Genomic DNA, 227,555 nt, shown 5'->3' with positions numbered 1-227,555 from the left:
CCCGTTCAGCAACTCCTACAGCTGGCTGAGCCCGGACGGATACCTGCGATGGAACACCGACTATCTGGACGTGCTCGGCCTCGGCGGACAGCAGGCGTACAGCATCGACATGACGACGGGCACGGTGACGTGATGGAACGCATCGACGTGTACCGGGGACAAGCCTCCACCAGCGAGGACGGCGACCTCGTGCAGGGGCCATTGGAGCTCTGGCGCAGCTTCACCGGACTCGCAGCCCCCGTCTCCGCGTCCGAAAGCCCGACGGAAAGCTCCCAGGGCGTGACGGTCGGATACACCGTTTACGTCCGCTCCGGGGAGCCGACCGGCATCCTCGACACGGACGTCATCGGGCTGCGTGGCCTGTTGCTGCCCGTCGACGGGCTCCCGGCCGTCTGGGAGAACCCGAGGGGCGAGCACGTCGGCGACGTCATCACCGTCGGACTCAGGGAGGGATGACCATGGCCAAACCCGTCAAAGTGGTGCTGAAGCGGCGCGCGTTCAACCAGCAGGTGCTCCACAAGGCCGTCGAACCGGTCATCGACGACGTCGAGGCTCACATGAGGTCGGAGGCGGCCGGCGACGACCGCATCAAGGTGTACCGCAACGAGGACACCGACCGCGCGAACGTGGTCGCCACATGCCCCGCGCCCGTGGAACGCGAGCACGGCACCCTCACCCGGATGCTCGGGGGAGTGCGCGTATGAGCGTCTTCCATCCTCCCGTCCGGACTCCGCGTGTGGAGCCGGTGCTGCTGCCCCTGCTGCGCGGACGATTCCCCGACGTGCGTTTCGGCGGCGTGCGCGCGCGTGACAACCCGGAGCATGAGTGCGTGATCGTGGGCGAGCCGCAGCAGCCGGCCACGCCGGTCAGCCAGTACGTGCGCCTGCGCATGAGCGTATGGGAGCGGCGCGGCGACGGCACCGGCGACTACGCGGCCGCGCAGCGACGGGCCGCCGACATCTGCGCCTATCTCACATCCCTGAGCCCGCCGTACCCCATATGCTCCATGGGGCTCGACAGCGGGCCCATCCGCCTCGCGGACGAGGACGGCACCGTGTGCGCCTACCTCATCCTCCTGCTGACCGTGTCCACCGTCTGACAACCATCATCCAACCGAAAGGACGAACATCATGGCCGATACCGGCTACATCACCAGCGGCAACAACGCCGACCTGGTCAAACTCGTCAAGGACTACGCCCTGTTCCTCTTCCCGCTCGACGACGGCGGATTCACGCCGCCCACGGACGAGAACTGGCAGCCGCCCGAGACCGCACGCCCCGTGGGCTACAACAGCGAGGACGGCGCCGTGCTGCATCCCGAGCCCGGCGACGACACCGAGATCAAGGCCCACAACGGCGACATCGTCATCAGCGAGCAGGAGCCCGGCTACTGGACCCTGCAGATTCCCGGCATCGAATGCCGCCGGAGCATCGCCGAGGCGTACTTCGGCGTCAAGGCCGACGACGATGGCGCGTTTCATATCAAGGACGCGACCGCGAACCGCCAGTACGGGCTCGTGCTCGCCTGCCTCGACCAGTACGGCAACCCCATCGTCCTGTCGGCCGGCAAGGCGCAGGTCTCGGACCGCGACGACATGACGATGGTGAGCACCGAGGTCCTCACCTTCAACGTCACGTTCAAGTTCTTCAAGGCCGCCGACAACTTCCAGTTCCACGTGTACGGCCTGCTCGCCGCCGAAATGGCCGGCCTCGCCACCGTCGTCACCGGACTGTCCGCCGACCCCGACACGCTCAGCGTCGAAGCCGGCAAATCCGGCACGTTCGCCGTGACCGTCAGCCCCTCCAACGCGAGCGGCTGGACCCTCGCCGCCGTCAGCGGCGACGAGACGAAGGCCACCGCCACCGTCAACGGCTCCACCGTCACCGTGGCCGGCAAGACGGCCACCGACACCGGCAAGCCGGTGAACATCACCGTCACGGCCGGAGGCAAGTCCGTGACCGTGCCCGTCACCGTCACCGCCCCCGCAGGCGCCTGACCGATTCTTCCCCTCCCGCGCGTGGATGGCGGTCTCCGCGCGGAAGGGGAACCCCACGCACAACCAAAGACCGCCGCAAAAACCAACCGTTAGGAGACCGCCATGAGCGACAAGCCCATCATCATCGAACCCGACATCGACGAATCCCGCGAGAACCTGCCCGACGTGACATTGAGCCTCAAGGGCCTCGACACGACCGTGCGCCTGCCCAACCTCAACAGCGCCGACCTGCCCATCGAACTCGTCAACGTGGTCCTCATCATCAAAAGCAAGGTCGCGTTGAGCGAGGAGGACACCTTCCACGCCACCGCCGTCTTCCTGGCCTATTTGGAGCAGATGCAGCCCGACCTGTGGAACAAGCTCCGGAAGGCCGGCAACCCGCTCGGCTGGATCAGCGCCATCATGCGCGGCTGGGCCGAAGGGTCGGGCCTCGACCCAAAACAGCTGTCCTCCTCGTCCTCCACCAGAACCACCACGGCGCATTAGCCGCCGACTGGCTCAGCCGCTACGGCCTCCTCTGGCACCCCGTCCGCCTCATCCCATGGCTCGACGCGCCCAAAGACCGCAAACCCCGCGGCAACATGGGCTACCGGCTCGCATGGGAGCTCACCCGCGAACTCCTGCGCGACCACACCAGCGCATCCTACGCCGCACTGGCCGGCTGGGCGTACACGCCCACAGGGGCCGAGACCGCCATGTGGGACCGGCTCGAACTCGAGGGCCTGCTCAAAAAACGCGGATACCGGCCATGGAAGGACCGGCGCAACGACATGCTGCGCGCCCACCGCCTCGAGGACCCGCGCAAACGCAGGGAACGACTGGCACGCCGCCAACGGCTCAAGGACCGCTACCACATAACCGAATAGCATCCCGACCGCCATCGGGATCCAGCACACGACACAACCGTGGGAGGAACCCCGATGGCACAGGACATCGGCACCGTATACGTCGAGGTCGCCCCCTCGGGCAAGGGCTTCGGCCGCAAACTCGAAGGCGACCTCGGCACCAGTATCGGCAACGCCGCCAAGGCCGGCGGCACCAGCCTGCTCAGCCGGCTCGGCGGCGCGTTCAAGGGCGTCGGCAAACTCGGCCTCGGCGCCATCACCACCGTCACCGGCGGCATCGTCGCGCTCGCCGCCAAGGGCGGCTTCACCCGCGCCCTGAACATCGAGAACGCCCAGGCCAAGCTCAAGGGCCTCGGCCACGACTCCAAGTCCATCAGCGACATCATGGGCTCGGCACTCGCCTCCGTGAAGGGCACGGCGTTCGGCCTCGGCGACGCCGCGACCGTCGCCGCATCACTGTCCGCGTCCGGCGTCAAATCCGGCACGCAGATGACCAACGTCCTCAAGACCGTCGCCGACACCGCCCAGATCTCCGGCCGCAGCCTCACCGACGTCGGCACCATCTTCGGCTCCGTCGCCGCACGAGGCAAGCTGCAGGGCGACGACATGCTCCAGCTCATGGCGTCCGGCGTGCCCGTCCTCCAGCTGCTCGCCAAACACCTAGGCAAGACCAGCGCCGAGGTCAGCAGCATGGTCTCCGAAGGCGAAATAGACTTCCAGACCTTCGCCGACGCCATGCAGAAGGGTCTGGGCGGCGCCGCACAGGCGGCCGGCACGACCTTCACCGGCGCGTTGGCGAACGTCAAGGCCGCGCTCTCGCGAACCGGCGAGGTCATCGCCTCGCCCGTGCTCAACGGCCTGCGCGAACTGTTCAACCAGGCCATCCCCATCATCGACGGGTTCACCGCCGCGGCCAAGCCGGCCATGCAGAAGGTCGGCGCCTCCTTGGAGGCCGGCCTGTCCAACGCCATCCCCACGGTCACGGCCCTGTTCGACCGGTTGAAGACGGCCGCCACGGACATGTACGCCAGACTCGAGGACAACGGCGCCATCGCCGCGTTCCAAAGCGCGTGGGACGCGGCCGTGGATACCGTGAAAAGCCTCGTCTCCACCGTGCAGGGCATCATCATCGACTGGTCGGGCATGATCCCTCCCGACACCGTCGCCACGGCCATCAAGCTCATCGCCGACGCGCTGAACCTCATCGCCCAGAACGCCGGCACCCTCCTGCCCAAGCTCATGCCCATCGTCGCCGGATTCATCGCGTTCAAAACCGCGAACGCCGGCGTCAAGGCACTGGCCGGCGGGCTCGAATCCGTCGCCACGAACGCGAACAAGGTCAGGGACGGGGCGCAGGCCGTCACCGACTTCCTCAACGGGCTGGGCGGACCCTCCGCCAAGCTCAGGCAGCTCGCCGCGAACATGACCCTCGTGAAGAACGCGCAGACGGCGCTGACGGCGGCCACGACCGCGTGCAACGCCGTGCAACGCGCCTTCGGCGCGACCACGCTGTTCGCGTCCGGACGCCTCAAGGCCCTGTTCACGGCCATGAAGGCCAACCCCCTGATCCTCGTGGCCACGGCCATCGCGGCCATCGTGGCGGCGCTCGCCGTGTTCTTCACCAAGACCGAGACCGGCCGCAAGGCATGGCAGTCGCTCATGCAGTACCTGCAGCCCCTGTGGCAGAAGGTGCAGGCGGCATGGCAGGCCGCCATGCCCGCGCTCCAGTCGCTCGTGCAGGGGCTCGTCGACACGTTCACCGGCATCGTGAAGGCCATCGGCCCCGTGCTCGCCACGCTCGGCACCGCCATCGCCGGACGGTTCAAGGCCATCGCCGGGACGGTCGGCCCCATCCTCCAGCAGGTCGGGCCGAAACTGGCCGAGACGTTCGGCGCGCTCGCCTCGGCGGCCGCGCCAGTCCTCGCCCAATTGGGCGGGCTGTTCACCACGATGATGCAGCCCATCCTCGCGCAGCTGCCCGCACTCATGGACGCGTTCGGCCAATTGGGCGACGCGCTCTCGCAGGCGTTCGCCGACACCGCTCCCATGGTCGCCGACATGGTCGCGCAGATATCCGACGCGTTCGCCCAGCTCGCCCCGGTCCTAGGCCAGCTCGTCTCCGCGTTCGCCCAGCTCGGCGCCGCGCTCATCGGCCCTCTCGTCCAGGCGGCGACCGCGATCATCGGCGCGCTCATCCCGGCGTTCACGGCCATCATCCAGGTCGCCGCCCAGATACTGCCCGCCCTCGCGCAATTGGCGACCATGCTGGTCAGCGCCATCATCCCGGTCATCACGACGATAGCCCAGGCCATCGCGCAGATCGCCCCGGTCATCGCCCAACTGGTCGCCACCCTCGTGACTGCCCTCGTGCCCGTCATCCAGGCGATCATCGGCGCGGTCATGCAGGTCATGCCCATCATCATCCAACTGGTGACCACGCTCGTCAGCCTGCTCGTCCCGGTCATCCAGACCATCACCGCTGCTATCGTCGCGTTCCTGCCGGTCATCACGACCATCATCACCACGCTGGTCGGCCTGCTCATCCCCGTGATAACCGCGATAGTCAACGTCATCACCGCGCTCATCCCCGTCATCACCGCCGTCGTGCAGACCATCATCAGCGTGGTCACGCCCGTCATCACCGCCATCATCGGCGCCATCCAAGGCGTCGTGACCATCCTCACCGGCGTCATCACGTTCCTCACCGGCGTGTTCACCGGCAACTGGAGCACGGCATGGCAGGGCATCCAACAGGTGTTCAGCGGCGTATGGCAGGTCATCAAATCAGTGTTCACCGGCATCTGGAACGCCATCAAAGCCGCCATCAGCGGAGGACTCAACGTCATCCGCGCGCTCTGGACCGCCGTATGGAACGCCATCCGCAGCGCATTCATGGCAATCTGGAACGGCATCAGAACCGCCATCACCAGCGGCCTGAACTCCATCCGCAGCATCTGGAGCAGCGCATGGAACGGCGTCAGAAGCGTATTCACCAGCATCTGGAACGGACTCAAGTCCGCAGCCAGCAACGGCATCAACGCCGTCGTGAGCACCATCAGCGGCATCAAAGGCAGGATCACCGGAGCATTCAGCGGCGCCGCAAGTTGGCTCACCTCCGCCGGAGCCAACATCGTCAACGGTCTCGTCAACGGCATCAAAAACGCCGTCGGCAAGGTCGTCGAAGCAGCCAAGAACATCGCCTCCAGCGCCATCAACGCCGCCAAGAACGCACTCGGCATCCACTCGCCATCACGAGTGTTCCGAGACCAGGTCGGCCTCATGATCGGCGCCGGCATCGGCCAAGGCGTCACCCAAAGCACAGGCCTCGTCGACGACGCGCTCACCGACATGACCACACGACTGCAGGCCGGCGTCGGACCCATCGCCATGCCCGTCACGGCGAGCATCGGAGACATGACGGCCACGGGCCAGTCGTCACAGGCACGGACGTTGGAGCAGCTGCTGGCGGAACTGACCGCATTGCACGGCGACCTGCCGGCCATGCTCTCCTCCATGGGCATCGAAATCGACGGCCGTGAATTCGGAAGGATGGTACGCAAGCATGCAGTCGCTTAAGTACGTGTGCGCCACCACCGGCGACGAGATTCCCATGAGCGGCCCCGATATCTTCGCGCAGACCGCCGAAGGCATAAGAGGCCGCGCATGGGGATACTCGCTCGGCTACCGTGACCTGTCCGGCGTGACACGGGACGCGAGGGAGGCGAGCCTAGAGCTCACCTACCTGCGTTGTCCGGAGAAGCTCGACTGGACGCGACGCCTGTTCGACGCGGACGTCGCCAACCATACGCCCGGCGTCCTGGACGCGGACGGCTGGAGGGCGACGGCCTACGTGGTCAAGGCCGAGGCCTCCGACATCAAGCCGAACGTCATCAGGCAGAAGCTCACCGTCGTGCTGTCCGACGGCATGTGGCGGCGTGCGGGCGACGTACAGCACTTCTGGTCGGACGCATTGCAGCCGGGCCTCGACCTCGACCACCCCTATGACTATCCGCACGACTATCTGCCGACCACACGCAACGTCACGGCATCCAATCCCATGCCGACGGCCATGGGATTCACCATGGTCGTGTTCGGCCCCGCCAGCAGCCCCCAGATCGTCATCGGCTCCAACACGTACCGTCTGGACATGGACATCCCCTCCGGAGCATACGTGACCATCACGGCCGTGGGAAGGCAGCGCACCATCGTCATGACCGCCGAGAACGGTGACGTATCCAACGTGTTCGCCAAGGGATACCGCGGCAGCGGCCGCGACGGCGGCTCCTACATCTTCCAGCCCATCCCTCCCGGCGACAACCCAGTCAACTGGAAAGGCTTCGGCTTCGACCTGACCGTATGGGAGGAGGAAAGCGAACCGCCATGGGCATAGACCTCATCATCACCGACGCCTCTCACGTGGACCGCATGGCCGTCGACGACTACACGCTCGACTGCGCATGGGGGACTGACGAGAACGACTTCGAACTCACCATCGACCAGAACATACCCTCCGGCGCCTACGCGTACCTCGACGGATCCGAATGCGGCGGCGTGATCGACGCATTGCGCGACCGGCTCGACGGCGACGGCAGCACCCTCACCTACTCAGGGCGAACATGGCATGGCATGCTTGCGGGGAAGATACTCGTCCCCGACACGGGACAGGACTACCTCACCGTACAGGGGTCGGCCAGCACGGTCATCGGCCAGCTCCTCAACCGCATCGGCCTTGCCGGTACGTTCACCGCCACAACGCCGCCGGACGGCACGGACCCGGCCATCAAGGCATACCAGTTCGACCGTTACACGGACGCGTACACGGGAATACGGAAGATGTGCGCGGCCTCAGGCCTGAAGCCCCGCCTCGCCTACCGGTCGGGGACCGTGAACGTATGGGCGGAGCCAGTCGAACACTACGGCGACACCATCGACAGCGACCTCGTGGACTTCGACGCCACCCGGACATGGCGTCGCGTCAACCATCTCATCGGACTAGGCAAGGGCGACATCAAGGACCGCGTCGTATCCCACTGGTACGCCGACGCCAAAGGCAACGTCAGCCAGAAACAGTCGCTCAACGGCGTCGACGAGATCGCGCAGGTCTACGACTACAACAACGCCGAGGCCGACGAACTCGCCAAAAGCACGCGGGAAAAACTCGAGGAGATGCAAAGCGAGGGTGACGTGTCCGTCACCATCCGCAACCCAGACAGCATCAGCCTCGACGTCGGCGACACCGTCACCGCACGAGATAACGTCACCGGCATCACCGTCAACGCCACGATAACCAAGAAAATCGTCAAAATAGCCAAAGGCTCCGCCAGCGTCGACTACGAAGCCGAATAACAGGAAAGGAAGGACACCATGGCACGCAAGGACAACTGCACCATCATGCAATGCGACCGCTGTCAGACACTCAAATACTTCGAGAAACAGGACGACCACGGATTCAAGGAATGGTGGAACATCGTCCGCTTCGACGCCGACGGCAGCCAGCACGACTACCTTTTGTGCGCCCGCTGCCATGAGCAGTACGTCAACAAGCTCAAGGACGCCGACAACGAATTCGACTCGTGGATGAAGAACGGAGCGCAGTCATGACCATCAGCCTCGTCACCGGACATGCGGGCACCCCGCACGTCACCGCTGCCCAGGACGCCGGACTCCACGCCGGCATCATAGGCCTGGACGACTACGTGCTCGACATGCAAAACAAGTTCGCGATCACCGTCGTCTCTGCGAACAAGGTCACCATCGGCTCGGGCGAGCTTGTCATGCAGGGGTATCACGTCAGCAACGACGGCGGCGAGGACCTCATCATCAGCAACGGCTCGCAGGGCATGAAACGCAACGACCTCATCGTCTGCCGCTACGAGAAGGGCAGTGAATCCGTGGAATCGGCCAGTCTCGTTGTCGTCAAGGGCGAGGCGACCACCGGCACAGCCAGAGACCCCGCCATCAACGCCACCAGCATGTGGAAGGGCGGCACCATCTACGACATGCCTTTATACCGTATTCCGCTGAACGGCATCACGCTCGGCACCCCGGTGCCGCTGTTCAACATCATGCAGCCTATGAAAGCCGTGTGGGATTCCCTATCCCACACGAACGATTTCGCGTCGAAGCTGAACACTCGCATTGGACAGCATGACAGTGCCCTCGCCGCCATGCAGAATCGCGTGCGCACTGGCATGAGCATCGTCACCCAGCCGACCGCTAAGGGCTACGCGCCCCTGTGGACGCTGGCCGAGTTCAAGAAGGCGTTCGGACGGGACTGGAAGGATGGTTGCACCGTCATGGTGACGAACGCACACTGGGAGGCAAACGGAATCGTCCCGATCGGCACGCGATTCGTCAAGAACTCGGGGCACATCGATGTCATGTTCAACGCGAACAGCACTGCACCGGCCCGAATCAACTGGACGGTCATACTCCCAGCCGATTAGCATTCCCTATCCCAGACGGATGAGCGCGTCTCCGCGACGCAGCAGACCATCCTCCTGCTGAAAAGCGTCGTGGACAACCTGCCGGTATGGCAGAAGACGCAGCAGGGCATCATCAATGGCGGGTTGCCGGCCGGCTCCGGCAAGGAGTTCAACCTCACATGGCCGAAGCCATTCAAGGCCACGCCGTCAGTCGTTGTGGCCACGCCGGGCGACGCATGGATGGTCGTGTCCGTCGACAATGTCACCGCGAAGGGCTGCACGCTGGGAGTGCGTAACTACGCGGCTGCCGCGAAGCCGAACGTCGCGTTCTATCAGGCCGTGTACGCGTATGGCGTGCTCGCCTAGCGTCTAGGCGATGATGCTGGTCGGCGGTTTGACCACAATCCAGTTGACTCTGGCATTGCCCTCGGCCGTGGAGGTGTAACGCACGTTCAACCCTCCCTCGTAGTCCACGCTGGTGACGATTCGTCCGCGTGCGGGGTCGGTGAACATGGCGAACGCGGCCATGGTGTTTGGATCCCATGAGCCGACTCTGGCCGGCGTGGCGACCTGCGCGCCACCGCTGCCCTTGACCGTCTTGATGATGGTCGAACCACACGCGAACGTCGGCAGCGCATCAAGCCGCGCGGTCAGCCTCATGCTGATGTCGCCGAGTCGCGTGTTCGTGCGGGATAGGGAATCCCTAGTTGATGAGTTGCCGTTCGAACAGTCGCTGCGCGTCACGCAATGCGGTGATGTCAGGTTTGAGGTAATAGGTGGCGGTGGTCTTGATATCGCTGTGCCCCAACATTTTCGATACGACGGCGATGTCGGCTCCTGCCGCGAGGGCGTTGGTCGCCCAGCTGTGGCGCAGGTTGCGTGGCGGCACGCAGGGCAGCGCATGACGCCGGCAGAACGACCTATATGTCCGCGAAGCCTGCGGCGGAGTCATAGTTCCGATGAGACGTCTTTTCGCTCCATTACGGATTTCCCTCAGTCGTTTGACCGCAAATCTCGGCAGAGGCAGCGTCCGCCGGCTGAGCTCGGTTTTCGGTGGTACGACGACCTCATGCCCGCCGATCCATTGCAAACCACGCTCCACATGTAGAACGCCGCGTCTCAAATCGATGTCCGACCATTCGAGTCCGTACCCCTCCTCGGTGCGCAAGCCGCAGCATGAGGCGCATATCAGCCACGCCTCCAACGGTGAGCCATAGAAGCCGCGCAGCAGCTGCCGCTGCTGCCGGATGGTCAACAGCACGGGCTCGTAGCGACGCCGTTCGGGCAGCGTCATCTCCCTGCGGGTGATGTCGGTGTCGAGCAAGCCCCACCGGATGGCGCGGCGCAGCATGGACCGCAGCAGCGCCCACGATTTTCGAGCAACACCGGCCGTGGGGAACTCCGCAAGCCACCGGTCCACGTCCTCCACGCCGATGGCCGCCATATCCACATGGCCGAACGCCGGATCGATATGCAGCCTCCATGCGCTCTCATAGCCGACGATAGTGCATTCGCGCAGATTCGCCTCGCAATAGGGCAGGAATCGTGCCTCCCAATACTCGTCCAATAGCATTTTCGACCTCCAAAATCCCACACGCGCTATGGCGGGTCCACGGCGTCGGAACGTGTGGGATTCCACCTCAGAGAAGGAAGGGACATGGACCAGATCATCATCAGCGTCACGGCCAGCGTGCTGTTCGCGGCGCTCAGCGCGGTCGGGGGAATCCTCTGGCAGCGGGTGAAGGGCATCATGACCAAGCAGGATGTCCGTGACGAGGCCCTGCGGGCCCTCCTGTTCGACAAGATCGCGCGTCTGCACGCCGAGACGGTCGAGGCCGGCAGGCCCGCCAGCGTGGAGATCAAACGCCGCGCCGACGTCGCATGGGATGCCTATCGGGCGTTGGATCCCGATGGCACGTCCGACGACGGGACCACGGCGCACCTGCACGCGGAGATCATCCGCGCCCACGCATCGGAGGACCCCCATGCATGACCCGCAGGACCCACAGGGGAGCCATCCATTCCGGATGTTTCTCGCCATTCTCTCCGTGATCGTCGTGGCGGGCGCATTGTGCGCCGCGGCATTGTACGCCGTCACGGTCTTCGTCGGCGCCATCGCATGGCGGCTGCTCGTACTGCTGGCCGCGACGGCGATGTCCTGACTCGGGAAAACGTGCCCGCCATCCGACGGGCCGACCAACAATCCACAAAAACAGAAGGAGGGCCAGATGGCCGAAACAGCAGAGAAACAGGAGGAACTGGCGTCCGCATCCAGCCAGGCGGACGCGGTCAAGGACGTGGCCAAGACCGAGGAGGTGCATTATGGCGACGGCAAGTGATGTGCTCAGGATCGCGGCCGGCCAGATCGGCTACTCGCGTTGGACCGACCCGCAGCAGGGCACGAAGTACGGGCGCTGGTACGCCCAGTCCCACGGCAGCTACTACGGTGCGAACGGCGTCCCGTTCTGCGCCATGTTCGCGTCGTGGGTGCTCGCGCAGGCGGGCCAGTCGTTCCCCGGCATGCCGGCCGCATACGTGCCCTACATCCTCGCTTCGGGACGCAACGCCGGCCGCGCCGTCAACATCCGTTCCGCACGCCCCGGAGACCTCGTGATCTTCAACTGGGACGGCGGCGTGGTCGACCACATCGGCTTCGTCGAAGTCAACCGCGGCTCCTACCTGCAGACCATCGAGGGCAACACCAACAACGGCCGAGTCGCCCGACGCACCCGTGCATGGGGAGTCGTCGCCGCGATCCTCCGACCCGCATACGGGACTCCCTCCACGTCCGGCGCGCTCGCCGTGGACGGCGTCTGGGGCCGTGCCACCACCGCTAGGCTGCAGAAGGTTCTGGGCACTCCCGTCGACGGGGAGATCTGGCACCAGTGGTGGCCCAACCGGCAGGCGGCGTTCGGGTCCGGCTGGCAGTACGACGCCACCGGCGACGGCAGCCCCGTCATCCGCCGTATGCAGCAGAAGCTCGGCGTCAAGGCCGACGGCATCATCGGCCGTAACACCATCGATGCGCTGCAGCGTCACTACGGCTCGTCCGTGGACCATTTCCTCGGAGCCTCCTCGTGGACGGTCAAACGCATGCAGGAAGCACTCAACAAAGGCCGATTCTAAGGAGCGGCAAATGAACGATATCGATTCCACCGACGAATCCACCACTCCCGAGCAGGCGGCCGGCCCCGTCGACTGGCTTCGGCGGGCCGGCGTCCGCGCCGTCAAGACCGCCGCGCAGGCCGCGCTCGGCGTCATCGGCACCGGCGCGGTCGGGCTCCTGCAGGTCGACTGGGCCAACATCGGCTCGGTCGCCGCACTGGCCGCCATCGTCTCCCTGCTCACCAGCATCGCCGGCATCCCCGAGGTCGACGACGGCCTCAGCCTGCACGGCCTGCTGGCCAAAACAGCCTGACCATGTGACACACCATCTCGAAAAATCATCCGCCCCGCCCGGCGTGCAGACGAAAAAGTCTGCTGCCGGACGGGGCGTTTTCGCGTTCTACTCGTCGCCCTTCTCCTCCAGTGTCTGTAATCGTCGTTTCAGTTCGTCTCGCTGCCCCTTAATGACCTTGAGCTGCTTGTCGAGGTCGATGATGCGGCGGCGCAGCATGTCGGGGTCGTCATCGATGATGATGCGCTCGCCCACGCGGTCTGCGAGCATCCTGCGTCGCCCGTCGACGGAATGCTGGTAGACCATGGCTATCTGCGGCGACGTGTGCCCGCCGGCGTCCATGAGCTCGCGCGTGGTGGCGCCCTCCTCGGCCAGCCACGTCAGACCCGTGTGCCGCAGGTCGTGAAACCGCAGGTCGGGGCGTTTGGCCTTTTTTCGCGCCGTGGAATACCAGCTGCGCAGCGAGTTCGGGTGCAACGGCTTGTCGTGGTCGCGGACGGAGGGGAACAGCCATGATTCCGGATCCTCGCCCACGTATGTTTCAAGGTGCCGGTCGATGAGGGGCATGAGCTGTGCGGGGATGGGCTCCTCGCGGTCACTGCCGTCGGTCTTGGGCCGGTCGGTCAGCCGCTGCGAGTCCATGGTGACGCGCGTCCGTCCGATGTGCAGCATCCCCGTGTGATGGTTGATGTCGCGTCGCTGCAGTGCGCACACCTCGCCGATGCGCATCTCGATGCAGCAGCCGATGTACACGGCCAGCGCATAGGGCATCGGCATGGCGTCGTGGATGGCCTTCATCTCCTCGGGGGTGCATGGCGTGACCACGTGCTCGCGTCTGGGGCGTGGCTCGCCGGCCCCCAACGGGTATTTGGGGATGAGCGGCTCCTCGCCGTCGACGCCGGACTGGCTGGCGGTGCGCAGCATAGCGCGCAATAGTTTCATCACGTTGGCGCGCATGGACGGCTGGTCGGGCAGTCCGTCGCGGAACCGTTCGGCCATGCTCTGCGTCATCCGGATGAGGGGAGTGGCGCCGAGGACCGGGCTGATGTGGTTCTCGTAGTCCTTGGCGAGCCGGTATCTGGTGCCAGCCTTCAACGGCCGGCCCTTGTACCGGCGCTGGTCGAGCCACGTGGGGAAGTACTGGTCGAATGTGATCCGCTTCGCCTTCTCCTTGCGTTCGGATGCCTCGGGCGGTTCCCATACGCCGGCGTCGATGCGTTTGCGTGCGGCGCCGAGCCATGCGACGGCGTCGTCCTCCTGCTCGATGGGGAAGCTCTTGGATTGGCGGGCAGGCAGGCCCGGCCATCTGTCGAACGCGTCCTCCGGAGTAGGATAGGAGGCGACCACGCGCGTGGGGTGCTTCTTGTTGGGACGGTATTCGAGGGTGCCGAACCTGCGGTTGGTCTTCTTCCTGGGCATCGTTGCCTCCGATCAGAACGACGTATTAGACGACGTATTAGCGACGTGTTTTAACCGCCTTAAACGGCCGTAAACCCATTAAAGCACACCTCTCTAAAACCTTGTGAAACCGTTGGAATGCCAACAAAAAAGCCGCCTAAGCGATGCTTAGGCGGCTAGTGCCTTGTGGAGCCGGCGGGAATTGAACCCGCGTCCGGTAACCGTACCCTCAGTCTTCTACGTGCGTAGTCTGCTGGCCTGGTGGCTATATGTCTGCCCCCGCCGATGTCGCAGACAACTGGCGGCGGGCATATTCACAGCAAAAGTCCCCGAAGCGTCCTGTGACGCAACGCTTCAGGCAAGTCTTCTAACGACGCTCAGCATCTCCCCGAAGACATGGGAGAGTGAACGGAGCGGCTGCTCGCTGGATTAAATCTGGCGCGAAGCTCAGGCAGCGAGAGCGAACTCAGTGCGGTTAGATTTAGCACTTATTCTTTTACGGGAGGACATTAACGAGCGGACCCCCGCGTTCTCGGCACGCTTCCCTGCGACGAACAGGTCACCGTCGAAACCGATCGACCCCATATTGAATTGTCAAAGCCGAAATCCGTTTTCCCGATCTCGGCCATTCCGGCACAATAAAACCGGACATCTCAATATAGCTTCGGGATGTCCGGTCTGTCAACAAGGAATGAAGCCTACAGCGAAACTTCATGTGGGCGACGGCCTGCGGCGCATCGTCCGCAAGCCGTCACGACGGCATCACTTGCCCTGCTTGGCCTCGTACTCGGCGATGTAGTCGGGCATGACCTCCGGGTACTCCGGCCAGGCGCCGGCCTGGGTGCACACGTACGCGGCGGTGTTCACGGCGGCGCGGTGGGCCTCCTTGAGCGACTTGCCGAGCAGGATGTTGATGGTGAACGCGCCGGAGAAGGAGTCGCCGGCGCCGATGGTGTCGGACACCTCCACGCGCGGCGTCGGCAGGGTGGAGACCTCGCCGTCCTTGGCCAGGATGGTGCTGAAGTCGGCGCCGGCGGTGAGGATCACGTAATCGAGGTCGTAGTTGTCCATGAACCACTTGCAGGCCTCTTCGTCGGTGCCGGTGATGCCGAACATCGGGCGCAGCAGCACGAGTTCGTCGTCGTTGAGCTTGAACACGGTGGCGTCGGCGAGCTGCTCCTCGATGAGTTCCTTGGAGTAGTGGTCGCCGCGGATGTTGATGTCGTAGTAGCGCAGGGTGTCGGGGCGGGACTGCTTGAGCAGCTTCATGATGGTGTCATGCGACTCCTGCATGCGGCAGGCGAGGGAGCCGTAGCAGATGGCGTCGGCCTTGCGCACCAGGTCGATGAGCTCCTGGGTGAGCGCGATGTGGTCCCAGGCCACGTCCTTGACGATGGTCCACTCGGGGATGCCGTTCTCGAGCTTCACGTCGGCGCGGCCGGTGGGGTAGGCGTTGCGCTGCAGGATGGACTTGATGCCGGTCTTCTCCACCGCGGCCAGCAGCTCGTCGCCGAGCTCGTCCTCGCCGATGGCGCTGATCGAGTAGCCGTCGGCGCCGTTCTTGGTGGCGTGGTAGATGAAGTTGACGGGGGCGCCGCCTGCGCGCTTGCCCTCGGGGATCATATCCCACAGGATTTCGCCAAGGCTCAGGACGATCGGCTTCTTGTCTGCCATGATGGTTCCTTTCTTCTCTCCCTCGGGTTGCCCTGTGGAGATTTCTTTGTTGGGTTGGTTGGGTTGGTGATCGGTTGTTGTCGGTTCGGTCGGTCAGTCGTTTGGCTGGCCGACAAATTCGGTGGGGTGTTCGAGGAACTGCGCGGCGGCCACGGCGGCCGCTCCGGAGAGGGTCGCGTCCACGGGCAGGTCGGATATGGTTATGGCGGTGGTGTCCCGCAGGGCGGGCAGGGCATGCCGTTCGACCACGGTCTGCACTTCGTCGAGCAGTATCGAACCGGCTTGTGCCATGATATCACCGAGTACGATCTGCGCGGGGTTGTACGCGTTGATGATGGTGACGCAGCCGTAGCCGATGTACCGAGCGAAGTCGCGTACAAGTTCCAGCGCCGTCTCGTCGCCGCCGTGGGCGAGCTCGAACAGGGAGGCGCAGGCGTCGATGTGCGTCATGTCCTTCGCGCCGTCGACGAGGCCCGCGTCGATGATCGCCTGGTGCAGGGCCACGGCGGAGCAGTAGTTCTCCAGGCATCCGACGTTGCCGCATTCACACGGTCTGCCGTGGATGTCGATGCTGACGTGGCCGATCTCCGTGGCGGCGCCGAGGTTGCCGTTGACCAGCTCGCCGTCGTCGATGAGTCCGAGGCCCACGCCTTCGCCGACGAGATAGTAGCCGAGGCTGCGCGGGTCGGAGTCCGAGCCGAACAGGCTCTGCGCCAGCGCGCCGGCGCGGGCGTCCTGTTCGATGAAGGCCGGGACCCGGAAGGCGCCGACGAACTCGTCGATGAAGTTGACGTCCTTCCATTCGATCATCGAGGTGACCACGGCGATGCGGCCTTCATCCCGCAGATACGGGCCGGGCACGGCGATGCCGATGGCGACGATGGCGTCGTCGGCGGCGAGGATGGCGTCGATGCGTCGCCTGACGTCGTCGAGGGTCTCGCGGATGCGGCCGCCGCTGACGGGCGGAAGCAGCTGTTCGCTCTCCATGTTGCCGCCGAGGTCGAAGACGCCGATGCGCACCAGCGTGCGGGCGAATTTGACGCCGATGACCCGGTACTTGGATTCGTTGAGCTGCAGTCCGATGGAGCGGCGCTTCTTGATGCCGTCGAGGTTGCCGGTCTCGCTGATGACGCCCATGTCGATGAGCTGCGCCGTGATCTTGGTGATGGCTGCGGGGGTGAGGCCGAGCCTGCGGGCTATATGCGCGCGGGAGCAGATGCCGTCGCGGTGCAGGAGCTGGATGATGCGGGATCGGTTGAGCTCGGCCATCGAAGCGTGTGTGCTGCCGGGTGCGATCATCCTGTCCTCCTTGGCGTCGTTGCTCGGGCGTCGATATGTTTCGACGGGGTCGACGTCTGATGTCGATGGTCCGTCGTGCAATCGGCTCATGTTGTTGTGAATATATTAACAACGTTAATTTATTAAATGCAAGCGCGACACTCCGGAATCGGCAGGCCAATCGAGACGGGTGCCGGCCGTCGGGGCCCGGTGCGATATGCCGGACGACGGACAGCCCGATGCCTCCGGCCGCGCTGTCCGCCGTCGGTCGCTCCCGAGAGGGAGTCGGGGTTCGTGGGGCCGGGTCGGGAAACGGGGCAGACAATATCGGTTCGATGTGGAAGAATGTGACGTAGATTGTCATCGCGTATGCGGATGCGCAAGGAGGATGTATTGCCAGGTCAAAGAAAAGCGGTCGTGGTGACCCATAGTCAGCTGGCCGCCACCGGCACCGAGGTCAAGGAAGTCGTTGAACAGCTCAAGTACGCCGGCTTTGACGTGGTGATCGTGGACAACCTCGAGGCTCCCCCGTTCGCCGCGGCCGAGATGCAGTCCGTCGACCCGGATACGGAGATCGTCGTGGTGCTGGGAGGCGACGGGACCATTCTGCGGGCCGCCGAACTGGTCAAGGGCACGGATGTGCCGATCGTCGGCATCAACATGGGGCACGTCGGATTCCTCGCCGAATTCGAAAGCTTCCAGATCCGGGACGCCATCGCCAAGATCGCCCAGAGGGACTATTCGATCGACGAACGTGTGATCGCATGGGTGGACGTCTGGCTGCCCGGCGCCGACGAACCACTGCATGACTGGGCGCTCAACGACGTGACGCTGGAACGCGCCGACCGTGGCAAGATGGTGGAGCTCAGCATCCGCGTCGACGACGTGGAGATGAGCTCGTTCGGCTGCGACGGCGTCATCGTATCCACCCCGACCGGTTCCACGGCCTATGCGTTCTCCGCCGGAGGGCCGATCATCTGGCCGAACGTGGACGCACTGCAACTGGTGCCATTGGCCGCGCATGCGCTGTTCTCCAGGCCGCTGGTCATCGGGGCGAAATCCGCGTTCACCATCGATATCCTCGAAGACTCCTCCAGCGAAGGGTGGATCTGCTGCGACGGCCGCCGCCAGCGCGGGCTGCCGAGAGGCTCCCGCCTGGTGGTGCGTCAGTCCCCGAATTCGCTGCGTCTGGCCCGGCTGCTCGGCGTACCGTTCACCAGCCGTCTCGTCAGCAAGTTCGACCTGCCGGTGGTGGGCTGGCGCGAGTCGAACAAAAGCCGCGGCGGCAAGCGATAGGGGAGTGGCGCCAAGCGATGCTTGAGGAACTGGAGATTCGGGCGCTGGGCCCGATTCATCACGCCGTGCTGCGTCCTGCCAGGGGCATGACGGCGATAACCGGCGAGACCGGTGCGGGAAAGTCCATGCTGCTCAACGCCCTGCGCATGATCTCCGGAGGGACCGCGGCCTCCCGGCTGGTGTCGCCCGGAGAGGACGAGGCCTGGGCACAGGGCATCTTCGCCATCGGCGGTGGCTCATCGGTGGCGGATATCGTGCATGACGCCGGTGGCAGCGTCGAGGACGACGAGATCTTCCTCACCCGCACATTGCCCGCGAAGGGACGGTCGCGCGCCGTACTGAACGGCAGGAGCGTGCCGCGTGCCATACTGGGCGACATCAGCGGCGAACTGGTGACCATCCACGGCCAGGCCGACCAGCTGCGTATGGCGTCCGTGGGCCGGCAGCGTGATTTTCTGGACCGCTACGCGCAGGATGATGCGCTGCTCGACGCCTATCACACGGCATGGCAGCGGCTCAACGACATCGATGCCAAGCTTCGCGGCGTCACCGAACAGGAGTCCGACGCCATGCGGAAGGCGGACTACCTGCGCGAATCCATAGAGCGCATCGACCGTGTGGCCCCGCATGTCGGCGAGGACTCCGAACTCAGGACGCTGCGCGACCGGATAGAGAACGCCGCCGAGATCACGCGAGGCGTCGGCGGCGCACTGGCCGCCTTGGATTCGTCCCAGATGGACGTGGACGGCGGGGACGCCGTGGGCGCGACCTCGCTGATCGAACAGGCCGTGCAGTCGCTGCGCTCCATCCATGTGCAGGGAGAATACGCCGAGGTAGCCGAGCGGCTGGACGCGCTGAACACGGAGCTTTCCGACGTGGTGTTCACCCTCAGCGGGATGCTCGGCGGCGATGACGAGGCGCAGGACCTCGACGGCATCAACGATCGCATACACGAACTCGGCGAGTTGACCCGCCGTTGGGGCCCGACCCTGGAGGATGTGCTGGCGTGGCGGGAACAGGCCGGCTACGATCTGGAAGACCTCGACGCATCCCCCGAACGTGTCGACCAGCTGCGCAAGGAACGTGAGTCCGCATATGAGGCCGCGCTTTCGGCGGCCGACGCGCTTCACGAGGCGCGTGCCGCCGCTGCGGGCGAATTGTCCTCCCGGGTGGGGGACGAGCTTGCGTCGCTGGCGATGTCCGGGGCTTCGCTGGACATCGACGTACAGGTGCGCAGGCGGCCCGACTCGGCCGCCGCCGGTGACTTCGGCCCGTTGGACGCCAGCGGAGGCGATGACATCCGGTTCCTGTTCACCCCGTTCCCGGGCTCCCCGAAGCTGCCGATGGGCAAAAGCGCCTCGGGCGGCGAGCTCAGCCGTCTGATGCTGGCGCTCGAGCTCGTGGCCGCCGAACGCGGCATGAACGGCGGCGACGATTTCGCCATGACGTTCGTGTTCGACGAGGTCGACGCCGGCGTCGGCGGCAAGACCGCCGTGGAACTGGGCCGACGGCTGGCGAAGCTCGCCGAGCACGCCCAGGTGATCGTCGTGACCCATCTGGCGCAGGTGGCGTCGTGGGCGAACGCGCAGTTCGTCGTCTCCAAGACCGTAGAGGCGGCCGGCGGCGATGACGGAGCGAACACCACGGTCACCGAGGTCCGCGACGATGCGCGTGAGCGCGAGATCGCCCGCATGCTCGCCGGCAGCGAGTCGAAGACCTCCCTCGTCCACGCCAGGGAGCTGCTCGAATCCTCCGCCCTCTAGACGAAAGGAAACCATCATGACAACCCTCACCCCGACCCTCACCATCGCCGGTTCCGACTGCTCCGGCGGCGCCGGCATCCAGGCCGACCTCAAAACCATGAGCGCCAACGGCTGCTTCGCCATGTCGGTGATCACGTCCGTCGTGGCCGAGAACACGGCCCGCGTGATCTCCGTGCTCGACGTGGATCCGAAGATCATCGCCGACCAGATCGACGCCGTGTTCGAGGACATCCGCCCCAGGGCCGTCAAGGTCGGCATGCTCGACAATCCCGACATCATGCGGGTCGTGGCCGACAAGCTCGTCGAATACCAGGCCGAGAACGTGGTCATCGACCCGGTCATGTACGCGAAGAACGGCGCCCCGCTCATGGACCCCAACTGCATCGACTCGCTCATCGAGATCGTGATTCCCCACGCCGACGTGCTCACGCCGAACATCCCGGAGGCCGAATGCATCTCCGGGCTGAAGATCAACGACCTCGACGGGCAGAAGGCGGCCGCCAAGGCCATCCAGGAGATGGGCTGCACGTCCGCTCTGGTCAAGGGCGGCCACGCCACGGGCGACGCCATCGACGTGCTGTACGACGGCAGGGACTTCTACGAGTTCTCCGCCAGGCGCATCGACACGAAGAACACGCACGGCACCGGATGCACGTATTCCTCGGCCATCGCCGCGAACCTGGCGCTCGGCCATCCGTTCCATGAGGCCATCGGGCGTGCCAAGAAGTACGTGACCATGGCCATCGAGCATTCGCTGGAGCTTGGCAACGGCAACGGCCCCACCAACCATTTCTGGGACCTGTACGCCCACGGCCTCGAGGGCTTCGACGCCAATGCCTGATCCCGTCGTGCCGTCCCTGACCGACGGGCTGCCGAATGCGGGCAAGGGCGCGATCTTCGACCTCGACGGCACGCTGCTCGACTCGATGCACGTGTGGACGGACGTCGACGACGAGTTCCTGCACTCCCGCGGCTTCGACGTGCCGCGGGACTATGCCGACTCCATCGCCCACATGTCGTTCGACGACTGCGCCCGCTACACCATCGAACGCTTCGGGCTGCCGGACACGCCCGAGGAGCTGATGGACGAATGGAACCGCATGGCGTTCAAGGCGTACTCGACCACCGTGCCGCTCAAACCCCATGCGGGGGAGTATCTGCGGCATCTCAAAGCCACCGGCGCGCGTCTCGCCGTGGCCACGAGCCTGCCGCCGAACTTCCGCGAGCCCGTATTGCGCAGGCTCGGCGTATTCGACCTGTTCGACGCGCTGTGCAGCGTGGACGACGTGGGACATGTCTCCAAGAACCGGCCCGACGTGTATCTGTATGCGGCCGAACGCATAGGCGTCGCGCCGGGCGACTGCACGGTGTTCGAGGACATCCTCGTCGGCATCAGGGCGGTCAAGTCGGTGGGCATGGCCGCGTGGGCCATGTATGACGCCTCGTCGGCCGTGCACTGGCCGCAGATCTGCGCGCTCGCCGACGGCGCCATGCATGATTTCGACGAGGCTCCGCGGATGCTGTGAGCGGCGGCCGCCGGATTCACTATCATGGAGTCGAATGACGGGCGCGCCGGATGGCATCCGCGCGTCCGATGACGATGGACGTCGATGACATGGGAGCTGATTATGAGGATCGCCGCATTCGAGGTGCGTGATGACGAGCGCGAGGCGTTCGCCGCGGAGGCCGAACGGGTCGGCGTGGACGTCGACCTGCACGCGGAGCCGCTGACGACGGGGAACGCGCATCTGGCCGATGGCTGCGAAGGCGTGAGCACGCTGGGGCAAAGCCACCTGGACGCCGCGTTGCTGGAGGCGCTGGCTCAGCGGGATGTGAAGGTGGTGGCCACACGCACCATCGGCTACAACCACATCGACCTTGACGCCGCCAGACGGCTCGGCATCGTGGCGCTCAACGCCGATTACGCGCCCAACGGCGTGGCCGAATACACGGTGATGTTCATCCTGCTGGTGCTGCGCAACTACAAACCCGCATTGTGGCGCGGCCAGGTCTACGACTTCTCGCTCCAAGGGCTGCAGGGGCGTGAGCTGCGCAACCTCACGGTCGGCGTGATGGGCACGGGACGCATCGGCGCCACGGTGATCGAATGCCTGACGGGGTTCGGGTGCCGCATCCTCGCCTACGACCCGCATCCGAAGCCCGAAGTGGCCGCACACGCCGAATACGTCGACCTCGACACCCTGTATGCGAACAGCGACGTGATCACCCTGCACATGCCGCTGCTGGACTCCACGTACCACATCATCAACCGCGAATCCATCGCGAGGATGAAGGACGGCGTGGTGCTCGTCAACTGCGCGCGAGGCGAGCTCATGGACCTCGATGCGCTGATCGACAACATCGAGGCGGAGAAGATCGGCGGCCTCGGCCTCGACACCGTGGAGACCGAAGGCGATCTGATCCACCGCGACCGACGCACCGACATCCTCACCAACCGCGGCATCGCGTACCTGCGGCAGTTCCCGAACGTCGTGATGACCCAGCATATGGCGTTCTACACCGACGCCGCCGTGCACAGCATGGTCTCCTGCTCGGTCGACGGCATCAAGTCCGTGCTTCAGACCGGCGGCTTCCGCACCCGTCTGGTCTGAACGTCTGGTCTGAACGGCCCGAAAGGCGTTGCGCCGTCACGGCGAACATCGATGATATGACGAAGGGCCGGCCCCGTCACAGGGCCGGCCCTTCGTCATATCATATGGAAGCCGATTACTTTTCTGCGGCGGAGCGCACGTACTCCTCCATGGCGTCGATTTCGACGACGTCGCCGAACCTCACATCCGCGGTCTCCAGGCCGCGCAACGCGGCGGGCGCCGCGGTGCCGGTGGACTCGGCCAGAACGTCCATGCACTCGAAATCGGTTCCCGTGGCGTCGAGGCCGAGCGACTCGTTGACCACGCGCGGGAACTTGTACGGGCTGGCGGTGCTCAGCAGCACGCGCGGCGTCAGCGGGTCGCGCGGCATCTGCTGCATCACGAAGTAGCCGCACGCCGTATGCGGGTCGATGACGTAATGGTTCCTCTCCCAGCAGTCGCGGATGGAATCGCGCACCTGGTCCTCGTCGGCCCAGCCGCAGCCGAACAGCGAGCGGATGGACTTGAGCATGGGCTCGGGCGCCTCGAACGCGCCCCACTGGCTGAGGTCGTTCATGAGCATGGAGATCAGGCGGGTGTCCTTCTCAGAGAAGTAGTAGAGCATGCGTTCCAGATTCGACGAGACGAGGATGTCCATCGAGGGGGAGATGGTCTGGTAGAACGGGCGCTGGCGGTTGTACGTGCCCGAGGTGAGGAAGTCGAACAGCACGTTGTTCTTGTCGGAGGCGACGACCAGATGCTTCACCGGCAGGCCCAGCAGTTTGGCGTAGTAGCCGGCGAGGATGTCGCCGAAGTTGCCGGTCGGCACGGTGAACTCCACCTCGTCGCCCACGTTGATGACCTGCTTCTCGAGCAGCTGCGCGTATGCGGCGAAGTAGTACACGACCTGCGGCACCAGACGGCCCACGTTGATGGAGTTGGCGGAGGAGAGCACCGTATGCGACGTGCCGGCGAGCTCGCCGGCGAGCTCCTTGTCGCCGAAGATGCGCTTGACGGCGGACTGCGCGTCGTCGAAGTTGCCCTTGACCGCACACACGTTCACGTTGTCTCCGGTCTGCGTGGTCATCTGCAGCTGCTGGACCTGGCTGACCTTGCCCTCCGGGTAGAACACGGTGATGGCGGTGCCCGGGGCGTCGGCGAATCCGGCCAGCGCCGCCTTGCCGGTGTCGCCCGAGGTGGCCGTGAGAATCATGATCTGCTCGTCCTCGTCGCCGCCGGCGGGCGTGGTACGGGCCATGAAGCGGGGCAGGATCTGCAGCGCCACATCCTTGAAGGCGCTGGTCGGGCCGTTGAACAGCTCGAGGATGTAGTCGTCGCCGATCGGCTTGAGCGGGGTGATGGCCGGATCGGACCACTGGTCGCCGTACGCCTCGCGGATGCAGTCGGCCAGCTCCTCGGCGGTGAAGTCCGGCAGCAGCTTCGCCAGCACGTCCTGTGCGATCTGCTGGTATGACTTGCCGGCGAGGGAGGCGATATCGACATGCTCGTCGCCAAGAGAGTCCGAGACGAACAGGCCGCCGTCGTCGGCGATGCCCTTGCGGATGGCCTGCTTGGAGGTGAGCGAATCAGTGGTGCTACGTGTGCTGTGGAAAGTGGTCACGTTCGAAATCCTTGGATGCTCGACAAGATGTGGACATACCGATTCTACTGGCAGCGTTGGGCAATCGAGCGGCCCGTCTCATTCCGCCCGTCCGCGTCGCAGGGCGCCCGCACGCGCGAAAATGAGACGAACCGGCCCCGTGATTTGTTTCGTAACCGAAACTGTTTACACTGGGACGCTAGTCATCCAAGGCAGAAGTAAAGGAGCACCATGACCGACCAGACGTCATACCCCCAGCACGTCGGCGACACCTTCAACGCGCCGATCGCGCAGGCCGACCCGGAAATCGCCGAGATCCTGACCGCCGAGCTGCACCGCCAGCAGGACGGCCTGGAGATGATCGCCTCCGAAAACTTCGTGCCCCGCGCCGTGCTGCAGGCCCAGGGCTCCGTGCTCACCAACAAGTACGCCGAAGGCTACCCGGGACGTCGCTACTACGGTGGCTGCGAGCAGGTCGACAGGCTCGAGACCATCGCCCGCAACCGCGCCAAGGAGCTTTTCGGCGCCGAATACGCCAACGTGCAGCCCCACTCCGGCGCCCAGGCCAACGCCGCAGTCTACCAGGCCCTCGTCAAGCCCGGCGACACCGTGCTCGGCCTCGCCCTCGACCACGGCGGCCACCTCACCCACGGCATGAAGATCAACTTCTCCGGCCGCTTCTACAAGGCCGAGGCCTATCAGGTCAATCCGGAGACCTTCCGCATCGACCCGGAGATCATCCGCCAGCGCGCACTGGAGACCCACCCCGCCCTCATCATCGGCGGCTGGAGCGCCTACCCGCGCATCGAGGACTTCAAGGCCATGAAGGAGATCGCCGACGAGGTCGGCGCCAAGTTCTGGGTGGATATGGCCCACTTCGCGGGCCTCGTCGCCGCCGGCCTGCACCCGAGCCCCGTGCCGTACGCCGATGTCGTCTCCTCCACCGCCCACAAGACGCTCGGCGGTCCGCGCTCCGGCTTCATCCTCGCCAAGCAGGAGTATGCCAAGAAGCTCAACTCCGCCGTGTTCCCCGGTCAGCAGGGCGGCCCGCTCATGCACGTGATCGCCGGCAAGGCCGTCAGCTTCAAGGTGGCGGGCACCCCCGAGTTCAAGGACCGCATGCAGCGCACGCTCGACGGCGCCAAGATCCTCGCCGACCGCCTCATGGCCGACGATGTGAAGTCCAACGGCATCTCCGTGCTCACCGGTGGCACCGACGTGCATCTGGTGATGGTCGACCTGCGCAACAGCGAGCTTGACGGCCAGCAGGGCGAGGACCTGCTCGCCCAGTGCGGCATCACCATCAACCGCAACACCGTGCCGTTCGATCCGCGTCCGGCCTCCGTGGCCTCCGGCCTGCGCATCGGCACCTCCGCCCTGGCCACCCGTGGCTTCGGTCCCAAGGAATACGAGGAGGTCGCCGATATCATCGGCACCGCGCTCGCCGCGGGCAAGGGCGCCGACGTCGAGGCCCTCAAGGCCCGTGTCGACAAGCTCGTCGCCGACTTCCCGCTCTACCCCGAACTCGATCAGATCGACTGATTCGGAGCCGGTCGGTCCGGAATGCCGGCCGACGGCTGCCGGTCCGGCGATACGGCCCTTCGGCGGTGCCATGCATGTATATGGCCCGGCGGAGGGCCGTTCCATGTTCCGGCATCGCGGGAAGCCGCCGGACGCGCCGTCGGACGGCTTCCCCGCATCGATGTGCCGACGTGGCATTATGGTGGTGTTCAACCAGATGGATGGGAGCTCTATGGGTGAGAAAACCATGAACGAGGCATTCGCCGCCGTGTGCGAACTCGCCGACGAGGCATCGCAAGCCCAGCGGACCCTGGCGCGTGCCAGCACCGAACGGAAGAACGCCGTGCTGCGCGCCTTCGCCGATGCGCTCGTGGCGAACGCCGACATGATTGAATCCGCCAACGACGCCGATATGCGCGAGGCCGAGGATTCCGGCATGAGCCGAGGGCTGCTCGATCGCCTGCGCTTCGACGCCGATCGCATCGGAGCCACCGCAGACGGCGTCAGGGGCGTCGCGTCGCTGCCCGACCCCGTCGGGGAGATGGTGCGCGGGCGTAACCTTCCCAACGGCATGCGTCTCAACCAGATTCGCGTGCCCATCGGCGTCATCGGCATGATCTACGAGGCGCGGCCCAATGTGACCGTCGACGTCATCTCGCTGTGCCTCAAGTCCGGCAACGCCGTGCTGCTGCGCGGCGGACATGCCGCCCGGCATACCAACGAGGCGACGCTTGCCGTCATCGGCCAGGTGCTCGCCGACCATGGATTCGACTCCGCGCTTGTCGCCGGCGTCGACCGTTACGGCAGGGACGGCGCCACATCTATGATGATGGCCCGCGGCCACATCGACCTTCTCGTGCCTCGAGGCGGCGCCGGGCTCATCCGCGCCGTCGTCGACAACTCCAGGGTGCCGGTCATCGAAACCGGTGCGGGCAACGTGCACATCTACGTCGACTCCGCCGCCGACCTCGACAAGGCCCTGCCCATCATCATCAATGCGAAGACACAGCGCGTCGGCGTGTGCAATGCCGCCGAAAAGCTGCTGGTGCACGGCGCCGTCGCCGAGGACTTCCTCCCCGTGGTCGCCAATGCGCTCACCGAGCATGGCGTCCGCCTGCATGTCGATGAGTCGTCGCTCGACATCATCACCCATGCCGGCATCGACGACCTCGACATTGTTCCCGCCACCGAAGAGGATTGGGCGACCGAATACCTCGACTATGAGATCGGCATCCGCGTGGTCGACTCGATGGACGACGCCATCGCCCATATCGCCGAATATTCGACCGGCCACACCGAGGCCATCATTTCCGAGGACTATTCGCATATCGAGGAGTTCACCGCGCGGGTCGACTCCGCCGTCGTGATGGTGAACGCCTCCACGCGCTTCACCGACGGCGGCATGTTCGGACTCGGCGCCGAGCTCGGTATCTCCACGCAGAAGATGCATGCCAGGGGGCCGATGGGCCTCGAGGAGCTCACCACCACGAAATGGATAGGCTATGGCACCGGACAGGTGCGTCCATGAGCATGAACAGGGAAGACGACATGACACAGGACGACATGAATCAGAAGCATGACGACGCGGCCCGTGCCGGCGGCGACGGCCTTGGGGAACACCGGACCAGCCCGGATCTGTGGCTGCGGGTCGGCGCCGAACGGCTGAGCCTGGTGCGCTACGTGTTCCTGGTGCAGATTGAGGACGGCATACCCACCGCGGCGCAGCGCTCCGCCCTGGAATACTCGGACGCCGTGCTCATCGGCTGGCCCGACGCCGATGCCCCCGACGTCGTGGCCGTGGACGAACGGCAGGAGGCGGAGATCGTCGCCCACGTGAGGATCATGGAGGAGTACATCGGCAAGTTCCGCGAATCCGAACGCGAGGGCAGCATCGACGACATGACCGACATCCTCATCCGGATCTCCGAGCGTGTCGCCGAGATACGCAAGATCTTCCAGCCTGATTTCCCGCTGCCGACCTTCGCGGAGATCAGACGCGTCGTGCAGGAGGAATGGGACGAGGACATGGGCAAGATCGACCCGCAGTCCAGCGGCAGCGCCAGCGAGGTCGAGCAGGAGACCCGTCTCGAGAACGAGCAGCGGGACGCGGGGGAGCGGGCATGACCGATACAACCAGGCCCGCACGCACCATGTCCGAGCTCAGGGGGGATCGCACGTCGTCCGCCCAGGGGCTTTCCACCCGAGGCAATCGTCACTCGGTGCCCCGGATCGGCATCATGGGCGGTACCTTCGACCCCATCCACAACGGCCATCTTGTGGCCGCGTCCGAAGTGGCATGGGTGTACGACCTCGACGAGGTGGTGTTCGTGCCCACCGGACGGCCGGTGTTCAAGCTCGACAAGGTGGTGACGAACGCCGAGGACCGTTATCTGATGACGGTGATCGCCACGGCCTCCAACCCGAAGTTCACCGTCTCGCGCGTCGACATCGACCGCCCCGGCGTGACCTACACCATCGACACGCTTCGCGACATCCACGCCGCCCGGCCCGACGCCGAGCTGTTCTTCATCACCGGCGCGGACGCCATCGCCGAGATCATGCGGTGGAAGGACGCCGAGGAGATGTGGTCGCTGGCGCATTTCGTCGCCGTCTCTCGCCCCGGCTACTCATCGGACCTGAAGAACCTCGACATCCCCGCCCGTGCGGTGGACATGCTGGAGATTCCCGCGCTGGCGATCTCCTCCACCGACGTGCGCCGACGCAGCGAGGACGGCGAGCCCGTGTGGTATCTCGTCCCCGACGGCGTGGTGCAGTACATCTCGAAGCACGGCCTGTACCGGTGAACGGCCGTCGCCGGAACCCCTCCGCCGCCGGTGGAGGGGAGGGGCTCCGGCCGGTCGCTCGTCGCAGTTGACGGTTATAGTGGGGGACTGTCACAGACCAGTACACGTTTGGAGATATGGTGAGCGCAATCCTTGAGGGAAAACCGGACAAAAATCTCATTCTCGTCACCGGCAGGGCGCATCCCAAGCTGGCCGCCGACGTGGCCAAGCAGCTCGGCATCGACATCCTGGAGACCACGGCGTACGACTTCGCCAACGGTGAGATGTACGTGCGCTACACCGAATCGGTGCGTGGCGCCGATGTATTCGTCCTGCAGCCGCATTCCACCCCGGTGAACAAGGCGATCATGGAACAGCTCATCATGATCGACGCCCTCAAGCGTGCGTCCGCCCGCTCCATCACCGCCGTGTGCCCGATGCTCGGCTATTCCCGTCAGGACAAGAAGCATCTCGGTCGCGAGCCCATCTCCTGCCGTCTGGTGTTCGACCTGCTGGCCACCGCCGGAGCCGATCGCATCATGAGCGTGGACCTGCACGCCTCGCAGTCCCAGGGCTTCTTCGACGGCCCCGTCGACCATCTCATCGCCATGCCGGTGCTGGTCGACTACGTCCGTGACCGTCTCGATCTTTCCAACATCGCCGTGGTGTCCCCCGATGCCGGCCGCATCAAGGTGGCCGAGCAGTGGGCCCAGCGTCTGGGTGGGTGCCCGCTGGCCTTCGTGCACAAGACCCGTGACATCACCCGTCCGAACCATGCCGTCGCCAACCGTGTGGTCGGCGAGGTCAAGGGCAAGGACTGCGTGCTTGTCGACGACCTCATCGACACGGCCGGCACCATTGCCAGCGCCTGCCATGTGCTCAAGGAGGCCGGCGCCAAGTCCATCACCGTCGCCGCCACGCATGGCGTGCTTTCCGGCCCGGCCGTGGAGCGCCTGCGCAACAGCGGCGCCCGCGAGGTCGTGCTCACCGACACCGTGCCGATTCCGGAAAGCAAGCGCTGGGACGGCCTGACCGTCCTGTCCATCGCGCCGCTGCTGGCCAGCGCCATCAAGGAGGTCTTCAGCGACGGTTCGGTCGCCGAGCTGTTCGACACCTATCCGACGCACCACGGCCAGGGCTTCCTGTTCGCCTGACCGGTTTTTCGGCGCGGCGGCCTGCGGTCCCCGCAGACGGGACACGCTGTCGCGCGCCGAAAACCGTTGTCATACCGGCGAAACGGTGGTGCCTGCCCGGCCTCGATGATTTTTTCGCCCGGTCGTGGCATAATAGTGGCTCGGCGGTTTTTCGCCGCCGTTCCCCCATGGTGTAATGGCAGCACACGGGTCTTTGGAACCCTTTGTCTTGGTTCGAGTCCAGGTGGGGGAGCCGGAAATAGCCGGCATGCGTCCTGCGGAAATCACGGTTCCCATGTGATTCCGGTAAGGCCATGCCGGCTATATGCTTATATATGGTTCTGTCGGATACGACGACATCAGTCGCAAACAGCGAAGTGGAGAAATGAACATGACATTCAGTGCGGCGATCATTCTGGCTGCCGGTGAGGGAACACGCATGAAGTCGGCCGATCCCAAGGTGTTGCACAGCCTGGCCGGCAAGACGTTCCTGCAGCGGGTGATGCATTCCGTGCGGGCGCTCGACCCCGACGTGCTGGGCGTGGTCGTCCGCTATCAGGCGGACCGTGTGGCCGCGGCCGCCAGGTCCTATGACGAGCACGTCACCATCGTGCACCAGGACGAGATCCCCGGCACCGGCCGTGCAGTGCAGTGCGCCATGTCGCAGCTTTCCGCCGCCGGCCCGCTCAGCGGCCCGGTCCTGATCGCCGCCTCCGACATGCCGCTGCTGGACGAGTCCACGCTGCGCCAGCTCATGGAATCCCACACGCAGTCCGGCAACTCCGCAACGGTGCTGACCACCATCCTCGACGATCCGACCGGCTATGGCCGCATCATCCGCGACTCCAAGGGGCAGGTGCTGCGCATCGTCGAGCAGAAGGACGCCAACTCCTCGGAGCTCGCCGTGCATGAGGTGAACACCTCCGTCTACGTGTTCGACGCTGACGTCCTCTCCCAGGCCATCGCCGGTCTCGACGACGACAACGCGCAGGGCGAGTTCTACCTCACCGACGCGCTGGAGAAGGCCAAGGAGTTCGGCGGCGTCGGCGCCTACGCGGCCCCCGATGCGCTCGCCGTGGAAGGCGTGAACGACCGTGTGCAGCTCGCCAAGCTCGCCAAGGCGCATAACCGCCGCATCTGCGAGGCATGGATGCGCGCCGGCGTGACGATTCTCGACCCCGAGACCACGTGGATCGAGGACGATGTGGAACTCGGCCAGGACGTGACCGTGCTTCCCGGAAGCTTCCTGCAGGGACACTCCGTCGTGGGCCCGAAGGCCGTCGTCGGACCGTACACCACGCTCATCGACGCGACCATCGACGCCGAAGCCGTCGTGGAGCGCTCCCGCGTGCAGGGCACGCACATCGGCCGCGCCGCGAACATCGGCCCCTGGACCTACCTGCGTCCGGGCAACGACCTCGGCGAGGAGACCAAGGCCGGCGCCTTCGTGGAGATGAAGAAGGCGCACATCGACAACGGCACCAAGGTCCCGCACCTCAGCTACGTGGGCGACGCCCACGTAGGCGAGCACACCAACATCGGCGGCGGAACCATCACCGCGAACTACGACGGCAAGAACAAGCACCATACCGAGATCGGCTCGGGCGTACACGTGGGCGCCGGCAACATGTTCGTCGCACCCGTCACCGTGGGCGACGGCGTGACCACCGGCGCCGGTTCCGTGGTGCGTCACGACGTGCCCGCCGATGCCATGGTGTATTCGGAGAACACGCAGCACGTCGTGGAACATTGGAAGCCGGCGGAATAGACAAGAGAAAGGTGAATCCGTGCCCGCAGCAGCAGATTCCATCGAATCCGTACGCATCGCCGCACAGGCGGCCGACTCCGTCAAGGCGACGGACATCGTCGCCATCGACGTGAGCGACGCGGTCGGCATCACCGACGCGTTCGTCATCGCGTCCGGTTCGTCCGACCGTCAGGTCGTCGCCATCGCCGAGGAAATCGAAAAGCAGTTGCACATCGTCCGCGGCATCGACGCCCGAAGCCGGGAGGGATTCGAGCAGGGCGAGTGGATTCTGCTCGACTTCGGCGACTTCGTGGTGCATGTCATGCTCGAGGACAAGCGCGAGTTCTACGACATCGAACGCCTGTGGAAGGACTGCCCGGCGATCGACCTGCAGCTCGCACACCCCGAGCATTCCTCCATGGCGGCCGACGGGGTCCCGGCATGACGGATTCCAACGCCGCACCATGCCGGCATGTGCGCTCCATTACCCTGATACGCCACGGCCGTACGGCGTTCAACGCCGTCGGCCGCCTTCAGGGCCAGTCCGACATCCCCCTCGACGACGTCGGACTGTGGCAGGTGGGGCAGTCCGGCCTCGCATTGCGCCGGCTGTACGTGGACCCTGCCGACGATGCGCGTCGGCAGGTCGTCGTCAGCTCCGACCTTGAACGCTCGATGCAGACCGCCCACGCCTTCGCCGACCCGCTGGAGCTGGAGGTCCACGCCGACGTACGTGTGCGGGAGCGCGACTTCGGCGAATGGGAGGGGCTGACCCTGCATGACATCCACGACCGCTGGCCCGACGATTTCTTCTCATGGATAGGATTCCGCGGAGGCGAGCTGCGCCACGGCGCCGAAAGCAAGCTCGCCGTCGGCGAGCGCGGCGTCGAAGTGGTACGCGACTGGGCCACGCGATTCGGCGGGGACACCGACCTGTTCGTGTTCTCCCACGGCGCCTGGATATCGCAGACGCTGCAGGTGCTCATCGGACTGAATCAGGCTCGTCCCGACTTCTCCAGCCTGATGTCCATGCGCAACGCCCACTGGTGCCGGCTGCGTCCGATGGACCGTCCGGATGGCTCCGTGCAATGGCGTCTCGCCGCATTCAACCATGGTCCCGCCGCTGCGGAGACCGACGGATGGGACGAACCGAAGCTGCCATGAAGCCGCCTTGGATCCGTGACCGCCGCACGGCCGAAACGCCGTGCGGCGTCGTCATATGTGGCGGGCGTGTAAGGCCCATGTGATGGTTTGTGACGAATCTGCGGTTTTCCCGATGCCGGACGGATGAATCCGCATAAGCTTCCCCACCGATAACGGATTGCAATCGGCTAAGGGGTGTTGTGCTCAAGAAGTTCTTTGCGAATATTTCGGCTGTGCCCATCATCGGCGGTGCGCTTGCCGCAGTGACGTCGTTCCTGCTTTCGGCGAAGATCGGCATCGGCGGTTCGGTGATCGGCGTGGCCGTCGGCTCGGTGGTCTCCGCCGTGTCGTCGCAGCTGTATCAGAATCTGCTGAAGGAATCCGGCAGAAAAATTCAGGAGAAGGTCGATCTCGTAAGCGGCGACGGCTCGTCGGACGGCTCGTCCGACGAGGCCGCGGAGCCGCGTGAGCCCCGTGTCGCGGTCGGTGGCACCGGGGCGACCACGGTGATGGCTCCCGTTGCGGGCGAGACCCCGGCCGTCGATGCGACGCAGACCCTCGCCGCCGCAGTGGCGGACGGCGGAACGTCCGTGATGGCTCCCGTGGGCGAAGGCACCGCCGTGCTTCCCGCGGCATCCGACGCCACGCGCGCTATGCCGGTCGTCGGCGGTGAAGGGGATGCCGCGGACGGTTCCACCCACGTCATGCCCGCCGTGCCGGGAGCCGCCGGCACCAAACCCGCACTGGCGGGAGCGGAGCCCGCGTCCTTCTCGCCGCGTTCCACCGTCGACGGAGCCGGCAAGGGGCACGCATCGGGTTCCACCGTCACCTATCACGCCGGCGCCGCCAAGACGGACACCAAGACACGTCGAAAGGCGCTGGCGATCACCATCGCCGCGGCCGTCGCCGCCGTCGGCATCACGGCCGGCATCATCCTGGCCCTTACCGGCGGCCAGGGAACCGACGATGTGGTGCGCCGCACGATAACCAAGCACACGCAGACCTCGCAGACGACGCCGACGCCTTCGCCCACGGCGACCACTACCGCCCCGTCCGCGACGCCCTCTCCCACCGATACCGCCACCTCGGGCACTGACGAATATCAGGGCACCGGCGAGACGAACGGCGACGACACCGGCGGCACGACCGACAACGGCACGTCCGGCACCGACAACGGTTCCTCCGGAACCTCGTCCGGCACATCGGGCTCCACCGGCTCGACCAACGGTTCCGAGACCTCGGGCAACGGTTCGGCCAACGGCTCCGATTCCTCGAATGGCGGCACCACCGGGGGATCCACCGGTTCCGACTCCACGGGAGACAGCGGCTCGTCGTCCGGCTCCGACTCCTCCAACGGTTCGAACGGCAACAGCGCAAGCACCGGCAGCGGCACGACCGACATCAGGTAGTCGGCGCCCGATGCCGGTCACCGGCGGCGCGACAAGCGGATGAAACCCCTGCAATCATGCGGGACACGCCGATTGTTGCGTCGCTGATTGCGTTGTTGTATATTACTCAAGGTCTTCAACGACCAACCGATACTCGGGGCTATGGCGCAGCTGGTAGCGCATCTCCATGGCATGGAGGGGGTCGGGGGTTCGAATCCCCCTAGCTCCACGGATCAGAGGTCCGGAATCCTTCAGGGTTCCGGACCTTTTTTGCAATCTCCGCGCCGTTCATCCGCGGCGTCCGGCGGGGAGGGGCAGGCGTCCGTTGTACATGAACGGCGGATGAACGCACGGGCCCTGCGGTCACGGGAAGTCGTGGCGTGGGCTATCCTTGATGGGGGTCCGCGGCGACACGGGCCGAACGGTCCATGCGGACGCCGTGGAACGAATGATACGGCGGGACATCATGACGGGCCGACGGAAGACACGACGGGCACAAGGCAGGTGATGCGCGATGATGAGAACGTTCAGCACGGTAGGCGGTCAGATCGAACAGATCGAGAAACCGACCCCCGGCTCGTGGATATGCCTCAGCGAACCCACCGACGTGGAGCTCGCCACCGTCTCCGAAGCATGCGACATCGACCTCGCCGACCTGCGTGCCCCGCTGGATGACGAGGAGAGGTCGCGTGTGGACGTCGAGGACAACTACACGATGATCATCGTCGACATCCCGACCGTCGAGGAGCGCGGCGGCCGCGACTGGTACGAGACCATCCCGCTGTCGATCATCATCGTCGACGACATCATCATCACCGTCTGCATGCAGGACACCCCGGTGCTTCACCCGTTCATGGAAGGCACGATCCGCGGGTTCAACACGTTCATGAAATCACGGTTCATCCTGCAGATCCTGTACCGCAACGCCACCATGTACCTGCGCTACCTGCGCATCATCGACCGGGAGAGCGACAAGCTCGAACTCAAGCTGCGCCATTCCATGCAGAACCGCGAGATCCTCATGCTGCTCGAACTGAGCAAGACGTTGGTCTACTTCACCACATCGCTCAAATCGAACGAGATCGTGATGGAGAAGCTCAACACCCTCAGCCGCATCCGGCAGTACCCCGACGACCAGGACCTGCTCGACGACGTCATCATCGAGAACAAGCAGGCCATCGAGATGGCCAACATCTACAGCGGCGTTCTTGCGAACATGACCGACGCCTTCGCCTCCGTCGTCTCGAACAACCTGAACAACGTGATGCGCGTGTTCACCATCATCTCCATCACGCTGTCCATCCCCACGCTGATCTTCTCCATGTACGGCATGAACTTCCAGGAGGGCATGCTGGGCATGCCGTTCACCGGCCATGCATGGGGCTTCGCCATCGTCATCGTCATCTCGTTGCTGGTCTCCGTGCTCGTGACCTGGTTCCTCACCCGGTCGCGCATGTTCAAGTGACCTCGGACCCGGTCGCGGTACGGAAGCCGTTCGCATACGGACGAAAGGGGCGCACATGGCATACGTCATGGCGAACGCACGGTGCACGGTGCGGCGGGCCGCCGCCGCACTGCTCGCCTCATGCATGACGCTGACGCTCGCGGGCTGCGGCCAGAACCCTCTGGCGGTCAGCGATGTGATCGGTCCCCGCATCGTCATCGGCGTGACCTTCGACCAGCCCGCCATGGGACTTCGCAAAGGCAGCGGGTATCACGGGTTCAACGTGGCGGTCGCCGAATACGTGGCCGAGAAGCTCGGCTACGCCTCCTGGCAGATAGTGTGGGAGCAGGCCCCCGAGGACGAACGCAGGTCCATGCTCGACGACGGCGACGTCGATATGATCACCGGAATGTACGAGGACGCCGCCGACATCACGGCGGGGGAGAAGGACTCCGCGACCCTCGGCTACGACTTCGCCGGTCCGTATCTCGCCGATCGGCAGGATGTGATGGTGCTCAGCCGATCCGATGATTCCTCCGACACCTCCATAGGGTCGCTCGCCGACCTCGCGGGACACAAGGTATGCGTCATCGAAGGAAGCGAGACGGACGCCGACTTGCAGCGGCGTCTGGACGGTGGCATACGGCTGGTGCGCCAGCCCGGCGCCACGCAATGCGCCACCGCCCTGCTGACCGGCATGGTCGACGCGGTCGCCGCCCCCGGTTCCGTGCTGGCCGGCCTCGCCGACGCCGAAGGAGGCGACCGGATGCGCCTGCTCGGCCTCGACTTCGCCGAAGGCGGTTACGGCATCGGCCTGCGCAAGGGCAGCGACCAGCTCACGGCGCGCATCCGTGAGGCCATCGAGCAGATGCACGCCGACGGCTCATGGGACCGCGCCTACGACGAGACCCTGGGAGCCATCGGATACGATGACGGGCGCGGAACCGACGTTCACTAACTGGGACGAACGATGCGGCGTGTCCGCATGTCTGGCGATAATTGCCCCTGTTACAGAGTCTGTTGAACAACAAAGGAGCATCATGGCGCAGGACGCTACCGATGTGAAGGGCGTACAGCACGACGGAAACGGGGAGCCCGCATTCCGTTACAACGCCACCCTGGCACAGAAGATCGAAGAGGACTGGCAGAAGCGCTGGGACGACGAAGGCACGTTCTGGGCCGCCAACGTCAACGGCGACCTGAAGGACGGCGAAGGCCGCAACGCGGAGGGCCGTCCCTCCTATTTCGCCATGGACATGTTCCCCTACCCCTCGGGCAAGGGCCTTCACGTGGGCCATCCGCTGGGATATCTCGCCACCGACGTGGTCAGCCGCTACCACCGCATGAAGGGCGAGAACGTGCTGCACGCCATGGGCTACGACGCCTTCGGTCTGCCCGCCGAGCAGTACGCCGTGCAGACCGGCCAGCATCCGCGCGTGACCACCGAGGCCAACATCGCCAACATGCGCCGTCAGCTGCACCGCATGGGCCTGAGCTTCGACAACCGTCGCTCCTTCGCCACCATCGACCCCGGATACGTGCGCTGGACGCAGTGGATCTTCTCGCGCATCTACGATTCCTGGTACGACGAGGACGCCACCAACCCGAGCGGGTCCAAGGGCTCCGCACGTCCGATCGGCGAACTGATCGCCAAGTTCGAATCCGGCGAGAAGGCCATCCCCGGCCACGAGTCCGACGGCAAGGCGTGGGGAGACCTCACCGAGGCCGAGCAGCAGGACGTCCTCAATGACTTCCGTCTCGCCTACATCTCCAAGTCCCCGGTGAACTGGTGCCCGGGTCTGGGCACCGTGCTCGCCAACGAGGAGGTCACCGCCGAAGGCAAGTCCGAGCGCGGCAACTTCCCCGTCTTCCAGCGCGAGCTGCGCCAGTGGTCCATGCGCATCACCGCCTATGGCCACCGCCTCATCGAGGACCTCGCCACCATCGACTGGCCCGAGAAGGTCAAGCTCATGCAGCGCAACTGGATCGGCGAGTCCCACGGCGCCTCCGTGCACTTCGCCGTCGAGACGCCCAACGGCGAGCGCGACATGGAGATCTACACCACGCGTCCCGACACCCTGTTCGGCACCACGTTCGCCGTGGTCTCCCCGGAGCATCACCTGCTCGAGGACGTGCCCGCCGAATGGCCGGCCGGCGTTCCCGAGGACTGGAAGGGCGGCTACGCCACCCCGGTCGAGGCCGTGAAGGCCTACCGTCTGGCCGCCGAGTCGAAGACCGCGAAGGACCGCGTTGACGAGGCCGGCGAGAAGAGCGGTCTGTTCACCGGCCTGTACGCCGTCAATCCGATCACCGGCGCGAAGCTGCCGCTGTTCACCGCCGACTACGTGCTCATGGACTACGGTACCGGTGCCATCATGGCCGTGCCGGGCGGCGACCAGCGCGACTACGACTTCGCCGTGAAGTTCGGCCTGCCGGTCATCTACACCGTCAAGCCCCTGCCGGAGTCCGGCGACGACCTGGCGAACTATGAGGGCAAGGCCCCGTTCGTCAGCCACGACGGCATCGTCATCAACTCCACCGTGGACGCCACCAAGGTCAAGGGCGATGCGCTCAGTCTTGACGGTCTGCGCGTGGACGACGCCATCGCCAAGGTGAACGCCTGGCTCGAATCCGCCGGCGTGGGCAAGGGCACCGTCAGCTACCGTCTGCGCGACTGGCTGTTCAGCCGCCAGCGCTACTGGGGCGAGCCCTTCCCGATCGTCTACGGCGAGGACGGCACCCCGCACCTGCTGCCCGACGACCAGCTGCCCATCAACCTGCCCGACGTGCCGGACTACAGCCCGCGCACCTTCGACCCGGAGGACGCCGAGTCCAACCCGGAGGCGCCGCTGAGCCGCAACGAGGACTGGGTGAAGGTCACGCTCGACCTCGGCGACGGCCCGAAGACCTACTACCGCGACACCAACACCATGCCGAACTGGGCCGGCTCCTGCTGGTACTACATGCGCTACATCGATCCGTCCGACACCAGGCACATGGTCGAGAAGGACGAGTTCGACTACTGGATGGGACCGGAGCACAACGCGACCGCGGGCAAGTCCGGCGGCGTGGACCTGTACATCGGCGGCGTGGAGCACGCCGTGCTGCACCTGCTGTACTCGCGCTTCTGGCACAAGGTGCTCTTCGATCTCGGCTACGTGGACTCCTCCGAACCGTTCCACAAGCTGTTCAACCAGGGCATGATCCAGGCCTACGCCTACACCGACGACCGCGGCCAGTACGTGCCGGCCGCCGAAGTGGTCGAAGGTGAGCCCGACGAGAACGGCGAGCCGACGTTCACCTGGCACGGTCAGCACGCCAACCGCGAATTCGGCAAGATGGGCAAGAGCCTGAAGAACATCATCACGCCGGACGACATGTACGCCAACTATGGCGCCGACACGTTCCGCCTGTACGAGATGAGCATGGGCCCGCTGTCCGAATCCCGTCCGTGGAACACGCGCAACGTGGTCGGCGGCATGCGCTTCCTGCAGCGTCTGTGGCGCAACGTGGTAGATGAGAACACCGGCGAGGCGCATGTGAGCGAGGACACCCTGGACGACAAGACGCTCAAGCTGCTCAACAACACCATCCACGACGTGACCGTCGAGATGGAGGCCATGCGTCCGAACACCGCCATCTCCAAGCTCATCGTGCTCAACAACCACCTCACCTCGCTGCCCGCCGTGCCGCGCGCCGCCGTGGAGCCGCTGATCCTCATGCTCTCGCCGATCGCACCGCACATCTGCGAGGAACTGTGGAGCAGGCTCGGCCACGAGAAGTCCCTGGCCCATGCGCCGTGGCCGGTCGCCGACGAACGCTACGTCGGCCAGGACACCGTCACCGCCGTCGTGCAGGTGAAGGGCAAGATCCGCGGCAAGCTCGAGGTCAGCCCCGACATCTCGGCCGAGGAGCTTGAGAAGCTCGCCCTGGCGCTGCCCGCCGTCCAGGATCGCCTCGGCGGCGAGCCTCCGCGCAAGGTCATCGTCAAGGCACCAAAGATCGTCTCCGTGGTGCCCGCCAAGTAGTCCGATTCATTCGGAATCCCCCATACGGACCGATGCCCCGTGCCGATTCGATCGGCACGGGGCATCGTCGTTCGGCGTCCTCGCCGTATACGCCAATGTGGACGGCACGCCGGATGATCCACATTCATGGCGCGGGGGTGGCCCATCCGTCAACAATGCCCGTACGGATTGCCGGAACGATACGGTGCGGCACATAGTGGAACCGTGTCTACGAATCATCATCGGCCGGCCGTGGGGGCAGCATCGTCCGGGCCCCTGCCGTATCTGCCGGTCACGGCGGTGCCGCTGCCGCCCGACCTCGGCGTGGAATCGGTCGACGATTCCGACGCCGTCGCGCCGTCCGGGCCATCCACGCTGCTGTCCACGCTCGCCGGGGTCGACCGGGACGACGCCGGCGCGGATGCCCTGCTGGAACGGCGTTCGTCCCGCGACGCCACCCGTCTCATGCTTGATGGTCGGCGGTCCGCCGCCATCATCCTCATACTGGTGCTCATGCTCAGCGCCAGTCTGACGATGCTGATCCAGCAAAGCGGCCACCTTGCGGATTCGTCCGTCCCCGAAGGCCTCGCCGCAGGGCAGACGTCGGCCACGGCCTCGCCGAAACGGTCCGCGTCCGCGCGGGAATCCTCTCCATCCGCCTCGGCCTCGGACGCGCCGGCCCCGTCGCAGAGCCCATCCCCGACGCCTACGGTTCCCTCATCATCCCCTTCGATCTCGTCGGGCGGCCCGTCATCGAATGCCTCGGGACTCATCGACCTGAACACGGCCACCGCCGAACAGCTGGACACCATCAACGGCATCGGGCCGGTGACCGCACAGCGGATACTCGACCACCGCGCGAGGAACGGCCGGTTCACCAGCGTCGACGAGCTGCTCGACGTGCAGGGCATCGGCTCCAAGACCCTGGAGAAGATCCGGCCCTATGTGACGGTCGGGTCATGAGACGGCATCACTCCTATCGGCTGCGCGAGCGCGGCGGACGCGACGCCCGTCTCCTGCCGGCCGCCGCCACGGTCTGGACGATTCTATTGGCCGAACACATGCTGTTCGGCACGAAGGGAATGACATGGCTTGCGGCGGGCGTCACCGTCATGGCCATCGTTCTCGGAATCGTCGCCATCATCGGCGCGACGCCGTCACGACCCATGCCGACGGCCATCGGCCAGGTGCTGTGGCATGGCGCGGTCATCATCGCGGCGGCGTGCTGCGCGCTCGCCTCCGGCGGATTCCACGACCTCGCAGCGGTCGGCGACCCGATGGTCTCGGCGGCGGATGCCGAAACCGAGGTCGTCGTGCTGCTCGACGTCACAGGCCCGGTCATGGCATCCTCGCTGCGTGATATGGACTGCCAGACCGATGCGCAGGTTCACGGCATACTGTCCGACGGCGTGCGCTCGGCCTCGAGCGCGCGCATACGGGTGTATGCGTCGGGAGACGCCTGCGGCTGGCATCAGGGCGGCGGATACGCCGTCGAAGGCGCCGCAAGACACGCCCGCTTCGGCGACAGGCCGCTCTGGCTCGTCGTGGATGACGACAGGGGCGCCGTGGTCCGCATCCGGGAACCGGCATGGTGGGATGCCGCGGTCGAACGGCTGCGCGGAGCCTTCCTCGAACAGACCGACCGGCTTCCCGGGCAGGGGCGCATCCTGGTGCCCGGACTGACACTGGGGGTATTGGGGCAGGACGTCTACCGTCCCCATGTCGGTGAGGACGGGCGTGCCGCCGACGCAGTGGATGAGACGGCCGCGCGACTGATGGAGGATGATTTCAAGAACTCCGGCATCATGCATCTCATGGCCGTCTCCGGCGGACACTTCGTACTGGTGGCCTCGCTGGTCAGACGGTCGGGATCCATGCTGCTCATGCCCCGGCAGGTGAAGGCCGCAGGCGTGGCGGGCGTATACGTCGTGCTCACGGCACTGGTCTATCCCTCCGATTCGGTGCTGCGCGCGGCCGTCATGGGAGGCTTCGGCGTGGCCTGCATGCTGCTCGGCCGACCCGGCCAGGCGCTTGCGGCCCTGAACTGGACGGTGATCGCCTCATTGCTGCTCGAGCCGGAACTGGCGCACAGTTACGGCTTCGCATTGTCATGCGCCGCGGTCTACGGCATCGTTATACTGGATCGTCCGATATCGCAGGCCCTCGCCGCCGTCATGCCCGGCGCCCTCGCCCAAGCGGCGTCCATAACCATCGCCGCGCAGATTCCCACCCTGCCCATACAGGTGATGATGAACCCGGGGATACCGTTGCTGTCGGTGCCGGCGAATCTTCTGGTGGCGCCGGTCGTCTCCCTGACGACGCTGCTGGGGCTGTCCGCCGTGGGGGTCTCATGGTTCGCTCCGCCACTCGGCCATGGCCTGGTCGCCGTCGCGAGCGCCGGCACGCTGCTGCTCCAACGATGCGCCACGTTGCTGGGCCGTACCCGGTTCAGCGTGCTGCCATGGCATGACGGCGTCGTCGGCGCCGCGGTCATGGCGGCCTTCGAGATCCTCGTCGCCCTCGCCGTGACGCTGATACGCCGATCGGTCCGCCGATGGCGAGGCCGTGGAGGTCTTGCCGCCGGCGGGGGCAGGCCATACGTACCGACCCCCATGGAGCGTCTGGGCGTCTGGTGGCGCGACACGCGAGCCATGATATTCGGGCCACGACGGCGTTGACGGCGTCCTCCGCGGCGGGGAGACGTTGTCCAGCACTGACGAGAGATTAGGGACTATGGCAGCAGGCAAGAACAGCGCGGTGCATATCGTATACGGGGGCGACCCGTTCCTCAACGACCAGACGGTCCGCGACCTATGCCGCAGCGAATGCGAACGGCGGCCCGATGCGGAGCTCATCGAACTCGACGCCGCCGACTGCGACGCCTACGCGTTCGACGAGGCGGTCAGCCCCTCGCTGCTTTCCGACGTGGCCGTGGTTCGCATCGCCAACCTGCAGCAGGCCGACGACAGGCTCGGCGACGCCATCGTGGCCTATGCCAGGCAGACGCGCAAGCAGCCCGAGAACGCGAGCGCGGTGATCTGCCAGCATGAGGGCGGCAACAGGGGCAAGCGCGTGGTCGATGCCCTCGCCCGTGCCGGAGCCGACAAGGTGGCGGTGCCCGATCTCAAACGGTCCGACGCGAAGATCAACTTCGTCTACCAGCGGTTCGAACGGGAAGGCCGTCGCATCGACCCCATGGCCGCCCAGCAGCTCGTCAACGTCCTGGGCGACAGAACCGGCGAGCTCGCCGCAATGTGCGCGCAGCTGTGCTTCGACTTCGACGACGAGGTCATCGGACTGGACCGCGTGAACCAGTATCTGACCGCGAACGCGCAGGTCACCGGATTCACCGTCGCCGACAAGGCCCTTGCCGGCGACGTCGCCGGTGCGATCGTCGCCATGCGCTCGGCCACCGGCCAGGGCACGGACCCCATAGCGCTGATCGGCGCCCTGGCCATGAAACTGCGCACCCTCGCCAAGGCGTCGGCGGTGCGCGCCGGAACGATAAGCCAGGCCGAGGCGAAAACCAATCCCTGGGTGCTGAAGAACGCCGCGCGGCAGCTTTCCGGCTGGACCTCCGCAGGGCTCGCGCGCTGCATCGGCATGCTGGCATGGGCGGACGAGCAAAGCAAGACGAATGGCGGCGACCCGGTCTATGCTTTGGAGCGGACCATCGAAACCATCGGCGTGAAAGGACGGCACTGAAGTGACTGCGGCACCGACCGTTACCATCGAGGCTCCCACGGCATCGGACATGCGACGCATCGGCGAACGCCTTGCCGGCATCGTGCACGGCGGCGACGTGCTGCTGCTGTCCGGACCGCTCGGAGCGGGAAAGACCACATTCGCCCAGGGCTTCGGCAAGGGGCTTGGCATAGACGAGCCGATCGTCTCGCCGACATTCACCATCGCCCGTGAGCTCAACGGCCGTTTCGCCGACGGTTCCAGGGCCCATCTGGTGCATGTGGACGCCTACCGTCTGGGAGGCAACGCCTACGCCCCCGGCCAGGACGCCGCGGGCAGGCTGCTCGACGAACTGGAATCCCTCGGACTGGACGAGGAACTCGAGGACCCCAGCGACGACACGGTCGTGCTCATGGAGTGGGGCGAGCAGATGGTCGCCGCCCTCGCCCCGGAACGGCTGGAGATCCACATCGACCGGCCGCTCGATGACGCCGCCCGCATCCCCGACGCGAACGACGAACTGACCAGCGCCGGGGCCCGCACCGTCACGCTGGTCCCCGTGGGCGGCGAGTGGCCCGGTCGCGTGGCCTGCGCGTTGTAGACTCTTACAGGTCGTAGCAAGGAGAATCATATGGGATGCACGCTGGTTATCGACACCTCATACGGGTCGACGGTCGGCATCGTGGGGCATGAGCCGATAGTCGAGACCGATTCGCGCACGCACGTCGAACGGCTGCGGAACAACATCGCCCTCGCCGTGGAACGGTCCGGCAACACGCCGAAGGACATCGACACGGTCATCGTGGGCACGGGGCCCGCACCATTCACAGGCCTGCGCGCCGGCATCGTCACCGCCAAGGCGCTCGCATTCGCCACCGGAGCGAAGCTCATCGGACACAACATACTCGAACCGCAGGCGCAGTGGAACCTCATCCGTCGCGGTGGGGCCGGATCGGCTGACGGGCCGAAGGCGCAGCATGTGCTCACACTCGCGGTGAACGACGCCCGCCGCAAGCAGCTGTACTTCGAGCTGTGCGACGGGCCCCTCATCGGCGGGGGCCGTGAGGGGGAGCCCCGGCCGATCATCGCCATGGACATCGACTATCCGGCATCCATCGTCGAACGCGTGAACGAGGCGGTACGCGCCTGGCGGGAGAGGACAGGGGGCGACGTGGTCGTCGACGTCGTCGGCCATGGCGCCGGCCGATACTCCGACACGCTCTCGGCGATCGAACATGCGGGCGACATCGTCGACGAATCCGTGCTCGACGGCGGCGAACAGGGCCTTTCCGTCTTCGCCGGCGACGCACGTCGCGCCTATGAGCGCGATCCCGAGACGCCCGTCGAACCACTTTACCTGCGTCGTCCCGACGCGCAGATCCCGGCGCCGCTCAAGCACGTGCTCAACCACGCGGGCGCCGAAAGGACCGCCTGATGCTGTACCGTCTGGACGAGCTGGACCGTCGGACCGCGATTCGCGCCTTGCGTGACATCGAGCTCGAACTGTTCGCCAACCACGCATGGAGCGAGAACGCGATTCGCCAGGAACTCGATGCGCCGGCCCGCACCTACCTGTTCGACACGGCCGACACCGAAAAGAACCCCGCGGAGGGCGTCCGTGCGGAGGACATCCGCGGATTCGCCGGATTCTGGTATGACGGCGACGATGCGGAGATCATGGACGTGGGTGTGCGGCGCGCGTGCCAGCGCCAGGGCATCGCATGGCGTCTGATGGGCGCGCTCATCGAAGACGCCCGGCATCAGGGGGCGCGGCGGATGCTGCTGGAGGTGCGTGTGGACAACGACGCCGCGATAGGACTGTACCGGCGTCTCGGATTCGAACGCATCGGCCTGCGCCGCCGCTACTACCAGCCGGAAGGCGTCGACGCCTACGTCATGGCGTTGGACCTGAGGGAACGCGTCGTCGGATTCCAGACGGCGACGCACGACAACGACGATCGCGGCACGAACACCGGTCACGGCGGTGACGGCGCCCACGACAACGGGGAGAGGAACCTATGAGCGAGCCTATCGTACTGGGCATCGAATCCACCTGCGACGAAACCGCCGCCGCCATCGTACAGGGGCGGACGCTGCGGTCCAACGTCGTCGCATCATCCATGAACGAGCACGCCCGCTATGGCGGCGTGATCCCCGAGATTGCATCGCGCGCCCACGCCGAGGCCTTCGTGCCGGTGGTGGAGCAGGCGCTTGCCGACGCCGGTCTCGAGCTCGCCGACGTGGATGCCATCGCCGTCTCCGCAGGCCCCGGACTGGCGGGATGCCTCGCCGTCGGCGTCTCCGGCGCCAAGGCGCTCGCCTACGCGGCGAACAAGCCTCTGTACGGCATCAACCACGTCATCGGGCACATCGCCGTCACGCAGCTGCAGTTCGGCCCGTTCCCCGACGATACGATGGCGCTCATCGTCTCCGGCGGCCACACCTCGCTGCTGCATGTGCGTGACGTGGCCCGGCATGTCGACGTGGTCGGCACCACATTGGACGACGCGGCGGGGGAGTGCTTCGACAAGGTGGCGCGCCTGCTCGGCTTCCCCTACCCGGGAGGCCCGCATATCGACCGTCATGCGCGGCAGGGCGATCCCCACGCCATCCGGGTTCCCCAGGGGCTGACCCAGGGCAAGGCCGCCGTAAGGCATCCCTATGACTTCAGCTTCTCGGGAGTCAAGACCGCCGTGGCGCGCTGGATCGAGGAACAGCAGGCCTCCGGGCGGGACGTTCCCGTCGATGACGTATGCGCGTCGCTGGCAGACTCCGTGGCCACGGTGCTGGCCCGAAAGGCCATCAGGGGATGCCTCGCGAACGGTTCCGACACGCTCATCGTGGGAGGTGGCTTCTCGGCGAACTCCCAGCTGCGTGGGAAGCTGCTTGAGGTTGGTGCCGATCACGGCGTGCAGGTGCGCATTCCGAAGATCGGCCTGTGCACCGACAACGGTGCGATGGTCGCCATGCTCGGCGTCAATCTCGTCGAAGCCGGCGTGAAGCCGAGCAGCCCCGATTTCCCCATCGACTCGGCCATGCCGATGTCGAAGATCGTCATGGAATAGGGCCTCGGCAACGCCGTGGGCCGGCCGTGCGATATCACCGGTCGGCCCACGATCGCGTCGGCGGCCTCGGCGAGGGCGCCGCTAGGCCCGCGGATTCCCGTTGTCCGCCGTGCCGCGGTCGCGGCGCTCCACGTATTCCTGCTGGAACAGGTCCAGCATCGAGATGCCCATCGCGTCGCAGACCGCCCACATGTTGTCCAATCCCATGGACTGTTCCCCGCGTTCGATGCGGCCCATGTAGGAACGGTCGAGGCCGGCGTCCAATGCCAGCTGCTCCTGACTGAGGTGACGCGTCTTCCGCAGCGCGACGACCGCGCGTCCGAATGCGCGACGACGTTCGATTCCCTTGTCCCCGGTGATGTCTGTCGAAGTCATAGGGGCTATCGTCCGCGCCGCCATCAGGCGAGTCCACGGCTTATAGTCCGCATTTTCGACTAGGTTGGTAGCCGATGGTCCGGCCATGACATGGCTGGAAATGGATTGACGGGGAGGTAGGGGGCTATGATGGCTTCCAATCGGTAACGTCATGCATGTGAGGAATGGTGCATATTGGATATCTTGGCTGAGCTTGCATACATCGGGCATAACACGGCCGCCGTCAATCATCTGTTGTCCAACATCGACGATGACACGCTCACCGAGGTGTACGGGCATCTGAACACGCCCGAATCCTCGTTCTATCGCAATGTCGCCGGCGTCGAGATGATGCGTAGGGGGCTTCCCATCGATGACGACGCCGATGAGTTCTTCATTCATCGGCGAGACGACGGCGAGCTGTGACGCGATGGGCTCCTCCGATGTATCCGGAGGAGCCCATCGTCATGATTCGCTGCCATGCCTCCCGTGGGGCTGATTCGCCATGGACGGCACGTGTCATGGCCGTGTCGCGCTGTGGTCGGGATGTCGGGAATACGAGAGATATGAAAAAACCCTTCGCACATGCGAAGGGTTTGATATGGTGCGCCAGACAGGATTCGAACCTGCAACCTTCTGATCCGTAGTCAGATGCTCTAATCCATTGGGCTACTGGCGCATGTCGTCCATTCGGACAACTCATTTAATATAACGCTCGATATTGAGATATGCAAGACTCGGCGTGTCGCCTCGGGTGGATGCGGTACGCCGCCGGCGTGATTCGCGAGGTCAGGCAACTGCAGGTTGGTAGAATTGTGTGGTTTTTCGTGCAACGGAAGGAAACATGGTGTCCTCAACAACCGTCAACCGGGTATGGAGGCGGATTCGGCGTGTCGCCGCCTCTGATACCATATCGGGCCTGGTCATGCTCGGCTTCGCGTTCGCCGGGCTGCTGCTTGCCAACATACCGGCGAGCGCGCACATGTTCGGGATGGTGGCGGAGACGCATGTGGGCGTTCCCGCCACGAACATAGAACTGCCGATAGGGCATTGGGCCCAGGACGGATTGCTCACCATATTCTTCCTGGTGGTGGGATTGGACCTCAAACAGGAGCTGACCACCGGCTCGCTGGCCAATCCCAGGGCCGCGGCCGTGCCCATGGCATGTGCGGTCGGCGGCATGGCCGTGCCCCCGCTGATTTTCCTCGCCGTCTCCACATTGTTCTCGCGGTTCGGTCCCGGCGGATCGGGCATGGAGACCGTGGCCACGGGCGCGACGCTTCCCGGCGCGGAGATCTCCCAGGGATGGGCCGTGCCGATGGCCACGGATATCGCGTTCTCCCTGGCCGTGCTGGCGCTGTTCGCCAAGGGCCTGCCGGGGGCCATCCGCGCGTTTCTCATGACGCTCGCCACCGTGGACGATCTGCTGGCCGTGATCGTCATCGCCGTGTGCTTCTCCTCGCTCAATGCATGGTACTGGTTCCTTGGCATTGTGCTGTGCGCCTTTGCGTGGGCGCTGCTGGTCAGGCGACGGCGGGTGCCATGGATCGCCGTCGGCGTCGTCGGTGTGCTGGCATGGGTGATGATGTTCGAGGCGGGGGTGCATCCCACGCTTGCCGGCGTGCTGGTGGGTCTGCTGACCCCGGCCCGCGAGATGCACGGCGAGGCGACGCCCCGTGCCGAACGCTATCGGGACAAACTGCAGCCGTTCTCGGCGCTGTTGGCCTTGCCGCTGTTCGCCCTGTTCGCCACGGGCGTGCGGTTCGAGGCGCTGAGCCCCCGCATGCTGCTGTCCCCGGTGGTGCTTGGCATAGCCTGTGCGCTGGTGGTCGGCAAACCCGTCGGCATCATGCTGACCGCATGGGTGTCCACGCATGTGGCGGGACTGCGATTGGCGAAGGGACTGAGGGTGCGCGATCTGTTCCCTGCGGCATGTGCATGCGGCATCGGTTTCACCGTGTCGTTCCTCATCGCATCGCTGGCCTATGCGGATTCCGAGCTCTCCGGCGAGGCGCGGTTCGGCGTGCTGGTCGGTTCATTGGTGTCGGCGGCGATTTCCGGCGTGCTGCTGAGCCGACAGGCGAAACGGTATCGTGCCGCTGCGGCGTCTGCTGCGGCGTCTGCTGCGGTCGGCGGCGTGGATTCCATGGCGGATGCTGCAGCCGACGTCGTGGAGCACATGAACGAGGACGGCACGGTGAGTGTGGATGCCGCCGAGCTGAGCCCGTATGCGGTGGAACGGTATCGCAGCCGACGCGACGGGCGGTGAATGTCCGCTGAACAGGTGGAGAACTGCCCGGCCGTCGGCGGTGTCGCCGCGGCGGCGCCAATCAACTCCTGATACTCTGGCATGAGTCGTGAAGGAGCTGATGCCGATGGCGAAGATGGTCAGGACCGGGGAATCATCCGGCAAGAGCGGCAAAAAGAAGAGCAAGTCCCGTACCGTGGACGCCGCCAAGAAGAAGGACAGGCACACCAAGCGCAAGAATCTCGAGACGCTTGCATCGCAGGACGACTCGGACGCCGTGATGGACGAGGAGCAGATCGCGCGTCTGCAGGATTCCCCTCTGGGCGACACCTACTATCGCGGCCCCGTGGTGATGCGCGGCTCCATGATCCCGAAGGACACCACCAGCGGCAATCTGCTGCGCAGGGACGACCGCACGGATTGGCTGCATATGGACCCATGGCGCGTGCTGCGCATCCAGGCCGAATTCGTCGACGGATTCGGGGCGCTCGCCGAAGTGGGTCCTGCGGTGACGGTCTTCGGCTCGGCGCGTACCCAGCGCAGCGATCCGTCGTACAAGGCCGCACGCCGCATGGGCCGGCTGCTGGCCGAACGCGGCATCGCCACCATCACCGGAGGCGGGCCGGGCGTCATGGAGGCGGCGAACCGCGGTGCGTCGCTCGCCGGCGGCAAATCCATCGGCCTCGGCATCGAGCTGCCTCATGAGCAGGGGCTGAACAGCTATGTGAATCTGGGCATGACGTTCCGCTACTTCTTCGTGCGCAAGACGATGTTCGTCAAATACTCGTCGGGCGTCATCGTATGCCCGGGAGGATTCGGCACCCTCGACGAGATGTTCGAGGTGCTGACGCTGGTGCAGACGCACAAGGTGACGACCATGCCCATCGTGCTGTTCGACAAGCAGTACTGGCAGGGTCTGTTCGATTGGATCCAGGGGACGTTGCAGGAGCGCGGCATGATCTCGTCGATCGATCCCGGACTGATTACGCTGACCGACGACCCGGACGAGGCCGTGGAATACGCCACTCATTTCATCGACCGCTGACGGCATCCCGCCGATCGAAACGGCCCGTGGTCCGCGGCGGCATATACTGCCGTCGTGGACCACGGGCCGTCGTCTGAGCGTACTGTGTGTCTGAGCGTACTGTGTGAGCGTGTATCGTACCTGTTCAGGCCTGATCCGTCACCTTGACGCTGAGCATCAGGCCGGTGCCCGTCGGAATGATCGTCGAGTCGAAGCGCTCGTCGCCCGCGGCGTCGTCGATGAGCTGACGCATGCGTGTCGCCTTGGCGCAGCGATCGGCGGAATTGAGCAGTCCTCCGCGCGAATCGGCGTTGTCCAGAGCCAGCACGTCGCACAGCACCAATACGCCGCCATCGCGAAGCAGCCGGTGTGCCCTGTCGAAGACGTCCTCGTAGTTCTGCTCGTCTCCGGTCACGATGACCAGGTCATAGTCGCCGGCGTTGAGACGGGGAAGGAACACGTCGAGCTTGGCATTGACCACGCGCAGTTTGATATGGGCGTCGGACGGCAGCCGATTGAACGTCCTGCGAATGAGCGCCGTTCCCTGCGCCGAGGAATCGACGGCGGTGAGCTGGCGCGGGACGTCCGGCCGCATGGCGTTGAGGGCCTCGATGATGTGCACGCATTCCGTTACTGCGGCGGTGCCGAGCACGATCACCGAACGTGCCTCGATCTGTCGTGCCTCGAATGCCAGGAAGCACGCCTGTGCGGCCGACCCCTGGGCGAATCCCGCCTCCTCGGCTTCGAACCGCAGCCGTCGCAGTGAATCCGTCTCGTTGCCGAGCGCAAGGTTCTCGATGAATTCCCATCCCTTGGCGGTGTTCGTGAAATCTTTTCTGTTCATCGGTGCTTCTCTACCATGTCCTTCTATGCGCATGTCCTTCTGCGCGCGTCGTTCCGTTGATTCAGGCTACTGCAGCCGCGCCTTCGCCGCATCGACCTTCTGAATGGTCTGCCACAGTTCCTCGCCGACGTCGATGCCCTTCGGGCAATGCATCGAACAGGCTCGCACGGACTGGCACGCCGCCGATCCGTCCGGGCCCATCAGCGCGGCGAGCCGCGCCTGGGATGCGGCGTCACGCGAATCATTGAGGAACCGCGACGACATGATCATGGCCGCCGGGCCGACGAACGCCTCACCGCCCGCATACACGGGGCAGCTGCCCTCGCACACGCCGCAGGCGATGCAGTTGCTCAGCAGCTCGTATCGCGCCAGCTCGTCGGGATGCTGCAGGTACTCGAACACGTTGACCTTGCCTTCGGCCGTGGTCTTCAGCTCGTTCTTCGCCTCGAGATAGGGCTTCAGCTTGCGGATCTGGTCCAGCATCGGGTCGATGTCGGCGATGAGGTCGCGGCGGGTGGGGAAGCCGGGCAGCGCCGCCAACTCGATGACCAGTGGCGTGTCCGGATCGAGCGCGTCAAGGTCGATGGCGTGCTCGGAAGAGTCCAGCGGCTCCCCGGTGGGACGGAAGCCATCCTCGTTGGCGTATTCGGGGGAGTCCGGGCGGGCCCAATCGCGTACCTTCGCCGTGCACAGCAGGGTCGGCGTGCCATTGATGGACACGGCGTCCGAACCGCACATGCCATGGCCGCACGAGTAGCGGAACGCAAGGGAGGGATCCTGCTCGCGCTTGACGGCCAGCAGACAGTCGAGAACCGAGTCGTCGGCGTGCGCGCGAACGATGTAGTCCTGTGACCAGCGCTTGCCGCGAACACGGTTCGAACGGGCCTCGGAACCGTCGCCGCCGAACGGGGACTTCGAGCCGAACGGGCTGCCGCCGCGTCGACGGCCCGGCCGCTCCGGTTTCGGGGTGAAGCGTGCGACTCGCAGGGTCACCGAGAGCATGCGTTCTGTCGCGGCAATGGTCATTTCGTTGGTTCTCCTCAATACAGTTGTTTTCCGTCACCACAGTTTAGCGTCGTCCCGGCGATGGCGGGCCGGGACGACGCAATCATCAATGAGTGTTCACGAGCGCGGCCCATGGGGAGGGGCGCACCGCCGCAGGCATGCTAGTAGGCACGTGCCTTCGGCGGATAGTCGGTGATGGTGACCGGCTGCCACAGGACCTCGTGGTTCTCTGCGACCATGGAATGCGCGAGGAAATGCTCGTCGTCGCGTGAGGGGCAGTCGGTGCGGAACAGCGCGCCGCGGGACTCATGGCGTGCGTCGGCGGCCGCGAGCATGGCCTGTGCGACGGTGAGCAGATGCCGTGCCTCCATGATGGCGGTGACCTCCTGGTTGAACGCCGCGGTGTCGCTGTGCGCCGTCAGTCGTTCGGCTCGCGGCAGCAGGTCGCGCTCGATGGCGTCGCGGGCCGCTGCGAGCGTGTCGTGGCTGCATCGCACCGCAGCGGCCTGTTCCATCAGCGCCCCGAGATCCGCCATCAGACGATAGGCGTTGTCCTCGTCGGCATCGGCATCGTCCCGCCCGGCGTCGCCCGCATCCTGCGTCGCGCCGGCCAGCAGCGTCTTGATGACGTGTTCGCGACGTGCCGCAGCCTCGTCGACCGTCTGGTATGCGGCCTCGTCGACGTCCTGGGCCTCGGCGATGCGGGCGGCCAGGCTCCGGCCGGTTCGTGTGCCGAACAGACAGGCGTCCAGCAGGGAGTTGGCGCCGAGGCGGTTGGCGCCATGAACGCTTACGCAGGAGCATTCTCCGGCGGCGAACAGGCCCTCCACGCCATGACGGACGCCGTCGGACCATTCATACACATTGCCGTCGGCGCCGATGGGGATGCCTCCCATCGTGTAGTGCGCCGTCGGCTTGATGGGGACCAGGTCCTCCGCGGGATCGAGGCCGGCGTACTGGCGGACGGTCTCGTACACTTCGGGCAGCTTCGACCTCAGCGTATCGCGGCCCAGCGCCCGCAGATCAAGCCACACGCAATCCCTGGGGCCGTCCGGGTCCTTCGGGTCGGCGACGCCCCGGCCGGCGTCGACCTCGGCCATAATCGAGCGGGACACCACGTCGCGGGCGGCGAGATCGCCATGGCCGGGAGCGTACCGGTCCATGAAATGCTCTCCGTCGGCGTTGAGCAGACGACCTCCCTCGCCTCGCGCCGCCTCGGACAGCAGAATGCCGGTATGCGCCAGACCGGTGGGATGGAACTGCACGAATTCGATGTCCTCCAGCTGCAGGCCGGCTTCAAGGGCCAGCGCCATGCCGTCACCCGTGAGGTCCCATGAATTCGACGTGGTGTGGAACAGTCTGCCGGCTCCGCCCGTCGCCAGCACGACATTGTCGGCATGGACGCCATGCACCTTGCCGGAGTGGGTGTCGAGCACCACAAGACCCAGTACCTTGGCGGCGCCGGATTCCCCGCGGGAGACGACGAGGTCGCTGACATACCATTCCTCGGCGAACTGCACACCCTCCTTCACGCACTGCTGCCACAGCGAATGCAGGATCTGGTGACCGATGCGATCGGCGGCATAGGCGGTGCGATGCACCGGCTGCTCGCCGAACCTCGCCGTATGGCCTCCGAACAGACGCTGGGCGATCGTGCCGTCCTCATTGCGGGAGAACGCCACGCCGTCATGCTCCAGTCCGATGACGGTGCGGGGCGCCTCCTCGGCGAGGATCGCGGCCATGTCCTGGTCCACCAGCCAGTCGCCGCCCTTGATGGTGTCGTACAGGTGCCAATGCCAGTCATCATGTTCGATGTTGCCCAGGCTCGCGGCGATGCCGCCCTCCGCCGAACCGGTGTGCGAACGCAGCGGCTGGAGCTTGGAGACGACGAGGATGTCCGGCTCCCTGCCTTCCGCCCGTATGGCCTCGTAGGACTCGGATCGGAGCAATCCCAATGCGGCGGACAACCCCGCCGCGCCTGCTCCGACGATTACCGCATCATAGTGTGTTTCCAACTGCTTCGGACTCATACCCATGATTGTCGCACAAGGCCGGGCCGTAACGGTCATAATGGGGTTCATGGAGACGTTTTCGCAGAAAGTGTATGCCGTGGTACGCCGCATTCCCCGGGGTTCGGTCGCCACGTACGGTCAGGTGGCGGCGCTCGCCGGCGCCCCGCGCAACGCGCGGTTCGTCGGGTTCGCTCTGCATGCCAATCCCGAGCCCGGCGTGATCCCATGTCATCGCGTGGTGTTCCGTGACGGCTCGCTTGCCCCCGGCTTCGCGTTCGGCGGGCCGGAGCGCCAGCGGGCCCTGCTCGAGGAGGAGGGGGTGGCGTTCGTGCCTCCCGTGGATGGCGCGAACGCCGGCGCGGACGGCTGGCGCGTGGACATGGACCGCTGCCGCTGGCGGGCCTGATGCGCTAGGCCGTTCCGCGCACCGTCCGGGATGCGACGAGCCGGATGCCGTCGCCCCCGGTCATGTCGATGATCCGGGCGGCCTCCAGGGCCGCCAGTGTGATCTGCACCGTGGCGGCGCTGCAGCGCCATGAGGGATGCCGGCGTCTGAGATAGTCGAGTATCGTGTCGGGTGTCGCGGCGACGTGCCGGCGTCTGCAGCTGCGGATGGCCGTGACCACGGCCCGCTGCTGTCGGTTCAGTGTCTCGCCCGTCTCGGCCGCGTCCTCGGTCTCCTCGCCACGGGGTATCGGCGGCGTTTCCGCCGCGGTACCGGATCGGATGCGCGGGTCATGGCCTGCGTGGCAGATGTCGCCTATGTCGGTCGCCGAGACGAGCAGCGTGGCCTTGCCGTCATGGACGAGCCGGTTGCAACCGGTGTTGTACGGTTCGTCGATGTCGCCGGGCGCCGCGTACACGTCGCGGCTCATCTCGGCCGCCCATGTGGCGGTGTTGAGTGCTCCGGAGCGGTGCCGTGCCTGGGCGATGACGATGGTTCCCGCCATCGCGGCTATGATGCGGTTGCGCAGCAGGAATCTGCGGGCCTCGGGTATGGTGCCCGGCGGCATCTCGCTGACGAGCGCGCCGCCATGTTCGATGATGGCGTCGAACAACGGCATGTTGCGGGCGGGGCCGCGATGGTCGAGGCCGCCGGCGAACACCGCCACCGTGCGTCCGGCATGGTCGGGATCGTCGCCGGCGACCCGCTCGTCCTGGGCCGCGATCGCGCCCCAGTGGGCCGCCGCGTCCGCCCCCATGGCGCCGCCGGAGACCACCAGATGGCCATGGCGCGCCGCCTCGAGTCCCACGTTCCGCGCCACATATCGGCCATAGTCGGTCACCTCGCGAGATCCGACCACGGCCACGGGTGCATCACAGCTCGTCAGCGCCGACGGGTCGCCCATGCCCCACAGGCACAACGGAGGAGCCCAGTCCGAACGGATGGCGAGGTCGTTGACCTGCTTGGGCCAGTGCGGCGACGACGGCGATATGAGCCACTGGTCGCCGCCGGCGGTGAGCTGTTCGGCGAGTCTGCCGAACGATTCCACTCGCATGTGGGAGAGCCGTTGCCGCCAACGGGCCACGGCGGTGTGGAAGTTCTTCATGGCCTGCAGGTCCGCCCTGCGGCCCCAGCGGGTGAGCCCGGTGGCGAATATGCGGTCGAGCTGCGAATCAACCGCCGATGTCGCCGGGGCTCCGCAGGCTTCCGCTGTCTGCGGGACCCCGCCGTCGTCGATCATCCATGCGGGGCATGCGGCGTATTCGGTTCGTGCTATCAGCGTCAACAGCAGCCGTGGACTCGCCGCTCCCTTGAGGGCGGCGAACATCAGGGCATCCGGTCCGTCGCCGCAGAAGGTCAGCACCGCCATCGCCAGGGTGTCGGCGTCCAACGGCATGGTCGAGGCATCGGTCATGGTCTCCCCCTTCTTGTCTCATTGCAGTCTCGTGCGCATGGATATGCCGCATGCCACGTCCTCGGGCCCCGGTGATGTGCGCCCGGACACGTCCGCGAGGGTCCATGCCAGACGCAGGGCCCGGTCGGCGCCGCGCAGGCTCAGGCGTTGGTCCTCCACGGCGGCTGCGACCGGGGCCATGGCCTTGCGCGACGTGTTGGCGCGCAGCCATTCGCCGCTGGCCTTGGCGTTGCAGGGCCATCCATGCATGCGATACCGTTCGGCGGCGGCCTGGCGTGCCGCCATCACACGCAGACGGATGTCGTGGCTGGATTCGCCCGGACGGTTCCCCTCCGATGTGAGATTCGATATCGGCGGCACCGTCACCTGGATGTCGATGCGGTCAAGGATCGGTCCGGACAGCCGGTTCCAATACCGGGTGCGCTCCTTGACGCTGCATACGCAGCGCTCGCCGTTGCCCCAGCCGAAGCCGCACGGGCATGGGTTGGCGGCCATGACGAGCTGAAATCTCGCCGGGTAATGAGCCGTCCCCTTGGCCCGCGATATGGAGACGAAGCCGGTCTCCAACGGTTCGCGTATGGTCTGCAGAACGCGGGGCTGGAACTCGGGCGCCTCGTCCATGAACAGAACCCCGTCATGTGCGCGGGATATGGCGCCGGGGCTGGCGATGCCGGCTCCTCCTCCCACCAGGGACGCGACGCTTGCCGTGTGGTGGGGCGCCTCATACGGGGGGACGTCGCATATGCCATAGGACGGCAGCGTTCCGCAGATGGAACGTATGGACGCCACTTCGAGCTGCTGGCGTTCGTTCAGCGGCGGCATGATCCCTGGGAGCCGGGAGGCCAGCATGGTCTTGCCCGCGCCCGGAGGCCCGACCATGATCATGTGATGTCCGCCTGCGGCCGCCACCTCCAGCGCCCACTTGATGTGATCCTGCCCGATGACCTGCCGCATGTCGGGGACCTCCCTCTCGTGCAGTCCGTCCTCGATGGACGTGGGAGGGGAGAGGGTGCCGGCGTCATCGGGTATGCGGTACTTCGCGCGGCCGCCCAGATGCTCGATGAGCTCGCCGACGTGACGGATGGGCACGACCGTGATGTCGGTCACGAGCCGGGCCTCTTCGAGGTTGCCCTGCGGGATGAACGCCCGGCGGATTCCACAGGCCCGCGCGTGCAGCAGTATCGGCAGCAGCCCGTTGATCGGCAGCACGCAGCCGTCAAGCCGCAGCTCTCCCATCACCAGCGTATGCTCCAGAACGTCATGGGGTATGGCACCTCCGGCGCACAGCACGCTCGCCGCGATGGCGAGGTCGTGGCTTGCGCCGCTTTTCGGCAGCGAGGCAGGGGAGAGGTTCACCGTCACTCGTGTCTGGGGCCAGGCGAACCCGGTGGAGGAGCAGGCGGACTTGACCCGTTCGCGTGCCTCGGAAAGCGAGGTGTCGGGCAGCCCGATGATGGAGAAGTACGGCAGGCCGGGCGAGACGTACGCCTGCATGGTGATGGTGAAGGCCTTCAGCCCGACAAGCCCCACGGAGGTCACGGATCCGATGGCCATCAGAACGCTCCCGGGATGTGCCGGATCTGCGGGGCCCTGCGCCCGGCGAGCACACTGAGGGCGAGCACATCGAACCGCATGCCCATGTGCGGCACATCGCGGCCGTGCTCCTGCAGCCATTGCAGGCCGGCCCGTCGCAGCGCCATGCGCTTGTGCGCGTCGACGGCGTCCTGCGGGGCGCCGAAATGCGCGCTGCGTCGGGTTTTCACCTCGACGAAGGCGAGCTGTCCCACACGGTCGATGGCGATGATGTCGAGTTCGCCATACCGGGAGCCCCAGTTGCGGTCGATGATGGTCCAGCCCCGGTTCTGCAGCCATATGGCCGCGTAGTCCTCGCCGATGCGGCCGAGCTGGCGTGGGGTGAGCCCCGGGCGGTGCAGCTGCATGGTGAGTTGGATGAGATGCTGCGGTGCCTGCACCGGCATGGCCGTTCCGGCGTTCCGCGATTCCTGCAAGGATGGTGATGTTTGGTTCATGGTTCGAGTCCATCACAATCGGCGTCGGAGGGGCGTGGTTTCCGGCGCATGTGGAAAACCGTGCCACCCCCGGCCGCCGCATGTGGACGGTCGGCCCGTCCGTCCGGGGCCATGTGGACGATCCGGACCCGCGTCCACATGCAGAGGCGTGCGGACGGCCATCGGCGTGTCATGGAAAAACCTCGGGAAAACCGGCGGCGTCTCGGCGTCGGCAAACCATTGCGGAACATGCGACTGGGAAAAGGCTATAACCAACCCTGATAGCCAAAAGCCCGTTTTGGCTTGAAAACAGGGGCTTCGAGCGGATATTGTCACAGTCATCAACCAAAAACAAACCAAACACGAACTTGAAGGAGCTCACCACAATGGCTGAGAAGAACAAGAACTACCGCTTCGAAACACTGCAGCTGCACGTCGGTCAGGAGCAGGCCGATCCGGCGACCGACTCGCGCGCCGTCCCGATCTACGCCACCACCTCCTACGTCTTCCATGACTTCGACCACGCCGAGGCCCGCTTCGGACTGGCCGACCCGGGCAACATCTACGGCCGTCTGACCAACTCCACCCAGGGCGTGTTCGAGGACCGCATCGCCGCCCTCGAAGGCGGCACCGCCGGCATCGCGGTCGCCTCCGGCGCCGCGGCCGTCGAGTACGCCGTGCGCAACATCACCCAGTCCGGCGACCACATCGTCTCCTCCAAGAACATCTACGGCGGCACCTTCAACCTGCTCAAGCACACCCTGCCGCGCGACGGCATCACCACCACCTTCGTCGACCCGGAGGTCCCGCAGAACTTCGAGGACGCCATCCAGGAGAACACCAAGCTCGTCTACTTCGAGACCTTCGGCAACCCGAACGCCGACCTGCCCGACTTCGAGGCCATCTCCGAGATCGCCCACAAGCACCATCTGCCGGTCGTCGTGGACAACACCTTCGCCACCCCGTACCTGTTCCGTCCGCTGGAGCACGGCGCCGACGTGGTCGTCGAGTCCGCCACCAAGTTCATCGGCGGCCACGGCACCACGCTGGGCGGCGTCGTCGTCGAGGGCGGCAAGTTCAACTGGGCCGAGGTGCCGGGCAAGTTCCCGACCCTCACCGAGCCCGACCCGTCCTACCATGGCCTGAACTTCTACGAGGCCCTGGGCGGAGCCGCCTTCGTGACCCGCATCCGCGCCATCCTGCTGCGCGACACCGGCGCCACGCTCTCCCCGTTCGCCGCCTTCCTGCTCCTGCAGGGCACCGAGACGCTGTCGCTGCGTGTCGAGCGCCACGTCCAGAACGCCCTGAAGGTCGTCGAGTACCTGCAGACCGTGCCCGAGGTCGAGTCCGTCTCCCACCCGAGCATCCCGGGCCGCCGCGACCACGAGCTGTACAAGAAGTACTTCCCGAACGGCGCCGGCTCCATCTTCACCTTCGACATCAAGGGCGGCAAGGACGCGGCACGCGTGTTCATCAACAACCTGCACCTGTTCAGCCTGCTCGCCAACGTGGCCGACGTGAAGTCCCTCGTCATCCACCCGGCCTCCACCACGCACTCCCAGGAGACGCTGGAGGAGCTCGAGGACCAGGGCATCCACCAGGGCACCATCCGCCTGTCCATCGGCACCGAGAACATCGAGGACATCCTCGACGACCTCAAGGGCGGCTTCGAGGCCCTGCGCGAGTCCGGTCTCGCCAAGTAGCCCGAAAGGACGATGGGGGAACCTTACTCCCGGCTGAAAATGCACGGGGCTCGGCGTTGTTGGGGGATGGCGTCGGGCCCCTGTCACCGCGTCTTCGTCCGAAGACGTGCACATCTCCCTGCAGAGTCCGCTTCACGGGACGTTTCCATGGAAGCGGGTACACACGGAACGAGGCTGCTGGTGCCGCACGGCATCCGCAGCCTCGTTCCATATTCCATATGTGTTCACGTGCATTGCGTCATATATATGGGCTTATATGGTCATGGTCTCCGCCCGCGGCGGCCCAGCGGCCCCGACGCCAGCTTACCGACCGCAGACCTCGTCGATGAACCGCTCCACGAAGGTCAGCGCCGCGCCCAGCACGTCCTGGTCGGCCGTGCAGGCGCTCTTCCGTATGGTGAACTCGCAGTCGGGGAACGAGTCGAGCCGCTGCACGCGGGCCTTGAGGTCCGCCATGTCGTCGTTGGTGAAGTACTGCCCGGCCTGCCCGCCCACGATCACATCGCAGTTGAGCACGGTACGCATGTTCTTGATGGCCAGCGCGAGGTTGTCGAGATAGATGTTGAACACGCGGCGATGCGTGTATTCGTCGTCGCGCACCTGATTGAAGAACTCCTCCAGGCTTTCGTCGCGGCTCTGCGTCAGCACCCTCGCCGAGCAGTACGCGTCGAGGCATCCCCTGCGTCCGCAGTAGCAGGCGGCCCCGTCCTTGACCAGGGTCATGTGCTCGATGGTGCCGTTGCGCATGCTGCTGCCCTGGCGCAGACGCCCGTCGATGATGATGGCACCGCCCATATACGGCTCGAGGTACACGCACAGCGCGTTGTCGATCTTCGGATCCAGCCACAGCTCGGTCATCGCCGACGCGTCGGAATCATGGATGAACGTGCACGGATAGTCGATCTCACGGCTGAACGTATCGGTCGTCAGCCCCGTATTGCCGAGGATCTCGCCGAACGTGATGCTCTGCCCGTCGGAGGATACGATGCCCTGCATGCAGAACGACACGCCCAGAATCGTCCGTGACGGCACGCCGAGGGAGTCGATGAACTGGTTGACGAACTGGCAGATGCGATGGTAGTACGCCACCGAATGAGCGTATGGCAGGCGTCCGCTGGCGCGCTTGACGCATGCGCCCCGGAGGTTCACCGCGCATACGATGATCTGCTTCGCCGTCATGCGCACGCCGATCGACAGCCGCGCCTGGCTGTTGAACACGTAACGTTGCGGCTTCCTTCCCCCGGTCGACTTGAACAGTCCTCCGCGCTGGATCAGCCCCTCGGCCTCGAGGTCGCGCAGGTTCTGCGTGATGGTGGGCAGGCTCATGTCGAGGTCGCGCATGATGTCCTGCTTGGATGAGCCGTGGTGACGGTAGATGTAGTCAAGTACCTGGTGCCGGTTATGCAGCTTGACCTGCGCAGTGGTTGCAGTTGCCAATCGAAAGCCTTTCCATCGCCCATTGTATCGGTTGACGGCACTTCTTCGAGCAACCTTTCGATAAGTGTCGCCGTTCATGTTCCGCGACTACGATGACGATGGATGGACGTCTCGAATGACAGGAGGCATCATGACCACCGAATTCCACACCCGTATCCCCGACCTCATGATGGCGTCGGGCCCCTGCTCGGTCTATCCGAGGGTGCTGGCCGCAATGGGCCAGCAGATGGTGCACCACCGCACCGACAACTTCGTCGAGCTCATGCTGTCGGTCAGCGACGACCTGTCGAAGCTGTTCAGGACCGACGACCGTGTGCTGCCGGTCGAAGGCGAGTCGATTCTCGGACTGGAGATGGCCGCCTACAACCTCGTCGAACCCGGCGACGTGTGCATCAACCTGGCGTCGGGATACTACGGCGCCGGATACGCCAGGGTGCTGCGCGCCTACGGCGGCGACGTCGTCGACGTGTCCGTGCCCTACAACACGTCCGTGACCATCGAGCAGGTCCGTGAAACGCTCGACCGGCATCCCGACGCGAAGGTTCTGGCCTTCGTGCACTCCGAGACCCCGTCCGCCTCCGAGAACCCGATGGAGGCCATCTGCCGCGAATGCCATGAGCGCGGCGTGTACACCATCGTCGACTCCGTCTCCGGCGTGGGCGGCTCCGACGTGCGGTTCGACGAATGGGGCGTCGACGTATGCGTCACCGGCACACAGAAATGCCTCGGCTCGACGCCGGGAATGTCGCTGGTCGCCCTGAGCGGGCGCGCGTGGGAGCGCGCCGAGGAGGTGGCCGCACGAACCGGACGATACGAACGGTCGTATCTGTCGTTCCTGCCATGGCGGCAGTGGGTGGAACATGACTACGTGCCCTATACGCCGCCGATCTCGTCGATCTACGGGCTCAAGGCCGCATTGGACATCATCATGGACGAAGGCGGCGTCGACGCATCCATCGCACGCCATGAACGGGCCGCCAAGGCCACCCGCGCCGGCATCCGCGCCATGGGATTGGAACTGTGGGTGGATGACGACGCCAACATGGCCAACTCCGTTACCGCCGTCACCGTGCCCGACGGTGTCGACGACCGAAAACTGCGCGGCATCATGGACGACGAATACGGCCTGCACATCTCCGGCGGCCTCGGCGACGAGGCCGGACGCCTCGTCCGCATCGGCCACATGGGATACACGGCCAGCCGTCAGAAGGTCGTCACCGCGCTCGGCGTGCTCGGGTCGGCGCTCGCCGAGCTCGGCCATCCGGTCGATGTGACCGCCGGAATGGAGGCGGCTCTCGGAGCATAGACGTCGGATGCGTCGGGGTCGCCGATTGTCTCGCCTGTGCTGCTACACTGCTCCATGCTTTTGTACCGGCTCGCAGTGGATGACATGGACCCTTAGGGATGGGATCCGTGATGGGCGTAACGAAGAGCGTTTCGAAATTCCGATGGTATGTGACGTAAGGATGGAATCGTGAAGGAACCGCGGCCCAAGGACGATAAGACAATCGAACGCAGTGATGCGGGCAAGGCGGTGACGCGGGACGGGGAGCGGATTCCCCGCAGGCTCATCGGCGCCATCTTCGCCGTCGGCTCGCTGGCGTTCTTCGGCATCCTGACCGAAACGGTGATGACCGTGCTGTTCCCCGAACTCATGCGGGAACTCAACGTCGGCACTGCCACCGTGCAATGGATCACCACGATCTACCTGCTGTCGGTGGCCGTCACCATGCCCATCAGCTCGTATCTCAAACGGCGGTTCCCGCTGAAGGGCATCTTCGTGGCCGCGGTCGTCCTCGCCGTCGCCGGATGCGTCATCATGATCTTCGGGCGCAGCTTCCCGGTGCTCATCGTGGCCCGCATCATCCAGGGTGTGGGGTCGGGCGTCGCCACGCCGTTGATGATCAACATCATCCTCGAACAGTCGCCGAGGACGAAGATCGGCCGGCTCATGGGCGTCGGTTCCCTCGTCATCACGGTGGCCCCGGCCATCGGCCCCACCGTGGGCGGCGCCATCTCCAGCGTGCTGCCATGGCGTGCGATCTTCGTGCTCATCCTGCCGGTGATGGTGGTGTCGCTCATCGTGGGGCTCCTGTGCATCGAGCAGAAGACGCCCACCCAGTTCGCGCAGCTCAATCCGCTGCAGTTCCTCGCCATCGTGCTCGGCCTGGCGGGGCTGATCATGGCGTTGAACCAGGCCGGAGTGGCCATCAGCGAGGCCGTCAACGGGGCCTCGTTCGCACGGTCGGCGGGCATCGCCGGTGCAAGCCTTACAATCGGCGTGCTGTCGTTGCTGTTCTTCGGATACTCGTCCAGACGGTCGTTCTCGCCGCTCATCCGACTCGGCATCCTGCGTGACCCGGTGGTGCTGCTGCACCTGCTGGCCTACGCGATACTCCCGGTGGTTGGCATCGGATTCGGCTACGTGATCACCAACCTCGCCCAGCTGTCGCTCGGCACCAGCGCCTTCCTCGCCGGCGCGCTCGTATTGCCCGGCGCATTGATCGGCGCGTTCTTCGCACCCGTCGGCGGCGTGCTCTACGACCGGTTCGGCCCCACGCGTCCGATTCTGTCCGCGTTCGCCGTGGCCATCGTCGGCCCGGTGCTGCTGCTTGTCTTCTCCATGCTGCTGACCCCGGCGCTGCTCGCCGGATTCTATTTCATCTTCGGACTCAGCTATGCGCTCGGCTACTCCAACATCATGACCAGCGCCCTGAGCGCCATTCCTCCGCAGTTCACCCCGGACGGCAACGCCATCTTCAACACCATGCTGCAGTTCGGCGGAGCCGTCGGCACCGCGCTGTTCTCCACGGTCCTCACCATCGCCCAGGCCGGCTCCGGACGGGAGGGCACGCCCGCCTTCGCCCACGCGACCGCCGTCGGCGGCGCATGGACGTTCGCGGTCATGATCGTCATCTGCACGATCGCGCTCGTCTCGCTGGCCTGCGCCTTCCGCATCCGTGCGCGGCGTCGCTAGTCCGATCGCAACGCCGATCATGGTGGCCCATCATCCCCGGGGATGATGGGCCACCATTGTTTTTCCGCCCTACGTACGATATGGCGGGCATCCGTTTTTCCGTAGTTTGGTAACCAGCAGGGCCGTCATGGCCCGGAGACCGAACGAAAGGAAAAAGTGATGGGTCGTCATACGAATACGGCAGCCAGGACATTCGCCACCGGAGGCATGACCGGCGCCGCCAGGCACGTGGCACGTCCGACGGATACCGCATACGATATCCCCCTGCCGCCCGGCCGCGAGCCCGCACGCCATTCATCGGTGGCCATCGAGGCCATCGGACTGACCAAGGACTACGGTGAGGGCGCCGCCGCCGTGCACGCGCTGCGAGGCGTCGACGTGAGCTTCGAACGCGGACGGTTCACCGCGATCATGGGACCATCCGGCTCAGGCAAGTCCACGCTCATGCACACGCTCGCCGGACTCGACTCCGCCACAGCCGGACACATCCTGTTCGACGGACGCGACATCACCACGATGAACGACCGCGAGCTCACCCTGCTGCGCCGACGCAGAATCGGCTTCATCTTCCAGAGCTTCAACCTGCTCCCCATGTTCACGGCCGAACAGAACATCCTCATGCCGCTCACCCTCGCCGGAGCCAAACCCGACCGCGCATGGCTGCGCACGCTCGTACGCACGCTCGGACTCGAACAACGCATGGACCACCGGCCCAACGAACTGTCCGGCGGCCAGCAGCAGCGCGTCGCCATCGCCCGTGCGCTCATCGCCAAACCCGGCATCGTCTTCGCCGACGAACCCACCGGCAACCTCGACTCCGTCTCCAGCGCCGAAGTACTGGAATTCCTCAAGCGCTCCGTACGAGAACTCGGACAGACCATCATCATGGTCACCCACGACGCGGTCGCCGCATCCTACGCCGACCGTGCCATCATCTTCGCCGACGGCCGCATCGTCGCCGACGAAAACCGGCCGACCGCCGAACGCATGAACGAACTGCTCATGGAAGAGCGCCGACGCTCCACCGCCGACGCCATGACCGCACGCTGAACCACCGCACGAGAGGAAAGGGACGACCAATGTTCTCCATCACCATCCGACTGATGCGGCGTAACGCGAAAATGCTCATCCCCGCCGGCATCGCCATTCTCATAGGCACGCTGTTCATCTCCAGCACCTTCCTGTTCGGCAACACGCTCGATCATTCGATGCGACGCCAGATGACCGCCATGTTCGGCGACGCCAACTACGTCGTCGCCTCCTCCGACGATGACCCTGCGAGCGCGATGCCCACCGTGGCCGACTACCATATCGACCGACTCGAACGCATCGACGGCGTCGCCGGCGTGCGACCGAACGTCGGCGCTCAGGTGCAGGCCAGCTTCAGAGGCAGGCATTCCACGCTGCCGGCAATCCCCGTCGCCGGGAACACCCGGCTCATGCCCATCACCCTCACCAACGGCGCATGGCCGAAAGCCGACGGCGAGATAGCGCTGCCGGCCGACGCGGCCGACCGGCTAGGCGTCGGCGTCGGCGACGTCATCACCATCGACGACTCCTCCGATTACGCCGGCGCGGGCACGGCGCATGTCCTGCGCGAGAAGGTCGTCGGCCTCACCCGGGACGACAACGGCGCATTCGCCTCATATGGGGGAGCGGCGGCCATCAGCGAACGGGACACCGCCACGATGTCCGGAATGGGCGGAAGCTTCGCCGACCTGCCCGCCGGCGTACTGTACCTGCTTGTCGACCCGCCGAACGGCTCCAGCAGGGAACAGGTGACAGCCCAGGTGCGCAAGGCGCTGCCGTCAGGCATCTCCGTCACCGGCGTGAACGACTACGCCGACAAGCAGATGAAACAGCTCAGCGGAAACGGCACCAACATCATCACCACGTTCATGCTTTCCTTCGGGGCGCTCGCCATGTTCGTCGCCGCATTGGTGATTGCCAACACCTTCCAGGTGCTGGTGGCGCGCCGACGTCGCACGCTGGCGCTGCTGCGCGCCATCGGGGCGCGAAAGGGGCAGCTGTACGCCTCGGTGCTCGGCGAGTCCGCACTGCTGGGACTGGTGTCGTCCATGCTGGGCATCGCCGCCGCACTGGCTCTCATGGGCGGGCTGCACGTCTCCGGACTGCGACTGCAGGGCATTGAATTCTCGCTCATTCCCACGCCGCAGGTGTTCTGGGTGCCGCTCGCGTTCGGCGTGGCCGTCACCATGCTCGCCTCCCTCGGCGCCGCACGGTCCACCACGGCGGTGTCCCCATTGGAGGCACTGCGCCCCATCGAACTGACCGACACCCGTCGCGCCGGCCTCGTGCGCATGTTCGCCAGCATGGCCATGATCGTCCTCGGCATCGCGGCCATGGCGTTCTCCGTCTGGCAGAACCGAAGGCTCGACCTCCATCAGACCACGATGATTAGCGGCGACATCATCCTCCTGCCGCTCATGGCCGGCATGGCCATGGCGTTTGTCGGCCTGCTGCTGTCGGCCGTCCGATGGCTGCCCGCACTCCTGCATGCCGCCGGGTCGCTGGCCGGCCATATCGGGCCGAGCGCGGCTATCGCCTCGGCGAACATCCGCAGGAACCCCCGGCGCATCGCCGCCACCGGAGCAGCCCTGCTCATCGGCGTCACCCTGGTGTCATGCATCGGCACCGGCGCGGCCAGCGCCAAGGCCACCGCCGCGGGGGCACTCGACTCCCGTTACAGCGTGGACCTGCAGGTCACCGGACCGAACCTCGACCAGCGCATGGTCAGAAAGATCACCGGCGTCCATGGCGTGAAAGCGGCCGAACCCGTCGCCACCGCCGTCGCCCAATGGAAACAGCCCGGCTCCTCCGATAAGGTCACCGTCGAAGCGATCGGCATCAGCGAACGTCAGCGAGCCAGGGTGTTCAACGCCGCCGAAGCCACACACCCCATCGGACGAGACGTCATCGACATGATGACGACGATGGGAGACAAGACCAACCCCATAGAGAACGGCGACAAGGTCGACGTCTCCTTCAACGCCATGGACGCCGCCGATGGTGCCAAGGCCGACGGCTCCGAGAATCCCGCCGGAACCGCCACGCTGACGGCATACAAGTCGGACTTCCGCGTCAGCTCCGACTACGCGGGCGTGGCCCTTGTCGACCCGGCGGCGATCAAGGCCGCAGGCGTGCCCACCGTCACGCAGATCTGGGTGAAATCCGACGGCACCACCACGGCCGCCGACCTGTTCGCCGCGGTCCAGAACGCCGTCAGCGACGAACCCGGCGTGCAGGTCACGGGATCCATCGCCGAACGCATGCAATGGAACCAGAATATCGACATGGCCATGGCCGTGCTCGTCGCCCTGCTCTCCGTCGCCGTGCTCATCGCCCTCGTCGGCGTGGCCAACACGCTGTCATTGTCGGTGATCGAACGCACCCGCGAATCGGCCACCCTGCGGGCCATCGGCATGACCCGCGGCCAGCTGCGCCGTTCACTCGCCGTCGAGGCGCTGTTCATCTCGCTCGGCAGCGGCGGCGTCGGTCTCGTCGTCGGCACGATATTCGGCTGGCTCGGCTCGAACGTGGCGCTATCCTCCATCGGCACCGTACGGTACCCGGTCGATTGGCGCATGTATGCGGCCATCCTGCTGGTCGCGGCCATAGCGGCGCTCATCGCCAGCGTGGCACCCGCCCGCCGGGCGGCGCGCACCGCGCCCGTGGAGGCGCTGGCCGAAGCCTAGAAGCCGCCGCCTTCAGGGAAAACACCGATGGGCCGTCAAGGTTTCTCCCAGACGAGAAGCCTATAACGGAACACAACAGATAAGAGAAGAATCGCATTCCCCAGTGATGCCCGCACGACACGTCTCCGGACTTGAAACGGCGGGCATCGTCCATTTCGGGGCGGGCATCCGCGCCGCGCCGCTCCGACCCGTCGACGGCGGCGGGCCAGAACTACACCAGATGGTTCTCGTAGGCGAACACCACCGCCTGCACGCGGTCGCGCGCGTTGATCTTCGCGAGAATATGCGCCACATGCGTCTTCACCGTCGGCAGACTCACGAACAGCTTGTCGGCAATCTCCTGATTGCTCAGGCCATGCGCGATCTCGACCAGCACCTCGCGCTCGCGGTCGGTGAGCAGCTCCAATTCGGGATCGGTGTAGTCCGCCGGGGAAGCGGACCGTTGCGCGATGCGGCCGTCGTTTATCTTCTCGATGAGACGTTTGGTGGCCGACGGCGCGATGATGGCGTTGCCCTGATACACCGTGCGGATGGCGTCAAGCAGCGCCTCGGGTTCGGTGTCCTTGAGCAGGAACCCGGAGGCCCCCGCATCGATGGCGGCCATCACGTATTCGTCCAAGTCGAAGGTCGTCAGGATGACGACACGCGTCGGGGAGTGACCGTCGTCGCCGGCCGAGGCGATGCGGCGCGTCGCCTCGATGCCGTCCATGCCGGGCATGCGCACGTCCATGAGCACCACATCCGGATGCAGCCGCTCGACCGCAGCCACCGCCTCGGCGCCGTCTCCCGCCTGACCGACCACGGCGAGGTCGGGTTGCGAGCCGATGACCATGGCGAATCCGGCGCGGACCAGCTCTTGGTCGTCCGCGATGACCACGCGAATGCAATGTTTCGACATGTCCGACATGAATGCCGTTCCTCCCTTGTTCACTGGGACTGGCCGTCGTGGTTCGTTACGGTCCCGTCCATCGGTCCTTCGGCCTTCCACTGTAGCTGCTCGTCCAAAGAACTTGCGGGAGCCAGCTGCATTCCCTCCTGCTGTCTTTCGTCGCTGAAGCCGGTCTCGCGTAGCACGCCGAGCAGCTGTCTCATGCGTTTCAACGCCGCACGGCCCTCCGTGGCGATACCCGCGAACGCATCGGCCACCCTCCGTGCATCGACGTCATCCGAGTCCAGCAGCCGCAGTCCCGCGTCGGCCTTGCCCATCACGCCGAGCAGGGTGTCGGACACATCGGCTCGGATGTTCGCGCTGATGCGGTCGCGTTCCATGTTCGCCGCGAGGATCCTCTGCTTGGCCTCCTCGTCGCGCAACGCCGTCTCGCGCGCCTGCAGCACCAGCATGTTCGCGCCGCTGGTCCGTGACCACATGCCCGCCGCCATCACGCCAAACAACGTTATGCATGCAGCGAACGCGCAGGTCAGCAGTACGGGCAGCGCCCCGACGGACTTCGTCGTTCCGGCGTCCCCTGTGATTGCGGGGATGCCGCCGATAAGCGCCGTCGTGGACATGCCGAGGTAGTTCTCCGCCGTGAAGTCGACGGCGAATACGAGCGAGCCGAGCGCAATCGTGGGGATGACCCATCGTTTCGCGGTTCTCGGCCCGTACAGCGTCACCGAATACACGGAGTACACCGACACCAATGGCGCCAGGGTGTTCCACGGCAGTATCAGCAGTTCGAGTATCGTGACCGTGGCGAACGCCGCGGCGCTGGCCTGGGGGAACCGTCTGCGCCATACCAGCGGCAGCAGCGTGATCATATTGGAGATGTTCCGCATCACGGCGTATCCTGCCGTCATGCCGTCCGACGCCGATACGTAGTACATCATGAACAGCGTTACGGCGATGAGCAGGTCCATCAGCAGATAATGGCGTTCGGTCCATTCGGACACTTTCTCGATGATGTTGAAGTCGTCGGCCTCCGGGGCCTTTCCGACGTTTCGTTCCTTCCGGTCGTTTCGTACGATATTGACTATCGTATGGATGTGGTCGATCGCCGCCTGTTTGAGGCCGCTGACCACATGCGTTGATATCCGTCCGGCCGCGCCGTTGTGTTCGTCATTCGCCGCGGATTCCATATGAGGGGATTCCCCGTGGCCGTCGACGATTGGACCGGCCATATCCCGCATGGTGGGGGAGGGCGTGAAGGGAATGAACGCCGTCACCTCGAATCCGCCTCCGACCCTGGGGCCGGCGATGCAGGTGCCTCCCCGCGATTCCAGCCGCTCCCTCATGCCGACCAGCCCATAGCCCGGCGTATGGCCGTCGGCCGTCGATGCGGAGCCCCTGCCGTCGTCGATGATGCGCAGACGCAGGCCGTCCTCATCCCATCGTTCCTCGATGCTTGCGTGCACGTCCGGTCCGGCGTACTTGCGGATGTTCGTCAGCGATTCCTGCACCACGCGATAGGCGACGATTTGTGCCGGGGAGTCGAGCCTGTCGGGTCGGGGGTTTCCGAATGCCTTACGTTCCAGATGCAGGTCGGGGGCGGCGTCCCTCGTCTGGGAGACGAGATCGTCGATGTTGGCGTAATTCGGATGATCGTCGTCCTGCGATCCGTCGTGATGTCTGGACGGTTCCTTCACGGCGTCGTCCCCGTCGGCATGATGCCCGCCGAAAATGCCGAGCAGACGCTGCATGTCGGCGAGCGCCTTGGCGCTTTCGTCACGGATGGTCGTCATCGTCGATTTGGCGAGTTCGCGGTCGTTGGCGCCGGCGAACCGTCCGCCGTCCGCCTGCACGATGATGATCGACAGCGTATGTGCCACCACGTCATGCATGTCGCGGGCGATGCGGGCGCGTTCGGCGAGCGCCGCGATGCGGGTCTCCTCCTCGTGTCGGGCTTCCAATGCCTCGTTGCGTTCCTGCATCCATCGTGCGGTGGTGAGTCGCGCCCGCTGCCAGTATGCCATGATGACGACCGCGATGACCGGGATCAGTATCATGCCCAGCATGATGGCGGCGTTGGTGCGTAATGCGGGGTCGCATGATCCGAGGTCTATCGTGCCCGCCGGCGTGAGACACTCATACGGCGCCGTCTGGTAGCGGTTTACTCCGGGCGTGGTCAGCGGGCCGAAAGCGAGTACGGCGGTGTTGACGCCCGTCGTCAGGAGGGTCATGCCCACCGCGATGATGATGAACGGCCGTGCGGTCTCGCGTCGGCCGTAGGAGATCACGGCATACAGCTGCATCAATGCGAAGCAGTCGGTGACCACCATCGCCGGGCCGAATATGAGCTGGATGAGGCATAACGCCACGAACAGTATGGCCGAGGCGTGCGGTGCCTTGCGGCGGAACGCCAACGGCAGGGCGTAGACCCATGTCCATGCGGTGAGGGACCTGTCCGACGTGGGGAACAGCAGGCCGTCCTGCAGGCCCCAAAGATAATCCGACGAGGCCGTAAGGCTGAGCAGACCCGTCAATGCCAACGCCAGTATGACGTCGGTGATGAAATCGCGGTCGGCGAAACGTCGGGCTGATACGGCGGCATGGCGGATGTTCGGGAAAGCGTGCACACCCATAGCCTAGCCGTGCTTATCGCCTTCGCAATCCTTCCGAAGGATGATGATTGACATATTTCGGTGCGACAATGATGACGTTCGATGACGTTACGAACAAGGAGCGAACATCATGCCATTGCTGGGGAAATACTATGTGCCGGGCCTGTATGTGGAGGACCATTCCATCGCCGTACCGACCGATTGGAACGGCTCGGACCCCGCCGACGTCATGCGTTCGGGGCTGCCGAAGTCGGCGAAGGGCGCCGGCGACGGATTCCCTCCCACGTTGAGCCTGTTCTACCGGGTGCTGTGCGCGCCCGAGCATGTGCATGACGACCTGCCGCTGCTGGTCTTCCTACAGGGGGGTCCCGGCGGCCAGTGCCCGCGTCCGCTCGGTCCGGACGACGACGGTTGGATAGCCGAGGCCATCAAACACTTCCGTGTGGTCCTGCCCGACCAACGCGGCACCGGCCGATCCTCGCGTATCGACGCACGGGTCATTTCAGGCATGGATGCGCGCCGGGCCGCCGACTATCTGAAGCTGTTCCTCGCCGACTCCATCATCCGCGACTTCGAATACCTGCGGCTCACGGCGTTCGACGGGGCGCGCTGGGCGAGCCTCGGCCAAAGCTACGGCGGTTTTCTCACCCTTACGTATCTGTCGCTGTATCCGCATGGTCTGGCCGCGTCGTTCACCACGGGCGGCATCCCGCATGTGCCGGCGGATGCGGTCGAGGTGTATGCGCATACGTTCCCGCGCATGATGATGAAGACCCGGCAGTATTACGAACGTTACCCGCAGGATGCACGGCGTGTGGCCGCCATCGCCGACCGTCTGGCACAGGGTGACGTGACGCTGCCGAACTGCGACCCGTTCTCCGTGCGTCGTCTGCAGATGCTGGGCGGTGATTTCGGCATGAAGCCGAGCTTCGAGCGGCTGCACTGGCTCGTCGACCAGGCGTTCACCGGGGGAGACGGGGCGATTCTGCCCGAGGACGACGAATCGGGCGTGGCCCACGCCGACCATGCGTTTGGTCAGGAGCCGGCGGCCCTTTCCACGGGTTTCCTCATGAACGTGCTGGCGCGCACGGCATCGTACGAGCGGCCGCTGTACTGGCCACTACAGGAGTTCATCTACGCGGACGGCGAGCTGGAACGACCGATTCAATGGGCCGCGCAGCATGAGCTGGAACGCCATCCCGAATTCGCGGCGGACGCGAGGCCGCTCATGTTCACCGGCGAGGCCGTGTTCCCGTGGATGTTCGACGAGGACAGTTCCCTCAAACCGTTCAAACCGGCGGTGGAGCTGCTTATGGAGGACACGCGCTTCGGCCGCATCTACGATGCCGGCCGGCTGGCGCGCAACGACGTGCCGTTGCAGGCGGCCGTCTACCACGACGACATGTACGTGGATTCGGGAATGCAGCTCGATACGCTCTCCCGTGTCGGAAACTCCCACGCATGGGTGACCAACGAGTTCGAGCATGACGGCGTGCATCACGGCACGCGCGTGTTCCGGCGGCTTTACGAGGAGGCCCTGAACCGCGGCGACCTCGCCGACCTGCAATAGCCCGAGCTTTTATCCTTTACCTTCCCCCTTGAGGGGAAGGTAACCGACGCAGCCGGTCAGATGGAGTGATGGTCCGTTTCCATGGCCATAAACAACAAAATCGCCGTGGGGCTCCATAATCGGAATCCCACGGCGATTTCGTTATCGTCATGCTGCGAGCCTGAACCTCAGGCCACGAGCGTCATCACTTGATGATGACGTCCTCCGGCTTGATGTCGGAGGTGAAGCTCGGAGCGAGCTCGGACTGGTAGGCCTTCTCGAAGAAGCCCTGCTCGGTAAGGGTCTTGATCTCCTTGTTGGTCCAGTCGAGCAGGCTCTTGTTGCCCTTCTTCACGGCCGGGGAGATGGTGGATTCCTCGCCGAGGGTCTTGACGCCCACGGTGTAGCCCTTGTTGTCCTTGGCCCACGCGTACAGGTAGGTGTTGTCGTCGGCGAGCGCGTCGGCGCGGCCGTCCTTGAACGCCTGGAACTGCTGGGTCTTGGAATCGAACTTCTGCAGGTTCACGTCGGGGTAGTTCTGGGTGAAGAACGTCTCGGCGGTGGTGCCCTTGGTCACGGCCAGGGTCTTGCCCTTGAGCTGGTCGGCGCTGGTGATCTTGGCCTTGTCGGGGGAGACCACGCCGATGGAGACCTTCATGTACGGGCTGGCGAAGTCGACGACCTGCTTGCGCTCGTCGGTCACGGTGAAGTTGGCGAGCACGAGGTCGACCTTGTCGGACTTGAGGGCGTCCACGCGGCCGTCGGCGTTCACCTGGACCCAGTCGACCTTCACGCCGAGGTCCTTGGCCACCTGGTTGCCGAGGGCGACGTCGTAGCCGGCGCGGGTGCCGTCGTTCTTCACGTAGCCGTAGGGCGGCAGGTCGCCGAAGGTGGCGATGCGGATGGTGCCGGCCTTCTTGATCTGCTCGACGGTCTGGCCCTGCTGGGAGGAGGCCGAGCCGTCGGAGCTGCTGGAACCGCCGCAGGCGGCGAGTGAGATCATGGTGACGCCAGCCAGAACACCGGCGATGACCTTCTTGAGTGTATTCATCGTTACTGTCCTCTCTATGTGATGAATCCCTTTAGAAAACTTGGAAAATCCGGGAACCCGGAAGACGCCTCCGCCTACTCCTCGTCGCTGATCGGCGCCATGCTTTCAAGGAACGCCTTGGCACGGTCGGTTTCGGGGTTGGCGAAGAAGCCGTGTCCGGACTGCCTCTCGAGGATGACACCGTTTTCGAGGAAGAGCACGGTGTCGGCCACGCGGCGGGCGAATTCCATCTCATGCGTCACCACAATCATGGTCATGTGGTGTTCGGCCAGGCCGAGCATGAGTTCGAGCACCTCGCGCACCATCTCCGGGTCGAGCGAGGCGGTCACCTCGTCGAACAGCATGAGCTCGGGGTTCATGGTCAGCGCGCGCACGATGGCGATGCGCTGCTTCTGTCCGCCGGAAAGCTCGCGCGGGTACGCGTTCTTGTACTCGCTCAGCTGCACGTCGGCGAGGAGCTTGTCCATCTGCTGCTCGACCTCGGCCTTCGGGCGCTTCTGCACCTTGGTGGGGCCGAGCAGGATGTTCTGCGCCACGGTGAGGTTCGGGAACAGATCGTAGCTCTGGAACACCATGCCGATCTCGGTGCGCAGTTTGCGCCATGTCTTCTCCGAGCCGTCGATGGGCTTGCCCTTGAACGAGATGGTGCCGCCCTGGATGGTCTCCAAGCCGTTGAGGCAGCGGATGAGCGTGGACTTGCCCGACCCGGAGGGGCCGAGCAGCACGAACACCTTGCCGCGGGGCACGTCGAAGCTGATGTCCTTGAGGACCTCGTGGTCTCCGTACGCCTTCTTGAGATGCTGCACGGACAGCAGGATCTCGTCGTTGTTCGAATCAGCCATTGTTACGCTCCTTGGCACGCTTCTCCAGGGCCCGGGCGATCATCGCCAGGGGCCAGCACACGATGAAATACAGCAGGAACACGAATCCGTACACCCAGAACGCGGAATCCGGGTGGGCCATGCGGTTCGCCTCCATGATCTGCTGACCGACGGTGACGACGTCGATCACGCTGATGAGCAGCAGCAGCGAGGTGGTCATGATCACGCGCGCCGCCAGGTTGATGGTCGCCGGCACCATGAGGTTCACCGACTGGGGGAGCCTCACGTACCACAGCAGCTGCAGGCCGTTCATGCCCAGCGCCTTGCCGGCGTCGACCTGATGCTCGGGCACGGAGATGAGCGCACCGCGCACGACGTCGCTGATCTCGGCGGCGACCCACAGGCCGAACGCCACCACGGCGATGGTCTCGCCGTCCACCTGCACACCCATCTCGCGCGGCAGGATGTAGTAGAAGAGGAACAGAATGACCAGCGTCGGTATGATGCGGAAGAACTCCAGATACAGGCGCAGCACGGCACGCAGCACCGGATTGTGCATGATGCGCAGCGCGCCGAGCACGACGCCCAGCGGGATGCCGAAGATCAGCGCCAGTCCGGCCACGCTCACCGACGTCCACAGGCCTCCGAGCAGACGGGTGAGGTTGTCGCCCGTGAGCAGGATCGTCCAGCCGGAGTCGGCGGCCAGCACGGTCGTTGCGGAATCAATCGCCGAAAGTACCACGACGGACCCTCCTTTCGAGCAGCGTCAGCACGACGGACAGGGGAATGAGGATGATGGCGTAGGCGACGACCAGCATGAGCAGGTATTCGTCGGTGCGGTAGTACATGCCGATGAGGTCGCGGGCCGTGTTGGTCAGCTCCGGCACGGCGATGACGGTGAACACCGACGTCTCCTTGACCAGGAAGATCGCGTTGGCGGCCACAGCCGGCACGCTGCGCGTCAGTCCCTGGGGGAGCGTCACGTGGCGCACCATCTGCAGCGGGGAGAGTCCCAACGCCTTGGCGGATTCCACCTGAATGGTCGGGATGCCGCTGAATCCTCCGCGGAACGCGCCGGACATGTAGGCCGCGCCGAGCAGCGAGATGCCGATGATGGCGCACGCCTGGGCGCTGAGCTTGATGCCGATCGATGGGAAGCCGTAGTACAGGAAGAACAGCTGGATCAGCAGCGGGGTGTTACGCAGCAGCTCCTCGAACGTGGCGCAGATCTGGGAGAGGACCGGCACCTTGTATTCGCGCAGCAGCGCGATGACCAGCCCCAGGATCGTCGCCAGCACGACGCCGATGGCCGAAAGCTCAAGCGTCAGTACGAAGGCCTTGCGGAACAGGGGCAGGGCCTGTTGGATGACTTGCCAGCTCATCGTGAACCCTCCTCCGATCCGTGAATTCTTGTCTCTATCTCTTTGCTTTGCATGAGTCTTTTCTCTTGAAAACGTCTGTGAATACCATACGGGTTTTTCGACCGCCCGAAGAACGCCATCGGTCGTGAAGCGGCTCGATGGCGTTTGCGGGAGGATGACGTCAGACGTTTGACGGACGGTGCCGAGGCGCCGGCCATTATCTATGAAAACGTTGCGGTCATTGATGTTTTGACGTGGCGTACGCCGGTCGTCAAAGCGTCGAGCCCATGAAGGGACCTCCCATGGTTATGAACATCGTTTATGACGTGCTATCAGCAAATCAATAACCACCATAACAAAACTTTGGTGTGTCGTGATTGCGTCGTCGGAATTTCGTTATAGGAAACATGATTACCTCCTATAAACGGCATTTATAAGGAAGGTTCTTCATGGATGCCGCAGGGTCCGGCGGGCGGCCCGCCGATGTCCCCCGAACCCTTAGACTGGGAGACATGTCTTTAACTATTGGAATCGTCGGTCTGCCGAACGTCGGCAAGTCCACCATGTTCAACGCGCTGACCCGCAACAACGTGCTTGCGGAGAACTACCCGTTCGCCACCATCGAGCCGAACACCGGCATCGTGCCGCTGCCCGACAAGCGCCTGCCCGTGCTCGCCAAGCTCGTGCACACCGAGAAGATCGTGCCCGCCACCGTCACGTTCGTCGACATCGCCGGCATCGTCAAGGGCGCCTCCGAGGGCGAGGGCCTGGGCAACAAGTTCCTGGCGAACATCCGCGAGGCCGACGCCATCTGCGAGGTCGTGCGCGCCTTCGAGGACGACGACATCGTGCACGTCAACGGCAAAATCGACCCTGCCGACGACATCGACACCATCAACACCGAACTCATCCTCGCCGACATGCAGACCATCGAGAACGCGCTGCCGAAGCTCGAGAAGGACCTGCGCGGCAAGAAGATCGAGCCCGCGTACTTCGAGGCCGTCAAGAAGGCCAAGGAGATCCTCGAGGCCGGCGAGACCATCGACCACGCCGCCGCCGCGGGCAAGATCGACAAGGCCGACGTCTACGATCTGCACCTGCTCACCGCCAAGCCGTTCATCTACGTGTTCAACGTGGACGACGACGAGCTGCAGAACGACGACCTGAAGAAGAAGCTCGCCGACTCCGTGGCCCCCGCCCCGGCCGTGTTCCTCAACGCTCAGTTCGAGGCCGACCTCACCGAGCTCGACGAGGCGGATGCCCGCGAGATGCTCGAGGATGCGGGACTGGCCGAATCCGGCCTCGACCAGCTGGCCCGCGTCGGCTTCGACATCCTCGGCCTGTCCACCTTCCTCACCGCAGGAGAGAAGGAGGTGCGCGCCTGGCAGATCCACAAGGGCTACACCGCCCCGCAGGCCGCCGGCGTCATCCACACCGACTTCGAGAAGGGCTTCATCAAGGCCGACATCGTCTCCTACGACGACTTCGTGGCCGCCGAAGGCTCCATGACGAAGATCAAGGAGGAAGGCAAGCTCCGCCAGGAGGGCCGCGACTACGTCATGCAGGACGGCGACATCGTCGAGTTCAAGTTCAACGTGTCGAAGTGATTGCTTCATAGCGTCGAGGGCCTTGGAATCCCAACGATTCCAAGGCCCTTGTCTATACTGTATTCAGTTGTTGTTGTTGTATGGAGCCACATCGTGATGAGCGCGGTGCATTGGGCATCTGATCGGAGGAAACGGATATGACCAGCTATGTGTTGCGTCTGTATGACACCCCGCTGCTCCGGTTTGATGCCGCGTACGGTGAAGGGCTGTTGGCCGGTAAGGTCGAGGCCCGTATTCGCTGGTTCGACGAGTCGAAGCGGACGTTGTTGCCGTTCCCGTTGGCCCCTCAGCCGGATGATGCGAAGCTCACCGCTTGGCTGGAACGGCGCACCATTCCGAAGAATCGTGAGTTCGCGGCTCAGATCCTTGCACAGGCCGGACTGAACATCGCGGATACACTCGGCATCATCGACCTGTGCAAGGGGTTGTCGGTCAACGACTCGTTCTGGGTCGAACGGGACGATGAGAATCTCAGGTTCGCGGACATCAATCTGTATGACAATCCGCTGGATGAAACGCTTGCCATCGTGGCGTATACGGGGTACACGTCAAGTGAGAAGCATGCGATAGGCCTGTCAAGCGAATGGACAACGGACGGGCAGTTCCCGAAGGCATGGCGGCACACAGGCAATGGATTGGAGTTGTGGAAGGCCGGTTCCGAGGGGTATGCGAACGCCGGACTGGAGCCGTATTCCGAGTATCTTGCCTCGCAGCTGGCGCGCAAGCTTGGCGTGAATGCGGTCGATTACCATATCGCCCGTTGGAAAGGCAAGCTGGCGTCGGTGTGCCCGTCGATGAACACAAAGGACGTGTCGTTCGTGCCGTTCTACGCGGCCACGCAGCTCGCATCGTTCCCGGAGATTCTCGCGGCTGCCCGTGCTGTGTCGGAAACATCGTTCGAGGCGATGCGCACGATGCTTGTCTTCGATGCGCTCATCGTCAACCAGGATCGTCATGCCAACAACCACGGGTTCCTACGTGACAACCATACCGGACGCATCCTAGGCCCGGCACCTCTATTCGATCACAACATGTCGTTGTTCAAGAACGACATGCGTGCCGACTGGGAGCGTGATGCGTGGACGCCGAAGGTACTGGAGGAACGTCAGCCGTCGAACTCGCGCATGACGTTTTACGATCAGTGCGAGGTCATCATGGGGGTCGCGCAGCATGAGATGCTGCGTAAGGCATTGGACGTCACGTTGGAGAACGATCCGACGTATCCGCTTGAGGACGGCCGCATCGAGGCGTTGAACGACTATCTGCACGCCGCGGCCCGCACACTGCTCGACATCCCCGTGGTGAACGAATCTAAGCTCACCGCACAGCTCGATGCGCTGCGGCCTGCGATTGAAAACGCGCCCGTGATTCTCAACGACAGCCTGCTTGAGAAGGGATAATCGGACGAGTTCAAGTTCAGCGTGAGCAAGTGATTACTAAGTAGCGTCGATGGCCTTGGAATTTAACGATTTCAAGGCCCTTGTCAAATGCGGAATTGCTGGTTGTGATGGTGTGGTCTGTGTTGGGAATGGTATATCGCCGGGGTCTGCGCCCGGCGTGATGGACGATCGGGCCGAATGGGAAGCCACGGGTGTCAATCGTGGACACAATCGCGTTTTATGTAGTGCGAAACGGAGCCTCTCCCTCACTCGGTATTCTGTAATGGAACCATGACCAACAACATCAGCACCAACAACTCAGCAATCTCCATTCAGGTTATGGTGGCCGGCCGTGTGCGTGTCTCGCCCGATTTGCCTTTCGGCAACGGGTGCGGGCTGATCCGCGGTTCTGGCTTCTTCGTGCCCGCCTCCAGGCGCATCTGGCTGCCCGTGTGCGCGTTCCTCGTCACCACGCCGCATGGCCGTATCCTGTTCGACACCGGCTGGGATCGGGGCATGAGTCCGAACGGTGTTTACGATCGCGGGGCGCAGATCCGCTCGCTTGGCTCATGGGCGTTGTACCGGGTTAACCAGGGCGTCGTGGGACCGGGCATGACCGTGCCCGAACAGCTGGCCGGGCAGGGCCTGTCCTCGGCCGATCTTGACGTGGTGGTGGTCTCCCATCTCGACTGCGATCACGCGAATGGACTGCGCGGTGTGCGGGGCGCCCGCCGCATCATGGTGTCCGCGGATGAGATGCGCTGCGCCACGCGGTTCCCGAACCGTCTCGTGCGGTTCGACGCCTCGTGGTGGCAGGGAATCGATCTCGACCTGTATGACTGGAATGACACCGAGGGGCCCGTCGGTAGGTCTTACGATCTGTTCGGCGACCGCAGCGTGCATCTCATCAACATCCCTGGCCACACCGACGGACAGGTGGCCATGAAGGTCATGGCACCGTCGGGCCGGTACGTGCTGCTGTTCGCCGACGGCGGTTACGCCACGCGATCATGGAGGGACATGGTTACGTCGGGCATCGTCTACGACCGTCACGCGCAGCGCTCATCGCTCGCATGGATCCGCGAGCAGAGTATGTCGCCGATGTGCGTGCGGTCGATCGCCTGCCACGACACGGCGAACCGACCCGAGACGATCTTGCTGAGCTGAAACGACGCATGTCACGGCACGATCAGTGCGTCCAGCGCGCCGAACACCGTGTTGACGATCCCGTCCACTCCTTGCTCGTGCACCTTGGATGGGTCGTGCAGCCAGAACGCGGTGGCTGACACCATCGAGGAGGCGACGATCTCCAGAATCAGCTCGCGGTTGACGGTGGGGCGGCGCGGGCCTTCCAATCGTGGTGCCCCACTGCCGTCGGTCATGCGTTGTCGGCATTGCCGTTTGATGGCGTCCTTCCATCGCTCAATGAACTGCACGTCGGGTGCTGAGACGAGTAGTGCTCGGAACGCGTTTTCGTTGGATCGGATATAGGCCAATGTGGGCATGAGCGTGATGTGCGACGCACCGCAACCATTCTCGTCGTCAGTGTCTCTGATGGTCAGTGGCTTATTCAGTTGCTCTAGGTCCTCCACCAGTCGGCGCTCCAATGTCTCGAGGACCTCGCCAACGTGGTGGTAGTGCGCATAGAACGTGCTGCGAGCCACGAACGCTTTCGCGCACAGCGTCTTGACCGATGGCAGCTCGACGTGTCCCGTCGGCCCGGCCGGATCGATGCCTTCGTTGAGCAGATCGATGAGCGCGCGCTCGATGGCGTGCTCGACGTCGTCCCGCGGCTTCGGTGCGACGGGCGGCGGATCGGCGTGTGAGGTCTCCATGTTTTAACTCATATCCGCTATTCCGGACAGATGAACTTAGACTGGTTTCGATGTAAAAACGGAGCGCGACATCTCTTATTAGACAGCTATATCCTGGTTCAGGATGCGCGTCCCGGTTCGTGGGGCTTCGCCGGTCTCATGCAGAAATACCGGTACGTTGCCGGCAGACTCGCCGTCAAGACGGATGGCCGATTCGTCGACCGCACCAGCCGGTACGCGGGGAATGGGCGACTGTTGCAGTAAGGCAAGTCGGTCGAGTTCAAATTTAATGTCTCAAAGTGATCGCCGCATAGCGCCGAGGGCCTTGGAATCACTGGGATTCCAAGGCTCTCGTTGTTTCATCGCGTATTACCTCGCCTCGTCTCAGACCAATGGTGCGGAATGCGAATGCCGACATGCGTCAGTCACGCTATCTCTCGCACGTGGGAGTGGGCAATGTGATCCGATTACCAGCGACGGCGCTCCTGCTGCGGGAATATACTCAAGATGGAGATTTAACTCATATGAGGTATCGGATGGGAGGTGCGGCATGCCGGAGCTGAGTCGGTTCTTCGGGACAGAACGAGAGCGAGTATCACAAGCCACACGTCCATGTGTATTACGGCGATTTCAAGACATCCATCGGCATCGACGGTGAACTGTTGGCCTGCTCCCTTCCCGCCAAGCAGTACAAGCTGGTGGCGGCATGGCTGGTGCTGCATGGGGATGAGCTGTACAAGGCGTGGAACGAGGCCGTGTCCGGACGTCCGTTCGACCGTATCAAGTCGCTTTCGTGAGGAAGGGAGCCCGTCATGTTCGAGGTAAACGGCATCCTGTATGCGGATGAACCCGCTCAGGAGCTGGAAGTCCGGTCGGCTCGCGTTGCGGATGACCGCATCATGCTGGTGACGTTCTCCACCGGTGAGACGCGCCTGTGCGATTTCACCGAAATGTACGACGATGTTCCCTCCTTTGCTCCGCTGCGTGATGAGAAGACGTTCGAGGACTTCCATATCGATCACGGGGTCCTGACCTGGTGTGACGGCGATATCGACATCTCTCCCACGTATCTGTACGAACATTCGTATGAGTACATCGCTCATGGCGAACTGGTTTCGGTGTGATGTCGTAAAGCGACATCACACCGAGTTCAAGTTCTTCTCAACGTCTAAGAAGTGATTGCCGAGTAGTGTCATGGTCTCGGACGGGGAGCATGTCCTAGAACCTCTGCGCTACGTGTGCGACCAATGGCAACATGGCAACGGCCAGCACAAACGTCATCGCCAGAACCGCTCCCGCTGGATAAACGCTGTACGCCCAGCCGTATGCGATCTGCCCGAGAGGCTGGGCGCACATGCTCGTGGAGAGCGCGAGCGACATCACCTTGCCGGTCATGTCCTCGGGGCAGCTCATCTGGATCGCCGGCACGGCTATGAGGTTCGCGAGGGTGATGGCGACCATGGTTCCGCAGGTGCTCGCCGTGAGCGTTGCAAGGCGCACTCCATCGCCGGCGGGAAGTGTCATGACGAACGCCTGAGGCAGGATGGTGAGCGAGAAGGCGGCGATTGTTGTCGGGAATCGTCGCTTGGAAAGCGACTTCGCGGCTCGTCCTCCGACGAGAGCGCCAAGCAGTCCGGATACTCCCACGAGACCATATGCAAGACCGTACGCCGTGGAGCCGAACCCCAGCACGGTCCGCACCATGTAGGGGAAACCGACCTCCGCATAGCCCGTCACCAGAAAGTTGAGCGCAGCGCAGAGCAGCACCAGATGCAGTACATGGGGACGCTTGCGAGTGAGGAAACGTCCGGCGCGCACAAGATCATCGAGGGCTGAGGGGCGCCCATCGTCACCGCGCTCGGGCGCGCCGAGCCGGATGAAGCACTCCACGACTGCGGCCGTGACGAATCCCACGATGGTGACGCCCATCATTGGCATGGCGCCCACCGCCGCGTAGAGCACGCCGCCGAGCACGGCCGGCACGAGCGTGCTCGTCTGGTTCACCACGTTCACCACAGCCATCGCGCGACGCATCACGTCCTCACCGTGGGAGCGGAACATCTGCGGCAACGCCGCCTGCACCGTGGGCGTCTCCATGGCATCGAGCACGGCGAGCACCACCTGCATCACGGCAATCGCCGCCAGATTGAATCCGGTAGCCGAGAAAATCGCCGCGCAAATGAGCACCGTTACGGCGGAGAGCGTGTCGAGCACCACCATGATGGTCCGACGGTTCCTGCGGTCCGCCACCACGCCGCCAAGGGGCGAGAGGAGAATCGTGGGCAGAATACTCGCCGTGAGGATGGAGGCGAACGCCGCGGCCGAGCCGGTCTCGTCAAGCACCCACATGGACATGGCGAACCGCAACATGAGGTTGGCGAAGAGCGATATGCCGAGACCTGCGACAAGCAGATAGAAGTCGCGTACGCGAAGAGGGTCCGCGGCTGGGCTGCTTTGCGGTTGAGTCGTGTATTCGGACGTGTTCGTCATTATTGAATTCCTTTCCGTGGCATTCATGGACATCCATTCAGACCGACCGTCGGTCTGTTATGGTGATAAAAAATGCGCCACGGCAAAGGACGCACAAACGTCCTTTCACCTGGGCGCCATAATTTGCAAACCAGCGTGCCCGGGTACGTCCTATGCGGACGCCGCTTCCCCCTCTGGCATCAGGGCTGTGAGGCCCTTGACCGCTCGTGGGATGAGCGTCTCGTCGAACACCGGCACGCCGATGGCGTCAAGCATCGTGGCGAGGCAGCGGATGCGCCGTTCCATGTCGGTACGGTCGGCGGGATAAAAGCAGGGCATGAGCCAATAGTTGCCGAGGAGCGAAAGCAGCTGCGCCGCCTCCTCGGGATATGCTGTGGGAATCGAGCCGTCCTGCACGCCCATATCGATGAGCGAGCGGAAGGACTCCGGTAGCCTCGTTGACCAGAAGCGCATATTCGCGGTGAAGAACGCGGGATCCTTGAGGAGTGCGAGCTGGGATCGAACGAGATCCAAGTGATCGGGGGCGTCCACGGCGGAAATGACGAGTGCACGCAACTTCTCCAACGCGCTCATGTCATCACGCTCGATGAGTTCGTCGAGGAGACGCGCGGTGACGGCCCACTCGTCGGCGTTCAGCTGGTCGAGAATCGCCTCCTTCGATTTGAAATGGTGATAGAGCCCGCCCTTGGAAAGACCTAGATCGTTCAGGATGTCCTGAACGGATGTCTTCTCGTAGCCCTTCTCGGCGAAGAGCCTTCGCGCGGAATTGAGGATTCGTCGTTCGGTGTCCTCGTGGTGCGTATGGTGCGCCATGACCTCCTCCTTTCCTTTCTTCCCCAGAGCATACAGACCGTCGGTCGGTCTGTCAAGTGCTCGAATAGATCTTCATGCGTTGTGCTTGAATATCCACAACACGGCAGGATGAAAACCAACAAACATCGAGCTTCAATTCAATGTGTCTGAGGACAGATAAATGACTTTTGAAATGACACGATTTCACTTCTGGATGACTATCCGTCGGCTGCGCAAGTGGGGGGATGGACGGCTGTTGCGGTACGGCAAGTCGGTCGAGTTCACGTTCAGCGTCTCGAAATAATGGATTCTCCGCTCCCGAGGGGAACGGCGAAGGAACGTAACTGAAATCATGCCGAGTGGGGCTCCGCTCCGGTAATCGTCCGGAACGAAGCCCCACTCGCAAAAGCCCAAAAACCTCAGTGCTCCGGCAGTATCTCGCCCATGGAGAACAGCGCGGCCTCGCCGCCGAGGCTCACGCGGCCGCCGCCGACCGATGCGTGGATGACTCCTCCGCGTTCGGACGCCTGACAGGCCACCAGATTCGACTTGCCGAAACGACGGCTCCAATAGGGGAGGATATGGCAGTGACCGGAACCGCAGACCGGGTCTTCGACTATGCCGAGTTTCGGCGCGAACGAACGCGAGACGCAGTCGAAGCCCGTTCCCGTTTCGCCGGCCGCCGTGACATTGACCAGCAGTCCATCCAGCTTTGCCAGCAATGCCATATCCGGTGTCAGACCTCGCACGGCCCTTTCGCCGTCCATTACGCACAGCAGATCACGGCCCAGCCATGCCTCGACGGGCCTCGCACCCAGCGCCTGTTCCATCGCATCGGTGACGGGAACCGGCGCAAGGTCATAGGCGGGAAAATCCATGACGAAGATCTCCCGACCCGATTCGTTCCGCCGTCGTATCACGGATAATTCGCCGCTCATCGTATGGAATCGCGCCTCGTCGGCTTCCGGCTCCACGAAATGCAGCACCACATAGGCGGACGCGAGGGTGGCGTGGCCGCACAAATCAATCTCGCCGCCCGGTGTGAACCATCGCAGACGGTAACCCCCAGGCTCGCTCACGACGAATGCGGTCTCCGAAAGCCGGTTCTCCATCGCGACGTCCGCCATCAATTCGTCGGACGGCCAAGAGGGCGGCAGGCACACCGCGGCCGGATTCCCCCTGAAAACCCTGTCGGTGAACGCATCGACCACATACTGTTGCATAACGTCATTGTAACCGCGTTGGTGAGCGATAACCGTCGGTGGATCGACGGAGACCGTTCCGGTATGGGCCCCGTCCCGCACGATCCTCGGAATAGAACCCCATGCAGGAAACACCGATTGAATAATCGGCATGATGTTCCTCCCGCAGAAGGCTCATACGACTTTGCCGACGATTTGTGACCGATTGCGCTCAAACGTTTTGTGAGCGGTAACCATTGGCGGTACGCTATATCAGTCCCGAATACGAATACTTCCCATATGAGAGGAAAGAGAGCCTCCATGAAGAAGAGCCTGCTGTCCATCGCCGCCGGAGCCTTCGTGCTCGGCGCCGCCGAATTCGTGATGATGGGCATCCTGCCCCAGGCCGCCTCGGCCACACACGTCTCCATCCCCACGGCCGGCCACTTCATCTCCGCATACGCGATCGGCGTATGCGTCGGCGTGACCATGCTCGTCTTCGGCCGCAAGACCAGTCCCAAGCATCTGGTGATCCTGTTCATGGCGCTCGCCCTCATCGGCAACGCCATGAGCGCGGCCGCGCCGAACGCCATCGTTCTCGTCATCGCCCGTTTCATCGCAGGCCTGCCGCATGGCGCGTTCTTCGGCACCGGCACAGTCATAGCGAAGGCGCTCGCCGACAAGGGGCATGAGGGCAAGGCCGTGTCCGTTATGGTCACCGGCCAGACCATCGCCAACATGTTCGGCGTGCCCGCCGGGACCCTGCTCGCCGAATACCTAGACTGGCGTCTTGCCTTCGTGATCTTGGCGCTTGGCTCGGCACTCACCATCGTGCTCACGCTGGCTTGGATGCCGCTCATCCCCGCCGTGCCGGACGCCGGCCTCGCCGGGCAGTTCCGCTTCCTCGCCAAGCCCGGTCCGTGGCTGGTGCTCGGAGCCGTGTTCGTCGGCAACTCCGGCGTGTTCTGCTGGTGGAGCTACGTCTCTCCATGGCTGCAGAAGACCGGCGGCTACGATTCGCAGTTCGTGCCATTGCTCATGATGCTCGCCGGATTCGGCATGGTCGTCGGCGGTCTCGCCGGCTCGCATCTGGCCGACCGGTGGCTTCACGCCGCGACGGCTTCCGCAGGGCAGGCCATCTCCGCCATAGGCCTGCTTATGGTGTTCCTCGTTCCGGGGAACCTCGTCACCTGTGCCATCCTCACGTTCTGGATCGCGTTCGGGCTGTTCTTCATCAACGGTCCGCAGATGCTGCTCATGGCCGACGCCGGCAAGGGCGGCGGCGAGCTCATCGGCGGCGCCGCCGTGCAGATCGGCTTCAACGGCGGCAACGCCGTGGGCTCACTGGTCGGCGGCATGGCGTTGAACGCCTCCGGCATGAACTACCACGTCACCGGACTGGCGGGTCTACCGTTCACCGTGGTCGCGGTGCTGCTGCTCGCCACATTCGCTCTGCGCTACGAACGCAAGGAAGCGCGCTGATTTACCTTGGCTGATTCGTTCTTCCCGTTTCCATGCCTTGATAGCTGACGTCTCGTAGAGCCGAGGCCACGCGACGGATGTCATCCGGCGTGGTGCGGCAGCATCCGCCGATGATCGTGGCTCCCTCGGCAAACCATTCCGAAGCGAGCCGGGCGATATCCAGACCTCCGGGATTCGGTGTCCACGTCTTGGTTCCGGGATGGTAGACATCGCCGTTGTTCGGATAGGCGATAATCGGCTTCGATGTTGCGCGACGAATGATGTGGACAGCAGGGGAGACCGTCTCCGGCGGCACGCAGTTGACGCCAATCGCCGCAATCTGCGGATTGCCGTCAAGCTCGGCCACGGCCTTCTTGAGTGGCGTTCCATCGCACAGATGCCCCGCATCCTGCAGACTGAACGACACCCATGCCTGTGTTCCCGCGAATTCATCGTTCAATAATCCGACCAAAGCCCGCACCTCGCCGATATTCGGCATCGTCTCGAACGCGAACAGATCCACGCCGGCATCGGCAAGCGCCTGCATACGCGGACGATGGAAATCGCGATACTCCGCGTCGGACAGCGCATAGTCTCCCGTGTATTCGCTGCCATCCGCCAGAAACGCGCCATACGGCCCCACGCTGCCGGCGACGACAAGCGGACGGTCGGCGGTCTCGTCGTCCGTGTGCGCCCTGCGATACTCCTCCCGAGCGGCGATGGCCTCCTCCGCGGCGACGGCGATCAGACGTCTGGACTGCTTTCCCGATAATCCCAGCTTCTCAAACGCCGGAACATTCGCCTGATACGAATCGGTGATGGCGATGTTCGCTCCCGCCTCGAAATAGGCCCGATGCACGTCACGGATGATTCGCGGACTGTCGACGAGTGCCGTCGCGGACCATAACGCACTCGCCGTGTCCACGCCCTGCCGCTCCAGTTCCGTCGCCATCGACCCGTCCACGATAAGCGGCGACTGTCGCCGCAAAGCCCCGTCAAAAACATCATCCATAGGCAATATGGTAGACACTGGGGAATGTCCGTTTCGTCGTCGATTGCTACATTGGATGTTGAATTTGGGTGGATGGCGGGGCAAGCGTGCCATTGCCATAAGAGAACATGAACGAAGGAGCGAACCCATGCGGCGACCGATCATGAAGAACGAGGCGTTCCTACGCAGGGCATCCGAGCCGGCCACGCAGGACGACCTGCCGGTGGGCGACGATCTGAGGGACACGCTTGAGGCCCATGCGCACGAATGCGTCGGCATGGCGGCGAACATGATCGGCGTTTCCAGACGTGTCATCGTGTTCGCCGACGAACTGATCGGACGCAACATGGTCATGTTCAATCCCGAGATCGTCGACAAGGCAGAACCGTATGCGGCGAGCGAGGGATGCCTGTCGCTGACGGGGGAGAGGAACACCACACGCTACCGCCGCATCACCGTCACCTACCGCGACCGTCGCTGGCGTGAACGCACCGCACGGTTCGAGGACTTCACCGCTCAGATCATCCAGCACGAGGTCGACCACTGCAACGGCGTCATCATCTGACGGCGTTCGACACATATCGACCGGCAAGAACGTCAATCATCGCAGGAGGTCAATGCATATGACAGACGATACCGTACGAGAAAACTCCTCCTATCAATTGCCCGAGGGGTTCGAGCATTGCTCGAAGCTCAGGCCCGTCGTCGAGGCGAAGACCGCGCTCGACAGGGTGAAGGCCATCGTCGACATCCTCTATTCGCCCGGCGGCTGCCCGTGGGACGGCAAGCAGACCAATCGCACGCTGCTCAAGCATCTGCTTGAGGAGACCTACGAATACATCGACGCCGTGGAGACCGACGACCGTGACAACATGCGCGAGGAGCTCGGCGATGTGCTGCTCCAATCCATATTCCAGGCGCGCGTATGCGAAGCCGACCCCGACGATCCGTTCGACATCGACGAGGTCGCCGACCGGCTGGTGAACAAGCTCATCACCCGTCATCCTCACGTGTTCGTGCCTGACGACGACGCTGCAGCACCGTCTTCCGGCTCCGAATCCCCGGAGGATACGCTTGCCCTGTGGGAAAAGGTCAAGCAGAAGGAGAAGCATCGCAAGTCCGTGCTCGAGGGCATCTCGCACACGCAGGGTGCGTTCCTGCGCGCCGCGAAGGTCGTCTCCCGCGTCTCCAAGTCACCGCATGCCGAAGAACTGTTCGGTGCCTTCGGCGGAATCGACGATGCCGATTCCATGGCGGAGTCCCGACCCGACGCCTTCGCCGACGAGATACTCGCCGTCATCCGTCGGGCCCAGGCCGACGGAGTGGATGTGGAGGCCGCTCTGCGCAACCGTCTGCGCGATGTCGAAACGGATATCGCACGGCGCGAGGGGACCATCGCCGGACGCGAGGCCCAGACCGACTCATCCGAAAGCTGATTTCCGCATCGAAGGGCAACGAGGGCAACGGGGAAGGACCGGCATGGGCAACATCGTCGATTACGTGCGCAACGAGTTTCGCGACTTCGCAGAACTGGAGTTCAACGAGGTCGATTCATTGGTGTTTTCGGAACTGGCCTACATGCATGCGCCGCAAGTCGTGCCCCGATACGGCCGCGCCAGATCCGTGGACACCGTGCCGATCACGATGCTGCTGCGGGCCGAGGACTACCCCCGCATGTTCGATACGGGGTCCGAGCGGCTCAACGCATCGCGGGCCGACCTGCTGCGCGCGATCTGCGAGTCCCCGCGATTCCGCGGGCTGCGGGTGGGGGAATATGTCGAACGATATGACGTCGGCGAGGAGATGCAGTTCGCGGCCATGACCTTCGACCTCGGCGACTGCGCGGGAATCGGAAGGGCCCGGCCCGCCAGGAGCCCCAAAGGCTCCGCCGTCGGCGACGCCGTGATGAACGGACTGCTGTACGTGGCCTTCCGCGGCACCGATGGCACGCTTGTCGGGTGGAAGGAGGACTTCAACATGGCGTTCCGGTGCCCGGTGCCGGCGCAGCGGAACGCCATGGCCTATCTCGAATCCATCATCGACCGGTCCGCGGGCTTCCCCGGCGGTCATGCTCCGGCTGTGATGGTCGGCGGACATTCCAAGGGCGGCAACATGGCGGTGTATGCCGCCACCGGCATCGTGCAATCCGATCTTGACGGTATAGGGGAGCGGGCGCGTCGCCTTGGCCTGGTGCCGTCGCCATCGGCCCCCGTCACCGGTCGGTCCGAACGAATCGGCGCGGTGTTCTCCCATGACGGTCCGGGACTGCCCCAATCGACGGCCGACACGGCGGCATTCCATGCCATCGCCGGACGCATACACAAGACCGTGCCGGAATCCTCGATCATCGGAATGCTGCTGCATACGGTGAATGACTATACCGTGGTCATATCGGACGAGACCGGCATCATGCAGCATATGGGGCTCAGCTGGCAGGTGGCCGAAGGCGCCCGCTCCGGCGAATCCGGCGGGTTCCGCACGGCCGAAACCATCGGCGACCCCGCCGCCTATATCGGCAGGGTCGTGGACGCATGGCTGGAGGCCGTGCCTCCCGAACGCCGCCGCAAGGTCATCGACGAAACCTACCAGATCTTCGCCGCCGCCGGATACGACCGGTTTTCCGAGCTGGCCGCGAACTGGTCCACGGCGCTGCCGAAGATTCTCGACGCGGCGCGCGGTACCGACCGCGAGACCCGCACCCTGCTGTTCGACGTGTTGAAGACACTGTCGGCAAGTGCCGTCAGATCGCTTGGCGCATAGCCGCATCCACCGCGCGGTTCATGACCGCCGGACGATTGCGAAGGCAAGTCACAGATACGTGCTCCATCCGAGCTTGGCCGCCAGGATGACGCCGGCGAGCACCGCCGCCGCGCGCATGATTCTGGCGGGGATGCGGCGAGTGATGGGCGGCGCGATGTAGCTGCCGAGGAAGCATCCGGCGCACAGGGCGACGGCGAACGGCCAGTTGACGGATCCTCGCACGATGAACATGATGGCCGCGGTGATGTTCGCGCCGAATCCGATGACGGTCTTCAGCGCGTTGATCTCATGGAACTTGCCGATATGGCCGAGGTCGAGGATGGCGAGCGCGAACGTGCCGGCGCCCGCGCCGAAGTAGCCGCTGTAGATGCCGACGAAGCTCACGCCCAGCCACATCCACCACGGGTCCTTGCGCACGTCGTCCTTCGGTTTGGCCAGTTCGCGTTCCACGGCCTCACGCGCCTGCGCCGAATCCGGACCCAGCGCCTTGCCGACGGAGTCTCGGGCGTGGGCACGTTCTTTCGGGTTGAACGCGATGATGAGCGCGCTGAACAGGATGAGTGGCGGCACCAGATATTCGAACACGGCCGGGGGGAGTTCCAGCAGCAGCAGACCGCCGACGATACCGCCGACCACGCCTATGGTCGCATAGATGATGACGCGCGTGCGATGTCCGGTCAGCTCCTTGCGGGCGGAAAGGCATCCGCCCACGCCGGTGCCGACCACGCCCACGGTGTTCGTGGTGTTCGCCAATACCGGCGGCACGCCGATGGCCAGCAAGGCGGGATAGGAGACCAGCGACGAGGCGCCGACCGCGTAGCCGACGAACCCGGCGCCGATGCCGGCGAGCAGTACGAGCAGCAAAGTGACTACCGAGATTCCGGCAATGGTCATGGTCTTCCTCACATCATGTCGTCATCGAAAACGAATTGAACAACAAGCGAGCATAGCCATTCGCCACCGGTCGGTCGAACGTCTGACCGTAACGTGGACCGTTGCCGTATGTTTCATACGATTGCTTGTGTCCTCTATCATCGGCAGTGTCAGCGATAGGTGCTCCATCCCAGAACCCCAGCGAGAAGGACACCGGCGACCATGGCCACCATGCGCATGATATTCGCGGGAATATGGCGGGTGACGGGAGGGGCCAGCGCACCGCCGATGAAGCAGCCGGCGCCCAAGGCGATGGCGTACGGCCAGTTCACCGTGCCCCGCGCGATGAACAACACGGCGGCGGTGACGTTCGACCCGAATCCGATGACGGTCTTCAACGCGTTGATCTCATGGAACGACCCGACGCGTCCCAGCCCGAGCACGGCTATGGTGAGCGTGCCGGCACCCGCGCCGAAATACCCGTTGTACACGCAGGCGAACACCACGCCCAGCCACATCCACCACGAATCACGGCGTGGATCGTCTCGGTCCGGAACCGTTGCATTCGCATTTGCGATGCGTTTGCCGGGATCGGCCACGATGGTGATGGCGCTGAACAGGATGAGCGGCGGGGCGAGATACTCGAATACGACGGGCGGCAGCTCGATCAGCAGCAATGCGCCGGCTACACCGCCGATGACACCGATGACCGCATAGATGATGACTCGCGCGCGATGGCCGGAAAGCTCCTTGCGGGCGGAGAGCAGGCCGCCTATGTCGGTGCCCAGCATGCCCACGGTGTTCGTGGTGTCCGCCAATACCGGAGGCACGCCGATGGCCAGCAGCGACGGATAGGACACCAGCGACGCCGCACCGGTGGCATACCCTATGAAACCGGTGCCGAAACCTGCGATCAGCACCAGCAGCAGGGTGACCGCCGAAACTCCCGCAATGGTCATGACGCTCCTGTTCGATAACGGTCGGATGAGTACGAAACGCAACCGATGATAATCGTCGGGCAACGGTGCGGACGATATCCGGCCGTAACGTGGACTTCGGCGTTATCATCGAAGCGGAACCGCCGCGACCGGCATGGACGCCGGACGATGACCAAGGTCGGTAATCCGGTGATCAGGATCATCCACGGAAGGAACAACATGAGCACGAACACGGGAAAGAAACTCGCCATCGTCACCGGCAGCGCCATGGGCCTCGGCTATGAGCTCGCCCGACAGCTGATCGGCAGGGGCTGGTTCGTGGCCGGCATCGACTTCAACGAGGAGCGTCAGGTCGAACTGGCCAGGGAATTCCCCGCCGACTCGTACCATGGCTTCGTCGGCGATGTCTCCGACGAACTGTTCGTCAAGAAATCCGTGGCCGAAATCGCCGGAATCGGTCATATCGACCTGCTCATCAACAACGCCGGCCAGCCGTCGTTCAAGGAACCGGCGAAATACGAGGCCGCTGACGTGGACAAATGTCTCAAAGGGCTTAGGGGCATGATTCTGTGGAGTGTCGAGACGCTGCGCGTCACAGGGGAGCGGGATCTCAAGATTGCGAACGTCATGAGCACCGCCGCCACCCGGGGCAATGCGAACGAATCCGTGTACTGCGCCACCAAATGGGGGGAGAGGGGCTATACGCAGAGCCTCAAGGCCGCGTACAAGGGCAGCAGCGTGAAGGTCGTGGGCGTGTACCCTGGCGGCATCGACACCGACTTCTACCGCGACAGCCACGACTATGTGTCATTGGAGAAGCAGCACTCGTTCATGAGCCCTGCCGAGCTGGCGGAGGTTATCCTGTTCAATCTTGTCAACGACGCCAACCTCACCGTCTCCGACATCCTCATCGAACGAAACTACCGCTGAGTCGCCGATTGCCGGCGCCGTTGATCCGGCGGCGCGCCCGGTCAGCGGCGCCGCATCACGCTGTCGACCATGCCGATGACGACGCCCACTGCGGCCGGCGTAAGCCAGCCCAGCTGGGCGTCATACAACGGCAGCAGGCCAAGCGTCGCATCCAGCCACGGCAGCGCGCCGCCGAACACGGCGACAAGACTGGCGATGCAGCCGAGCGCCGCCACCGCGCCCACCAGCAGCACCGTCCAGAAGTACACGCGGGGGAACCGGTCGGCGAACACATGATGCGTCAGCGTCAGCGCCACCAGCACGATGGCCATGGGATACAGGGCCGAAAGCACCGGCACCGACACCTTGATGATCATGCTCAGGCCGGCGTTCGACACCACGAAGCTGAACACGGCGAAGATCGCGCCCCAGGTACGGTATTTCATGCGATGGCCCGCCACGACGGGAAAACGGTTCATGAAATACGTGCCGCAGGTCGAGATCAATCCGGTGCACACATTCAGACAGGCGATGACGAACACCAATCCCACGAACGCCGTGCCGAACGGGCCGAACAACGCGGCGGTCAGATTCGTCAGCACCGTGGCGCCCGTATCGTGCGCGGGATCGATTGCGGCTATCGAACCGGACGCCGCACCCATATATGCCAGCACGCCATAGATGATGATGAGCAGCATGCCGGTGCCGACGCCGGCGAGCGCCGTCTCCCTGCGCACCTGCGATTCGTCGCCGATGCCCCGCGAACGTACGTTCGCCGAGATCACGATGCCGAAATACAGTGCCGCCAGCAGGTCCATGGTCTGGTATCCGTCGAGGAAACCACGCGACACCTGACCGGAGACGTAATCGCCCATCGGTGCGGCGAATCCGCTGGAATGCCTGACGACGCAGGCCACGAACAGTACGGCGATGAGTGCCAGCAGCAACGGTCCCATGAAACGGCCCAGCGTTTTGGACAGCCTTTCCGGGTGTGCCGAAAGAATGAACGAGACGGCGAAGAACGTCGCGGAATAGAGGAGCTGGGGCAGCCATGAGAGCGTTTGCGGCATCGAGCCGGTGAACGGTACGATCGCCATCTCGAACGACGTGGTCGCCGTTCGGGGGATGGCGAAGCACGGGCCGATCGTCAGGATGATGGCGAGCCCCAGCAGCGAGGCGAATTTCGGGGACACTCGGCCCGCCAGCTGCTCGAACCCGCCGGCGAGCGAGACCGCCACCACGCCGAGAATCGGCAATCCCACGGCGGAGATGATGAAGCCGGCAGCCGCCATCGGCGTCATCGCGCCGGCCTGGGCTCCGACGAACGGCGGGAAGATGAGGTTGCCGGCGCCGAAGAACATGGAGAAGAACGTGAACGTCATCAGCACGCGGGCCCTGGAGCCAAGCCGGGCGGTCCTTCCGGATGCGGCGGTGGCGGTTTCGGCATGGTTGTCGGTGGTGTTGGCCATCATCTCTCCTCGTTCGGTATAGCGGCTTCCCATTGTCCCGACCGGGCGTGTCGCCGTCAACCGGATTTTTCCAGAATTTCACCAAGGGTTCCATCATCCGGTAGCGAACGGATGCGGGTCATCGGCTATGGTGAATACCACGATGAGGCATCGGTGCCTCGAACGTAACCATTGTGAACATGTGAAATGAGGTATACGGCATGGGAATGCCATTGGATCTGTACGTCATCCGACATGGCGAGTCGGAGGCGAATGTCATCGTCAAGGCCGGAGAACAAGGGGACAATTCGCTCTACACGCAGGACAACGTCACCGTCCCCGACCGATCCTGGAGGCTCACGGCCACCGGCCGCAAGCAGGCCGACTGCATCGGCCGGTGGCTGGTCGAGCAGCAGCCGCTCTTCGACCGTTACCTGGTCTCGCCATACGTGCGCACCCGCGAGACGGCGGCCACCATGGCGCTGCCCAAGGCCCGGTGGGAGGAGACGCGCGTGCTGCGCGAACGCTCATGGGGCGAGATCAACACCATCACCCAGGAGGAGTTCCGCACCAACTATTCGCGCAACTGGATGTTCAAGCACACCGATCCCCTGTACTGGCGCCCGCCGGCCGGCGAATCCATCGCCGACGTGGCTGAGGACCGCGTGCACAACCTGCTTACGTCGCTCAACCGCCGCGCCGAGGCGGAGTCCGTGGTCGCCGTCTCCCATGGCGATTTCATGTTCGCGCTCATGCTCACCCTGGAGGACATCTCCGACGAGGAGTTCCTGCGTCGTACCTCCGACGACGCATGGACCATCACCAACTGCACGTGCCTGCATTATTCGCGGCGCGACCCCAACACCGGCCGCACCTCGCAGCGCGTACGCTGGGAGCAGACCGCACGCCCCGTGTTCAACGAGGCAATCGGCCGCTGGGAGGTGAAGGTCGATCCATGGCGCGAGTTCCAGAAGCCCATGCTCAGCAACGGCGACCTTGTGGACGTGGTCCACTCCGTCGACCCGCATCTCGAACAGTACGCGAAGTAGCCGAGGCGTCGGGTGGCATGGGCGCGGGCGGCGCAAATGCTGGATGCTATATGGTCCCGCCGCCCGCATGCCCCTCGTATCGGTACAGCACCGTACCGGCGTCGTCGGCGATGGTGACGGACGGTCGGTTCGCGATGTCGAAGTCGACGACAAGGCCCTGCGCGCCGTCGGCGCTCACGGAACGGTAGACGTATCGTTCGTTCTCCAGCCGCAGCGTCTGCGTGCGGGCCTCGACCAGCCACGGATTGCGTCGGCGCAGCCCGATGAGATTCTGATGCGCACGATATATCGGCTCGCCCAGCGCCGACAATTCGTCGGGCGAGGCGGGAAACATCGGGCGGATGTCGTCGTCGCCGCCGAGGCATTCGCGTTTGATGCCCGTATACCCCTGCTCGTCGCCGTAATAGACGCTCGGCGTGCCGCCCACCGTCATGAGCACGGCGAGCGCAAGCACCGCCTTGTCCGCGCCGACCTGGCTGGCGATGCGCGTGACGTCATGGTTGCCGACGAACGTCTGTGGAACGAACGCGTCGAGGAAGCTGTTGTGCCTGCCGAGCGTCCAATCCAATTCGTAGAAGTTCCGGGTCTTCAGGCTCGACCATATGGCCTTCCACAGTTCGTATTCGGTGACCGAATCCATCGTGGAATCCCTGACGATCTGCGCGTAGTCGCCGTGGATCACCTCGCCGAAGATCCACGAATGCGGATGGCGTTCGCGCACGGCGGGCAGCGTCTTCGTCCAGAATCCCGGGGGCACGGCGTAGGCGGCGTCAAGACGCCAGCCGGCGGCGCCGCGGTCGAGCCAATGATTCATCACCTCGGCCACATACCGTATGGTGGCGGGGGAGTCGTGGTTGAGGTCGACCAGGCGGTCGTGGCCTTCGAATACGTCCAGCACGGGTCTGCCGTCCTCGCCGGTGCGGGCCTTCACCAGTCCGGCCCAGGGGCTGTCCGAGTCGCCGTCAAGCGCGGCCCTCACCGCCGGATGCTCGCGGCCCACATGGTTGAACACGCCGTCGAGGATGATCTGCAGTCCTTTGCCATGGCAGGCGGAGACGAGCCGGTCGAACGCCTCGTCCCCGCCGAGACGCACATCCACATGCATGTGGTCAATCGTGTCGTAGCCGTGCGATGAGGATTCGAAGATCGGTCCGAGCAGCAGGCCCGAGACGCCGAGGTCACGGGCGTAGTCGAGCCATGGAATCAATGCGTCCAGTCCTCGTCCAAGGAACCGGCGTCCGCCTTCGGGGCGGATCTGCGCGCCCACGAATCCGAGGGGGTATACATGCCACCAGATGCCATGACGCACCCAATCGGGCATCGCATGCGTGGCGAACGGCGGCTGGGGCACGGTCTTCTCCGATGAATCCGATGCGGTATTCGAGACGGTCATGGGACCTCCCTTGTGTTCGGTGTCGCCGGGTCGTTCCGGCGAACATGCAGCCAATCTATATCGCATGATACGGGCTTCGGCCGCGTGCCGCACGCCCGCGTGGCATGGCCGGCGATTCGCTATAATCGCCTCTGGCCCAGAGGATAGAGCGAGACGGGACGAAACGACGATGGCAACGCAGGATATGCAGACGGGTGCGGACGACGTGAGGCCGAAGGCGGTCTCGCCCCATGTCGCACGACTCATGCTGCTGGTCAATGCCGCGGTATGGGGATCCGGATACACCATCCTCAAGCACATCCAAGCCACGGTTCCCACGCAGTGGATGATGGCCATCCGCCTTTCCAGCGCCGCCCTGATCATGGGCGTCATCTTCCTGCCGCGCCTGCGGCGTATCCGGCTGGGGCGGCTCGTGGTCCCCGGCATCATCCTAGCGCTCACCTACTGGCTGGGATTCCTTTTCCAGCTCAAGGGGCTTGAGACCATCCCCCCGGGGCGCAACGCGTTCCTGACCGACACCTACTGCGTCATGGTGCCGTTCCTCATTTGGGCCATCACCCGCCGTCGGCCCAACTGGCAGCACATGCTCGCCGCCGTGGTCTGCATCGTCGGCATCGGATTCGTCTCCCTGGGAGGAGGCGCCGCCGTGGGGGTGCTCGAGATCGGCGCGGGCGACGTCTACACCATCATCGGCGCGTTCTTCTTCGCCGCGAACCTCGTGGCCGTGGGCATCCTCGCCAGGAAGTTCGATCCGGTGGCGCTGATGTTCATGGAGTTCGTGTTCACCGCCGCATTGTTCCTCGGTGGCGCGTCATTGCTTGAAGGAGCCCCGCAGCCCGGATGGGCGCGATGGGACCTCGTCGCCGGATTCGCATACCTCGTCATCGGCTCCACGATCATCGCGCAGATATTCCAGACCGTGGCCATCAAGTTCGTGCCCACGTCACAGGCATCCATCATCCTGAGCACCGAAAGCATCTTCGGCGTGCTCATGTCCGTCATCTTCTACGGCGAGCGGCTCACCACGTCGACGGTATGCGGCTTCGCGCTCATCTTCTGCGCCATATTGCTCAGCGAGCTTCATCTGCCGAGGCGCCGGACGGACGGTGAACGTCCGGCGCGAGGCTGACCGTACCGTCGGGACGACGTCAGGGGCGGCCGAACGTTCAGTGGGCAGGTCCCTGATCCCATCCCGAGATCAGAAACACGCGGGTCGGGTTCGCCGGCCGGACGATCGAGCCGAACATGTGCGCGAAACCGGACGTATCGCCGGTGTATGCGCGGCGTTTGGCATCCCTGTAGTCGTTGCCGGTGACCGAGTGCCAGTCGAGGTCCCAGCCGGCGCTATGGGCAAGCCGCGAGGCGAAGATGCGCAGCACCATGGCGTTGCCGTAGGCGAAGGGATGCAGGTAGCCGAGCTCGTCGTAGAAGTGGGCGAGTCGTTCGGCGAAGTCCGCCCGGTCCAGGCATGCGAGATTGCGTGATTCGTGGAGTTCGGAGGCGATGTTCGCCGCGCCCGTCTCCAATAATGCCGCGGGGAAGAACGCCTGCGTATTGGCGGCGATGTCGTTCGCCCGGACGTTGTATGCCCCCTGTGCGGTGTCGCGCCTGCGCAGCATGCCGGCATCGACGCGGATGCCCTCGAACAACGTATGGTGGATGGCGCGCAGTTCGGCAAGGTCGCCGCTGGGGGAGGCGGGCCGTTCGGCGAACAGGATGGTACGGGCGAAGACGGCGTCCGCGCAGTCCGCCAAATCGTCCCCGCCGTCGGACGGGGTCCTGTCCACGAACTCGTCAAGAGGCATCCTGCCGTCCATATACGATCGGGCGAGCCTCATCGTTCGCGGGCTGATCGTCATTGATTCGAGCGCGCAGTTCGTGGCGGCGAAAGCGACTGCGCTCATTCGTTCCGCTGGCAACATAGTTCGATAATAGACCATATCGTCCGTGCATCGCGTATTCATGGGACCGGCATATGCCGGAACATGCGTATGATACGTCGGCACATATGGAATGAGCACATGAGGTACGACGGGAAGCGCATATGAGAGGCGGGCGTTCCGCGATCTTTCGGAACGGCCGCCTCTCATAGCCCGGATACGGGCCGTCGTCCATCGTCCGGTGGATGGACGCGGGACTACTTGGTCAGCAGCGGGTCGAGCACGGCGCCGGCCTGGACCTTGTAGATGAGATAGGTGTCGTCGAACGGCAGGTTGAACAGCTGACGCAGGGCGCCGAACTCCTCGCGTTCGCCCACGAAGTTGATGTTGGCGTCCTTGAAGTCCGGGTGGTCCTTGCCGATCAGCAGTGCGGCATCGCCGAGAGCCGAGGTGACGCCCACGAGGGACTTCGCGCCGGTGGCCTTGTCGACGACCTTCACCACGAGAAACAGGTTGTTGTCAGAAGCCATGATCGCACTTCCTTTACTCTTGATGTCCTTGATGATTCGCATATCATCGTAACGTATGGAACGAACATATCGGATGGCGCGAATGTTCGTTTCCCATGGTGTCCCGCAGGCCGGTTCGTCACGATGATTTCGCCAGTCCCGCATTGATTTTCAGGGTCAGCACGCGCTGTGCCGACCGGTCGAGCGATTGGGCGAACGCCGCGTCCGATTTCGCCTTGGAGACCAGGCCGTCGATGATCGACCCCACGTTCTCGTAGTCGCCGATGCAGATGAGATCGCCCCCGGCCGCCACGAACCGGACGCCGAGATCCCTCGCTGGGATGGAGCTGACGGCTTCGGCGGATACGGAATCCGACGTGACCACGCCCTGGAAGCCCAGCTTCGCGCGCAGATAGTCGTCGATGATGGTCTTCGAGAACGCCGCCGGCTGTGAGGAATCGATGGCCTGATACGTCGCCAGCGACATCATGACCATGTCGGGCCTGGCGGCGAGCGCCTGTCTGAATCCCTCGACCTGACCGCCGTCGAGCTTTGTGGTCGTATCGGTGATGCCCTGGTCGGTGAAGTCGGTGTTGCCGGTCACGGCGCCCAGTCCGGGGAAATGCTTGACCGTCGTCATCACTCCGGCCGATTTCATGCCGGTGATGAACGCCGCGGCATGTTGGCCGTTGCCCGCCGCGTCAAGACCGAAATCCCGGTCGAGCGCGCCTATCGGCGCGTTCTGGCTGCGGCTCGCCGTCGACACGGTCCCCGCCACCGGGGCGAGGTCCACGTTCACGCCGGCCGACTTGAGTTCCCTGCCCCATGTGGCTGCGGACGATCGCAGCGCATCGGTGCTCAGACGTCCCTGCTCCACGGCGCTGGGCATGTCGCTGAATCCGCTGCCGGTGAGATGCTGGACCTGTCCGCCCTCCTGGTCGACGCCGATCAGCAGCTTGGCGTTGTCCGGCGCATACCCCTGAAGCGTGCTTGAGACCTTCGCGACCGACGTCGTGCCGCCGTTCCAGTTGCCCAGCAGCACGACGGAACCCACATGGCTGTCCTGCACCAGGGATTTGACGTCGGTGGCGGGATTGCCGGCGAACAACGGCACCATCAGCAACTGGCCGGCCTTCTCCTCCACGCTCATGGAGGCCACCATGGATTGCGCCTGGTCGGTGGCATTCTGCGAGGTCGCCCGCGGGGACGATGTGGTCGCATTGGGAGACGGAACGGCGCTTTTGCCCGCCGGCTTTGCGGCCGAAGACGATGGGGCTGCCTCCGAGGACGGGAACAGCGGCATGGAGCAGCCGGCTGTGGCCAGCAGCATGCCGATCGTCGCGCACGCCGCAGCAAGACGCCTCCCTGCAGTGCCGTGCATGCGGCCGCTCATGTCACGGCCGGAGAGGATGGAACGCTTGATGGTCATACGTCCCTTGATAGCACGCCCCCAATCCAAGGATTGCGCTCGTCGCCAAGCCCAGGCGCCGCAGCCGATTGCAGTGATACGCTGGGGACGGTCGAGACAGAGAGGAATCCGTCGTCTGCATCATCAGGGCGGACGATGCGAATGGCAGAGGTGGCAGTATGGTGTTTCCCAGAATTTCCGATGCGAAGGGGAGGACTCCGGCGCGCAGGACCATATTGTCGATGATCGCGTCGTTCCTCAGGCTGTTCGACAAGCCGACGCGTGCGCTGATCATCGCCTGCGGCATCGTCACCGTGGTGGCCCTCGCCGTGGTCATTCCCAAGGGGCCGGAGCCGTTGCTCGATGACACGGCTCCCGTCGTCGAACAGGTCGACATGGAGAAAAGGACGACTACGCCGACCGCTTCGGTGAAGCGCGCGAAGGCGGTGCCCTCGCCGAAACCGACCACCCCGTCATGGCAGATGCCCAGCGGCGGCGCCCACGTCGACCTGCGCAAGGTGCGTGACCTGAATGTACGCGTGTCCATCGCCGAGCAGAAGACCTACATCCTCAGCGGGAAGACCGTCGTCTACACCATGCGATGCTCCACCGGCATGAAGGGCAGCACCCCGACCGGTAGATTCAAGGTGCAGAACCGCGGCGAGGACTTCTTCAATCCCAACGAGAACATGGGGGCGAAATACTGGGTGTCATGGGCCAACTACGGCGAATACCTGTTCCACTCCGTACCCACCGACAGGCAGGGGCGCTACATCGTCTCCGAGGCGGAGAAACTCGGACGTCCCGCCTCGCACGGCTGCGTGCGACTGACGGTGGCCGACGCGAAATGGCTGTATGAGCAGCTGCCCGTCGATACCCCGGTCACCATAGGCTGAAATATCAACCGTGCGGACGGAATCCGTCAGGAACGGGGCGGGAGACGAACCGTTCCCGCCCCGTCATCTCAGTCGCGCTGTGACTGCTTCATGCCCATGCGGATGCGAAGCGCCACGGTGAGCACCAGCAGCATGAGCCCCAGCACCGCCATGTCGAAGCACCACTGCTGCGTCGAATGCGTCCACAGCGGATCGTCCTCGGCGTTGAGCATCGCCCATTTCAGATCGACCGTGGACGCCGCGGCCGCGAATCCCCAACGTGCCGGGAACAGATAGGACACCTGTTCCAGTCCGGCACGGTCGGTGACCGGGATCATGCCGCCGGAGAACACCAGCTGCGCCATGACCACAATGACCAGCAGCGGCATCGTCTGCTCCGTGGACTTCACCAGGGAGCTGCCCACGGCACCAAGCATGGAGCACACCCATGCCGTCGCCCAAACCACCAGCACCAGTTCCACGGTGCTGCCGTTGCGCCACACGGCGCCGTACTTCGGCATGTCCTTGCCGCCCACGACGACGACCATGACCAGGAGCAGCGACTGCAGCAGCGTCTCGAGACACAGCACCACGAACTTCGAAAGCGTATACGACGTCGGGGAGAGCCCCACGGCGCGCTCGCGGAAATAGATGGGGCGTTCCGAGACGATGTCGCGAACGGAAAGCGCCGCTCCCATGAAGCTCGCACCGAGGATCAGCAGCACGAGAAGCTGGTTCGGCTCGGTGGGGGAGTCCTTCACGTCCGCCAGGCCAAGGCCATGGTCCCCCGGCACCACCAGCGAAAGCGCGCCCAGTATGAGGGGCAGCAGCAGCAGGAACACCAGCAGTCCCGGATCGGCCACCACGAGATGCAGCTGTCGATGCACCAGGGTCAGCGCCTGACGGAAGCGTCGTGGCTTCGGCGGCTTCTCCCCGTCGTGCCGCTGCACCACGGCCTTGGGACGGTTGGCAGGCGCCGTGCTGAACGTGCGCGTCGGATGCTCGGCCACGTCCTTGAAGATGTCGGACCATTCACGGCCCTTGAACGCCTCATCCATCTGCTCGACGGACCCGTAGAACGCGGGCCTGCCGCCGGGGGCGAGCATAAGCACGTTGTCGCACAGGTCGTGGATGTACGAGAGCGAGTGGGTGACGACCACGACCACGCGTCCCTCGTCGGCGAGCTTGCGCAGCATCGACATCACACGCAGGTCCAGCGCCGGATCGAGGCCGGACGTCGGCTCGTCCATGACCAGCAGCTCGGGTTCCGTGAGCAGCTCGATCGCCGTCGAGACGCGTTTGCGCTGACCTCCGGAAAGACGGTCGATGCGGGTGTTCCTGTGCTCGGTGAGCTCGAGGTTGTCGAGCACCTTGTCGATCACCTGCGTGCGTTCCGAGGCGGTCGAGCCGGGCAGACGCAGCTTGGCCGCGTACTGCAGGGCCGCGTCCACGCGCAGCTTGCCGTGCACCACGTCGTCCTGCGGCACGAAGCCGATACGGCTGCGCAGCAGCGCGATGTCCCGCTGCACGTCGTGGCCGTCGAAGACCACATGTCCGTCGGTGGGGGACTCCAGGCCGGCGAGAATCTTGACGAATGTGGATTTTCCGGCTCCGGACGGGCCGATGACCGCGGTCAGCGAGCCCACGTTGAAGGTGGCGTCGATGCCCTCCAGCAGACGCTTGGCCCCGCCTCCCTGACCGACCGTGAGGCCGATGCCCTCGCAGGAGACGCACTTGGTGCTCATGAACGACTTGCGGGCCTGCAGCACCGAACCGGTGACGACCAGATCGGTGTTGCCCAGCGTCACGACGTCGTTCTCCTTGAGCCACACCTTGCCCACGCGGCGGCCGTTCACATAGGTGCCGTTCGCGCTGCCGAGGTCGGTGAGCTCGATGCCGTCGCGGGACGCGCGCACCGAGCAGTGACGTCGCGACACCAGCATGTCGCTGAGGACGATGGTGCAGGCGGGGTCCCTGCCGATGGTGCCGCTGCCGCCGCCCCGCGGGTCGAACACGCCCTTCACGGTATGAGGCATCGCCACCTTGGCACGGCTGGAGACGGCGGAGCCCCGCCGACGCAGCATCGTGGCGCCGGCGTCATCGCTTGGGGACGTCGCCTTCCGCTCACGCCTCGCCGTCGGCAGGGGCAGGCTCGGTTTCGGCGGCAGTGCGGGCGACTCGACCGTCGGCGCGTCGGGGACGGACGGGCGTGGGGGAATCGCCGGGCCTGCGGCGGGTTTCGGCGGCAATGCCGGTCGTTTCGCCGCCGGCGAATCCTTCCGCTTCGGCGGTCGTGGAATGTCAGGGGTACCTGTCGAATGGCTCATGATTGGTCCAGTGTCCCTTATTGATTGGCTTCTCTCTGTTTCCATACCATTATCGGCGGCCATATGACGTCCGGATGTCGGGCCATGGAAAAAGACGGAGATCCGAGGCCTTTCGCGGGACTACTGTAGTCTTGAACCATGTCGTTATTTGATATGTTTGGTTTCCCCGATCCCTTTGACCCTCAGGGCAATCGTGACCGACGAAGCGCCAGGGGCCAGCGCGGAGGCGATGACGATCCCGTGATCCTTGACGTCACCGCCGACGGCGAGCAGCGTCACGACGGCGATTCGTCGCGCTCGTCACGAGGCAGCGTTCCCCCGAACTTCCCCCGCATCCCCAAGGCGGGCTCCGCCGGCATGCCTTCGATGGGACGCGGCAACAGGATCTTCATCGGCGTGGTGGTCGCGCTGGTCATTCTCCTCGGCCTGGTCTTCGGCCTTTCCCGCTTCATCACCGAGGTCATGTGGTATTCGCAGCTCGGTTTCTCCAGCGTGATCTGGACCACGTACGGCGTACGCATCGGCCTGTGGGTGGTGTATGCCGTCGTCGTCGCCCTGGTGGCGTACATCGCGGCGTGGCTCGCCATCCGCGCGCGTCCCGACTTCGAGGATGGCACCAAGATCCGCTTCCGCAACGGCGTGATGGAGATGGATCCCGGCGTCAGCTCGAAGATGGCCCGACGCGTCGCCGTCATCATCTCGCTGATCGTCGGCCTGGTGTTCGGCTTCCAGTTCAACGCGAACTGGTCCGAGATCCTGCTGTTGTTCCACAACCAGTCCTTCGGTACAAAGGACGCCCAGTTCGGTCTGGACAACGGCTTCTATGTGTTCGTGCTGCCCGGACTGAAGCTGGTTGCCTCGGCATTGTTCACGATGCTCGTCATGGGGCTGCTGTTCTCCGTCATCACCCATGTGCTCATGGGCGGCATCCGTCTGGGCATGCCGACGAAGGGCCGTTCCATCTTCGACATGACCCGTCGCGCCCGCCGTCAGGTCGCCGTATGGCTCATCCTGTTCTTCCTCGTGTGGGCCGTGCGCATCGCGCTCGGCGTGTTCTCCACGCTCACCGAGCAGGGCGACCGCATCACCGGCGCCGCATACGCCGCCGTGCACGCCACGATTCCGGTGACGTTCGCCATGGCCGTGCTGGTGGCCGTCCTCGGCGTGGTCCTCGGCGTATGGATGATGATCACCAAGAGCCTGAGCAACGACACCCCGGCAGCCTCCGCCACTGCGGCGCTCAGGGCATGGCGTACCCCGGTGGTAGCCATCGCCGTGGTCGTCATCGCATCCATGCTGCTGACCATCGTGTATCCGGCCCTCCTGCAGCGTTTCAAGGTGAACCCGAACGCCCAGGAGCTCGAGTCCACGTACATCCAGCGCAACATCGACGCCACGACCGCCGCCTACGGCCTCGACAAGGTCAAGACCCAGGAATACGACGCCACGACCGCCGGCAAGTCCGGCGCGCTCGAGTCCGATGCCGAGACCACCGCGCAGATCCGACTGCTTGACCCTCAGGTGGTCTCCCCGACGTTCAGGCAGCTGCAGCAGTCCAAACAGTACTACACCTTCTCCGATACGCTGGCCGTCGACAAGTACGAGATCGACGGCGTCAGCCAGGACACGGTCATCGGCGTGCGCGACATCAACCTCGCCGGCAACGACAACCGCAACTGGGTGAACGACCATACCGTGTACACGCACGGCTACGGCGTCGTCGCCGCCTACGGCAACAAGGTGACCTCCGACGGACAGCCCGAATTCTTCGAACAGGGCATCCCCACCCAGGGCAAGCTCACCGAATCGCAGCACTACGAGCCACGCATCTACTTCTCCCCGAACTCGCCCGACTACTCCATCGTCGGCGCGCCCAAGGGAACGAGCGCATGGGAGTTCGACTACCCGACCGGGTCCAAGGGCGCCACCACCACGTTCGACGCCGACGGCGGACCAAGCGTGGGCAATCTTTTCTCCCGCATCCTGTACGCCATCCGGTTCGGCTCCGACCAGATCCTGTTCTCCGACCGCGTGACCTCCGCCTCGCAGATCCTCTACGACCGCGATCCGCAGACCCGCGTCGCCAAGGTCGCCCCGTATCTGACCCTCGACGGCCGTGTCTACCCGGCGGTCGTGGATGGTCGTGTCAAGTGGATCGTCGACGGCTACACCACGTCGGACGCCTACCCCTACTCGCAGCAGACCGACCTCGGATCGGCCACCACCGACTCGCTGACCGTGAGCTCCGACACCGTCAAGGGGCTGGGCAGCCAGCAGGCGAACTACATCCGCAACTCCGTGAAGGCCACGGTCGACGCCTATGACGGCTCGGTGGACCTGTACGCGTGGGATCCGAGCGATCCGGTGCTCAAGGCGTGGGAGAGCATCTTCCCCAACCAGTACAAGCCCATCTCCGAGATCTCGGGCGACCTGATGAGCCACATGCGCTATCCGGAAAGCCTGTTCAAGGTCCAGCGCTCGCTGCTGAGCAAGTACCACGTCTCCAGCGCCAGCCAGTTCTTCTCCGGAGAGGACTTCTGGCAGACGCCGACCGACCCCACCGAGTCGCAGCAGGAGCAGAAGCAGGACATCAAGCAGCCGCCCTACTATCTGACCATGCAGACGCCGGGAACCAAGGAGCCGACGTTCTCGCTGACCTCCACCTATATTCCGGCCGGCGGCCAGACCAGGGAGATCCTCACCGGATTCCTGTCCGTCGACTCCGACGCCGGCAGCGAGAAGGGCAAGGTCGGGCCGAACTACGGTACGATCCGACTGCTCGAACTGCCCAAGGACACCAACGTCCCCGGCCCCGGACAGGCGCAGAACAACTTCAACTCCAGCGCCGACGTGTCGAAGGAGCTGAACCTGCTCGAGTCCGGCAGCACGAAGGTGGAGCGAGGCAACCTGCTCACCCTGCCCATCGGCGGAGGCCTCGTCTATGTTCAGCCGGTCTACATCAAGTCCAGCGGCGCCACCAGCTATCCGCTGCTGAAGAAGGTGCTTGTCGCCTTCGGCGACCAGGTGGGCTTTGCGGACACCCTGGACGAGGCGCTCGATCAGGTGTTCGGCGGTGATTCCGGTGCCTCGGCCGGCGATGCCGAGAAGACGGGGCAGAGCCAGCAGCAGTCCGGCAAGAGTGGCCAGACCGGCGAATCCACATCCGGCAAGTCGCAGTCGCAGCAGTCCGGCGGCTCCGCCACCACGATGACGCCGGAGATGAAGCAGGCGCTGCAGGACGCCTCCCAGGCCATGAAGGACTCCGACGCCGCCATGAAGAACGGCGACTGGACCGCCTACGGCAAGGCGCAGAAGCAGCTGCAGGACGCGCTGAACAAGGCGATGTCGCTCAGCGGCGACCAGCAGTAGGCCCGGCCTGTCCGCCACCCCGAATCGGGGGGGGGGGGGGGGGGGGGGGGGGGGGGGGGGGGGGGGGGGGGGGGGGGGGGGGGGGGNNNCCCCGCCCCCCCCCCCCCCCCCCCCCCCCCCCCCCCCCCCCCCCCGCCCCTCGATTCATATCGGTCCCGTGCCGATATACACTATTGCCGTGCAGTTATTGAACGAAACCTATTCCACGACGTATTCCAACGGCCGTACCATCGTGATCCGAGACGCCGAAGACAGCGATCTCGACGACATCACCCGCATCTACAACATGGCCGTCGTCGTAGGCGGCAGCACCGCCGACCTGACCCCGCGCAATCTCGATCAGCGTCGCGAATGGGTCTATTCCCATAACCCGCGCGACCAGTACCCGGTGGTGGTCATCGAGGTCGACGGCAAGGTGGCCGGATTCGCGTCCCTGTCGCGATACCATGCCCGTGCCGGCTACTCCGACATCACCGAGTTCAGCTACTACGTCGACAAGGCGTTCTCCCGTCAGGGACTGGGCACCATGCTGGTTGACTGGCTGGTCGCCGCGGCCAAGCGCATCGGCTTCCGCATCGCGGTCTGTGTGGTCTTCGCCGACAACGCGGGGTCGACCGCGCTCATGCATCACTTCGGATTCGAACGCTACGGGTATCTGCCCAAGGCGTGCTGCAACGGAGACAAACTGCTCGACGTGGCCTACTGGTACAAGGAGTTGGGAAACTGATGGCATCTGATTTCTGGCTGATCGCAGGACTGGGCAACCCCGGTTCCAAATACGAGGGAACGCGACACAACATGGGCTTCATGTGTGCCGACGTGCTGGCCGAGCGCTGGTCCGTCAGCCTTTCCGACCACAAGGGTCTGGCCAGGCTCGGCAAAGGCGTCATGTCGCTCGGCGGACAGCGCGTGAAGTTCTTCCTCGCCAAGCCGCTGACCTACATGAACGAGTCCGGCAACGCCGTCTCCTCGATCAGCGCGTACTACGATATCCCGGCCGAGCATATCGTCGTCATCCACGACGATATGGATCTGGACTTCGGCCGCATCAAGGTCAAGGCAGGCGGTTCGGCGGGCGGCCACAACGGCATCAAGTCCATCGACCGTTCGCTGGGGACCAACAAGTACTCACGCGTCCGGCTCGGCGTCGGACATGCCCGACGCGGCCCGAACGCCCACGACAACACCGTCAACTGGGTGCTTGGCGGGTTCTCGCCCCAGCAGCGCAAGCAGCTCGACGAATTCCTCGCCGACGGCGCCGACGCCGCCGAAACCATCATCATCGACGGCCTGAGCCGGGCTCAGGAGCGATTCAATGGCCGCTGACCGGAACGTAGCGGCCGTGGACGGCTCGCTGTCCCCAATTCTCGAAGGACTGGATGCCGGCGGCCGCTTCCGTGCCACGGTCCGTTCGGACGAACATGTCCTGACCATCGGCGCGGCCGCCGGCATCCGGCCGGCGCTTGCCGCCGCCGTGGCCTCGACGCCGCCGAAGAGGCCGGTCGTCATGGTCGTCCCCTCCGGCCGCGACGCCGAGGAGACCGTGGCCTCGCTGCGTTCCTGGTATGACGGCGACCCCGACGACATCGCCCTCCTCCAGGCATGGGAGACACTGCCGCATGAACGGCTGTCGCCTCGGTCTGACACCGTCGCCGGCCGCATGGCCGTGTTCCGCAGGCTCTCCCATCCCGGGGCCGAAGGCGGCCTGTTCGGCCCGATCCGCATCCTCGTCATGCCCGTGCGTTCGCTCATCCAGCCCGTGGTCGCAGGCCTCGGCGACGTGGACCCGCTGGTGTTCACCCTCGACGAGGACATGCCTCTGGATACGGCAGCGTCCAGACTCGTGGAGAACGCCTATACGCGCACCGAGCTCGTCATGGACCGAGGCGAATTCGCCGTGCGCGGCGGTATCCTCGACGTATTCCCCCCGACCGCGCCGCATCCGGTCCGCATCGAATTCTTCGGCGACACCATCGACTCCATCCGCGAATTCCATGCCTCCGACCAGAGGACCTACGGCGACGGACTCAGGACGATATGGGCGACCCCCTGCCGCGAGCTGCAGCTCACCGAAGCGGTGCGTCGTCGTGCCGGCGAGCTGGCCGAACGCATCCCCAACGCGCGTGACATGCTCGAATCCATATCCCAGGCCATACCGGTGGAGGGCATGGAGTCGCTGCTGCCGGCCCTGGTGGACGACCTCGTCCCCGTGTCGACGCTGCTGCCGGCCGACGCCTGCGTGATGCTCGACGAACCCGAGCGCCTGCGTCGGGCGGGGGAGAACCTGAACAAGACCGCCGACGAGTTCCTGGCGGCCAGCTGGCACGTCGCGGCGTCCGGACATGGTTCCGGCGCCCCGATCAGTTTCGAGGAGGCCAGCTTCCTCGACTACGACGAAGTCGTGCGCGACCTCGAGCACTCCGGCCGTCAGGTGTGGTCCCTCGCCGATTTCGGCGTCGACCCCGAACGCAGCGGCCATGTCCTTCTCGATGCCGTGGCCCCCGAGGAGTTTCGCGGCGACGGGCAGAAGGCCGCATCCGGCATCCAGGGCCTTATCGACTCCGGTCTGCGTGTGACGATCACGGCGGCGGCCCACGGCACGCTGTCACGTCTGCGCCGCGCACTGGCCGAGACGGGCATCACCCGCATCGACTATCTGCCATCCTGCGCGGCGAACGGATTCATCGACCCGGCGGCCGGGATGGCATTGCTCACCGAACGTGACCTGACCGGCAAGTCCGGCGTGTCCGCCCAGGCGAAGACGCCGAAACGACGCCGCAAGAGCGTCGACCTCGTGGAGCTGAAGGCCGGCGACTACATCGTCCACGAACAGCACGGCATCGGCCGGTTCGTCGAGATGCGCCAGCGCACCATCGGCTCGGGGGCGACCCGATCGCAGCGCGAGTATCTGGTGGTCGAATACGCGCCGTCCAAGCGCGGCGCCCCTCCGGACAAGCTGTTCATCCCCACCGACCAGCTTGACAAGATCAGCAAGTACGTGGGCGCCGACGTACCCAAGCTCAACAAGCTCGGCGGCTCCGACTGGGCCGCCACCAAGGCCAAGGCCCGCAAGCACGTCAAGCAGATCGCTCAGGACCTAGTGAAGCTCTATTCCGCCCGTCAGCAGACCAAGGGATTTGCGTTCAGTCCCGACACGCCATGGCAGAAGGAACTGGAGGACGCGTTCCCCTATCAGGAGACCGCCGACCAGCTCACCACCATCGACGACGTGAAGGCCGACATGGAGAAGCCGGTGCCGATGGACCGGCTGATATGCGGCGACGTCGGCTTCGGCAAGACCGAAATCGCCGTACGTGCCGCATTCAAGGCCGTGCAGGACTCCAAGCAGGTCGCCGTATTGGTGCCCACCACGCTGCTCGTGCAGCAGCACTACGAGACCTTCACCGAACGTTTCGAGGGATTCCCCGTGAATGTAGCCGCCATGAGCCGGTTCCAGACGCCGTCTCAGATCAAGGCGACGACCGAGGGGCTGGCCGAAGGAACCGTCGATGTGGTCATCGGCACGCACAAGCTGCTCAATCCGAAGATCAGGTTCAAGGACCTGGGACTCGTCATCATCGACGAGGAACAGCGCTTCGGCGTCGAACACAAGGAGACGCTCAAGGCGCTGCGCACGAACGTGGACGTGCTCAGTCTCTCGGCCACGCCGATTCCACGCACACTGGAGATGGCCGTCACCGGTATTCGGGAGATGTCCACGCTCGCCACGCCACCCGAGGACCGCCTCCCCGTGCTCACCTATGTGGGAGCCTACGAAGACGCGCAGGTCACCGCCGCCATACGGCGCGAACTGCTGCGCGGCGGCCAGGTGTTCTATGTGCACAACCGCGTGAACGACATCGAGCGCACCGCGACCAAGCTCAAGGAGCTCGTGCCCGAAGCCCGCGTCGGCATCGCCCACGGCAAGATGGGGGAGAAGCAGCTGGACGCCGTCATACGCGACTTCTGGCATCGGGACATCGATGTGCTGTTGTGCACCACCATCATCGAGACCGGCTTGGATATCTCCAATGCGAACACGCTCATCGTCGACCATGCCGACAAGTTCGGCCTCTCCCAGCTGCATCAGCTGAGAGGCCGCGTCGGCCGAGGCCGCGAACGCGCATACGCGTACTTCCTCTACGACCCCTCCAAGACGATGACGCAGACCGCGCACGACCGTCTCGCCACCATCGCCCAGAACACGGCGCTCGGCTCCGGCTACGACGTGGCCATGAAGGACCTCGAGCTGCGCGGCACCGGCAACCTGCTCGGCGGCGAACAGTCCGGACACATCGAAGGCGTCGGATTCGACCTCTACGTGCGCATGGTCTCCGAGGCCGTCGCCGAATACAAGGAGCCGCAGCGAACCGAACCGGTGTCGGTCACCATCGACCTGCCGCTGGACGCATCCATCCCCGAAACCTACATCGATTCCGACAAGCTCCGGCTCGAAGCCTACCGGAAGATGGCCGCGGCACGCGACGAGCATGACCTTCGGGAACTGCGCGACGAACTCGCCGACCGCTACGGCAACCCGCCGAAGCAGCTCGACACACTGTTCGACGTCGCCCGTCTGCGTGCGAAGGCGCGGTCGTTGGGCATCAGCGAAATCGTGGCGCAGGGGCGAAACGTACGCATAGGCAAGGTAGACCCTCCCGAATCGGTGTCGATGCGCATCGGACGTATCTACAAGGGCAGCCAATACCGGCCGGTCACCCACACATACCTGATTCCCGCACCGTTCCAGGGATCGTTGGGATCGGGGGCCATGGACTCCGCGGCGGTGATCGACTGGACGGACCAGCTGCTCGACGACCTGGCATGGAAGCACACACCGAGAAAGCAGTCATGACGAACCCGACCACCATGACCGAACTGCGGCCATACCGCGCGCTCGCCGACATGGCTCCGGTCCTCGATCGCGACGGCGCCCCTATGGTCCTTCTCGACTCGCAGACGGGAGGGCGGTACTCCATACTCGGCATCAACCCGTACCGGCAGCTGATGCAATACGGCGACGACGTCAGGGAGTCGCGATACGAATCCGGTGCGTGGACGCAGCACGTCCATCATGACGCCGACGCCATGGACATCATCCGGTCCTGGTCCACGGAGTCCCATGACGGCGGAGTCCCGACTCCGACGCCATGGGAAGGCCAAGACGACCACCTGCCGTTCACGCACGGCGTCATGGGGTTCCTCTCCTACGACGACGGATTGAGGCGAAATGGTCTTGCATCCCGGCATGCGCGTCCGGAAGGGGCCATGCCCGACGCCGCATGGTGGGATTTCGACGACGTTCTCATCGAAGACCATCGCCATCGTCGAACGATGCTGATCTCCCACCATCGCAGGGACGACGGTCCTGAATCCGATGCGCGCCGTGACGGTACGGCACGCATCGAGGCCCTATGGCGGTCATTCGTCCCGAAGCCGGTCGAGCCGGACCCCGGACGGGTCGTGTCGTCATGGTCCTGCGACCATGACCGCGCATCCTACGTCCGGGGCGTCGAATCCCTGCGGGGCCATATGCGCGAAGGCGACGCCTACGTAGCCAACTACTCGCTGCGCCTTGCCGTCTCCAGTCCGCTGACGCCCATGCGCTTGTTCCAGAGGCTCTCTCACGGCAATCCGGCTCCGTACGCCGGTTACGTCAACGGCTGCGGCTGGCACATCGTCAGTTCGTCGCCCGAACGGTTCCTGCGATGCAGACGGCGTCATATCACCACCGAACCCATCAAGGGGACCCGTCCACGCTCGACCGATCCGGCCCAGGACCTCGAAAGACGGGCCGAACTCGAACGATCCGACAAGGACCATAGCGAACTGCTTATGGTCACCGACCTCGAACGCAACGACCTGAGCCGGGTCGCCAGGCCAGGAACGGTCGCGACGCCGGCGTTCGCCGTCGTCCACAGCTTCGCCCACGTCCACCATCTCATCTCCACCGTCGAGGCCGACCTCGCCTCCGGGCGGACGGTCGAGGACGCGATCGCGGCCATGTCGCCGGGCGGCTCCATCACCGGCGCGCCCAAGCGCCGTGTCATGCAGCTCATCGACGTCTATGAACGATCCGCCAGAGGTGCCTACACCGGCTCCCTCGGGTACATCGGATTCAACGGGGACGCCGATCTCAACATCCTCATACGCTCGGCCGTCCATATCGACCCGGGCGATATGCCGGGCCGTGGCGGCGGTTGCGAATACCGGATCGGGGCCGGGGGCGGCATCACCATCGAATCCGATCCCGATTTCGAATACGACGAGGCGATGCAGAAGGCCGAAGCCATCCTCGACGCCCTCGGATGCAACGTGAAAGGCCAATGGCATGACTGACATGAACACCTCCGCCCGCATCGACGGACATCACGGAACGACGGGTCCCGGCGGCGCGGCCGGCGGTCCCGGCGAGGGCTACCAGTTCGGACTCGGCGTATTCGAGACCGTCGCGGTACGGCAAGGCCGCGCGGTCATGCTCGAACGCCACATCGAACGTCTCCATCGCGGATGTCGTGCCATCGGCGTGCCGGACCCCGACGACACGTTTCTTCGGGAGCGCATCGACCGGCAGCTGCATCGGCTGAACAAGCAAGCCCCTGGATTATGGGCGTCATGCGCGCTGAAGATCATCGCCTCCGACGGCGAACTGACCCTGACCCAACGTCCGAACCCCTACGACGGATGGGCGGACGACCGGACCCTGAAGCTCGGATGGTGCCGGGCGTGGCGCAACGAGCGCTCGCCGCTGACCTTCCACAAGACCCTCAATCAGGGGGACAACATCCTCGAAACGCGCCAGGCGAAGGCCCTGGGACTCGACGGGGCCGTATTCGTGAACACGAGGGGCGAGATCTGCGAGACCACCAACGCCAACCTGTTCCTCGTGCGTGGCGGCGTCATACACACGCCGGCCGGGGAATGCGGACTGCTGCCCGGTACGGTGCGGCAATGGGTGTGCGAGCGCAGAACCGTGGCCGAGGGGCGCATCATGGTCACCGCCTCCCATGAAGATGCCGGCCGACGCGACCCGTTCGATGTCGGGCGGTGGGACGAGGTCTTCGCCACCAATGCGCTGATGGGCGTTCGTCCGGTGTGCCGCATCGGCGGCGCCGAGATGCCGGTGGGGCCGGTGACGAGGCATCTCATGCAGGAGTACGCAGAACTACTGAGGCAGTACTACTGAACTACTGGCGCCTTATATGTGAGCGCGAACATGAACATATCGGCAATATCCGATGAAAAACCGTCGCTTTGACGACACCTTCGGTGAAAATCTGGGCAACGTCCATAAAAGGCATTACTCTTAGAGTCTGTCAGCACAACATAATTTGTCTTAAGGAGAAGTTGTGGCAGCAATTGAAAGCGTGTACGCGCGCCAGATCCTTGATTCCCGCGGTAACCCGACCGTCGAGGTCGTCCTCGACACCGAAGACGGTGCTCAGGGCCTGGGTCTCGTTCCCTCCGGTGCCTCCACCGGCGAGGCCGAGGCTTGGGAGCGTCGCGACGGTGACAAGTCCGTCTACGGCGGCAAGGGTGTTCTCGACGCCGTCAAGGCCGTCAACGAGGTCATCGCCCCGGCCGTCATCGGCATGGACGCCTCCGATCAGCGCGCTCTCGATGAGACCATGATCGAGCTCGACGGCACCCCGAACAAGGGCAAGCTGGGCGCCAACGCCATCCTCGGCGTCTCCCTCGCCGCCATCTACGCTTCGGCCGAATCCGCCGACCAGCCGCTGTACCGCTACCTCGGCGGCACCAACGGCCACATCCTGCCGGTTCCGAACATGAACATCATGAACGGCGGCGCCCACGCCGACTTCGCCACCGACATCCAGGAGTACATGATCTCCCCGTACGGCTTCGACACCTACTCCGAGGCCCTGCAGGCCGGCGTCGAGGTCTACCACACCCTGAAGAACGTCCTGAAGAAGGAAGGCCTGAACACCGGCCTTGGCGACGAAGGCGGCTTCGCCCCGAAGATGAAGTCCAACAAGGACTCCCTCAACTACATCATGGACGCCATCTCCGCCGCCGGCTACGAGCCCGGCAAGCAGATCGGCATCTCCCTCGACGTGGCCTCCTCCGAGTTCTACAACAAGGAGACCGGCAAGTACCACTTCGAGGGCGACGACCGCGACTCCCAGTACATGCTCGACTTCTACGAGCAGCTCATCGAGGAGTACCCGATCGTCTCCATCGAGGATCCGTTCCAGGAAGAGGGCTGGGACGACTGGACCGCCATCACCAAGCTGCTGGGCGACCGCCTGCAGTTCGTCGGCGACGATCTGCTCGTGACCAACCCGGCCCGCCTGGCCAAGGGCATCGAGCTCGGCGCCGCCAACTCCCTGCTGGTCAAGCTCAACCAGATCGGCACCGTCACCGAGACGCTCGACGCCATCGAGCTCGCCACCAAGAACGGCTACACCTCCATGGTCTCCCACCGTTCCGGCGAAACCCCGGACACCACCATCTCCGACCTCGCCGTTGCCAAGAACACCGGCCAGATCAAGACCGGTGCCCCGGCCCGTGGCGAGCGCGTCGCCAAGTACAACCGCCTGCTCGAGATCGAGGAGGAGCTCGGCTCCACCGCTCAGTACGCCGGCTACAGCGCCTTCAAGGCCTGCAAGAAGTACATCGCCAAGTGAATTCCATCGCGTGACATCCACGCTTTGAACAACTGGTGAACAATACCCGTCGCATTCGGGCCAAGTCGAATGCGACGGGTATTTTCATACCTATGAGCAACAAGGACGCCAGATCGAAACGTCAGGGGAGGCCGTCGACCACGAAAAAGGGCGCGGTCCGCACGAACGGTGGCAAATCATCGGCGTCGTCGGGGCGGCTTTCCTCCGCTCCCATCACGTTCTTCCTCACCGTCATCATCGTGATACTGGGCTCCATCCAGCTGCTGTCCACATTCCACACCTATGCGTTGAACCTCGCCGAGCTCAACTCGCTGAAAAACGAGGAGGCGTCGCTGATCGCGCAGAAGGAGCAGCTCGACAACGACATCGACCGTTGGGGCGACGACGCCTACGTGACCGCGCAGGCGAGGGAACGGCTGGGCTTCGTGTTTCCCGGGGAGCGATCCATCCGCATACTGCACCCCGAGGCGGTGACCGGCAAGTCCACGGACTCCGATGCCTCGAACGGGTCGTCCTCCGACACCGAGCAGAAGCTGCCCTGGTACAAGGACATGTTCTCCTCATTCGAAAAGGCCGATGCAACGCCCACACAGTCAAAGGAAGGTAAATGACCAACGACGATATCCGACTGATCCAAGACGTCCTGGACGAGAAGCTCGCCGTGAAGCCCAGTGCGCGTGACATCGCGGTGGTGCAGAGCCAGCTGGGGCGTTTCCCGCGGGGCATGGTCGCGGTCGGCGCGCGCTGCGTCTGCGGCAATCCGCTCGCCGTCATCACCCGTCCGCTTGTGGATGGACGCATTCCGTTCCCGACCACCTGCTATCTCACGAGTCCCGAGGCGGTAAAGGCCGTATCGAAGATCGAGGCCGCCGGCGGCATGGCGGAATACACCAGGCAGGTGCAGGAGGATGGCGACGTGCGTCTGGCCTATGAGCGCGCGCATCGGCTGTATCTCGCGTTCCGTCATGAGCTGGCCGAACGCCTTGGCGACAGCGAGGAGCATATCGAGGGCATCAGCGCGGGAGGCATGCCCGTGCGCGTCAAGTGCCTTCATGCGCTGCTCGGCCATGCGCTGGTCATGGGGCGTGGCGTCAATCCGATCGGCGATGCCGTTCGCGACCGCATCTTCGGTGAATTCGATACCGGCGTCTGCCGGTGCTCGGTGATCGTGGACGACGAAACAGGGAAGGAGCATCTCGCATGACGGCGGTTACGGTAGGCGGCATCGACTGCGGCACCAATTCCATCCGGCTGATGATCGCCACGGTGAGCGAGAGCGGCATGACCGTGGAGGTGCCTCGCATCATGCGCGTGGTGCGTCTCGGCCAGGACGTGGACAAGACGCACCGGTTCGACGACGACGCGTTGGCGCGCACGTATGCCGCCATAGACGAGTTCGCCGCCGTGCTGAAGGAGCATCCGGTGGATGCGCTGCGGTTCGTCGCCACATCCGCCACTCGCGACGCCGAGAACCGAGACGAGTTCGAGGACGCCGTCCAGGCACGTCTCGGCGTGCGACCGGATGTCATTCCAGGCACGGAGGAAGCGGCGCTGAGCTTCCTTGGTGCCACGTCGGTGCTTGAGGCACAGGACGGGCCGCATATGCCTCCCGCGCCGTATATGGTCGTCGACTTGGGCGGCGGCTCCACGGAAATGGTCATCGGCGGCGACGGTGTCGAATCGCCGGCCGATCGTCCTTTCGCAGCGTTCTCCATGAACATCGGATCGGTGCGTATGAGCGAACGTCATCTGGTGTCCGACCCGCCGACGCAGCAGCAGATCGATGCGGCCATCGCCGACATCGACGCCCATATCGACGAGGCGTTCTCCACGGTCCCCGCAGGCAGGACCGGCACCCTGATCGGCGTCTCCGGAACGGTCACCACCATGAGCGGCATCGCCATGGGGCTGAAGGAATACGACCGTGAAGCCGTCGACGGCGCCATCGTGGCCGTGGACGACGCCCGTGCCACTTGCGACAGGGTGCTGCGGATGACCCGTGCCGAACGTGCGGAGTATCCGGTGATTCATCCCGGCCGCATCGACGTGATCGGCGGGGGAGCCCTGGTGTGGAACCGCGTGCTTGCGCGGGTGCGTGACGCCGTGCGCAGCGATTCCGGACGCGATCTGGAATCGTATGTGACCAGTGAGCATGGTCTGCTCGACGGCATTGTGCTGAATCTGGGCCGTCGCCTGCTGAACTCCTGAACACGTCCGACCATACGGGGCTCGAATGAGCCCCGTTTTCTCGGTGTTTCGTGGCATAATGGCCAAGTCGGCTTTCGCCGGCATGCCCCCGTGGCGGAATTGGTATACGCATCCGACTTAAAATCGGCCGCTTCGGCTTGTGGGTTCGAGTCCCACCGGGGGCACCTCGTCCGATGGTCATGGCGCATTCCGCGTCGCAATATGGACTGCGGTAACCTGCCTGTTCGAAATCCATGGCAGGATATAGCGCATGACTGACAAGAACCATTCTCTCCGGACTTCAGCGTCCTCTCCGGCGGCGGCAGCGGATACGGCGGAAGGCCCCGTGCCGCTGATGCTCGCCCAGGCCATCATCGTCGCGTCGGTGATGTGCGTGTGCGAGATCATCTGCGCGCCGGTCGTCATCAGCATGGCCTCGGGGGCCTTCGCCCTTGTCCCGTGGGCCGCCGTGGCATGTCTGCTGGCGGTCGTGTTCATGGCCATCCTCGGATTCGCGTTCCTCTGGCTCGCCGACAATCTCTCCCATAACTTCCCGGTGAGGTTCGCCCCGGTGAGCTACGGCATCGTGGGCATGGCCTCGTTCGGCATCTGGGGCGGGCTCATCTACCCGACGTTCATCAATTCCGTTCTGGAACCCGCCGGGCTGCCCTCCATCTCCGGCGGCGATGTGTGGGCCATCGCCTTCAACTGCGCCATCATCGGCCTGGTCGGTTTTCTGCTGGCGGCGATATTCGCGCCGAGGCTGTCGCGGCGTGTGCCGGCGTGCGTGGCCATGGGCGTCGTCGTACTGGCGCTGTCCGCGCTGGGCGCATTCTTCCTCTGGGGCTTCTACTCGGCTCTTGGCTAGGCGATACGGCACGGCCGAACGGTGATCACGTGCTTGCAAGTGTCTGCGATACCGTATACGTTTAACGGTTATATGCGAGCTTTTGGGCGCAGGAACGTCCGAATCCGATACACATATCAACGAATATCATGCAAGGAGCAATGATGAGCGAATCGACGATGCCCCAGGTCAATGCCGAGTTCGGCGCCGCGCCGCAGATCGAGTTCCCGACTCCGTCCGCACCCGCCGGTCTCAAGAGCGTGGAGATCGTGGAGGGCGACGGTCCCGTGGTCCGCAAGGGTGACACCGTCACCGTGAACTACCACGGCGTCGTGTGGGGCAAGCAGGCCCCGTTCGACTCCAGCTTCGAGCGACACAGCCCGGCCAGCTTCGGCATCGGCGTGGGACAGGTCATCAGGGGCTGGGACCAGACGGTTCCGGGCCACAACGTCGGCTCCCGACTCGTCGTGTCCATTCCGCCGGAGTACGGCTACGGCTCCCGTGGCGTCCCGCAGGCCGGAATCGGCGGCGACGACACCCTGGTGTTCGTCATCGACATCATTTCCACCCGCTGACGATAATCCACGAGGAGTTCACTATGGCAGAAGATAAGGTGCTGCTGCTCACCCAGGAGGCATACGACAAGCTGAAGGAGGAGCTGGCATGGCGCGAAGGCGAGTATCGCGATGACATCATCGCCAAGGTCGCCGCGGCCAGGGCCGAGGGCGATCTGAGCGAGAACGGTGGCTATCAGGCCGCCCGCGAGGCCCAGCGCAAGAACCAGGGACGCATCGACGAGCTTACGGTCAAGCTGCGTTCCGCCAAGATTCTCGAGGCCCCCGAGGCCGGCAACGTCGGCAACGGCTCGTTGGTGACGCTCGATGTCATGGGCAATGAGATGCAGTATGTGCTCGGCTCCCGTGACCTCGCCGTGGCCACGAAGTACGAGATCATCAGTCCCGAGTCGCCGATCGGCGCAGCCATCATGGGCGCCAAGCAGGGCGACACCGTGAGCTACAAGGCCCCCAACGGCCGTGACATCAAGGTCACCATCAAGGAGTCCAAGCCGCTGCAGGCATGATGCTTACTGATGCCGTGTGGCACGGTTCCGTAATATGAAGGATGGCGGTGGAGAACGCAATGTCTCCACCGCCATCCTTGCATTTCATCGTTTCGCTACATCAGCGCGACGATGACGAAGTAGATGGCGACCATATGGCAGGCGTAGCCGGCGACGGTGCCGCAGTGGAAGATCTCATGGAAGCCGAACACCTTCGGCCAGGGGTCGGGTCGACGCAGACCGTAGACGATAGCGCCGGCGATGTAGCAGATGCCTCCGGCCACGATGAGCCACACCACGACCGGGCCGGCGGCCGGGGACCGCCAGAACAGTCCGAGATACGCCGCGCCGGAGACGCCGAAGATGATGTACACGATGGTGTACAGCCATCGTGGAGCCGAAATCCACACCACATGGATCAGCAGCGCCACCAAGGTGCAGGACCATATGCCTATGAGGATGATGTCCCTCCAGAACGGTTCCAGCGCGAACGAGACCGGCGTGTAGGTGCCGGCGATCAGCAGGAATATGTTGACGTGGTCGATGCGGCGCAGCACGTCGGTCACCTTGGGGGACCAGTCTCCCAGATGGTAGCAGGCCGAGTTCCCGAAGAGAATCAGCGAGCATGTCATGAACACGGCGCAGGCCCATTTCAGCGGGGCCGTGCTTGACAGGCAGATGAGCACGATGCCCGCCGCCAGGGCGAGGGGAGTGGCGAATGCGTGGATCCATCCACGCATCAGGGGTTTGGGTCGGCCGTGGACGTCGAAACGGACGCGCCGGATGCCGAGGGCCTTGTTCTCGATGCGCCTGGCCTTCAGCTCGCCTTTGGCGAGCACGCGTTCGGCCTTCGCCTTCGCGCGGGCGCGCACCTCATCGGCCTTGGCCTGCCGGTCCTTGAGGAATGCGGCCCGTACGGCCTGACGGGTCTGTTCGAGCCGTTGCTCATGGGTTTGCTCCCTGTCGTCCGCGCCTTCGCCGGAATCGTGGGTCTGCAGCTGCGTCATGGATAGCTCACCTCGTCTGATAGGTCCGGCATCAATCCTACGTTACCGTAACTTACGCTTCCGTAGCTTTCGTGTCAATATACGGTGAACGTGTGTCAGAATCCGTGTTGCCTTTCGTGGTTTTCCTCGTCAACCGTTAGCATAAAACCATGGTTGATTTTTCTCATCTTGTAGCGAATAATCCGGATTTCGACGAATCGGACCGTGAGTGGCTGCATCATCTTATGGCGGATTGGCAGGTCATCGCCGACCTGAGCTTCGCCGACCTGCTGCTGGTGCTGCCGTCCCCCTCCGGACAGTTTGTGGTGGCGGGCCAATGCCGTCCCTCCACGGTGATGTCCATCCGATTCGAGGACATGGTCGGCAAGGTCATCGAGGGGGAGGACGCCCGTGCCATCTCCAAGACCATGAGCGAGCAGAAGATCTCGCGTCTCGACCACTACCGCGCGGTGGGCAACACCACCGTCTGCGACGTGTACGCCCCGGTCCGTCATAACGGCAAGGTGCTCGGTGTGGTGGTCCGCGAGACGAACATGGCCACGCGTATGCTCAACGGTCGTTTCGAATCGGAGAGCATCGCCGCCGGCAAGCGCCTGTTCGAGATGATTCCCGCAGGTACGTTCCCGTATCACGACACCATTCTCAACCAGCGGCATAACGCCCGCGTATCCGATGGCTTCATCGTGCTGTCCGTCGACGGCATCGTGGAGTACGCCTCGCCGAACGCCATCAGCTGCTTCCGTCGTCTCGGCTCGCTGGAGGTCATGGAGGGGCGCTATCTCTCCGAGATCGGCACCTCGCTGATCCATGAGAACGATCTGCTTTCCGAAACCCTGCCGCTGGTGCTTTCCGGCAAGGCCGCCGTCGACTCCGAGATCAACGCGAACCGGTCCACGGTCTCGATGCGGTCGCTGCCGTTCTTCGACGACCATGGACGTACCGGTGCCGTGGTGTTGTGCCGTGATGTCACCGAACTGCGCCGCCGTGAGAAGGAGCTGGAGACCAAGGATGTCGCCATCGCCGAGATTCACCATCGTGTGAAGAACAACCTGCAGGCCGTTTCGGCCCTGCTGCGACTGCAGGCACGCCGCACCAAGTCTCCCGAGGTGAAGTCGGAGCTGGAGGAGGCCATGCGTCGCGTGGAGACCATCGCCGTCGTGCATGAGGGCCTCAGCCAGACCGCCGACGAGATCGTCGACTTCGACAAGGTCATCTCCGACCTGCTGCGCATGAGTGTCGACCTCGCCACAAGCAAGGACCAGCACATCCATATCTCGTATCTCGGCAAGTTCGGCATGATGCCGGCCCAGGATGCGACGCCATTGTCGTTGGTGCTGACCGAGCTCGTCACCAATGCCGTCGAGCACGGCTTCCAAGGGCGCACCGAGGGCAACGTGTGGATTTCCGTTGGTCGCGGAGGCAACAACCTCAACGTCGTCGTGGAGGATGACGGCATCGGATACACATCGGAGTCCGATCAGGGTATGGCGCGTTCCAGCGGCTCGGGACTGGGAACGCAGATCATCAACACCTTCGTGACGAACGACTTCGGCGGTTCGGTCCGTTGGGAGCCGCGCCGCGACGGAGGCACCCGCGTGGTACTCGACATGAAGCTGCGTGCCGCCCAGTGATCGGTTTCGGCCGATGCCGTTGCAGTGAACAACACTGACAAAAAGTGGCTTCTCCGAAGGGAATCTTCGGAGGAGCCACTTTTTCGTATGCGTTCGCCGTTGCAAACGGCGACGGATGCAGGGGATGGGAGAATGCTATGCCTGCATCTGCAGCGCCGCAGAACGGCGGGCGCGCATGGCGCGACGCTTCAGCGCGCGGCGCTCATCCTCGCTGAGTCCTCCCCACACGCCGTAGTCCTGGTTCGTGTCCATGGCGCATTTCAGGCAGGCGTCGATGACCTTGCAGGTGCGGCACACCGCCTTGGCCTCTTCAATCTGCTGGTAGGCGGCGCCGGTGTTGCCCACCGGGAAAAACAACTCCGGATCCTTGTCTCGACAGGCCGCCTTGGCGCGCCAATCATATGCACTGCTCATCTGTGTCCCTCGATCCCGATTGAAATACAAAACTCTTATATACGAGCAAACCACGAATGCGGTCATTTTTCAAGAGTGAAATACCCAAAACATGTGGAGATGTCATTCCGCGGCGAGCCGGAAACACTGGATAAGGTGCGCCTGTCCGTGAACCAGCAGCATGCCCCTTCCCGGCGTACGCCAGTCGTCGTCATTGCATGACGACAGGGCCTGCGACGGTATACCGGCCATCATGTCGGAGGTCCTGTCCCCGGTGGGGAACAGTATGCGCATCGTGCAATGGTCGGGGAATCTCAGATGTCGCGGTGAGCTGAGGGCGAACACCACGGGGGTGCGCGGGTCCGCCAGTACCCGCATGAACTCGTCGTGCAATGCATCCATGCACAAGGGGTCGAGCAGGGCGTCGGCATCGTCCACCAGCCATATCGCCGTCGATTGCGGCGGCGGGGGAGGAGTGCCTTCGGCGTGGATTGCGGAAGGCCGTCTACCCGCACGCCGTGAGGACGGTCCCGTGACCGTCCTCACGTACTGTCCTGGACCATTGGCCGTGATATCGATGATCTTCAGGTCCGAGCGGTCGGAGAGCTGTCGGCGGATCAGACCGAGTATGGAGGTCTTTCCTCGTCTTTCGGGCCCGACAATGGCGATGTTGCCGGAATCCAGAGGAAGCTCCAGCGCTTCCAGCCTCACTCCGAGGTCAAGCAATCCCAACGGGACGGGGTCCAGTGGCCGTTTCGGAGCCGCGACGGGGCCCGGCCAGTCGGCCACATTCGGCAGCGGCGGTGAAAACAGGGGTGACGCATCGGTCTCGTTCAGGAATCGGCGGGCATGATCGCATCCATGGATAAGCGCCGCCGCCGAACCCGGCATCGCGCACCGGAACGCCGTGCGCCGTTCGCCATCGAACAGGTAGGCTATGCCGGGGTGCTGCGGACTGATGAACGCCGCATCCCTGATGCCAAGCAGCTCCGTCGACTGCAGAGGATCCCGTACACGTAGGCATATGTTCAGCCCGATGTTCGCCTTCATGTCCCCTCCGATCTGTCCCATGGGATTCTGCGTGCATGCGATGAGATGCATGCCCAGGGAACGCCCCAGCGAGGCCAGTGCCACAAGCTGCGTCATATAGTCCGGCAGCTGTTGCCTCAATGCATGGAACTCGTCGATGACGACCATGAGCCGTGGCGGGGGATCGTCCAGTTCGTCGGTGCCTGCGGCATGATGCTCCGCGACCAGTCTTTCCCGTCTGCGCAGCTCCGCCTCGATGGCCCGCAGGGCGCGTACCGCATGGTCGAGGTTCAGATCGGACACGAATCCGACCGTGTGGGGGAGACGGTGGAGCATGCGGAACGCCGCGCCGCCCTTGAAGTCCAGAAAGACGAAGTTCAGCATCGATGGCGGGAACCGGCATGCCAGCGACAGACACCAGGATTCCAGCAGAACGGATTTGCCGGAGCCCGTTGTCCCTGCCACCAGGGCATGCGGTCCGGCTTTCGGGAGATTCAGGGTCGTCGTCCGGCCTTTGTCGGATTCCCCGACGGCGACGTCATGCATGCCGTCGAGCACGTCCTTCTTGCAGGTTCGCTGTGCCTCCGAGGCCTCATGCCAGTTGCGTGCGATACGGCGCCAGAGATGGTCGGGACGGGAGGCTTCAAGGCCAAGCAGCGGTTCAAGCTGCGGATGCAGCATCGCGCATCGGGCCGCATCGGGCCGCATGGTGTTCCTGTCGTCCGGAGGGGGCTGTCCTGCGTCGGGCGATGTCTTTGGCATGGCGCGGCGGCGATGTGCGGCCATCGCCGCGATGGCGGATGCCAGACAGCCGATCAGCCCGGGGATGACGAGGCACAGGAACATCCAGCGCCGTTCCGCAATCATCACCACGAGTAGTGCGGATTGTCCCAGAACGGGCGCGACCATGGAGATGGCCAGCAGCGTCGATTCGTTGCGCGTGTCGCGTTTTGTTGAAAAACCCATGTTTCCATGGTGACGTCCGATGCGATGTCAGGGCAAGCCGAGAGAGGAATGTGGACGAACGTGAACGGTTTTCACAATTCCACGCGTATCGCCGCCTCGGGACGGCGACGTCTACATGCCTCCTACGGTACCGGGATCGTGGGTGCCCGCCTCCAGCTGGTCGAAGAGCTGGGTGTTCCTGGTGCCATCCAGAAGAATCGTCGATCCGATGCCCGATGACGGATAGTAGTTGGGATTCTGATAGTACAGCGTGCCGGTTATGCCATTGGACCCGGTGGCCGACTTGAAGGCCAGCGCCATGGCGGCCAGGGAGAAGGCATTGGTTTTCTCGTCCACCGTCAGGGAGGACAATCCCGCCTTGGCGAGTTTCCTGACCTTGACGGGATTCGCGAGCACCGAAGGCGATGAGGCCTTCTTCGCCACTGCGGCGATCACTTCGCGCTGTCGCTTGGCTCGACCGATGTCACCGGTCGGGTCGGAATAACGCATGCGGGAGAATGCCAGGGCCGTGGCGCCATCGGCCGTATGGCAGCCCGCCTTCCAGTTGAGACCCGATCGGGCGTCGTTCACGGTGCTGTCATAGCACAGCTCCACGCCACCGACGGCGTCGACGACCTTCTCCACGCCGCCGAAGCCGATCTGCACCACATGGTCGATTTTCATGCCGGTGATGCTCTCCACCTCCGAGACCAGGGAGGGATACCCTGCGAGAGTGGAGACCGCATTGATCTTCATGTCCTGGTTGTTGACGTTGACCAGGGAGTCTCGCGGGATGGAGATCAGCGAGCTGTTGCCCGACCTTGGCTTGGTCAGCACAAGGATGGAATCGGTGCGGGAGCCACTGACGTCCTTCGAAGATCCGGTGCCCGCCGTGCCGTCCCTTTCATCGCTACCGAGAATCAGCCAGGTGGATGCCGGGGTGTTGCGCATATCGGTAAGCATGGACCTGTGGTTCAGCTGGCCGTTGACCCAGCCGAGCGTGCCGAATACGAGAACAAGCACAAGCGCCAGCAGGGCGCCGACGACGAGCAATGCGATTCTTTTCGCACTGGGGCGTCGCATGGCCGTCGTATGCATCCGGCCTGCGCGGCCCGCCTTTGCCGGGCGCTTGGGTGAACGGCGCAGCGAGGACGGTGATGTCGACGCCGGCCGTTTCGCTGCCTCATATGTGCGCGCGGCCCCGGCATGACGCGGCGTATCCACGCCCGTCGAGGGGGTGAAGCTCGGCGGCGTCGACGATGCGCGTTCGTGCGCGTTCGCGCGAGGGCCCTCGCTCCGGTGCCGCATGGCCGTTCGAGGACGGACGGGGATCTCCTGGGGCTTGAAGGACTGCGGCGTCTGCTCGGATGAAGCAGGCGTGGCGCGTCGTCGTGGGGCTCCCGAGGGGATGAAGCTTGGAGGATTGCTCCCTGACTGGTTGTCAAGAGGCCCCTGTCCCATATTTGATTCCTCCTCGGGTGACGGCGATAGTGCTGCAATGACTATTGCGCAAAACGTTGCAGCAGATGAAGAATATCGTCAATCCTTCTCAGGAACGGCACAGAATGGGGGAGGCGCCATAAAAGGAGCGGAAGGGCGAACATTATCACTGAACATTTCAAAATGCGGTAATGACACTCAAGAGACTTGACAAAACGCGAATAACAAGTGTGTAATTTAGCACGGACTTGGTTTCTGGTCCGTGATAATGAGCAGGCATTGCGGGAGGTTTCGGCATGTGGGGGGTGTTCGATGATTCCCAGAATCAGCACGAGCGAGGTGCCGACGGCAATGCCCTTCTGGAGCTGTGGGGACTGTTCAACCCCGATGAGGACGTGTCATGGCAGCACAAGGCCTTGTGCGCGCAGACCGATCCCGAGGCGTTCTTCCCGGAAAAGGGCGGATCGACACGGGACGCGAAGAAGGTATGCGCCGAATGCGAGGTGCGTGAGCAGTGCCTCAAATGGGCCATCGACCACGATGAGCGTTTCGGCATCTGGGGCGGCATGAGCGAACGCGAGCGCCGGCGGTATAAGAAAGAACATGGTAAAGAACGGGCCTAGCATATCCGCCAAAGCGACGTCCGGTGTTCTACAGTGGAAAAGATGAATCCTGTTATTGATGAGGCGCGAAGCGTGCAAGATGTAGTGGGCGGTGTCCTCGCCGAATGCCGGGTGTCTGCCGAACAGTCCGTGGAACCGGCCGTGGCCGCCATAATCACCGTGGAGGAGGATCGACGATTCCTTTCGAGGACCCTACGATCCGTATTGAATCAGACGGTGCTTCCCTCGGTGATCGTCATCGCCGACTGCACCGACGAGGGACAGTCCGCAACCAAGACGACGTTGAATGCGGATTCATCGATGCAGGGCGTCGAGGTGCGTCTCGTCGGTGCGGCCGGGGCCTCGTCGTTCGGACAGGCCGTTCGCAAGGCGCTCGATAATGCATATCTGTCTACGACGGTGCGATCGTTGTGGCTCCTGCATGATGATTCGCGGCCTCGTGACGCCTCGTGCCTCGAAACCATGCTCGAGGCATGGCGCAACGCGCCGACCGCCGCCGTGCTCGGCTGCAAGCAGGTCGGATGGGACGAGGACGAAACCCTGCATGACGTGGGCTGTTACGCTACCGCCAACCACGGTGTGGCCTCGCTGGTCGTGGACGGTGAGCCCGATCAGGAGCAGTATGACGCCCGTCAGGACGTCTACGTGGTCGATCTTGCCGGTGCGCTGGTGTCGCTGCCGGTGTGGCGCACCCTTGACGGCACCGACCCGGCTATGGGGGAGTTCGCGGAATCGGCCGATTTCTGCCGTCGCGTCTGTCTGTCCGGCGGCCGTGTGCTTGTGGTTCCCAAGAGCGCGATCGCTCACCGTCGTGCGAGATTCGAGGGATTGCGTACCCATGACGGCGAACCGACCCGTCACGAAAGCGCCAGGGTCGCTGCGGATCTTATCGACGCGCGGGAACGTTACCGGTTCACCGACATCCGTCTTGCGCTGTGGGCACCCATGTGGGTATGGCGGTTGCTGGTCTCCATCGCATTGTTCGTCAGGCAGCTCGTGGGTAAGAGGCCATATGAGGCGGCTTGCGAACTGGGGGCGCCGTGGCGCCTGCTGCTGTCGATGCCCCGCCTGATCGGCTCCCGCAGGAAGGTGGCCCGGCAATCGACCACCACACTGCGACAGCTGACCGTGCTGGTGGCTCGTCGCGATCAGGTGGCGCAATGGCGTGAACGAAGCGACGCATTCGCCGACTCGAAGAACGTGCCTCTGCTCAGCCCCCTTGCCGTGGCCCATCTGCGCAGACAGCGCCGTCGTCGTCTGGCCTGGGCCTCCGTCATGGCCGTGCTGGCCTTTGTTGCGGGCCTGCTGGTGAACCTTGACGCGTGGAAGGCCCTGGTTACCGGCGGGAGCTTCCACTCCTCGACGCTGATCGCCTCCGCGGCGTCATGGCGCCAGCTGTTCGAATCGGCGACGTCGGTCTATACCTACGCCGATGGTCTCGGCGTGGCGGCTCCTCCGTCACCGTTTCTGCTTGTGCTGACGGTCGCCTCGGCCGTCACATTCGGTCATGTCACCGCCGCCATCGGGCTGATGGTGTTCGCCGCCGCCCCGTTGTCGGCGTTGTCGTTCTGGGCGCTTGCCGGCATCTTCACCCGTTCGAACCCGATCCGCGTCGTCATGGGACTGTTGTGGTGCGTGTTCGGCGGGGTCTTGGGGCTGTATTCGCGGGGGGATCTCCCCATGCTCACCGTGATGGTCTTCCTGCCTGCGGCCATGGCGTTTGTGTTCCGTGCGGTGGGTATGTATCACACCGAGGATGCGGTCTCCGCCACGGCCTCGGTGCAGTCGGCAGCGCTGGCCTCGCTGTGCATGATGATGGTCGTTGCGGCCGAGCCGCAGCTGGTGCTGCCGCTGCTCGTGGTGTTCGCCGCCTTCATGGTGCTCGTACGTTCCCACAGGACCATGCTGCTGCTCATTCCGGTTCCCGGAGCGTTTGCGCTTGCCCCCACGCTGCTCAACGTCGTACTGAATCTTCAGGATGGTTCGTATCGCCAGATTTTTGCAGACATGAATCCGGCAGCCGGCGATGCCGCGACGGTTTCCGCGTCGAATCTGTTCTCGCTGACGTTGCATGCCTTTGGATTCGATTCGGGCATTGACTTCCGTGCCCTATTGTCTGCGGCGAACGTGGGTGCGCTGCTCGCAATGCTCAGCCTTGCGGCGCTGTGCATCATCGCGGCGTGCGCACTGCTGCTTCCCTTCGTGTTGCGTGTCTCCCGCATGATGTGGGTCATCGTCGTGGCCGGCGCTTTCGAGACGCTGCTCGCCGCGCGAGTGGCCGTCGCCCCCTCACAGGACGGCCCGGTCGCGGGAACCGTTCTCCCCGGTCTGGCCTTCGTCATGGTCGGTGTGCTCGCATGCGTGTGCATGGTGGCCGGCCGCGCGGCGAAGCCGTTCTCTCCGCTGGTCTCGCGTGAGGTCGACCACAGTCGTGCCATCGGCTCGAAAGACCGCGGCCACTACGCGCGGCGCAATCTCATCATCGTCGCACGTGCGTTGCTGGTGCTGCTGCTTGCGGCATGCGTGGCACTATGGGGTGCCATCGGCGGTGTCAGGGCCTATAAGGGGGAGCGCCTTGCCCCGCAGCGCTATGAGCTTCCGCTGATCGCCCAGGATTATCTTGCCTCGGGCAACGGGCACAGGATTCTGGCGTTGCGTGCCGATTCCTCCACGGAGGTGTCGTTCTCGTCCATGAGAACCGCGCGGGGCGATCTCATCGACTATTCGCCGTCGGTTTCCGCCGCGCGCGTCTCCACCGGATGGGATCGGACGTCCCAGACCATCGCCTCGTCCTCCGCGACATTGCTGCAGCATAACGACGATGCCGCCATTGCGAAGATCGTCGATCTGGGGTTCGGGGGCATCTATATCCCGTACGCGCCCGATTCGGCGAGCCGTTCGCTGGTCTCCAACATTCTGGCGAGCGATGGCACGCAATCCGTTGTCAGCAACGAATCAGGCACGTATATTCGTCTCACCGTCGACGACACGACCACGCAGGGCATCGACGAATCCGGTGAGACCCAGGCACTGCACAGTCCCTGGAGATGGGCATGGCTATGGTGCATGGGAATCGTCACGATACTGTATGTCGTCGTCGCATTCCCCCGCATCCGTCGAAATGGGGTGAAGGCATGAGCAAGACATCGCGGCACGGGGGAGCACGTTCCCGCCGGTCCATATGGGGCACGGTCGCAAAGGCCACGGCTTCCACCGTCACATTGGTGGCATTGCTCGGCCTGTTCGGCATCGTCACGGTATTCGTTCCCCTGCGTGGCGCCATCGACCATGGCGACGGCGAGGCGTCGCATGCCGTGGCCGTAGGCCAGACCACGTTGCAGACGGTGTGCCCCGCACGCATGCAGTTGGCGGACACCGGTTCGTACGGCGACGCCGCATACCGGTCATCCGAAGGCGACATCACCGGCAAGACGAGGTTCGCGTCATTCGGTTCCCTTTATGATTCCTCCGTCACCGATATCAGCGGCGACAACAAGCAGAAGACCGCATCCGTCGATATGTCGGATTCCACCAAGGCCTTCATCCACCAATCCGGTGCCGATAAGAAGTCGTCACTGCACACCACCCGTCTTCTCGAGACGAACAAGGGTTCGGGCGCGGCCTCCGCCATGGCGTCATGGGCCACCAAGGGAGACCTGCAGGGCGTCTCGTCCACGCGATGCGTCGTTCCGCAGCTGACCCAGTCTCTGCTGCTTCCGGGCACGCAGACCGGTTGGACCCAGCAGCTCGTACTGTCCAATCCCTCGGATAAGTCCACAACGGTCGCCATTGAGGCCCGGGGCACCAAGAGCGGCGAGCCGATCGCCCTCGCCACCGACAGCAAGGTGACCGTGGCCGCCAATGGCGAGACCGTCGTCAATCTTTCGGCCGCGGCACCGTCGCAGCAGGGACTGTATGTCACGTTGAACAGCACCACCACGGCGGTCGCCGCCGTGGTACGCGTCGTGCATGCCGAAGGGCTTGTCTCCCGCGGCTCCGACTTCGCCACGTCGGTGGGCGTCCCCTCCGAAACGCTGATGTTGCCCGCAGTGGCATCAGGCAGCGATGTCACCGTCGAGGCGTTCGCCGAGAAAGCCGGCGAGGCCACGTTGTCATGGGTGACGAAAGCGAAGACCATCAAGGCCAAGACGATCAGGCTTGATGCCAACAAGGTCGCGGTGCTGTCGTTGGGCAAGGCTCCATCCGACGCCGTGGGCGTGAGCGTCAGCGCCGACGTCAGGATGAACGCGGCGGCCATGTGCGTCGAGAACGGTTCGGACCAGTCTGATTTCTCCCTGGTCCAGGCCGCCGACATTCAGGAGGTCAGCGCCATCGCGCTTCCCGAAGGCATCGACGCGCTTATCGATGTCGTCAACACGACCGACGACAAGACGACGGTCACATTGACCGCATATTCACAGCAGGGTGATCAGGCCGGTGTCAAGGAGATCACGCTCAGCGGTCATCAGGCCGTGTCGCTGGCCCCGAAGGACGTGGCCAAGAACGCGGCCGCCCTGACGTTGCACGACACCGGCAAGGCCGTCGCCTGGGGCGCCGTCGTCCGTAGCGACGCGGTATCCAAGGCCAAGGTCAGCGGCCTCGGCTACATCGGCTCCACCAGTCTCATGCCGATGCAGGCTTCGGTGCGTGTGAACAGGTCACTGGATATCGTGCAATAGCATGTTCCTTCATACATGAAGAAGGGCCATCCCCGCAAAACGGGATGGCCCTTCTTCGATAAGGACGTTCGGCTCGAATCTAGAAGCCCCAATCCGGATCGATGTCCTCCGGATGCTTGCCGCTGAGATCGGCAAGGCAGGATACCAGCTCGTCACGGATGATGAGCTGCAGATCGATTCTGTTCACGGCACGCTGCTCGATGGGACGGCGATACAGTACGATACGGGCGGGAATGCCGTGGTTGGCGGGGAAGCTCTGGGAAAGAAAGGCGCGCCTGGTCTCCCACGAGACCGGCGCCGAGGGCGGCACGTCCTCCACGGCGCACTGCACACCATCCAGCAGCTGGGGCCAAGCCGTATGCAGCCTTTTGAGCTGTGCCACGACCATGCTGTCGAACATGCCGGCCTTGGTGCGGTATCGGGGCATGCGGATGCCGAACGTCGCCTGTCGGTTGCCCCGGCCGTGTCGGTTGCGGTAGATCTTGCGTTCCCAGGGCAGCGGGGTTCCCCCGGTATGCAGCATGCCGGTGGATGTCGTTTTCTCTTCGGTCATGGCATACAGCCTAATCGCCGAGCGGACGTTTTGTCCGGTGTTCCGTCTTCTCTCGCGGGTTGTGGCGTCCGTCTATGCGATAATGCTGGGTATGCCGCCTATCGGATGGCGTGCGGGTTTCTTCGTCAGGGAGAGGAGTCTGTATGGGTGCCGTGACCATTCATCGTTGGGATGAAGTGGACTATGCATGGCTGGAATCACACATCAAGGCCATCGGATTCGATCTCGACACCACGTTGGCGAAGTCGAAGACGCCGATGACGTCGCAGATGGCAGAGGCGTTTTCGGAGCTGACGCATCATATTCCCTGCGCGGTGGTCTCCGGAGGCAAGTACGAGCTGTTCTCCCACCAGATCATCGCCAGGATCGGAGACATGGCCGATCGGCGGAACCTGCATTTCATGCCCACCAGCGGAACCCGGTACTATGCGTGGAACGGCGACGACTGGGAATGCCGGTACGCCCACGACCTCAGCGAACAGGATAGGGACGCCGCCATCGAATCACTCACCAGACACGCCAAGGAACAGGGGCTGTGGCTGCCGGACGACCGCATATGGGGGAACAGGCTCGAGGACCGCGGCAGTCAGATAACGTTCTCCGCGCTTGGCCAGCTCGCGCCGGTGGAGGCGAAGGAGTCATGGGACCCCGACCGCAGGAAGAAGAATCGACTGGCCGTTGCGGTCGCCGCCGATCTGCCGCAGCTCACTGTCCGATCCGGTGGGTCGACCAGCGTGGATGTGGTCGCCCGCGGCATCGACAAGTCCTATGCCATCCGTGAGCTTTCCGGCATCCTCGGCGTGGACGTTCCCCGTATCGCATTCGTCGGCGATCGCATGGACCCCGACGGCAACGACTATCCCACGGCGGTCGCCGGAGCGTATGCGATCCGCGTGTCCGGCCCCGACGACACCCTGCAGGTCATCCGTAATCTGCTGGGCGCCATCACCCGCCGCTGATACGGCACCATGCCTCCGGCGGTCCACGGCACGTTCGTCAACATCGTCTTCGTGGCTGGACCTCCCGCACCCGAATCGGGTACGGTTCGAATATGGACGACAACGAACCGGGAACCCTGCTGCGGCTGATACGTGACATCATGCTGCCGCGTGGCTGCGCCGGCTGCGATGCGCCGGACGAGCGCCTCTGCGCGACGTGCGCCGCGGGATTCCGCCGACGGGTCGTACGCGCCGTGCCGGCCACGATGTGCTCCAGCGGGCGCGTTCTGGCATGCGGATGGTACAGGGGAGGCGTCCGCAGGGCCATCCTGCGGTGGAAGGACCACGGCGACGAGGAAATCACTCCGGACCTAGCCTCTATGATGCGGGAACGTGCGCGGAACGGCGCCGTGGAACAGCTGGTGGATGCCGACCGACGTGTCGTGGTCGTGCCGGTTCCTTCATCGCCGAAATCACTGCGTCGCAGGGGACGCAGCCATGTCGTTCCACTTGCCAGGGCGGTATGTGCGCATCTGACGTCATGTGGTCTTGATGCCGTCGTCATGCCGGCGCTGTCGATTACCGGAGTACAGGCGAAATCCGTGCAGCGATCGCGGCCCGGACAGCGTGCGGCCCGGCTATCGGGGCACATCCATGTGCGAAACCCGGAAACGCTGCGTGGAGGTCAGATTCTGCTGGTGGATGACATAGTGACCACGGGCGCCACCATACGCCAATGCTCGCAGACTCTGCAGGATCATGACGCAACGGTGGTCGCCGCCATGACCCTTGCCGCGGTCGCCTATTGCGCGACGTGATTCTTGGGCAGCGCGATTTCGAAGTTGGCGCCACGCTTGTCGGGCACCACCTTGACGGTGCCGCCGTGGAGTCCGGCCGCCCACCGGGCGATGGACAGGCCGAGTCCGGTTCCTCCCGATCCGGTGCCCGGGCGTCCTGCCCCCTTGACGTAGCGACGGAAGATGTCGTTGCGGGCCTCTTCGGGAATCTGCGACCCGTAATTCACGACGTTGGTGATGATGGTGCCGAGATTGGTGTCCTCATGCACCTCGATCAGCACGGACGTGCCATCGGGGGAGTGCTTCAGCGCATTGGCGATGATATTGGTGAACAGCTGGCTGAGACGGTCTTGGTCGCCTTCCATCATGAGATGGTCGGGGACTTCGAGATGAATGGTGTGGTTGTGCCCGCCGTCCGCGATTTCCAACGGCTTGATGGTCTCATCGAGGAATCCGCCGAAATCGAAGCGCTCGACCTCAAGACTGGCCGCGCCGGCTTCGACGCGCGACATATCGAGCAGGAAGGCGATGAGGTCGGAAAGCCTGTGCGTCTGGTTGAGAATGCCTTCGAGGTTCGCGGGGGTCGGCTCCACCACGCCATCGGCCATGTTCTCCACAAGCGCCTGAAGCGCCGACACGGGGGTACGCAGCTCATGGCTCACATTGGCCACCATATCCCTGCGCATCTGGTCGGCGTGCTGCAGTTCGGCGGCCATTTCGTTGAAGGACCTGGCGAGCTGACCGACCTCGTCCCGGGAATTGGTGACGCCTTCCACACGCACGGAATAGTCGCCCTCGGCCATGGCCTCGGCGGCGTCCCTCATCTGACGCAGCGGTGCGGTGAGGCCATGCGCGAAGAAGTAGGTGATGCCTAGGGCGACGACCAGTGTGAGCGGCATGGCGATCCATCCGCTCCACCCCCATTTGAGGAAATGCCAGGCCAGCACGAACGCTATGGCCGTCGCTATGACGATCAGCACGCTGAGCTCCACCTTCAGCGAGGAGAGCATGCCTATGGGCCGGTCCCGTAGCGCACGGCGCTTCTGACGGGCGGTCTGGCTCCTGTGTTCGGACATGGTCACTTGGCTTCCGGAGGCTCGAAGGCGTATCCGACGCCATGCACGGTGCGGATGAGCTCCGGACCGAGCTTATGACGCAGCGCCTTCACATGGGAGTCGACGGTACGGGTTCCGGACGCGTCGACCCAGTCCCAAACCTCCTCAAGCAGCTTCTCGCGGGTGAGCACCGACTTGGGGCGGCGCGCCAGAGTGGCAAGCAGATCGAATTCGGTCGGGGTGAGGTGGACGGGCTCCCCCTCGAAGGTCACTATGCGCTGGGCCGGATCGATGACCAGGGTGCCGAAGTCGAGTAGCTTTTCGTTTTCGGAGTTCTTCGCGATGACCTTTGCCCGCTCGACACGACGCAGCAGTGCCTTGCAGCGGGCGATCAGCTCTCGCATCGAGAACGGCTTCGTCATGTAGTCGTCGGCGCCGGCGCCGAGGCCTATGACCTTGTCTGCCTCGTCGTCACGGGCCGTGAGAATCAGCACGGGGACCGGACGGCTGGCCACGATGCGCTTGGTGGCCTCGAGTCCGTCCATCACCGGCAGCATGATGTCCATGATGACCAGATCGGGCTTCAGCTGGGACGCCGCCTGCACCGCGCTCGCGCCGTCGCCGGCCACGCGGGCGTTCCAGCCTTCCGCGGTCAGACGCTGGGCGATGGCCGTGGCCAGCGTGGGTTCGTCCTCCACAACGAGAATCGTACGCTGCGGGGTGTGTATATCAATGCTGTTCATCGCCATTAATCCCTTTGATCCCTTGATATATATCCAATCAGATATGTCTTAGCGTATATCATACGTAAGGCCAGGATTTCAACCTGGCCTTACGTTATCAGATGAGCGATGCCCTCGTCATCGGCGATTCTATGCCTTGGGCTTGAGGAACAGGGCACCGAGTGCGGGAACGGTGATCTTCACCGAATACGGGCGGGAATGGTACTCGCCCTCCTCTGCGACGATATCGGTGTTGCTGATGCCCGAGCCGCCGTATTCCTCGGCGTCGGTGTTGAGGATCTCCTCCCACTCGCCGCCGCTGGGCAGCGGGACCTGATAGTCCTGCCATGCGCAGCCGGAGAAGTTGACCACGACCACGATCGGGTTGCCCTTGGTGTCCAGACGCATGAAGCTCAGGACGTTGTGGTCGGCGTCGTCGCTGGTGAGCCACTGGAATCCCGCGGGGTCGAAGTCCTGGCTCCAGAATTCGGGGCTCTTGCGGTACAGCTCGTTCAGGTCGCTCACGAGCTTCTGCACGCCCTGGTGGTCGGGCCAGTTCAGTGCGTTCCAGTCCACCGAGCTCTTGTAGTCCCATTCGCCGTACTGCGCGATCTCGTTGCCCATGAACGTGAGGTTCTTGCCCGGATGCGCCCACTGGTAGGCGAACAGGGCCCTCACGCCGGCGTACTTCTGCCAGTCGTCTCCGGGCATCTTGCCGAACAGCGCGCCCTTGCCGTACACGACCTCGTCGTGGCTGATGGGCAGCACATAGTGCTCGGAGTAGGCGTACATCATCGAGAAGGTGATCTCGCCGTGGTGCCACTTGCGGTTGACGGGCGTCTCGTGCAGATACTCGAGGGTGTCGTGCATCCAGCCCATGTTCCACTTGAGGCCGAATCCGAGGCCGCCCTCGCTTGTCGGCGCGGTCACTCCCGGCCAGGCGGTGGACTCCTCGGCGATCATCATGATGCCGGGGTTGCGGCCGTATGCGGTGGCGGTGGCCTCCTTGAGGAAGTCGATGGCCTCGAGGTTCTCGCGCCCGCCGTACTTGTTCGGACGCCACTGCCCGTTCTCGCGGCTGTAGTCGAGGTAGAGCATCGAGGAGACGGCGTCCACGCGCAGACCGTCCACATGGAACTCGTCAAGCCAGTAGCAGGCGTTGGCCACGAGGAAGTTGCGCACCTCGTTGCGGCCGAAGTTGAACACGTAGGTGCCCCAGTCGGGGTGTTCGCCGCGCAGCGGATCCGGGTCCTCGTACAGCGGGGTGCCGTCGAAGCGCGCCAGCGCGAAGTCGTCCTTGGGGAAGTGCGCGGGGACCCAGTCCATGATCACGCCGATGCCGGCCTGATGGAAGGCGTCGATGAGCTTCTTGAGGTCGTCGGGGTTGCCGAGACGGGACTGCGGTGCGTAGTAGCCGGTGACCTGGTATCCCCAGGAGCCGGTGAACGGGTGCTCGGCGAGCGGCATGAACTCCACATGGGTGAAGCCCATCTTCTTCACATAGGGCACCAGCTCATCGGCGAGCTTGCTGTAGTCCATCCCGATCTTCCAGCTGCCGGCGTGGACCTCGTAGATGCTGACGGGGCCGGAGTGCGGATCGGTGTTGCGACGGTGCTCCATCCATTCCTCGTCGTGCCACTCGTGCTTGGAGTCCACGACGACCGATGCGGTCAGCGGGGGAACCTGATGGAGGTTCTCCATCGGATCGGCCTTCTGCTTCCATTCATGGTTGGCGTTGAGGATCTCGTACTTGTACAGCTCGCCGGCGCCGACGTCGGGGATGAAGATCTCCCAGATGCCGGAGGAGCCCAGCTCCCTCATGGCGTGCTGGCGACCGGACCAGGAATTGAAGTCGCCGACGACGCGTACGGCGTGTGCGTTCGGGGCCCATACGGCGAACGAGGTGCCGGTGACCGTGTCGGGGGAGGAGCCGTCCGGGTCTCCCATCGCGTCGTCATAGGTGCGTACATGCGCGCCGAGCACTTCCCACAGGCGCTCATGGCGACCCTCGCCGAAGAGGTACATGTCCATTTCGCCGACGGTGGGCATGTACCGGTAGGGGTCGTCCACCAGGGCGGTGTCGCCGCCTTCGTAGGATACGCGGATGCGGTAGTCGGGGGTGGAGTAGCCTTCGCCGTCCGTGGAGGCGATGGCGGGGACGACGGCGGTGAAGATGCCGTTCCATTCATGCTCGGCGGCGTACTCCCCGTCCTCGGTCACGATGACGACGTGCTTGGCGAAGGGACGCAGGACGCGGATCGTGGCGTAGCCTTCGTCGCCTGACGCGTCGTTGAGATGGGCACCCAGCACGGTATGCGGGTCGTAGTATACGCCGTTGCTGACATCATCCAGAATCGCATGGTCGACGCTGACCGGCTGCGGGATGGTATTGTTTGTGTTGCTCATACAAACGAGTGTACGAAATGATTTCGTGAAAAACGCTTAACGACGTGTTGATTTTTTGAACGTTCAACATGTGAGCGTTCTCTTTTGGATTTCGCCCCTTCGGGCGTATATACTGAAATTTCGCTTGACCGCATCCGGAAGTCCAACCTCCATGCAATCATAAGATGTCTTCTTTAATCTATAGAGGGGCTTGATACATGACTTACCAGGTTGGCGATACCGTTGTCTATCCGCGCCATGGCGCAGCGAAGATCGAAGAGATTACCGAGCGGGAGATGAACGGCGTCAAGCGCACGTATCTCAAGCTTTCCGTGTTGTCGTCCGACGGTCTGGTGATTCAGATTCCGGCGGAGAACGTCAAAAAGGTCGGCGTGCGCGACGTCGTGGACGCCAAGGCCGTCTCCAAGGTGTTCGAGATCCTGCGCACGCCCATCGTCGAGGAGAAGACCAACTGGTCTCGCCGCTACAAGCTGAACGTCGAGAAGATCGCAACGGGCGACGTGAACAAGATCGCCGAGGTCGTGCGCGACCTCGCCCAGCGAGACGACGACGAGCATGGTCTGTCCGCCGGCGAGAAGCGCATGCTCACCAAGGCGCGCAACATCCTCACCTCCGAGATCTCGCTGAGCGAGAAGCTGAGCGAGGAGGAGACCCAGCGTCTGCTCGACGTCAACCTCGGCTACCGCGATCCCGAGCCCGGTGACGACAAGCACCATACGAAGAGCCCCAAGGAACCGGCCAGCGAGACGCTGAACCGCATCGAAGCGGAGGCCAAGGCCGCGAAGGGCAAGAAGAAGAGCACGAGGAAGTCGGCCAAGTAGTCGATGGCGGACATGACGAATATGCGCATCGGACAGGGGTTCGATGCGCATAGGTTCGCCCCCGCCGGCACGAAGCGCGAGCTGTGGCTCGCATGTCTGCGCTGGCAGGAGGACGAGCGACGGGGATGCGAGGGGGTGCTTGGCGACTCCGATGGCGACGTCGCCGCGCATGCCGTTATCGACGCGGTGCTCTCGGCCTGCGGCCTCGGTGACATCGGTGTGCTGTTCGGGGTGGGTTCCCGCAGCCGTGGCGCCGGCATGCATGGCGACGCCATGCTGGGCGCCGTCGGCGATCATGTGCGGGAGCATGGCTGGGTCATCATGAACGTCAGCGTCTCCATTGTTGGCAATGCCCCTCGCATCGGTCGTCGCCGCGACGAGGCCCGGCATGCCATGTCAAGCGCCCTGGGGGCACCGGTGAGCATCACGGCGACGACCACGGACGGCATGGGATTCACCGGCCGTGGCGAAGGCATCGCCGCCATCGCCACGGCGTTGGTCGTTCGCGGCTGAGAACGACGGTCGCAATACGTCAGCGATTGCGGAAGATGATTTTCGCAATCGCCCACATCGCCGTACTGAGCGTGACGATGACGAAGCTGGGCGGGGTGGGGAACATCGCCGAAAGCACCAGTCCGCCCCAGATGCTTACCAGGCACAGCACGCATGACACGATGATGGCGGCGAATGGGGATCTGGTGACGATGGACGCCGTCGCCGCGGGCGTGACGACCAGGGCGAAGATCAGCAATGTACCCACCGCCGGCACGGCCACGGTGATGACCCCGGCCATGATGGCCATGAACAGCACGTTCATCGCGCCGATGGGCACACCCTTGGCCCGTGCGACCTGCTCGTCCAGCGAGCTGAACAGCAGCGGCCGGTACACCAGCGACACCACCACCAGCAGCAACGCGTCGAAGATGGCGAAGCCGATGATCTGGTTGTCGGTGATGGTCAGAATGGAACCGAACAGAATGGACTGCATCTGCTGCGAGGCGCTCGAGGAAAGCCTCGCGAAGAACATGCCCAGACCCGTGGCGAACGCCAGCACGGTGCCCGTGGCGATTTCGCGCTCGGAGACCTTCTTGCCCAATGCGCCGATGACCAGCGCCCCGCCCAGTGCGAACGCACCCAGACCGAGCGAAACGGGCAGTCCGAGCAGGACGGCTCCGGTCGCGCCGGGGAGACCGATGTGCGCCAGCGCATGGGCCGCGAACGTCGAATGCCGTGTGATGGTGAAATACCCCATGATTCCTGCGGCGACGGCGATGAGCAGCCCCGCCTCGATGGCATTGACCATGAACGGCGCCGTGAGGACGCTCATCCATTCGGGGTCGAAAGCGAACTGTGTGGTCATCGGTCCATCTCCTTGGCCTTGGTGCCTGCGGTATACGCATCGGCATGGGTTTCGTTGCCCTGTGCGCCGCCATGTTCATGGAAGTGAGCGGCCTCGCGCACGTCATGGGTGTCCTGAAGGCGTTCCTCCGGCTCGAGTTTGCGGTTCGGGGTCACGAACATGTCTCCCTGGGGCGTGGTGACGACCTCCACGCGTGTGCCGTAGAGGTGCGTGAGCAGGTCGGAGTCAAGCACCGAGCGGATGGGGGAGTAGTGCGGATGTCCGTCGAGCAGATATATGGCTCCGGTGAGGATGGGCAGCAGCATGTTCAGGTCATGTGCCACGACCTCGATGGTCATGCCCCATTCGCGGTTCAGACGGGCGAGCAGCTCCACGACCGAACGCTGGCTGGCGATGTCGAGATTGGCCAGCGGCTCATCGAGCAGCAGCAGCTCGGGACCGCATGCCAGCGCCTGCGCGATGGCGGCACGCTGGCGCAGGCCGCCGGAAAGCTCGTTGAGCCGGTAGTCGGCCTTGTCGGCGAGCCCGACGAATTCCAGAACCTCCTGCGCACGTTGCTTTTCCTTCGCGGAGACGAGATGGATGCCGAACTTCGTGCCCGTCAGGCCCAGTATGACCGACTGCCGTGCGGTGATCGTCGAGTCAAGGCCCGAAGTGTAGGTCTGCGGCACGTAGCCGATGCGCTGGTTGCTTTGGCCCGCCGGCCGTCCCAGCACCGTGATGCCGCCCTGGGATGTGGGGATCAGGCCGAGCTCGGCATCGAGCAAAGTGGTCTTTCCGGCTCCGTTGGTGCCGACCACCGCGGTCACGGTCCCGCGTGGAATCGCGAAGTTTCCATGCGACCAGATGAGCCTGCCGCCGCGTCGTACGGCGGCATCGTGAAGCACGACGGCATCGTCGTGGGCAGTGGAAGAGGTCATGATGCATCATCCCTGTTCAGGTAGGAGTATGGCGATATTGCTAATGAGAATAGTAATCAATATTCATGTGTTTCGTCCACTCCGCCGTGTTGCGGCCCAAACGCGTGGCGCCCGTGGCCCACGGATATGACCGCAGGTCACGGGCGCCTTGAGCCTGTTTGGGTTTTGCCGTTCGTCCCGGCCGGCCGGAACTACTTGGAGCCGCCGTCCGATGCCGAGGATGACGGCTCCGGTGTCGTCGCTGCCGACGTGGCGTCGGAGGCCAGGGCCTTGTCGAACTCCGTGACCAGCGCATTCATCCAGTCGACCAGGTTGTCGTAGCGCTCGGGGACCTGCTCGGTGACGTCCACCACGGGGACGTCCGACTTATGGGCGGTGCCGGTGATGAGATTGGTGGTGTCGGACGCCTCCTGCGGATTATTGATGAGCATTCCCGCCTTGTGCTTCTCCAGCAACGACTGCAGGTCCTGCACGTCGGCGGGCGCGGGTTCCCCGCCATTGAGCATCGTCTGGGCGTACTGCTTGGGCGTGACGTCCTTGACGTCCAGGTCGCTCATCAGATAATAGGCCACGGATTCGGTCGAGGCGTAGGTCGCTTCAGGGTGCTTCTTGGAGAACGAGTCCATGGAGGCCTCGAGCTTGTCCTCGTCCTTCTGCCATGCGGCAAGCCTCTTGGAGAAATAATCCTTGCTGTCGGGCTTGATCTTCGAGAAGGCCTCGCTCAGCTCCTTGGTCATGGCCTTGCGCGCGTCCTTCGAGAACCACAGATGGGGATTGTCCCCGTCCGATGCTCCCACGGTCGTGGCCGCCGTGACCGTCGTGGTGTCGCCGCTGACGGCCTTCGTCGCCCACTCGTCATATCCGGCACCGTTCGCCACCAGCACCTTCGCCTTCGACACGGTCGCGATATCGCTGGTCTTCGGCTCGAAGTCATGGGCGTCCACGTTGGTGGATCCGAGAATGGAGGTGACGCGCACCTGGTCGCCGCCCACCTCCTTGGCGAGCATGCCCCACTGGTTGATCGACGCGACCACGGCGATCGGGTCGAACTGCGCGGTCGAGCCGGAACCCTCCTCCGTCGACCGGGTTCCCGATCCGCAGCCCGCCGACACGAGAACGGCCGCGCATATCACTGCCGCCGCCGCGCCCCGCATGCGTGCCGCGGCATTCCACATGGTGAACAACGTCATAACAATCAACACCGCCTTCTGCTGCCGGCCCGGGAAACCGTTCGGGAACATCCTCGTCGCATCCCCGAATATGCGTTCGCATAATATCGTTCATCGGGCTGTTTTCACGATAGCCTATGATGCGGAGTATCGAATCCGGCGACACGGAAGGACATTTACGGATATGGCACAACGTTTGGATGGCAAACAGGCCGCCGCGGCCATCAAGGCCGAACTGGCCGAGCGCGTGGCGAAACTCAAGGAGCAGGGCGTGACCCCGGGGCTGGGGACGCTGCTCGTCGGCCATGACGCCGGCTCGGTGAAGTACGTCGCGGGCAAGCACCGCGACTGCGCCGAGGTGGGCGTCGCATCCATCGCCGAGGAGCTTCCCGAGGACGCCGGCTACGAGGAGATCGCCGAGGCGGTCCGCAGGCTCAACGAGAACCCCGCATGCACCGGATTCATCGTGCAGCTGCCCCTGCCCAAGGGCATCGACGAGAACAGGATCATCGACCTCATCGATCCCGCCAAGGATGCGGACGGCATGCATCCGTACAACCTCGGCGAACTGGTCCTCCACCCCCGCGGCGAGCTGTCCACCCCGCTTCCCTGCACCCCGCGCGGCGTCGTGGAGCTGCTGTCCATGAACGGCATCGACCTGAACGGCAAGCATGTGGTAGTGCTCGGCCGCGGCATCACCATCGGGCGCACCATCGGACTGCTGATCGGACGCAAGGAGATCAACGCCACCGTCACGCAGTGCCACACCGGTACGAGGAACGTGCATGAGCTGATGCGGCAGGCCGACGTCATCGTGGCGGCCATGGGCAGCGCGCACTTCGTCAAGCCCGAGGACGTCAGGCCGGACGCCGTGCTCGTCGACGTCGGAGTCAGCCGCGTCACCGACCCCGAGACCGGCAAGTCGAGGATTCTCGGCGACGTCGATCCAGCCGCCCGCGAGGTATGCGGCGCCTATACACCGAACCCCGGCGGCGTCGGGCCGATGACCCGTGCCATGCTGCTGCGCAACGTGGTCGAGATCGCCGAGCGCTCGCTCTGAGTCCGCGACGCCGTCAGGCGGGCAGTCCGGTGGACTGTCCGTAGGCGACGCCGAGGCGACACCACGGAGCCGAGGTATGCAGGTTGTATGAGGGCGTGTCGTATCGCGACACGCCCGAATTCCTTATACCCCTTTTGACCATGCCTGGCGTTACTCTTGAAACTTGCGTGTACGGGAGTATGCGTGCATAACTGAATATCGAGTAATTATCCATCCATCTATTGAGAAACCATATATTTACATGGCAGAGAACAACACTGAAGCCACCAAGGTTGCCATCAACGACATCGGCACCGAAGAGGACTTCATCAAGGCAGTCGATTCCACCATCAAGAACTTCGATGATGGTGATCTGGTCGAAGGTACCGTCGTTAAGATCGATCGCGACGAGGTGCTCCTGGATATCGGCTACAAGACCGAGGGTGTGATTCCCTCCCGCGAGCTTTCCATCAAGAAGGACGTCGATCCTGACGATGTCGTCGAGGTCGGCGACACCGTCGAGGCCCTTGTCATCACCAAGGAAGACAAGGAAGGCCGTCTGATTCTGTCCAAGAAGCGCGCCCAGTACGAGCGCGCCTGGGGCGATGTCGAGAAGATCAAGGAAGCCGATGGCGTTGTCGAAGGCACCGTCATCGAAGCCGTCAAGGGCGGCCTTATCGTCGACATCGGCCTGCGCGGCTTCCTGCCCGCCTCCCTCGTCGAGATGCGCCGCGTGCGCGATCTGGCCCCCTACATCGGCCAGAAGATCCAGGCCAAGATCCTGGAGCTCGACAAGAACCGCAACAACGTGGTCCTGTCCCGTCGCCAGTACCTCGAGGAGACCCAGTCCGAAGTCCGCGAGACCTTCCTCTCGCAGCTCAAGAAGGGTCAGATCCGCGAGGGTGTCATCAGCTCCATCGTCAACTTCGGCGCCTTCGTCGATCTCGGTGGTGTTGACGGCCTGATCCACGTCTCCGAGCTTTCCTGGAAGCACATCGACCACCCGTCCGAGGTCGTCAAGGTCGGCGACAAGGTCACCGTCGAGGTGCTCGACGTCGATCTCGACCGTGAGCGCATCTCCCTGTCCCTCAAGGCGACCCAGGAGGATCCGTGGCAGCGCTTCGCCCGCACCCACGTTCCCGGCCAGATCGTCAAGGGCAAGGTCACCAAGATCGTCCAGTTCGGTGTGTTCATCTCCGTGGACGACGGCATCGAGGGCCTGGTGCACATCTCCGAGCTGGCCAACCGCCACGTGGAGAACCCGGAGACCGTCGTCAAGCCGGGCGAAGAGGTGTTCGTCAAGGTGATCGACGTCGATCTCGATCGTCGCCGCATCTCCCTGTCCCTCAAGCAGGCCAACGACTCCGTTGACATCTCCTCCGAGGACTTCGACCCGGCTCTGTACGGCATGCCGGCCGAGTACGACGAGCAGGGCAACTACAAGTACCCCGAAGGTTTCGACCCGGAGACCAACGAGTGGATCGCCGGCTACGAGAAGCAGCGCGAGGAGTGGGAAGCCCAGTACGCCGCCGCCCACGACCTGTGGGAGCAGCACAAGGAGTTCGTGGCCAAGGAGCTCGAGAACGCCGAAGCTTCCGCCGCCGCCGACGGCCAGGGCGAGCCGAAGGAAGAGAAGGTCGAGGAGACCTCCAACTACTCTTCCGAGAGCACGTCCGAAGGCACTCTCGCCGATTCCGACCAGCTTGCCGCCCTGCGCGAGCAGCTGCTCAACGAGAAGAAGTGAGCCAGCCTTCAGCGTTGACTGACTGAATGAGAAACCCGGTTGTCATTACCCATGGCAACCGGGTTTCTCTGTAGACTGGCAGATGTAGACAGGGAAGAACGGAGCGGTTCGGCAAGGCGATGATGCGCTGTCGTCCGGCATCCGGAAGGGAGCATGCATGTTCACACGTGTCGGTCTGACCGGTGGCATCGCCGCGGGGAAAAGCACGGTTGCGTCGCGATTCGTCGATTTGGGCGCCTATGTCATCGATTACGACAAGCTCGCCCGTGACGCTGTCAGGAAGGGCAGCGAAGGACTCGCGCAGATCATCGCGTGTTTCGGACGCCATGCCCGCGGAAGGGACGGGGAGCTCAACAGGCAATGGATGGCCGACCATGTGTTCGGCGATCCCGGGCGGTTGCGCGAGCTCAACCGCATCGTCCATCCCATCGTGTTCCGTGAGGCCGGCAGACTGGAGTACCAGTGGATCGATTCGCATCCGGAACCCAAGGACGGCACGCGGCGCCTGGTCATTCATGACATCCCCCTGCTGGTCGAGACGTCACGCTGGGACTACTTCGATGCCATCATCACCGTGGAGGCCCCCGAGGAAACGCGAATCCGGCGCATGGTCAGGAACCGTGGCATGACACGAGCCGCCGCCGAGGCTCGCATCCGTAACCAGGCGACGCAGCAGCAGCGCTTCGACATCAGCGACTACGTCATCGATTCCACAAAGCCCATCGAACAGATGTTCGAGGATGTTGATAGGCTGTATCGCGTACTGACGCATCCGTCATATTAGTTCGCGAACAACCGGCCGCGGAATCCATGCGGCACGGGGCAAGGTGGGGCAATGGGATACAACATCGAACGCATCGACAAACCTTTTGTGGTCAAATCGCCCTATAAGCCAAGCGGCGACCAGCCCCAGGCCATCGAGGAGCTCGCCACGCGCATCGAGAACGGCGAGAACGATGTGGTGCTCATGGGCGCCACCGGCACAGGAAAGACCGCGACGACGGCCTGGCTCATCGAGCGTCTTCAACGGCCGACGTTGATTCTCGAGCCGAACAAGACGCTTGCCGCGCAGCTGTGCGCGGAGTTCCGCGAGCTCATGCCCGACAATGCCGTCAGCTACTTCGTGAGCTATTACGACTACTACCAGCCCGAGGCGTACATCCCGCAGACCGACACCTACATCGAGAAGGACTCGAACATCAACGACGACGTGGAGCGCCTGCGCCACGCCGCCACCGCCAATCTGCTGACGCGAAGGGACTGTGTGGTGGTGGCCACGGTCAGCTGCATCTACGGTCTGGGAACCCCGGAGGAATACGCCGGCCGCATGCTGTTCCTCGAGGAAGGGCAGGAGATCAACCGTGACGACCTGCTGCGCAAATTCGTCGACATGCAGTACAAGCGCAACGACATCGCCTTCACGCGAGGCACGTTCCGCGTCCGCGGCGACACCGTTGAAATCATCCCCGTCTACGAGGAACTGGCCATCCGCATCGAATTCTTCGGCGACGAGATCGACCGCATCTCGACGCTGCATCCACTCACCGGCGACGAGATAGCGCACGAGCCGCAGGTGCACATCTTCCCCGCATCGCACTATGTGGCCGGTCCGGAGCGCATGGAACGCGCGCTCAAGACCATCCGCGAGGAGCTCGACGAGCGTGTGGCGCAGCTGAAGAAGCAGGGCAAGGACCTCGAGGCGCAGCGACTCACCCAGCGCACCACCTATGATCTGGAGATGCTCACGCAGATCGGCGTCTGCCAAGGCGTGGAGAACTATTCGCGGCACTTCGACGGCCGCGCCCCCGGAACGCCGCCGCACACCCTGCTGGATTTCTTCCCCGACGATTTCCTGCTGGTCATCGACGAATCCCATGTGACCATTCCTCAGATCGGCGCCATGTACGAGGGCGACGCCTCACGCAAGCGCACGCTGGTCGAACACGGGTTCCGGCTGCCCAGCGCCATGGACAACCGACCGCTCAAGTGGGACGAGTTCCTCGAACGCATCGGCCAGACCGTCTACCTCTCCGCCACGCCGGGCGACTACGAACTCGGTCTTTCCGACGGCGTGGTGGAGCAGATCATCAGGCCGACCGGCCTCGTCGACCCGAAGATCGACGTGCGTCCCGTCGAAGGGCAGGTCGACGACCTGCTTGGCGAGATCAAGGACCGCGTGGCCAGGAACGAACGCGTGCTGGTCACCACATTGACCAAGAAGATGGCCGAGGACCTCACCGACTATCTGCTGGAACGAGACATCAAGGTGGAGTATCTGCATTCCGACGTCGACACGCTGCGTCGCGTCGAACTGCTGCGCGAGCTGAGGGAAGGCAAGATCGACGTGATCGTCGGCATCAACCTGCTGCGCGAGGGACTCGACCTGCCGGAGGTCTCGCTGGTGGCGATCCTCGACGCCGACAAGGAAGGATTCCTGCGGTCATACCGCTCGCTTATCCAGACCATCGGACGCGCCGCCCGTAATGTGTCGGGCACGGTCATCATGTACGCCGACCACCGTACCGACGCCATGACCAAGGCCATCAATGAAACCAACCGCCGTCGCACCAAGCAGATCGAATACAACAGGGAGCACGGCATCGACCCGAAGCCGCTGATCAAGAAGATCAGCGACGTCAACGACATGCTCGCCAAGGAGGATGTCGATACGCAGACCCTGCTCGAAGGCGGCTACCGCAATGCGAACAAGGCAGGAAACTCCCATCTCGGCGTGCCGCCGTTCAACGCGGACGAAGCCGACAAGCGGCACAGGGAGATTCTTGAGGCCGGTCTGCCCGCGCAGGATCTCGCCGACCTCATCCGGCAGCTCAGCGAACAGATGCACACCGCGGCGGAGCAGCTGCAGTTCGAGCTCGCCGCCCGACTACGCGACGAGATCCGCGACCTGAAGAAGGAGCTGCGACAGATAACCGAAGCGCAGAAATAGCCGTCGGAGGCCCGACGGGGTAGTATCGATTGCGGACGGCCGCGTGGCACAGACTATCTGCACCACGCGGCGAGCCGGGAGACGACGAGCAAAGGAGCATCATGGTGGCCAAGGACAACCGGACGGGTCGCGATTCGCGTCTGGGACGCATCGCCTCATATGCGGTGGTGGTCGTTCTCGCCGCGGCGATGCTGGTGTTCGTAGGCGTCAGATACAGCTGGTGGCTGTCGCTGATACTGCTTGTCGTCATGGTTCCCGCCGGTCTTTCCACGTTGTACCTGAACCTCCACCCGGAACGTACCGGCGGTCGCAGCATGCTCGGTGTGTCCGACGCCTCGACGCTGCTCGACCCGTTCAGGGGCGGCAGGGGGACCGCGCAGAGCCGCCCGTCTTCCGAGGAGCGGTCCTCCGATCGCCGGTCCGACGGCATATAGGAAGTCGCGGGGCCGACGGCTTTGTAAAAAAACGTCAGAATTTCCATACCGGTTTCTGCGCCGTCACGAATCTTCCGTATAGTGATGTCACATGGCTGAGACTCCACTGTGGTTTATGGTGAGCACGTTCGTCGTGCTCGCCGTGTTCTTTATCATCGATCTGTTCGTCATCGGACGGCGTCCGCATGTGCCGTCCACCAGGGAATGCGTGCAGCACATCGCGTTCTTCGTCGTCATGGCGCTGATTTTCGGCGGCATTGTATGGGGGGTCGCCGGAGCCAAACCCGCCATCGAGTTCTATTCCGGCTGGCTCACCGAATACTCGCTGAGCATCGACAACCTGTTCGTGTTCGTCATCATCATGGCCAACTTCGCCGTGCCCAAGCAGCTGCAGAAGTTCGTTCTGTCCATCGGCATCACCATCGCGCTGGTGCTGCGTGGCATCTTCATCCTGCTCGGCGCCGCGATCATCACGCGGTTCACCTGGGTGTTCTTCCTGTTCGGCGCGTTCCTGCTCGTCACGGCGTTCAAGCTCGCGTTCGGCAAGGACGACGACGAGGAATACCACGAGAACGCCCTGATCTCCACGCTGCGCAAGGTCATCCGCATCTCCGACGAATATGACGGAGAACGTCTGCGCACCACGAAGGACGGCGTGAAGTACTGGACCCCGATGCTTATCGTGTTCCTCGCCATCGGCACCACCGACGTCATGTTCGCCTTCGACTCCATTCCCGCGATCTTCGGTCTGACCAAGGATCCGTTCATCGTGTTCACCTCGAACGTATTCGCTCTCCTGGGCCTTCAGCAGCTGTACTTCCTGCTGGGCGCACTGCTCGACAAGCTCGTCTACCTGCCGGTGGGCCTTTCCGTCGTGCTCGGCTTCATCGGCGTGAAGCTCATCATGGAGGCCCTGCACGCCAATACGCTCCCGTTCATCAACGGCGGCCAGCCCATACATGCCGTGCCGGAGGTGCCCACATGGCTCTCGCTCGCCGTCATCGTCGTGTCCATCGGCACCGCTGCCCTTGCCAGCGTGCTCAAGATGCGCAAGATCGACGCCCAGGTCGAAAAGGACTGATTCGGCGCCATCCTCGGCCTTTGGGCCCTCGCCCCGTCACGCGGTATCCGCGGACGGGGCGTTTTGCTATTGTTATCGTGTCCAATCCTGACCGACCGTCCGCGTCCTGGCGTCCATTGCGCGTCATCAGGTGTTCATGCAACACGCCGTCGCGGTTATCAATCAGGTCTTGAACAGCTAGTAAGCTAATCCATGGCAACAGCGGGGACGTTCCCTGATCCCCGTCCGTCTAGAAGGAATAGGCAGGCAATATGCGTAAAGCCAAGATCGTAGATACCATCGGACCCGCCACCGAGTCTCTCGAGAACATCACCAAGCTCGTCGAAGCGGGCATGGACGTCGCTCGACTGAACCGCTCCCATGGCACGCCCGAGGATCATCTGAGGGTCTACAACAACCTCCGCGAGGCCGGCAAGACCGTTGGTCGCAATGTCGCCGCCCTGGTGGATCTGCAGGGCCCGAAGATTCGTTGCGGCTGGTTCAAGAAGAACGCTGAAGGCGAAGACAAGGTCATCCTCAAGGAAGGCCAGGAGTTCGTCATCACCACCGACGACATCGAAGGCGACGAGCACATCACCTCCACCACGTTCAAGGGCCTGCCGGGCGACTGCCACCCCGGTGATCCGATCCTGATCGACGACGGCAAGGTCCGCCTCGAGGTCACCAAGGTCGAAGGTAACAACGTCCACACCAAGGTCGTCGTGGCCGGACCGGTCTCCTCCCACAAGGGCATCAACCTGCCGGGCGTGGCCGTGAGCCTGCCCGCCCTGACCGAGAAGGACGAGGCCGACCTGCGTTGGGCCATCCGCACCGGCGCCGACATCATCGCCATGTCCTTCGTGCGTTTCGCCTCCGACATCGACCGCGCCCATGAGATCATGGACGAGGAAGGCCGCCGCATCCCGATCGTCGCCAAGATCGAGAAGCCGCAGGCCCTCGAGAACCTCGAGGACATCGTCAAGGCCTTCGACGGCATCATGGCCGCCCGTGGCGACATGGCCGTCGAGTGCCCGCTGGAAGAGGTCCCGCTGGCCACCAAGCGCATCATCGAGCTGGCCCGTCAGTACGCCAAGCCCGTCATCGTGGCCACCGAGGTCCTGGGCTCCATGGTCCACTCCCCGGTTCCGTCCCGCGCCGAGGCCTCCGACTGCGCCAACGCCGTGCTTGACGGCGCCGACGCCACCATGACCTCCAACGAGACCGCCGTCGGCCAGTACCCGACCGAGACCGTGGCCACCATGTCCCGCATCTCTGGCTACGCCACCGAGCACGGCTTCGACCGTATCCCGGAGCTCAAGAACCTCGACATGTCCAAGTCCGGCGCTGTTTCCTCCGCCGCCGTGGATCTCGCCGACAAGCTCAACGCGAAGGCCATCGTCGCCTTCACGCAGACCGGTGACACCGTGCACCGTGTCTCCCGCGAGCGTCCGGCCGCCCCGATCTACGCCCTGACCGCCAACGAGCACACCTACCACTGGCTGGCTCTGAGCTGGGGCACCGAGGCGTTCCTGCTCGACAAGGACTACCACGACATGACCCGCAAGGAAGTCATGGCCCTCACCGACGCCACCCTGAAGGCCGCCGGCAAGGTCGAGGACGGCGACCACATCGTCGTGCTCAGCTGCTCCCAGGGCGATCACAAGCCGGGCAGCACCGACTCCATCTACGTGCACACCGTCGGCCACAAGGCCTGATTCCGTGCATCGGATTGATGTCGTCGTCGCCGTATGAACGGTGACGACAAGAGGCCTGCCTGCGTGTCCTTGAGACACGCAGGCAGGCCTCTTGTGTTTGTCAGAACCATGAACATGGTGTAATGTACATCTGGTGCCGCCCCGGTATCCCAATTGGTAGAGGAGACAGCCTCAAAATCTGTACAGTGTGGGTTCGAGTCCCACCCGGGGCACGGATATCGACAGGGCCGGAAATCCAATGTTTCCGGCTCTGTTTCGTATTCCATGACGTGGTGAAACACGCGAATTCCGTGCAATCGCCGGCGGATGCTATTCTGATACACTTGCAACAGGAAAAGGCAACTAGAATTCCGTAATTGGAGACATATCGGAGGCGTCCCCTCTGTCCGTCCATGACGGGTCGAACAGAAATGCCTCTCTGCCGTGTCTTCTTACAATGGAGTGAAGTGTCACCCGTATTCAATCAGTTGAAAGGGTCGGAAATGGCAGACATTGACGTTGATGGAATGGTCGACGATTCCAAGGGTCGCACCGTAGTCGTGGCAGAGGACGAGGCCCTTATTCGTCTGGATATCGTGGAGTCGTTGCGTGGCGCCGGATACGACGTGGTCGGTGAGGCGGCCAGCGGCCAGGAGGCCGTGGACCTCGTCAAGGAGCTCGTGCCCGATGTGGTCGTCATGGACGTCAAGATGCCCGGAAAGGACGGCATCACCGCGGCGAAGGAGATCGCCGAGGAGAATCTCGCTCCGGTCGTGATGCTGACGGCGTTCTCCCAGCAGAATCTTGTGGAGAAGGCAGCCGACGCCGGTGCCATGGCCTATGTGGTCAAGCCGTTCGTTCCCGAAAAGCTGTTCCCCGCCCTTGAGGTCGCCATCAGCCGTTTCGACCAGATGAACGCGCTGCGTGACGAGGTCTCCGACATGAAGGCGCGTTTCGAGGCCCGCAAGCGGGTTGACCGTGCCAAGGGCCTGCTGATGGAGAACATGGGTCTGACCGAGTCCGAGGCGTTCCGCTGGATTCAGAAGACCTCGATGGACCGCCGACTCACCATGCAGGAGGTCGCGGACGCCGTCATCGAGCAGGTGCAGGGCTGAGAGCAGGTCCATGGTTCTGTCTTCGCAAAACACGATAGCGGGGGAGGCGACGGCAGAAAAGACACTGCTCGTCGTGGACGGCCATTCCCTGGCCTTCCGGGCGTATTTCGCCCTCCCCGCCGAAAACTTCACCACATCCTCCGGCTTCGCCACCAACGCGGTATGGGGCTTTGCCAACATGCTGACGCGTGTCATCCTCGACAACAAGCCCACGCATGTCGCCGTGGCCTTCGACGTCAAGGGCGGCACGTTCCGCAATGAGCTGCTGCCCCAGTACAAGGGCACACGCGACGCGGCGCCGGAGGACCTGCTTCCGCAGATACCGGTCATTCAGGACATGCTCCGCGCATTGGGTGTCACCTACATCGAAAAGCCGGGCTTCGAAGGCGACGATGTGATTGGTACGCTGGCCTCCATGGGGGAGAGGTCCGGCTTCCGTACGCTCGTGCTTTCCGGCGACAGGGATGCGTTCCAGCTCATCGACGACTCGATCACGGTGCTGTACCCCGGCCATCATTTCAAGGACCTGCGTCATATGACGCCGCAGTCGGTCGTGGACAAGTACAAGGTCACGCCGCAGCAGTATCCCGATCTGGCGGCGTTGCGCGGCGAGACGGCGGACAACATTCCCGGCGTCCCCGGCGTGGGCGACGGCTTCGCGGCCAAATGGCTGAACCTGTACGGCTCGCTGGACGGCATCATCGAACATGCCGAGGAAATCAAGGGCAAGAAGGGCGAGGCCCTTCGGGAGAACATCGAGCAGGTCAAACTGAACCGACGGGTCAACGCCCTGGTGCGTGATCTCGACCTTGGAGTCGACATCGGCGAACTGGTGCTTTCGCCGCCGAACATTACGGCATTGGACAACCTGTTCACGAAGCTCGAATTCGGTCCGCGTACGAAAAGCCGCGTGCTCAAGGCGTTTCCCGACGGATTCGAGGACGAGAGCCTGAAAGCCGCGACGGACGATACGGTCGAGGACGATTTCGAGGATCCGCTTGTCGACGTTCTCGACGGTTCGACCGACGTGGAATCCTCCGTGCGCGCGTGGGTCGACGAACACATTGCGACCGGCGCGGATCGGCAGGATGCGGACCCGTTCTGGGTGCTGCATGCGGAAGGCACCACCCGGTACGGTGTGAGCACGCTGAAATCCCTGACCCTTCTGGCCCCCGACAACCATGCCGTCGTGCTGGAGGGCGATTGGCCGTCCCTGGTCTCGGACGTCGTCGCTGCCTTGGCGGCCGCGCATGCCGACGGACTTGCCATGCACGGGTACAAGGAGCAGTCCCATCTTCTTTCGGCGGCCGGCATCGAGGTGCCGCTGCCATGGTTCGATACGCAGCTGGCCGGATACCTTGTGGAATCGGATTTCCATCCCGATTCGTTGGATGCCGCCGCCGAGCATTTCCTCGACCTGCATGTCGAAGAGGAGGAGACCTCGTCCCAGGGCGAGCTGTCGCTCGATCTGGATGATGACTCCGATGACGGCGATGCCACGGCCGCGAAGATCCCGGCGCATCATGCGGCGTGCGTGGCCGCGCTGGTCCGGCATCTGCGACCGATGACGCTCGACCGCAAGCAGGACGACATCATGCGCAGGATCGAGCTTCCCGTATCACGGGTACTGGCCGGCATGGAATCCGTCGGCGCGGCCGTGGATGAGGGCCGGCTCATCGGCATGCGTGACCGGTTCGCCACGGAGGCGCGCGACGCCCAGGAACAGGCGTGGCAGGCCGCCGGCAGGCGCATCAACCTGCAAAGCCCCAAGCAGCTGCAGGCCGTACTGTTCGACGACATGCAGCTTCGCGGGACACGCAAGACCAAGACCGGCGGATACACCACCGACGCCGCAGCACTCCAGGAAATGGTCGTGCGCAACGTCGGCAACGAACGGGCGACCACATTCCTCGTGGCGCTGCTGAGGCATCGTGAGACCAACAAGCTCAAGCAGATCGTGCAGAGCCTGCTCGACGAGGTCAATCACGATGATGGCCGCATCCACACCACGTTCGAGCAGACCGTCGCCGCCACGGGACGTCTGAGCTCCGCCGCCCCGAATCTGCAGAACATTCCCAACCGCAACGCGGCCGGTCGTGAGATTCGCAGCGCGTTCGTGCCCGGCGAAGGATTCGTCTCCCTGCTGAGCTGCGACTACTCGCAGGTGGAGCTGCGCATCATGGCGCATTGCTCCGGCGACGAGTCGCTGATCGAGGCGTTCCGTTCGGGAGCCGACTTCCACCGGTACGTGGCCTCGCTTGTCTACGAGGTTCCGATGGATGAGATCACCGGCGACCAGCGCTCCCACGTCAAGGCGATGAGCTATGGCCTCGCATATGGTCTGAGCACGTATGGACTGGCCCAGCAGCTGAAGATCTCCCCGGCCGAGGCCGACGTGCTCAAGGAGAAGTACTTCGCCACGTTCGGCAAGGTCCATGACTATCTCGAGGGACTCGTGGCCGAGGCCAAGGACAAGGGGTATACGGAGACGATGTTCGGACGCCGCCGGTATTTCCCCGGACTGCGGTCCACGAACCGACGGGTCCGCGACGCGGCCGAACGCGGAGCCCTCAACGCTCCCATCCAGGGGTCGGCGGCCGACATCATGAAGCTCGCCATGATCAAGGCGGATGCCGAACTGCGTGAACACAACATGCGCAGTCGCATCATCCTGCAGATTCACGACGAACTCGTGCTGGAGGTGGCTCCCGGCGAAAGCGAGCAGGTCACGGTGCTGATTCGCGACGCCATGGAACACGCGGTGGATTTGGACGTGCCGCTGGACGTGTCCACTGGCATCGGCGACGACTGGCAGCTTGCCGCGCACTGATTCCCGCAAACCCATAGCCGGTCGCACCGGCCTTAAGGAACTTAAGGAAGGATTCCCATGGTTGATTCCATCGATGTGAAGCAGGTCGTGGACGTTCTGGAGACACTGTATCCGCTGCGTTATGCAGAAGATTGGGACGCTCCGGGGCTGATCGTGGGAGATCCCTCATGGCCGGTGCGCAGAATCCACTGCGCGGTCGACCCGACACCCGAGACCGTGGATGAGGCGATCGCCTCCGGCGCCGGCATGCTCATCACCCACCATCCGCTGTTCTTCCGGTCGGTGCATGAGGTCTCGGGCCTTGGATTCCGCGGCGACATCGTCAACCGGCTCATTGAAAACCATTGCGCCCTGTGGGTGGGGCACACGAACGCCGATTCGGCCCATCGCGGCACCGCCCACGCATTCGCCGACCGACTGGGCCTGGTCGACCAGCGGCCGCTCGTGCCCATCCATGATGAACGCAGCAAGTTTCCTGTCGGCCTTGGTCGTGTGGGAACACTGCCCGAGACCATGGCCCTTCGTGATCTGGCCCGTCGCGTTGCAGAGCTTCTGCCGAAGACGAACATGGGCGTGCAGGTGGCCGGAGAACCGGACGCCCCGGTGCGACTCGTGGCCACTCTGCCCGGTTCGGGGGATTCGCTGTTCGATGAGGTTCGTGCCAGCGGCGCCGATGTGTACATCACCAGCGACCTGCGTCACCATCCGGCCACCGACGCCTGGCAGCAGGCACGATATGAGGCCCGTCTGCGCGAGCGGGGCCATCAGGTCGGTTCCGGCGACGGAACGCCTCGGCCCGCGTTGATCAATACGCCGCACTCCGCCATCGAACGCTCTCTGTTCCATTATCTGGTGGACGATGTGCGGGACGCCATCGAGCGAACCTGCGGCGTTGCCATGCCGGTCACGTTGTCCCAGATCAACACCGACCCGTGGAGCCTGCATCTGGCATAGGATTCCGCATCATCGACGGCTTTCGAAATGGACGATGCCTCTCTCCCAGAAAGTCCGGAAGAGAGGCATCGCGTTATTGATCGAACGTAATATCGCTCGGCCGAATCACTTGTTCAGACGGGTGAGCTTCAGTGGGTCGAGCACGTCGTCGAGGATCTCCCTGCGCACCACGCCTTCGTCCACGGCGACGTCATGCACGCTGCGGCCTTCGGCAAGGGCCTTCTTCGCCAGACGCACGGCCTCCTCGTAGCCGACGTATCCGTTGAGCGACGTGGCCAGCGAAGCGCTGTTCGTGGCGCGTGCCAGGCCGATCTGCTCGTTGACCGTGATGCCCTCCACGCAATTGGTGCGCAGGGTATCCATGGCGTGGGCGAGAATCGTGATGCCGTCGAGCAGCGAATGGGCGATGACCGGCTCGAAGGCATTGAGCTGCAACTGGCCCGCCTCGGCGGCGCAGCTGACCGTGGTGTCCATGCCCATGACGGTGAACACGCTCTGGTTCACGCATTCGGGAATCACCGGGTTGATCTTGCCTGGCATGATGGAGGAGCCGGCCTGACGTGCCGGAATATGAATCTCCACCAGACCGGCCTGCGGGCCGCTGGTCAGCAGGCGAATGTCGTTCGCGATCTTGCCGAGATGCACGGCCAGGCGCTTTATCTGCGACGACGTATCCACGAAGTCGGCCATGTCACTGGTCGCGGCGACCGCATCCTCGGCGGCGGTGACCGAAACACCGGAGACGCTGCGCAGCTCCTTGGTCACGAGGCCGCGGAACCTCGCGTCCGCGCAGATGCCCGTGCCGATGGCGGTGCCTCCCAGATTCACCACGGACAGCCTGGCGATCTCGGCGTTGAGCTTCTTCGCATCGGCGGCCAGCACGGTGTGGAAGGCGCCGAACTCCTGGCCGAACGTCATGGGGACGGCGTCCTGCAGCTGGGTGCGGCCGAGCTTCACGATGTTCTCGGTGCGGTGGGAGAGCGCGAGGAACGACATGGCCAGGGCGTCGCAGCTGCGAATCAGCGTGCGCAGGGCGAAGACGAGCGACAGGCGAACCGCCGCGGGATAGGTGTCGTTCGTGGACTGCGACTTGTTCACCGTGTCGTTCGGATGAATGACCGAGTAGTCGCCCTTCTCGTAGCCGCCGATCTCGAGCGCGCGGTTGGCGATCACCTCGTTCATGTTCATGTTGGTGCTGGTGCCGGCGCCGCCCTGCAGCACATCGACGGGGAACTGGTCGTTGAATCCTCCGTCGTAGATGTCTCGGCAGGCGGTGTCGATGAGACGGCCCTGCGTCTTCGTGATGCCGCCGAGTTGCACGTTGGCGCGGGCGCACGCCTGCTTGACGAGTGCATATGCCTGGATGAGCTCCGGGTGGCGGCTGACCGGCACGCCGGAGACGGGGAAGTTCTCGATGGCGCGCTGCGTGTGGATTCCCCAGTACGCGCTTGCCGGCACCTGCAGTTCGCCGATGCAGTCATGCTCGGTCCGCGTGGCGTCGGCGGTGGTCGCGGTGGTGTGTACTGGTGTCAGAATCGCAGCGGTCATGGTGTTTCTCCCTCATGGTCCGGTCGTGTCAGACCCGAATCGGTCTGTGCTGTCGATGTTTCGTTGCTGCCGTTGGGTGGCTGCAACAACAGTTCATGACCATACGCAGCGCATTCGTATCGTACAAGAGCACCACTTCCTTGAATTAACATAGGGAAAACCTATGCGATATAGGGTATCGCTCATGAAAACGTTGCAATCACGGCAAAACCATGACGGTGGCCCTCAACGGTCGTCGTCCCAGAGCGGCCAAAAAGGTAACATGACCGTAACACAGCTTCAGGCGTTCTACTATGCGGCCACACTGGAATCGTTCACCGCGGCGGCCGACTATCTCGGCATGACCCAGCCGACCGTTTCGGAGCTTGTGCGCAAGATCGAATCGACATATGGACTGCCGCTGTTCGTGCGCGGCGGCAGGCGGCTGGTGCCGACAACCGCCGGCCGAACATTGCTGCCTTGGGCAAAGCGTCTGCTCGACGGCATGCTCGGGGCCGAGACCGCCATGAACGCCCTGCTCACCGGTGAGGGCGGCACCGTCTCCTTCGGCATTCTGCGCAACGCCGGGTATTACGGGCTTTCCGGTCTGGCCGCGGTCTTCTGCCAGGCCCATCCCAACGTCCATCTGCGGCTCGTCGGGCAGAACTCGTTCGAAGTGGCCGACGCCGTACGCGACGGCGAGCTCGAAGGCGGTCTGCTCTGCCTTCCCGTCCCCTCGGACGGTCTGGAGATCGTTCCGCTCATGCGCCAGCAGATCGTATGGGCCAGCTCCAAGCCGGAACGATGCGCGAGGCCAATGCGTGTCGAGGACATTCCCAAGGAGCCGTTGATCCTCTACGACGCCCACCATGGATGGCACGACCCCTCCAGGCGGCAGCTCGCCCAGCAGGCGCAGATGAAAGGCGTGACGCTGGAGCCCATCATCGAAATCGAAACCGTGGGTGCCGCCGTCGACCTCGTGGCACACGGGCTGGGGGACACCATCCTGCCTCGCGCCGTTACCATGGACAAGGACTTCCCCACGTCGATCTACACCACGACGTTCGAGAAACCCATCTACGACACCTTCGCCCTCGTCACGCGCAAAGGCTGGGAGCTTTCCCCGATGGCCGGATACATCGCCGACCTCGCGGTCTCCATGCTGCTGTCGACGGCGGTGACCCGTGACGAGATCCTCTACGACGGGCCGGTGAAGCCGTTGGCAGCGTGATGACTCGCTTCACGCGACGCCCGGTGTCCGAGCGTTCAGTTCCTCGGCGAGATGCGGGAATCACGCGGAACCACGCTCACCGGACGGCTCGCCATAAGCTGCGCATGCACGCGATCCGCCTCGATTGCGGCGATCTGACGTGAGAACACGATGAACCATCCCATGAACAGAATGCAGGCCAACGCCTCCACATTCGTCAGCGTGGTGCCGCCCTGCAGCCAGTGCACCCCCGCCACCGCAATCGCGACGATGATCAGATCGGACACCACGTACATCGCCTTCGACAACTGCGGCGCCAGCCAGGGAAGAAATACCATGAGCAGGCTCATCGGCAGGCTCAGACCACGGGCGAATACGTTATGCAGTATGGGATGCGGCGTGTAGCGAAACAGCCCCACGCCGGCGAAGCACATGCCCGCCAACGTCAGCAGCACCGACAGGCAGATGATTCTTGCCCAGAAGCGAGGGATCTCCACGTCGCCGTGCCTGCTGTCTGTGCCGGAGGATTTTCCGGCATCGGACGATTTCCCATCGGAGGCGGTGCGCCACAGCATTCGCATGCGCTGCGTGGCGATGAGTTCGGACACGGCGAAATAACTCAGAATGATCACGCAGACGCCGGCCAACACCAGTGTGGAGTTGAACATGCGAGCGGCGAACGTGGTGCGGTCGCCAAGCTGGGAGAAATTGTTCTTCCACCAGTTCGGGTCGTCGGAGGTCAGGCCGGCCGTGGAAACACCCGACACCACGAACAGCGGCAGCAGCGAGGCGATCGTCTTCGAATTCAGCGAATCCGCCTGCACGAACACCAGATAGCCGGTCACGGCGGAGAACAAGGCGACCACGGCGGGGACATACGAGCTGAACGACCGCAGTCCCATCGTACTGTTGATGACGCCGAACAGTGCATACATGCTCAGGAAGATCGTGGAGCCATAGACCACGGAAAGAGACAGCGTCTCAAACGCCCGTCGGACGGGAACGAGCCACCCGCGTTTCAGACTCCACGAATGCGAACGCCGAGAATACCCCACAATGAACGATGCGACACCGCATGCGGCGACCATGCCCGAACACACCGCGAACAGACGACCGGAGACCAGCCAGATAGCCGAAGCAAAACCAAGATACAGATCCGCGACAACGCCGGAGGCGACGGCGCACACCAGTGATGCGATGAGACCCAGCGTCTCCGCCTGCTGATGCCTTCCCAATGCGTTCCTCCGCCCGTGCCATTGCCTGTCATATACGATGCGTCGCACCCGTCCGAAGACGCATGATACGCGCTCGCGGTACATATTCACTGTAGGATGACCGGACGAAGACGCAAAATATTCTGCGGATATGCCATATTCATCCCGTTCATGGGTTATACTGTTAATTCGTGTTCAGGCAGTCGTCCGTTCGGCGATGATGAATGCAACGGGCCATAGCGCAGTTTGGTAGCGCGCCTGCTTTGGGAGCAGGATGTCGTGGGTTCAAATCCCGCTGGCCCGACCGAAAGCCCTACTCCCGTTTGGGATGTAGGGCGTTTTTTGTTTTATCCGGTTCCGTCCGCTGGTTCGTCGGCGGGGAGGTTCCGGGCAATGTGGCCAAGGGCGGTTGCGTCACGATGCGGGACGGCTACCCCCGCCTCACCAATCAGGATTCACGATCTGCATGGCGACACCGTCGTCCATGATGCGGAAGCCGTGCTTCTCATAGAACGACGCGTTCTTGCTTTCCTCGGGCATGACCTCGATGTAGAAGTAATCGCGGTACTTGTTCTTGACCATCTCGATCATATGGCCGGCGATGCCCTTGCCCTGATACTCCGGGTCGACCAGCACATAATGCACGTAGGTGAGCATCGATCCGTCATCCAAGGCGCGTACGAGACCGACCAGGCGGTCGCCGTCCCACGCGGTGATGACGGTGGGCGAGCCCATCAGGGCCTTGTACAGCCGTTCCGGATAGTTGGCGGACACCCACCCGACCGAGCGGAACAGACGGCATGCCTGCTCCTGGGTGAACGTCTTTGCTTCGGTGAAGGTGATGGACATGGCTTTCCTCATTCGTCGTTGTCTCGTCTGTCAATCGTTTGACCCTGTTCGGGCCCTTTTGACGTATCCGACATTGTAGACAATGCCCGCCGCCAGCTCATCGACCGTCTCGGGAACGATTACGGACTGGCCTGCATCAACGATTACACATGTCCGACTGTATCGACTATCGACGGTCGTGAGACCTTCGTCGTTCCGCCAAGTCGCTCGTAATATTCGACGAGCGGCAGGAAGAGCTCGTCCACCACGGAGACGATGTCCTCGTCCGACAGCGGACGCATATCACGCAGGATGGCCGCCCTGCCGAGTTCACCCGGCATGCGCAGCAGTGTCTGGGGCAGTTCACAGGTGATCTCGCCGCGCTCGCGGGCGTTCTCGACGGCCAGCATGATGCTCGGCTGGTCGCTCAATGTCGTGCGTTCGTACAGCTCATGGGCGCTGACGCCGAGCCAGCTGGCGTAGACTCCGAACTTGGCCAGTGCCATCACCGCGTCGGATTGCTTGTCGTTGAGCTGTCGCAGCACGGCGATGACGTCGTCGCGCAGCGTGCCGGTGTTCGGCCGTTCGATGGCGAATTGGTCCCGATGTCGTTTCATGGCCGCGATGAACAGTTCCGTGCGGTTCGCCCAGCGGCGGTAGAGCACTGGCTTGCTGGTATGCGCTCTGGCGGCGATGTTGTCGAAGGTGAACTCGTCGGCGTTGTGATTGGAGAGCTGTTCCCATGCGGCGTCCAGAATCGCCGATTCCAAGGCTTCTCCTCGCCGGCGTGTGCGTCCCGTCATTTCCGTTCGCCTCCATGCGTGTGCAGTTTCCGTAGCGTCCGCTCTGTGCTGTCTGTTGTATTTCGATTATCAAGATACCATGGCGTTTCTTATCTTCGGCCAACTATAGTTGCACGGGGAAATTAAGAAACCAACAAGTATCTTAATGGAAGGCGTATGGAACTCATGGATGACAAAAAACAACGAGGGTTGCGTCGTTCGCTGATATGCCTGTGCGCGGCCGAAACGGTGATGATGATCAACACCACCGCATTCAACGTGGCGCTGCCCAGCATCTCCGAATCGTTCGCCGCGGGCACGGATGCACAGCAGTGGATCGTGTCCAGCTACAACCTGGTCTTCGCCGCCGTGGTGCTGCTGGCCGGATTCGCCGGCGACCGAATCGGCTACGCAAGAACCATGATTGCGGGACTGTGGCTGTTCGTCGTGGCCTCGGTCATCGGCATCCTCGCCGGAAACATACCGACGTTGCTTGTCTCGCGGGCGTTGATGGGCGCCGGCGCCGGCATCGTCATCCCGATGGGGCAGGCGCTGCTCAGCCTCATGTTCCAAGGTGGGGGACTGTCCGGCGCCATGACGGCATGGGCCATCGCCGGAACATTGGGCGTGCCGTTCGGACCGCTGGTCGGCGGTGTGCTCACCGCAACGCTCGGCTGGCGCGGCATCTTCGGCTTCGACGGCGTGGTGTTCCTCGTCGTGATCGTCCTTGTCTGGGCGAGCACATCCCGTGGGGGCGTATCCCGCCGGGGTGGGAAACTGCAGGTTCCATGGGCGTCGGTGGCGATGATGTTCGCCGGATTCTCGTTGTTCTCCGCCGGTCTGGTCAATGCCCAGCATGGTTTCCTCGCCCTGACGTCGTGGGCGCCCATGCTCGGTGGTCTGGTGCTGATTGCGGGATTCGTGCTCCATGACCGGGCCTCACGCAATCCCCTGATGGAGCTCGGTCTGATGCGCGACCGTTCGTTCGCGGCCTGCGCGCCGGCGTTGATGATGCTGAACTTCTCGATGTACGGCATCATCTTCATCATGCCCGCCTATCTGGAGACCGTGTTGCGCCACGGCGTATTGGTGGGCGGGCTGATGCTGACTCCGCTGGTCGTCGCCTCCATCGTGGGGTCTCTGTCGAACGGCCACATCGCCTCTCGCATAGGCCTGCGCGGTACCAGTCTGTTGGCTCTGGCATTCCTGGCTACCGGCATGGCTGTGATGGGAATCGCCATGCGCTGGCATGGAGACATCATCGGGCAGGCAGTGGTGGCGGCGGGCCAGCTGCTTGCAGGATTCGGACTCGGTGCCGGTCAGCCTGCGATGCTCACCTGGGCCATGGGGCGGGTGCCGAACGGCCGCTCCGGTGCGGGGTCCAGCCTGCTGACCGTGTTCCGCCAATTCGGATCCATCATCGGCGTCGGTATCTTCGGCAGCGTGCAGGGAGGGCTGTACGTATCCCGGTTCCATGACGATGCCCTGGCCGCCGGACTGGCTGCGGATTCCTCCGCCGGTTCGGTGACATTGGACTTCCAATGGGCGGACGGCCTTGCTTCCACCTCCGCTGAGGCACTGCGGCAGGTGGCCTCCGACGCCTATGAGACTGCGATGCTGGGCAGCTTCGTGTCCGCCGCAGTGGTCATCGTTGCCACTCTCGCAATTGTCGCAATCCTCTCCGGGGGAGCATCTCGCTCCGCGCGTCAATCATGACGATGGGAGAAAATGAAAAACGGCTTGTCCGATATGTCATTCATGTACATATCGGACAAGCCGTTATGGAACAACGGTTACCGGCCGTCAATCCATGATGCGACGGGAACGCTTGGCGCTCATGAGCAGCAGGAAGCTGCGTGGCTGGGCGGTGATGACGAATCCGGCCTCGTAGGTCAGTTCCGGCCCCTTGGGGCTGAACGTATCGGCCACAAGCGTCCACGTGGAGCCGTACTTCTCATCCGGCAGCTTGAACACGATGGGCTCGTAATGCGCGTTGAAGATGAGCAGGAAGCTGTTGTCGGTCATGGGGGAGCCATACCAGTCGGTCTCCGGGATGTCCTTGCCGTTGAGGAACACCATCACCGACAGCGCATGCGTGTTGCCCCAGTCCTCGCGGTCCATGATCTCGCCGGTGTGGTCGAACCACTCCGCCTGCGGGATGCGGTCCGACGTGTCGCCGGCCGCACGGCCCGTGAAGAAGCGGCGTCGGTGCAGCACCGGATGGTTGAGCCTCAAATGGATGAGCTTCTTGGTGAACTCCAGCAGGTCCCTGCGGTCCTGGTCGAGCTCCCAATCCGTCCACGAGATCTCGTTGTCCTGGCAGTAGGCGTTGTTGTTGCCCTGCTGGGTGCGGCCCACCTCGTCGCCGCCGCAGATCATGGGGATGCCCTGGCTGACCATGAGCGTGGCGATGAAGTTGCGGCGCTGACGCTGACGCAGGCAGTTGACGTCCTGAATGTCGGACGGTCCCTCCACGCCGCAGTTCCAGGAACGGTTGTGCGATTCGCCGTCGCGGTTGTCCTCGCCGTTGGCCTCATTGTGCTTGTCGTTGTAGGTCACGAGGTCGTTGAGCGTGAAACCGTCGTGCGCGGTGATGAAGTTCACCGAGGCGACGGGGCGGCGTCCGTTGGCCTGGTACAGGTCGGAGCTGCCCATCAGACGGCTGGCGAACTCGGGCAGCGTGGACGGCTGCGAGCGCCAGAAATCGCGCACGCAGTCGCGGTAGCGTCCATTCCATTCGGACCAGCTGGACGGGAAGCCGCCCACCTGATAGCCGCCGGATCCGAGGTCCCACGGTTCGGCGATGAGCTTGATGTGGGAGAGCACTGGGTCCTGTTCCACGATGTCGAAGAACGCGGAGAGCTTGTCGACCTCCTGGAACTGTCGGGCCAGTGTGGCGGCCAGATCGAATCGGAAGCCGTCCACATGCATCTCGGTCACCCAGTAGCGCAGCGAATCGGTGATGAGCTGCAGCGCGTGGGGGGAGCGCATGAGCAGGGAATTGCCGGTGCCGGTGGTGTCGAAGTAGTGGGCGAAGTCGCCGCCGACGAGACGGTAGTAGTTACGGTTGTCGATGCCGCGGAAGCTCAGGGTGGGGCCACGATGGTTTCCTTCGGCGGTGTGGTTGTACACCACGTCGAGGATCACCTCGATGCCGGCCTCGTGATAGGCCTTGACCATCGATTTGAACTCGTTGACCTGCTCGCCGTATTCGCCGGAGCTGGAGTAGGCGTTGTGCGGGGCGAAGAAGCCGATGGTGTTGTAGCCCCAGTAGTTGCTCAGCCCCTTCTCGGTGAGGAAGGAGTCGTTGACGAACTGGTGGATCGGCATGAGCTCCAGCGCCGTGACGCCGAGCTCCTTGAGGTAGTTCACCACGGTGGGGTAGGCGAGCCCGGCGTACGTGCCGCGGATCTCGGCCGGCACGTCCTTGCGCAGGTTGGTCATGCCGCGCACGTGGGCCTCGTAGATGACCGAATCGTGGTAGGGGATGTTCGGATGCTTGTCGTTGCCCCAGTCGAAGAATGGGTTGACGACCACCGATTTCATGGTGTGCGCCGCGGAATCCAACGTGTTGAGGTTGTATTCGTTGTCCGGATCGCTGAACTTGTACGAGTACAGGCTTTCGTCGCCGTCCGTGTGCCCCTGGATGGCGCGGGCGTACGGGTCGAGAAGCAACTTCGACGGATTGCATCGATGGCCGCTCGGCGGGTCGAACGGGCCGTACACGCGATATCCGTACCGTTGTCCCGGCTGAAGGCCCGGTATGTAGTTATGCCATACATACGAGTTCTGCTCGGTCATTTCGATGCGGGTCTCGTTGTCGTCCGCGTCGAAGAGACAGAGCTCCACTTTTTCGGCCGCTTCCGAGAACAGCGCGAAATTCACCCCTGCGCCGTCGTAGCGGGCTCCCAACGGATACATTGAGCCTGGTCTGATCTGCATACATCCAGTATCGCATCGTCCATCCCCATAATCGGTAAGACATGGGTTAATCCACGGTAAATCAAAGAATGACATAGGGTGTTGCCCCGAGAATCTCCGTGGAAACCCCTCTTTCTGCTATAGACTTGCAGTACAAGCAAAGAGACGAAGGAGTTTTCTTTATGTCCGACACCAACAGACCGAACGAAAGCGACAAACCGGCGGAAGAGGGGATGAACGCCGTTCCTGAGGGCATTCCGATGTCAGAGCCCCCCAGCGCCGTCCCCAATTACGAGCCTCCGGCCCAGTGGGCCGCGCCGGCAGGACCGCAGCAGGGTCAGGCGTTCCCCGTTCAGAATCCCGTCCAGCAGCAGTTCCCCGGTCCGGAATATCAGGGACAGCCGCAGCAACCGATGAACTTCCAGGCCCCGCCATACACCCCCGCAGGGCAGCAGCCCGAGCCCGGCCAGCCGCAATACGCCGCGACCCAGGCCATTCCGACGGCCGAAGGACAGGATCCTGCGGAGCAGCCCGCTCCGGCAAATGCGTTCCCGCAGGGTGAGCCCATTCAGGCTCCCGGACCGATTCCGCCGAATGCCCCGGCTCCGGGCGATCAGATTCCCGGCCAGCCTCCGGTCGGCCAGCCTCCCTACGGCGCCCCGTATGGCCAGCCTCCGGTTCCCGGCCAGCAGCCGCAGGCCCAGCCCACGAAGAGCAAGAAGAAGCTGTTCATCGGCCTTGGAATCGGCGGTGGCGTGATCGTGCTGGCCGTGATCATCGCACTGGTCGCCTTCTTCGTGCTGCAGGGAGGCAAGCCCAAGGCCGAGGACTACACGTCCGCCATGACGACGATCTCCAAGTTCTCCACCAAGCAGTCCGCCGTCCAGACGAAGATCGCGGACGTGTACTCCGCCACCTACAAGGGCGGCAACACCTTCACCGAGGACGACGTGACCAAGGTCAAGGAGAAGGTCAAGGACTACAAGGACACCGTCGACGCCTTCAAGGACAACAAGGTCATGAAGGACGAGAAGGTCAAGGAGAAGTATGACGCCTACGTCAAGGCCGTCGACTCCTACGGCACCTACGCCAACAACCTCGCCGAATCCGCCAAGCCGATGTCCGACGCCATACAGGTATGCGACGACGAGCCGTCGAGCAGCACGTATTCCGCGAGCTTCGCCTCGAAGTACAACGAGTACCTGAGCAACTGCATCGCCAAGCTCGACACGCTTTCCAAGGTCCCCGACAAGAGCATCGCGCAGTTCGGCACCGACATGAAGGACCACGCCTCCAAGATCAGCAACGTGGTCAAGCAGCTCGCCGCCCTGGGCGACCCGACCAAGATCGAATACGGGAGCGCCGCCTACGACAAGTACGACGATCTGGTCGACCAGCTCTACGACCTGTCGAGCACCTCCGACATCACCACGGACTTCTCCGAGAACCTTCGCGAGGCGGAGGACAAGGCCAGTCCGCAGGATGAATACAATGCGCTTGACAGCGCGCTGCAGGACGGATTCCAGGAGGCACTGAGCCACTGAGCCGTCAAACGACCGACGATCGATAGGCCATAATAGGCCATATTGCTGTCGGCCCGGGTGCAAGCCGGTCTTTCCACTGACGTTTCGCCACGATGGAAAGACCGGCTTTTTTGATGCCGGCCGGGCCTCTTGGAACCATGGGGCGCGGCGATGGACGATTGCGATACTATGACAGTCATGACTGAAACGAATGAATCATTGTGGCGTGCGCCGTTCGCGGCCGAACCGCTGGACGCCACCGTAACCATCCCCGGCAGCAAATCGCTGTCGAACCGGTATCTTGTCCTCGCCGCGATGGGCACCAAGCCCGTCACGCTCATCGGTTTGCTGCGCTCCCGCGACACCGAACTGATGATGGGAGCCTTGGAGGCGCTGGGCGTCTCCTGCGTCGCCGATGCGGACGATGAGACCACCGTGGTCGTCACCCCGCCGGAGAACGGGGTGTTCCGAGGTGGCTCGTCGGTGTTCTGCGGCCTTGCGGGAACGGTGATGCGCTTCGTCCCGGCCCTGGCGCTGTATGCCGATGGGCCGGTGCATTTCGACGGCGACAAGCAGTCGTACCAGCGTCCGATGGGGCCGCTGCTCGAAGGTCTCCGACAGCTTGGCGCGCGTATCGACTTCGAGGGGGAGCCGGGGCATCTGCCGTTCACGCTCACCCCGCCGGAGCAGGCCGTTGGCGGATCCGTATCCATCGATTCCTCGGGATCGAGCCAGTTCATCTCAGGTTTGCTGCTCGGCGCCCCGAAGCTCGGGGGCGGGTTGAGGCTCACCCATACCGGCGAGCATCTGCCGAGCCTGCCGCATATCCGCATGACCATGGCGGATCTTGGCGCGGCCGGCGTCGACGTGCGCATGGATGGCCGCACCTGGACCGTCGCGCACGGCGATGTGCAGCTGCTGCCGCAGGTCGTCGTCGAGCCCGACCTGTCGAACGCCGCACCGTTCCTGGGGGCCGCGTTGATCGCCGGCGGCACCGTACGCGTTCCCAACTGGCCTGAGCGCACGACCCAGCCCGGCGGCCTGCTGCCGGAATATCTGGAGCATATGGGAGCCACGATAACGATCGAGGAGATGCCCAACGGCGCAAGAACCCTGGGCGTGACCTCCAACGGCGTGATTCACGGACTCGGTGACTTCGATCTTTCCGCCGCAGGGGAGATCGCCCCGTCGCTGGCCGCGCTGCTGGTGTTCGCCGATGCGCCTACCTCGCTTACCGGCATCGGTCATCTGCGCGGACATGAGACCAACCGCCTTGAGGCGCTGGTCACCGAGATCCGTCGCGTCGGGGGAGACGCCGACGAGCTTGCCGACGGCATCGCGATTCGTCCGGTGGGTCCGGAACGTCTGCACGGAGCGGTGATGGAGACGTACGCGGATCACCGCATGGCCACGTTCGCCGCGATGCTGGGCCTGCGCATCAGGGACATCGATGTGGTGAACGTGGAGACCACGCGCAAGACCATCCCCGATTTCGTGGGGTTGTGGTCGTCTATGCTGGGCTGACGTCCTGACGATGTCCGTCCAGTGAGATGGCAACAGAAAAGGCTTCGGATTCGTTTTCGAAATCCGAAGCCTTTTCCATGAATCATGGGCGGTTGTGGGCGATGTGATCATCGCGTCGCCCACAACCGGACTCGTCACTCGCTGTAGTCGGCGGGCTCGAACACGTTGCCGTAGGAGTCCTTGCCGGCGGCGGCGATCTTCGCGGACTTGCGGGCGATGGCGAGCTCCTCGTTCGTCGGGTAGACGGCCACGATGACGGAGGAATCCGGCGTGGAGATGACGCGCGGCTCGGAGGTGTGAACGTTGTTCTTCTCCTCGTCGAGCTTGACGCCGAACGGGGCGAGGCGGTCGATGACCATCTTGCGGATCGGGGAGGCGTTCTCGCCCACACCGGCGGTGAAGGTGATCACGTCGACGCCACCCATCTGGGCGGTGTAGTTGCCGATGTAGGCCACGATGCGGTGCACGTAGACATCGAGAGCCAGCTTGGCGTCCTCGTTGCCCTCATCGGCCAGGCGCATGACCTCGCGCATGTCGCCGTAGCCGGTCATGCCGGTCAGGCCGGAGCGCTTGTTGAACAGGGCGTCCAGCTCGTCCACGTTCATGTGGGCGTTGCGGATCAGGTGGAACACGACGGCCGGGTCGATGTCGCCGGTGCGGCCGCCCATGACCAGACCCTCGAGCGGGGTGAGGCCCATGGAGGTGTCGACGGGCTTGCCGGAGATCTGGGCGGAGGCGGAGGCGCCGTTGCCGATGTGCAGCACGATCTGCTTGAGGCCTTCGGCCGGCTTGCCGATGAGCTCGGGGACGACGGAGCCGACGAACTCATGGGAGGTGCCGTGAGCGCCGTAGCGGCGAATCTGGTAACGGTCGGCGATCTCCTTGTTCAGCGCGTAGGTGCTGGCTTCCTTCGGCAGCTGGAAGAAGAAGGAGGAGTCGAAGACGAACACCTGCGGCACGTCGGGCAGCAGGGAGCGCATGACTTCGGCGCCCTTGGCCTCGGGGCCGTTGTGCAGCGGGGCGAGCACGGCGAGGTCCTTGACCTTGCCGATGGTCTTGTCGTTGACGAGGGCCGGGTTCGGGAAGATGGAGCCGCCCTGCACCACGCGGTGGCCGACGGCGATGATGCCGGATTCCTCGAGATCCGGGCCGTACTCCTTGAAGAAGCCGAGGACGCGCTTCAGACCCTGCTCGTGGTCGTGGATCGGCTCGGTGAGCTTGTGCTTCTCACCCTTGTACTCGTGCTTGTAGTTGCCGTCGATCGGCTCGCCGATCTTCTCGACCAGACCGGATGCGATGCCTTCGCCGGTTTCGAGGTCCACCAGCTGGTACTTGATCGAGCTGGAACCGGAATTGATGACAAGGACGGTTTTCGCCATTGTGGGCTTCCTCCATTGTTGTGTTTGGGGAGCGTCATGCTCCACTTCCTTGACCGAGATTACTCGTCGGTGGATACATTTCGCTACGTATATTCCTGTGTTTTCCATGAAAAAACCGTTCCAATCGCAACGATTGGAACGGTTTGTGAGATATGTCACATCAGCAGGGTGCTCCGGCTTGCGAAGCGAGCCTTGTGAGATTCGGGGGTGCGTGCGACTTCAAGGCGTGGGGGCGAAGGCGTACGACGGTACGTCGAGTCCTCCACAACGCAGAAGGCGCTCCATCACCGAATCTCACTCCCACTCGATGGTCGCCGGCGGCTTGGAGGTGCAGTCCAGCACCACGCGGTTGATCTGGCGGCATTCGTTGGTGATGCGCGTGGAGATCGCGGCGAGCACGTCATAGGGGACGCGGGACCAGTCGGCGGTCATGGCGTCCTCGGAGCTGACGGGGCGCAGGACGATGGGGGAGCCGTAGGTGCGCTCGTCGCCCTGCACGCCCACGGAGTGGACGTCGGCGAGCAGCACCACGGGGCACTGCCAGATGTCGCGGTCGAGGCCGGCCTTGGTGAGCTCCTCGCGGGCGATGGCGTCGGCCTCGCGAAGCACGTCGAGGCGTTCGCGGGTGATCTCGCCGACGATGCGGATGCCCAGGCCGGGGCCGGGGAACGGCTGGCGCCAGACGATCTCGTCGGGGAGGCCGAGCTCGGTGCCGATGGCGCGCACCTCGTCCTTGAACAGGGTCCGCAGCGGCTCGATGAGCTGGAACTTGATGTCCTTGGGCAGGCCGCCGACGTTGTGGTGGCTCTTGATGTTGGCCGCGCCGTCGCCGCCGCCGGACTCGACGACGTCGGGGTAGAGCGTGCCCTGCACGAGGAACTTCACTTCCTTGCCGCGTGCACCGGCCTCTTCGAGCACCTGCTGCTGCGCCTTCTCGAAGGTGCGGATGAACTTCTCGCCGATGATCTTGCGCTTGCGCTCGGGCTCGGAGACGCCCTTGAGCGCATCGAGGAAGTCGTCGGCGGCATCGACGGTGATCAGCCGGATGCCGGTGGCCTCGACGAAGTCGTGCTTGACCTGCTCGACCTCGCCCTTCCTGAGCAGGCCGTGGTCGACGAACACGCAGGTGAGCTGGTCGCCGATGGCCTTGTGCACGAGGGCCGCGGCGACGGCGGAGTCCACGCCGCCGGACAGACCGCAGATGACCTCGGCGTCGCCGACCTTTTCGCGGATCTTCGCGACCTGATCCTCGATGATGCCGGCGGAGTCCCAGTTGTCCTCAAGGCCGGCGCACTTGTGCAGGAAGTTCTCGATGAGGTCCTGGCCGAGCGGGGTGTGCTTGACCTCGGGATGCCACTGCACGCCGTACAGCTTGCGGGACTCGTCGGCCATGGCGGCGACGGGGGCTCCCTCGGTGTGGGCGAGCACCTTGAATCCCTCGGGCGCCTTGTTGACGGCCACGCCATGGCTCATCCACGTGTCCTGGCCGGCGGGGGAGCCTTCGAGGATGCCCTCGGCGTCGGTGATGACGGCCGGGGTCTTGCCGTACTCGCCGAGCGCGGCCTTGTCGACGTCGCCGCCGAGTTCGTGGGCCATGACCTGGAAGCCATAGCAGATGCCGAGCACCGGGACGCCGGCGTCGAAGATCTTCTCGTCGATGCCGGGGGCGCCGGGCTCGAACACCGAGGCGGGGCCGCCGGAGAGGATGATCGCCTGGGGATCCTTGGCGAGGATCTCGTCCACGGGCATGGAATGCGGCACGAGCTCGGAGTACAGGTGGGCCTCACGTACGCGACGTGCGATGAGCTGCGCGTACTGCGCCCCGAAATCTACGACCAGAACCGGTCCGTTGGCCATGAATGCCTCCTATATAAAGCAATTGGCGGGGTTGACAGATGTGTCGATTATGTCCCGTGATTGCGACATAACAAAATGATTACAACTTGCCCGAACGCGGACTCCTTCGAGCCGAGGGATGGGAGGAATCGTTGCGCTCACGGGCGGATGAATGGCGCAATCGTTCGCATGACGTGCCGTGAGCGATAACGACACGCCCTCGGGATTTAACAAAGGAAATGTAATTCCAAGTGGTAGTTTTTTGAAAACCAAGGCAAACCCAGGCAACGGAAAAGCCCTGTTTTCCCAATACCCTTGGCGCTGTCGGGCTTACTTCGCGGATTCACAATTTCCTATCCTTGTTGAAAACTTTTTGAACATTTTTTAACAAAAGTGTTCGTGGTCGTTGAGGGAAAGTCCGCGAGTTCTCCTACCATGAATAGCGATTAGGAAAACCGGTCAATTGCACGTTCCAAGTCAACGGGCGCAAGGGCTGGCGGACCTGAGAAAATAACCGATCGCACATTATGTGCAGAAGTACAGGAGTACACATGACGAGTCCTGTTATTGGCACCCCTTGGAAGAAGCTGAACGCTCCGATCTCCGACGAAACCCTCGAGGCCGTCGACAAGTACTGGCGCGTCACCAACTACCTTTCCATCGGTCAGATCTACCTCCGCAGCAACCCGCTGATGAAGGAGCCCTTCACCCGTGAGGACGTGAAGCACCGCCTGGTCGGACACTGGGGCACCACCCCTGGCCTGAACTTCCTCATCGGCCACATCAACCGTCTTATCGCCGATCACCAGCAGAACACCGTGATCATCATGGGACCGGGCCACGGTGGCCCCGCCGGCACCTCCCAGTCCTACGTTGACGGCACCTACACCGAGTACTTCCCGAACATCACCAAGGACGAAGCTGGCCTGCAGAAGTTCTTCCGCCAGTTCTCCTACCCGGGCGGCATCCCCTCCCACTACGCTCCGGAGACCCCGGGCTCGATCCACGAGGGTGGCGAGCTGGGCTACGCCCTGTCCCACGCCTACGGCGCCGTGATGAACAACCCGAGCCTGTTCGTGCCGGCCATCGTCGGCGACGGCGAGGCCGAGACCGGCCCGCTGGCCACCGGCTGGCAGTCCAACAAGCTCGTCAACCCGCGCACCGATGGTATCGTGCTGCCGATCCTGCACCTCAACGGCTACAAGATCGCCAACCCGACCATCCTCTCCCGCATCTCCGACGAAGAGCTGCACGAGTTCTTCCACGGCATGGGCTACGAGCCGTACGAGTTCGTCGCCGGCTTCGACGATGAGGACCACCTGTCGATCCACCGCCGCTTCGCCGAGCTGTTCGAGACCGTCTTCGACGAGATCTGCGACATCAAGGCCGCCGCTCAGACCGACGACAAGCACCGTCCGTTCTACCCGATGATCATCTTCCGCACGCCAAAGGGCTGGACCTGCCCGAAGTTCATCGACGGCAAGAAGACCGAGGGCTCCTGGCGCTCCCACCAGGTGCCGCTGGCCTCCGCCCGCGACACCGAAGAGCACTTCATGGTGCTCAAGAAGTGGCTGCAGTCCTACAAGCCGGAAGAGCTGTTCGACGAGAAGGGCGCCATCCGCCCCGAGGTCACCAAGTTCATGCCGCAGGGCGAGCTGCGCATCGGCGAGAACCCGAACGCCAACGGCGGCCGCATCCGCGAGGACCTGAAGCTCCCGAAGCTCGAGGACTACGAGGTCAAGGAAGTCAAGGAGTTCGGCCACGGCTGGGGCCAGCTCGAGGCCACCCGTCGTCTCGGCGTCTACACCCGCGACGTCATCAAGCTGAACCCGGATTCGTTCCGTATCTTCGGACCTGACGAGACCGCCTCCAACCGTCTGCAGGCCTCCTACGAGGTCACCAACAAGCAGTGGGATGCCGGCTACCTGTCGGATCTGGTCGACGAGCACATGAACGTCACCGGCCAGGTCGTCGAGCAGCTCTCCGAGCACCAGATGGAAGGCTTCCTCGAGGCCTACCTGCTCACCGGCCGTCACGGCATCTGGAGCTCCTACGAGTCCTTCGTGCACGTGATCGACTCCATGCTGAACCAGCACGCCAAGTGGCTTGAGGCCACCGTCCGCGAGATTCCGTGGCGTAAGCCGATCTCCTCCATGAACCTGCTCGTCACCTCCCACGTGTGGCGTCAGGATCACAACGGCTTCTCGCACCAGGATCCGGGTGTGACCTCCGTGCTGCTGAACAAGTGCTACAACAACGACCACGTGATCGGCATCTACTTCGCCGCCGATGCCAACATGCTGCTGGCCGTTGGCGAGAAGGTCTACAAGTCCACCAACATGATCAACGCGATCATCGCCGGCAAGCAGCCGGCCGCCACCTGGCAGACCCTGGACGAGGCTCGTGCCGAGCTCGAGAAGGGTGCCGCCGAGTGGGAGTGGGCTTCCAACGCCTCCTCCAACGACGAGGTCCAGGTCGTGCTCGCCTCCGCCGGCGATGTCCCGACCCAGGAGCTCATGGCCGCCGCCGACAAGCTGAACAAGCTCGGCGTGAAGTTCAAGGTCGTCAACGTGGTGGATCTGGTCAAGCTCCAGTCCGCCAAGGAGAACGACGAGGCCCTGACCGATGAGGAGTTCGCCGATCTCTTCACCGCCGACAAGCCGGTCCTGTTCGCCTACCACTCCTACGCCCACGACGTGCGTGGCCTGATCTACGATCGCCCGAACCACGACAACTTCAACGTCCACGGCTACGAGGAGCAGGGCTCCACCACCACGCCGTTCGACATGGTGCGTGTGAACAACATCGACCGCTACGAGCTGACCGCCGAGGCTCTGCGCATGGTCGACGCCGACAAGTACGCCGACGAGATCCAGAAGCTCGAGGACTTCCGCCTCGAGGCCTTCCAGTTCGCCGTCGACAACGGTTACGATCACCCGGACTACACCGACTGGGTGTGGCCGGGCGTCAAGACCGACCTGCCGGGTGCCGTCTCCGCCACTGCCGCCACCGCCGGCGACAACGAGTGAGATTGCTCACAGTAGTCTGATCGACTAACGGCGAAAAGCCTCCCTCCAGCACGCTGGAGGGAGGCTTTTCCATTATCCGGAACGTTGCTTTCCCAACGTTTTTCGCTCACCGTCCTCTTGCTGGTAGGCAAATGCAACAGAAGACAACATAAGATAGCGGGTCGGCCTTTATACTTACAATGGTTGCGGTTGCAAAGCAGTGTTGCCCGCACCTCAGCCCGACAGAGGACTGAACAATTGCAAAGGAGTTTGACTGTGAGTCTTACCAGTGTGTATATCGCCAGCCCCGAGGCCGCCAATGGCCGCAACGTCGTCGCCTACGGCGTCGTCGCCGCTCTCGCCGGCCAGTACAAGACAGGCGTGTTCCGTCCGGCCGCATGCAAGAAGGAAACCTTCACCGATGTTCTGCTTAGCGCGGCAACCGCAGGCCAGACCCGTGAGCAGGCCGTAGGCGTCTGTCCCTGCAGCGCCCGCGAGGACAAGGAAGGCGCCCGCGGAGACATCGTCCGCGCTTACTCCGCCGCAGTCGCCGCGTCCGACCCCGAAGCCGTCGTCGTCGTCGGCACCGACAAGAGCGACATCTTCGACCCCGCAGCCTTCGACTTCAACGCCGCAGTCGCCGCCGATCTCAAGGCCCCCGTGTTCCTCGCCGTCTGCGCACTGAACCGCAGCGCCGAGCAGGCCAAGGCCACCGTCGCCGCCTGCGCCAAGAGCGTGGAGGCCGCCGGCCAGACCGTCGCCGGCGTGTTCCTCACCGGCTGCGCCGACGACAAGGCAGCCGATGTGAAGGCCGCCCTCGCCGAGTTCCCGGCCCCCGTCTGGACCGTCCCCGCCCATGACTGCGGCACCGAGGAGGAGGCCAAGGCTTCCCTCGCCGATTTCGAGGCACACGCCCCCGCCGCCCAGATCCTGGCCGCTCTGAACCAGGACTTCGCCCAGCCGACCACCCCCTACGCCTTCCAGACCGACCTGCTGAACAAGGCCAAGGCCGCCAAGAAGACCATCGTCCTGCCCGAGGGTGAAGAAGACCGCATCATCAAGGCCGCCGACTACCTGCTCGAGCGCGACATCGTCAACCTGATCATCGTCGGCGAGAAGGACCAGATCCTGGCCCGCGGCAAGGAGCTCGGCCTCAACTCCCTCGAGAAGGCCACCTTCCAGTCCATGAACGACGAGGAAGTCCTCGCCCCGATGACCGAGAAGCTGTGCGAGCTTCGCGCCAAGAAGGGCATGACCCCGGAGCAGGCCCGCAAGCAGCTGACCGACGCCAGCTACTTCGGCACCATGCTCGTGGTGCTCGGCAAGGCCGACGGCCTCGTCTCCGGCTCCATCAACTCCACCGCCAACACCGTGCGTCCGGCCCTGCAGGTCATCAAGACCAAGCCCGGTCAGAAGCTCGTCTCCGGCGCGTTCCTCATGTGCTTCAAGGACCACGTGGCCGTCTTCGCCGACTGCGCCATCAACCTGAACCCGAACGCCGAGCAGCTTGCCGAGATCGCCATCCAGTCCGCCGAGACCGCCAAGGCCTTCGGCATCGATCCCAAGGTCGGCATGCTGTCCTACTCTACGCTCGGCTCCGGCAAGGGCCCCGACGTCGATCTGGTCGAAGAGGCCACCAGCATCGTCAAGCAGAAGGCTCCGGAGCTGGCCGTCGTCGGCTCCATCCAGTTCGACGCCGCCTGGTCCCCGGTCGTGGCATCCACCAAGGCCAAGGGCAATGACGTCGCCGGTCACGTCAACGTGTTCGTGTTCCCGGACCTGTGCGCCGGCAACATCGGCTACAAGGCCGTTCAGCGTTCCTCCGGCGCTCTGGCCATCGGCCCGGTGCTGCAGGGTCTGAACAAGCCGGTGAACGACCTGTCCCGCGGCGCCAATGTCGAGGACATCATCAACACCGTCGCCCTGACCGCCGTCACCGCACAGTGATAACGACTCAAGACCGACGTCCATAGGCCATGAAGGGCCACGGCATCATGCTGTGGCCCTTTTCTTGTTCCCGATCCGTCTTTGCCCGTCTCGATCACGGTGTGTCGCGCATCGGCGTAGTTCCGGTCCAATCCATATAATGCTTTCATTCGCATCGCCGTTCGAGAAGGGATCCCCGCCACATGCGACAGGGTTTTGACAACGACAAGTACATCGAATTGCAGGCCGCCAACATCCGAAAGCGCATCGCGCAGTTCGGCGGCAAGCTGTATCTGGAATTCGGCGGCAAGCTGTTCGACGACCATCACGCGTCACGGGTCCTTCCCGGCTTCGAGCCCGATGCCAAGTTCCGCATGCTGCAGAGCCTTGCCGATGACGTGGAGATCGTCATCGCCGTCAACGCCAACCACATCGAGAAGGCCAAGATCCGCGGCGACCTCGGCATCACCTACGATGAGGACGTGCTGCGTCTCATCGACATCTTCCGCTCATACGGATTCCTCGTCGGCTCGGTGGTCCTCACCCAATATGCCGGGCAGCCCGCCGCCGACGCCTACCGCCAGCGTCTCGGTCAGCTCGGCGTCACCTGCAGACTGCACTATCCCATCGCCGGATACCCGCACGACATCGAACGCATCGTCTCCGACGACGGCTACGGGCGCAACGACTACATCGAGACGAGTCGTCCGCTCGTCGTGGTCACCGCGCCCGGTCCCGGTTCCGGCAAACTCGCCACCTGCCTTTCCCAGCTCTATCACGAGCACAAGCGTGGCGTACAGGCCGGCTACGCCAAATACGAGACGTTCCCCATCTGGAACCTGCCGCTCAACCACCCCGTCAACATCGCCTATGAGGCCGCCACGGCCGACCTCGACGATGCGAACATCATCGATCCGTTCCACTTGGAGACGTACGGCGAAACCACCGTCAACTACAATCGCGACGTCGAGGCGTTCCCCGTGCTCAAGGCCATGATGGAGACGATCATGGGGGAGAGCCCCTACGCCAGCCCGACCGACATGGGCGTCAACATGGCCGGCTACGCCATCACCGACGACGAAGCGTGCCGAGACGCCTCGCGCATGGAGATCGTGCGACGCTACTTCACCGCATGCGTCAACTTCAAGCGCACCGGAGAAGGCGAGGACCAGATTGAACGTCTGCGCTCCATCATGGCGAAGGCCGGCGTGGACGAGAATCTCTCCCCGGCGCGGAAGGCCGCGCTCGACAAGGAACAGGCCACCGGCGGGCCGGCAGGCGCCATGGTCCTTCCCGACGGGCGCGTCGTCACCGGCAAAACAGGCGAACTGCTTGGCGCGGCCAGCGCCCTGCTCATGAACGCGCTCAAGTCCGTCGCCGGCGTGGACGATACGCTGAGCGTCATCCACGACGATGCCATCGAGCCGATCTGCCGGCTCAAGACCGAACATCTCAGCAGCGTCAACCCCCGACTGCACTCCGACGAGACCCTCATGGCGCTATCCATCACCAGCGCCGTCGACCCTGTCGCCGCAAAGGTCATCAACGGTCTCGACGCGCTCAAGGGCTGCGACGCGTTCTTCTCCGTCATCATCTCGGCCACGGATGAGGCGCTTTATCGGAAGCTCGGCATCAACGTATGCTGCGAGCCGAAATACGAGCGGACGAGTCTTTACCACAAGTGACGGCGCGTTCCAACAGGCCGGTTCTATTCAGGCATGTCCCATGGGCTCACGGGCGTCAGCTGGTCTTTAACCTATAGCGCTGCGTCGGGTCGTCTCGGAACTGCACCCGAGCGACCCGGCCCTCCTTCACCAGTTCACGCAATCCCGATGTGGCGGCCAGGGGCGTCAGACGCAGTTCACGCATGATCTCCTTCACGCTCATCGCCGAATGCCTTTCGAGCAGCGTCATGATCTCCCGTGACACTTCGCTCGGCGAGCCATGCTTGAGCGTGCGATGCTTGGTGATGGTCATGGTGAACGTGTTGATGTCATTGCAGGTAGTCGCCGGTTCGATGCCGGCCTCCCTCAGACTCGCGGCGATGCGTTGATAGCCGTCGCCGCCCTCCGGGTTCACGAAACCGCCGCCCGGATACGGTGTGGACTCCAGAAGCGTGAACAGAAACTGGTTTCGCGTCGACGAAAACGCCGTACCCGTCACCGGATGCGGATTGGCGAGCACGTCATGCGTCACCGTGCCGTAGAGTCCTCCCGGATTGCTTATCTCGATGCGGTCGGTGAACACGCTCACATGCACCTGGGTGCCACGCGCATCAGGGGAGTAGTCACGGTGCGTGAGCGCATTCGCAAGGGCCTCCCGCAGGACCGCAGGCGGGTAGTCCGGCCTGCGTGCCCCGATCCAGCGCATCAGCGATTCGACGGTGTCGTCGATCATCAGGGGGATCGAGCCGATCACCGTCCGCGACGCGATAAGCCGTTCGTCCCCCCGGAACACGTCGTCACGACTGGTGCCGGGGAAAACCGCTATCGACACGTTCAACCGCGGAAAGAACTTCTGCGGATAACGCCCCAGCGCCAGCAGACCCGCCAACGTGGGGCGAAGCACGCCTCCGACATGCCGGTGGTCGGAATCGTCATGCCGCAGCGCCTGCAGATCAAGCAGCACATCGACATCGGACCGGGCGCCGAAGACCCTGGGATGCTGCTCGCGCACGCGCGCAAGCAGCCCTTCGACCAGTCCGGGGTCGAGATCGTCACGCGTGGCCCCCGGCACGATATCCAGATCATACGTCGGCTGCAGGTGCTCCTCGATGAGCCGGTCCACCTCGTACGAGGTCATACGCCGGTCCCCGTCACCGGTCCGGATGAACGATCCCCCATGCGCGCCAATCGCGGAAATGAAGCACGGCTTGTCGCGGGGCAGCATCTCGTCGACCCGCGCAAACACCAGATTGCTGCCCTCGAACGGGCAGGTCACGATCGTGGGACGCACCACCGGCGTCATCTTCTCGCAGGCCTGGCTGAGCGACTCCTGCATCGAACGGGCGTTGAACCCCTCGACAGGCGTAAACCCGTTCTTCTCCGAAAGCCCGAGGATGATCCAACCGCCCGAGCCATTCGAGAACGCGGAAAGCGTGTCGGTGATCGTCGAGGATATCTTGCGCTTGCACTCCTTGACCTCGCACTGCTGGGTATCGTTGCCGATCAGTCGCATCAATGCGATGAGCTCGGTCATCTTCGCGGTGTAGTCGTCGACCATGGCACGTCCTCCTTGACACCATCATGCTCCCGACGATCGGGGAAACGGCGCGGTTTTCACCTCCGTTCATCGAAAATTCATGAGGGACGACATAGGGCCGGCAACCGCGATGCGAACGACGGGCCGCATTTGTCGGAGAACCGTTCTACAAATAATCGAGTGACCCAAGACACCCCCTCCGAACAGATCACCCCACGCTGGCGTTTCCAAGGCATCGACGGCATCAAAGGCCTGTCTCTGGCGGCCATCATCGTCTACCATTACAACCCCCTGCTCATGCCCGGGGGATTCGTGGGCGTGGATGTGTTCCTCACCATCAGCGGCTTCCTCATCGCGCTCAGCATGCTCAAACGGCTCCATGCGCATGGGCGCATCGGCTGGATCGACTACTTCACCCATAGGCTCCGCCGGTTGTATCCGGCATTGATCGTCATGGTGCCGGCGGTGATGACACTGGCGAACGCCGTGCAGACCGACTTCCTGGTCGGCATCCGCAGGCAGGCCTCGGCGGCTCTGACCTTCATCTACAATTGGTATGCCGTCACCTCCGGCAGCAGCTACTTCGACACCATGAATCCCCAGATGTTCAAGCACCTGTGGTTCATAGCCCTGCTCGCCCAGTTCTACATCGTCGCCCCCATGCTGGTCCGTTTGCTCTGGGGGCTGCGTCATGCCACACCGGCGGTCCTCGTGCTGCTGGGGCTTTCCGCCGCGAGCTTCATGTGGATGGCCAGGCTCTACGATCCCGCCTCGCCCACACGCGTGTACGAGGGAACCGACACCCACGCCGGAGGCTTCCTGCTCGGTATGGCGCTGGCCTGGTGCATCTGCGCATGGCGCAATGCCGAAGCGACGGGCCGCCGTCACATGGCCGTCACCCGTCTTGCGGTGCGATGCTGGCGCCGAATCGCCGCATACACCGGATTCGTCGCGCTGGTGCTGCTGGTCGTGCTTGCGCTGCGCCTCAGGCAGGACGCCTTTGCATTCCACGGAGGCATCGCCGTGGCATCGGTGCTGGCGACACTGCTCATAGCCGGAACCATCACCGGCGGCTCTTGGATGCAGGGACTGTTCGCCATGCACCCGCTGTCGGCGACGGGAACATACTCCTACGGCATCTACCTATGGCATTGGCCGTTATGGCTGCTCGGCTCCGCGCTGATGCGCTCATGGGGCGTCAGACAGCCGCTGGCGACCGCAGCCATGGCTCTCGTCGCCACTGCGGTCCTGGCATGGTGTTCCAGTGTGCTGGTGGAAAAGCCCTCGGCACGTGGTGGATTCATCAGTGCCGTCATTCCCGATCCTCCGGTCGGCGCCAAGACCGCGGCACGCGGCATGGCAGTGATGCTGATCATACTGCTGGCCTTCACCGGAGGCTTCCGGGCATGGCGTGACGCCCCGGCGAAGACGAGCACGCAGATCGCCCTTGAGAAGACGCAGCGAATGATGGAGGAGCGCGCCCGCCTCAACGGCGAGATTCTGCGCAAACCGGTTCCGCGGCCGAAGAAGCCGGCCCACTCCTTCCCGGACGGCACGCAGATCGTTGCCATCGGCGATTCGGTGATGGACATGGCCGCCCCGCAGATGCAGGCGAGATTCCCCGGCGTCCTCGTCGATGCCAAGGTGTCCCGGTCCATCATGGAAGCCGGTCCCATCGTCGGCCAGATGCAGGCGGAATCCCGGATGCGTCCATGGCTCATCATCGGGCTGAATACGAACTCAGCCATCGTCACGGACCAGCTCGACCAGCTTCGTGCACAGATTGGCCCCGACGTCGTGCTGGTGATTGTGAACGGGCATGGGCCCGACAGCTGGATCACCGAATCCAACGACGTCACCCGTGCCTATGCGCAGGCGCATGCGGACAATACCGTATATGTGGATTGGGATGCGGCCATCTCGCAGCATCTCGACCTGCTGTACAGCGACGGCGTGCATCCGATGGAAGGCGCGGGGGCGGACATCTATCCGCAGGCCATCCAGCAGGCCATCAGACAGTGGATATCGGAAGGCCACTGATACTGCGGTGATACCGCCGGCAACCACCATGCCGGCATGAAAAATCGGGGGCGGGCCATAGGCCCGCCCCCGATGCGCCGATACGCGACGGCTTACTCTTCCGATTCGGAATCGGCGTCGCTCTTTGCCACGGCGGCGAGGAAATGCTCCTCGCTGGGCAACGCGATGTTGAGAATCACCGCCACCACAAACGCCACGGCGATGCAGTTCGAAGCGAAGATCTGCTGGAACAGCGCGGGGAAGTGAACGAAGATGTGGTTCACCTGGGTGAATCCGATGCCGATGGTGAGGCTGAGCGCGGCGATGGTGATGTTGCGCTGCGAATAGCCGGCCTCCGAGATCATCTGGAATCCGGAGAGGATGATGTTGCCGAACATCATGATGGTGCATCCGCCGAGCACCGCCTGCGGCAGCGAGTTGAACACCTCGGCGATCGCCGGCACGAAGCTGGCGAGAATCAGGATGACGCCTCCGGAAAGGATCACCTTGCGGTTGACGACCTTCGTCATGGCCACCAGGCCGATGTTCTGTGCGAAACTCGTCAGCGGCAGGCAGCCGAACAGGCCGGAGACCGAGGAGATCAGGCCGTCGCCGGCGATGGCGCCGGCGGTCTCCCGCTCGGTGGGCTGACGGTCGAGACCGACCTTGGTCAGCGCGGCGGTATCGCCGAGCACCTCGACCGAGGACACGACGTACAGCAGGGCGATGGAGATGATCGAGCCCCAGTCGAATTCGGGCTTGAACGGCATGAACTGGGGGAGGGACACCACGGAAAGATGCTGGAATCCGGAGAAATCGACCATGCCCATGCAGATCGCCACCACATAGCCGACCACCAGACCGAACAGCACGGAAAGCTGCTTGGCGGTGCCCTTCATCAGCAGCTGGAAGGCCAGGCAGGCGACCAGGGAGATGAGACCCAGCGTGAGGTTACGCCACGATCCGAAGTCCGCGGACGTGGCGTCGCCGCCGCCGAAGCTGGTGGCGCCCACCGTCAGCAGCGAAAAACCGATGGACGTCACCACGATGGCCGAAACGATCGGAGGCACGAACCTGCGCCAGTATTTCGCGGTGAGGCCCAGCACCAGCTCCAGCAGGCCGCCGACCAGCACGGCGCCGACCACGGCGCCATAGCCCTTGTCGGCGCAGATCGCCGTCGCCGCCGCCACATAGGTGAAGGAGATGCCGGTCACCATCGGCAGACGGGAGCCGATGCGCCATGCGCCGTACAGCTGCAGGCAGGTGCCGAGACCGGCGACCAGCAGACCCGCCTGAATCACGGCGGCCGACTGGTCCGGCGTCATCTTCGCCGCATTCGCGACGATGAAGATCGGCGCGAGGTTCGCCACGAACATCGCCATCACATGCTGCAGGCCGAACGGTATGCCTTTCCAGAACGAGACCGGTGCATCCAGCGAGGTCAGCGCCTCGACCGAAATGCCGGGTTTGCTCTTGTCTTTCGTGCTCAACGAAAAATTCCTCTCTTGGTGTTTCTCTTGGTTCTCTTCGATCGTCCCCGTATGTCCCCGTCCGCCATGATGGCGTGCGGGAACCGCGCCGCAGGACGGTCAGGCGCGAAACTCGATGGTGCCGTTCCGCGGGTCCATCGACTCGACGACGGCCAGCGAATCGACGTCGTATCCGAGCGAGCGCAGTTCGTCGCCGCCTCCCTGGAAGCCCTTCTCGATGGCGATGCCGATGCCCTCGACGGTCGCGCCGGCATGCTCGCAGATGTCGATGAGACCATGCAGGGCCTTGCCGTTGGCAAGGAAGTCATCGATGAGCAGCACATGGTCGTCGGGGCCGAGATACTTGCGCGACACGATGACCGGGAACTCGCGCTGCTTGGTGAACGAATACACCGTGGAGACGTACTGGTCGCCATCAAGGTTGATGGACTGGGCCTTCTTCGCGAAGATCACCGGCACATTGCCGAAATGTCGTGCCGCCACGCAGGCGATGCCGATGCCCGACGCCTCGATGGTGAGGATCTTCGTGATGTTCCTGCCTGCGAAATGCTCGGCCCACGCCTTGCCCATCGCGTCATACAACGCCACGTCGCACTGATGGTTCAGGAATGCGTCGACCTTGAGCACGTTGCCCGGCTTGATGGTGCCCTCCCGACGGATTCGCTCCTCGAGTTCCTTCATAAATCACCTCATTGAACAATAGATGGTCCGAAACGGACGCAAAAGGGATGGTATGTAGCTTACGCGGCGTAGATGACCGGCATATTGGACCATGGTACAAACCGGGGTTTGGACTTTACCATGTGAGATTGGTTGGGAGATGGGCGTCAAGGCGGCTATAGTAAGGTCTCCGTGCCGGCGCAAGCGCCGGGCATACGGTTCACAAGAGCGAAAAAGGATTGGTGAGCGGGTTCATGCGCACGAGTGATATATGGGTGTTCCTGGCGATGGTGCTGTATTTCGTGGCCATGCTGTCGGTGGGGTTCTTCTATTCGAAGAAGTCCAATTCATCCGCGTCGCAGTACTTCGCCGGCGGCCGCGGCGTCGGCCCGTGGCTCACCGCGCTGTCCGCCGAAGCCTCCGACATGTCCGGCTGGCTTCTTATGGGCCTGCCCGGCCTTGCCTATTTCACCGGCGCCGCCGATGCCGGGTGGACGGCCGCCGGTCTCGCCATCGGCACCTACCTCAACTGGAAGATCGTCGCCAAACGACTGCGCCGCTACTCCGTCGCGGCCGGCAACGCCATCACCATCCCCGACTACTTCTCCAAGCGGTTCGGCGACACCAGGAACATCCTGTCCACCATCGCCGCGGTCATCATCATCGTCTTCTTCGCCGTCTACGTCGGCAGCTGCTTCGTCACCGTCGGCAAGCTGTTCGATACGCTCTTCGGTTTTGACTACCATCTCATGATGGTGCTTGGCGCCATCGTCGTGTTCCTCTATACCGTCATCGGCGGATACCTCTCCGTCGTCGTCACCGACTTCATCCAGGGCATGCTCATGTTCTTCGCGCTCGCCGTGGTCTGCGTGGGCACGGTGGCCAGCGCGGGCGGCATCGACCATGTCGCCGCGTTCCTCAGCGACATCCCCGGCTACCTGAGCGCCAACCACACCGCGACGCCGATCCTCGACCCGGCCGGCGCGCAGATGGCACAGGGAGGAAACCCCCTGTTCGGGGCGCCCACCGACTTCGACGTCATCACCATCGTCTCCCTGATGGCATGGGGCCTCGGCTACTTCGGCATGCCCCAGGTCCTGGTGCGCTTCCTCTCCGTGCGTGACGCCGAGGAGATCAAGCAGTCCCGCATCATCGCCACCGTGTGGGTGGTCATCTCGCTGGGTTGCGCCATCGCGATCGGCATGTTCGGCCGCGCCATGCTGCCCACGCAGTTCACCACCCAGGCCGCCGCCGAAAGCGTGTTCATCGTACTCAGCCAGATGCTGCTGCCGAGCTTCGTGTGCGGCGTGGTCGTCTCCGGCATCTTCGCGGCGTCGATGAGCTCCTCCTCAAGCTACATGATCATCGCCGGATCCGCCGTGGCCGAGAACATCTACCGCGGCATCTTCAAGCGCAACGCATCCGACCGCCAGGTCATGTGGGTGGCCCGCATCACCATCCTCGTGGTATTCGTCTTCGGATGCCTCATCGCCGCCGACCAGAACTCCTCCATCTTCCAGGTCGTCTCCTATGCGTGGGCCGGCCTCGGCGCATCCTTCGGCCCCCTTATGCTGTTCAGCCTGTACTGGCGTCGCACCAACGCATCCGGCGCCATCGCCGGCATGCTTTCCGGAGCCGTCACCGTATTCGTCTGGAACCTGCTCGTCAAGCCACTCGGCGGCATCTTCGGCATCTACGAGCTGCTGCCCGCGTTCATCGTCTCCGCACTGGCCATCGTCGTGGTGTCGCTCGCCACGAAGGAGCCGTCGAAGCAGATCACCGACGTGTTCGACCATTACATGGACGATGACACGAACGTCGGCGAGCTGCTCGAGGAGCATGCCGTGCGGCAGTAGGGGCGTCGGCTTTCCGCAGGTTCTTGACCGCGCCGGATGGTAGATTCTTGTACTCGGTTTTGAGTACAAGGACAGCAACGACGGCCAGGGGCCGAGGGGAGCGCGAACGATGATCAATGAAGAGCCCGAAGTCATTGCACGCAGTGCCGAGGAACTGCTGGGTGGGCTGAACGAGCAGCAGGCCGAGGCCGTGCAGTACGATGGTCCGGCCCTGCTCATCGCGGCGGGCGCCGGATCGGGCAAGACCCGCGTGCTCACCCGCCGCATCGCGTGGCTTCTCAGCCAGACGGGCGCATGGCCGAGCCAGATCCTCGCCATCACCTTCACCAACAAGGCCGCCGCCGAGATGAAGGAGCGCCTCACCACGCTCATCGGCCCGGTCGCCCAGCGCATGTGGGTCTCCACGTTCCATTCCGCATGCGTGCGCATCCTGCGGCGCGACGGCGAGAGAATCGGCCTGAAGTCCGGGTTCTCCATCTACGACACCGCCGATTCGCAGCGTCTGGTGAAGATCATCTGCACCGAGCTCAACATCGACGTCAAGCGCTACACGCCGCGTTCGATCCTCGCCCGCATCTCCGACTACAAGAACGGTCTGATCGGCTGGCAGGAGCGTCTCAAGGAGTACGCCCCGCAGTTCAGGCCCGGTGTTCGGGGCTCCCAGATCGGCAGCTTCGGCGACGTCGAAGTGCTCTACGCCTGCGTGTACGCCGAATACCAGTACCGTCTGTCCGCAGCCAACGCCGTCGACTTCGACGACCTCATCATGCGCACGGTCGAACTGCTGCGCACCGACCCCATGGTCGCCGAATACTATCGACGCAAGTTCCGCTACATCCTCGTCGACGAGTATCAGGACACCAACCACGCCCAGTATGTGCTCGTGCGCGAGCTCGGCGGCGTCGACGGCGGTGCCGCGCGCGAGCCCGGCGCCCGTGGCGCAGGACGAAGCGGCCCGGCATGGATCACCGTCGTCGGTGATTCCGACCAGTCCATCTACGCGTTCCGCGGCGCGGACATCCGCAACATCCAGGAGTTCGAAAAGGACTTCCCGAACGCCAGGACCATCATGCTGGAGCAGAACTACCGCTCCACGCAGACCATCCTCAACGCCGCCAACGCGGTGATTGCGCTCAATCCCGGACGCAAGCCCAAGAAACTGTGGACCGCTCTCGGCGATGGATCGAAGATCATCGGGTACGCCGCGGACAACGCCCAGCAGGAAGGCGCATGGATCGCCACCGAGATCGCAAGGCTGGCAGGCGAGGAAGGGTACCGATACTCCGACATCGCACTGATGTACCGCGCCAACGCGCAATCGCGCTCCCTCGAGGAGGCGCTCATCAACGCCGGCATCCCATACCAGCTCGTCGGCGGCACCAAGTTCTACGAGCGCAAGGAGGTCAAGGACGCGATGGCCTACCTGCAGGCGATCGCCAACCCTGACGACGACGTGAACCTTCGCCGCATCATCAACGTGCCGAAGAGGGGCCTCGGCGCACGCGCGGAGGCGGTGCTCACCATGTTCGCCGCCGATCACCGCACCAGTGCATGGTCCGCGCTGGAGGCGCTCGACTCCATCGAGGGCATGCCCACGAGGACCGCGAACCTGTTGGGACAGTTCCGCGACCTCATGACCGGTCTGCGGGCGTTCGCCCGCCAGAACGACGGCAAGCCCAGCGAGATCGTGGCCGAGGTGCTGGAGAAGACCGGGCTGCTGGCCGAATTGAAGAAGTCCACCGACCCGCAGGACATGACCCGCGTCGACAACCTCTCCCAGCTGCAGTCCGTCGCCGCCGAATACGAGCAGAACACGCCCGACGCCACGTTGAACGGATTCCTCGAGACCACCGCGCTCGTCGCCGACAGCGACCAGCTGCCGGACGAGGGCGAGGACACCGGCACCGTCACCCTGATGACCCTGCACACCGCCAAGGGCCTCGAATACCCCGTGGTGTTCCTCACCGGCATGGAGCAGGGCACGTTCCCGCATTCGCGTGCCATGGAGAACGAGAGCGAGCTTGAGGAGGAGCGACGGCTTGCCTATGTGGGCATCACCCGTGCCCGGCAGATCCTGTATGTCACCCGTGCGGCCGTGCGCGCCCAGTGGGGGCAGGCCGCCGAGATGCTGCCGAGCCAGTTTCTGGACGACATCCCCGAAAACCTCATCGAATGGAAGAGACGCGAGACCGGCGTCGACGCGTTGCGCGGCGGATGGCGATCGGGAGGCTTCGACGACGATGAGTTCGGTGGCTTCGAAGAAGGATATTCGTCCTCGTCGTATGGGTCGCGTCCCCGCTGGGGCTCCGCGGCAAGGAAGGCGACGTCCGGCTCGTCGTATGGATCCTCATCGTACGGCTCGTCATCCTATGGCGGCGGATACGGCTCACGCGGGTCGAAATACGGCTCCCGGGGCGGTGGGGCGCGGACGGGCTCGTCGTACGGAGGCTCGTATGGTTCGTCGTACGGCTCCTCGTCCGGAGGCAAGTCCGGCCGGGTCACCACACGCCGTATGAAGAAGGACCTGCTCGATTCGCTGTCGAAGGCGAAGAGCGCCGCGGCCCGCAAGAGCGAATCCGCCGCACAGTCGGGCGCCCTCAACGTCGCGGACTTCCACGAGGGGGACAAGGTGACCCATGACCAGTACGGTCTCGGCACCATCGTCGCCGTTGAGGACAAGGGCCGCAACTCCGTGATCACCGTCGACTTCGGCTCCGACGGCGTCAAGCGGCTTCTGCTGCGTGTGGCCCCCATCGAGAAGCTGTGACGTTCACCGCATGGCGTCGTGGACGGGAACGGCTGCGCGGCGTGCGAAACCTGTAGCAGTGATGTTCGGGAAAAGCAAGACTTGACTTTTTCGAACGGATTCGGAACAATCACTCGGGTTCTGCCAGCAGTATTAAAGCAGTAGGAGAAGATTGTGAAGAACAGGCTGTTCGCCTCCATCCCGCCCGTCGTGTTCGGCGTGCTGATCGCCGTTGCGCCGCATACGTTCGCCCATGTGTGCAAGGTCACCGAAATGGCGATGAAATGCCATTGGACCGCACAGGCGGAAATCGGCGTCGGGGCGATGATTGCCGTGCTCGGCCTCATCGCCCTGTTCGTCGAACCGAAGATCCGTGTCGGCCTAAGCATCGCCGTCATATTGGCCGGCGTGCTGGCCATCGCCGTTCCCACCGTGCTCATCGGCGTGTGCCCGGGCGCGATGATGCACTGCCACATGGTCGCCCGGCCGACGCTCATCGTCCTCGGCGTGCTGACCATCGTGTTCGCCGTCGTCGCTGTCCTGCTCGACTCACGAACCGCGAAACGGGCCTGACCATGGCCGCCGTCCCGCACATCACCCTCGGAGGACTCCCGCTGGAGAACCTCCGACGCAAGCCGTTCCGCACCACGTCACTCATCGTCGTCGTCGCGATTCTCGCCGCGGCCTTTTTCGGAGGCTCCATTCTGGCGTTGAACCTCAACAAGGGGCTGAAAAGCATGGAGGAGCGTCTCGGCGCCGACCTCATGGTGGTGCCCTCCGGCAGCCAGGGCAAGGCTGAGGCGTTGCTGACCAACGGCAACCCGAACACGTTCTACTTCACCAACGACATCGGCGAGCGCGTGCAGGGTTTCGACGGGGTCGAACAGGCCACCGAACAGACGTACATCGCGTCATTGGCCGCCGAATGCTGTGACGAGAAGGTCCAGATCGTCGGATTCAACCCCGAGACCGACTTTGTCATCGAACCTTGGATCGCCTCGCAGTACGATGGCACGCTCGGCGAGGGCGAGGTCATCGTCGGCAGCAGCATCAACGTCTCCGCCGACAACACCATCAAGCTGTACAACCACGTGTTCCCCGTCAAGGCGCAGCTCGCCCGCACCGCCACCGGTCTCGACAGTTCGGTGTTCATCAGCGACGGCACCGTTCCCGACATGGTCTCATACGCGAACAAGGTGACGGTCCGTGGCTCCATTCCCGACGAATACGCGGACAAGGCCGTGTCCTCCGTTCTTGTGAGGCTGCAGCCGGGATACTCCGCCGAGCAGGTGGCCGAGGAAATCTCGAAATCCGATCTCAAGGGCGTCGGCTTCGTCTACCCGGGAGGCGTGACCAGCACCACCAAGACGAGCCTGAACACCATCCTCGCCTATGTGGCCGTGTTCCTCGCCGTGTTCTGGGTATTGGCGCTGATCGTGCTGCTCGCCGTGTTCTCGTCGTCGGTCAACGAGCGCAAGAAGGAGTTCGCCAGCCTACGCATCATGGGCGCCACCCGGGGGATGCTCACCCGCATCGTTCTCGGCGAGTCGGCGCTGATCGGACTGGTCGGCGGCGTCATCGGCATCGCCTCGGCGTCGCTTGTCGTGTTCCCGTTCAGCGGCGCCATCGGCAAGGAGCTTGAACTGCCGTATCTTCAGGTGGGTGTCGTGCCGTGCCTGCTGCTGATCGTCGGTTCGCTGGCGTTCGCCGTCGTCACGGGAGCCCTGGCGTCATTGGCTTCGGCGTTCCGTCTTGGTCGGCCGGAGGCGTATCTCACGCTTAGGGAGGGGGAGTGACATGTTGCTGGATGTTCGTGAACTGACCCGTGAATTCGTCCGTCGGGGCAGGACGTTCGCCGCCGTCGACCATGTGGACCTGCAAATCGACGACGGTGATTTCGTCGCCATCGTCGGTCGTTCCGGCAACGGCAAGAGCACGCTGCTGAACATGATCTGCGGTCTGCTCAAACCCAGCGACGGCACCGTCCTCGTCTGCGGAAGGAACGTGGCGGAGCTGGATGACCGCGATCTCTCCCTGCTGCGCAACCGTGTCGTGGGATTCGTCACGCAGAGCCAGACGCTGCTGCCGAACCTCACCATCGTGGACAACGTGATGCTGCCGGCGTTGATGTTCCCCAAGGAACCACTGGACATCGTGTCGTCCAGTGATGACGGGCCGGATGCCGCCGTGACCGTGAATGCGGTCTCCATGGGGGAGTCGTCCGGAATCGGGAAGACGGACGTCGCCGACCCCGACATGCCCGACGTCATCGTGCCGATGCGCGTGGAACAGACCGGGGCGGACCGGTCCCCGGACGGATATGAGCGACGTGCGATGGCGTTGCTTGCCGATCTCGGCATCGCCGATCTCGCCGGCAGCTATCCCAGGGAACTGTCCGGAGGGGAGATGCGCCGCGCATCCATAGCCCGTGCGCTGATGAACGGCCCCCGGCTGCTTATCGCCGATGAGCCGACCGGCGACCTCGATGCCGAATCGACCGCCGTCGTCATGCGCCTGCTGCGTTCCGTGGCCGACTCCGGCACCGCCGTGCTCATGGTCACCCATGACGCCGATGCGATGCCGTATGCCGACCGCATCATCACCATGGACGCCGGCAGGTTGACCGAATCGGCGGCATAGTGTATTATTTTCGTCTTGGTGTCTGCCATCCGGGCAGCATCTATCTGGAGTCTTAGCCCATCAATGGGTCGGCGATGCCGCAGCGGCATCGTTCGCGTGTTGTTCAAGACGCGGTGAAGCATTGGAGAGGCCGACTCAGCGTGCGCCCCGCGCACGTTCCGTTCAGATAACGACAGAAACAAAGGATGAGTCTGATATGACCAACGTTCAGCGCTCCCGCCGTCAGGTGCGTCTTTCCCGCGCCCTCGGCATCGCCCTGACCCCGAAGGCCCAGCGTATCTTCGAGAAGCGTCCGTACGCCCCCGGCGAGCACGGTCGCACCCGTCGTCGCACTGAGTCCGATTACGCCGTTCGTCTGCGCGAGAAGCAGCGTCTGCGCGCCCAGTACGGCATTTCCGAGAAGCAGCTTCGCGCCGCCTACGAGAAGGGCACGCACGAGGCCGGCCAGACCGGTAACGCCATGCTGCAGGACCTCGAGTCCCGTCTCGACGCCCTCGTGCTGCGTTCCGGCTTCGCCCGCACCACCGCTCAGGCCCGCCAGTTCGTCGTCCACGGCCACATCATGGTCGACGGCAACAAGGTGGATCGTCCGAGCTACCACGTCAAGCCCGGCCAGACCATTCAGGTCCGTCCGAAGAGCCAGACGATGGTTCCCTTCCAGATCGCCGCTGAAGGTGTGCACCGCGACGTGCTGCCGGCCGTCCCGGGCTACCTGGACGTCGACCTCGCCTCGCTGAAGGCCACCCTGACCCGCAAGCCGCTTGCGGAGGAGATCCCGGTTCAGGTGAACATCCAGTACGTGGTCGAGTTCTACGCTCGCTGATCGATTTCCGATCGCGGAAACCCTGTGTGCCGAAAGGCCACAGGGTTTTTGTCGTTCAGGGGTTTCATTTCAGGGAAGAATCAGGGTAAACCCGCATGGTTTCACGATGCTCCTTCGGCGATAATCGGGATAGCACATCATCCGCGGACGAAAAATCGTAAAAGGAACGACCATGAGACTTCTCGGCAACATCATCTGGCTGATTCTCGGCGGGCTGCTGCTGGCCATCGGCTGGGCGGTGATCGGCATCATCCTGTGCATCACCGTCATCGGAATCCCCTTGGGATTGCAGGCCTTCAAGATGGCACAGCTCACGCTGACCCCGTTCGGCAAGGACATCATCTATGGGGGCGGGCTCGGTTCGACGCTGCTCAACATCGTCTGGCTGCTGCTGGCCGGCCTGTGGATGGCCATCGGCTACGTCATCGCGGGAATCGCCACCTGCATCACCATCATCGGCATCCCGTTCGGCCTGCAGTCGTTCAAAATGGCAAAGCTGTCGCTCATGCCGTTCGGCGCGTCCGTCGTCGTGGTGCGCTAGACCGCCACGATGCGTTAGGCGATGCGATAGCGGTCCCCATGCTTGGTGATGAACAGTCCGGCGCGCCGCATCTTTCGCATCAGCGTATAGAGCGCGGTCTCCATGATGTCGTGCTGTTCGAAGAATCCCCGCCCGCAAACGGTGTCGAGGATCTCATCGAAGGTGAGGAACTCGCCGTCGGCCGAGACCAGCGCCTCCAATGCGCCATACTCCCGCGGGGAGAGGGGAATGGGCGTGCGGTGGTTGCCATAGAACGCCTGCCGAGTCGTAAGATTCAGCGTGAGGGCGCCGCGGGTGACGATCGTCGAACCGTCATGCGACGGCAGGTCGCCGAGCATGTGGACGGCCGTCAGCAGCTGGGAATCGGAGAACGGCTTGACGAGCTCGGCATCGCATTCGAAAGCAAGAGGCGCCGTCGGCCGCAACGGCTTTGCGAACCGGGGCGAAACGAGCTTGAGCGTGGCCGTCGGCCGAGCGGCGCGAAGGACCATCTCCCAGGCCTGCGGATCGGCGGTGTCGTCGAAACGGTCATCGACGATGACGACGTCCGCGTCGAATCCGTCAGGACGCTCGGCGTCCGCCGGAAGGGGGAACGCGACGACCTCATGCCGTTCGGACTCCAGCGCGGCCTGCACCGCGTTCCTCAGGGCGACGCCGCCCGCGGCCAATAGAATCCTCATGCTGCCTCCCGGGCCATTGCGTGTTGGCACCTACAATAGGCTCCGCGGTGGAAATGGCCGTCGACGGGGCATCTGCGGGTAGGATATGTACGGGTATACGTATACGAACAAACGAATGGACGAACGCGATGATCACCGAAGTGGTGCTGGTCCGACACGGCCGGACCCCATACAATCTGGCCCATCGTCTGCAGGGGCAGGTCGACGTTCCACTGGACATCATCGGCCAATGGCAGGCCGACCAGACCGGTTATGAGCTGGCGCGACGCTACTACTGGGCCAAGGTGTCGAACATCGCCTCGCATCCCGAGCTGCTTGCGCAGCCCGGTCCCGACGCGGCATGCCCCAGCGACATCAGCGAATACCATGACGCGCCCGCGTCCCGGCGCAGGCTCGAAGTATACAGCTCCGACCTGTTCCGCGCGCAACAGACCGCGCATGCCTTCGCCGACCTGCTCGGGCTGCCCGTGACCTGCGACGCCCGGCTGCGCGAGCGCAGCTTCGGCAGATGGGAGGGCCTGACCCGCGAGCAGATCAGGCAGATGGACGCCCGGGCCTACGCGTCATGGCGCGCCCACACCGGCGGTGAACTCGAATACGGGGTGGAAAGCCGCACCGCATGCGGACGCCGCGGCATGGAGGCGCTGAACGACATCGTCTCCCGCCACGCCGACGACGACACCGACACCACGCTCGTGGTGGTGAGCCACGGGTCATGGATCGTCGCGACGGTGGAGACGCTGGTGGGCATCGACCCCGACCGGCTCAACAGCCTGGGCTCCATGCGCAACGCGTTCTGGTCCCGGCTTGTTCCCCACCACCGTGACGGCTCCTTGGCATGGTCGCTCGAGGAGTTCAACACCGGCCCGCAGATCGCGGGAACCGTCGACTGGGAGAACGGCCCGCAGGAACTGCGCAACGAGCGCATGCCCGGCTGGCAGCCGATCGTGCAATAGCCGATACGGATACGCCGTCCCTCCCATTCGAATCCTCTGCAATATTTCAATCCCGACACCCATATCTCGCGACACGGAGACGAACACATGACCTTCCATCTGCATCTGGTACGCCACGGACAGACCTACTTCAACCGCTACAACCGTCTTCAGGGATGGTCGAACTCGCCGCTCACCGAATCGGGCATCGCCGATGCGCGGAAGGCGGGCCTGAAACTCGAGGACCTCGACTTCGCCGCCGCCTACTGCTCCGACACCACGCGCGCGGAGCTGACGGCGAGGAGCATCCTCGACATCAACGAGCAGGCCGGCCATCGCCGTCCCGAGCTGACCGTCGACATGCATTTCCGCGAACAGTTCTACGGATACTTCGAAGGGCTCGACATGTCCATGGCCTGGTACGCCGCAGGGGCGCCGCATGGCGTAAAGACCTACAACGCCATCGTGGAGAAGTTCGGGCTCGCCGCGACCAAGGACTTCCTCAAGGAGGCCGATCCGTTCCATGACGCCGAAAGCGAGACCGAGTACTGGGAGCGTGTCGAGGCCGGTTTCACGCTGATCGCCGGCAATCCGTCCCTCAGTGACGGCGACGACGTGCTGGTCATCTCGCATGGCAACACGTTGCTGAGCCTGATGCACCGCTTCGCCCCGGAGGGGTACGACCTGAGCGAAAGGCCCTCCAACGGCAGCGTCACCGTGCTTGACTACGACCCGTCGAAGCCGCTGGACGAGGGCGGCATCACCATTGTCTCCTACAATCAGTGACGGCTCTGTTCGCCGCAGGTGCTAGCCTAAAACCTGTACTGCGTCCGGAACGCATATGATGTGAGGAAACGAGGTATCGATGGACATCGGTCAGATCGCCGGCTTGATCGCGGCCATTGCGTTCGCCATACTGGCGGGATTCATGATCTATCCGCTGATCCGTCTGGGCAGGCTGTTCGATCAGGTGGCCCAGACCGTCAAGGAGACGGGCGACCATGCCGTCCCCGCCTTGGACGAGGGCGTCACCACCGTGCAGAAGGTCAACCGCTCCCTGGACGACGTGAACGCCATCTCCGAAGCCGCACAGCGTTCCGCCACCAACGTCGGCGCGCTCACCGACCTGTACGGATCGTTCCTCGGCAAGCCGGTCATCAAGGCGGCATCGGCCGCATGGGCCGTCAGGGCCACCGCACAGGACTTCCTGAACAAGCGGGCCGCGGGCACGGCTTCCGCCGACCTCGACGCCGATACGGCCGCCAAGGGGGAGTGACATGTTCAAACGACTGTTCTGGATCTCCGTGGGCGTGATCACCGGCATCATGGCCGTCACCAAGGCCCAGGCCTACGTGAAGGCGCACACCCCGGAACCCGCCCGCACCTTCGTGTTCGGCCCCGACGAGGAAAAGCCCCCCGTCACCCTGCAGACGGTGCAGGCGCTGTTCGCCGATTTCGAACGGCACCGCCACGCCCGCGAGGAGGAACTGAACCGTCAGTTCATCGCCAAGACCGAGCGATAGACACCGGGCGCATCCTCATTCGGTCTTCCGGCCCATCGGCCATCTTCAGGATTTTGCGGGCGCCCACTTCGGCGTCCGCGCAACACACAATATAAAGGAGTCGCACATCCATGCGCACATCGGAAATCGCCAAGCGATATCTGGATTACTTCTCGAAGCATGATCATATGGTCGTTCCTTCGGCATCCCTGATCTCGCCGAACCCGACCACGCTGTTCACCATCGCCGGCATGGTCCCCTTCATCCCGTACCTGCTCGGCGAACAGACGCCGCCCCATCCTCGCATGGCCAGCAACCAGAAGTGCGTGCGCACGCTCGACATCGACGAGGTCGGCAAGACCACCCGCCACGGCACGTTCTTCCAGATGCTCGGCAACTTCTCCTTCGGCGACTACTTCAAGGAGGAGGCCATCCACTACGCCTGGCAGCTGCTGACCACCCCGCAGGACCAGGGCGGCTACGGCTTCGACCCCGAGAAGCTGTGGGTGACGACGTACACCGACGACGAGGAAGCCCGCTCCATCTGGAAGAACGAGGGCTTCGACCCCGAGCACATGCAGATCTTCGGCATGGAGGACAACTTCTGGACCACCGGCGGCCCCGGCCCCGGCGGCCCCTGCTCCGAGATCTACGTCGACCGCGGCCCCCAGTACGGCAAGGACGGCGGCCCCGCGGCCGACGAGACCCGCTTCATCGAGATCTGGGACCTCGTGTTCGAGAACTACGAGGTCGACAACGTCAAGTCCAAGACCGACCTGCACATCGTCGGCGAGCTCGAGAACAAGAACATCGATACCGGCGCCGGTCTGGAGCGTCTCGCCTACCTCATGCAGGGCAAGGAGAACATCTACGAGACCGACGAGGTCTACCCGGTCATCGAGGAGGCCGAGCGTCTCTCCGGCCTCAAGTACGGCGAGAACGAGGAGGCCGACGTGCGCTTCCGCGTGGTCGCCGACCACGTGCGCTCCGCGCTGATGATCATGAGCGACGGCGTACGCCCGAGCAACGTCGGCCGCGGCTACGTGCTGCGCCGCCTGCTGCGACGCACCGTGCGCTCCATGCGCATGCTGGGCGTCCACGACGAGGTGCTGCCGTCCCTGTTCCCCGTCTCCAAGAACGCCATGGCCCCGAGCTACCCGGAGCTCAACGAGACGTTCCATGAGGTCTCCGAATCCGCATACGCGGAGGAGGACGCCTTCCGCCGCACCCTCGACAACGGCACGTCCATCCTCGACGTAGCCGTCAAGAAGGCCAAGGACTCCGGCACCGACCCGACCGTCTCCGGCAAGGACGCGTTCACCCTGCACGACACCTACGGCTTCCCGATCGAGCTGACGCTCGAGATGGCCGCCGAGCAGGGCGTGAAGGTGGACGAGGCCAAGTTCCGCGAGCTCATGAACGAGCAGAAGTCCCGCGCCCGCGCCGATGCGCTGAAGAAGCGTCACAACGTGGACCTCTCCGTGTACGACGATTTCAAGAAGACGCTTGAGGCGCCTCTCGAGTTCCTCGGCTACACCGATTTCTCCAGCCGCTCCAACGTGCTGGGCATCATCCAGGAGGGCAAGGGAACCGTCCCGGCGGTCACCGCCCCCGCCACCGTCGAGGTCATCCTCGACCGTACGCCGTTCTACGCCGAGGCCGGTGGCCAGCTCGCCGATCAGGGCGAGATCCTGACCGACGACGGTGCCGTGCTCGAGGTCGACGACGTGCAGCACCCCATCAAGGGCCTGACCGTCCACCAGTGCCGTCTGACCGAAGGCACTCTGGTGCGCGGCGCCAAGGTGACCGCCACCATCGATCAGGAGCGTCGTGGCGCCATCGCCCGCTCCCACACCGCCACGCACATGGTGCACAAGGCGCTGCGCGAGGAGCTCGGCCCGCAGGCCACCCAGCGCGGCTCCGAGGATGCGCCGAACCGTCTGCGTTTCGACTTCCAGTGGGGCAAGGCGCCGAGCAAGGGCGTCATGAGCGCCGTCGAGGCCCGTGTGAACGACCGTCTGCGCGACAACCTCGCCGTCACCACGCAGGAGATGAAGTTCGACGACGCCATCGCCCTTGGCGCCATGCACCTGTTCGGCGAGAAGTACGGCGACATCGTGCGCGTGGTCTCCATCGGCGAGGACGGCTGGAGCCGTGAGCTGTGCGGCGGCACCCACGTCGACCACGTCGGCAAGATCGGTGCGGTCTCCATCATGTCCGAGGCCTCCGTCGGCACCGGCGTCCGCCGAGTCGACGCCGTGGTCGGACAGGGCGCCTACGAGTACAACGCCCGCGAGCACGCCCTCGTCTCCCAGCTTTCCGACAAGCTCAACGCCCGTCCCGACGAGCTGGCCGACCGCGTCAACGCGCTGCTCGCCAAGCTCAAGGAATCCGACCGCCGTCTGTCCGCCATGTACGAGAGCAATCTCGCCGGACAGGTCCCGCAGCTCGTCGACTCCGCGAAGAACAGCGCCGACGACATCGCCGTGGCGGCGAAGAACGTGGGCCGTTTCGGCTCCGTCGACGCCCTGCGCAAGACCGTGATGGACGTGCGTGGCCGTATCGGCGAGGGCAAGCCCGTCGTGGTCGCACTGTGCGGCGAAGGCGAGAACGGCAACCCCGTCATCATCGTGGCGACCAACGAGGCCGCGCGCGACAAGGGTGTGAAGGCGGGCGATCTGGTCCGCACCGCGTCCAAGGTGCTTGGCGGCGGTGGCGGCGGCAAGCCCGACTTCGCCCAGGGCGGCGGTCAGGAAGCCTCCAGGATCGACGAGGCCCTGGCATCGCTGAAGGCCCAGGTCGCGGGCCGCTGATCGAAGGCGGGCGGCGACAGGCATCAGTTCATGTCATATTGGCTAGGTATCGATCTCGGTAACGCTCGGGTCGGACTCGCGTTGTCCGACCCCGAGCTTACCTTTGCACATCCAATCGGCAACATCCAGGTGCGTGGAGACTACTTCCAGGCCCTGTATGATGTATTGGACGTTATTGAGGACAACCACGTCGACCATGTGGTTGTCGGCTACCCGTTGCTGTTGAATGGCACCGAGGGAGCCAGCGCCAAGAAGGCTCGGCGCTGGGCGAAGAACCTCGAGCGCCGGCTTGAGAACGAGGGCATTCACGCGACGGTGCAGTTGTTGGACGAACGAATGACGACGGTAAGCGCGCACCGACAGTTGTCGGAGGCGGGGCTGCGCTCGCGCGAGCACAGGCCCAGCGTGGACCAGCAGTCCGCCGTGGTGCTGCTGCAGGCGGCGTTGGACGCCGCCGCGCGCGCCACGGATCCGTCCATTGGTTCCACTGGTTTGGAGGGCTAATGACCGACGATGATATGCAGGATTTTTTCGCCGAAAAAGCCCAATGGGTCGGTGGAGGCGATGAGCCGGGCCTGGACCCCGCCACGCCTCCGCGTCCTCCGCGCTCCCGCAGGGAGATGCGTAAGAAGCGCCGCAAGCGTCAGCGCTCCAAATGGCTGAAGATCGTCATGACGGTCATCCTCGTGGTGTGCGTCGCCGTCGTCGGATGGTTCGTCTATTCGGGCGTAACCACGGCTCGTTCGAAGATGCAGGACCAGGTGCAGCGCACCCAGGCCGCCGACTACCCCGGCCCGGGAAGCGGCAACGTGGAATTCACCGTCGAGAACGGCCAGTCCAGCGTCGACATCGGCGACAACCTTGAAAAGCAGGGTATCGTCAAGTCGAGCATGGCCTTCCAGCAGGCCATCTCCAACGCGGGCCTGCAGGATCAGCTGCAGCCCGGTACGTTCGAGCTGCGTTACCGCATGAAGGCCGACGACGTGGCCAAGGTGCTCACCGACTCCACGAAGGCCAAGGGCTTCCTCGTGGTGAACCCCGGCGAGCGTTCCGGCGCGGTCATCGAACAGGCCGCCGAACTTTCGGGAATCGACAAGTCCGAGTTCGAGACAATCGTCAAGAACAAGGGCAAGGGCATCCTTCCCGCCGAAGCGAACGGCAGCTTCGAAGGCTGGCTCGAACCCGGCAGCTACAACGTGAAGGGCAAGAGCTCCGCTTCCGACATCCTCAAGGAGATGGTGCAGAAGCGCATCAAGAAGCTCGACCAGCTCGAGGTGCCCACCGGCGCCAAACGCGAGGAGATCCTCAAGAAGGCGTCGATCATCGAGGGCGAGGTGAACAAGGCCGACTATTACGGCAAGGTGGCCCGTGTCATCGAGAACCGTCTCGCCAGGAACATGCCGCTCGGCATGGATTCCGTCGTCGCCTATGGCAACAACGTCGAGCCCCGTGCCCTGACCAACGCCATGCTCAACGACAAGAAGAACCCCTACAACTCGCGTATCCAGAAGGGATTGCCGCCTACGCCGATCAGCCAGGCCGGCGACACCGCCATCACCGCGGCCATGCATCCCACCGAAGGCAACTGGCTGTACTTCGTCACCGTGAATCTCGACACCGGTGAGACCAAGTTCACCGACAACGTGAACGAATTCCAGAAGTACGCCAAGGAATACGAGGCGTGGGAGGCCAAGAACTAGGCACACGAGACGTCCGTCAGATCGCGGAAAGCGCGACCGCCGCGAATGCGGACGCGACGATGACCGGGGCGAAGGGGATCGAATCCCTGCCCCGGCCTCGTTGTATTCGCAGCATGATGAGGCCGAACAGGCCCATGAACAGCCACCATACGGCCACCGTCTCGACGCCTCGGCAGCCGACGGCAAGGCCCATCAGCAGCGTGCAGGTGACGTCCCCGAATCCCAGCGTCCCCGGCCTGATCATCGCGAGGCCAAGCTGAACAAGCGCACAGGTCGCGGCCAGACCGACGGACCACGCCAGCATCGTCCATGACCGCGAATGCAGGCACCACACGACGACGCACGCCACCTGCAGCACGCAGCCGGACGCGACCGTCATACGGGGCACGCGTCGTGTCCGAATATCGGTATAAGCAATCATGATTCCGGCGATTGCGCTAGGAATAAGGAGAAGGTATGCCATTGAACGTAAGATATACCGAGGTTAACGACAACTGATTCGATCGTGCGGGAATGATGTCCCGCCGGATTCGATACGACAAAAGGAGAAGGGCGATGTTGCGCTGGCAGACGGCAGGGGAGTCACATGGCGAGGCTTTGGTGGCCATGATCGAGGGACTGCCCGCAGGCGTCCAGATCACTTCGCAGGATATCAAGGACGCGTTGGCGCGACGTCGCCTTGGCTACGGCCGTGGCGCCCGCATGAAGTTCGAGGAGGACAAGGTGCGCATGCTCACGGGCGTGCGTCACGGTTCCACGCTCGGCGGCCCGATCGCCATCGAGATCGCCAATACCGAATGGCCGAAGTGGACCGAGGTCATGAGCGCCGATCCGCTCGACCACGACATCCCGCGCGAAGGCCGTAACGCCCCGCTGAGCCGTCCGCGTCCGGGCCATGCCGACCTGACCGGCATGCGCAAGTACGGCTTCGACGACGCCCGCCCGGTGCTGGAGCGTTCCAGCGCCCGCGAGACCGCTTCCCGCGTGGCCCTCGGCTCCGTGGCCGCGAAGTTCCTTGAGCAGACGCTCGGCATCCGTACCGTCTCCCATGTCATCTCCATCGGGGGCGCCGGCGTCGAGGACGCCGACAACGCGCCGCTGCCCACCCCCGACGACGTCGCCGCACTCGACGCCTCCCCGGTGCGTACGCTCGACAAGGCCGCCGAGGAGCGCATGGTCAGGCGCATCGATGAGATCAAGTCCAACGCCGACACCGTCGGCGGCGTCATCGAGGTCATCGCCTACGGCGTGCCCGCCGGCATCGGCACCTACGTCGAATCCGACCGTCGTCTCGACGCGGCCCTCGCCTCCGCCGTCATGGGCATCCAGGCCATCAAGGGCGTGGAGATCGGCGATGGCTTCCTCGAGGCCGTGCGCCCCGGTTCGGCCGCACACGACGAGATGGTCCCCGGCGAGGACGGCCACATCACCAGGCTCACCAACCGGGCCGGCGGCATCGAGGGCGGCATGTCCAACGGCCAGCCCATCCGCGTGCGCGCCGCGATGAAGCCCATCCCGTCCATCCCGCGTGCCCTGAGGACCGTCGACGTCGCCGACGGCGAGGCCGCGCAGGCCATCAACCAGCGTTCCGATTCCACCGCCGTGCCGGCCGCGTCCGTCGTGGCCGAAGCCATGGTGCGCCTGACGCTCGCCAAGTACGCATTGGAGAAGTTCGGCGGCGACAGCGTGGCCGAAACCCGACGCAACGCCGAAAACTACCTCGCCTCCTGGCCCGAGCACATGCGCTGACGGGGGAGTGACGAATGACGAACGCCATTCCCAAGGCCGTGCTCATCGGCATGCCCGGAGCCGGCAAGACCCGCATCGGCCAGGACGTCGCCTCGGTGCTGAACGTGGAATTCAAGGATTCCGACGTCGAGATCGAGGCGCGTGAACAGACGAAGATTCCCCGAATCTTCGAAGAGCGCGGCGAGCAGGAGTTCCGTGCCATCGAAAGCGACGTGATCCTCGGATTCATGCATGGATTCGACGGCGTCCTGTCGCTCGGCGGTGGCGCCCCCATGACCGACAGCGTCTGCGACGCCCTTGAACGGTATGTCGAGGAGGGCGGCGTCGTCGCCTATCTCGACGCCGACCCGAACGAGGCCATCGCCCGCGCCTCCCGCTCCGGCAACAGGCCGCTTCTTGCCGACGGCGCCGCCAAGAAGTGGCGCAGGCTCTACGCGGAACGCAGGCCCGTGTTCGAACATCTGGCGAATCTCATCGTGCATACGAAAGGAAAGACTCCTATGCAGGCAGCACAGAACATCGCCGACACCGCCAATGAACGCGTCGTCCACGTCGACGGCGCCGAACCGTACGACGTGCGCATCGGATCCCATGTGGTCAACCACCTCGCCGAGGTCCTCGGCGACAAGCCGGTGAAGATCGCGATGATTCACACCACACCGGTGCAGCGTCATTCCGACCGCGTGCGCACGCTGCTGCGCCGCGCCGGATACGACGTGTCCGACATCACCATCCCCGACGCCGAGGCCGGCAAGACCATCGAGGTCGCCAACGGCATCTGGAAACGTCTCGGCGAGGAGGGCTTCACCCGATCCGACGCCGTCGTGGGGCTCGGCGGCGGCGCCGCGACCGACCTTGCCGGCTTCGTGGCCGCCACGTGGATGCGCGGCATCCGCTACGTGAACTGCCCCACGTCGCTGCTCGCCATGGTCGACGCCTCCACCGGCGGCAAGACCGGCATCAACACCGAGGCCGGCAAGAATCTCGTCGGCAGCTTCTACACGCCGGCCGGCGTGCTCGCCGACCTGACCACGCTGGGCAGTCTGCCGAACGACATCTTCGTCGAAGGCCTGGGCGAGGTCGCCAAGTCCGGCTTCATCATGGACACGGAGATCCTGCGCATCCTCGAGGACAACGCCGAGGCACTGCGCACCTTCGACCCGGCGAACATCACCCCGGAACTCGAGTCCGTCATCGCCGAACTCATCGAACGCACCGTGCGCGTCAAGGCGCATCACGTCTCCTCGGACCTCAAGGAGAAGGGGCTGCGCGAGTTCCTCAACTACGGCCACACCATGGGCCACGCCATCGAAAAGCTGGAGCACTTCCGCTGGCGTCACGGCAACGCCGTCGCCGTCGGCATGGTGTACGCCGCCGAACTGGCGAACATCCTCGGCTACATCGACCGCGACCTCGTCGACTACCATCGTTCGCTGCTCTCCTCGCTCGGCCTGCCGACCAGCTGGAACGACGGCGGCTTCGACGACGTGCTCGCCCTCATGCACAAGGACAAGAAGGCCCGCGGCAAGATGCTGCGCTTCGTCGTGCTCGACCGCGCCGGTCATGTCGTCCACCTCGACAACCCGCCGGCCGATGCCGTCGAGGAAGCCTTCCGCCGCATTCAGAAGTAAGGAGTGATCATGACCAAAGTCATCGTCGTCAACGGACCGAATCTCGGACGTCTCGGCGTGCGCGAACCCGACGTATACGGCCATCAGGACCTCGAGACCCTGCGCCGTGACTGCACCGCATGGGGCAAGGAGCTCGGCCTTGAGGTCGAGGTGCGACAGACCGACGACGAGGCCGAGATCATCGGCTGGATGCATCGCGCCGTCGACGAGCAGACGCCCGTCGTCATGAACCCGGCCGCGTTCACGCACTACAGCTACGGCCTATCCGACGCCGCGCACATGGTCACCGACGCCGGACTGCCGCTCATGGAGGTGCACATCTCCAACCCGGCCTCGCGAGACGCCTTCCGCCGTTACAGCGTCATCTCGCCCGTGGCCACCGGCACCATCACCGGCATGGGCTTCTACGGCTACAGGCTCGCCCTCGAATCCGTCGCCCACCTGCTGAACGACTGACGTCTCGTTCCATGGCCCCGCCTTACCGGTGGGGCCGCATTGTTTTCGCAAAGGACCGTATAATGCCGCTTACCGCTTCGGAACATCGTCTCGTGGACTCGGCCGCGTCATGGTTCGACGCCAATCGTGAGCGATTCGTCAAAGAACTGTGCGATCTTATCCGATACCCGTCGGTCGCCGCCGAATCCGATCCGTCGCCCAAGCCGGGGGAGCCATACGGCCATGAGGTGCGCCGCGTGTTCGACCATATGATCGACAAGGCCGCGTGTGACGGATTCCACGCACGCGACTATGACGGACATGTGCTCGAGGTCGCCTATCCGCAGGATGACGTCGAAACCGACGACGACATCGCGTTCGTAGGTCATCTCGACGTCGTCCCCGCCGGCCCCGGCTGGACGCACGACGCGTTCGAGCCGCGCGTCGTCGGCGACGGTGACATCGTCATCGGCCGCGGGGCATTGGACGACAAGGGCGTTTCGCTGGTGAACTACAATCTGCTGCGGTTCTTCAACGAGCGGGGGCATTGCTTCCGTCATCGTGTCCGTATGCTGTTCGGCGGTTCCGAGGAGCCCGCGTTGAACGACATCAAATGGTTCGTGCGCAACGTCGGCGCACCGCATCAGGCCATCGTCACCGACGGTCCGTTCCCTGTGAACAACATCCAGAAGGGCCTGCTCGACGTCGACGTGGCGTTGCCCGTCAGCGAACGGCTGCGCGGATGGCACGCGGGGTCCTCGGCCAACACCATCCCCGCCGTTGCCTCCATCGACCTTTCGGGCATGGACGTCGACGAGGTTCGTCAGGCGCTCGAACACTGTGACCTGGACGACGATACGCGTCGTCGCATCACGATAACGCCGTCCGACGATGCCGATGGCGTTGACAATGGGGGAGTGACGGTCACCGCCCACGGCATCTCCGGCCACGCGTCCAAGCCCGACGGCACCATCAACGCCATCGCATTGCTCACGTCCGTTCTGGCCAAGTCCGGCCTGCTCGACGGCCGCGACGCCGCTGCGGCAGAGGCCATCGCCGCATGGGCCGGCGACCCCTATGGCGGCACACTCGGTTTCGCGTTCGACAACACGGAAAGCGGTCCGACGACCAGCAATCTCGGCATCGTCATGCCCGGTCCCGAATTCGGAACGGACACCGAAGGTCGTGCCGTACCGTCTGACGCGATCGTCATGCATCTCGACATCCGTTACGCCGTCGGCCAGACGGACGAGGACATCCTCGCCGCGATTCGGCGGCATGTGAAGCCGCTCGACGGACGACTGGTCAACGTGTTGAACGATGATCCGTACTATGTGCCCGACGGCGATTCGCGCGTCGAACTCCTGACCGGCGCATACAACGACGTCATCAATGGCATGGCGCCGGACACGCCGCAGGCCCGGCCCGTCGCCATGGGCGGCGGCACCCATGCCCGGTTCATCCCCGACGCATTGAACTTCGGTCCGGAATTCCATGCCGAATACGTTCCCTCGGTCGACGGCATCGTCATGGATCCGCCGGACTGCATCGCCCCCGGTACCGGCTCCGCCCACGGCATCGACGAATGGGTGTCCATCCGCAACCTCAGGGCCGCGTTCGTCATGTATGCACTCGGCCTGGTCCGTCTTGACCAGTATTTGGATGGCAGGGACTAAGGCCAGCCAAACTCGCTACCATCGGGCATGGTTCCGTATTTCCAGCGAAACATAGGCCATAACGCGGCTCGAATGAATCAGGTAAGTACTTCCCCTCAATCGCGTATCATCGTATGCACGGTATCGTCAGGACAATCAGCATTAACGGGGGTATGTATGTCGGACTACATCCAGTTCGTGGACAACAGAAAGCAGTCCTTAGGTGACATTCTGCGGCAGATTGCAGCAAGCGGCAAATATCAGGACTTGTCCATCGTCACCGGGTATTGGGACATGGCCGGTACAACGAAACTCATAGACCTGATAAAAGACTATCGTTCCGTCCGAATACTTATCGGAGCCGAGCCTTACTCGAACCGCAGATTGAATCTCACCAACATATACAAAGATTTTCCTGATGCCGACATCGCTGCCGATCTGAAGAATCTAGAGAACCTTCCCGAAGACCAGATCGCCCTCTACCGACGTACAGCGCACATTCTCGCGATGATGATACGAGAACACCGGCTGGAGGTGCGCATCTGCCGTCGTCCATTTATCCATGCAAAAGAATACGTATTCGGATCCTATGACACCAGTGGAGCAATCGGCATCATCGGATCCTCGAATTTCACGGGACGGGGCCTGTCTGACATTGCAACGGGAGGCAATGCCGAACTCAACTATCTGGAAGACAATGAACCAATCGTTCTTTACCAACCCCACAACGAACAACAGCAATACGGTCACCTTTCATGGTTCGACGCCATGTGGAATCTGCCCGAGGTTCAGCCCTGGACAGGAGATTTTCAAGAGATTCTCAGCAACTCACCTGTGGGCAACCGTACCTATGGGCCATATGACGTATACATCAAGGCGCTCACGTGTCTATTCCCTGACGAACTGGCCCCATCGTTGGACGACGAACACAGCAACGACGATGTGCTCTACACATATCAGAAACGAAACGCCGGACTTTTGATAAGCAAGCTGCATAAGAATGGCACGGCGATACTGGCGGACTCCGTCGGCTTGGGAAAAACCGTGACCGCAGGCGCCGTCATCCGCCACTACCACGACAACGGCAAACGAAACATCGTCATCCTCCCGCCAGCCAAACTCAAGGGACAATGGCGGCGGGACCTCAAAGAATTCTTTAACCTCAACGACAACGACTACAGCCTCATATCCCAGCAGGATATCCCGGCTATACAGCAAATCACAGAACTCTATAAAAGGTCGTACCCGGCCGATCTCATCGTCATCGACGAAGCTCACAACCTCCGCAACGAACGGTCGGAACGATTCAAAACTGTGCTCAACCTTGTCTCCAGCAACCCCGATGCCAAGGTATTGCTCCTTACCGCCACTCCAATCAACAATGGATTCAAGGACCTCGTCAGCCAGTTGGAGCTTGGGCTCGGCGGACGTCTTCAATCCGGAATCATGGTGACATACCAAAACCCCACCGACAGTACCCCGACACGAACTCAGGACTTCTTCGATTTCCTTAAAGAACTCGACACCCGACGAAAAACCGCCGAACGCAAAGGCGCTCATTTCGACTGGGAGGATTACCGTCAGCCGTTGTCACAAGGCATCAGCCATTTCGTCGTTCGCTCCACGCGACAAGGCGTCCAAGAGGAAGCAGCACTGCAAGGGTCAGGAGACGAGGTCGGATTCCCCGGCAATGTTTTCCATACCATTGATTACGCATTCCCGCAAACGGCCGACGAACAAGTCAGGGCCGCTCTTTCCAAGCATGCAGACATGTTCGAAGGGTTGAATCCCTTTGCTGTGGATGAAGACGCGCTCGCGGACAAGACCCAGAGGATTCTCCACCCGATTGACATCGTGAACCGGGACCCCGATAAGTACATCGGGGAGAAAACTTCGGAAAACTCCTTGGTCAGGGATGTCGTTTCCTTGGTCTCCCTGATGGGCTTTCCGGCGTATCGATCGGTGCTATACCGGCGGGAGTACCGTACCATGTCGGTGGAAAGGCTCGGTTTGGCCGATGTCTCCGAGGATGTTCTTACGGAGCTGCGCTCGGCAATGACCATCCACAACATTCTGCAGACCATTTGGATGAAACGACTTGAATCCTCCCTTTCGGCGTTCGTTGAATCGGTGAAGCGGTATCGGAAACGTCTGAAGAGGTTTGACTCGTGGCTGGACCGTGGATACGTCGTGGAGACGACCTCGCTATCCATACTTGATGATGACGACGAAGAGCAGTCGACGATTCCGTTCTGGGATGATCCTGAACGGGATACCGATAACGATCTTGACGCATTGGGCGTCGCCTACGATAAGGCCGATGGCGGCGCATTTGATATAGCCGGTCTGCGGAAGGATATTCAGCGCGATTACGTGATTGCCGATGTTCTTATCGAAGGACTGACCGCCTGCATCACTGGGGACATGGACGCCAAGATCGATGCCTTTGCCTCGCAGTTCACGCAAACCCTGCATGATGGACGATTTGGTGGGAAAGTGCTGATATTCAGTGCCTACGCGGACACCATCGACTATTTGCGCAGGCGGCTGCCAGAAATACTCGAGTACAGTATCCCCGATTTTCGAAGAAAATCGGCATTTCTTACCGCGCAGGCGTCCGATTTGGAAGGGGTCGTCGGACGTTTTTCTCCGCATTCGAAGAAACACGTACTTGACAAGGATGAGCGGGAACTTGATTATCTGTTCACCACCGATGTGCTTTCGGAAGGACAGAATCTGCAGGATGCGGCAATTCTCATCAACTACGATCTGCATTGGAACCCTGTACGCATGGTACAGCGCAACGGCCGTATCAACCGTCTTGGTTCGAAATTCAAGCAGGTGCTTATCGGCAACATGGCTCCGACTGATGATCTCGAGTACTATCTGGGGCTGCTTTCTCGCCTCCAGGGGAAAATAGACACCATCAAGAACTCCATCGGCACTGATCAGGGCATCCTCACCTCCTCGGACGAGAATCCCATCGAATACATACAGGATCTGTATAGTGGTGACGACGAGAAAATCCAGAACGTGATGGACAGCGTGGACTCCGATAACGATTTGCTCTCTTGGCGTGACAGGCATGTCTACGCACTGAGGGAATTTCTCGGGAGAGCATCGGAGAACGAGAAAAGTCGTGTTGTTTCCATGCCCAGTGGAAAATGGAACTTCCTGCCAGCCTCCGCAGGTATGCCCCACACGGTGCTGACCTTGTGCGAGCAGAAAAACGGTGTCGGCAATGGACGGAATTATCGGTTCGTACGCGTCGATACCACTGGCAAACAGCCCACGGCGGCTCTGACCAACGAGCAGGCGCTGGATCTTCTGCAGACCACGCCGGATGACAATGCGCGAAGAGTCGATAACGTCGATATCGACCGTAAATCAATAGAGAGCCAGGTTCTGGTTATGGCTGGCGCCCGAAAACAGGGGAAGCCCGTCGGCCGCTTCCGGCCAAAGTCCGCTGATGCTCTGTATCTGGGACTGCTGCAGAAACAGCTGGGAAGCAAGTCTCTGCTGGCTGACCTTGGCAAGGTCCAGGGGCTGGTTCAGGCGCGTCAACAATATGACAAGCTCATGAAACGGCTGAAAAACGAGGCGAAGCACGTCGCCAAACCGGATGACCTTATCATCAGCGATAGGCTGCTGAAGGACTGGCGTGTGCTGCTGGATAGCGATATTCAGGAGAAAACCTCATCGCAGGGCCGGTGGCGTTGCGTGTTCAGCAGCATGTCGGCCACGTTCTGACAATCGGTCCGGGTATACAATCCATATGATGCCCATGGGAAGGAACGATATGGCCATGATCTCATTCACCGGTCTGCAGCAGGCGCTTGATGATTATCGGGATTGCGTCGACACCTGCGCTGAAAACGACGCCAAACGAAAGTACGCTGCGGCGTCGGTGGCCTTGCGGATCATGGCCATTCTCCAAGGAGAGGTCAATACCGAGCCGGACGTCAAACAGGCGTTGAATAATTTCGCGGAAGTGGATTGGGATAGTTTCCGGCACGAGGAATGGTTCGTCACCCATCCGGGATTTGAGATGCCTATGGTCTGTGAACTGGCCGATGGGGAGATGCTCGACGCTATGTTCATAGGGCTCAAGGGCTCTGCCACCAAAGCTCGCATCAGCGCCTGCGGCACGTTGGCGGATCATTGGGAGGATGGTCTCGGCTTGGCGTCCAATATCTATGAGTTCGCTCCCGTGGGATTGTATTTCTTCGCGCCCTCCAATTCCGCGTCGATTATCATCGCGGTTTCCCGGTCGCAATCTCATAGTTTGCGTACGATGGAGCTGCGTGGACGACTGTCGAATACGCAGAAACGCATCCTTAATGGTCTGTACGGGCTGCTGTCCGACACGGGTTCCGGTAGTCATGGAGATTCCGAACTGGACAAGGAGAAAATTCATACCGCCTTGTGGGAGGCATTCAACGTCTCCGGAGTCAACAAGCGGTTCTACGCGGGCATAGTCACGCGATTCAACGAATTGGTGCAGGCTCTTGTCTCATCCGGCCATGATGAGGGTGGGGCCAAGATGTTCGCTAGTCGTCTGATCGGCCGTATTTTGTTCGTCTGGTTTCTAGACCAGAAGGGATTCCTCAACCCTCGTGAACGTTATCTGGAAATAGGCTCGTTGGAATCCAGCGAATATTACGAGCGTAAGTTGAAGCGTTTGTTCTTCGGCACGCTGAACACCCCGAAGGATAAGCGGACCAAAGACGGTGATATTGTTACGCCGTTCCTTAACGGCGGTCTGTTCGAGGAACAGGCCACGGATTTCCCGGGGGAGGGGCTATCCTTCCCGGATGGTTTCTTTAATGGCCTTTATGACCATTTCAATCAGTTTGATTTCACGACCGACGAATCCACGTCGGACTATGAACAGGTGGCCATTGACCCGGAAATGCTTGGCCGTATTTTCGAATCGTTGCTTGCCGAGCAGATGGATGATACCGGCAAGACCGCACGTAAGGAGAAGGGCGCGTTCTATACTCCGCGCGAGATTGTGTCCTATATGTGTCGGGAATCGCTAAGACAGTATCTGTACCGTGCGCTTGGTCATGAGGACGTCGTGCGCGGGGGAGTGGATCGTCTGCTGGATACGCCGGAGAACGAATGGGAGACGGCCTCCGATGCCAAGGGTTCTCTTTGGAATGCGAATACTGGGATGGTGCTTCCCCGGGCGGTCAAGGCGTTGAACGATGTTCGTGTATTGGATCCCGCCTGCGGTTCCGGGGCGTTTCCCATGGGCATGCTGCAGCTGCTGATGCGCTGCCGTACCCGTCTTTTGGGGAAGCGCGCGGTCTCCGACACCTACCAGCAGAAGTTGAATATTCTGCAGAACAACATCTTCGGTGTGGATATCGAGCCTATGGCCGTGGAGATAGCGCGTCTTCGTGTATGGCTGTCCATGATTGTGGAGCGTGAGAACATCGCGCAGGTGGAGCCGTTGCCCAACCTCGACTTCAAGTTCGTGTGTGCCGATTCGCTGATCCCCCTTGCCAAGGATGTCGTTGACGGCGCTGAGCAGTCGCATGGGCGTACCATCGGCGACGTGGACCTTGCGGGCGGATATCTCGGCCAGGGAGCCTTCGACCTGACTGACGAGAAAGACGGTCTGAATCGGCTCAAGGAGATTCGCGCCCAGTACTTTACCACCACCGACCCTGAGGCGAAGGGACGGCTAATGGAGGAGTTCGAGCGCACGACGCAGCGGATCGGCGGCGACGACATGTCAACGGACCGAGCCGTGCAGATTGCCAGCTTCCATCCGCATGCGTCCATCAGCTCCGAATCGGGGCATGCCCCGTTCTTCGACCCCGAGCTCATGTTCGGTGTCGACGCTTTCGACGTGGTCATCGGCAATCCTCCCTATGTACAGTTGCAGAAGATGTCCAACAAAGCGGTGTATGCCGCATTGGGCTATCGGTCGTATAACAAGACCGGCGACCTGTACGAATTGTTCTACGAGCGCGGTGCTCAGCTGCTGTCCGAGCATGGTGTGCTCGACTACATCACTTCCAACAAGTGGATGCGCAACCGATACGGTAAGGAACTGCGCGAATATCTGGCCGGCAAAACTGAAGTGATTTCCCTGATCGATCTGGGTGCCGGACGATTCAGCAGTGCCACCGTGGACACTAACATCATGCTGTTTGGGTGTGGCAGGACCGAAACGGTACCGTCCGCGGTCCGATATGAGGATACGTCTCTTGACGGCATCGCCGAATATGTCAAGGCCAATGCCACGACCATACCGTTCAGCTTCAGTGATAGGGGAAGTGAAACGAGAGGCTCTGGCCCTTGGGTCATCCTTACTGATGTGGAACGGTCCATCAAGGGCAAGATGGAAGAGGCCGGTACTCCGCTCGGAGAGATGGATGTACGTATTAATTATGGTGTGAAGACCGGCTTGAACGACGCCTTCATCATCACCAAGGAAAAGCGTGACGAACTGATTGCCTCCGACCCGAAAAGTGCCGAAATCATTCGCCCCGTCCTCCGCGGTCGTGACATCAAACGCTACTCCTACGAATTCGCCGACCTGTACGTGTTGACATTGTTCCCCTCACTCGAGAAAAACATTGACGACTACACGGCAGTCAAGGATTGGCTCATCAATGGCGATTGGGTTTCGATGGGACGCACCCACAGCCCAATTGGTTCTGGCAAGCTCCGTCTCGAGCAGACAGGGGCGAGGCATACCTTCGAAGGCGTGACTTTTAAAGCGCGAAAGGCCACAAGTAACCGGTGGTTTGAAACCCAAGATGCGATTTCATATTACGGCGATTTCGCGCAACCGAAAATCGTATGGGGCGAAATATCCGACCGAGCAAAGTTTACCTTGGACGGCACAGGAAAATACGCCCCGGAAGCAACTGCATTCCTTATGACAGGACAAAAATTGAAGATGATTCTCGGCTTCCTGAACTCATCATTATCAGAATATTATTTCTCCACATTGGGTACAACGACGGGCATGGGAACGGTCCGATGGAAGAAGTACACCATCGAGCAATTGCCAATTACCCGAATGTCGGGCAATGACATACGTGATTTCGACGAACTCGTTGATTCCCGGATTCATGCCGAACATCCTGTAGCAGCAAGCATTGATAAGGAGATCAATGAATACATTGGCGAACTTCTTGGCCTAACCGTTGACGAGCTTCGATTTATAGAATGTTTCCGTTCTTCACGATGAGGCCTTACACCAAGCGAGCCTCTTCTGAAGACAGACCATAGCAGTCTATGACTAAATCGTCGATTTCATGTTCCTCGTCTTCCGATGACAGTCCGCGTAGGCGATTTTTCTGCGCGGTCTCGGCGAGCCGACTTATGCGCTCGCGAACAGAATCATCGACATTCTTCGGCATGGGAATCTGCTCTACGAAGATGGGTTTGTATTCCATGTACCCACCGCTGCGGGTAACTCCGAGTTGATGCACATACCAATCCGCCGTTGAAGAGTTCAATACGCCGAGGATAAACCAATCGTCAGTCGCAATAAAAGGAGAGGGCGCACTGATGATTGCATCGTCCTTCACTATTGCATATTGGGCTCGCAGGCACAAGTTGCCCCATACGATTTTCGGTTGCGCGAAATCGCCCCTTAGTCTGCGACACTATCCGTATGATTTACGGATACATCAGAGTAAGCAGTGACAAGCAGACCGTGGAGAATCAACGGTTCGAGATTCGCCGATTCGCCAAGGTGCAGGGGTTTTCCATAGACCAGTGGATATCGGAAACCATCAGCGGGACTAAAGCTGTGGACAAACGCAAGCTCGGTATACTGCTCCAAGACGTTTCTGAGGGGGACCTCATCATCTGTTCTGAGCTGTCTCGGCTGGGGCGCAGCTTGTTCATGATTATGGACGTGCTGAGCTTGTGTATGAGCAAGGGCGTACGTATCTGGACCATCAAAGATAACTACCGGCTGGGCGACGACATCCAGAGCAAGGTGCTGGCGTTTGCGTTCGGCTTGTCCGCGGAGATTGAACGCAATCTCATCAGCCAGCGCACCAGGGAAGCGCTGGCGCGGAAAAGAGCCGAAGGCGTCGTATTAGGCCGTCCGGTCGGCAGTCGACCGACGAAGGTCAAGCTGACTGGTCATGAGGATGAGATTCGTGTCATGCTTTCCGAGGGGCGTACCAAAGCTTATATTGCCAGAAGATACGGTGTCCATCGTGCAACGGTTGGACGATTTATCAATTCGAGAATGGGCGAGGACTGCTGACCTAGTTTTAAGTCAATGAGTGAATTAACAACGGTTTTTGTCCTGTTACCTAGGGTGTCGGAGATTCCGACATGCTGAAGACAAGGAAGCAGGATGAAGAACCTTACGAAAATCATCGGTCTTATGGCCGCGTGCGTTATGATCGCCCCACTGTCCGGATGCGGAATCATGGATGGGGCGCAAAGTTCCGCCCGTGAAATCATGGACGCCGTCGTATCGGGGGACGTGGGCGGGGTCGTATCCCGTAGCACCGGAGACGTGAACGAAAGCAATCTGCCGCTGTTCAATGGGAAGATGGAGGAACCCATCGCCGATGTCAAGGTCGGTCAGTCGCAGAAGAATGCAGACGACACGCGCACCGTATCGGTCTCCTACACCGTGGCTGGCAAACAGCAAACGACCAATCTGAACATGGAGAAGAACCCTTCGGGCAAGGGGTGGGTCGCAATCAATCCCGACCTGTTCAGGCCCATGTTCTTTAATGATGATTCGTTGACCGTTGGCGGCAAGAACGGGGACAAAGGCTATCTGATGGTTCCCGGAGTATACCGTGTCGCCGCCAAGGGAGACTGGTATAAGGGGTCTTGGAAGCTTCCCGTCACGGCCAATCAAGACCCCATGAAACCGGTGGAAATCGAAATCAATGACGACAATGTGAAAGACATCGAGATCACCGACGCCATCAAAACGAACACGAAGGTCCAGCAGTCCCTGGTGGACAACATCGCCAACCTGCCCATGTGCGACAAGCTTCAGGAGCTTTACCTCAACGGTCAGGATCTCTCGTTCGTCGTGGGTGACAGCATCTCCCATGCGTGCGTATACCAGGTGTCCGAAGCCACGCCAACCATCACGAAATACGAGAAGAACAGTGACGGCACCGTTGCCCTTACCTATGACGTGAGCATCACTGGTACCATGCCTGAATTCAAGAAAGAGTCGGGGACACTTCCGAAAAGCGATGACGAATGGACGTGCCAGACCGTGTCCGGCCCCGACAATCCTGTGCAGTGCGCGCGATTCGTGGAACAGACGAAGACGGTGAAGAACCTGAAATCGTACTGCAGCCTTGACTCGAGTTGTCACTTCGCCACCGATCAACAGGATGCCGCCGAATCAGCGATTGCCGACGTCATCTACGCCGGTCATGGCACCGACTGACGCTCACCCGCCTTGACCAGTATTTGGATGGCAGGGACTAAGGCCAGCCAAACTCGCTACCATCGGGCATGGTGATCGCCCGTCGATGCTCGTCGGCGGGCGTATGAGAGGGAACGAAAGGACCATTGCCATGCCTTCGAAGCTCATCGTCAAAACAGCCGCAGCCCTTGCCATAGTCGCCGCGACCCTGTCATTCACCGCCTGTGGCACATCGGACGCCGGCGACGCCAATGCGAGCGGAAGCGGCGACCACGCGCTCAGCGGCAAACCCACCGACGGCTATGATGTCAGCGGCGTCAAGAAGGACGACGCCATCGCCGCACTGCTTCCCGAATCGGTGACCAAGGACGGCAAGTTCGTCGTCGGCATGGACACATCGTACGCGCCGGCCGAATTCATCAGCACCGACGGCAAGACCCCCATCGGCTACGAGGTCGACATGGCCAAGGCATTGGGCAACATCTTCGGCCTGAAGACCGAACCCACCACCGCCGTGTTCGACTCCATCATCCCCTCCGTCGGCTCCAAGTACGACGTCGGCATCTCCTCGTTCATCCCCAGCCCCGAACGCGTGAAGTCCGTGGACTTCGTGACCTACCAGACCGTCGGCACCGCATTCGTGGTGAAGAAGGGCAATCCCGACAAGGTCGACCCCGACAACCTGTGCGGCATGAAGATCGCCGTGCAGACCGGCAGCACGCAGGAGGAGGACGTCAACAAGTCATCCGACCAATGCAAGGCCGCCGGCAAGGCCCCGGTCGACATCCTCTCGTTCAAGCAGCAGACCGACGTGACCACGTCGGTGATGACCGGCAAGGCGCAGGCGTTCTACACCGGCACCGACGCCAACGGCTACGCCATCAAGCAGTCCGACGGCGAACTCGAACAGCTCGAACCCGTGCGCGACACCGTCAAGGTCGGCGCCGCCGTCAAGAAGGGCGACGCCAAGACCCGCGAGGCCATGCAGAAGGCCCTGCAGAAGCTCATGGACGACGGCACCTTCCAGAAGATCATGGACTACTGGGGCGTCGGCTCCACCGCCGACAAGCAGGCCAAAACCATCACCGAGTAAGCCACACGCCGTTTGTCCGTCATGCGCTCGTTTGGAATGCCTCGCTCCTTCCCGACATCCCAAGCGAGCGTTTTTCTTTCGCCATGCTGGGTAGCTGCACTTTTCCGTTGTGGCGAACGATCGCCCCTCCTGTCGTTCCGGACGAGTGCGTTCCCCCTGTCATTCTGAGCGAGCGAAGCGAGTCGAAGAATCTTCACGTTCTCACCACTCCCAGAAGATTCTTCGACTTCGGGCTGCGCCCTTCGCTCGGGATGGCAGAGATGGAGGTGGAACACGCGCCGCCGGCGCGGTCATATGCGGATGATAAAGTGAAATTCCATGGTTAGAAGAAAACATGGCATCGCGCAAGAGCACATCACCAAGCACATTTTCGTCACCGGCGGAGTTGTGTCCTCGCTCGGCAAGGGACTCACGGCTTCGTCCCTCGGCCGTCTTCTTCGCAGCCGTGGCATCCACGTCCTGCAGCAGAAGCTCGATCCCTACATCAACGTCGATCCGGGCACGATGAACCCGTTCCAGCACGGCGAGGTCTATGTGACCGAGGACGGTGCCGAGACGGACCTCGACATCGGCCACTACGAGCGCTTCCTCGACGTGTTCCTCAGCCAGAAGGCCAACGTCACCACCGGTCAGGTGTATCAGGAGGTGCTGCGCAAGGAGCGTGCCGGCGAATACCTCGGCCAGTGCGTGCAGGTCATCCCGCACATCACCAACGAGATCAAGTCCCGCATGCGCGCCCAGGCGTCCGATGACGTCGACGTGATCATCACCGAGATCGGCGGCACCGTCGGCGACATCGAATCCCAGCCGTTCCTCGAGGCCGCCCGCGAGGTGCGTCGCGACATCGGCTCCGACAACTGCATGTTCGTGCACGTCTCCCTCGTGCCGTACATCGCCGCCGCCCACGAGCTCAAGACCAAGCCCACCCAGCACTCCGTCATGATGCTGCGCCAGCTCGGCATCGCCCCCGACGCACTCGTGCTGCGTTCCGACCGTCCGCTCAACCAGTCCATCAAGGACAAGATCTCCCTGATGTGCGACGTGGACGAGGAGGGCGTGGTCAACTGCGTGGACGCCCCGAGCATCTACGACGTGCCGAAGACCCTGTTCAACGAGGGTCTCGACGCCTATGTGGTCCGCGAGCTCGGTCTGCCGTTCCACGATGTCAACTGGGCCGAATGGTCCGACCTGCTCGACCGCGTGCACCATCCGAAGCACGAGGTCAACGTCGCCATCGTCGGCAAGTACATCGACCTGCCCGACGCCTACCTGTCCGTCACCGAGGCCATCAAGGCCGGCGGCTTCGCCAACTGGGCGAAGGTCAACGTCAAGTGGATCGCCGCCGACGAGTGCGAAACCGAGGAAGGCGCCGCCAAGGCCCTGGCCGACGTCGATGGCATCGTCATCCCCGGCGGATTCGGCATCCGCGGCATCGACGGCAAGATCGGCGCGCTCAAGTACGCCCGCGAGCACAAGCTGCCCGCCCTCGGTCTGTGCCTCGGTCTGCAGTCCATGGTCATCGAATACGCCCGTCACGTCCTCGGTCTCGAGGACGCCAACTCCTCCGAGTTCGAGCCCAACTGCGAGAACCCGGTCATCGCCACCATGGAGGAGCAGAAGGACATCGTCGCCGGCAAGGGCGACATGGGCCACACCATGCGACTGGGCAGCTACCCGGCCGAGCTCGAGGAGGGCTCGCTCGTCGCCCAGCTGTACGGCACCACGCATGTCACCGAGCGTCATCGCCACCGTTACGAGGTGAACGTGGCCTACAAGGACCGTCTGCGCGAGGCCGGCCTGCGCATTTCCGGACAAAGCCCCGACGGTGAGCTCACCGAGTTCGTCGAGCTGCCGCAGGACGTGCATCCGTTCTATGTGGCCACGCAGGCCCACCCGGAGTTCAAGAGCCGTCCCACCAAGCCGCACCCGCTGTTCGCCGGACTGGTCAAGGCCGCCCTCGACCATCAGGCCGGTCGCTGAGACGACTGATCGGGTCGATGTCGGATAGCCGCCGGGCACTCGACAAGGCCGTGCGAAAACACGCCGAACGCGAAGCTCGGCGGGTTTTCGCCTATGTGCGGAACCATATATAACGCATCGGGAACGATGTAATCTTTCTCACGTTCATTGATGGATAATATTCGGAATGGCGACTAGCGTTGTTCGTGGCATTCTGTTAGCTTTGCTACGGATAACAGCACTTTCGTCAAGAGTTCGGCTCCGTATGGCCGAACGAATGGAGGCAGCTCAAGGTGACGGATGAGAAGACGCCGCAGGAGACCCCGAAGGGGGCCGCGGCGGCCGACGTGGAAATGAGCCAGTACGTGGCCGACCGTTCCCGCGTCAACGAAGACAAAATCAAACAGGACGACGAGATCATCTCGCAGTTCGGCGAATACAGCTACGGATGGCATGACTCCGACGCCGCCGGCGAGGCCGCGAAGCGAGGCATCGATGAGAACGTCGTGCGAGCCATCTCCGCCGACAAGAACGAGCCCGAGTGGATGCTCGACATGCGACTGCGCGGATTCAAGGCATTCCTCGAGAAGCCCATGCCCGACTGGGGCGTGGACCTCTCCGGTTTCAACGCCGACGACTTCAAGTACTATGTGAAGCCCATCGACAAGCAGGCCAAGACCTGGGACGAACTGCCCGACGACATCCGCAACACGTATGACCGCCTCGGCATCCCCGAGGCCGAGAAGAACCGTCTGGTCTCCGGCGTCGCCGCTCAGTACGAGTCCGAGGTCATTTACAACTCCATCCAGGAGGACCTCAAGAAGCAGGGCGTCATCTTCGTCGACACCGACACCGCCGTCCGTGAATACCCCGACCTGGTGCGTAAGTACTTCGGCACCGTGGTCTCTCCGGAGGACAACAAGTTCGGCGCGCTCAACACCGCCGCATGGTCCGGCGGCTCCTTCGTCTACGTGCCGAAGGGCGTGCACGTGGAGATTCCGCTGCAGGCCTACTTCCGCATCAACACGCCGGCCATGGGTCAGTTCGAACGCACGCTGATCATCGCCGACGAAGGCTCCTACGTGCACTATGTGGAAGGCTGCACCGCCCCCATCTGGTCCGAGGACTCGTTGCACGCCGCCATCGTGGAGATCGTGGTGGAGAAGCACGCCCGCGTGCGCTACACCACCGTGCAGAACTGGTCGAACAACGTGTACAACCTCGTCACCCAGCGCGCCTATGTGCGCGAAGGCGGCACCATGGAATGGGTCGACGGCAACATCGGCTCCAAGGCCACCATGAAGTATCCGGCCTGCATCCTCGCCGAACCGTACGCCAAGGCCAGCACCATGTCGCTCGGCTTCGCCGGCAAGGGCCAGTATCAGGACACCGGCGCCAAGATGATTCATCTGGCGCCGCACACCTCGTCCACCATCGTGGCGAAGTCCATCTCCCGCGGCGGCGGCCGATCCGCCTACCGCGGTCTGGTGAAGATCGTCAAGGGCGCTGAGGGCTCCTCCAACTCCACCGTGTGCGACGCCCTGCTGGTCGACAACTACAGCCGTTCCGACACCTATCCGCACGTGGACGTGCGCGAGGACGACGTCTCCATGGCCCACGAGGCCACCGTCTCGAAGGTCTCCGAGGACCAGCTCTTCTACCTGATGAGCCGTGGCCTGTCCGAGGAGGAGGCCATGGGCATGATCGTACGAGGATTCGTGGAGCCGATCAGCCGCGAGCTGCCGATGGAATACGCGCTCGAGCTGAACCGACTCGTTGAACTGCAGATGGAAGGATCGGTTGGCTGATATGACCGAGGCAACGAACATCGAAACCACAGGCAAGGACACCGCGGCCGAGGTCGCGGCCGAGCTCAACATCCCCGTGGCCGACCTCAACGACCCGTACGCCGTGCCGGCCCTCATGCCGTCCAGCGCCGACAAGGCGCCACGCTCCTTCGACGCCGACGACTTCGCCATGCCCACGCGCAAGCAGGACGACTGGCGCTATACGCCCATCGAGCGCATCGAGGAGTTCTTCGACGTGTTCAAGCCGAGCGGTGAGACCACCATCGAAGTCGGTGCCATCGACGGCTCTGACCTCGCGGCCGACAATGTGAAGGTCTACCAGGCCAAACTTGACGAGGCGCCTTCCGGCACGGTCTCCAAGCCGACTGACCGGGCCGCCGCCGTCGAATGGCAGTCCGGCACCACCGCGACCGTGGTGGAGCTCACCGGCGAACTGAAGTCCCCGGTGCTCGTGAAGGTCAAGGGAGCGGGACTCGACCTCGACGCGTTCCATCTCGTCATCAAGGCCGGCGACAAGGCCCACGGCGACGTGATCGTCGAACACGAGGGCAAGGCCCGTCTCGCCGAAGGCGTGGAGATCGTCACCGGCACCGACTCCCACATCTCCACCACGTTCGTGCAGGAATGGGACCCGGAATCCAAGCACGTGGGCAACCACCGCATCCACGTGGGCAAGGGCGCGTCCCTGCGCCATTCCGTCGTCACGCTCGGCGGCGACGTGGTGCGCCTGCGCATGGACCAGGACTTCGGCGGCGAACAGGGCGAGCTCAACATGCTCGGCATCTACTTCGTCGACCCTGGCCAGCACATCGAGAACCGCACGATGGTGGTGCACAACCACCCCGAATGCAAGTCGCGCGTGGTCTACAAGGGCGCGCTCGACGGCAAGGGAGCGCACTCCACGTGGGTGGGCAACGCACTCATCCAGCCCACCGCCCCCGGCACCGACTCCTACGAGCTCAACCGCAACCTCGTGCTCACCCCGGGCGCCATCGCCGATTCCGAGCCGAACCTCGAAATCGAGAACGGCAACATCATCGGCGCCGGCCACGCCAGCTCCGTCGGCCGTTTCGACGACGAGGAACTGTTCTACCTGCAGTCCCGCGGCATCCCCGAAACCGAGGCCCGCAAGCTCGTGGTCCGCGGCTTCTTCGCCGAACTGATCGAGGAGATCGGCATCCCGTCCATCTCCGAACACCTCATGAGCGTCATCGACCGTCGACTCGCCCGCGGCGAAAGCGCGGCCATGGCCGAGGTCCTTGAGGAAAAGTAACGACGAGACGGCAACGTCGACAAATACGACAGATTTTTTAGGAGAACACCATGTCAACATTGGAAATCAAGGACCTGTACGCCTCGGTGGAGACCAAGGACGGACGCAAGCAGATCCTCAAGGGCGTCAACCTCACCGTCAACTCCGGCGAGACCCACGCCATCATGGGCCCCAACGGCTCCGGCAAGTCCACGCTCGCCTACACGCTGGCCGGACACCCCAAGTACGAGGTCGACTCCGGCCAGGTGCTGCTCGACGGCGAGGACATCCTCAAGATGACCCCGGACGAGCGCGCCAAGGCCGGTCTGTTCCTCGCAATGCAGTACCCGGTCGAGGTCCCCGGCGTCTCCATGACCAACTTCCTGCGCACCGCCAAGACCGAGGTCGACGGCAAGGCCCCCGCCATCCGCACCTGGGCCAAGGAGCTCGGCGAAGCCATGAAGCGTCTTCGCATGGACCCGAAGTTCGCCTCCCGCTCCGTGAACGAGGGCTTCTCCGGCGGCGAGAAGAAGCGTGCCGAAGTGCTGCAGCTCGAACTGCTCAAGCCCAAGTTCGCCATCCTCGACGAAACCGACTCCGGCCTCGACGTCGACGCGCTGCGCATCGTCTCCGAAGGCGTGAACCGTGCCAAGGAAGCCAACGACTTCGGCATCCTCATGGTCACGCACTACACGCGCATCCTCAAGTACATCAAGCCCGACATCGTGCACGTGTTCGCCGATGGCCACTTCGTCAAGACCGGCGGCCCCGAACTGGCCGACGAGCTGGAGGAGAACGGCTACGACCAGTACCTGCCGGAAGGCGCCGACTCCGAAAGCGCCCTGGCGTAAGGGGTAAGGTACCTGCTTGATCGCTGTCGGGGTTGCCACGTTCGACACACTCAAGGCCGTTCGGCCGGGGAGGCTTTGCCTCCCCAAGCTTACGGTCGAACATGGCAACCCCGACAGCTCACGCGTCACAGCTACAGGTCTTACTGAAGCGTGAAAAGCTGTGAAGACCGAAGCGTAAGGATTTTTATATAAGGGGGAATAATGGTGGATTTTGAGGCGATTCGGGCGCAGTTCCCGATTCTCGACCAGAAGATTCACGGACATCCGCTCGTGTATCTGGATTCCGCGGCCACCTCGCAGAAGCCGCAGTGCGTCATCGACGCGGAATCCGAGTTCTACCGGACCATCAACGCCGGTGTGCATCGCGGCGCCCACGAGCTCGCCGCACTGAGCACCGAGGCGTTCGAACAGGCCCGTGCCAAGGTCGCCGCGCTCGTCGGAGCCAACTCGGCCGAAGGCGAGGAGGAGATCGTCGTCACCGGCGGCGCCACCGCGGGACTTAATCTGCTCGCCACCGCCATCGGCAATGCATCGCTCGGACGCGGGGGAGAGGCCGCCAGGCGCTTCGCCGTCAAGCCCGGCGATGAGATCGTCGTCTCCGAGGCGGAACACCATTCCGTGCTGTTGCCGTTCCAGGAGCTCGCGGCCCGTACCGGCGCCACATTCAAGTGGCTGGGACTCACCGAGGATGGTCGTGTGCGCACCGACGATCTCGACGAGGTCATCACCGAGCGCACCAAGGTCGTTGCCATCACCCATGTGGGCAACACCACCGGCGCCATCACGAACATCGCCCCGATCATCAGGCGCGCACACGAGGTCGGAGCCGTCTTCATCCTCGACGCATGCCAGTCGGTGCCCCATCTCAAGGTGGACTTCCACGCCCTCGACGTGGACTTCGCCGCATGGAGCGCCCACAAGATGTACGGTCCCACCGGCGTCGGCTTCCTCTATGGCAAGCGCGAACTGCTCGAAGCGCTGCCTCCGGCCAACTTCGGCGGATCCATGGTCGAGCTCGCCTGGATGGACAAGCCCGCCCAGTACATGGAGCCGCCGGCCAGGTTCGAGGCCGGCACCCAGCCGGTCGCGCAGGTCGTCGCCGCGGGTGTCGCCGCCGAATGGCTGATGAACATCGGCATGGAGAACCTCGAGGACCACGAGAAGGCCATTGCGGCCGAGCTGCTCAAGCTCGGCGACATCGACGGCATCCGTATCCTCGGACCGCGTGAGAACGTGGACCGCATCGGCACCGTGGCCTTCGACGTCAAGGGCGTGCACCCGCACGACGTCGGCCAGTTCATCGACGCGCAGGGCATCGCCATCCGCGTCGGCCACCATTGCGCCCAGCCGGTGCACCGCCACTTCGGCCTGTTCGCCTCGAACCGCGCCTCCAGCGGCATCTACAACTCCGTGGACGACGCCAAGGCGCTCATCGAAGCGGTGTCCAAGGTAAGGGCGTTCTTCCGCGCCGAGTAGAGGCGATATCGTCTATGTCGCATCGACGGCCCGTCATGCCGATATGCCCACGGCATGAGGGGCCGTCAACGTCATAGCACATCGCTAGGTTAGAGGGCATGGCAGATTACGGAATGAGTTCCGAGGAACTCGAACAGATGTACCAGGAAGTCATCCTGGAGGCTTCGAAGGATCCTCACGGCAAGGTCCATTTCGACTCCGGAGAGTCGGGAAACACCATCGGTGTCGACAGTCTGAGCGCGGGGGAGAGCACGCTGCAGGCCAGCCACGAATACTGTGTGCCGGCGCAGTCCCACCAGTTCAATCCCACCTGCGGCGATGAGGTCACCGTGCGCGTCGAGATCTCCGACGGCTCCGATGGCAGGCCGCAGCATATCGAGAAGCTGATCTGGGATGGCCAGGGTTGTTCCATCTCCCAGGCGAGCCTGTCCATCATGGTCGACCTCGTCGACGGCAAGACCGTGGACGAGGCCATGGAGCTGTTCCACACGTTCCACAAGCTCATGGAATCGCGAGGCAATGGTCTGAACGACGAGCAGCTTGAGGAGACGCTCGGCGACGCCGTGGTGTTCCAAGGCGTTTCGCGCTATCCGATGCGCATCAAGTGTGCTTTACTGGGATGGGAAGGGCTCAAGGACTCCATGGCGCAGGCCCTCGCCCACATGTCCGGCGTCGTCGCCGGCAGGGAATCGTAGAACACGTACACAACCAATATCGATAAGGAGGCGTAATTGGCAGACGACAACCTTGTGCCCGAGCCGCAGGATTCGGTCTATCAGTCCGTGCAGCGTGCCTTGGGCGATGAAGAAGCCGCCAAGAAAGTCATGATGAACCCCAATCTCGCAGGCTCCGTCGGCAAGACCGACGAGACGGCCGACACCTGCGGCTGTGGCAACGACCACGGCGCATGCGGATGCTCGGATTCCGGCAACGACGAGCCGGACATTCCGCTGAAGGCCATCGACGACATCGGCCGGGCCACCGCGCGCGACGTGCAGGAGGCCCTGCACCAGGTCATCGACCCGGAACTCGGCATTGACGTCGTCGACCTCGGCCTGGTCTACGGCATCGAGATCGACGAGCTTGGCCGCGCCATCATCACGATGACGCTCACCACGCCCGCATGCCCGCTCACCGACCTCATCGAGGACGAAACGGCCAGCGTGCTCGCCGGACTGGTCGAGGAGTTCCGCATCGACTGGACGTGGACCCCGCCGTGGAGCATCGAAAAGATCACCCCCGAAGGGCAGGCCCAGCTCGCCGCCCTTGGATTCAACTTCGACAACCTGCCCACTTACGGCGCCTAGGATTCGACCGAGCTTCTGCGTGATGCGGACGCTCGGTTTTTCTATCGGTCTTTCCTATGGACCGGCCGTTCCGCGCCCCGCCAAAAAAGGCCTCCACCGCGTTCGCGGTGGAGGCCTTCAGGTTTTATCGGGCGGAAGCGTCAGTCGGTGACGATGGTGCCCTTCGGAACCACGGTGATACCCTCCGGAGTCACCGTGAAGCCGCGCTCGAGATCGCGTTCGGTGTCGATGCCGACGGTCGCATTCTCCGTAAGCACGACGTTCTTGTCGAGAATCGCCTTGTACACGCGCGCACGACGGTTGATGACGACATTGTTGAACAGCACCGAATCCACGATCTGCGACCACGAATGGATGCGCACGTTCGGCGAGATGACCGAATGATGCACCTCGCCGCCGGAGACGATGACGCCGGGGGAGACGATGGAGTCGGTGGCGTGTCCCAGACGGTCACGGCCCGCATGCACGAACTTCGCCGGCGGCAGCGAGCCGGAGTAGGTGTAGATCGGCCATTCGGTGTTGTACAGGTTGAACTCCGGCACATAGGCGATCAGATCCATGTGGGCGTCATAGAACTGCTTGATCGTACCCACATCACGCCAGTAGGCGTGGTCCTTCTCGGTGGAGCCGGGAATCTCGTTGGTGGTGAAGTCGTAGACGCCGGCCTCGCCGCGAGAGGCGAAGTACGGTGCGATGTCGCCGCCCATGTCGTGCTTCGTGTCCTTGGCCTTCTCGTCCTTGCGCAGGGCCTCGAACAGAGCGTCGGTGTTGGCGACGTAGTTGCCCATGGAGGCCAGCATCATCGACGGGTCGTCGGGAAGACCCTGCGTGGTGGCGGGCTTCTCCTCGAAGTGCGTGATGACGCCGGGATGGTTCGGATCGGTGTTGATGACGCCGAACTGGTTGGACTGGCTGATCGGCTGACGGATGCCGGCCACGGTGAACTCGGCTCCGGAATCGATGTGCGACTGCACCATCTGCTGGAAGTCCATGCGATAGACGTGATCGGCGCCGACGATCACGACGATATCGGGCTTGACGTCCTCGATGATGTTGATGGTCTGGTAGATGGCGTCGGCCGAACCGAGATACCAGTGCTTGCCGAGACGCTGCTGTGCCGGGACGGGGGAGACGTAGTTGCCGAGCAGCGAGGAGAAGCGCCACACCTGCGAGATGTGACGGTCCAGGGAATGCGACTTGTACTGCGTCAGCACGATGATGTGCTGGAAATCGGAATTGACCAGATTGCTCAACGGGAAGTCGATGAGACGGAACACGCCTCCGAACGGTACCGCCGGCTTCGCCCTATCGCGGGTGAGCGGCATCAGACGCGTGCCTTCGCCGCCGGCCAGAACGATTGAGAGCACTTTCGGGCTTCTCTTCATAGGTATCCCCTGCCTTCTACTCGTCGGTGAGTGAAACAATACCTCTATATTGTCACACAAACCCGGTTTTCGTAAACAAGGCAGGGGCGTTGCGCGGTTTTTTATCAATCGTTTGCCGAACCGTAGCCCGCACGACATCTCATCACGTGGACGGGCCGACGGATCGGAGGCCGCGGTCAGGGTCGGCGGCGTCGGGTCGCCCAGAAGGTCACAGCGCTTGAGGCCGCTACGTTCAGGCTGTCCACTCCGTTGCTCATCGGGATTTTCACGGTCAAATCCGCCTGCGCTATGGTATGACGGCTCAGGCCGTCGCCCTCGGTGCCGAAAATCATCGCGAGTTTTTCGATGTGCCCTGGCGTGTCGGGCGTGTTGTTCAGTCTCTCCACCAGGTCGTCAAGACCGATGGAGTCGTCGCTCAACGCCAGGGCGGCGGTCGTGAGCCCGCAGGCGCGCAGCTCCTCCATGCCCTTCCACGGCCAGTAATGCCGGTCGTCGCCGCCGATGCGGGTCCACGGCACCTGGAACACGGTTCCCATGGAGACCCTCGCCGCACGGCGGTACAACGGGTCGCCGCATGAAGGCGTGACGAGCACGGCGTCCACATCCAGTGCGGCGGCGGACCGCATCAGCTCTCCGATGTTGGTGGGGTCGACGATGTTCTCCATGACGGCCACGCGTGAGGCGTCGCGGCAGATGTCTTCGACCGAGGGGAGCGTCCATCGGCGCATCGTGGCCAGTGCGCCGCGGTGCAGTCGGTATCCGGTGATTTTCTTGAGCTCCTCGGGCGTGGCGATGTAGACGGGGACGTCCTTGCCCCAGCGCTCGTCGACGAACGCGAATTCCTCCGACATTCCATCGAGCCATGGCTCCTCCACAAGGAACGACACCGGTTCCACATTCGCCGCGAGGGCCCTGTCGATGACCTTGGGGGATTCCGCGATGAACATGCCCATCGACGGTTCCAGCCTGTTGCGCAGCTGTGGTTCGGTGAGATGGGTGAACGATTTGAGTCTCTCGTCCTCGATGGATTCGATGTGTTCCAGTCGCATGGGATGTCCGGCCTATAGGAATTTTTGTGGTGTTTATAACCGGGGTTTGTCCTTGCGGGAGTAGGCGTGTTGTGGTGTTATTTTCC

189 protein-coding genes, 6 tRNA genes, 1 other RNA gene and 2 pseudogenes are annotated in these 227,555 nt (G+C 63.5%); 137 read left to right on the top strand and 61 right to left on the bottom strand.

Translation table 11 applies throughout. The features are described 5' to 3' along the window. Positions 1 to 132: 132 nt before the first annotated feature. The 12 genes from GFD18_RS02195 to GFD18_RS02140 all read left to right on the top strand — a co-directional run bounded on the left by GFD18_RS02195 (position 133) and on the right by GFD18_RS02140 (position 9,633). A complete protein-coding gene (locus GFD18_RS02195; RefSeq protein ID WP_163199660.1) occupies positions 133 to 456 on the top strand; it encodes a hypothetical protein in 324 nt (107 codons plus the stop codon). Between the two features lie 2 nt (positions 457 to 458). After that, the gene (locus GFD18_RS02190; RefSeq protein ID WP_100511766.1) at positions 459 to 704 is read left to right on the top strand and encodes a hypothetical protein; all 246 of its coding nucleotides are present in this window, start codon (positions 459 to 461) and stop codon (positions 702 to 704) included. After that, entirely contained in the window at positions 701 to 1,099 is a 399-nt protein-coding gene (locus GFD18_RS02185) for a hypothetical protein (protein WP_163199661.1), read from the top strand. The genes GFD18_RS02190 and GFD18_RS02185 overlap by 4 nt, the downstream gene beginning before the upstream one ends. A gap of 31 nt (positions 1,100 to 1,130) precedes the next feature. After that, a complete protein-coding gene (locus GFD18_RS02180) occupies positions 1,131 to 1,997 on the top strand; it encodes an Ig domain-containing protein (RefSeq protein WP_191997272.1) in 867 nt (288 codons plus the stop codon). A gap of 102 nt (positions 1,998 to 2,099) precedes the next feature. Further along, positions 2,100 to 2,483 carry a hypothetical protein gene (locus GFD18_RS02175; RefSeq protein ID WP_163199662.1) on the top strand — a complete coding sequence of 128 codons (384 nt, stop codon included), beginning with the start codon at positions 2,100 to 2,102 and terminating at the stop codon, positions 2,481 to 2,483. Between the two features lie 95 nt (positions 2,484 to 2,578). Next, positions 2,579 to 2,863 (top strand): hypothetical protein, encoded by a 285-nt coding sequence (locus GFD18_RS02170; RefSeq protein WP_163199663.1) that lies wholly within the window; start codon positions 2,579 to 2,581, stop codon positions 2,861 to 2,863. 54 nt (positions 2,864 to 2,917) lie between these two features. Then, entirely contained in the window at positions 2,918 to 6,418 is a 3,501-nt protein-coding gene (locus tag GFD18_RS11020; protein ID WP_204313983.1) for a tape measure protein, read from the top strand. After that, positions 6,405 to 7,232 (top strand): hypothetical protein, encoded by an 828-nt coding sequence (locus GFD18_RS02160; RefSeq protein ID WP_163199664.1) that lies wholly within the window; start codon positions 6,405 to 6,407, stop codon positions 7,230 to 7,232. Before GFD18_RS11020 ends, GFD18_RS02160 begins: the two co-directional genes overlap by 14 nt. Continuing rightward, a complete protein-coding gene (locus tag GFD18_RS02155) occupies positions 7,223 to 8,188 on the top strand; it encodes a hypothetical protein (protein ID WP_163199665.1) in 966 nt (321 codons plus the stop codon). The genes GFD18_RS02160 and GFD18_RS02155 overlap by 10 nt, the downstream gene beginning before the upstream one ends. A gap of 18 nt (positions 8,189 to 8,206) precedes the next feature. After that, the gene (locus GFD18_RS02150) at positions 8,207 to 8,443 is read left to right on the top strand and encodes a hypothetical protein (RefSeq protein WP_163199666.1); all 237 of its coding nucleotides are present in this window, start codon (positions 8,207 to 8,209) and stop codon (positions 8,441 to 8,443) included. Further along, positions 8,440 to 9,288, top strand: a complete 849-nt coding sequence (locus GFD18_RS02145) for a hypothetical protein (protein WP_163199667.1) — start codon at positions 8,440 to 8,442, stop codon at positions 9,286 to 9,288. The genes GFD18_RS02150 and GFD18_RS02145 overlap by 4 nt, the downstream gene beginning before the upstream one ends. A 69-nt stretch (positions 9,289 to 9,357) precedes the next feature. Beyond that, a complete protein-coding gene (locus GFD18_RS02140; RefSeq protein ID WP_163199668.1) occupies positions 9,358 to 9,633 on the top strand; it encodes a hypothetical protein in 276 nt (91 codons plus the stop codon). 3 nt (positions 9,634 to 9,636) lie between these two features. Here GFD18_RS02140 and GFD18_RS02135 read toward each other — a convergent pair whose 3' ends face one another. Next, positions 9,637 to 9,927: a hypothetical protein gene (locus GFD18_RS02135; protein WP_163199669.1), complete on the bottom strand. Its 291-nt coding sequence runs from the start codon at positions 9,925 to 9,927 to the stop codon at positions 9,637 to 9,639. A 43-nt stretch (positions 9,928 to 9,970) separates the two neighbouring features. Further along, a complete protein-coding gene (locus GFD18_RS02130; protein ID WP_163199670.1) occupies positions 9,971 to 10,840 on the bottom strand; it encodes a tyrosine-type recombinase/integrase in 870 nt (289 codons plus the stop codon). An 84-nt stretch (positions 10,841 to 10,924) separates the two neighbouring features. Here GFD18_RS02130 and GFD18_RS02125 point away from each other — a divergent pair, with 84 nt between their 5' ends. The 4 genes from GFD18_RS02125 (at position 10,925) to GFD18_RS02115 (ending at position 12,685) form a co-directional block, all read left to right on the top strand. Then, the gene (locus GFD18_RS02125; RefSeq protein ID WP_163199671.1) at positions 10,925 to 11,260 is read left to right on the top strand and encodes a hypothetical protein; all 336 of its coding nucleotides are present in this window, start codon (positions 10,925 to 10,927) and stop codon (positions 11,258 to 11,260) included. Between the two features lie 34 nt (positions 11,261 to 11,294). Next, positions 11,295 to 11,429, top strand: a complete 135-nt coding sequence (locus tag GFD18_RS11255; RefSeq protein ID WP_263863968.1) for a hypothetical protein — start codon at positions 11,295 to 11,297, stop codon at positions 11,427 to 11,429. A 160-nt stretch (positions 11,430 to 11,589) separates the two neighbouring features. Beyond that, positions 11,590 to 12,393 carry a CHAP domain-containing protein gene (locus GFD18_RS02120; protein WP_163199672.1) on the top strand — a complete coding sequence of 268 codons (804 nt, stop codon included), beginning with the start codon at positions 11,590 to 11,592 and terminating at the stop codon, positions 12,391 to 12,393. Positions 12,394 to 12,403: 10 nt separating this feature from the next. Further along, a complete protein-coding gene (locus tag GFD18_RS02115) occupies positions 12,404 to 12,685 on the top strand; it encodes a holin (RefSeq protein WP_100511259.1) in 282 nt (93 codons plus the stop codon). Positions 12,686 to 12,772: 87 nt separating this feature from the next. Here GFD18_RS02115 and GFD18_RS02110 read toward each other — a convergent pair whose 3' ends face one another. The 4 genes from GFD18_RS02110 to GFD18_RS02095 all read right to left on the bottom strand — a co-directional run bounded on the left by GFD18_RS02110 (position 12,773) and on the right by GFD18_RS02095 (position 17,035). Beyond that, positions 12,773 to 14,083 carry a tyrosine-type recombinase/integrase gene (locus GFD18_RS02110; RefSeq protein WP_100511258.1) on the bottom strand — a complete coding sequence of 437 codons (1,311 nt, stop codon included), beginning with the start codon at positions 14,081 to 14,083 and terminating at the stop codon, positions 12,773 to 12,775. A 163-nt stretch (positions 14,084 to 14,246) separates the two neighbouring features. Next, positions 14,247 to 14,645, bottom strand: a transfer-messenger RNA (tmRNA) gene (gene ssrA / locus GFD18_RS02105). A gap of 179 nt (positions 14,646 to 14,824) precedes the next feature. Next, positions 14,825 to 15,736: a carbohydrate kinase family protein gene (locus GFD18_RS02100; protein WP_163199673.1), complete on the bottom strand. Its 912-nt coding sequence runs from the start codon at positions 15,734 to 15,736 to the stop codon at positions 14,825 to 14,827. A gap of 93 nt (positions 15,737 to 15,829) precedes the next feature. Continuing rightward, complete coding sequence (locus GFD18_RS02095; RefSeq protein ID WP_163199674.1) at positions 15,830 to 17,035, bottom strand: ROK family transcriptional regulator; 1,206 nt, start codon at positions 17,033 to 17,035, stop codon at positions 15,830 to 15,832. Between the two features lie 354 nt (positions 17,036 to 17,389). On the opposite strand from GFD18_RS02095, the gene GFD18_RS02090 reads away from it, so the two are divergent. The 5 genes from GFD18_RS02090 to GFD18_RS02070 all read left to right on the top strand — a co-directional run bounded on the left by GFD18_RS02090 (position 17,390) and on the right by GFD18_RS02070 (position 22,685). Continuing rightward, positions 17,390 to 18,310 (top strand): NAD kinase, encoded by a 921-nt coding sequence (locus tag GFD18_RS02090; RefSeq protein ID WP_163199815.1) that lies wholly within the window; start codon positions 17,390 to 17,392, stop codon positions 18,308 to 18,310. Between the two features lie 17 nt (positions 18,311 to 18,327). Beyond that, a complete protein-coding gene (gene recN / locus GFD18_RS02085; RefSeq protein ID WP_163199675.1) occupies positions 18,328 to 20,073 on the top strand; it encodes a DNA repair protein RecN in 1,746 nt (581 codons plus the stop codon). Positions 20,074 to 20,089: 16 nt separating this feature from the next. After that, entirely contained in the window at positions 20,090 to 20,914 is an 825-nt protein-coding gene (thiD, locus tag GFD18_RS02080) for a bifunctional hydroxymethylpyrimidine kinase/phosphomethylpyrimidine kinase (RefSeq protein WP_163199676.1), read from the top strand. Beyond that, the gene (locus GFD18_RS02075) at positions 20,907 to 21,599 is read left to right on the top strand and encodes an HAD family hydrolase (protein ID WP_163199677.1); all 693 of its coding nucleotides are present in this window, start codon (positions 20,907 to 20,909) and stop codon (positions 21,597 to 21,599) included. The genes thiD and GFD18_RS02075 overlap by 8 nt, the downstream gene beginning before the upstream one ends. A gap of 102 nt (positions 21,600 to 21,701) precedes the next feature. Beyond that, on the top strand, positions 21,702 to 22,685 hold the full coding sequence (locus GFD18_RS02070) for a D-isomer specific 2-hydroxyacid dehydrogenase family protein (RefSeq protein ID WP_163199678.1): 984 nt from the start codon (positions 21,702 to 21,704) through the stop codon (positions 22,683 to 22,685). A 115-nt stretch (positions 22,686 to 22,800) separates the two neighbouring features. On the opposite strand, the gene thrC is transcribed toward GFD18_RS02070, so the two are convergent. After that, complete coding sequence (gene thrC, locus GFD18_RS02065; protein ID WP_163199679.1) at positions 22,801 to 24,285, bottom strand: threonine synthase; 1,485 nt, start codon at positions 24,283 to 24,285, stop codon at positions 22,801 to 22,803. A gap of 210 nt (positions 24,286 to 24,495) precedes the next feature. Between thrC and glyA the strand changes: the two genes are divergently transcribed. The 21 genes from glyA (at position 24,496) to tsaD (ending at position 46,179) form a co-directional block, all read left to right on the top strand. Then, positions 24,496 to 25,806, top strand: coding sequence for a serine hydroxymethyltransferase (glyA, locus tag GFD18_RS02060; protein ID WP_163199680.1), 1,311 nt, complete (start codon positions 24,496 to 24,498; stop codon positions 25,804 to 25,806). 211 nt (positions 25,807 to 26,017) lie between these two features. Continuing rightward, positions 26,018 to 27,313 (top strand): glutamate-5-semialdehyde dehydrogenase, encoded by a 1,296-nt coding sequence (locus GFD18_RS02055; RefSeq protein WP_225432863.1) that lies wholly within the window; start codon positions 26,018 to 26,020, stop codon positions 27,311 to 27,313. 20 nt (positions 27,314 to 27,333) lie between these two features. Further along, on the top strand, positions 27,334 to 27,909 hold the full coding sequence (locus GFD18_RS02050) for a phosphoribosylglycinamide synthetase (RefSeq protein ID WP_225432862.1): 576 nt from the start codon (positions 27,334 to 27,336) through the stop codon (positions 27,907 to 27,909). A gap of 26 nt (positions 27,910 to 27,935) precedes the next feature. Continuing rightward, positions 27,936 to 28,589: a nicotinate-nucleotide adenylyltransferase gene (nadD, locus tag GFD18_RS02045; RefSeq protein ID WP_191997277.1), complete on the top strand. Its 654-nt coding sequence runs from the start codon at positions 27,936 to 27,938 to the stop codon at positions 28,587 to 28,589. Between the two features lie 116 nt (positions 28,590 to 28,705). Then, on the top strand, positions 28,706 to 29,722 hold the full coding sequence (locus tag GFD18_RS02040; RefSeq protein WP_163199683.1) for a ribose-phosphate diphosphokinase: 1,017 nt from the start codon (positions 28,706 to 28,708) through the stop codon (positions 29,720 to 29,722). A 161-nt stretch (positions 29,723 to 29,883) separates the two neighbouring features. Then, positions 29,884 to 29,954, top strand: a tRNA-Gln gene (locus tag GFD18_RS02035). Positions 29,955 to 30,092: 138 nt separating this feature from the next. After that, positions 30,093 to 31,469 (top strand): bifunctional UDP-N-acetylglucosamine diphosphorylase/glucosamine-1-phosphate N-acetyltransferase GlmU, encoded by a 1,377-nt coding sequence (gene glmU, locus GFD18_RS02030; RefSeq protein ID WP_163199684.1) that lies wholly within the window; start codon positions 30,093 to 30,095, stop codon positions 31,467 to 31,469. 19 nt (positions 31,470 to 31,488) lie between these two features. Further along, positions 31,489 to 31,893: a ribosome silencing factor gene (gene rsfS / locus GFD18_RS02025; protein ID WP_163199685.1), complete on the top strand. Its 405-nt coding sequence runs from the start codon at positions 31,489 to 31,491 to the stop codon at positions 31,891 to 31,893. Then, complete coding sequence (locus tag GFD18_RS02020) at positions 31,890 to 32,612, top strand: histidine phosphatase family protein (protein ID WP_163199686.1); 723 nt, start codon at positions 31,890 to 31,892, stop codon at positions 32,610 to 32,612. The genes rsfS and GFD18_RS02020 overlap by 4 nt, the downstream gene beginning before the upstream one ends. 179 nt (positions 32,613 to 32,791) lie before the next feature. Beyond that, positions 32,792 to 34,000 (top strand): hypothetical protein, encoded by a 1,209-nt coding sequence (locus GFD18_RS02015; protein WP_163199687.1) that lies wholly within the window; start codon positions 32,792 to 32,794, stop codon positions 33,998 to 34,000. A 135-nt stretch (positions 34,001 to 34,135) separates the two neighbouring features. Next, positions 34,136 to 34,208, top strand: a tRNA-Ala gene (locus GFD18_RS02010). A 285-nt stretch (positions 34,209 to 34,493) separates the two neighbouring features. Continuing rightward, positions 34,494 to 35,444, top strand: coding sequence for a magnesium transporter CorA family protein (locus tag GFD18_RS02005; protein WP_163199688.1), 951 nt, complete (start codon positions 34,494 to 34,496; stop codon positions 35,442 to 35,444). A 55-nt stretch (positions 35,445 to 35,499) separates the two neighbouring features. After that, positions 35,500 to 36,381 (top strand): transporter substrate-binding domain-containing protein, encoded by an 882-nt coding sequence (locus tag GFD18_RS02000; protein WP_163199689.1) that lies wholly within the window; start codon positions 35,500 to 35,502, stop codon positions 36,379 to 36,381. An 82-nt stretch (positions 36,382 to 36,463) separates the two neighbouring features. After that, positions 36,464 to 39,451 carry a leucine--tRNA ligase gene (leuS, locus tag GFD18_RS01995; protein ID WP_163199690.1) on the top strand — a complete coding sequence of 996 codons (2,988 nt, stop codon included), beginning with the start codon at positions 36,464 to 36,466 and terminating at the stop codon, positions 39,449 to 39,451. Between the two features lie 231 nt (positions 39,452 to 39,682). Next, on the top strand, positions 39,683 to 40,393 hold the full coding sequence (locus GFD18_RS11325; RefSeq protein ID WP_318644305.1) for a ComEA family DNA-binding protein: 711 nt from the start codon (positions 39,683 to 39,685) through the stop codon (positions 40,391 to 40,393). After that, on the top strand, positions 40,390 to 42,108 hold the full coding sequence (locus GFD18_RS01985) for a ComEC/Rec2 family competence protein (RefSeq protein ID WP_163199692.1): 1,719 nt from the start codon (positions 40,390 to 40,392) through the stop codon (positions 42,106 to 42,108). The genes GFD18_RS11325 and GFD18_RS01985 overlap by 4 nt, the downstream gene beginning before the upstream one ends. A 55-nt stretch (positions 42,109 to 42,163) precedes the next feature. Continuing rightward, positions 42,164 to 43,135, top strand: coding sequence for a DNA polymerase III subunit delta (gene holA / locus GFD18_RS01980; protein ID WP_163199693.1), 972 nt, complete (start codon positions 42,164 to 42,166; stop codon positions 43,133 to 43,135). A gap of 49 nt (positions 43,136 to 43,184) precedes the next feature. Further along, entirely contained in the window at positions 43,185 to 43,715 is a 531-nt protein-coding gene (gene tsaE, locus GFD18_RS01975; protein WP_163199817.1) for a tRNA (adenosine(37)-N6)-threonylcarbamoyltransferase complex ATPase subunit type 1 TsaE, read from the top strand. 30 nt (positions 43,716 to 43,745) lie between these two features. Next, on the top strand, positions 43,746 to 44,549 hold the full coding sequence (gene tsaB, locus GFD18_RS01970) for a tRNA (adenosine(37)-N6)-threonylcarbamoyltransferase complex dimerization subunit type 1 TsaB (RefSeq protein WP_163199694.1): 804 nt from the start codon (positions 43,746 to 43,748) through the stop codon (positions 44,547 to 44,549). Then, positions 44,549 to 45,136, top strand: a complete 588-nt coding sequence (gene rimI / locus GFD18_RS01965) for a ribosomal protein S18-alanine N-acetyltransferase (RefSeq protein WP_163199695.1) — start codon at positions 44,549 to 44,551, stop codon at positions 45,134 to 45,136. The genes tsaB and rimI overlap by 1 nt, the downstream gene beginning before the upstream one ends. Further along, positions 45,133 to 46,179, top strand: a complete 1,047-nt coding sequence (tsaD, locus tag GFD18_RS01960; protein WP_163199696.1) for a tRNA (adenosine(37)-N6)-threonylcarbamoyltransferase complex transferase subunit TsaD — start codon at positions 45,133 to 45,135, stop codon at positions 46,177 to 46,179. The genes rimI and tsaD overlap by 4 nt, the downstream gene beginning before the upstream one ends. Positions 46,180 to 46,260: 81 nt before the next feature. On the opposite strand, the gene GFD18_RS01955 is transcribed toward tsaD, so the two are convergent. Continuing rightward, positions 46,261 to 46,554, bottom strand: a complete 294-nt coding sequence (locus tag GFD18_RS01955) for a helix-turn-helix domain-containing protein (protein WP_163199697.1) — start codon at positions 46,552 to 46,554, stop codon at positions 46,261 to 46,263. A gap of 183 nt (positions 46,555 to 46,737) precedes the next feature. Here GFD18_RS01955 and GFD18_RS01950 point away from each other — a divergent pair, with 183 nt between their 5' ends. Next, positions 46,738 to 46,959, top strand: a complete 222-nt coding sequence (locus GFD18_RS01950; RefSeq protein ID WP_163199698.1) for a hypothetical protein — start codon at positions 46,738 to 46,740, stop codon at positions 46,957 to 46,959. A gap of 176 nt (positions 46,960 to 47,135) precedes the next feature. Here GFD18_RS01950 and GFD18_RS01945 read toward each other — a convergent pair. Then, positions 47,136 to 47,212: transfer RNA gene (locus GFD18_RS01945), tRNA-Arg, on the bottom strand. 165 nt (positions 47,213 to 47,377) lie between these two features. On the opposite strand from GFD18_RS01945, the gene GFD18_RS01940 reads away from it, so the two are divergent. Both GFD18_RS01940 and GFD18_RS01935 read left to right on the top strand, forming a co-directional pair. Then, positions 47,378 to 48,802 (top strand): Na+/H+ antiporter NhaA, encoded by a 1,425-nt coding sequence (locus GFD18_RS01940; RefSeq protein ID WP_163199699.1) that lies wholly within the window; start codon positions 47,378 to 47,380, stop codon positions 48,800 to 48,802. Positions 48,803 to 49,061: 259 nt separating this feature from the next. Beyond that, on the top strand, positions 49,062 to 49,826 hold the full coding sequence (locus tag GFD18_RS01935; RefSeq protein ID WP_225432866.1) for an LOG family protein: 765 nt from the start codon (positions 49,062 to 49,064) through the stop codon (positions 49,824 to 49,826). 124 nt (positions 49,827 to 49,950) lie between these two features. On the opposite strand, the gene GFD18_RS01930 is transcribed toward GFD18_RS01935, so the two are convergent. From GFD18_RS01930 to GFD18_RS01920, 3 genes are all read right to left on the bottom strand, one after another. After that, positions 49,951 to 50,649 (bottom strand): O-methyltransferase, encoded by a 699-nt coding sequence (locus tag GFD18_RS01930; RefSeq protein ID WP_163199700.1) that lies wholly within the window; start codon positions 50,647 to 50,649, stop codon positions 49,951 to 49,953. 66 nt (positions 50,650 to 50,715) lie between these two features. After that, entirely contained in the window at positions 50,716 to 51,675 is a 960-nt protein-coding gene (locus GFD18_RS01925) for a succinate dehydrogenase/fumarate reductase iron-sulfur subunit (protein WP_225432861.1), read from the bottom strand. 140 nt (positions 51,676 to 51,815) lie between these two features. Beyond that, a complete protein-coding gene (locus GFD18_RS01920; protein ID WP_163199701.1) occupies positions 51,816 to 53,684 on the bottom strand; it encodes an FAD-binding protein in 1,869 nt (622 codons plus the stop codon). A 49-nt stretch (positions 53,685 to 53,733) separates the two neighbouring features. Here GFD18_RS01920 and GFD18_RS01915 point away from each other — a divergent pair, with 49 nt between their 5' ends. Then, the gene (locus GFD18_RS01915) at positions 53,734 to 54,072 is read left to right on the top strand and encodes an MGMT family protein (RefSeq protein ID WP_404801597.1); all 339 of its coding nucleotides are present in this window, start codon (positions 53,734 to 53,736) and stop codon (positions 54,070 to 54,072) included. 4 nt (positions 54,073 to 54,076) lie between these two features. On the opposite strand, the gene GFD18_RS01910 is transcribed toward GFD18_RS01915, so the two are convergent. The 3 genes from GFD18_RS01910 to GFD18_RS01900 are packed head-to-tail and all read right to left on the bottom strand — an operon-like array spanning position 54,077 to position 57,555. Beyond that, positions 54,077 to 55,525 carry a DNA-processing protein DprA gene (locus GFD18_RS01910; protein WP_163199703.1) on the bottom strand — a complete coding sequence of 483 codons (1,449 nt, stop codon included), beginning with the start codon at positions 55,523 to 55,525 and terminating at the stop codon, positions 54,077 to 54,079. An 18-nt stretch (positions 55,526 to 55,543) separates the two neighbouring features. Then, on the bottom strand, positions 55,544 to 57,079 hold the full coding sequence (locus GFD18_RS01905) for a YifB family Mg chelatase-like AAA ATPase (RefSeq protein WP_163199704.1): 1,536 nt from the start codon (positions 57,077 to 57,079) through the stop codon (positions 55,544 to 55,546). Continuing rightward, a complete protein-coding gene (locus GFD18_RS01900) occupies positions 57,079 to 57,555 on the bottom strand; it encodes a YraN family protein (RefSeq protein ID WP_225432860.1) in 477 nt (158 codons plus the stop codon). Before GFD18_RS01900 ends, GFD18_RS01905 begins: the two co-directional genes overlap by 1 nt. A 365-nt stretch (positions 57,556 to 57,920) precedes the next feature. Between GFD18_RS01900 and GFD18_RS01895 the strand changes: the two genes are divergently transcribed. Continuing rightward, complete coding sequence (locus GFD18_RS01895) at positions 57,921 to 59,237, top strand: O-acetylhomoserine aminocarboxypropyltransferase/cysteine synthase family protein (RefSeq protein ID WP_163199705.1); 1,317 nt, start codon at positions 57,921 to 57,923, stop codon at positions 59,235 to 59,237. Between the two features lie 303 nt (positions 59,238 to 59,540). On the opposite strand, the gene GFD18_RS01890 is transcribed toward GFD18_RS01895, so the two are convergent. Continuing rightward, positions 59,541 to 60,674: an ROK family transcriptional regulator gene (locus tag GFD18_RS01890; protein WP_163199706.1), complete on the bottom strand. Its 1,134-nt coding sequence runs from the start codon at positions 60,672 to 60,674 to the stop codon at positions 59,541 to 59,543. Positions 60,675 to 60,804: 130 nt separating this feature from the next. Here GFD18_RS01890 and GFD18_RS01885 point away from each other — a divergent pair, with 130 nt between their 5' ends. The 4 genes from GFD18_RS01885 to GFD18_RS01870 all read left to right on the top strand — a co-directional run bounded on the left by GFD18_RS01885 (position 60,805) and on the right by GFD18_RS01870 (position 67,367). Beyond that, the gene (locus GFD18_RS01885) at positions 60,805 to 61,980 is read left to right on the top strand and encodes a pyridoxal-phosphate-dependent aminotransferase family protein (RefSeq protein WP_163199707.1); all 1,176 of its coding nucleotides are present in this window, start codon (positions 60,805 to 60,807) and stop codon (positions 61,978 to 61,980) included. 228 nt (positions 61,981 to 62,208) lie between these two features. Then, positions 62,209 to 63,651 (top strand): MFS transporter, encoded by a 1,443-nt coding sequence (locus GFD18_RS01880; RefSeq protein WP_318644306.1) that lies wholly within the window; start codon positions 62,209 to 62,211, stop codon positions 63,649 to 63,651. 159 nt (positions 63,652 to 63,810) lie between these two features. Next, a complete protein-coding gene (locus GFD18_RS01875) occupies positions 63,811 to 64,701 on the top strand; it encodes an ABC transporter ATP-binding protein (protein ID WP_225432859.1) in 891 nt (296 codons plus the stop codon). 29 nt (positions 64,702 to 64,730) lie between these two features. After that, entirely contained in the window at positions 64,731 to 67,367 is a 2,637-nt protein-coding gene (locus tag GFD18_RS01870; protein WP_163199708.1) for an ABC transporter permease, read from the top strand. Positions 67,368 to 67,578: 211 nt separating this feature from the next. Here the strand turns inward: GFD18_RS01870 and GFD18_RS01865 are convergent, their stop codons facing one another. Beyond that, positions 67,579 to 68,274, bottom strand: coding sequence for a response regulator (locus tag GFD18_RS01865; RefSeq protein WP_163199709.1), 696 nt, complete (start codon positions 68,272 to 68,274; stop codon positions 67,579 to 67,581). Between the two features lie 20 nt (positions 68,275 to 68,294). Then, complete coding sequence (locus tag GFD18_RS01860; protein WP_163199710.1) at positions 68,295 to 70,886, bottom strand: sensor histidine kinase; 2,592 nt, start codon at positions 70,884 to 70,886, stop codon at positions 68,295 to 68,297. 109 nt (positions 70,887 to 70,995) lie between these two features. On the opposite strand from GFD18_RS01860, the gene GFD18_RS01855 reads away from it, so the two are divergent. Further along, positions 70,996 to 72,435, top strand: a complete 1,440-nt coding sequence (locus tag GFD18_RS01855; protein WP_163199711.1) for an alpha/beta fold hydrolase — start codon at positions 70,996 to 70,998, stop codon at positions 72,433 to 72,435. Positions 72,436 to 72,619: 184 nt separating this feature from the next. Here the strand turns inward: GFD18_RS01855 and GFD18_RS01850 are convergent, their stop codons facing one another. The 4 genes from GFD18_RS01850 to GFD18_RS01835 form a co-directional block, all read right to left on the bottom strand. After that, entirely contained in the window at positions 72,620 to 73,465 is an 846-nt protein-coding gene (locus tag GFD18_RS01850; RefSeq protein WP_163199712.1) for a transporter substrate-binding domain-containing protein, read from the bottom strand. Between the two features lie 74 nt (positions 73,466 to 73,539). Next, complete coding sequence (locus GFD18_RS01845) at positions 73,540 to 74,307, bottom strand: amino acid ABC transporter ATP-binding protein (RefSeq protein ID WP_163199713.1); 768 nt, start codon at positions 74,305 to 74,307, stop codon at positions 73,540 to 73,542. Beyond that, entirely contained in the window at positions 74,300 to 75,028 is a 729-nt protein-coding gene (locus GFD18_RS01840) for an amino acid ABC transporter permease (protein ID WP_318644304.1), read from the bottom strand. Before GFD18_RS01840 ends, GFD18_RS01845 begins: the two co-directional genes overlap by 8 nt. After that, positions 75,009 to 75,668 carry an amino acid ABC transporter permease gene (locus GFD18_RS01835; RefSeq protein WP_163199714.1) on the bottom strand — a complete coding sequence of 220 codons (660 nt, stop codon included), beginning with the start codon at positions 75,666 to 75,668 and terminating at the stop codon, positions 75,009 to 75,011. Before GFD18_RS01835 ends, GFD18_RS01840 begins: the two co-directional genes overlap by 20 nt. Before the next feature lie 491 nt (positions 75,669 to 76,159). On the opposite strand from GFD18_RS01835, the gene ychF reads away from it, so the two are divergent. The 3 genes from ychF (at position 76,160) to GFD18_RS01820 (ending at position 79,800) form a co-directional block, all read left to right on the top strand. Next, complete coding sequence (gene ychF, locus GFD18_RS01830; RefSeq protein ID WP_163199715.1) at positions 76,160 to 77,254, top strand: redox-regulated ATPase YchF; 1,095 nt, start codon at positions 76,160 to 76,162, stop codon at positions 77,252 to 77,254. Positions 77,255 to 77,391: 137 nt separating this feature from the next. Then, positions 77,392 to 78,654 carry a HipA family kinase gene (locus tag GFD18_RS01825; protein WP_163199716.1) on the top strand — a complete coding sequence of 421 codons (1,263 nt, stop codon included), beginning with the start codon at positions 77,392 to 77,394 and terminating at the stop codon, positions 78,652 to 78,654. Between the two features lie 270 nt (positions 78,655 to 78,924). Continuing rightward, positions 78,925 to 79,800 (top strand): MBL fold metallo-hydrolase, encoded by an 876-nt coding sequence (locus tag GFD18_RS01820; RefSeq protein WP_163199717.1) that lies wholly within the window; start codon positions 78,925 to 78,927, stop codon positions 79,798 to 79,800. A gap of 11 nt (positions 79,801 to 79,811) precedes the next feature. On the opposite strand, the gene GFD18_RS01815 is transcribed toward GFD18_RS01820, so the two are convergent. Continuing rightward, positions 79,812 to 80,468, bottom strand: coding sequence for a TetR/AcrR family transcriptional regulator (locus GFD18_RS01815; protein ID WP_163199718.1), 657 nt, complete (start codon positions 80,466 to 80,468; stop codon positions 79,812 to 79,814). 578 nt (positions 80,469 to 81,046) lie between these two features. Here GFD18_RS01815 and GFD18_RS01810 point away from each other — a divergent pair. Together GFD18_RS01810 and GFD18_RS01805 are read left to right on the top strand one after the other, a co-directional pair. Continuing rightward, a pseudogene (locus GFD18_RS01810) lies at positions 81,047 to 81,244 on the top strand (DUF4160 domain-containing protein); the annotation flags it as partial. Positions 81,245 to 81,259: 15 nt separating this feature from the next. Next, positions 81,260 to 81,571 carry a DUF2442 domain-containing protein gene (locus tag GFD18_RS01805; protein WP_163199719.1) on the top strand — a complete coding sequence of 104 codons (312 nt, stop codon included), beginning with the start codon at positions 81,260 to 81,262 and terminating at the stop codon, positions 81,569 to 81,571. Positions 81,572 to 81,665: 94 nt separating this feature from the next. On the opposite strand, the gene GFD18_RS01800 is transcribed toward GFD18_RS01805, so the two are convergent. From GFD18_RS01800 to GFD18_RS01790, 3 genes are all read right to left on the bottom strand, one after another. Beyond that, complete coding sequence (locus tag GFD18_RS01800; RefSeq protein WP_163199720.1) at positions 81,666 to 82,937, bottom strand: MFS transporter; 1,272 nt, start codon at positions 82,935 to 82,937, stop codon at positions 81,666 to 81,668. A 150-nt stretch (positions 82,938 to 83,087) separates the two neighbouring features. Then, complete coding sequence (locus tag GFD18_RS01795) at positions 83,088 to 83,750, bottom strand: TetR/AcrR family transcriptional regulator (protein WP_163199721.1); 663 nt, start codon at positions 83,748 to 83,750, stop codon at positions 83,088 to 83,090. 398 nt (positions 83,751 to 84,148) lie between these two features. Further along, positions 84,149 to 85,084, bottom strand: coding sequence for a PhzF family phenazine biosynthesis protein (locus GFD18_RS01790; RefSeq protein ID WP_204313984.1), 936 nt, complete (start codon positions 85,082 to 85,084; stop codon positions 84,149 to 84,151). Positions 85,085 to 85,231: 147 nt separating this feature from the next. Here GFD18_RS01790 and GFD18_RS01785 point away from each other — a divergent pair, with 147 nt between their 5' ends. Continuing rightward, complete coding sequence (locus GFD18_RS01785) at positions 85,232 to 86,392, top strand: MFS transporter (RefSeq protein WP_100511216.1); 1,161 nt, start codon at positions 85,232 to 85,234, stop codon at positions 86,390 to 86,392. A gap of 1 nt (position 86,393) precedes the next feature. Here the strand turns inward: GFD18_RS01785 and mmuM are convergent, their stop codons facing one another. Continuing rightward, positions 86,394 to 87,476: a homocysteine S-methyltransferase gene (mmuM, locus tag GFD18_RS01780; RefSeq protein ID WP_225432858.1), complete on the bottom strand. Its 1,083-nt coding sequence runs from the start codon at positions 87,474 to 87,476 to the stop codon at positions 86,394 to 86,396. Between the two features lie 34 nt (positions 87,477 to 87,510). Between mmuM and GFD18_RS01775 the strand changes: the two genes are divergently transcribed. Genes GFD18_RS01775 through GFD18_RS01765 form a run of 3 tightly spaced genes read left to right on the top strand, consistent with a single transcriptional unit; the run spans position 87,511 to position 90,122 of the window. After that, on the top strand, positions 87,511 to 87,927 hold the full coding sequence (locus GFD18_RS01775; RefSeq protein WP_100511214.1) for a peptide deformylase: 417 nt from the start codon (positions 87,511 to 87,513) through the stop codon (positions 87,925 to 87,927). Positions 87,928 to 87,985: 58 nt separating this feature from the next. Beyond that, positions 87,986 to 88,798 carry a MazG family protein gene (locus GFD18_RS01770; protein ID WP_225432857.1) on the top strand — a complete coding sequence of 271 codons (813 nt, stop codon included), beginning with the start codon at positions 87,986 to 87,988 and terminating at the stop codon, positions 88,796 to 88,798. A 43-nt stretch (positions 88,799 to 88,841) separates the two neighbouring features. Next, the gene (locus tag GFD18_RS01765; RefSeq protein ID WP_100511212.1) at positions 88,842 to 90,122 is read left to right on the top strand and encodes an Mbeg1-like protein; all 1,281 of its coding nucleotides are present in this window, start codon (positions 88,842 to 88,844) and stop codon (positions 90,120 to 90,122) included. A 48-nt stretch (positions 90,123 to 90,170) separates the two neighbouring features. On the opposite strand, the gene GFD18_RS01760 is transcribed toward GFD18_RS01765, so the two are convergent. Both GFD18_RS01760 and GFD18_RS01755 read right to left on the bottom strand, forming a co-directional pair. Beyond that, positions 90,171 to 91,016 carry a sulfite exporter TauE/SafE family protein gene (locus tag GFD18_RS01760; RefSeq protein WP_100511211.1) on the bottom strand — a complete coding sequence of 282 codons (846 nt, stop codon included), beginning with the start codon at positions 91,014 to 91,016 and terminating at the stop codon, positions 90,171 to 90,173. Positions 91,017 to 91,165: 149 nt separating this feature from the next. Then, on the bottom strand, positions 91,166 to 91,954 hold the full coding sequence (locus tag GFD18_RS01755; protein ID WP_100511210.1) for a sulfite exporter TauE/SafE family protein: 789 nt from the start codon (positions 91,952 to 91,954) through the stop codon (positions 91,166 to 91,168). A 198-nt stretch (positions 91,955 to 92,152) separates the two neighbouring features. Between GFD18_RS01755 and GFD18_RS01750 the strand changes: the two genes are divergently transcribed. Beyond that, positions 92,153 to 92,863 carry an SDR family oxidoreductase gene (locus GFD18_RS01750; RefSeq protein ID WP_100511300.1) on the top strand — a complete coding sequence of 237 codons (711 nt, stop codon included), beginning with the start codon at positions 92,153 to 92,155 and terminating at the stop codon, positions 92,861 to 92,863. Positions 92,864 to 92,904: 41 nt separating this feature from the next. Here GFD18_RS01750 and brnQ read toward each other — a convergent pair whose 3' ends face one another. Then, positions 92,905 to 94,311 carry a branched-chain amino acid transport system II carrier protein gene (brnQ, locus tag GFD18_RS01745; RefSeq protein ID WP_404801598.1) on the bottom strand — a complete coding sequence of 469 codons (1,407 nt, stop codon included), beginning with the start codon at positions 94,309 to 94,311 and terminating at the stop codon, positions 92,905 to 92,907. 200 nt (positions 94,312 to 94,511) lie between these two features. Here brnQ and GFD18_RS01740 point away from each other — a divergent pair, with 200 nt between their 5' ends. Beyond that, a complete protein-coding gene (locus tag GFD18_RS01740; protein WP_100511209.1) occupies positions 94,512 to 95,339 on the top strand; it encodes a histidine phosphatase family protein in 828 nt (275 codons plus the stop codon). 46 nt (positions 95,340 to 95,385) lie between these two features. Here the strand turns inward: GFD18_RS01740 and GFD18_RS01735 are convergent, their stop codons facing one another. Further along, on the bottom strand, positions 95,386 to 96,660 hold the full coding sequence (locus tag GFD18_RS01735) for an alpha-amylase family protein (protein WP_163199825.1): 1,275 nt from the start codon (positions 96,658 to 96,660) through the stop codon (positions 95,386 to 95,388). Between the two features lie 241 nt (positions 96,661 to 96,901). On the opposite strand from GFD18_RS01735, the gene GFD18_RS01730 reads away from it, so the two are divergent. Next, positions 96,902 to 97,861: a DMT family transporter gene (locus GFD18_RS01730; RefSeq protein WP_225432856.1), complete on the top strand. Its 960-nt coding sequence runs from the start codon at positions 96,902 to 96,904 to the stop codon at positions 97,859 to 97,861. 37 nt (positions 97,862 to 97,898) lie between these two features. On the opposite strand, the gene GFD18_RS01725 is transcribed toward GFD18_RS01730, so the two are convergent. The 3 genes from GFD18_RS01725 to GFD18_RS01715 all read right to left on the bottom strand — a co-directional run bounded on the left by GFD18_RS01725 (position 97,899) and on the right by GFD18_RS01715 (position 100,514). After that, the gene (locus tag GFD18_RS01725) at positions 97,899 to 98,636 is read right to left on the bottom strand and encodes a Fic/DOC family protein (RefSeq protein WP_225432855.1); all 738 of its coding nucleotides are present in this window, start codon (positions 98,634 to 98,636) and stop codon (positions 97,899 to 97,901) included. A gap of 233 nt (positions 98,637 to 98,869) precedes the next feature. Beyond that, a complete protein-coding gene (locus tag GFD18_RS01720; protein ID WP_100511207.1) occupies positions 98,870 to 99,142 on the bottom strand; it encodes a hypothetical protein in 273 nt (90 codons plus the stop codon). A 118-nt stretch (positions 99,143 to 99,260) separates the two neighbouring features. After that, positions 99,261 to 100,514, bottom strand: a complete 1,254-nt coding sequence (locus GFD18_RS01715; RefSeq protein WP_191997275.1) for a glycoside hydrolase family 3 protein — start codon at positions 100,512 to 100,514, stop codon at positions 99,261 to 99,263. 194 nt (positions 100,515 to 100,708) lie between these two features. Between GFD18_RS01715 and GFD18_RS01710 the strand changes: the two genes are divergently transcribed. Beyond that, the gene (locus GFD18_RS01710; protein ID WP_163199723.1) at positions 100,709 to 101,425 is read left to right on the top strand and encodes a L,D-transpeptidase; all 717 of its coding nucleotides are present in this window, start codon (positions 100,709 to 100,711) and stop codon (positions 101,423 to 101,425) included. A gap of 68 nt (positions 101,426 to 101,493) precedes the next feature. Here the strand turns inward: GFD18_RS01710 and GFD18_RS01705 are convergent, their stop codons facing one another. After that, on the bottom strand, positions 101,494 to 103,653 hold the full coding sequence (locus tag GFD18_RS01705; protein ID WP_163199724.1) for an ATP-binding cassette domain-containing protein: 2,160 nt from the start codon (positions 103,651 to 103,653) through the stop codon (positions 101,494 to 101,496). A gap of 216 nt (positions 103,654 to 103,869) precedes the next feature. Between GFD18_RS01705 and GFD18_RS01700 the strand changes: the two genes are divergently transcribed. The 14 genes from GFD18_RS01700 to GFD18_RS01635 all read left to right on the top strand — a co-directional run bounded on the left by GFD18_RS01700 (position 103,870) and on the right by GFD18_RS01635 (position 119,863). Continuing rightward, complete coding sequence (locus tag GFD18_RS01700; RefSeq protein ID WP_163199725.1) at positions 103,870 to 107,100, top strand: UPF0182 family membrane protein; 3,231 nt, start codon at positions 103,870 to 103,872, stop codon at positions 107,098 to 107,100. A 178-nt stretch (positions 107,101 to 107,278) separates the two neighbouring features. Then, complete coding sequence (locus GFD18_RS01695; protein WP_318644303.1) at positions 107,279 to 107,827, top strand: GNAT family N-acetyltransferase; 549 nt, start codon at positions 107,279 to 107,281, stop codon at positions 107,825 to 107,827. Then, positions 107,827 to 108,426, top strand: coding sequence for an aminoacyl-tRNA hydrolase (gene pth / locus GFD18_RS01690; RefSeq protein ID WP_163199726.1), 600 nt, complete (start codon positions 107,827 to 107,829; stop codon positions 108,424 to 108,426). Before GFD18_RS01695 ends, pth begins: the two co-directional genes overlap by 1 nt. Next, positions 108,416 to 111,955, top strand: a complete 3,540-nt coding sequence (mfd, locus tag GFD18_RS01685) for a transcription-repair coupling factor (protein WP_163199727.1) — start codon at positions 108,416 to 108,418, stop codon at positions 111,953 to 111,955. The genes pth and mfd overlap by 11 nt, the downstream gene beginning before the upstream one ends. Continuing rightward, positions 111,952 to 113,439 carry an anthranilate synthase component I family protein gene (locus GFD18_RS01680; RefSeq protein ID WP_225432854.1) on the top strand — a complete coding sequence of 496 codons (1,488 nt, stop codon included), beginning with the start codon at positions 111,952 to 111,954 and terminating at the stop codon, positions 113,437 to 113,439. Before mfd ends, GFD18_RS01680 begins: the two co-directional genes overlap by 4 nt. Beyond that, complete coding sequence (locus tag GFD18_RS01675; protein ID WP_225432853.1) at positions 113,432 to 114,286, top strand: aminotransferase class IV; 855 nt, start codon at positions 113,432 to 113,434, stop codon at positions 114,284 to 114,286. Before GFD18_RS01680 ends, GFD18_RS01675 begins: the two co-directional genes overlap by 8 nt. A gap of 163 nt (positions 114,287 to 114,449) precedes the next feature. After that, positions 114,450 to 115,748: a phosphopyruvate hydratase gene (eno, locus tag GFD18_RS01670; RefSeq protein WP_163199729.1), complete on the top strand. Its 1,299-nt coding sequence runs from the start codon at positions 114,450 to 114,452 to the stop codon at positions 115,746 to 115,748. A 92-nt stretch (positions 115,749 to 115,840) separates the two neighbouring features. Further along, positions 115,841 to 116,359, top strand: coding sequence for an FtsB family cell division protein (locus GFD18_RS01665; RefSeq protein WP_163199730.1), 519 nt, complete (start codon positions 115,841 to 115,843; stop codon positions 116,357 to 116,359). Then, entirely contained in the window at positions 116,356 to 116,952 is a 597-nt protein-coding gene (locus GFD18_RS01660) for a DUF501 domain-containing protein (protein WP_163199731.1), read from the top strand. The genes GFD18_RS01665 and GFD18_RS01660 overlap by 4 nt, the downstream gene beginning before the upstream one ends. Continuing rightward, positions 116,949 to 117,956, top strand: coding sequence for a Ppx/GppA phosphatase family protein (locus GFD18_RS01655; RefSeq protein ID WP_163199732.1), 1,008 nt, complete (start codon positions 116,949 to 116,951; stop codon positions 117,954 to 117,956). Before GFD18_RS01660 ends, GFD18_RS01655 begins: the two co-directional genes overlap by 4 nt. 84 nt (positions 117,957 to 118,040) lie before the next feature. Then, a tRNA-Leu gene (locus GFD18_RS01650) sits at positions 118,041 to 118,120 on the top strand. An 86-nt stretch (positions 118,121 to 118,206) separates the two neighbouring features. Further along, positions 118,207 to 118,803: a 4-hydroxybenzoate polyprenyltransferase gene (locus GFD18_RS01645; protein WP_163199733.1), complete on the top strand. Its 597-nt coding sequence runs from the start codon at positions 118,207 to 118,209 to the stop codon at positions 118,801 to 118,803. A 143-nt stretch (positions 118,804 to 118,946) separates the two neighbouring features. Beyond that, on the top strand, positions 118,947 to 119,357 hold the full coding sequence (locus GFD18_RS01640) for an FKBP-type peptidyl-prolyl cis-trans isomerase (protein WP_100511194.1): 411 nt from the start codon (positions 118,947 to 118,949) through the stop codon (positions 119,355 to 119,357). A gap of 23 nt (positions 119,358 to 119,380) precedes the next feature. Further along, the gene (locus GFD18_RS01635) at positions 119,381 to 119,863 is read left to right on the top strand and encodes a GreA/GreB family elongation factor (RefSeq protein WP_100511193.1); all 483 of its coding nucleotides are present in this window, start codon (positions 119,381 to 119,383) and stop codon (positions 119,861 to 119,863) included. 95 nt (positions 119,864 to 119,958) lie between these two features. Here GFD18_RS01635 and trhA read toward each other — a convergent pair whose 3' ends face one another. After that, a complete protein-coding gene (gene trhA / locus GFD18_RS01630) occupies positions 119,959 to 120,849 on the bottom strand; it encodes a PAQR family membrane homeostasis protein TrhA (protein ID WP_163199734.1) in 891 nt (296 codons plus the stop codon). Between the two features lie 149 nt (positions 120,850 to 120,998). Here trhA and GFD18_RS01625 point away from each other — a divergent pair, with 149 nt between their 5' ends. Further along, a complete protein-coding gene (locus tag GFD18_RS01625) occupies positions 120,999 to 122,480 on the top strand; it encodes a sensor histidine kinase (protein ID WP_163199735.1) in 1,482 nt (493 codons plus the stop codon). Between the two features lie 135 nt (positions 122,481 to 122,615). Here GFD18_RS01625 and GFD18_RS01620 read toward each other — a convergent pair whose 3' ends face one another. The 3 genes from GFD18_RS01620 to GFD18_RS01610 all read right to left on the bottom strand — a co-directional run bounded on the left by GFD18_RS01620 (position 122,616) and on the right by GFD18_RS01610 (position 126,308). Then, positions 122,616 to 122,894 (bottom strand): WhiB family transcriptional regulator, encoded by a 279-nt coding sequence (locus GFD18_RS01620; RefSeq protein ID WP_093961469.1) that lies wholly within the window; start codon positions 122,892 to 122,894, stop codon positions 122,616 to 122,618. A gap of 102 nt (positions 122,895 to 122,996) precedes the next feature. Further along, complete coding sequence (locus tag GFD18_RS01615; protein ID WP_225432852.1) at positions 122,997 to 124,868, bottom strand: FtsK/SpoIIIE domain-containing protein; 1,872 nt, start codon at positions 124,866 to 124,868, stop codon at positions 122,997 to 122,999. Positions 124,869 to 124,979: 111 nt separating this feature from the next. Continuing rightward, positions 124,980 to 126,308, bottom strand: coding sequence for an LCP family glycopolymer transferase (locus GFD18_RS01610; RefSeq protein ID WP_163199736.1), 1,329 nt, complete (start codon positions 126,306 to 126,308; stop codon positions 124,980 to 124,982). A gap of 275 nt (positions 126,309 to 126,583) precedes the next feature. On the opposite strand from GFD18_RS01610, the gene GFD18_RS01605 reads away from it, so the two are divergent. The 3 genes from GFD18_RS01605 (at position 126,584) to GFD18_RS01595 (ending at position 131,589) form a co-directional block, all read left to right on the top strand. After that, a complete protein-coding gene (locus GFD18_RS01605) occupies positions 126,584 to 126,910 on the top strand; it encodes a WhiB family transcriptional regulator (protein ID WP_225432850.1) in 327 nt (108 codons plus the stop codon). A gap of 72 nt (positions 126,911 to 126,982) precedes the next feature. Further along, on the top strand, positions 126,983 to 130,048 hold the full coding sequence (locus GFD18_RS01600) for a glycosyltransferase (RefSeq protein WP_163199737.1): 3,066 nt from the start codon (positions 126,983 to 126,985) through the stop codon (positions 130,046 to 130,048). Continuing rightward, positions 130,045 to 131,589 (top strand): DUF5719 family protein, encoded by a 1,545-nt coding sequence (locus GFD18_RS01595; protein WP_163199738.1) that lies wholly within the window; start codon positions 130,045 to 130,047, stop codon positions 131,587 to 131,589. Before GFD18_RS01600 ends, GFD18_RS01595 begins: the two co-directional genes overlap by 4 nt. 79 nt (positions 131,590 to 131,668) lie before the next feature. On the opposite strand, the gene GFD18_RS01590 is transcribed toward GFD18_RS01595, so the two are convergent. Further along, entirely contained in the window at positions 131,669 to 132,142 is a 474-nt protein-coding gene (locus GFD18_RS01590; RefSeq protein ID WP_225432848.1) for a metallopeptidase family protein, read from the bottom strand. 143 nt (positions 132,143 to 132,285) lie between these two features. Between GFD18_RS01590 and GFD18_RS01585 the strand changes: the two genes are divergently transcribed. Both GFD18_RS01585 and GFD18_RS01580 read left to right on the top strand, forming a co-directional pair. After that, positions 132,286 to 133,101, top strand: a complete 816-nt coding sequence (locus GFD18_RS01585; protein WP_163199739.1) for an HAD-IIB family hydrolase — start codon at positions 132,286 to 132,288, stop codon at positions 133,099 to 133,101. 92 nt (positions 133,102 to 133,193) lie between these two features. Further along, positions 133,194 to 133,898, top strand: coding sequence for a ComF family protein (locus GFD18_RS01580; RefSeq protein ID WP_163199740.1), 705 nt, complete (start codon positions 133,194 to 133,196; stop codon positions 133,896 to 133,898). On the opposite strand, the gene GFD18_RS01575 is transcribed toward GFD18_RS01580, so the two are convergent. From GFD18_RS01575 to glgB, 3 genes are all read right to left on the bottom strand, one after another. Further along, on the bottom strand, positions 133,883 to 134,953 hold the full coding sequence (locus GFD18_RS01575) for a sensor histidine kinase (RefSeq protein WP_163199741.1): 1,071 nt from the start codon (positions 134,951 to 134,953) through the stop codon (positions 133,883 to 133,885). The genes GFD18_RS01580 and GFD18_RS01575 overlap by 16 nt on opposite strands. Positions 134,954 to 134,955: 2 nt before the next feature. Continuing rightward, on the bottom strand, positions 134,956 to 135,675 hold the full coding sequence (locus GFD18_RS01570) for a response regulator transcription factor (RefSeq protein ID WP_163199742.1): 720 nt from the start codon (positions 135,673 to 135,675) through the stop codon (positions 134,956 to 134,958). A gap of 129 nt (positions 135,676 to 135,804) precedes the next feature. Beyond that, the gene (glgB, locus tag GFD18_RS01565) at positions 135,805 to 138,060 is read right to left on the bottom strand and encodes a 1,4-alpha-glucan branching protein GlgB (RefSeq protein WP_163199743.1); all 2,256 of its coding nucleotides are present in this window, start codon (positions 138,058 to 138,060) and stop codon (positions 135,805 to 135,807) included. A gap of 197 nt (positions 138,061 to 138,257) precedes the next feature. Here glgB and GFD18_RS01560 point away from each other — a divergent pair, with 197 nt between their 5' ends. After that, complete coding sequence (locus GFD18_RS01560; protein WP_100511183.1) at positions 138,258 to 138,881, top strand: CarD family transcriptional regulator; 624 nt, start codon at positions 138,258 to 138,260, stop codon at positions 138,879 to 138,881. A gap of 21 nt (positions 138,882 to 138,902) precedes the next feature. Further along, entirely contained in the window at positions 138,903 to 139,394 is a 492-nt protein-coding gene (ispF, locus tag GFD18_RS01555) for a 2-C-methyl-D-erythritol 2,4-cyclodiphosphate synthase (RefSeq protein ID WP_163199832.1), read from the top strand. Between the two features lie 19 nt (positions 139,395 to 139,413). On the opposite strand, the gene GFD18_RS01550 is transcribed toward ispF, so the two are convergent. The 3 genes from GFD18_RS01550 to GFD18_RS01540 form a co-directional block, all read right to left on the bottom strand. Next, positions 139,414 to 140,241, bottom strand: a complete 828-nt coding sequence (locus GFD18_RS01550; protein ID WP_163199744.1) for a metal ABC transporter permease — start codon at positions 140,239 to 140,241, stop codon at positions 139,414 to 139,416. Next, the gene (locus tag GFD18_RS01545; RefSeq protein WP_163199745.1) at positions 140,238 to 141,161 is read right to left on the bottom strand and encodes an ATP-binding cassette domain-containing protein; all 924 of its coding nucleotides are present in this window, start codon (positions 141,159 to 141,161) and stop codon (positions 140,238 to 140,240) included. Before GFD18_RS01545 ends, GFD18_RS01550 begins: the two co-directional genes overlap by 4 nt. A gap of 191 nt (positions 141,162 to 141,352) precedes the next feature. Beyond that, on the bottom strand, positions 141,353 to 142,351 hold the full coding sequence (locus GFD18_RS01540) for a metal ABC transporter solute-binding protein, Zn/Mn family (protein WP_225432846.1): 999 nt from the start codon (positions 142,349 to 142,351) through the stop codon (positions 141,353 to 141,355). Between the two features lie 163 nt (positions 142,352 to 142,514). Between GFD18_RS01540 and GFD18_RS01535 the strand changes: the two genes are divergently transcribed. The 11 genes from GFD18_RS01535 to GFD18_RS01485 all read left to right on the top strand — a co-directional run bounded on the left by GFD18_RS01535 (position 142,515) and on the right by GFD18_RS01485 (position 156,147). Then, positions 142,515 to 143,390 carry a bifunctional methylenetetrahydrofolate dehydrogenase/methenyltetrahydrofolate cyclohydrolase gene (locus GFD18_RS01535; protein WP_163199747.1) on the top strand — a complete coding sequence of 292 codons (876 nt, stop codon included), beginning with the start codon at positions 142,515 to 142,517 and terminating at the stop codon, positions 143,388 to 143,390. Between the two features lie 241 nt (positions 143,391 to 143,631). Continuing rightward, complete coding sequence (rpsA, locus tag GFD18_RS01530) at positions 143,632 to 145,113, top strand: 30S ribosomal protein S1 (protein WP_100511179.1); 1,482 nt, start codon at positions 143,632 to 143,634, stop codon at positions 145,111 to 145,113. A gap of 157 nt (positions 145,114 to 145,270) precedes the next feature. Continuing rightward, positions 145,271 to 145,897: a dephospho-CoA kinase gene (gene coaE, locus GFD18_RS01525; protein ID WP_163199748.1), complete on the top strand. Its 627-nt coding sequence runs from the start codon at positions 145,271 to 145,273 to the stop codon at positions 145,895 to 145,897. A 51-nt stretch (positions 145,898 to 145,948) separates the two neighbouring features. Next, positions 145,949 to 148,060, top strand: coding sequence for an excinuclease ABC subunit UvrB (uvrB, locus tag GFD18_RS01520; protein ID WP_163199749.1), 2,112 nt, complete (start codon positions 145,949 to 145,951; stop codon positions 148,058 to 148,060). A 101-nt stretch (positions 148,061 to 148,161) separates the two neighbouring features. After that, a complete protein-coding gene (locus GFD18_RS01515; protein ID WP_163199750.1) occupies positions 148,162 to 148,494 on the top strand; it encodes a hypothetical protein in 333 nt (110 codons plus the stop codon). 91 nt (positions 148,495 to 148,585) lie between these two features. Continuing rightward, the gene (locus GFD18_RS01510) at positions 148,586 to 149,575 is read left to right on the top strand and encodes a TerC family protein (protein ID WP_163199751.1); all 990 of its coding nucleotides are present in this window, start codon (positions 148,586 to 148,588) and stop codon (positions 149,573 to 149,575) included. 251 nt (positions 149,576 to 149,826) lie between these two features. After that, complete coding sequence (gene pyk, locus GFD18_RS01505) at positions 149,827 to 151,269, top strand: pyruvate kinase (RefSeq protein WP_100511174.1); 1,443 nt, start codon at positions 149,827 to 149,829, stop codon at positions 151,267 to 151,269. Between the two features lie 138 nt (positions 151,270 to 151,407). After that, a tRNA-Leu gene (locus GFD18_RS01500) sits at positions 151,408 to 151,481 on the top strand. 270 nt (positions 151,482 to 151,751) lie between these two features. Continuing rightward, positions 151,752 to 152,363, top strand: a complete 612-nt coding sequence (locus GFD18_RS01495) for an ANTAR domain-containing response regulator (protein WP_100511173.1) — start codon at positions 151,752 to 151,754, stop codon at positions 152,361 to 152,363. Positions 152,364 to 152,373: 10 nt separating this feature from the next. Then, entirely contained in the window at positions 152,374 to 155,193 is a 2,820-nt protein-coding gene (polA, locus tag GFD18_RS01490; RefSeq protein ID WP_163199752.1) for a DNA polymerase I, read from the top strand. Positions 155,194 to 155,250: 57 nt separating this feature from the next. Then, positions 155,251 to 156,147, top strand: coding sequence for a Nif3-like dinuclear metal center hexameric protein (locus tag GFD18_RS01485; protein WP_163199753.1), 897 nt, complete (start codon positions 155,251 to 155,253; stop codon positions 156,145 to 156,147). A 105-nt stretch (positions 156,148 to 156,252) separates the two neighbouring features. Here GFD18_RS01485 and GFD18_RS01480 read toward each other — a convergent pair whose 3' ends face one another. Continuing rightward, positions 156,253 to 157,695: an aspartate ammonia-lyase gene (locus GFD18_RS01480; RefSeq protein ID WP_163199754.1), complete on the bottom strand. Its 1,443-nt coding sequence runs from the start codon at positions 157,693 to 157,695 to the stop codon at positions 156,253 to 156,255. Between the two features lie 262 nt (positions 157,696 to 157,957). On the opposite strand from GFD18_RS01480, the gene GFD18_RS01475 reads away from it, so the two are divergent. Further along, positions 157,958 to 158,905, top strand: coding sequence for a LysR family transcriptional regulator (locus tag GFD18_RS01475; RefSeq protein WP_163199755.1), 948 nt, complete (start codon positions 157,958 to 157,960; stop codon positions 158,903 to 158,905). Between the two features lie 35 nt (positions 158,906 to 158,940). Here the strand turns inward: GFD18_RS01475 and GFD18_RS01470 are convergent, their stop codons facing one another. Continuing rightward, the gene (locus tag GFD18_RS01470; protein WP_163199756.1) at positions 158,941 to 160,119 is read right to left on the bottom strand and encodes an ABC transporter permease; all 1,179 of its coding nucleotides are present in this window, start codon (positions 160,117 to 160,119) and stop codon (positions 158,941 to 158,943) included. 209 nt (positions 160,120 to 160,328) lie between these two features. Here GFD18_RS01470 and GFD18_RS01465 point away from each other — a divergent pair. Beyond that, positions 160,329 to 160,402 (top strand) — tRNA-Pro (locus GFD18_RS01465). A 137-nt stretch (positions 160,403 to 160,539) separates the two neighbouring features. Here the strand turns inward: GFD18_RS01465 and GFD18_RS01460 are convergent. Both GFD18_RS01460 and GFD18_RS01455 read right to left on the bottom strand, forming a co-directional pair. Continuing rightward, complete coding sequence (locus GFD18_RS01460; protein WP_163199833.1) at positions 160,540 to 160,947, bottom strand: GNAT family N-acetyltransferase; 408 nt, start codon at positions 160,945 to 160,947, stop codon at positions 160,540 to 160,542. Between the two features lie 143 nt (positions 160,948 to 161,090). After that, positions 161,091 to 161,729, bottom strand: coding sequence for a TetR/AcrR family transcriptional regulator (locus GFD18_RS01455; protein WP_163199757.1), 639 nt, complete (start codon positions 161,727 to 161,729; stop codon positions 161,091 to 161,093). A gap of 156 nt (positions 161,730 to 161,885) precedes the next feature. On the opposite strand from GFD18_RS01455, the gene GFD18_RS01450 reads away from it, so the two are divergent. Continuing rightward, complete coding sequence (locus GFD18_RS01450) at positions 161,886 to 163,424, top strand: MFS transporter (RefSeq protein ID WP_163199758.1); 1,539 nt, start codon at positions 161,886 to 161,888, stop codon at positions 163,422 to 163,424. 87 nt (positions 163,425 to 163,511) lie between these two features. On the opposite strand, the gene glgX is transcribed toward GFD18_RS01450, so the two are convergent. Continuing rightward, complete coding sequence (gene glgX, locus GFD18_RS01445; RefSeq protein WP_100511145.1) at positions 163,512 to 165,650, bottom strand: glycogen debranching protein GlgX; 2,139 nt, start codon at positions 165,648 to 165,650, stop codon at positions 163,512 to 163,514. Between the two features lie 239 nt (positions 165,651 to 165,889). Between glgX and GFD18_RS01440 the strand changes: the two genes are divergently transcribed. Both GFD18_RS01440 and aroA read left to right on the top strand, forming a co-directional pair. Continuing rightward, the gene (locus tag GFD18_RS01440) at positions 165,890 to 167,173 is read left to right on the top strand and encodes a hypothetical protein (RefSeq protein WP_163199759.1); all 1,284 of its coding nucleotides are present in this window, start codon (positions 165,890 to 165,892) and stop codon (positions 167,171 to 167,173) included. Positions 167,174 to 167,350: 177 nt separating this feature from the next. Next, entirely contained in the window at positions 167,351 to 168,676 is a 1,326-nt protein-coding gene (gene aroA, locus GFD18_RS01435; protein ID WP_163199760.1) for a 3-phosphoshikimate 1-carboxyvinyltransferase, read from the top strand. A gap of 134 nt (positions 168,677 to 168,810) precedes the next feature. Here aroA and GFD18_RS01430 read toward each other — a convergent pair whose 3' ends face one another. Then, positions 168,811 to 170,055: an acetate/propionate family kinase gene (locus GFD18_RS01430; protein ID WP_163199761.1), complete on the bottom strand. Its 1,245-nt coding sequence runs from the start codon at positions 170,053 to 170,055 to the stop codon at positions 168,811 to 168,813. A gap of 294 nt (positions 170,056 to 170,349) precedes the next feature. Next, a complete protein-coding gene (gene guaA / locus GFD18_RS01425) occupies positions 170,350 to 171,912 on the bottom strand; it encodes a glutamine-hydrolyzing GMP synthase (protein WP_163199762.1) in 1,563 nt (520 codons plus the stop codon). Positions 171,913 to 172,442: 530 nt separating this feature from the next. Here guaA and GFD18_RS01420 point away from each other — a divergent pair. The 3 genes from GFD18_RS01420 to GFD18_RS01410 all read left to right on the top strand — a co-directional run bounded on the left by GFD18_RS01420 (position 172,443) and on the right by GFD18_RS01410 (position 178,510). Continuing rightward, positions 172,443 to 174,920 (top strand): phosphoketolase, encoded by a 2,478-nt coding sequence (locus GFD18_RS01420; RefSeq protein ID WP_100511140.1) that lies wholly within the window; start codon positions 172,443 to 172,445, stop codon positions 174,918 to 174,920. Positions 174,921 to 175,175: 255 nt separating this feature from the next. After that, positions 175,176 to 176,846, top strand: coding sequence for a phosphate acetyltransferase (gene pta, locus GFD18_RS01415; RefSeq protein WP_163199763.1), 1,671 nt, complete (start codon positions 175,176 to 175,178; stop codon positions 176,844 to 176,846). A gap of 182 nt (positions 176,847 to 177,028) precedes the next feature. After that, positions 177,029 to 178,510: a DUF1846 domain-containing protein gene (locus tag GFD18_RS01410; protein ID WP_163199764.1), complete on the top strand. Its 1,482-nt coding sequence runs from the start codon at positions 177,029 to 177,031 to the stop codon at positions 178,508 to 178,510. A gap of 55 nt (positions 178,511 to 178,565) precedes the next feature. Here GFD18_RS01410 and GFD18_RS01405 read toward each other — a convergent pair whose 3' ends face one another. Next, positions 178,566 to 180,047, bottom strand: a complete 1,482-nt coding sequence (locus tag GFD18_RS01405) for an ATP-binding protein (RefSeq protein ID WP_163199765.1) — start codon at positions 180,045 to 180,047, stop codon at positions 178,566 to 178,568. A 159-nt stretch (positions 180,048 to 180,206) separates the two neighbouring features. On the opposite strand from GFD18_RS01405, the gene GFD18_RS01400 reads away from it, so the two are divergent. After that, positions 180,207 to 182,066 carry an acyltransferase family protein gene (locus GFD18_RS01400; protein WP_163199766.1) on the top strand — a complete coding sequence of 620 codons (1,860 nt, stop codon included), beginning with the start codon at positions 180,207 to 180,209 and terminating at the stop codon, positions 182,064 to 182,066. Between the two features lie 92 nt (positions 182,067 to 182,158). Here the strand turns inward: GFD18_RS01400 and GFD18_RS01395 are convergent, their stop codons facing one another. Then, a complete protein-coding gene (locus GFD18_RS01395; RefSeq protein WP_163199767.1) occupies positions 182,159 to 183,535 on the bottom strand; it encodes a nucleobase:cation symporter-2 family protein in 1,377 nt (458 codons plus the stop codon). A 99-nt stretch (positions 183,536 to 183,634) separates the two neighbouring features. Beyond that, entirely contained in the window at positions 183,635 to 184,216 is a 582-nt protein-coding gene (locus GFD18_RS01390; RefSeq protein WP_163199768.1) for a xanthine phosphoribosyltransferase, read from the bottom strand. 233 nt (positions 184,217 to 184,449) lie between these two features. Here GFD18_RS01390 and putP point away from each other — a divergent pair, with 233 nt between their 5' ends. From putP to GFD18_RS01355, 7 genes are all read left to right on the top strand, one after another. Then, positions 184,450 to 186,051 (top strand): sodium/proline symporter PutP, encoded by a 1,602-nt coding sequence (putP, locus tag GFD18_RS01385; RefSeq protein ID WP_163199769.1) that lies wholly within the window; start codon positions 184,450 to 184,452, stop codon positions 186,049 to 186,051. Between the two features lie 112 nt (positions 186,052 to 186,163). Continuing rightward, positions 186,164 to 188,818 (top strand): UvrD-helicase domain-containing protein, encoded by a 2,655-nt coding sequence (locus GFD18_RS01380; protein ID WP_163199835.1) that lies wholly within the window; start codon positions 186,164 to 186,166, stop codon positions 188,816 to 188,818. A 153-nt stretch (positions 188,819 to 188,971) separates the two neighbouring features. Next, a complete protein-coding gene (locus GFD18_RS01375; RefSeq protein WP_163199770.1) occupies positions 188,972 to 189,370 on the top strand; it encodes a DUF4418 family protein in 399 nt (132 codons plus the stop codon). Between the two features lie 2 nt (positions 189,371 to 189,372). Continuing rightward, the gene (locus tag GFD18_RS01370; RefSeq protein WP_163199771.1) at positions 189,373 to 190,593 is read left to right on the top strand and encodes an ABC transporter permease; all 1,221 of its coding nucleotides are present in this window, start codon (positions 189,373 to 189,375) and stop codon (positions 190,591 to 190,593) included. A 1-nt stretch (position 190,594) separates the two neighbouring features. Next, positions 190,595 to 191,437: an ABC transporter ATP-binding protein gene (locus GFD18_RS01365; protein WP_163199772.1), complete on the top strand. Its 843-nt coding sequence runs from the start codon at positions 190,595 to 190,597 to the stop codon at positions 191,435 to 191,437. 196 nt (positions 191,438 to 191,633) lie between these two features. Further along, a complete protein-coding gene (rpsD, locus tag GFD18_RS01360) occupies positions 191,634 to 192,260 on the top strand; it encodes a 30S ribosomal protein S4 (RefSeq protein WP_100511128.1) in 627 nt (208 codons plus the stop codon). A gap of 172 nt (positions 192,261 to 192,432) precedes the next feature. Next, positions 192,433 to 192,801 (top strand): YccF domain-containing protein, encoded by a 369-nt coding sequence (locus tag GFD18_RS01355; RefSeq protein WP_163199773.1) that lies wholly within the window; start codon positions 192,433 to 192,435, stop codon positions 192,799 to 192,801. 14 nt (positions 192,802 to 192,815) lie between these two features. Here GFD18_RS01355 and GFD18_RS01350 read toward each other — a convergent pair whose 3' ends face one another. Then, the gene (locus tag GFD18_RS01350) at positions 192,816 to 193,481 is read right to left on the bottom strand and encodes a winged helix-turn-helix domain-containing protein (RefSeq protein ID WP_163199774.1); all 666 of its coding nucleotides are present in this window, start codon (positions 193,479 to 193,481) and stop codon (positions 192,816 to 192,818) included. Between the two features lie 128 nt (positions 193,482 to 193,609). Here GFD18_RS01350 and GFD18_RS01345 point away from each other — a divergent pair, with 128 nt between their 5' ends. The 7 genes from GFD18_RS01345 (at position 193,610) to mltG (ending at position 200,431) form a co-directional block, all read left to right on the top strand. Further along, a complete protein-coding gene (locus tag GFD18_RS01345; RefSeq protein ID WP_163199775.1) occupies positions 193,610 to 194,437 on the top strand; it encodes a histidine phosphatase family protein in 828 nt (275 codons plus the stop codon). A gap of 87 nt (positions 194,438 to 194,524) precedes the next feature. Continuing rightward, positions 194,525 to 195,202, top strand: a complete 678-nt coding sequence (locus tag GFD18_RS01340) for a histidine phosphatase family protein (RefSeq protein ID WP_163199776.1) — start codon at positions 194,525 to 194,527, stop codon at positions 195,200 to 195,202. A gap of 79 nt (positions 195,203 to 195,281) precedes the next feature. After that, the gene (locus tag GFD18_RS01335) at positions 195,282 to 195,692 is read left to right on the top strand and encodes a DUF948 domain-containing protein (RefSeq protein WP_163199777.1); all 411 of its coding nucleotides are present in this window, start codon (positions 195,282 to 195,284) and stop codon (positions 195,690 to 195,692) included. Position 195,693: 1 nt separating this feature from the next. Beyond that, positions 195,694 to 195,939 (top strand): hypothetical protein, encoded by a 246-nt coding sequence (locus GFD18_RS01330; RefSeq protein WP_163199778.1) that lies wholly within the window; start codon positions 195,694 to 195,696, stop codon positions 195,937 to 195,939. A 110-nt stretch (positions 195,940 to 196,049) separates the two neighbouring features. Then, a complete protein-coding gene (gene alaS, locus GFD18_RS01325; RefSeq protein WP_163199779.1) occupies positions 196,050 to 198,731 on the top strand; it encodes an alanine--tRNA ligase in 2,682 nt (893 codons plus the stop codon). 30 nt (positions 198,732 to 198,761) lie between these two features. Continuing rightward, positions 198,762 to 199,235, top strand: a complete 474-nt coding sequence (ruvX, locus tag GFD18_RS01320) for a Holliday junction resolvase RuvX (protein ID WP_163199780.1) — start codon at positions 198,762 to 198,764, stop codon at positions 199,233 to 199,235. After that, positions 199,235 to 200,431, top strand: coding sequence for an endolytic transglycosylase MltG (gene mltG, locus GFD18_RS01315; RefSeq protein WP_163199781.1), 1,197 nt, complete (start codon positions 199,235 to 199,237; stop codon positions 200,429 to 200,431). The genes ruvX and mltG overlap by 1 nt, the downstream gene beginning before the upstream one ends. Before the next feature lie 16 nt (positions 200,432 to 200,447). Here mltG and GFD18_RS01310 read toward each other — a convergent pair whose 3' ends face one another. Next, the gene (locus GFD18_RS01310; protein ID WP_163199782.1) at positions 200,448 to 200,852 is read right to left on the bottom strand and encodes a prepilin peptidase; all 405 of its coding nucleotides are present in this window, start codon (positions 200,850 to 200,852) and stop codon (positions 200,448 to 200,450) included. A 134-nt stretch (positions 200,853 to 200,986) separates the two neighbouring features. Between GFD18_RS01310 and aroC the strand changes: the two genes are divergently transcribed. The 6 genes from aroC to GFD18_RS01280 all read left to right on the top strand — a co-directional run bounded on the left by aroC (position 200,987) and on the right by GFD18_RS01280 (position 213,114). Continuing rightward, the gene (aroC, locus tag GFD18_RS01305; RefSeq protein WP_163199783.1) at positions 200,987 to 202,180 is read left to right on the top strand and encodes a chorismate synthase; all 1,194 of its coding nucleotides are present in this window, start codon (positions 200,987 to 200,989) and stop codon (positions 202,178 to 202,180) included. 14 nt (positions 202,181 to 202,194) lie between these two features. Continuing rightward, complete coding sequence (locus GFD18_RS01300; protein WP_163199784.1) at positions 202,195 to 203,811, top strand: bifunctional shikimate kinase/3-dehydroquinate synthase; 1,617 nt, start codon at positions 202,195 to 202,197, stop codon at positions 203,809 to 203,811. Positions 203,812 to 203,820: 9 nt separating this feature from the next. After that, on the top strand, positions 203,821 to 204,267 hold the full coding sequence (locus GFD18_RS01295) for a type II 3-dehydroquinate dehydratase (RefSeq protein ID WP_163199785.1): 447 nt from the start codon (positions 203,821 to 203,823) through the stop codon (positions 204,265 to 204,267). A 62-nt stretch (positions 204,268 to 204,329) separates the two neighbouring features. After that, a complete protein-coding gene (locus tag GFD18_RS01290) occupies positions 204,330 to 205,922 on the top strand; it encodes a Sapep family Mn(2+)-dependent dipeptidase (RefSeq protein WP_163199786.1) in 1,593 nt (530 codons plus the stop codon). Positions 205,923 to 206,078: 156 nt separating this feature from the next. Beyond that, entirely contained in the window at positions 206,079 to 209,651 is a 3,573-nt protein-coding gene (locus tag GFD18_RS01285) for an SNF2-related protein (protein ID WP_163199787.1), read from the top strand. 49 nt (positions 209,652 to 209,700) lie between these two features. Beyond that, positions 209,701 to 213,114, top strand: coding sequence for an Eco57I restriction-modification methylase domain-containing protein (locus tag GFD18_RS01280; protein WP_163199788.1), 3,414 nt, complete (start codon positions 209,701 to 209,703; stop codon positions 213,112 to 213,114). A gap of 4 nt (positions 213,115 to 213,118) precedes the next feature. Here the strand turns inward: GFD18_RS01280 and GFD18_RS01275 are convergent. Beyond that, a pseudogene (locus tag GFD18_RS01275) lies at positions 213,119 to 213,502 on the bottom strand (hypothetical protein); the annotation flags it as partial. Between the two features lie 41 nt (positions 213,503 to 213,543). Here GFD18_RS01275 and GFD18_RS01270 point away from each other — a divergent pair. The 10 genes from GFD18_RS01270 (at position 213,544) to GFD18_RS01225 (ending at position 225,035) form a co-directional block, all read left to right on the top strand. After that, complete coding sequence (locus tag GFD18_RS01270) at positions 213,544 to 214,149, top strand: master DNA invertase Mpi family serine-type recombinase (RefSeq protein ID WP_163199790.1); 606 nt, start codon at positions 213,544 to 213,546, stop codon at positions 214,147 to 214,149. Positions 214,150 to 214,242: 93 nt separating this feature from the next. After that, entirely contained in the window at positions 214,243 to 215,310 is a 1,068-nt protein-coding gene (locus GFD18_RS01265) for a hypothetical protein (RefSeq protein ID WP_163199791.1), read from the top strand. A gap of 130 nt (positions 215,311 to 215,440) precedes the next feature. Further along, entirely contained in the window at positions 215,441 to 216,382 is a 942-nt protein-coding gene (locus GFD18_RS01260; protein ID WP_163199792.1) for an ABC transporter substrate-binding protein, read from the top strand. Positions 216,383 to 216,700: 318 nt separating this feature from the next. Then, positions 216,701 to 218,362 (top strand): CTP synthase, encoded by a 1,662-nt coding sequence (locus GFD18_RS01255; RefSeq protein WP_163199793.1) that lies wholly within the window; start codon positions 216,701 to 216,703, stop codon positions 218,360 to 218,362. A gap of 332 nt (positions 218,363 to 218,694) precedes the next feature. Beyond that, positions 218,695 to 220,149 (top strand): Fe-S cluster assembly protein SufB, encoded by a 1,455-nt coding sequence (gene sufB / locus GFD18_RS01250; protein ID WP_163199836.1) that lies wholly within the window; start codon positions 218,695 to 218,697, stop codon positions 220,147 to 220,149. A gap of 1 nt (position 220,150) precedes the next feature. Next, a complete protein-coding gene (gene sufD / locus GFD18_RS01245) occupies positions 220,151 to 221,422 on the top strand; it encodes a Fe-S cluster assembly protein SufD (RefSeq protein ID WP_163199794.1) in 1,272 nt (423 codons plus the stop codon). A 50-nt stretch (positions 221,423 to 221,472) separates the two neighbouring features. After that, positions 221,473 to 222,252 carry a Fe-S cluster assembly ATPase SufC gene (gene sufC, locus GFD18_RS01240; RefSeq protein ID WP_163199795.1) on the top strand — a complete coding sequence of 260 codons (780 nt, stop codon included), beginning with the start codon at positions 221,473 to 221,475 and terminating at the stop codon, positions 222,250 to 222,252. A 201-nt stretch (positions 222,253 to 222,453) separates the two neighbouring features. Further along, positions 222,454 to 223,728, top strand: coding sequence for a cysteine desulfurase (locus tag GFD18_RS01235; RefSeq protein ID WP_163199796.1), 1,275 nt, complete (start codon positions 222,454 to 222,456; stop codon positions 223,726 to 223,728). 98 nt (positions 223,729 to 223,826) lie between these two features. Continuing rightward, positions 223,827 to 224,423 (top strand): Fe-S cluster assembly sulfur transfer protein SufU, encoded by a 597-nt coding sequence (gene sufU / locus GFD18_RS01230; protein WP_163199797.1) that lies wholly within the window; start codon positions 223,827 to 223,829, stop codon positions 224,421 to 224,423. A gap of 36 nt (positions 224,424 to 224,459) precedes the next feature. Continuing rightward, entirely contained in the window at positions 224,460 to 225,035 is a 576-nt protein-coding gene (locus tag GFD18_RS01225; protein ID WP_163199798.1) for a metal-sulfur cluster assembly factor, read from the top strand. Between the two features lie 140 nt (positions 225,036 to 225,175). Here GFD18_RS01225 and glgC read toward each other — a convergent pair whose 3' ends face one another. Both glgC and GFD18_RS01215 read right to left on the bottom strand, forming a co-directional pair. After that, a complete protein-coding gene (gene glgC / locus GFD18_RS01220) occupies positions 225,176 to 226,420 on the bottom strand; it encodes a glucose-1-phosphate adenylyltransferase (protein WP_163199799.1) in 1,245 nt (414 codons plus the stop codon). A gap of 176 nt (positions 226,421 to 226,596) precedes the next feature. Next, positions 226,597 to 227,469, bottom strand: coding sequence for a TrmH family RNA methyltransferase (locus GFD18_RS01215; RefSeq protein ID WP_163199800.1), 873 nt, complete (start codon positions 227,467 to 227,469; stop codon positions 226,597 to 226,599). Positions 227,470 to 227,555: the final 86 nt, after the last annotated feature.

The sequence above is a fragment of the Bifidobacterium saimiriisciurei genome (assembly GCF_010667655.1).
GTDB classification, from domain to species: domain Bacteria; phylum Actinomycetota; class Actinomycetes; order Actinomycetales; family Bifidobacteriaceae; genus Galliscardovia; species Galliscardovia saimiriisciurei.
Note: the sequence above shows the minus strand (reverse complement) of the source record. Positions and strands in the feature narration are given on the sequence as shown.

What these genes read in the sequence shown, in the direction of transcription:
- GFD18_RS02195 (WP_163199660.1), top strand. Translation starts at nt 133, where the DNA reads ATGGAACGCATCGACGTGTACCGGGGACAAGCCTCCACCAGCGAGGAC.
- GFD18_RS02190 (WP_100511766.1), top strand. Translation starts at nt 459, where the DNA reads ATGGCCAAACCCGTCAAAGTGGTGCTGAAGCGGCGCGCGTTCAACCAG.
- GFD18_RS02185 (WP_163199661.1), top strand. Translation starts at nt 701, where the DNA reads ATGAGCGTCTTCCATCCTCCCGTCCGGACTCCGCGTGTGGAGCCGGTG.
- GFD18_RS02180 (WP_191997272.1), top strand. Translation starts at nt 1,131, where the DNA reads ATGGCCGATACCGGCTACATCACCAGCGGCAACAACGCCGACCTGGTC.
- GFD18_RS02175 (WP_163199662.1), top strand. Translation starts at nt 2,100, where the DNA reads ATGAGCGACAAGCCCATCATCATCGAACCCGACATCGACGAATCCCGC.
- GFD18_RS02170 (WP_163199663.1), top strand. Translation starts at nt 2,579, where the DNA reads ATGGGCTACCGGCTCGCATGGGAGCTCACCCGCGAACTCCTGCGCGAC.
- GFD18_RS11020 (WP_204313983.1), top strand. Translation starts at nt 2,918, where the DNA reads ATGGCACAGGACATCGGCACCGTATACGTCGAGGTCGCCCCCTCGGGC.
- GFD18_RS02160 (WP_163199664.1), top strand. Translation starts at nt 6,405, where the DNA reads ATGCAGTCGCTTAAGTACGTGTGCGCCACCACCGGCGACGAGATTCCC.
- GFD18_RS02155 (WP_163199665.1), top strand. Translation starts at nt 7,223, where the DNA reads ATGGGCATAGACCTCATCATCACCGACGCCTCTCACGTGGACCGCATG.
- GFD18_RS02150 (WP_163199666.1), top strand. Translation starts at nt 8,207, where the DNA reads ATGGCACGCAAGGACAACTGCACCATCATGCAATGCGACCGCTGTCAG.
- GFD18_RS02145 (WP_163199667.1), top strand. Translation starts at nt 8,440, where the DNA reads ATGACCATCAGCCTCGTCACCGGACATGCGGGCACCCCGCACGTCACC.
- GFD18_RS02135 (WP_163199669.1), bottom strand. Translation starts at nt 9,927, where the DNA reads ATGAGGCTGACCGCGCGGCTTGATGCGCTGCCGACGTTCGCGTGTGGT.
- GFD18_RS02130 (WP_163199670.1), bottom strand. Translation starts at nt 10,840, where the DNA reads ATGCTATTGGACGAGTATTGGGAGGCACGATTCCTGCCCTATTGCGAG.
- GFD18_RS02125 (WP_163199671.1), top strand. Translation starts at nt 10,925, where the DNA reads ATGGACCAGATCATCATCAGCGTCACGGCCAGCGTGCTGTTCGCGGCG.
- GFD18_RS11255 (WP_263863968.1), top strand. Translation starts at nt 11,295, where the DNA reads ATGTTTCTCGCCATTCTCTCCGTGATCGTCGTGGCGGGCGCATTGTGC.
- GFD18_RS02120 (WP_163199672.1), top strand. Translation starts at nt 11,590, where the DNA reads ATGGCGACGGCAAGTGATGTGCTCAGGATCGCGGCCGGCCAGATCGGC.
- GFD18_RS02115 (WP_100511259.1), top strand. Translation starts at nt 12,404, where the DNA reads ATGAACGATATCGATTCCACCGACGAATCCACCACTCCCGAGCAGGCG.
- GFD18_RS02110 (WP_100511258.1), bottom strand. Translation starts at nt 14,083, where the DNA reads ATGCCCAGGAAGAAGACCAACCGCAGGTTCGGCACCCTCGAATACCGT.
- GFD18_RS02100 (WP_163199673.1), bottom strand. Translation starts at nt 15,736, where the DNA reads ATGGCAGACAAGAAGCCGATCGTCCTGAGCCTTGGCGAAATCCTGTGG.
- GFD18_RS02095 (WP_163199674.1), bottom strand. Translation starts at nt 17,035, where the DNA reads ATGATCGCACCCGGCAGCACACACGCTTCGATGGCCGAGCTCAACCGA.
- GFD18_RS02090 (WP_163199815.1), top strand. Translation starts at nt 17,390, where the DNA reads ATGCGCAAGGAGGATGTATTGCCAGGTCAAAGAAAAGCGGTCGTGGTG.
- recN (WP_163199675.1), top strand. Translation starts at nt 18,328, where the DNA reads ATGCTTGAGGAACTGGAGATTCGGGCGCTGGGCCCGATTCATCACGCC.
- thiD (WP_163199676.1), top strand. Translation starts at nt 20,090, where the DNA reads ATGACAACCCTCACCCCGACCCTCACCATCGCCGGTTCCGACTGCTCC.
- GFD18_RS02075 (WP_163199677.1), top strand. Translation starts at nt 20,907, where the DNA reads ATGCCTGATCCCGTCGTGCCGTCCCTGACCGACGGGCTGCCGAATGCG.
- GFD18_RS02070 (WP_163199678.1), top strand. Translation starts at nt 21,702, where the DNA reads ATGAGGATCGCCGCATTCGAGGTGCGTGATGACGAGCGCGAGGCGTTC.
- glyA (WP_163199680.1), top strand. Translation starts at nt 24,496, where the DNA reads ATGACCGACCAGACGTCATACCCCCAGCACGTCGGCGACACCTTCAAC.
- GFD18_RS02055 (WP_225432863.1), top strand. Translation starts at nt 26,018, where the DNA reads ATGGGTGAGAAAACCATGAACGAGGCATTCGCCGCCGTGTGCGAACTC.
- GFD18_RS02050 (WP_225432862.1), top strand. Translation starts at nt 27,334, where the DNA reads ATGACACAGGACGACATGAATCAGAAGCATGACGACGCGGCCCGTGCC.
- nadD (WP_191997277.1), top strand. Translation starts at nt 27,936, where the DNA reads ATGTCCGAGCTCAGGGGGGATCGCACGTCGTCCGCCCAGGGGCTTTCC.
- GFD18_RS02040 (WP_163199683.1), top strand. Translation starts at nt 28,706, where the DNA reads ATGGTGAGCGCAATCCTTGAGGGAAAACCGGACAAAAATCTCATTCTC.
- glmU (WP_163199684.1), top strand. Translation starts at nt 30,093, where the DNA reads ATGACATTCAGTGCGGCGATCATTCTGGCTGCCGGTGAGGGAACACGC.
- GFD18_RS02020 (WP_163199686.1), top strand. Translation starts at nt 31,890, where the DNA reads ATGACGGATTCCAACGCCGCACCATGCCGGCATGTGCGCTCCATTACC.
- GFD18_RS02005 (WP_163199688.1), top strand. Translation starts at nt 34,494, where the DNA reads ATGATGAGAACGTTCAGCACGGTAGGCGGTCAGATCGAACAGATCGAG.
- GFD18_RS02000 (WP_163199689.1), top strand. Translation starts at nt 35,500, where the DNA reads ATGGCATACGTCATGGCGAACGCACGGTGCACGGTGCGGCGGGCCGCC.
- leuS (WP_163199690.1), top strand. Translation starts at nt 36,464, where the DNA reads ATGGCGCAGGACGCTACCGATGTGAAGGGCGTACAGCACGACGGAAAC.
- GFD18_RS01985 (WP_163199692.1), top strand. Translation starts at nt 40,390, where the DNA reads ATGAGACGGCATCACTCCTATCGGCTGCGCGAGCGCGGCGGACGCGAC.
- holA (WP_163199693.1), top strand. Translation starts at nt 42,164, where the DNA reads ATGGCAGCAGGCAAGAACAGCGCGGTGCATATCGTATACGGGGGCGAC.
- tsaE (WP_163199817.1), top strand. Translation starts at nt 43,185, where the DNA reads ATGCGACGCATCGGCGAACGCCTTGCCGGCATCGTGCACGGCGGCGAC.
- tsaB (WP_163199694.1), top strand. Translation starts at nt 43,746, where the DNA reads ATGGGATGCACGCTGGTTATCGACACCTCATACGGGTCGACGGTCGGC.
- rimI (WP_163199695.1), top strand. Translation starts at nt 44,549, where the DNA reads ATGCTGTACCGTCTGGACGAGCTGGACCGTCGGACCGCGATTCGCGCC.
- tsaD (WP_163199696.1), top strand. Translation starts at nt 45,133, where the DNA reads ATGAGCGAGCCTATCGTACTGGGCATCGAATCCACCTGCGACGAAACC.
- GFD18_RS01955 (WP_163199697.1), bottom strand. Translation starts at nt 46,554, where the DNA reads ATGACTTCGACAGACATCACCGGGGACAAGGGAATCGAACGTCGTCGC.
- GFD18_RS01940 (WP_163199699.1), top strand. Translation starts at nt 47,378, where the DNA reads ATGGTGTCCTCAACAACCGTCAACCGGGTATGGAGGCGGATTCGGCGT.
- GFD18_RS01935 (WP_225432866.1), top strand. Translation starts at nt 49,062, where the DNA reads ATGGACGAGGAGCAGATCGCGCGTCTGCAGGATTCCCCTCTGGGCGAC.
- GFD18_RS01930 (WP_163199700.1), bottom strand. Translation starts at nt 50,649, where the DNA reads ATGAACAGAAAAGATTTCACGAACACCGCCAAGGGATGGGAATTCATC.
- GFD18_RS01925 (WP_225432861.1), bottom strand. Translation starts at nt 51,675, where the DNA reads ATGACCATTGCCGCGACAGAACGCATGCTCTCGGTGACCCTGCGAGTC.
- GFD18_RS01920 (WP_163199701.1), bottom strand. Translation starts at nt 53,684, where the DNA reads ATGAGTCCGAAGCAGTTGGAAACACACTATGATGCGGTAATCGTCGGA.
- GFD18_RS01915 (WP_404801597.1), top strand. Translation starts at nt 53,734, where the DNA reads ATGGAGACGTTTTCGCAGAAAGTGTATGCCGTGGTACGCCGCATTCCC.
- GFD18_RS01910 (WP_163199703.1), bottom strand. Translation starts at nt 55,525, where the DNA reads ATGACCGATGCCTCGACCATGCCGTTGGACGCCGACACCCTGGCGATG.
- GFD18_RS01905 (WP_163199704.1), bottom strand. Translation starts at nt 57,079, where the DNA reads ATGGCCATCGGATCCGTGACCTCCGTGGGGCTTGTCGGGCTGAAGGCC.
- GFD18_RS01900 (WP_225432860.1), bottom strand. Translation starts at nt 57,555, where the DNA reads ATGAACCAAACATCACCATCCTTGCAGGAATCGCGGAACGCCGGAACG.
- GFD18_RS01895 (WP_163199705.1), top strand. Translation starts at nt 57,921, where the DNA reads ATGGCTGAGAAGAACAAGAACTACCGCTTCGAAACACTGCAGCTGCAC.
- GFD18_RS01885 (WP_163199707.1), top strand. Translation starts at nt 60,805, where the DNA reads ATGACCACCGAATTCCACACCCGTATCCCCGACCTCATGATGGCGTCG.
- GFD18_RS01875 (WP_225432859.1), top strand. Translation starts at nt 63,811, where the DNA reads ATGGGTCGTCATACGAATACGGCAGCCAGGACATTCGCCACCGGAGGC.
- GFD18_RS01870 (WP_163199708.1), top strand. Translation starts at nt 64,731, where the DNA reads ATGTTCTCCATCACCATCCGACTGATGCGGCGTAACGCGAAAATGCTC.
- GFD18_RS01865 (WP_163199709.1), bottom strand. Translation starts at nt 68,274, where the DNA reads ATGTCGGACATGTCGAAACATTGCATTCGCGTGGTCATCGCGGACGAC.
- GFD18_RS01860 (WP_163199710.1), bottom strand. Translation starts at nt 70,886, where the DNA reads ATGGGTGTGCACGCTTTCCCGAACATCCGCCATGCCGCCGTATCAGCC.
- GFD18_RS01855 (WP_163199711.1), top strand. Translation starts at nt 70,996, where the DNA reads ATGCCATTGCTGGGGAAATACTATGTGCCGGGCCTGTATGTGGAGGAC.
- GFD18_RS01850 (WP_163199712.1), bottom strand. Translation starts at nt 73,465, where the DNA reads ATGAATACACTCAAGAAGGTCATCGCCGGTGTTCTGGCTGGCGTCACC.
- GFD18_RS01845 (WP_163199713.1), bottom strand. Translation starts at nt 74,307, where the DNA reads ATGGCTGATTCGAACAACGACGAGATCCTGCTGTCCGTGCAGCATCTC.
- GFD18_RS01835 (WP_163199714.1), bottom strand. Translation starts at nt 75,668, where the DNA reads ATGAGCTGGCAAGTCATCCAACAGGCCCTGCCCCTGTTCCGCAAGGCC.
- ychF (WP_163199715.1), top strand. Translation starts at nt 76,160, where the DNA reads ATGTCTTTAACTATTGGAATCGTCGGTCTGCCGAACGTCGGCAAGTCC.
- GFD18_RS01825 (WP_163199716.1), top strand. Translation starts at nt 77,392, where the DNA reads ATGACCAGCTATGTGTTGCGTCTGTATGACACCCCGCTGCTCCGGTTT.
- GFD18_RS01820 (WP_163199717.1), top strand. Translation starts at nt 78,925, where the DNA reads ATGACCAACAACATCAGCACCAACAACTCAGCAATCTCCATTCAGGTT.
- GFD18_RS01815 (WP_163199718.1), bottom strand. Translation starts at nt 80,468, where the DNA reads ATGGAGACCTCACACGCCGATCCGCCGCCCGTCGCACCGAAGCCGCGG.
- GFD18_RS01805 (WP_163199719.1), top strand. Translation starts at nt 81,260, where the DNA reads ATGTTCGAGGTAAACGGCATCCTGTATGCGGATGAACCCGCTCAGGAG.
- GFD18_RS01800 (WP_163199720.1), bottom strand. Translation starts at nt 82,937, where the DNA reads ATGACGAACACGTCCGAATACACGACTCAACCGCAAAGCAGCCCAGCC.
- GFD18_RS01795 (WP_163199721.1), bottom strand. Translation starts at nt 83,750, where the DNA reads ATGGCGCACCATACGCACCACGAGGACACCGAACGACGAATCCTCAAT.
- GFD18_RS01790 (WP_204313984.1), bottom strand. Translation starts at nt 85,084, where the DNA reads ATGCCGATTATTCAATCGGTGTTTCCTGCATGGGGTTCTATTCCGAGG.
- GFD18_RS01785 (WP_100511216.1), top strand. Translation starts at nt 85,232, where the DNA reads ATGAAGAAGAGCCTGCTGTCCATCGCCGCCGGAGCCTTCGTGCTCGGC.
- mmuM (WP_225432858.1), bottom strand. Translation starts at nt 87,476, where the DNA reads ATGGCACGCTTGCCCCGCCATCCACCCAAATTCAACATCCAATGTAGC.
- GFD18_RS01775 (WP_100511214.1), top strand. Translation starts at nt 87,511, where the DNA reads ATGCGGCGACCGATCATGAAGAACGAGGCGTTCCTACGCAGGGCATCC.
- GFD18_RS01770 (WP_225432857.1), top strand. Translation starts at nt 87,986, where the DNA reads ATGACAGACGATACCGTACGAGAAAACTCCTCCTATCAATTGCCCGAG.
- GFD18_RS01765 (WP_100511212.1), top strand. Translation starts at nt 88,842, where the DNA reads ATGGGCAACATCGTCGATTACGTGCGCAACGAGTTTCGCGACTTCGCA.
- GFD18_RS01760 (WP_100511211.1), bottom strand. Translation starts at nt 91,016, where the DNA reads ATGACCATTGCCGGAATCTCGGTAGTCACTTTGCTGCTCGTACTGCTC.
- GFD18_RS01755 (WP_100511210.1), bottom strand. Translation starts at nt 91,954, where the DNA reads ATGACCATTGCGGGAGTTTCGGCGGTCACCCTGCTGCTGGTGCTGATC.
- GFD18_RS01750 (WP_100511300.1), top strand. Translation starts at nt 92,153, where the DNA reads ATGAGCACGAACACGGGAAAGAAACTCGCCATCGTCACCGGCAGCGCC.
- brnQ (WP_404801598.1), bottom strand. Translation starts at nt 94,311, where the DNA reads ATGGCCAACACCACCGACAACCATGCCGAAACCGCCACCGCCGCATCC.
- GFD18_RS01740 (WP_100511209.1), top strand. Translation starts at nt 94,512, where the DNA reads ATGGGAATGCCATTGGATCTGTACGTCATCCGACATGGCGAGTCGGAG.
- GFD18_RS01735 (WP_163199825.1), bottom strand. Translation starts at nt 96,660, where the DNA reads ATGCCCGATTGGGTGCGTCATGGCATCTGGTGGCATGTATACCCCCTC.
- GFD18_RS01730 (WP_225432856.1), top strand. Translation starts at nt 96,902, where the DNA reads ATGGCAACGCAGGATATGCAGACGGGTGCGGACGACGTGAGGCCGAAG.
- GFD18_RS01725 (WP_225432855.1), bottom strand. Translation starts at nt 98,636, where the DNA reads ATGAGCGCAGTCGCTTTCGCCGCCACGAACTGCGCGCTCGAATCAATG.
- GFD18_RS01720 (WP_100511207.1), bottom strand. Translation starts at nt 99,142, where the DNA reads ATGGCTTCTGACAACAACCTGTTTCTCGTGGTGAAGGTCGTCGACAAG.
- GFD18_RS01715 (WP_191997275.1), bottom strand. Translation starts at nt 100,514, where the DNA reads ATGAGCGGCCGCATGCACGGCACTGCAGGGAGGCGTCTTGCTGCGGCG.
- GFD18_RS01710 (WP_163199723.1), top strand. Translation starts at nt 100,709, where the DNA reads ATGGTGTTTCCCAGAATTTCCGATGCGAAGGGGAGGACTCCGGCGCGC.
- GFD18_RS01700 (WP_163199725.1), top strand. Translation starts at nt 103,870, where the DNA reads ATGTCGTTATTTGATATGTTTGGTTTCCCCGATCCCTTTGACCCTCAG.
- pth (WP_163199726.1), top strand. Translation starts at nt 107,827, where the DNA reads ATGGCATCTGATTTCTGGCTGATCGCAGGACTGGGCAACCCCGGTTCC.
- mfd (WP_163199727.1), top strand. Translation starts at nt 108,416, where the DNA reads ATGGCCGCTGACCGGAACGTAGCGGCCGTGGACGGCTCGCTGTCCCCA.
- GFD18_RS01680 (WP_225432854.1), top strand. Translation starts at nt 111,952, where the DNA reads ATGACGAACCCGACCACCATGACCGAACTGCGGCCATACCGCGCGCTC.
- GFD18_RS01675 (WP_225432853.1), top strand. Translation starts at nt 113,432, where the DNA reads ATGACTGACATGAACACCTCCGCCCGCATCGACGGACATCACGGAACG.
- GFD18_RS01665 (WP_163199730.1), top strand. Translation starts at nt 115,841, where the DNA reads ATGAGCAACAAGGACGCCAGATCGAAACGTCAGGGGAGGCCGTCGACC.
- GFD18_RS01660 (WP_163199731.1), top strand. Translation starts at nt 116,356, where the DNA reads ATGACCAACGACGATATCCGACTGATCCAAGACGTCCTGGACGAGAAG.
- GFD18_RS01655 (WP_163199732.1), top strand. Translation starts at nt 116,949, where the DNA reads ATGACGGCGGTTACGGTAGGCGGCATCGACTGCGGCACCAATTCCATC.
- GFD18_RS01645 (WP_163199733.1), top strand. Translation starts at nt 118,207, where the DNA reads ATGACTGACAAGAACCATTCTCTCCGGACTTCAGCGTCCTCTCCGGCG.
- GFD18_RS01640 (WP_100511194.1), top strand. Translation starts at nt 118,947, where the DNA reads ATGAGCGAATCGACGATGCCCCAGGTCAATGCCGAGTTCGGCGCCGCG.
- GFD18_RS01635 (WP_100511193.1), top strand. Translation starts at nt 119,381, where the DNA reads ATGGCAGAAGATAAGGTGCTGCTGCTCACCCAGGAGGCATACGACAAG.
- trhA (WP_163199734.1), bottom strand. Translation starts at nt 120,849, where the DNA reads ATGACGCAGCTGCAGACCCACGATTCCGGCGAAGGCGCGGACGACAGG.
- GFD18_RS01625 (WP_163199735.1), top strand. Translation starts at nt 120,999, where the DNA reads ATGGTTGATTTTTCTCATCTTGTAGCGAATAATCCGGATTTCGACGAA.
- GFD18_RS01620 (WP_093961469.1), bottom strand. Translation starts at nt 122,894, where the DNA reads ATGAGCAGTGCATATGATTGGCGCGCCAAGGCGGCCTGTCGAGACAAG.
- GFD18_RS01615 (WP_225432852.1), bottom strand. Translation starts at nt 124,868, where the DNA reads ATGGGTTTTTCAACAAAACGCGACACGCGCAACGAATCGACGCTGCTG.
- GFD18_RS01610 (WP_163199736.1), bottom strand. Translation starts at nt 126,308, where the DNA reads ATGGGACAGGGGCCTCTTGACAACCAGTCAGGGAGCAATCCTCCAAGC.
- GFD18_RS01605 (WP_225432850.1), top strand. Translation starts at nt 126,584, where the DNA reads ATGTGGGGGGTGTTCGATGATTCCCAGAATCAGCACGAGCGAGGTGCC.
- GFD18_RS01595 (WP_163199738.1), top strand. Translation starts at nt 130,045, where the DNA reads ATGAGCAAGACATCGCGGCACGGGGGAGCACGTTCCCGCCGGTCCATA.
- GFD18_RS01590 (WP_225432848.1), bottom strand. Translation starts at nt 132,142, where the DNA reads ATGACCGAAGAGAAAACGACATCCACCGGCATGCTGCATACCGGGGGA.
- GFD18_RS01585 (WP_163199739.1), top strand. Translation starts at nt 132,286, where the DNA reads ATGGGTGCCGTGACCATTCATCGTTGGGATGAAGTGGACTATGCATGG.
- GFD18_RS01580 (WP_163199740.1), top strand. Translation starts at nt 133,194, where the DNA reads ATGGACGACAACGAACCGGGAACCCTGCTGCGGCTGATACGTGACATC.
- GFD18_RS01575 (WP_163199741.1), bottom strand. Translation starts at nt 134,953, where the DNA reads ATGTCCGAACACAGGAGCCAGACCGCCCGTCAGAAGCGCCGTGCGCTA.
- GFD18_RS01570 (WP_163199742.1), bottom strand. Translation starts at nt 135,675, where the DNA reads ATGAACAGCATTGATATACACACCCCGCAGCGTACGATTCTCGTTGTG.
- glgB (WP_163199743.1), bottom strand. Translation starts at nt 138,060, where the DNA reads ATGAGCAACACAAACAATACCATCCCGCAGCCGGTCAGCGTCGACCAT.
- GFD18_RS01560 (WP_100511183.1), top strand. Translation starts at nt 138,258, where the DNA reads ATGACTTACCAGGTTGGCGATACCGTTGTCTATCCGCGCCATGGCGCA.
- ispF (WP_163199832.1), top strand. Translation starts at nt 138,903, where the DNA reads ATGCGCATCGGACAGGGGTTCGATGCGCATAGGTTCGCCCCCGCCGGC.
- GFD18_RS01550 (WP_163199744.1), bottom strand. Translation starts at nt 140,241, where the DNA reads ATGACCACACAGTTCGCTTTCGACCCCGAATGGATGAGCGTCCTCACG.
- GFD18_RS01545 (WP_163199745.1), bottom strand. Translation starts at nt 141,161, where the DNA reads ATGACCTCTTCCACTGCCCACGACGATGCCGTCGTGCTTCACGATGCC.
- GFD18_RS01540 (WP_225432846.1), bottom strand. Translation starts at nt 142,351, where the DNA reads ATGACGTTGTTCACCATGTGGAATGCCGCGGCACGCATGCGGGGCGCG.
- GFD18_RS01535 (WP_163199747.1), top strand. Translation starts at nt 142,515, where the DNA reads ATGGCACAACGTTTGGATGGCAAACAGGCCGCCGCGGCCATCAAGGCC.
- rpsA (WP_100511179.1), top strand. Translation starts at nt 143,632, where the DNA reads ATGGCAGAGAACAACACTGAAGCCACCAAGGTTGCCATCAACGACATC.
- coaE (WP_163199748.1), top strand. Translation starts at nt 145,271, where the DNA reads ATGTTCACACGTGTCGGTCTGACCGGTGGCATCGCCGCGGGGAAAAGC.
- uvrB (WP_163199749.1), top strand. Translation starts at nt 145,949, where the DNA reads ATGGGATACAACATCGAACGCATCGACAAACCTTTTGTGGTCAAATCG.
- GFD18_RS01515 (WP_163199750.1), top strand. Translation starts at nt 148,162, where the DNA reads ATGGTGGCCAAGGACAACCGGACGGGTCGCGATTCGCGTCTGGGACGC.
- GFD18_RS01510 (WP_163199751.1), top strand. Translation starts at nt 148,586, where the DNA reads ATGGCTGAGACTCCACTGTGGTTTATGGTGAGCACGTTCGTCGTGCTC.
- pyk (WP_100511174.1), top strand. Translation starts at nt 149,827, where the DNA reads ATGCGTAAAGCCAAGATCGTAGATACCATCGGACCCGCCACCGAGTCT.
- GFD18_RS01495 (WP_100511173.1), top strand. Translation starts at nt 151,752, where the DNA reads ATGGCAGACATTGACGTTGATGGAATGGTCGACGATTCCAAGGGTCGC.
- polA (WP_163199752.1), top strand. Translation starts at nt 152,374, where the DNA reads ATGGTTCTGTCTTCGCAAAACACGATAGCGGGGGAGGCGACGGCAGAA.
- GFD18_RS01485 (WP_163199753.1), top strand. Translation starts at nt 155,251, where the DNA reads ATGGTTGATTCCATCGATGTGAAGCAGGTCGTGGACGTTCTGGAGACA.
- GFD18_RS01480 (WP_163199754.1), bottom strand. Translation starts at nt 157,695, where the DNA reads ATGACCGCTGCGATTCTGACACCAGTACACACCACCGCGACCACCGCC.
- GFD18_RS01475 (WP_163199755.1), top strand. Translation starts at nt 157,958, where the DNA reads ATGACCGTAACACAGCTTCAGGCGTTCTACTATGCGGCCACACTGGAA.
- GFD18_RS01460 (WP_163199833.1), bottom strand. Translation starts at nt 160,947, where the DNA reads ATGTCCATCACCTTCACCGAAGCAAAGACGTTCACCCAGGAGCAGGCA.
- GFD18_RS01455 (WP_163199757.1), bottom strand. Translation starts at nt 161,729, where the DNA reads ATGACGGGACGCACACGCCGGCGAGGAGAAGCCTTGGAATCGGCGATT.
- GFD18_RS01450 (WP_163199758.1), top strand. Translation starts at nt 161,886, where the DNA reads ATGGAACTCATGGATGACAAAAAACAACGAGGGTTGCGTCGTTCGCTG.
- glgX (WP_100511145.1), bottom strand. Translation starts at nt 165,650, where the DNA reads ATGCAGATCAGACCAGGCTCAATGTATCCGTTGGGAGCCCGCTACGAC.
- GFD18_RS01440 (WP_163199759.1), top strand. Translation starts at nt 165,890, where the DNA reads ATGTCAGAGCCCCCCAGCGCCGTCCCCAATTACGAGCCTCCGGCCCAG.
- aroA (WP_163199760.1), top strand. Translation starts at nt 167,351, where the DNA reads ATGACTGAAACGAATGAATCATTGTGGCGTGCGCCGTTCGCGGCCGAA.
- GFD18_RS01430 (WP_163199761.1), bottom strand. Translation starts at nt 170,055, where the DNA reads ATGGCGAAAACCGTCCTTGTCATCAATTCCGGTTCCAGCTCGATCAAG.
- guaA (WP_163199762.1), bottom strand. Translation starts at nt 171,912, where the DNA reads ATGGCCAACGGACCGGTTCTGGTCGTAGATTTCGGGGCGCAGTACGCG.
- GFD18_RS01420 (WP_100511140.1), top strand. Translation starts at nt 172,443, where the DNA reads ATGACGAGTCCTGTTATTGGCACCCCTTGGAAGAAGCTGAACGCTCCG.
- GFD18_RS01410 (WP_163199764.1), top strand. Translation starts at nt 177,029, where the DNA reads ATGCGACAGGGTTTTGACAACGACAAGTACATCGAATTGCAGGCCGCC.
- GFD18_RS01405 (WP_163199765.1), bottom strand. Translation starts at nt 180,047, where the DNA reads ATGGTCGACGACTACACCGCGAAGATGACCGAGCTCATCGCATTGATG.
- GFD18_RS01390 (WP_163199768.1), bottom strand. Translation starts at nt 184,216, where the DNA reads ATGAAGGAACTCGAGGAGCGAATCCGTCGGGAGGGCACCATCAAGCCG.
- putP (WP_163199769.1), top strand. Translation starts at nt 184,450, where the DNA reads ATGCGCACGAGTGATATATGGGTGTTCCTGGCGATGGTGCTGTATTTC.
- GFD18_RS01370 (WP_163199771.1), top strand. Translation starts at nt 189,373, where the DNA reads ATGGCCGCCGTCCCGCACATCACCCTCGGAGGACTCCCGCTGGAGAAC.
- GFD18_RS01365 (WP_163199772.1), top strand. Translation starts at nt 190,595, where the DNA reads ATGTTGCTGGATGTTCGTGAACTGACCCGTGAATTCGTCCGTCGGGGC.
- rpsD (WP_100511128.1), top strand. Translation starts at nt 191,634, where the DNA reads ATGACCAACGTTCAGCGCTCCCGCCGTCAGGTGCGTCTTTCCCGCGCC.
- GFD18_RS01355 (WP_163199773.1), top strand. Translation starts at nt 192,433, where the DNA reads ATGAGACTTCTCGGCAACATCATCTGGCTGATTCTCGGCGGGCTGCTG.
- GFD18_RS01350 (WP_163199774.1), bottom strand. Translation starts at nt 193,481, where the DNA reads ATGAGGATTCTATTGGCCGCGGGCGGCGTCGCCCTGAGGAACGCGGTG.
- GFD18_RS01345 (WP_163199775.1), top strand. Translation starts at nt 193,610, where the DNA reads ATGATCACCGAAGTGGTGCTGGTCCGACACGGCCGGACCCCATACAAT.
- GFD18_RS01340 (WP_163199776.1), top strand. Translation starts at nt 194,525, where the DNA reads ATGACCTTCCATCTGCATCTGGTACGCCACGGACAGACCTACTTCAAC.
- GFD18_RS01335 (WP_163199777.1), top strand. Translation starts at nt 195,282, where the DNA reads ATGGACATCGGTCAGATCGCCGGCTTGATCGCGGCCATTGCGTTCGCC.
- GFD18_RS01330 (WP_163199778.1), top strand. Translation starts at nt 195,694, where the DNA reads ATGTTCAAACGACTGTTCTGGATCTCCGTGGGCGTGATCACCGGCATC.
- alaS (WP_163199779.1), top strand. Translation starts at nt 196,050, where the DNA reads ATGCGCACATCGGAAATCGCCAAGCGATATCTGGATTACTTCTCGAAG.
- ruvX (WP_163199780.1), top strand. Translation starts at nt 198,762, where the DNA reads ATGTCATATTGGCTAGGTATCGATCTCGGTAACGCTCGGGTCGGACTC.
- mltG (WP_163199781.1), top strand. Translation starts at nt 199,235, where the DNA reads ATGACCGACGATGATATGCAGGATTTTTTCGCCGAAAAAGCCCAATGG.
- GFD18_RS01310 (WP_163199782.1), bottom strand. Translation starts at nt 200,852, where the DNA reads ATGATTGCTTATACCGATATTCGGACACGACGCGTGCCCCGTATGACG.
- aroC (WP_163199783.1), top strand. Translation starts at nt 200,987, where the DNA reads ATGTTGCGCTGGCAGACGGCAGGGGAGTCACATGGCGAGGCTTTGGTG.
- GFD18_RS01300 (WP_163199784.1), top strand. Translation starts at nt 202,195, where the DNA reads ATGACGAACGCCATTCCCAAGGCCGTGCTCATCGGCATGCCCGGAGCC.
- GFD18_RS01295 (WP_163199785.1), top strand. Translation starts at nt 203,821, where the DNA reads ATGACCAAAGTCATCGTCGTCAACGGACCGAATCTCGGACGTCTCGGC.
- GFD18_RS01290 (WP_163199786.1), top strand. Translation starts at nt 204,330, where the DNA reads ATGCCGCTTACCGCTTCGGAACATCGTCTCGTGGACTCGGCCGCGTCA.
- GFD18_RS01285 (WP_163199787.1), top strand. Translation starts at nt 206,079, where the DNA reads ATGTCGGACTACATCCAGTTCGTGGACAACAGAAAGCAGTCCTTAGGT.
- GFD18_RS01280 (WP_163199788.1), top strand. Translation starts at nt 209,701, where the DNA reads ATGGCCATGATCTCATTCACCGGTCTGCAGCAGGCGCTTGATGATTAT.
- GFD18_RS01270 (WP_163199790.1), top strand. Translation starts at nt 213,544, where the DNA reads ATGATTTACGGATACATCAGAGTAAGCAGTGACAAGCAGACCGTGGAG.
- GFD18_RS01265 (WP_163199791.1), top strand. Translation starts at nt 214,243, where the DNA reads ATGAAGAACCTTACGAAAATCATCGGTCTTATGGCCGCGTGCGTTATG.
- GFD18_RS01260 (WP_163199792.1), top strand. Translation starts at nt 215,441, where the DNA reads ATGCCTTCGAAGCTCATCGTCAAAACAGCCGCAGCCCTTGCCATAGTC.
- GFD18_RS01255 (WP_163199793.1), top strand. Translation starts at nt 216,701, where the DNA reads ATGGTTAGAAGAAAACATGGCATCGCGCAAGAGCACATCACCAAGCAC.
- sufB (WP_163199836.1), top strand. Translation starts at nt 218,695, where the DNA reads ATGAGCCAGTACGTGGCCGACCGTTCCCGCGTCAACGAAGACAAAATC.
- sufD (WP_163199794.1), top strand. Translation starts at nt 220,151, where the DNA reads ATGACCGAGGCAACGAACATCGAAACCACAGGCAAGGACACCGCGGCC.
- sufC (WP_163199795.1), top strand. Translation starts at nt 221,473, where the DNA reads ATGTCAACATTGGAAATCAAGGACCTGTACGCCTCGGTGGAGACCAAG.
- GFD18_RS01235 (WP_163199796.1), top strand. Translation starts at nt 222,454, where the DNA reads ATGGTGGATTTTGAGGCGATTCGGGCGCAGTTCCCGATTCTCGACCAG.
- sufU (WP_163199797.1), top strand. Translation starts at nt 223,827, where the DNA reads ATGGCAGATTACGGAATGAGTTCCGAGGAACTCGAACAGATGTACCAG.
- glgC (WP_163199799.1), bottom strand. Translation starts at nt 226,420, where the DNA reads ATGAAGAGAAGCCCGAAAGTGCTCTCAATCGTTCTGGCCGGCGGCGAA.
- GFD18_RS01215 (WP_163199800.1), bottom strand. Translation starts at nt 227,469, where the DNA reads ATGCGACTGGAACACATCGAATCCATCGAGGACGAGAGACTCAAATCG.